185 protein-coding genes and 4 pseudogenes (2 of these 189 only partly in view) are annotated in these 230,686 nt (G+C 46.6%); 37 read left to right on the plus strand and 152 right to left on the minus strand.

Going from position 1 to position 230,686, the window contains the following annotated elements:
- The 5 genes from IEW26_RS08840 to IEW26_RS08860 form a co-directional block, all read right to left on the minus strand.
- Nucleotides 1-582, minus strand: the 5' portion of a protein-coding gene (locus IEW26_RS08840; RefSeq protein WP_188592111.1) for a CPBP family intramembrane glutamic endopeptidase. The gene continues 237 nt to the left of window position 1, outside the view; the window shows 582 of its 819 coding nt (coding positions 1-582); the start codon lies at nt 580-582; its stop codon lies beyond the left edge, outside the window.
- 217 nt (nt 583-799) lie between these two features.
- Entirely contained in the window at nt 800-2,611 is a 1,812-nt protein-coding gene (gene cydC / locus IEW26_RS08845) for a thiol reductant ABC exporter subunit CydC (protein ID WP_188592408.1), read from the minus strand.
- 2 nt (nt 2,612-2,613) lie between these two features.
- Nucleotides 2,614-4,413 (minus strand): thiol reductant ABC exporter subunit CydD, encoded by a 1,800-nt coding sequence (gene cydD, locus IEW26_RS08850; RefSeq protein ID WP_188592409.1) that lies wholly within the window; start codon nt 4,411-4,413, stop codon nt 2,614-2,616.
- A 100-nt stretch (nt 4,414-4,513) separates the two neighbouring features.
- Entirely contained in the window at nt 4,514-5,527 is a 1,014-nt protein-coding gene (locus tag IEW26_RS08855) for a cytochrome d ubiquinol oxidase subunit II (RefSeq protein ID WP_188592112.1), read from the minus strand.
- On the minus strand, nt 5,524-6,903 hold the full coding sequence (locus tag IEW26_RS08860) for a cytochrome ubiquinol oxidase subunit I (RefSeq protein ID WP_188592113.1): 1,380 nt from the start codon (nt 6,901-6,903) through the stop codon (nt 5,524-5,526). The genes IEW26_RS08855 and IEW26_RS08860 overlap by 4 nt, the downstream gene beginning before the upstream one ends.
- A 397-nt stretch (nt 6,904-7,300) precedes the next feature.
- Here IEW26_RS08860 and IEW26_RS08865 point away from each other — a divergent pair, with 397 nt between their 5' ends.
- Nucleotides 7,301-7,834, plus strand: coding sequence for a GNAT family N-acetyltransferase (locus IEW26_RS08865; RefSeq protein ID WP_188592410.1), 534 nt, complete (start codon nt 7,301-7,303; stop codon nt 7,832-7,834).
- 191 nt (nt 7,835-8,025) lie between these two features.
- On the opposite strand, the gene IEW26_RS08870 is transcribed toward IEW26_RS08865, so the two are convergent.
- On the minus strand, nt 8,026-8,940 hold the full coding sequence (locus IEW26_RS08870; RefSeq protein WP_188592114.1) for a DsbA family oxidoreductase: 915 nt from the start codon (nt 8,938-8,940) through the stop codon (nt 8,026-8,028).
- Nucleotides 8,941-9,125: 185 nt separating this feature from the next.
- Between IEW26_RS08870 and IEW26_RS08875 the strand changes: the two genes are divergently transcribed.
- A complete protein-coding gene (locus IEW26_RS08875) occupies nt 9,126-9,476 on the plus strand; it encodes a winged helix-turn-helix transcriptional regulator (protein ID WP_111268789.1) in 351 nt (116 codons plus the stop codon).
- Here the strand turns inward: IEW26_RS08875 and IEW26_RS08880 are convergent.
- The gene (locus tag IEW26_RS08880) at nt 9,459-10,514 is read right to left on the minus strand and encodes an alkene reductase (RefSeq protein WP_188592115.1); all 1,056 of its coding nucleotides are present in this window, start codon (nt 10,512-10,514) and stop codon (nt 9,459-9,461) included. The genes IEW26_RS08875 and IEW26_RS08880 overlap by 18 nt on opposite strands.
- A gap of 116 nt (nt 10,515-10,630) precedes the next feature.
- On the opposite strand from IEW26_RS08880, the gene IEW26_RS08885 reads away from it, so the two are divergent.
- A complete protein-coding gene (locus IEW26_RS08885) occupies nt 10,631-11,494 on the plus strand; it encodes a LysR family transcriptional regulator (RefSeq protein ID WP_188592116.1) in 864 nt (287 codons plus the stop codon).
- A 143-nt stretch (nt 11,495-11,637) separates the two neighbouring features.
- Here IEW26_RS08885 and IEW26_RS08890 read toward each other — a convergent pair whose 3' ends face one another.
- The 5 genes from IEW26_RS08890 to codB form a co-directional block, all read right to left on the minus strand.
- Nucleotides 11,638-12,645, minus strand: coding sequence for a hypothetical protein (locus tag IEW26_RS08890; protein WP_188592117.1), 1,008 nt, complete (start codon nt 12,643-12,645; stop codon nt 11,638-11,640).
- Nucleotides 12,642-13,136: an RNA polymerase sigma factor gene (locus IEW26_RS08895; protein WP_145402298.1), complete on the minus strand. Its 495-nt coding sequence runs from the start codon at nt 13,134-13,136 to the stop codon at nt 12,642-12,644. The genes IEW26_RS08890 and IEW26_RS08895 overlap by 4 nt, the downstream gene beginning before the upstream one ends.
- A 287-nt stretch (nt 13,137-13,423) precedes the next feature.
- Nucleotides 13,424-14,488 (minus strand): polysaccharide deacetylase family protein, encoded by a 1,065-nt coding sequence (locus tag IEW26_RS08900; RefSeq protein ID WP_188592118.1) that lies wholly within the window; start codon nt 14,486-14,488, stop codon nt 13,424-13,426.
- A gap of 466 nt (nt 14,489-14,954) precedes the next feature.
- Complete coding sequence (locus tag IEW26_RS08905; RefSeq protein ID WP_188592119.1) at nt 14,955-16,223, minus strand: cytosine deaminase; 1,269 nt, start codon at nt 16,221-16,223, stop codon at nt 14,955-14,957.
- Complete coding sequence (codB, locus tag IEW26_RS08910; protein ID WP_188592120.1) at nt 16,192-17,469, minus strand: cytosine permease; 1,278 nt, start codon at nt 17,467-17,469, stop codon at nt 16,192-16,194. Before codB ends, IEW26_RS08905 begins: the two co-directional genes overlap by 32 nt.
- 494 nt (nt 17,470-17,963) lie before the next feature.
- Between codB and IEW26_RS08915 the strand changes: the two genes are divergently transcribed.
- The 3 genes from IEW26_RS08915 to IEW26_RS08925 all read left to right on the plus strand — a co-directional run bounded on the left by IEW26_RS08915 (nt 17,964) and on the right by IEW26_RS08925 (nt 20,987).
- Nucleotides 17,964-19,397 (plus strand): N-acetylmuramoyl-L-alanine amidase family protein, encoded by a 1,434-nt coding sequence (locus IEW26_RS08915; protein WP_188592121.1) that lies wholly within the window; start codon nt 17,964-17,966, stop codon nt 19,395-19,397.
- A 54-nt stretch (nt 19,398-19,451) separates the two neighbouring features.
- Nucleotides 19,452-20,018: a GerMN domain-containing protein gene (locus IEW26_RS08920; protein WP_145402303.1), complete on the plus strand. Its 567-nt coding sequence runs from the start codon at nt 19,452-19,454 to the stop codon at nt 20,016-20,018.
- A 201-nt stretch (nt 20,019-20,219) separates the two neighbouring features.
- Nucleotides 20,220-20,987, plus strand: coding sequence for a sulfite exporter TauE/SafE family protein (locus IEW26_RS08925; RefSeq protein ID WP_111268799.1), 768 nt, complete (start codon nt 20,220-20,222; stop codon nt 20,985-20,987).
- 52 nt (nt 20,988-21,039) lie between these two features.
- Here IEW26_RS08925 and IEW26_RS08930 read toward each other — a convergent pair whose 3' ends face one another.
- Nucleotides 21,040-21,387, minus strand: a complete 348-nt coding sequence (locus tag IEW26_RS08930; RefSeq protein ID WP_111268800.1) for a DUF4260 domain-containing protein — start codon at nt 21,385-21,387, stop codon at nt 21,040-21,042.
- A gap of 1 nt (nt 21,388) precedes the next feature.
- A complete protein-coding gene (locus IEW26_RS08935) occupies nt 21,389-22,021 on the minus strand; it encodes a TetR/AcrR family transcriptional regulator (RefSeq protein ID WP_229729750.1) in 633 nt (210 codons plus the stop codon).
- A gap of 216 nt (nt 22,022-22,237) precedes the next feature.
- On the opposite strand from IEW26_RS08935, the gene IEW26_RS08940 reads away from it, so the two are divergent.
- Nucleotides 22,238-22,795, plus strand: a complete 558-nt coding sequence (locus tag IEW26_RS08940; RefSeq protein ID WP_188592122.1) for a DEAD/DEAH box helicase family protein — start codon at nt 22,238-22,240, stop codon at nt 22,793-22,795.
- Nucleotides 22,796-23,048: 253 nt separating this feature from the next.
- Here the strand turns inward: IEW26_RS08940 and IEW26_RS08945 are convergent, their stop codons facing one another.
- From IEW26_RS08945 to IEW26_RS09010, 14 genes are all read right to left on the minus strand, one after another.
- Nucleotides 23,049-23,477, minus strand: coding sequence for a DUF3237 family protein (locus tag IEW26_RS08945; RefSeq protein ID WP_229729751.1), 429 nt, complete (start codon nt 23,475-23,477; stop codon nt 23,049-23,051).
- 68 nt (nt 23,478-23,545) lie between these two features.
- Nucleotides 23,546-24,520: a sensor domain-containing diguanylate cyclase gene (locus tag IEW26_RS08950; RefSeq protein WP_145402306.1), complete on the minus strand. Its 975-nt coding sequence runs from the start codon at nt 24,518-24,520 to the stop codon at nt 23,546-23,548.
- 2 nt (nt 24,521-24,522) lie between these two features.
- Nucleotides 24,523-25,149, minus strand: a complete 627-nt coding sequence (locus IEW26_RS08955; RefSeq protein WP_111268803.1) for a chemotaxis protein CheC — start codon at nt 25,147-25,149, stop codon at nt 24,523-24,525.
- The gene (locus IEW26_RS08960) at nt 25,139-25,513 is read right to left on the minus strand and encodes a response regulator transcription factor (RefSeq protein ID WP_111268804.1); all 375 of its coding nucleotides are present in this window, start codon (nt 25,511-25,513) and stop codon (nt 25,139-25,141) included. The genes IEW26_RS08955 and IEW26_RS08960 overlap by 11 nt, the downstream gene beginning before the upstream one ends.
- 291 nt (nt 25,514-25,804) lie before the next feature.
- Nucleotides 25,805-27,595, minus strand: a complete 1,791-nt coding sequence (locus IEW26_RS08965) for an L-fucose isomerase (protein ID WP_188592123.1) — start codon at nt 27,593-27,595, stop codon at nt 25,805-25,807.
- Between the two features lie 31 nt (nt 27,596-27,626).
- Nucleotides 27,627-30,452, minus strand: coding sequence for a family 78 glycoside hydrolase catalytic domain (locus IEW26_RS08970; protein ID WP_188592124.1), 2,826 nt, complete (start codon nt 30,450-30,452; stop codon nt 27,627-27,629).
- 21 nt (nt 30,453-30,473) lie between these two features.
- The gene (locus tag IEW26_RS08975; protein WP_229729752.1) at nt 30,474-33,566 is read right to left on the minus strand and encodes a glycoside hydrolase family 2 protein; all 3,093 of its coding nucleotides are present in this window, start codon (nt 33,564-33,566) and stop codon (nt 30,474-30,476) included.
- A gap of 52 nt (nt 33,567-33,618) precedes the next feature.
- Entirely contained in the window at nt 33,619-36,663 is a 3,045-nt protein-coding gene (locus tag IEW26_RS08980; protein ID WP_188592126.1) for a family 78 glycoside hydrolase catalytic domain, read from the minus strand.
- Between the two features lie 102 nt (nt 36,664-36,765).
- Entirely contained in the window at nt 36,766-38,514 is a 1,749-nt protein-coding gene (locus tag IEW26_RS08985) for an extracellular solute-binding protein (protein WP_188592127.1), read from the minus strand.
- Nucleotides 38,515-38,612: 98 nt separating this feature from the next.
- A complete protein-coding gene (locus IEW26_RS08990; RefSeq protein ID WP_229729753.1) occupies nt 38,613-39,533 on the minus strand; it encodes a carbohydrate ABC transporter permease in 921 nt (306 codons plus the stop codon).
- 26 nt (nt 39,534-39,559) lie between these two features.
- Entirely contained in the window at nt 39,560-40,501 is a 942-nt protein-coding gene (locus IEW26_RS08995; RefSeq protein ID WP_188592128.1) for an ABC transporter permease, read from the minus strand.
- Between the two features lie 231 nt (nt 40,502-40,732).
- Nucleotides 40,733-42,553, minus strand: coding sequence for a sensor histidine kinase (locus tag IEW26_RS09000; RefSeq protein ID WP_229729754.1), 1,821 nt, complete (start codon nt 42,551-42,553; stop codon nt 40,733-40,735).
- Entirely contained in the window at nt 42,550-44,175 is a 1,626-nt protein-coding gene (locus tag IEW26_RS09005; RefSeq protein ID WP_188592130.1) for a response regulator, read from the minus strand. Before IEW26_RS09005 ends, IEW26_RS09000 begins: the two co-directional genes overlap by 4 nt.
- A gap of 3 nt (nt 44,176-44,178) precedes the next feature.
- Nucleotides 44,179-45,594: a glycoside hydrolase family 140 protein gene (locus tag IEW26_RS09010; RefSeq protein ID WP_188592131.1), complete on the minus strand. Its 1,416-nt coding sequence runs from the start codon at nt 45,592-45,594 to the stop codon at nt 44,179-44,181.
- 247 nt (nt 45,595-45,841) lie between these two features.
- On the opposite strand from IEW26_RS09010, the gene IEW26_RS09015 reads away from it, so the two are divergent.
- Nucleotides 45,842-48,496 carry a chitobiase/beta-hexosaminidase C-terminal domain-containing protein gene (locus tag IEW26_RS09015; RefSeq protein ID WP_188592132.1) on the plus strand — a complete coding sequence of 885 codons (2,655 nt, stop codon included), beginning with the start codon at nt 45,842-45,844 and terminating at the stop codon, nt 48,494-48,496.
- 167 nt (nt 48,497-48,663) lie between these two features.
- Here IEW26_RS09015 and IEW26_RS09020 read toward each other — a convergent pair whose 3' ends face one another.
- From IEW26_RS09020 to IEW26_RS09030, 3 genes are read right to left on the minus strand one after another with little or no spacing between them, the layout of a single operon-like run.
- Nucleotides 48,664-53,151 (minus strand): carbohydrate binding domain-containing protein, encoded by a 4,488-nt coding sequence (locus IEW26_RS09020; protein WP_188592133.1) that lies wholly within the window; start codon nt 53,149-53,151, stop codon nt 48,664-48,666.
- Nucleotides 53,152-53,192: 41 nt separating this feature from the next.
- Nucleotides 53,193-54,071 carry a carbohydrate ABC transporter permease gene (locus IEW26_RS09025; RefSeq protein ID WP_145402318.1) on the minus strand — a complete coding sequence of 293 codons (879 nt, stop codon included), beginning with the start codon at nt 54,069-54,071 and terminating at the stop codon, nt 53,193-53,195.
- 15 nt (nt 54,072-54,086) lie between these two features.
- On the minus strand, nt 54,087-55,037 hold the full coding sequence (locus IEW26_RS09030) for an ABC transporter permease (protein ID WP_373288442.1): 951 nt from the start codon (nt 55,035-55,037) through the stop codon (nt 54,087-54,089).
- Between the two features lie 145 nt (nt 55,038-55,182).
- Between IEW26_RS09030 and IEW26_RS09035 the strand changes: the two genes are divergently transcribed.
- Together IEW26_RS09035 and IEW26_RS09040 are read left to right on the plus strand one after the other, a co-directional pair.
- Nucleotides 55,183-56,892: a sensor histidine kinase gene (locus IEW26_RS09035; protein ID WP_188592134.1), complete on the plus strand. Its 1,710-nt coding sequence runs from the start codon at nt 55,183-55,185 to the stop codon at nt 56,890-56,892.
- Between the two features lie 9 nt (nt 56,893-56,901).
- Nucleotides 56,902-58,542 carry a response regulator gene (locus IEW26_RS09040; protein ID WP_188592135.1) on the plus strand — a complete coding sequence of 547 codons (1,641 nt, stop codon included), beginning with the start codon at nt 56,902-56,904 and terminating at the stop codon, nt 58,540-58,542.
- Between the two features lie 151 nt (nt 58,543-58,693).
- On the opposite strand, the gene IEW26_RS09045 is transcribed toward IEW26_RS09040, so the two are convergent.
- The 7 genes from IEW26_RS09045 to IEW26_RS09075 form a co-directional block, all read right to left on the minus strand.
- Entirely contained in the window at nt 58,694-60,379 is a 1,686-nt protein-coding gene (locus IEW26_RS09045) for an extracellular solute-binding protein (RefSeq protein WP_188592136.1), read from the minus strand.
- A 157-nt stretch (nt 60,380-60,536) separates the two neighbouring features.
- Entirely contained in the window at nt 60,537-60,767 is a 231-nt protein-coding gene (locus IEW26_RS09050; protein ID WP_188592137.1) for a hypothetical protein, read from the minus strand.
- Between the two features lie 220 nt (nt 60,768-60,987).
- Nucleotides 60,988-61,701 (minus strand): beta-glucanase, encoded by a 714-nt coding sequence (gene bglS / locus IEW26_RS09055; RefSeq protein ID WP_188592138.1) that lies wholly within the window; start codon nt 61,699-61,701, stop codon nt 60,988-60,990.
- A 251-nt stretch (nt 61,702-61,952) separates the two neighbouring features.
- Nucleotides 61,953-62,795, minus strand: coding sequence for a formylglycine-generating enzyme family protein (locus IEW26_RS09060; protein WP_188592139.1), 843 nt, complete (start codon nt 62,793-62,795; stop codon nt 61,953-61,955).
- An 88-nt stretch (nt 62,796-62,883) separates the two neighbouring features.
- Nucleotides 62,884-63,516 (minus strand): endo-1,4-beta-xylanase XynA, encoded by a 633-nt coding sequence (gene xynA, locus IEW26_RS09065; protein WP_188592140.1) that lies wholly within the window; start codon nt 63,514-63,516, stop codon nt 62,884-62,886.
- 34 nt (nt 63,517-63,550) lie between these two features.
- Nucleotides 63,551-64,315, minus strand: coding sequence for an alpha/beta hydrolase (locus IEW26_RS09070; RefSeq protein ID WP_188592141.1), 765 nt, complete (start codon nt 64,313-64,315; stop codon nt 63,551-63,553).
- A gap of 57 nt (nt 64,316-64,372) precedes the next feature.
- Entirely contained in the window at nt 64,373-65,656 is a 1,284-nt protein-coding gene (locus IEW26_RS09075) for an SGNH/GDSL hydrolase family protein (protein WP_188592142.1), read from the minus strand.
- 357 nt (nt 65,657-66,013) lie between these two features.
- Between IEW26_RS09075 and IEW26_RS09080 the strand changes: the two genes are divergently transcribed.
- Complete coding sequence (locus tag IEW26_RS09080; RefSeq protein WP_188592143.1) at nt 66,014-67,156, plus strand: family 8 glycosyl hydrolase; 1,143 nt, start codon at nt 66,014-66,016, stop codon at nt 67,154-67,156.
- Between the two features lie 101 nt (nt 67,157-67,257).
- Here the strand turns inward: IEW26_RS09080 and IEW26_RS09085 are convergent, their stop codons facing one another.
- From IEW26_RS09085 to IEW26_RS09150, 14 genes are all read right to left on the minus strand, one after another.
- Complete coding sequence (locus IEW26_RS09085) at nt 67,258-68,898, minus strand: ABC transporter substrate-binding protein (RefSeq protein ID WP_188592144.1); 1,641 nt, start codon at nt 68,896-68,898, stop codon at nt 67,258-67,260.
- Between the two features lie 36 nt (nt 68,899-68,934).
- Nucleotides 68,935-69,861, minus strand: coding sequence for a carbohydrate ABC transporter permease (locus IEW26_RS09090; RefSeq protein ID WP_188592145.1), 927 nt, complete (start codon nt 69,859-69,861; stop codon nt 68,935-68,937).
- Between the two features lie 27 nt (nt 69,862-69,888).
- Nucleotides 69,889-70,743 carry an ABC transporter permease gene (locus IEW26_RS09095; RefSeq protein WP_308423457.1) on the minus strand — a complete coding sequence of 285 codons (855 nt, stop codon included), beginning with the start codon at nt 70,741-70,743 and terminating at the stop codon, nt 69,889-69,891.
- A gap of 289 nt (nt 70,744-71,032) precedes the next feature.
- On the minus strand, nt 71,033-73,357 hold the full coding sequence (locus IEW26_RS09100) for a helix-turn-helix domain-containing protein (protein WP_188592147.1): 2,325 nt from the start codon (nt 73,355-73,357) through the stop codon (nt 71,033-71,035).
- 326 nt (nt 73,358-73,683) lie between these two features.
- Entirely contained in the window at nt 73,684-75,387 is a 1,704-nt protein-coding gene (locus IEW26_RS09105; protein ID WP_229729795.1) for an RICIN domain-containing protein, read from the minus strand.
- 226 nt (nt 75,388-75,613) lie between these two features.
- Nucleotides 75,614-76,561, minus strand: a complete 948-nt coding sequence (locus tag IEW26_RS09110; protein WP_145402330.1) for a carbohydrate ABC transporter permease — start codon at nt 76,559-76,561, stop codon at nt 75,614-75,616.
- A gap of 17 nt (nt 76,562-76,578) precedes the next feature.
- The gene (locus IEW26_RS09115) at nt 76,579-77,481 is read right to left on the minus strand and encodes a carbohydrate ABC transporter permease (RefSeq protein ID WP_145402331.1); all 903 of its coding nucleotides are present in this window, start codon (nt 77,479-77,481) and stop codon (nt 76,579-76,581) included.
- On the minus strand, nt 77,478-80,048 hold the full coding sequence (locus tag IEW26_RS09120) for a DUF5696 domain-containing protein (RefSeq protein ID WP_188592148.1): 2,571 nt from the start codon (nt 80,046-80,048) through the stop codon (nt 77,478-77,480). The genes IEW26_RS09115 and IEW26_RS09120 overlap by 4 nt, the downstream gene beginning before the upstream one ends.
- 16 nt (nt 80,049-80,064) lie before the next feature.
- Nucleotides 80,065-80,700, minus strand: a complete 636-nt coding sequence (locus IEW26_RS09125; protein WP_111268824.1) for a YIP1 family protein — start codon at nt 80,698-80,700, stop codon at nt 80,065-80,067.
- Entirely contained in the window at nt 80,684-82,108 is a 1,425-nt protein-coding gene (locus IEW26_RS09130) for an NHL repeat-containing protein (protein ID WP_188592412.1), read from the minus strand. Before IEW26_RS09130 ends, IEW26_RS09125 begins: the two co-directional genes overlap by 17 nt.
- 66 nt (nt 82,109-82,174) lie before the next feature.
- Nucleotides 82,175-83,056: a carbohydrate ABC transporter permease gene (locus IEW26_RS09135; RefSeq protein ID WP_373288443.1), complete on the minus strand. Its 882-nt coding sequence runs from the start codon at nt 83,054-83,056 to the stop codon at nt 82,175-82,177.
- Complete coding sequence (locus IEW26_RS09140; RefSeq protein ID WP_229729797.1) at nt 83,053-83,970, minus strand: carbohydrate ABC transporter permease; 918 nt, start codon at nt 83,968-83,970, stop codon at nt 83,053-83,055. The genes IEW26_RS09135 and IEW26_RS09140 overlap by 4 nt, the downstream gene beginning before the upstream one ends.
- A gap of 58 nt (nt 83,971-84,028) precedes the next feature.
- Nucleotides 84,029-86,926: an extracellular solute-binding protein gene (locus tag IEW26_RS09145; protein ID WP_188592149.1), complete on the minus strand. Its 2,898-nt coding sequence runs from the start codon at nt 86,924-86,926 to the stop codon at nt 84,029-84,031.
- 106 nt (nt 86,927-87,032) lie between these two features.
- Nucleotides 87,033-88,388, minus strand: a complete 1,356-nt coding sequence (locus IEW26_RS09150; protein WP_188592150.1) for an extracellular solute-binding protein — start codon at nt 88,386-88,388, stop codon at nt 87,033-87,035.
- 273 nt (nt 88,389-88,661) lie between these two features.
- On the opposite strand from IEW26_RS09150, the gene IEW26_RS09155 reads away from it, so the two are divergent.
- Nucleotides 88,662-89,426 (plus strand): helix-turn-helix transcriptional regulator, encoded by a 765-nt coding sequence (locus tag IEW26_RS09155; protein ID WP_188592151.1) that lies wholly within the window; start codon nt 88,662-88,664, stop codon nt 89,424-89,426.
- Between the two features lie 101 nt (nt 89,427-89,527).
- On the opposite strand, the gene IEW26_RS09160 is transcribed toward IEW26_RS09155, so the two are convergent.
- The 5 genes from IEW26_RS09160 to IEW26_RS09180 form a co-directional block, all read right to left on the minus strand.
- Complete coding sequence (locus IEW26_RS09160; protein WP_188592152.1) at nt 89,528-91,165, minus strand: response regulator; 1,638 nt, start codon at nt 91,163-91,165, stop codon at nt 89,528-89,530.
- Nucleotides 91,150-92,907: a sensor histidine kinase gene (locus tag IEW26_RS09165; protein WP_186322899.1), complete on the minus strand. Its 1,758-nt coding sequence runs from the start codon at nt 92,905-92,907 to the stop codon at nt 91,150-91,152. The genes IEW26_RS09160 and IEW26_RS09165 overlap by 16 nt, the downstream gene beginning before the upstream one ends.
- A 38-nt stretch (nt 92,908-92,945) precedes the next feature.
- A complete protein-coding gene (locus IEW26_RS09170; protein ID WP_188592153.1) occupies nt 92,946-94,637 on the minus strand; it encodes an extracellular solute-binding protein in 1,692 nt (563 codons plus the stop codon).
- 192 nt (nt 94,638-94,829) lie between these two features.
- On the minus strand, nt 94,830-96,365 hold the full coding sequence (locus IEW26_RS09175) for a glycoside hydrolase family 43 protein (protein WP_188592154.1): 1,536 nt from the start codon (nt 96,363-96,365) through the stop codon (nt 94,830-94,832).
- Between the two features lie 15 nt (nt 96,366-96,380).
- Nucleotides 96,381-97,868, minus strand: a complete 1,488-nt coding sequence (locus IEW26_RS09180; protein ID WP_188592155.1) for a glycoside hydrolase family 43 protein — start codon at nt 97,866-97,868, stop codon at nt 96,381-96,383.
- Between the two features lie 209 nt (nt 97,869-98,077).
- Here IEW26_RS09180 and IEW26_RS09185 point away from each other — a divergent pair, with 209 nt between their 5' ends.
- The 4 genes from IEW26_RS09185 to IEW26_RS09200 all read left to right on the plus strand — a co-directional run bounded on the left by IEW26_RS09185 (nt 98,078) and on the right by IEW26_RS09200 (nt 100,391).
- Entirely contained in the window at nt 98,078-98,971 is an 894-nt protein-coding gene (locus tag IEW26_RS09185; RefSeq protein ID WP_188592156.1) for a helix-turn-helix domain-containing protein, read from the plus strand.
- A gap of 156 nt (nt 98,972-99,127) precedes the next feature.
- Nucleotides 99,128-99,625, plus strand: coding sequence for a CcdC protein domain-containing protein (locus tag IEW26_RS09190; RefSeq protein WP_188592157.1), 498 nt, complete (start codon nt 99,128-99,130; stop codon nt 99,623-99,625).
- A gap of 38 nt (nt 99,626-99,663) precedes the next feature.
- Nucleotides 99,664-100,104, plus strand: a complete 441-nt coding sequence (locus IEW26_RS09195) for a ribonuclease domain-containing protein (RefSeq protein WP_188592158.1) — start codon at nt 99,664-99,666, stop codon at nt 100,102-100,104.
- 11 nt (nt 100,105-100,115) lie between these two features.
- A complete protein-coding gene (locus tag IEW26_RS09200) occupies nt 100,116-100,391 on the plus strand; it encodes a barstar family protein (RefSeq protein ID WP_188592159.1) in 276 nt (91 codons plus the stop codon).
- A 73-nt stretch (nt 100,392-100,464) separates the two neighbouring features.
- Here the strand turns inward: IEW26_RS09200 and IEW26_RS09205 are convergent.
- The 10 genes and pseudogenes from IEW26_RS09205 to IEW26_RS09245 all read right to left on the minus strand — a co-directional run.
- Nucleotides 100,465-101,346, minus strand: a pseudogene (locus tag IEW26_RS09205) (glycoside hydrolase family 30 beta sandwich domain-containing protein); the annotation flags it as partial.
- 18 nt (nt 101,347-101,364) lie between these two features.
- Nucleotides 101,365-101,778: pseudogene (locus tag IEW26_RS30900) on the minus strand (carbohydrate-binding protein); the annotation flags it as partial.
- Nucleotides 101,755-102,108 (minus strand): annotated as a pseudogene (locus IEW26_RS30905) (carbohydrate-binding protein); the annotation flags it as partial. The pseudogenes IEW26_RS30905 and IEW26_RS30900, both read right to left, overlap by 24 nt.
- A 133-nt stretch (nt 102,109-102,241) precedes the next feature.
- Nucleotides 102,242-103,162, minus strand: a complete 921-nt coding sequence (locus tag IEW26_RS09215; protein ID WP_111268835.1) for a carbohydrate ABC transporter permease — start codon at nt 103,160-103,162, stop codon at nt 102,242-102,244.
- 16 nt (nt 103,163-103,178) lie between these two features.
- Nucleotides 103,179-104,150, minus strand: coding sequence for an ABC transporter permease (locus IEW26_RS09220; protein WP_188592160.1), 972 nt, complete (start codon nt 104,148-104,150; stop codon nt 103,179-103,181).
- Between the two features lie 147 nt (nt 104,151-104,297).
- A complete protein-coding gene (locus IEW26_RS09225; RefSeq protein WP_188592161.1) occupies nt 104,298-105,977 on the minus strand; it encodes an ABC transporter substrate-binding protein in 1,680 nt (559 codons plus the stop codon).
- 119 nt (nt 105,978-106,096) lie between these two features.
- Nucleotides 106,097-107,833, minus strand: a complete 1,737-nt coding sequence (locus IEW26_RS09230) for a sensor histidine kinase (RefSeq protein ID WP_229729755.1) — start codon at nt 107,831-107,833, stop codon at nt 106,097-106,099.
- Nucleotides 107,833-109,410 (minus strand): response regulator, encoded by a 1,578-nt coding sequence (locus IEW26_RS09235; protein ID WP_188592163.1) that lies wholly within the window; start codon nt 109,408-109,410, stop codon nt 107,833-107,835. The genes IEW26_RS09230 and IEW26_RS09235 overlap by 1 nt, the downstream gene beginning before the upstream one ends.
- A gap of 367 nt (nt 109,411-109,777) precedes the next feature.
- Nucleotides 109,778-112,096 carry a glycoside hydrolase family 95 protein gene (locus IEW26_RS09240; RefSeq protein WP_188592164.1) on the minus strand — a complete coding sequence of 773 codons (2,319 nt, stop codon included), beginning with the start codon at nt 112,094-112,096 and terminating at the stop codon, nt 109,778-109,780.
- 164 nt (nt 112,097-112,260) lie between these two features.
- Nucleotides 112,261-114,258, minus strand: coding sequence for a hypothetical protein (locus tag IEW26_RS09245; RefSeq protein WP_188592165.1), 1,998 nt, complete (start codon nt 114,256-114,258; stop codon nt 112,261-112,263).
- Nucleotides 114,259-114,414: 156 nt separating this feature from the next.
- Between IEW26_RS09245 and IEW26_RS09250 the strand changes: the two genes are divergently transcribed.
- The 3 genes from IEW26_RS09250 to IEW26_RS09260 all read left to right on the plus strand — a co-directional run bounded on the left by IEW26_RS09250 (nt 114,415) and on the right by IEW26_RS09260 (nt 117,650).
- Nucleotides 114,415-115,272 carry an AraC family transcriptional regulator gene (locus IEW26_RS09250; RefSeq protein ID WP_188592166.1) on the plus strand — a complete coding sequence of 286 codons (858 nt, stop codon included), beginning with the start codon at nt 114,415-114,417 and terminating at the stop codon, nt 115,270-115,272.
- A gap of 90 nt (nt 115,273-115,362) precedes the next feature.
- Entirely contained in the window at nt 115,363-116,244 is an 882-nt protein-coding gene (locus IEW26_RS09255; RefSeq protein ID WP_188592167.1) for a helix-turn-helix domain-containing protein, read from the plus strand.
- 116 nt (nt 116,245-116,360) lie between these two features.
- Complete coding sequence (locus IEW26_RS09260; protein ID WP_188592168.1) at nt 116,361-117,650, plus strand: glycoside hydrolase family 27 protein; 1,290 nt, start codon at nt 116,361-116,363, stop codon at nt 117,648-117,650.
- A gap of 96 nt (nt 117,651-117,746) precedes the next feature.
- Here IEW26_RS09260 and IEW26_RS09265 read toward each other — a convergent pair whose 3' ends face one another.
- The 6 genes from IEW26_RS09265 to IEW26_RS09290 form a co-directional block, all read right to left on the minus strand.
- Nucleotides 117,747-119,159, minus strand: a complete 1,413-nt coding sequence (locus IEW26_RS09265; protein ID WP_188592169.1) for an MFS transporter — start codon at nt 119,157-119,159, stop codon at nt 117,747-117,749.
- A gap of 80 nt (nt 119,160-119,239) precedes the next feature.
- Entirely contained in the window at nt 119,240-119,830 is a 591-nt protein-coding gene (locus tag IEW26_RS09270; protein WP_188592170.1) for a TetR/AcrR family transcriptional regulator, read from the minus strand.
- Nucleotides 119,831-119,911: 81 nt separating this feature from the next.
- A complete protein-coding gene (locus IEW26_RS09275) occupies nt 119,912-120,280 on the minus strand; it encodes a D-aminoacyl-tRNA deacylase (RefSeq protein ID WP_145402353.1) in 369 nt (122 codons plus the stop codon).
- Nucleotides 120,281-120,446: 166 nt separating this feature from the next.
- On the minus strand, nt 120,447-121,175 hold the full coding sequence (locus IEW26_RS09280) for an amino acid ABC transporter ATP-binding protein (protein ID WP_188592171.1): 729 nt from the start codon (nt 121,173-121,175) through the stop codon (nt 120,447-120,449).
- Nucleotides 121,168-122,616 (minus strand): amino acid ABC transporter substrate-binding protein/permease, encoded by a 1,449-nt coding sequence (locus IEW26_RS09285; RefSeq protein ID WP_188592172.1) that lies wholly within the window; start codon nt 122,614-122,616, stop codon nt 121,168-121,170. The genes IEW26_RS09280 and IEW26_RS09285 overlap by 8 nt, the downstream gene beginning before the upstream one ends.
- Nucleotides 122,617-122,881: 265 nt before the next feature.
- Nucleotides 122,882-124,963 carry a serine hydrolase domain-containing protein gene (locus IEW26_RS09290; RefSeq protein WP_188592173.1) on the minus strand — a complete coding sequence of 694 codons (2,082 nt, stop codon included), beginning with the start codon at nt 124,961-124,963 and terminating at the stop codon, nt 122,882-122,884.
- Between the two features lie 246 nt (nt 124,964-125,209).
- On the opposite strand from IEW26_RS09290, the gene pdxR reads away from it, so the two are divergent.
- On the plus strand, nt 125,210-126,640 hold the full coding sequence (gene pdxR, locus IEW26_RS09295; RefSeq protein ID WP_145402357.1) for a MocR-like pyridoxine biosynthesis transcription factor PdxR: 1,431 nt from the start codon (nt 125,210-125,212) through the stop codon (nt 126,638-126,640).
- A gap of 69 nt (nt 126,641-126,709) precedes the next feature.
- On the opposite strand, the gene glyA is transcribed toward pdxR, so the two are convergent.
- From glyA to IEW26_RS09340, 9 genes are all read right to left on the minus strand, one after another.
- On the minus strand, nt 126,710-127,969 hold the full coding sequence (gene glyA / locus IEW26_RS09300; RefSeq protein WP_188592174.1) for a serine hydroxymethyltransferase: 1,260 nt from the start codon (nt 127,967-127,969) through the stop codon (nt 126,710-126,712).
- A 25-nt stretch (nt 127,970-127,994) separates the two neighbouring features.
- Nucleotides 127,995-129,200, minus strand: coding sequence for a benzoate/H(+) symporter BenE family transporter (locus tag IEW26_RS09305; RefSeq protein ID WP_145402359.1), 1,206 nt, complete (start codon nt 129,198-129,200; stop codon nt 127,995-127,997).
- A 20-nt stretch (nt 129,201-129,220) separates the two neighbouring features.
- Entirely contained in the window at nt 129,221-129,964 is a 744-nt protein-coding gene (locus IEW26_RS09310; RefSeq protein WP_188592175.1) for a YggS family pyridoxal phosphate-dependent enzyme, read from the minus strand.
- Nucleotides 129,965-130,177: 213 nt separating this feature from the next.
- A complete protein-coding gene (gene rbsB / locus IEW26_RS09315) occupies nt 130,178-131,110 on the minus strand; it encodes a ribose ABC transporter substrate-binding protein RbsB (RefSeq protein WP_188592176.1) in 933 nt (310 codons plus the stop codon).
- Between the two features lie 15 nt (nt 131,111-131,125).
- Nucleotides 131,126-132,088 carry an ABC transporter permease subunit gene (locus IEW26_RS09320; RefSeq protein ID WP_373288458.1) on the minus strand — a complete coding sequence of 321 codons (963 nt, stop codon included), beginning with the start codon at nt 132,086-132,088 and terminating at the stop codon, nt 131,126-131,128.
- A gap of 10 nt (nt 132,089-132,098) precedes the next feature.
- A complete protein-coding gene (locus tag IEW26_RS09325) occupies nt 132,099-133,580 on the minus strand; it encodes a sugar ABC transporter ATP-binding protein (RefSeq protein ID WP_188592177.1) in 1,482 nt (493 codons plus the stop codon).
- Between the two features lie 17 nt (nt 133,581-133,597).
- Entirely contained in the window at nt 133,598-133,999 is a 402-nt protein-coding gene (rbsD, locus tag IEW26_RS09330; protein ID WP_188592178.1) for a D-ribose pyranase, read from the minus strand.
- A gap of 69 nt (nt 134,000-134,068) precedes the next feature.
- On the minus strand, nt 134,069-134,947 hold the full coding sequence (gene rbsK / locus IEW26_RS09335) for a ribokinase (protein WP_188592179.1): 879 nt from the start codon (nt 134,945-134,947) through the stop codon (nt 134,069-134,071).
- The gene (locus tag IEW26_RS09340; RefSeq protein WP_111268855.1) at nt 134,940-135,929 is read right to left on the minus strand and encodes a LacI family DNA-binding transcriptional regulator; all 990 of its coding nucleotides are present in this window, start codon (nt 135,927-135,929) and stop codon (nt 134,940-134,942) included. The genes rbsK and IEW26_RS09340 overlap by 8 nt, the downstream gene beginning before the upstream one ends.
- Nucleotides 135,930-136,190: 261 nt before the next feature.
- Between IEW26_RS09340 and IEW26_RS09345 the strand changes: the two genes are divergently transcribed.
- Complete coding sequence (locus IEW26_RS09345) at nt 136,191-137,273, plus strand: DMT family transporter (protein ID WP_229729756.1); 1,083 nt, start codon at nt 136,191-136,193, stop codon at nt 137,271-137,273.
- A gap of 44 nt (nt 137,274-137,317) precedes the next feature.
- Here IEW26_RS09345 and IEW26_RS09350 read toward each other — a convergent pair whose 3' ends face one another.
- The 3 genes from IEW26_RS09350 to IEW26_RS09360 all read right to left on the minus strand — a co-directional run bounded on the left by IEW26_RS09350 (nt 137,318) and on the right by IEW26_RS09360 (nt 140,325).
- Complete coding sequence (locus tag IEW26_RS09350; protein WP_188592180.1) at nt 137,318-138,460, minus strand: DUF4309 domain-containing protein; 1,143 nt, start codon at nt 138,458-138,460, stop codon at nt 137,318-137,320.
- 311 nt (nt 138,461-138,771) lie between these two features.
- Entirely contained in the window at nt 138,772-139,905 is a 1,134-nt protein-coding gene (locus tag IEW26_RS09355) for a serine hydrolase domain-containing protein (RefSeq protein ID WP_188592181.1), read from the minus strand.
- A gap of 222 nt (nt 139,906-140,127) precedes the next feature.
- Nucleotides 140,128-140,325: a hypothetical protein gene (locus IEW26_RS09360; RefSeq protein ID WP_111268858.1), complete on the minus strand. Its 198-nt coding sequence runs from the start codon at nt 140,323-140,325 to the stop codon at nt 140,128-140,130.
- A gap of 121 nt (nt 140,326-140,446) precedes the next feature.
- Here IEW26_RS09360 and IEW26_RS09365 point away from each other — a divergent pair, with 121 nt between their 5' ends.
- Nucleotides 140,447-141,118 (plus strand): cyclase family protein, encoded by a 672-nt coding sequence (locus tag IEW26_RS09365; RefSeq protein WP_188592182.1) that lies wholly within the window; start codon nt 140,447-140,449, stop codon nt 141,116-141,118.
- A gap of 43 nt (nt 141,119-141,161) precedes the next feature.
- Here the strand turns inward: IEW26_RS09365 and IEW26_RS09370 are convergent, their stop codons facing one another.
- From IEW26_RS09370 to IEW26_RS09385, 4 genes are all read right to left on the minus strand, one after another.
- Nucleotides 141,162-141,950, minus strand: coding sequence for a VOC family protein (locus IEW26_RS09370; protein WP_188592183.1), 789 nt, complete (start codon nt 141,948-141,950; stop codon nt 141,162-141,164).
- A gap of 28 nt (nt 141,951-141,978) precedes the next feature.
- A complete protein-coding gene (locus IEW26_RS09375; RefSeq protein ID WP_188592184.1) occupies nt 141,979-142,611 on the minus strand; it encodes a TetR/AcrR family transcriptional regulator in 633 nt (210 codons plus the stop codon).
- Nucleotides 142,612-142,790: 179 nt separating this feature from the next.
- Nucleotides 142,791-143,663 (minus strand): YitT family protein, encoded by an 873-nt coding sequence (locus IEW26_RS09380; RefSeq protein ID WP_145402370.1) that lies wholly within the window; start codon nt 143,661-143,663, stop codon nt 142,791-142,793.
- Nucleotides 143,664-143,803: 140 nt separating this feature from the next.
- Nucleotides 143,804-144,160: a MerR family transcriptional regulator gene (locus IEW26_RS09385; protein WP_145402371.1), complete on the minus strand. Its 357-nt coding sequence runs from the start codon at nt 144,158-144,160 to the stop codon at nt 143,804-143,806.
- Between the two features lie 113 nt (nt 144,161-144,273).
- On the opposite strand from IEW26_RS09385, the gene IEW26_RS09390 reads away from it, so the two are divergent.
- Entirely contained in the window at nt 144,274-145,056 is a 783-nt protein-coding gene (locus tag IEW26_RS09390; RefSeq protein WP_188592185.1) for an SDR family NAD(P)-dependent oxidoreductase, read from the plus strand.
- Nucleotides 145,057-145,195: 139 nt separating this feature from the next.
- Here the strand turns inward: IEW26_RS09390 and nspC are convergent, their stop codons facing one another.
- The 6 genes from nspC to IEW26_RS09420 all read right to left on the minus strand — a co-directional run bounded on the left by nspC (nt 145,196) and on the right by IEW26_RS09420 (nt 153,120).
- Nucleotides 145,196-146,323 (minus strand): carboxynorspermidine decarboxylase, encoded by a 1,128-nt coding sequence (nspC, locus tag IEW26_RS09395; RefSeq protein ID WP_111268865.1) that lies wholly within the window; start codon nt 146,321-146,323, stop codon nt 145,196-145,198.
- Nucleotide 146,324: 1 nt separating this feature from the next.
- A complete protein-coding gene (locus IEW26_RS09400) occupies nt 146,325-147,569 on the minus strand; it encodes a saccharopine dehydrogenase family protein (RefSeq protein ID WP_145402373.1) in 1,245 nt (414 codons plus the stop codon).
- Nucleotides 147,570-148,151: 582 nt separating this feature from the next.
- Nucleotides 148,152-148,619 (minus strand): nucleoside deaminase, encoded by a 468-nt coding sequence (locus IEW26_RS09405; protein WP_373288446.1) that lies wholly within the window; start codon nt 148,617-148,619, stop codon nt 148,152-148,154.
- Between the two features lie 318 nt (nt 148,620-148,937).
- Entirely contained in the window at nt 148,938-149,687 is a 750-nt protein-coding gene (locus tag IEW26_RS09410) for a gamma-glutamyl-gamma-aminobutyrate hydrolase family protein (protein WP_188592187.1), read from the minus strand.
- A gap of 131 nt (nt 149,688-149,818) precedes the next feature.
- Nucleotides 149,819-151,336, minus strand: a complete 1,518-nt coding sequence (locus tag IEW26_RS09415) for a response regulator (RefSeq protein WP_188592188.1) — start codon at nt 151,334-151,336, stop codon at nt 149,819-149,821.
- Between the two features lie 17 nt (nt 151,337-151,353).
- The gene (locus tag IEW26_RS09420; RefSeq protein WP_229729757.1) at nt 151,354-153,120 is read right to left on the minus strand and encodes a sensor histidine kinase; all 1,767 of its coding nucleotides are present in this window, start codon (nt 153,118-153,120) and stop codon (nt 151,354-151,356) included.
- A 261-nt stretch (nt 153,121-153,381) separates the two neighbouring features.
- Here IEW26_RS09420 and IEW26_RS09425 point away from each other — a divergent pair, with 261 nt between their 5' ends.
- The 3 genes from IEW26_RS09425 to IEW26_RS09435 all read left to right on the plus strand — a co-directional run bounded on the left by IEW26_RS09425 (nt 153,382) and on the right by IEW26_RS09435 (nt 156,461).
- Nucleotides 153,382-154,647: an ABC transporter substrate-binding protein gene (locus tag IEW26_RS09425; protein ID WP_188592416.1), complete on the plus strand. Its 1,266-nt coding sequence runs from the start codon at nt 153,382-153,384 to the stop codon at nt 154,645-154,647.
- A gap of 109 nt (nt 154,648-154,756) precedes the next feature.
- On the plus strand, nt 154,757-155,629 hold the full coding sequence (locus IEW26_RS09430; RefSeq protein ID WP_188592189.1) for a carbohydrate ABC transporter permease: 873 nt from the start codon (nt 154,757-154,759) through the stop codon (nt 155,627-155,629).
- 1 nt (nt 155,630) lies between these two features.
- A complete protein-coding gene (locus IEW26_RS09435) occupies nt 155,631-156,461 on the plus strand; it encodes a carbohydrate ABC transporter permease (protein ID WP_111268873.1) in 831 nt (276 codons plus the stop codon).
- An 86-nt stretch (nt 156,462-156,547) separates the two neighbouring features.
- On the opposite strand, the gene helD is transcribed toward IEW26_RS09435, so the two are convergent.
- Both helD and IEW26_RS09445 read right to left on the minus strand, forming a co-directional pair.
- Nucleotides 156,548-159,022 carry an RNA polymerase recycling motor HelD gene (gene helD / locus IEW26_RS09440; protein ID WP_188592190.1) on the minus strand — a complete coding sequence of 825 codons (2,475 nt, stop codon included), beginning with the start codon at nt 159,020-159,022 and terminating at the stop codon, nt 156,548-156,550.
- Between the two features lie 439 nt (nt 159,023-159,461).
- Nucleotides 159,462-160,502 carry an NAD(P)-dependent alcohol dehydrogenase gene (locus tag IEW26_RS09445; RefSeq protein ID WP_188592191.1) on the minus strand — a complete coding sequence of 347 codons (1,041 nt, stop codon included), beginning with the start codon at nt 160,500-160,502 and terminating at the stop codon, nt 159,462-159,464.
- A gap of 206 nt (nt 160,503-160,708) precedes the next feature.
- Between IEW26_RS09445 and IEW26_RS09450 the strand changes: the two genes are divergently transcribed.
- Nucleotides 160,709-161,131, plus strand: coding sequence for a MerR family transcriptional regulator (locus IEW26_RS09450; protein WP_145402381.1), 423 nt, complete (start codon nt 160,709-160,711; stop codon nt 161,129-161,131).
- A 129-nt stretch (nt 161,132-161,260) separates the two neighbouring features.
- On the opposite strand, the gene IEW26_RS09455 is transcribed toward IEW26_RS09450, so the two are convergent.
- Entirely contained in the window at nt 161,261-162,301 is a 1,041-nt protein-coding gene (locus IEW26_RS09455; protein ID WP_188592417.1) for an ABC transporter substrate-binding protein, read from the minus strand.
- A 221-nt stretch (nt 162,302-162,522) separates the two neighbouring features.
- Between IEW26_RS09455 and IEW26_RS09460 the strand changes: the two genes are divergently transcribed.
- The gene (locus IEW26_RS09460) at nt 162,523-163,335 is read left to right on the plus strand and encodes an undecaprenyl-diphosphate phosphatase (RefSeq protein WP_145403710.1); all 813 of its coding nucleotides are present in this window, start codon (nt 162,523-162,525) and stop codon (nt 163,333-163,335) included.
- Nucleotides 163,336-163,435: 100 nt separating this feature from the next.
- Here the strand turns inward: IEW26_RS09460 and IEW26_RS09465 are convergent, their stop codons facing one another.
- A complete protein-coding gene (locus IEW26_RS09465; RefSeq protein ID WP_188592192.1) occupies nt 163,436-164,104 on the minus strand; it encodes a DUF8426 domain-containing protein in 669 nt (222 codons plus the stop codon).
- Nucleotides 164,105-164,509: 405 nt separating this feature from the next.
- Between IEW26_RS09465 and metE the strand changes: the two genes are divergently transcribed.
- The 3 genes from metE (at nt 164,510) to IEW26_RS09480 (ending at nt 167,621) form a co-directional block, all read left to right on the plus strand.
- Nucleotides 164,510-166,807: a 5-methyltetrahydropteroyltriglutamate--homocysteine S-methyltransferase gene (gene metE, locus IEW26_RS09470; protein ID WP_145402383.1), complete on the plus strand. Its 2,298-nt coding sequence runs from the start codon at nt 164,510-164,512 to the stop codon at nt 166,805-166,807.
- Nucleotides 166,808-167,095: 288 nt separating this feature from the next.
- Nucleotides 167,096-167,347, plus strand: coding sequence for a (4Fe-4S)-binding protein (locus IEW26_RS09475; RefSeq protein WP_184181457.1), 252 nt, complete (start codon nt 167,096-167,098; stop codon nt 167,345-167,347).
- Nucleotides 167,340-167,621, plus strand: coding sequence for a GNAT family N-acetyltransferase (locus IEW26_RS09480; RefSeq protein WP_188592193.1), 282 nt, complete (start codon nt 167,340-167,342; stop codon nt 167,619-167,621). The genes IEW26_RS09475 and IEW26_RS09480 overlap by 8 nt, the downstream gene beginning before the upstream one ends.
- Before the next feature lie 86 nt (nt 167,622-167,707).
- On the opposite strand, the gene IEW26_RS09485 is transcribed toward IEW26_RS09480, so the two are convergent.
- The 8 genes from IEW26_RS09485 to IEW26_RS09520 form a co-directional block, all read right to left on the minus strand.
- On the minus strand, nt 167,708-169,639 hold the full coding sequence (locus IEW26_RS09485) for a fructose-1,6-bisphosphatase (RefSeq protein WP_188592194.1): 1,932 nt from the start codon (nt 169,637-169,639) through the stop codon (nt 167,708-167,710).
- Between the two features lie 224 nt (nt 169,640-169,863).
- Nucleotides 169,864-170,436, minus strand: a complete 573-nt coding sequence (locus IEW26_RS09490) for a redoxin domain-containing protein (protein WP_188592195.1) — start codon at nt 170,434-170,436, stop codon at nt 169,864-169,866.
- Nucleotides 170,437-170,495: 59 nt separating this feature from the next.
- Complete coding sequence (gene ccmA, locus IEW26_RS09495) at nt 170,496-171,209, minus strand: heme ABC exporter ATP-binding protein CcmA (RefSeq protein WP_188592196.1); 714 nt, start codon at nt 171,207-171,209, stop codon at nt 170,496-170,498.
- Nucleotides 171,202-172,023 carry an ABC transporter permease gene (locus IEW26_RS09500; protein ID WP_188592197.1) on the minus strand — a complete coding sequence of 274 codons (822 nt, stop codon included), beginning with the start codon at nt 172,021-172,023 and terminating at the stop codon, nt 171,202-171,204. Before IEW26_RS09500 ends, ccmA begins: the two co-directional genes overlap by 8 nt.
- A 24-nt stretch (nt 172,024-172,047) precedes the next feature.
- Nucleotides 172,048-172,650, minus strand: a complete 603-nt coding sequence (locus tag IEW26_RS09505; protein ID WP_229729759.1) for a nitrous oxide reductase accessory protein NosL — start codon at nt 172,648-172,650, stop codon at nt 172,048-172,050.
- Nucleotides 172,647-174,080: a right-handed parallel beta-helix repeat-containing protein gene (locus IEW26_RS09510; RefSeq protein WP_229729760.1), complete on the minus strand. Its 1,434-nt coding sequence runs from the start codon at nt 174,078-174,080 to the stop codon at nt 172,647-172,649. Before IEW26_RS09510 ends, IEW26_RS09505 begins: the two co-directional genes overlap by 4 nt.
- Nucleotides 174,081-174,270: 190 nt before the next feature.
- Nucleotides 174,271-174,948 (minus strand): bacillithiol biosynthesis deacetylase BshB2, encoded by a 678-nt coding sequence (gene bshB2, locus IEW26_RS09515; protein ID WP_111271239.1) that lies wholly within the window; start codon nt 174,946-174,948, stop codon nt 174,271-174,273.
- Between the two features lie 20 nt (nt 174,949-174,968).
- Nucleotides 174,969-175,313, minus strand: coding sequence for a YojF family protein (locus tag IEW26_RS09520; protein ID WP_111271225.1), 345 nt, complete (start codon nt 175,311-175,313; stop codon nt 174,969-174,971).
- A 255-nt stretch (nt 175,314-175,568) separates the two neighbouring features.
- Between IEW26_RS09520 and IEW26_RS09525 the strand changes: the two genes are divergently transcribed.
- Nucleotides 175,569-176,342 carry a DUF817 domain-containing protein gene (locus IEW26_RS09525; RefSeq protein WP_188592199.1) on the plus strand — a complete coding sequence of 258 codons (774 nt, stop codon included), beginning with the start codon at nt 175,569-175,571 and terminating at the stop codon, nt 176,340-176,342.
- A gap of 236 nt (nt 176,343-176,578) precedes the next feature.
- Here IEW26_RS09525 and murB read toward each other — a convergent pair whose 3' ends face one another.
- The 8 genes and pseudogenes from murB to IEW26_RS09565 all read right to left on the minus strand — a co-directional run bounded on the left by murB (nt 176,579) and on the right by IEW26_RS09565 (nt 185,281).
- Nucleotides 176,579-177,472 (minus strand): UDP-N-acetylmuramate dehydrogenase, encoded by an 894-nt coding sequence (murB, locus tag IEW26_RS09530; protein WP_145402394.1) that lies wholly within the window; start codon nt 177,470-177,472, stop codon nt 176,579-176,581.
- Nucleotides 177,473-177,950: 478 nt separating this feature from the next.
- The gene (locus IEW26_RS09535) at nt 177,951-178,940 is read right to left on the minus strand and encodes an SDR family NAD(P)-dependent oxidoreductase (protein WP_308423451.1); all 990 of its coding nucleotides are present in this window, start codon (nt 178,938-178,940) and stop codon (nt 177,951-177,953) included.
- Between the two features lie 162 nt (nt 178,941-179,102).
- A complete protein-coding gene (locus tag IEW26_RS09540) occupies nt 179,103-181,154 on the minus strand; it encodes a serine hydrolase domain-containing protein (RefSeq protein WP_188592200.1) in 2,052 nt (683 codons plus the stop codon).
- 111 nt (nt 181,155-181,265) lie between these two features.
- Nucleotides 181,266-182,564: an ATP-binding protein gene (locus IEW26_RS09545; protein WP_188592201.1), complete on the minus strand. Its 1,299-nt coding sequence runs from the start codon at nt 182,562-182,564 to the stop codon at nt 181,266-181,268.
- Nucleotide 182,565: 1 nt separating this feature from the next.
- The gene (locus tag IEW26_RS09550) at nt 182,566-183,306 is read right to left on the minus strand and encodes a LytR/AlgR family response regulator transcription factor (protein ID WP_145402397.1); all 741 of its coding nucleotides are present in this window, start codon (nt 183,304-183,306) and stop codon (nt 182,566-182,568) included.
- Nucleotides 183,307-183,530: 224 nt separating this feature from the next.
- Nucleotides 183,531-183,899 (minus strand): annotated as a pseudogene (locus IEW26_RS09555) (SDR family oxidoreductase); the annotation flags it as partial.
- Between the two features lie 299 nt (nt 183,900-184,198).
- A complete protein-coding gene (locus IEW26_RS09560; RefSeq protein ID WP_188592202.1) occupies nt 184,199-184,813 on the minus strand; it encodes an esterase/lipase family protein in 615 nt (204 codons plus the stop codon).
- Nucleotides 184,814-184,972: 159 nt separating this feature from the next.
- The gene (locus IEW26_RS09565; RefSeq protein WP_188592203.1) at nt 184,973-185,281 is read right to left on the minus strand and encodes a hypothetical protein; all 309 of its coding nucleotides are present in this window, start codon (nt 185,279-185,281) and stop codon (nt 184,973-184,975) included.
- Between the two features lie 204 nt (nt 185,282-185,485).
- Between IEW26_RS09565 and IEW26_RS09570 the strand changes: the two genes are divergently transcribed.
- Nucleotides 185,486-185,911 (plus strand): hypothetical protein, encoded by a 426-nt coding sequence (locus tag IEW26_RS09570; protein ID WP_145402402.1) that lies wholly within the window; start codon nt 185,486-185,488, stop codon nt 185,909-185,911.
- Nucleotides 185,912-186,124: 213 nt separating this feature from the next.
- Nucleotides 186,125-187,405, plus strand: a complete 1,281-nt coding sequence (locus IEW26_RS09575) for a stalk domain-containing protein (RefSeq protein WP_188592204.1) — start codon at nt 186,125-186,127, stop codon at nt 187,403-187,405.
- An 89-nt stretch (nt 187,406-187,494) separates the two neighbouring features.
- On the opposite strand, the gene IEW26_RS09580 is transcribed toward IEW26_RS09575, so the two are convergent.
- The 8 genes from IEW26_RS09580 to IEW26_RS09615 form a co-directional block, all read right to left on the minus strand.
- The gene (locus tag IEW26_RS09580) at nt 187,495-187,716 is read right to left on the minus strand and encodes a hypothetical protein (RefSeq protein ID WP_145402404.1); all 222 of its coding nucleotides are present in this window, start codon (nt 187,714-187,716) and stop codon (nt 187,495-187,497) included.
- 48 nt (nt 187,717-187,764) lie between these two features.
- On the minus strand, nt 187,765-188,991 hold the full coding sequence (locus tag IEW26_RS09585) for a Ger(x)C family spore germination protein (RefSeq protein WP_229729761.1): 1,227 nt from the start codon (nt 188,989-188,991) through the stop codon (nt 187,765-187,767).
- Entirely contained in the window at nt 188,963-190,078 is a 1,116-nt protein-coding gene (locus tag IEW26_RS09590; protein WP_188592205.1) for a GerAB/ArcD/ProY family transporter, read from the minus strand. The genes IEW26_RS09585 and IEW26_RS09590 overlap by 29 nt, the downstream gene beginning before the upstream one ends.
- Nucleotides 190,079-190,113: 35 nt before the next feature.
- Nucleotides 190,114-191,646: a spore germination protein gene (locus IEW26_RS09595; RefSeq protein ID WP_229729762.1), complete on the minus strand. Its 1,533-nt coding sequence runs from the start codon at nt 191,644-191,646 to the stop codon at nt 190,114-190,116.
- 160 nt (nt 191,647-191,806) lie between these two features.
- On the minus strand, nt 191,807-192,688 hold the full coding sequence (locus tag IEW26_RS09600) for a carbohydrate ABC transporter permease (protein ID WP_111271209.1): 882 nt from the start codon (nt 192,686-192,688) through the stop codon (nt 191,807-191,809).
- 15 nt (nt 192,689-192,703) lie between these two features.
- Nucleotides 192,704-193,594 carry a carbohydrate ABC transporter permease gene (locus IEW26_RS09605; RefSeq protein WP_111271208.1) on the minus strand — a complete coding sequence of 297 codons (891 nt, stop codon included), beginning with the start codon at nt 193,592-193,594 and terminating at the stop codon, nt 192,704-192,706.
- 111 nt (nt 193,595-193,705) lie between these two features.
- Nucleotides 193,706-194,983, minus strand: a complete 1,278-nt coding sequence (locus IEW26_RS09610) for an ABC transporter substrate-binding protein (RefSeq protein ID WP_188592206.1) — start codon at nt 194,981-194,983, stop codon at nt 193,706-193,708.
- A gap of 84 nt (nt 194,984-195,067) precedes the next feature.
- Nucleotides 195,068-195,946, minus strand: a complete 879-nt coding sequence (locus tag IEW26_RS09615; RefSeq protein ID WP_188592207.1) for an AraC family transcriptional regulator — start codon at nt 195,944-195,946, stop codon at nt 195,068-195,070.
- Between the two features lie 199 nt (nt 195,947-196,145).
- Between IEW26_RS09615 and IEW26_RS09620 the strand changes: the two genes are divergently transcribed.
- Entirely contained in the window at nt 196,146-196,571 is a 426-nt protein-coding gene (locus IEW26_RS09620; protein ID WP_188592208.1) for a MaoC family dehydratase, read from the plus strand.
- Between the two features lie 162 nt (nt 196,572-196,733).
- Here IEW26_RS09620 and IEW26_RS09625 read toward each other — a convergent pair whose 3' ends face one another.
- From IEW26_RS09625 to IEW26_RS09720, 20 genes are all read right to left on the minus strand, one after another.
- A complete protein-coding gene (locus IEW26_RS09625; RefSeq protein ID WP_188592209.1) occupies nt 196,734-197,342 on the minus strand; it encodes a TetR/AcrR family transcriptional regulator in 609 nt (202 codons plus the stop codon).
- A 17-nt stretch (nt 197,343-197,359) separates the two neighbouring features.
- Nucleotides 197,360-198,271 carry a CPBP family intramembrane glutamic endopeptidase gene (locus tag IEW26_RS09630; protein WP_188592210.1) on the minus strand — a complete coding sequence of 304 codons (912 nt, stop codon included), beginning with the start codon at nt 198,269-198,271 and terminating at the stop codon, nt 197,360-197,362.
- A 127-nt stretch (nt 198,272-198,398) separates the two neighbouring features.
- Nucleotides 198,399-199,589 carry an aminotransferase-like domain-containing protein gene (locus IEW26_RS09635; protein WP_188592211.1) on the minus strand — a complete coding sequence of 397 codons (1,191 nt, stop codon included), beginning with the start codon at nt 199,587-199,589 and terminating at the stop codon, nt 198,399-198,401.
- Between the two features lie 220 nt (nt 199,590-199,809).
- Nucleotides 199,810-200,949: an NAD(P)/FAD-dependent oxidoreductase gene (locus IEW26_RS09640; RefSeq protein WP_188592212.1), complete on the minus strand. Its 1,140-nt coding sequence runs from the start codon at nt 200,947-200,949 to the stop codon at nt 199,810-199,812.
- 1 nt (nt 200,950) lies between these two features.
- The gene (locus tag IEW26_RS09645) at nt 200,951-201,682 is read right to left on the minus strand and encodes an SAM-dependent methyltransferase (RefSeq protein WP_111271203.1); all 732 of its coding nucleotides are present in this window, start codon (nt 201,680-201,682) and stop codon (nt 200,951-200,953) included.
- On the minus strand, nt 201,669-202,844 hold the full coding sequence (locus tag IEW26_RS09650; RefSeq protein ID WP_188592213.1) for a type III polyketide synthase: 1,176 nt from the start codon (nt 202,842-202,844) through the stop codon (nt 201,669-201,671). The genes IEW26_RS09645 and IEW26_RS09650 overlap by 14 nt, the downstream gene beginning before the upstream one ends.
- Before the next feature lie 270 nt (nt 202,845-203,114).
- Nucleotides 203,115-204,005 carry an alpha/beta hydrolase gene (locus tag IEW26_RS09655; protein ID WP_229729763.1) on the minus strand — a complete coding sequence of 297 codons (891 nt, stop codon included), beginning with the start codon at nt 204,003-204,005 and terminating at the stop codon, nt 203,115-203,117.
- A gap of 79 nt (nt 204,006-204,084) precedes the next feature.
- The gene (locus IEW26_RS09660) at nt 204,085-204,438 is read right to left on the minus strand and encodes an MmcQ/YjbR family DNA-binding protein (RefSeq protein WP_188592214.1); all 354 of its coding nucleotides are present in this window, start codon (nt 204,436-204,438) and stop codon (nt 204,085-204,087) included.
- Between the two features lie 169 nt (nt 204,439-204,607).
- Entirely contained in the window at nt 204,608-206,131 is a 1,524-nt protein-coding gene (locus IEW26_RS09665; protein ID WP_188592215.1) for a DEAD/DEAH box helicase, read from the minus strand.
- 105 nt (nt 206,132-206,236) lie between these two features.
- Nucleotides 206,237-206,866 carry a pentapeptide repeat-containing protein gene (locus IEW26_RS09670; RefSeq protein WP_145402418.1) on the minus strand — a complete coding sequence of 210 codons (630 nt, stop codon included), beginning with the start codon at nt 206,864-206,866 and terminating at the stop codon, nt 206,237-206,239.
- Between the two features lie 24 nt (nt 206,867-206,890).
- Nucleotides 206,891-207,610, minus strand: a complete 720-nt coding sequence (locus IEW26_RS09675; RefSeq protein WP_188592216.1) for a class I SAM-dependent methyltransferase — start codon at nt 207,608-207,610, stop codon at nt 206,891-206,893.
- A 670-nt stretch (nt 207,611-208,280) separates the two neighbouring features.
- On the minus strand, nt 208,281-209,372 hold the full coding sequence (locus tag IEW26_RS09680; protein WP_188592217.1) for a threonine aldolase family protein: 1,092 nt from the start codon (nt 209,370-209,372) through the stop codon (nt 208,281-208,283).
- Nucleotides 209,369-209,830, minus strand: coding sequence for a MarR family winged helix-turn-helix transcriptional regulator (locus tag IEW26_RS09685; protein ID WP_167434042.1), 462 nt, complete (start codon nt 209,828-209,830; stop codon nt 209,369-209,371). Before IEW26_RS09685 ends, IEW26_RS09680 begins: the two co-directional genes overlap by 4 nt.
- Before the next feature lie 185 nt (nt 209,831-210,015).
- Nucleotides 210,016-211,734 carry an ABC transporter ATP-binding protein gene (locus IEW26_RS09690; protein WP_188592218.1) on the minus strand — a complete coding sequence of 573 codons (1,719 nt, stop codon included), beginning with the start codon at nt 211,732-211,734 and terminating at the stop codon, nt 210,016-210,018.
- A gap of 220 nt (nt 211,735-211,954) precedes the next feature.
- Nucleotides 211,955-214,099 carry a serine hydrolase domain-containing protein gene (locus tag IEW26_RS09695; protein WP_373288447.1) on the minus strand — a complete coding sequence of 715 codons (2,145 nt, stop codon included), beginning with the start codon at nt 214,097-214,099 and terminating at the stop codon, nt 211,955-211,957.
- A 216-nt stretch (nt 214,100-214,315) separates the two neighbouring features.
- A complete protein-coding gene (locus IEW26_RS09700) occupies nt 214,316-215,686 on the minus strand; it encodes an ATP-binding protein (protein WP_188592219.1) in 1,371 nt (456 codons plus the stop codon).
- Nucleotides 215,679-216,356 (minus strand): response regulator transcription factor, encoded by a 678-nt coding sequence (locus tag IEW26_RS09705; protein WP_188592220.1) that lies wholly within the window; start codon nt 216,354-216,356, stop codon nt 215,679-215,681. Before IEW26_RS09705 ends, IEW26_RS09700 begins: the two co-directional genes overlap by 8 nt.
- A gap of 35 nt (nt 216,357-216,391) precedes the next feature.
- Nucleotides 216,392-216,934: a GNAT family N-acetyltransferase gene (locus IEW26_RS09710; RefSeq protein WP_188592221.1), complete on the minus strand. Its 543-nt coding sequence runs from the start codon at nt 216,932-216,934 to the stop codon at nt 216,392-216,394.
- A 33-nt stretch (nt 216,935-216,967) separates the two neighbouring features.
- On the minus strand, nt 216,968-217,258 hold the full coding sequence (locus IEW26_RS09715; RefSeq protein WP_188592222.1) for a hypothetical protein: 291 nt from the start codon (nt 217,256-217,258) through the stop codon (nt 216,968-216,970).
- 32 nt (nt 217,259-217,290) lie between these two features.
- Nucleotides 217,291-218,418, minus strand: coding sequence for an NAD(P)/FAD-dependent oxidoreductase (locus IEW26_RS09720; protein WP_188592421.1), 1,128 nt, complete (start codon nt 218,416-218,418; stop codon nt 217,291-217,293).
- Between the two features lie 285 nt (nt 218,419-218,703).
- Between IEW26_RS09720 and IEW26_RS09725 the strand changes: the two genes are divergently transcribed.
- A complete protein-coding gene (locus IEW26_RS09725; RefSeq protein ID WP_145402427.1) occupies nt 218,704-219,519 on the plus strand; it encodes an AraC family transcriptional regulator in 816 nt (271 codons plus the stop codon).
- A gap of 24 nt (nt 219,520-219,543) precedes the next feature.
- Here IEW26_RS09725 and IEW26_RS09730 read toward each other — a convergent pair whose 3' ends face one another.
- The 6 genes from IEW26_RS09730 to IEW26_RS09755 form a co-directional block, all read right to left on the minus strand.
- A complete protein-coding gene (locus IEW26_RS09730) occupies nt 219,544-220,137 on the minus strand; it encodes a DUF1349 domain-containing protein (protein ID WP_188592223.1) in 594 nt (197 codons plus the stop codon).
- An 81-nt stretch (nt 220,138-220,218) separates the two neighbouring features.
- Nucleotides 220,219-221,463 carry an MFS transporter gene (locus IEW26_RS09735; protein ID WP_188592224.1) on the minus strand — a complete coding sequence of 415 codons (1,245 nt, stop codon included), beginning with the start codon at nt 221,461-221,463 and terminating at the stop codon, nt 220,219-220,221.
- A gap of 132 nt (nt 221,464-221,595) precedes the next feature.
- A complete protein-coding gene (locus tag IEW26_RS09740; protein ID WP_145402429.1) occupies nt 221,596-222,627 on the minus strand; it encodes a zinc-dependent alcohol dehydrogenase in 1,032 nt (343 codons plus the stop codon).
- 44 nt (nt 222,628-222,671) lie between these two features.
- The gene (locus tag IEW26_RS09745; RefSeq protein ID WP_188592225.1) at nt 222,672-223,958 is read right to left on the minus strand and encodes an aminotransferase class III-fold pyridoxal phosphate-dependent enzyme; all 1,287 of its coding nucleotides are present in this window, start codon (nt 223,956-223,958) and stop codon (nt 222,672-222,674) included.
- Between the two features lie 48 nt (nt 223,959-224,006).
- Nucleotides 224,007-225,161 (minus strand): glycosyltransferase family 2 protein, encoded by a 1,155-nt coding sequence (locus tag IEW26_RS09750; protein ID WP_188592226.1) that lies wholly within the window; start codon nt 225,159-225,161, stop codon nt 224,007-224,009.
- Nucleotides 225,162-225,484: 323 nt separating this feature from the next.
- On the minus strand, nt 225,485-226,393 hold the full coding sequence (locus tag IEW26_RS09755) for a LysR family transcriptional regulator (protein WP_145402432.1): 909 nt from the start codon (nt 226,391-226,393) through the stop codon (nt 225,485-225,487).
- Between the two features lie 124 nt (nt 226,394-226,517).
- On the opposite strand from IEW26_RS09755, the gene dapA reads away from it, so the two are divergent.
- Nucleotides 226,518-227,387, plus strand: coding sequence for a 4-hydroxy-tetrahydrodipicolinate synthase (gene dapA, locus IEW26_RS09760; protein ID WP_145402433.1), 870 nt, complete (start codon nt 226,518-226,520; stop codon nt 227,385-227,387).
- Between the two features lie 83 nt (nt 227,388-227,470).
- On the opposite strand, the gene IEW26_RS09765 is transcribed toward dapA, so the two are convergent.
- The 3 genes from IEW26_RS09765 to IEW26_RS09775 all read right to left on the minus strand — a co-directional run.
- Nucleotides 227,471-228,037 (minus strand): TetR/AcrR family transcriptional regulator, encoded by a 567-nt coding sequence (locus IEW26_RS09765; RefSeq protein WP_188592227.1) that lies wholly within the window; start codon nt 228,035-228,037, stop codon nt 227,471-227,473.
- Between the two features lie 165 nt (nt 228,038-228,202).
- A complete protein-coding gene (gene abc-f / locus IEW26_RS09770) occupies nt 228,203-229,681 on the minus strand; it encodes a ribosomal protection-like ABC-F family protein (RefSeq protein WP_188592228.1) in 1,479 nt (492 codons plus the stop codon).
- A 403-nt stretch (nt 229,682-230,084) separates the two neighbouring features.
- A protein-coding gene (locus IEW26_RS09775) for a pentapeptide repeat-containing protein (RefSeq protein ID WP_188592422.1) crosses the window boundary here: on the minus strand, nt 230,085-230,686 show its 3' portion. Its footprint extends 4 nt past the window's final position; the window shows 602 of its 606 coding nt (coding positions 5-606); its start codon lies beyond the right edge, outside the window; the stop codon is at nt 230,085-230,087.

The raw sequence follows: 230,686 nt of genomic DNA on the forward strand, positions 1-230,686 counted from the left end.
CAAATTGCGTCGCCACAGAAAGCCTGCCCCAAGCAGAATGCCTGCCTCAATGACAATCGCAATTGAGCTCCACAGCGTTGCTCCCGGGTTCGGCAGATGAGCCAGACCGAAGAAAAGAGACGTTACCGCCAGAGCGATCCAGCTCCCGCCGCGTTTCTCAATCGCCTGCAGGAACAAACCGCGAAAGATCAACTCCTCTACCACAGCCGCACCAATCGCCAAAGCAATAATCGAACCAGCGGCGTGCTCCTGCGACCATGTGAAGCTGTATCCGCCTAGCAGCATAATGATCAAGGCAGAGACTGCAATCAGCAGCGATCCGACTCCCGCACCGAACACCAACTCGCTTACTGCGCGCTGCATATGTAATTCCTGCACCTTTCGACCAGCCATGAGCTTCATAATTAGTATGTATATCGCAATGGATAGAGCGCTTCCCGCAAGCGCCAGCACAATTGACATGATGCCTTCTGTGCTAGTGAACATCCTTTGAGTGATGAAGCTTGATACTCCTAGAAAAACCAGGCCTGTAATCACCCATATCAACGGGAATTGAATCATCGTTCTCATCTTTTTTTTCATCTTAACAAACCCTTCTTTCAAGTGTTGGACTGACTTCTTATATTATACATCTATGTCTAAATTCTGGAACTGATATATTTCGTCAATATCTGCAACACTGCTTTCACTTCAAGCATTCAGAAAGTAGCTGTCATGCTTGGGTGTATACGTAACTTGGACTATGCCCGTAACTTGTAACGCAAAAAAGCCGCGTATTGCGGCTTTTCTTCCTCACAGGTTAAGCGCCCTGATCTCCAATCATCTGCAGTTCAATTTGCTTCATCTCATAAAAATAACCCTTTTGACTCATTAATTCATCAAACGTACCCGTTTCCACGACTCGTCCCTGATCCATTACGACAATCTGATGCATCTGTTCAAGTCCCGTCAACCGATGACAGATGAGCAGCAGGGTATCATTCACTGCTTGGGCCATCAGGTTCTTCATTACTCGAGCTTCTGTTACGTAGTCCAACGCAGATGTAGGCTCGTCCAGCAGCCATAATGTTCCTGGGCGAAGCATTGCTCTTGCTATGGCCAGTCGCTGCTTCTCGCCATCTGACAGATTTTCACCCTTTTCATATACGATGTCTTTCAGAGACAGATGCTGTAATTGAACCGCGTTCAGCACACGGAGTAACCGCTCTGCCTCCCTTTCCTCGTCCAGATTCTGATCGTCTGCCAGCAGGTTGTCCCGAATTGTACCACGGAAGAAATGGCTCTGCTGCAGCACAACGCGAGTATTGCGCCAGATACTCTCTTCATTCAGTTCATTAATCGAGACTTCATTCAGTCTCAGAACGCCGGATGACGGAGTACGCAGCTTGAGCAACAGATCGAGAATGGTTGATTTGCCTGAACCGCTGGGTCCGACAATGGCCGTTTTGGAGCCGGGTGCAAAATGAAGAGAAACCTCCTTCAAGGCAGCACGCCACTCGCCCTCATACTGAAAAGAAACATTAGAAAGCTCGATCGCAACCGCTGGTCCGTCTACGATCATTGAGTGGTTTCCTTGCAGATCCTGACTTATCTTACCTCGCTTACCTTGCTGACCCGGCTCATCTTGCTCGGCTCGTTCAGCTTGTATATCCTTCACATCACCGGGCTGTACAGTCTCCGCAAGGCGTATGGCAGCATACTCACTATCTTGTTTATAAGCAGGCAGTACAGCCATTGCGGCTGATTCTTCAAATACCGTCTGTGCCGCGAGAATCAGCATCCCCAGGAATACACCGGACAGTTCTCCCTTTCCGATCAAAAAAGCAGCGATTGCAAGCACTCCCCAGGTTACCAGGTAAGTGACCAATATGTGCATCGACTGTCCTCGAAGCAACTGTGCGGCTGATCTCTGTTGTTCACGGGCAAGTGAATCCGAGGCCTGCTCCAGCATCTGCTCGCGCTGTGCCAATTGTCCATAGATTTTCAGATCACGGAAGCCATATAACACTTCAGTCACTTCGCTAGACAGCTTTGCGCGCTGCTGGCGCACCTGATCACTTCGTTTACGCTGCCAGCTGACCACCAGTCCGGGTACAACAAACGCTGTAATCAGCATGCCTGCCACAAGCAAACATGCAATCCAGAAGGAATAAACAGCGGTAAATATGACGGTACACAGGAACACCATCACGACCATCACTGGAGGATAGGCTACACGCAAAAAGTAATGCTGCAAGCTTTCCACATCACCCACGATGCGCGCCAGCAGGTCTCCGCTTCGATTCTTGTTCAATATTCCCGGAGTGAGAGGAATCAGCTTGGCAAAAAATGTGGTACGCAAACGGCTCAGAATGGAGAACGTTGCCCGATGTGAGGCGAGTCGTTCCCCGTAACGGCTCGCTGCACGCACGAACCCCAGCAGTTTGACCATCGATGTGAGCACAATCAGCGTGTATAACGGCGGCGCAAATACGGTCTGTGAGATCATATATCCACTGGCGGAGAAGAGTGCTACTCCCGCTGTACCAGCAATAAATCCGAACATAATGGATAACAGAATGTCTTTGCGTTCCTGCATCATGGCTTTGGATAGTACGGCCAGCTCCTTCACCTTCATGCGATCCCTCCTCTTTGCTGCATATGAACCATCTCGGCGTATGCGGGTAAACGCTCCATTAGCTCCTGGTGTGTGCCTTGATCTGCCAGCACGCCATCTGCCATAAACAAAATCCGATCTGCTTGCTGAATGGTATACAGCCTGTGCGCTACGGTAATCATCGTCGCTGTCTTAGCAAGTGATGCAATAGAGCGTTGCAGTATTCGCTCGGTGTGCAGATCAAGTCCAACCGTCGGTTCATCAAACAAAATAACGGCAGGTCGTTTCAGGAAAGCGCGAGCAAGAGCAAGTCTTTGCTTTTCGCCGCCAGATAATCCTCTGCCTGCTTCTCCCACAGGGGTGTCCAAACCGTTTTCCAGCCCGGCAACCATGTCAGCAAGACCTGCCTGCTCAGCTGCTTCTTCGATATCCTTTGGCGATACATCCTTTCCTGCACCGATAGCGATATTTTCAGCAAACGTGCCTGCAAAAATATACGGATGCTGTGTAATATAGCTGATCTGCTTGAACCAGTTGACTTCGCTCCATTGTGCGAGCGGCCTTCCGTTAACAAGAATAGCTCCTGCTGTCGGTTGTAATAAACCCGAAATGACGTGCAGCAAGGTCGTTTTCCCCGAGCCGCTTTTTCCAACGATTGCTATTTGTTCTCCCGGATGAAGCTCCAGTTGCTCTACTTCAAGTTCAAACCCCTCTGAAGCATAGCGAAAACGGAGATTTCGAAGTTCAATCGTTGGCGGCAGATAAGATGTAGATTGATTCTCACCGGATACGCTGTATGTCTCCATTTCCGATTGTGCAAACGGATGCGTCATCTCGTCCAGAGGTGAGCCGGATAGTTGATGTGCCTCCTGAGATGCCTCTTCTAACAATTGCTCAACCTTGCGAATAGCCCCCATACTTGTGCGTCCGGTGTGGAAGGCCGTTCCTGTATTTTTAAGCAAACTATAGAATTCAGGAACGAGCAGCAGCACCAGAAAAGCCGTATGAAAAGTCATGGACTTGAACACCAGCAGCTGAAGGGCAAGCTCCAGCGCAACAATGCCGATGCTTAACATAACAATTGCTTCCAGCATAAATGTGTTGGTGAACGCAATTTTCAGAATGCTCATCGTTGTATCACGGAATCCCAGACTGCTGCGTTCAATCTCCTGCTGCTGACGGTCTGCACGACCGAATATCTTCAGTGTCACCAGCCCCTGAAGCGAATCGAGAAACGTTCCCGAGAACATAGCCAGCTGTTCATACTTCTCTTCAGACTTGTTTTTGGTTTGCAGGCCCACCAAAATCATAAAGAGCGGAATAAAAGGTGCAGTGCATAACATAATCCAGCCTGTATTCGCATGTAAGGCGAAGGCAGCCGTTAATATTAAAATCGGAATGATCGCTGCCTCCATCATACGCGGAGTGTACTGACTAAAATAGCTATCCGCTTCATCTACTGCATCCAGTGCTACACTGACTTTACCTCCTGTCTGCCCCTGTAACGAGGAAAACATGGTGGCCCGGGTCAGGCGCTGCAGCACCATGGCTCGCATCCGTGTCTTGGCATGGGCTGCCATATGCAGACCAACCTTTCCGTTACCGTACATGAGCAGGGTTCGGATGATCATAACCGCGAGCAGCGTGCCGAGTAGCAGCACAATTGAGCCCAACGCAGCTTTCTCCACAAAGATTCGCTGCACTGCTTCGGCCGTTAATACGGCCTGAGTGATCACAGCTGCCCCAAGGGCTAGTGAAAAGGCCATAAGGAGAAGCCTGCTTTTACGAAGTGATGACATTTGCTGCTGAATCAGCATGGACTTCCGCCGACCAGCTTGTTTCCTTTGCCGTGCAGCTTGCTTGGTTGTTGATTGTTCGGCCTGCTTATTCCTTTGCCTTTTCACAAGACACCCTCCTTTATCTTTTTCCTTTGACATAATCGGCATCAAATAGAAACAGCCTGAATACCAGAATCAGGGAAGGAATGAGCAGACACAGTCCTCCAATAAATACAACGACAAGAGCGAATCCCATCGCTGGCGGGGTTGCGCTGCTGTGAATGGTGATATACGGATCCAGAATGTAAGGATACTGACCGATGCCATAGGCAAAGAACGCACAGAAAAATTGCAGCATAACGCTGATAAATGCCAGTCCATAACGGCGACCGTTGTACAGCAGCCACATCGCTATCATGAAGAACGCCACGGATAAGGCGAGAAGCCACCAAAGGTCCATCATATTTTGAAAATGACGCGCATTGTGCTGCCCCAGATATATAAAGGAGGTCAGGGCCAAAATGATTGTTGGGGTGCTCCAGAACAGCGCATAATTCCGCATGAGTTGAAGTGCAGCACCATCCTCTGCCCGCGAGGCGTAAAAGGTTAGAAACGAACTGCTGATAAATAAGACCGAAACGATGGCGAGACCAACGATGCTCCAGGACAACGGATTAGTCAGCAAGGCCCAATAGTCCAGCGACACGCTCTCACCCTGCTTCAGAATAAATCCCCCTTCCGACAAGGTTAGTGCCACGGACAGAGATGCGGGAATGAGCAATCCGGTCGCTCCATATAAAAACAGGTACACGATGTTGTTCTTAGAGCCATAATTTTCAAACGCATAGAACGAGCCCCGAATCGCAAGTAGAATGACGGCAATACTGCCCGGAACGATCAATGCTGCGCCATAATATGAAGCCGTATCTGGAAAAAAACCGACGATGCCAATATAGAAAAATACAAAAAAAACATTCGTAATTTCCCATACAGGAGATAAATAACGGGAGATTAAACGATTAATCAGATGGTCCTGCTTGGTCAGGCGTGCGTAAAAGGCAAAAAATCCGGCTCCGAAATCAATCGATGCAACGATCAGATATCCGTACAGGAACAGCCAGAGTACCGAAATGCCAATCAATTCATAGCTCATGACAAATGTCCTCCCTTCCCTGCTTCAATAGCTTGATCCCGATCTTGCCTCGTCTTGAGCCATTTCTCCATTTCAAGCTCGGCCGGATTGTTATTGAACAGACGTTTCAGAACGAGTGCACATATCACACCCAGCACAATATACAAGAGCAGGAAAACAAAAAATAAAATGCGTACACTCGGGGATGTCGTAGCAGCCTCCTCTACGCGCATGTATCCTCGAATAATCCAGGGCTGTCTCCCGATCTCGGCATAGAACCAGCCCATCTCTACTGCCAGAAAAGCAAGCGGCGCGCTGAGAGCAACCAGACGAAGCAGCCATTTGTTGAGCGGATTACGTTTCTTCCAGAGCACGAAGAGAAAGTACAAAGCAGACACAGCTAACAGCGCGAACCCGATACCTGCCATCACATCAAAGAGGTAATGCACCAGCAATGGCGGCTGCTCATCAGGCGGGAATTCGTTCAGCCCGGTGACCTCGGCATTAAAATCTCCAAAGGCCAGAAAGCTGAGCACCTTGGGCAGATGCAGTGCACCTATAATCTCGTGCTCGGCATTCAGCCAGCCCAGTAAAATCAAATCTGCACCACGTTCGGTCTCAAAATGCCATTCTGCAGCTGCCAGCTTCTCCGGCTGATGCTCAGCCAAAAATTTGGCAGATACATCACCAGCAAGTGTATTTAGCAAACTGAACACCAGCACAACGGCCATCATCAGATTTAAGCCTTTTTTGTGGTATGCTGATGCACCTCTTCTTAGCATCGCCAGCGCGGCGATGCCCGCGAGTAGAGCGGCTCCTGTAACATAAGCAGAACTAAGCACATGAAATACCTTGGAGAATGATGCCGTATTTAACATGGCCTGCACGGGATTGACGGCTGCGAACTGCCCTGCCTGCATGACAAAACCTTCTGGCTGATTCATAAATCCGTTCACAGTTGTAATAAAAACAGCCGACATGCCTGCTCCAGCTACAACGGGAATGGTTAACAGCCAGTGGATGTAAGGATTTTTGAACCGATCCCACGTGTACAGATAAATGCCCAGGAAGATCGCCTCGAAGAAAAACGCGAACACTTCCATAAATAACGGCAGTGCGATGACATTGCCGGCCAGCTTCATAAAGTTTGGCCAGACCAGAGCCAGCTGCAGGGATATCGCCGTACCAGTCACCACCCCTACGGCCACGGAAATGACAAATCCTCGCGACCACCTCTTGGCCATCAGTATGTAATGAGGGTCCCGCTTGCGAATGCCGATGAATTCTGCAATCGAAATCATCAGGGGTATACCCACACCAAGTGTTGCAAAAATGACGTGAAAACCTAGGGTCAGACCTGTTACAAGTCTGCTCCATAACACCGTATCGATTGCCATCTTGTAATGCCTCCTTTGTTTTAAATGTCTCATGAGAAACAATTCACAATTCAAATGAAAGTGATAGATTGCCACTAGGCCCAGACCTAATATTCAAAATTAGTATATCCTCAATTTGAAGCAATTCAATCGATGACACGTCTTCGCCTCTAAACGTTCAAGAAAGGCTCAACACTTTCTGACAAGTTGGTGAAATTGTTCACAACCACCCTTTCGAGCTATTGATTTATCGGATGAAACCCATTATAAAAGCAACGATTTATGTTAAACTGAGGAAGCTTGCTTGCTTGCTTGTCTGATTGCTTGATTGCTTGATTCAGACAATACAGTATTATTCGGATAAACCCATACATAAGGAGATGTTTTATTGAATATTATTGAAGGTCCATTTGATCATATGTCGGTAACGACACGATTAGTGATCCGCCCATTACGGAACGAAGACTATGCGAACTGGCTGCATGAATTCGAAAACCGCGCTCCCTCCCTGCACCCATATGATCCTGGAAAAATAGATATGAGCGAATGCACACAGGAATGGTTTGAACGACTCGTTGAACGGCACCAGGAATTGGCGCGTACCGATAAGGTTTATATATTCGGAGTATTCTGTAAAGAAGACGGCACCCACCTGGGCATGATTGATATCGCCACGTTGGCCAGGGAACCATTTCAATGGGCCAGCTTTGGTTACACGATCCATAATCAGCATTGGAGAAACGGTTATGGCAAAGAGGCCGTAAGCGAGGTGCTTCGTATTGCGGCTGAAATATTGAAGTTTCACCGCTTGGAGGCCCATATTAATCTGGATAATCATGCTTCGATCAAGCTTGCCGAACGTGTCGGCTTGCAATTTGAATGTGTCCGCAAAGGCTTTATATATGAACATGAGGAATGGGTGGATCATCTCGTTTATTACAAAAACCTGTGATACGGACTTCATCTATCTAAGATGTATATCTAAAAGGCAGCTGCCCATGTTCAGAGCAGCTGCCTTTTCATGTTGTTCAATTAACAAATTCACATGTATTAATGTGACTTTTTCAAAGTATATCCTTCGGGGAATTTGTAATAACACATGGATAAATGTACTAATTCCACTGTTATCTTTTTCCTGAGACTTTACACCCGCTGAATAGCCATTTCATTTAGAATTTGCTGTACCCGGTAGGTGTTTTCTTGAAGTTGGGATTGTACATAAGACTCCACATCCTGCTGCTCGATGTCGTACAGTACTTCAATTTCTTTGGAAAACAGAAGATGTCCTTCTTCGATTTTGTGAGACAATGCTTTGATCGTCTTCGGCTGCGGTGTTTCACCCAGAACCTGCTGCAGCGCTTGAACATACGTCTCCAGTGTGCGGGCCCCGACCACCTTGATGCCTTGCTGCTCTTTATTCACAATAATAATGGATGGAAAACCTCGAACTCCCAGCCGGGCCACCATCTCGAAATCTTCTTCCAATAGATCTTGTGCCGATTGCTGTGATGCTGCCTCTACGATTTCTTTGCCATTCAGCCCCAGATCATCAACAAGCTCAATAAGCACGTCATCTTCTCCGATATTACGATTCAATGCAAAAACAGCTTCACGTGCAGCTCTTAGAAACGCTTGCTCTTTCCCCGGAACCATGTGCTGAATGACTTTAAATACACGAGACGCCGGATAGGAAGACTGGATGGGATGGTCATACCACAAGGAACCGTCAATTGGCATCCGTGAGTGCTCCCCTACTTCTCTCCAATGTCCGCCTACATCTGAAGGCTTCTGAATCCCGTTTGCCCCATCAGAGAACCCTTCCCAGCTTGCTAACAAACCGCCCATTTTAGTTTCCACACGAAAATAATGACCGTACTCCTCTATAAACCGATTCAGCACAGGCTCCAGTGCCCAGCAGTGTGAACAGATCGGGTCTGTCGCATAATACAACGTTACTTTTTTCTCTTCTTGCTTCAGATCAATAACCTGCATCTTTTCTTCATCATTTATACCGCATACACCTGTTTCCAGGTCACACATCATCGATTCATGACTCATCGTTATCCCGCCTTTTTGATCTTATTCAATAGATTAACTTGTGTTAGTATGATTATAATATCTATAATCTTTAGAACAAGTACGATTCTTTTTCTGACTAAGTATCAAAAAGTATACTATTGAGTCACATCAAGGTTTTTCATAAAATCATTTGTTTCACAAAAAAATTCTCTGGGGGTTCTCGTATGAAATATGACTTTAATTTTGATCAGCTTTGCCCGGCGACATATGCTTTTCAGGTGATTGGCGGCAAGTGGAATCTTCCGATTCTGGCTATTTTGAGTGAAGATGACAGCATTCGATATAACGAGTTAAAAAGAAGACTTCCCGGGATCACACCAACGATGTTAACGAACTGCCTGAAGGACCTGATTCAATACGGAATTGTTCATCGGGAGCAGTACAACGAGATACCGCCAAGAGTGGAGTATTCTCTCACGCCATCCGGTAAGGAGCTGGTTCCACTCATTGAATCGATGGTGCTGTGGGGACAGAAAAATATGCAAAGAGTCACCGAATCACCGCAGAATGGATAAATGCTCCGTTGGATTATACGCAGTTATCGGAAGTCCGGATTGCCACCTTTGTACCAAGTCGGGATTCGCAATAAATGGACGGCCAAAGGCTGCAAGGTCGATAACGCCGTCATGGATCGCCTTTTCCGCCGTCTGCAAATCAAGGTTCCCTACTCCAATTACAATATGCTCCCATTGTGCCCTCACCGCCTGATGAAAGTGAAGTCCATCTGACCAGGCCTTGGTGTAATTTTCAGTCGAGGGATGCAGTATGGTGATGCCCGTTTCACGAAATAGCTCCAGATATGCGGCCAGTGTCTCTGCTTTAAGGGCCCATTCATAGGATGAATCGTCATCCTTTTTCTCGGAAAACCGGATGCTTATACGGTCTGCGCTAATTTCTTTTTGTACGGCTGCAATGATTTCTTTCAAAAAACGAAGTCTCTGCTGAAGGTCACCCCCATACTCGTCATTCCGTAGATTGCTCCGCTCATTGATGAATTGATCAATCAGATAGCCATGTGCTGCGTGAATCTCCACCCCGTCAAATCCCGCCAGAACCGCATTGCGAGCAGCCAGCTGAAAATGAGCAACCACGTCCTCAATCTCTCGAATCGTCATGGCATGAGGGAGTTCATAGGGTTTGTGAAGTTTATGAACCCTTCCTTCAGCCTGTATGCTTGATGGGGCCTGCGGCTTCCCGCCAATCAGGTCGGAATGCGACAGGCGTCCCACATGCCATAACTGCGCGATGATCGTGCCGCCATGCCGATGAACCGCCTCGGTTACTTTTTTCCATGAAGCCGTCTGTGTCTCCGTATATAATCCGGGTATGCCATAAGTCCCTTTGCCTGAGAGCATAGGGTTGATGCCCTCCGTAATGATTAGTCCCGCACCATCTCTGGCACGTTGTTCGTAATATGCGGCAATTTCTTCGGTTACTGTCCCATCCTCATCTCTTGCAAACCCCCGGGTCAACGGAGCCATCACGATACGATTACGCAGCTTCCACTGGTTGATCGTTACGGGTTTAAAAATGGCTAATTCTGAATTTGACATATCAATTCCTTCTCTCTATTTGAAATTAAAGCTATTGTAGAATGGATAAGACATATCGTAAAATGATTAAAATATATAGGTGTATCACTCAGAGAGATACCTTGGAGGAGGCTGCCATGGAATTATCCGATATCGATATCATGCTCGCCGTTGGTCGCTCGGGCAAAATCTCTCAAGCCGCCAAAGAGCTAAACTATGCCCAGTCCAATGTGACGACACGTATTAAAAAGCTGGAGGAAGAATACCAGGTGCAGCTGTTTAACCGCTCTTCCAAAGGTGTGATGCCTACGGAAAAAGGAGAGCAGTTCCTTGCTTATGCTGCACGCATTCGCAATCTGCTCTATGATCTGGAACAAGAGATGACAGACCCGGTGGAGCCATCCGGCACATTGCGTATCGGGATTGTGGAAACAGCCGCCTCACGTCGTTTCATCGACATTCTGAACGAGTATCAGATCTTGTATCCAGACGTGTCCATATCGCTTGTGAACGCCACCTCACCCAAGGTATTGCGGCATAAAATCGAGTCTTCCGAGCTCGATGGCGCTTTTATCAGCGGCGCTTGTGTTACAGAAGGGTTGAAGGTTGAATACGAGATGCAGGATACGGTTCACATCATATCCAAACGGACCGACACCCCTCTGGAAACGTTTTGTCAACTTTCATGGGTTGTGTTTCCGCAAGGCTGTCCATATCGGGAAATTACGGAGAAATTCCTTGAGGAAGAAGGACTGTCTGCCAAAAAGCTGATTGAAGTCAGTACAATGGAAAATCTGCTCAGCTGCGTAGAATCCGGCATTGCGGTTACCATTATGCCATGCAGCGTTGTGCACAATCATCCCGAAGCCTATTCACTGCATGATCTGTCTGATGTACTCACGCCAACCTCCACCACTTTTGTACGGGGTGAGAATCGATATATCAGCAGCGCGCTTCAGCAGTTCATGAGACTGTTAAACGAGAAGTGTATCACCTTCTGAACTCGCAGGTCGTACTCCTTTTTGACAACAATTCACATATAAAAAAAGAGCAGCCCGGGGCTGCTCTCTTCGATTCCAATGTAACCTATTATATTTAACATATATACTTCATGCTGCATCTAAACTGCTTCCTGCTCCATTTATTAACCCAAGCTGTTCCAGAATTTCCGGAATCCCCCTTGCTCTACTTCAAAAAATACAGGCACATGACCGTAACGCACCAACCCTTCTTCTCCAAACAGCACAAGGGCAACCGTTGTTTTATCTTCCAAAGTCAAGTAAATCAGTTTGCGATCTTCCTTTCCATAGAGCCGTTCTTCCAGTTCCGGGGTTGATGCAACTGGTTTTGCATTATACAACGCCTCCACAAAATCGTTCAGTGCGCCACCCACAGAAAGGTTTTGCAGCTGCTGCAAACCGTTGTTCCAGCTATCAAAGCTTTCCCAGTGTGCGCTTGTCACATGGTCCTTGATGTTAAGCTTGCCAATCAAGTCAGCACCGCCGCTGATCGTCATATCATTCGTTTTATCAAACAGCTGCGCATATACTTGACCGTCTATGTCGGTATAAGACATCACCCGAAAATCGGTATCATATCCTTTCACAGCGTAGATATCTGCCTCGCCGATCGTCGAAGCCAGTTCTTTGTAGTCGTCCTTACTGCTCAACTCATGGATGCCGCCGCTAGTTGTACCGAGCTTCGCACCTCGGAGCGCCAAAGCGTCCGCGCCTTCCAGCGTCGTTGCAGATTCCGTATACACATGGTCATGATAAACAACTAACGCCAGCATGCTTGCCTTAATCCCCTTGTCATCACCACTCGGTAACTCCGTTTTCGGAATAACGACCGGCCCTTTAGATAAAATATTCTCACCATCGGATGCAGCAGGACGGAGAATATCATTGGATGCTACCTCTATAGCGGGTGAAGCCGGTGAAGTCCCATTCCATTGCTGCCATACGGTCGGTGCCGCAAGCCCAATGCTTGCTGCGACCACAACGCTTGCCGCGATATACAACGATTTACGAGGTCGTCTAGACATTGCACGCCGTGCATTTACATTTTGTTCCATGCGTTTTTTCATCTGCTCATCTGCTTTCATATGATGCACCGCTTTCTTGTATTGTTGTTTAAATTGCTGCTCGTTCATAGCTGCTCCTCCTCTTCAAGCTCCAGTTTTAACAGCTGTCTCCCCCGCTGTAACCTCATCTTCACTGCGGACTCGCTTATCTGCAAAATCTCGCTGATATCTCGAATGGCGTAATCTTCGTAATAATAAAGATGAACGACCGATCTATACTTTACAGGCAGAGACAGTACCAGCTCGATCAAAGCCTGATCCTCAGGATCATCCGCAAGCATGAATTCGATGCCCTCCAGCTTAACTTCCCGTTTGCGCCAGCCTCGACGAAGCAGAGATTTGCAATGATTGGTTATCACCCGGATCAACCAAGCTTTCTGATGCTCGGCATCGTTGAACGCAGGCGCTTTTTCCATCAATTTAATGAACGTATCCTGAGTCGCTTCTTCCGCGTCCTCCCGCCTGCCAAGGTGCACCATCGCAATCCTGAACAGCGTATCGGCGTAAGTCTCATAGATGCTCATGATATGATCGCCCGTCTGGGACATGGATCGCTGCATGGTTGTTTTGCCTCCTTTATATCCTAAACACTCTTACGGACGACATTCGGTCACATTTTGTTTTCACTTTTTATCTGAACGAGAAGGAACGCAAAAAGAGGTTATTTCGCTGACTATGCAATGCGCACGCACTGTACAAGTCGTTGAAATAACCTCGATATGAGAATCACCTGATTAACCACACACACATCATAACTTTGATTAAAATAAATGTTCTAGAATGCCCGGTACTCATGATTGTCCCTCAGGATACACGGCCCACTCATACGCAAAAATAAATCGACTGATTAGCTGATCTCCAGATAATCCAGATATGCATCCCATGTACCGTCATCTGCGGTTACAATCAGCTCAATGGTCTGGTTTCCTGTACCATGACTGATATTATTCAGCGTATACACAGCGGGACTACTGCCTCCAAAATAAAACGTGCCCTTGGTCTGACCGCCAATTTTCAGATCCACCCTTGCCATATTATTATTGTTGGATGCCCCGCGAAGCGAGAAGGAATGTGTTCCCGTCGTAAAGTTATGTGTGGTTCGCACAGCATCATTGTTGGCATACAAGGCTACACCGTTAAATGGCGAGCTGATGTTGGAGGTATATTGACCACTCTTGGTCATATTCTCCGTCTCAATTCGTACGGTCGTTGCCGGCGGGTTATTCGTGCCTCCATCCGGTGCTACAGCACGTCCAGTAGCCGGGGAGATCATGCCCGCGCACAAGCCGCGATTCTTCAGATTCTGGGCAATCTGCGGAATGGCCTGAAGTGTAGTCTGATACTGATCATGCATTAGAATGACGTCACCGCTTGCCATGCGATTTACGGCTGCGACGATCTGAGAGGCACTAGCTCCATTCCAATCCTGAGAATCGACATTCCAGAGCATCTCCCTTAATCCGTTCTGGCTTATAACGGATTTCAAGGTTGCATTGGTAGCACCATATGGCGGTCTGAAAAGCGTTGGCGTTGTACCGGTAATCGATTGAATGGTCTGCTGTGTGCGCGTGATCTCGGAAGCCATCTGCGAAGCGTTCAGCTTTGTCATATCGGGATGGGTGTAGGAGTGATTGCCAATCCACATCCCGGCGGCCACCTGTGCCCGCACCAAAGCCTGGTTGTTCTGCGCATTTTGTCCTGTATTAAACATTGTGGCACGCAAATTGGCCTGCTTCAATGCATTAAGAATATTGTTTGTATTGTTGGATGGCCCATCGTCAAAGGTAAGGCCAACGTACCCGTTAGGACAGCTCGCATCAGCGGCTGTAGCTGAAGGAAGCGGCGGAATTGCAAATATGGAACCAAGGAGAGCAACGGACATAACGGCTTTGAACAATTTGGACTTAAACATGAACACACCTCCGAAAATTTTGGTTTACATAATATTTGTTTTGTTTTAATCTGGTGCGGTTACTGCCAGGACTCGGATTCCTCCTCTCCACATTTCGATATGCCGCTTGCGATGAAGCGCTTTCAAAATAAAATGAAGCAAACTTCCTCTCTCTGGATGTCATCTATGAAACTTCGGGTTGAATCTAGTATAAGCGATGTTTTTATTGAAGTAAATTCAAATTATTACAATATATCCTATATAGTTTAGATTAAAGATTTTACGCAATCCACTCCGATGACAGAATAACCTGGAGAGTAGCGGTTATCCCCAGATTTTTTCGTTAAAAAGAAAACTCCTTGATGAAGGGATATCATCGTTGTCGATATTTAGCCCTGCATCAAGGAGAGAAAATATCTCGCTTGGCACAATTGTAAAGAAACATTTTGGTTATAAGCTATATTTCAAAACCATAGTTGTTCTGCAACTATTTGTTAAACGTAACCTTCTCCATGTTGCCCTCCAGAATAATAGATGTGTCACGCGGTTTCGATTCTGCGATCTTGCGCCCTTCTCGGAAGGAATACAGAACCGCTGCCTGCTTGCGAACCGCTTCGTATTCATTCTCCGCCTCAAGCACGATGAAATTGGCTGGCTTGCCTGACTCAATACCGTAACGATCCTCGATGTGCAGTGTTCTTGCACTATTTTGCGTAATCAGGTCAATAGAATTTACAATCTGGTCGTAACCCAGCAGCTGAGACGCGTGTATGCCCATGTGCAGCACCTGCATCATATTGCCTGTACCGAGTGGGTACCATGGATCGAAAATGTCATCATGTCCAAAGCATACATTCAGGCCTGCCTCCTGCAGTTCCTTCACGCGTGTCAAGCCTCTTCTTTTCGGATACGTGTCAAAACGTCCCTGAAGGTGAATGTTCACTAGCGGATTGGACACAAAGTTCAGCTCAGCCATCTTCAGCAAGCGGAACAGCTTGTAGGTATACGCATCATTATAAGAGCCCATCGCCGTTGTATGACTCGCCGTGGTGCGTGAGCCTAAGCCGCGCTCATATGCCTCCTTGGCTACAACTTCGATGAATCGGGATTGCTCATCATCAATTTCATCACAGTGAATGTCGATGAGACGATCATATTTTTCCGCCAGATCAAAAGCCACTCGCATCGAATCCACACCATATTCACGTGTGAACTCGAAGTGTGGAATGCCGCCGACAACATCTACCCCCATTTTTAACGATTCTTCCAGCAGTTCAGCGCCGTTCGGATAAGAGTGAATGCCCTCCTGCGGGAAAGCAACCAGTTGAATATCGATATAAGGAGCCAGCTCCTGCTTCACTTCCAGCATCGCTTTGACTGCCGTCAGGCTTGGATCTGTGACATCCACATGTGTTCTTACGTGCTGAATGCCCTGAGCCATCTGCCATTTCAAAGCGGTTTTGGAACGAGTTTTTACGTCCTCATGTGTAAGAAATGCTTTACGCTCCGACCAGCGCTGAATGCCTTCAAACAAGGTCCCGCTCAGATTCCATTCCGGCTCCCCTGCTGTTAAGGTAGTATCCAGATGAATATGTGGCTCGATAAATGGCGGCAGCACCAGGGCACCGTTCACATCCAGCGTCTCTTCGTTTCCAGCAGGCTGCTGTTCCTGTGTAACCTGTTCAAATTTCCCGTCTCTAACGATGATGTTCCATAGTCCTTCTTTACCCCGCAATTTTGCGTTCTGTATAATCATTTGTCTTCCCCTTTTCTTTGGATGATGTCATGGACACGATGGCCATGATTACGATATAAGCTACAGCTGTACCAAGCAATGCATTAAGTGGCGTTACTCCCGGAGCGAGCTGTGCAAAGGCAACACCAATGGCCCATGCGGCCATGGCAGCCCAGTTTACTTTTTTGAAATTCATATCAGCAAACGGTGCGTAGACTCTTCTTTTGACAATAAAATAATCTGCAATAATGATGGCTCCAATCGAAGGGATGGCTGCGCCCAGCACGTTCAGGAACCCTACAAAGTTGTTGTACATCCACATCGCGAGCACAGTTCCGACAATACCGTTAACGACTACAAAAAACTTCTTCGAAATCTTCGTAATGTTGGCAAAGCCCAGACCCGAAGCATACAGCGCATTGTCATTGGTTGTCCAGATATTCAGACCCAGTACGATGATGGCGGGAATCAGCAGACCTTGCAGGAACATGACTTCCGATATGTCAGCGAGATTATAAGCCATAGCGCCAACTGCGCCGAACAGGAACATCAGCGAGTTACCGAGGAAAAAGGCAATTACGGTAGCGGTCACAGCCTGACGGGACGTACGGGAAAAGCGTGCAAAATCGGGAGTTAGTGTTCCCCCGCTTATGAAAGATCCTATACAGATCGTCAGTGCCGCAGCCGCAGTAAGCGTCTGTGTTGGTGTGTAATCCAGCAAGCCTTGCAGTCCACCCAGCGCCCCGGCCCCCTCGAACATGGAATATCCTCCGAGAATAGCAATTGCCGGAACCGCTATATATCCAAGAATGACAAGTGATTTCATACCGAAGATCGCTGAAGCTGTCATCGCCAGACCGAACAGGAAAATGAGCAGATACACATTCCAATCCATCGCTTTGGCAACAGGAATAGCAAACATGGCTACGCCAACCCCGAACCAGCCAACCTGTGTGAAGCCTAACAGAAATGATGGCAGATAAGAGCCTTTTTCACCAAACGAATATTTCGCCAGTAGATGGGTGGATAGCCCCGTCTTGGCAGCGATATGTGCCAGCGCTCCAGTGTAAATGCCCAGCACCAGATTGCCTGCCAGCACAATGGCCATGAATTCCATAAACGTCAGGCTGATACCAAGTGTGCCTCCTGCCAGCATACTTGCCGAGAAGAACGTGAAACCAAGCATTACGGATAACGTTTTCCAGAAGTTGTTCCGCTGTGTCTTGGGCACCTCTTGCCATGAAAACTCTTGATCTTGTTTGCTCATCAGAAACCCTCCAGATAAAGTGTTCTGATACCGTAAAAAGCAGAAAAAGAGGCTACTCATCGCGATTTACGCTGACAAGTAGCCTCTCTTTGCATCATAATCCGCGCGAAGACGCAGAGCGTTCTGTGGAAAGAATGCCCTTCTGTCGCGTGATTACAAAATCCGCTGCCCTTGCCAGCCTCTCTGGACTGAATTAAAGGTACCAGTGTTCAATTGCTTTCTATTATTTTGGAAAAACCTGAAATTGTCAATGTCATTATGTTCCAATGAATATTAATTTTTTTCTGCATGAAACGTGACAATCAGGCTCAATCCCGGAATGCACAAGGCTTCGACACTATTTTTACCACAGGAGCATCGAAGAACATTTTATTAAAAAAGAAACTGCAAACAGGCAGGGGAATTTCGCATATATGTAGAATATTGTCATAAGTGTTGTCTGCTGGCTGTTTGCTTTGCCCTTCCCGTAATATCGATTAAAACAGAGGTGTACAATGAAAAAAATGGCAAGTTTGCTTTTATTCAGTTTGTTATTTCTGCTCGTCTTGACTGATTCGGGACATGCTGCCACAGCATCCCCGCAAACCAAAATTATTTTAGATGGACACGAGCTGGTGCTGCCTTCCGATGTTGAGGTTGTCAATATCAACAAAAACGTGATGATTCCGATTCGTGTTGTGGCTGAAAATTTGAAGTTTAAGGTGAAATGGGATCAAAAAAAACAGAATGTAAGCATCGAACAGAACAACAAGGCTATTTCCTTGCATGTAGGCAGGACGGAGGCTTACGGGCAGAATGGAAAAGTCACTCTGAACACCGCACCACAGCTGATTAAAAATACGGTTGTTGTTCCCCTGCGTTTTGTGAGTGAAGAAATGGGACTTTCGGTAAGCTGGAACAACAAGGACAAGATTGTTGGTCTGACAAGCGCTGCTGTACCTTCTGTTGAACCTGCGCCCTCTCCGCCTCCTGTTGTTTCTGGTCCGGGTCAATCCACCGTATGGAGCAAAGTGAACGATATCAGCTTTGGGAATCATCAGCTTGTTGTATCCATCGACCATGAGGTTACACCACGGATTACAAGGTTGAGCAACCCGGATCGGATCGTGGTGGATCTTCCTGACACAACCTTCGGAGACATGGCGCCAGGCATGAAGCAAGGCACAATGGGAAAGCTTGATGTCAGCGGTATACCGAATGTGACAGAAGTTCGATATTCACTTTTTACCAATGATCCTGCTCAAGTCAGAGTTGTCATGGAATTGAACAATCTGAGTGACGTTCAGGTTAATGTTCAATATGTCAGCGGCAAGCTGATTGTGGATTTAGCTGTAGCTGGCATAATCGGAATCCCGGTTCCCCCTGCTCAGCAGGATAACGGCAAAAGCATCATTGTCATTGATCCCGGCCATGGAGGCAAGGATCCCGGTACCATTGGCATCTCGAAAACCCAGGAAAAAAACTTCACGCTGCCGCTTGCTTTGAAGGTTCAGGCGCTCCTATCCCAGGAGCCTGATATAGAGGTGGTGATGACACGTGAGACAGACGTTTATCCCACTCGCCCGGAACGCGTGCAGCTCGCCAACACATTAAATGCAGACGTATTTGTATCCATTCACGGGAACAGTGTTGAGGCTTCTCCGCAGATTTCGGGTACCGAGACCTTTTATTACAAGCGCAGCAGCAGTAAAGCACTGGCAGATATAATGCACAGACATCTGGTTGAAGTATTAGGCTTTAAAGATCGAGGTGTCAAGAACGGTAATCTGGAAGTGCTCAGGGACACAACGATGCCAGCTGTGCTGCTTGAAATCGGTTTTCTAAGCAACCTTGCCGAGGAACAAGCGATGCTAAGCGAAACGGTCCAGGATAAAGCTGCTCAGGCGATTGTTGATGCCATCAAGGAGTTTCTGCACCAGCCGTCCTAAAAAAAACAGCTTGCAGCAAGCCAAAAACAAATGTAACGATGAGGATGTGCCTATATGAGAAAAAAGTCTAGCTACACACTCGTATTCTCCTTGATCAGCTTAATGCTTGTGCTTGCTGGCTGCGGCGATAAACCAGCTGTAGACCCTGGTAACAAGCAATCTGAAGCCGCAAATCCGTCTACATCGAACGCCTCTTCCCCCACCAACACACCAGATAACGAGCCAACGAAGCAAGAAATTGAAGTGGGTTATGTAGACGCTGAGCTCACTGAGGTCAAAACTAAAAAAGAAGAAATCACATTTTCGGATAGCAGCGAAAAATATAGACAAGCTTTTGATGTCATGCAGCGTTCGGATGATCCGGCATTCATCTCCTTATGGAGTGACATCGGACTTGAATCCATGGATTTTCAAGACGGCCAGCTAACGTTAGACATTCATATCCCGGATGAAGCCAGACTTGGTGCGGGCGGGGAACTTCTCTTTCTCGCGGTGCTGCAGCAAACGATGTTTCAGTTCGAAGAAGTGCGAAGCATTCAGTTGCTGGTGGATGGGCAAGAAACCGAGAGCTTGATGGGCCATGCCGAGCTGCCAAATCCTATACTTCGGGAATCGGAGTAAAACAACGGAGTGTTCATTGGACCAAAAACCTTGCTTCCTGTAATGGAAGCAAGGTTTTTTAGTGTGTGTACTAGCATAGCTTCGGCACAATTAACAGCTTGCATTTTACATCAGCTAATAATAAAGTTTATGGACGAAACCATTACATCACATGGTCCGTGAGAAGTAACCAAATTTAGAGAACGATGCGGAGAATGTCTTATGCTTATGCTTGAAATCGTATTTGTTATGTTTCTGTTAGGTATGCTGCTTGGTTTTGTGGGTGCCGGGGGTTCTGGATTCATTATCTCACTCTTGACCGTGGCATTTGGTTATCCCATTCATGTTGCGCTTGGAACAGCACTCGCAGCGATGTTCTTCTCCTCCCTTTCAGGTTCAATCAGTCATTATCGGGAGGGAAATGCAGTCCTTAAAACGGGTTTGATTGTCGGGTTTACAGGCGCAGCAGGCGCATGGGTCAGTTCAGGCTGGTCTACTTATATTCCTGAGGGGCGGCTTGGTATGCTTACGTCCATTATGCTGTTTACATCAGGACTTGCCTTGTGGCTGCGATTAGTTCTGGTCTCACGCCGTCCTCATGCTGCTGGCACAGAGTCACCCGTGCTGAATAGCGGCCTTCGTTACTGGTTGTATGCCCTGCTGATTGGCGCGGTTACAGGCATGTTATCCGGTTTATTCGGGATCGGATCTACACCTTTTATACAGTTGGGACTCATGCTGTTATTAAATATGCCTATGCGATTTGCAGCTGGCACAACGATGCTGGTCATCATTCCGATAGCACTGGCTGGTGGCGCCGGGTACATGAGAATTGGTTATCTCGACCTGCAGCTCCTGCTGCTTGTCGTTATAGGTACGATGTCCGGTTCTTACGTCGGAGCCAAATTTACCAAGCGAGTGCCTGCTTTCTGGCTGAAAGTAAGTATGGTCATCACTCCAATGATCGGGGCTGCGATACTGTGGTTGTAGTACTAGGTGGAACTGGTGTGCCAGACTAGGCACCCAGTCCCGTTGTTGGGATCTACACACGCTGTAGATGAGTATCCTTGAACTCTGTTTCATACTTTAAACCAAATCCGAACATGCGGTCCATGCCGATATGTGCAATCCAGATGAAACTGATCAATATCAGGAAGTCGACCTTCATCATAAACCCTGCCGCCAGAAATATCATTGGCGTAATATACGTATGTGCCACATTATAAATTCGGGCTCCGACCTTATTGTTCACTACATAACCGATCATGAATACATCGGGGAAGAGCAGCAGCAGCAGAAAGAGCCACCAGGAATAATCATTGTAGAAATACATCGTTGCTGCTGCTGCCAATACGAGCAACCCTTCTAATCGAATCCATATTCTGGTCATTTTAGTTATTCTCCTTTGTTCGTTCCATAGTGTGAGAAGTGTGAATACCTTGCAGCATCCAGCCGATGCCTTGCGATACCTGCTCGTGAGAGAGCGGATCACTTGACAGCAGCACTGGTGATTGGAGCGTAAGTCCATCAAAAACGGCTTGAATCAAGGCTGCAAAGGTCTCCTGCTCCGCTTCATTCAACGGCAGCTCCAAGCGGTCTATAATCAACCGGATACCTGCTTTCATCTCCTGGTACAGCTTCGTTAACTCTTGAGCCAGCTTCACGTTGTTCACACTTTCAGTCCACAAGCTGATGAGAAGTGTAAACCACTCCGGGTTATTTTTACGAAATTCCACAACATGCAGCAAAGCCTGCGACAGAAGCTCTGACGGTGCGGCCTTCATGTCGAGCTGCTGAAGGGCCTGCTGCATACCCCGGTTAATCATCCACTCTCGCACTACCTCCACCAAAAGCGTTTCTTTGGTATTAAAATGGTATCCGATCAACCCCTGTGCTACGCCGGCTTTGGCAGCAATTTCTTTCATTGTAGCTTTGCTGTAACCTACCTGCCCGAATAGCGTAAAAGCAGCTTGCAAGATTGCATTTCTACGTTCGTCCTGATTTGTTGCTGGTTGTTTTGTCACCTCTTACCCCCCAATACTGTTTGGTCGAACAGTCAATTTCATGTACTCATCATAAAACTGTTTGCTCGAACAGTCAATAGTGATTTTTTAAAATAGTTTTCGTTAAACCCAAGTTGTTGATAATTGATCATTGCGAACAAACCATCTGTGATAAAGGAACTATTATAGCTCGAATTGTGATAATATTATTGAAATATCTTCCAAGGGGATGATTGAATGAAATTGGTTATAATCTTTGGCCCGCAGGCGGTAGGAAAAATGACAGTAGGACATCAATTGGAGAAGGTAACTGAACTAAAGCTGTTCCACAATCACGCAACCATTGAAATGTTAGCTCCCCTATTCGGTTTTAATAGTGAAATGTGGAGATTAGTAGATCAATTTCGTCAAGACATATTTGAAGCCGCCGCCAGTAGTGATATGTATGGAATGATTTTCACTTATGTATGGGCATTCGATCTGCAGCAGGATTGGGACTATGTTTATAAAATTTGCAAAATCATTGAAGATAAAGACGGAGAAGTGTATCTTGTAGAGCTTGAAGCCGATCTGGAGAAAAGAATTGAGCGTAACAAGACGCCTCACAGACTTGAGCACAAACCAACCAAAAGAGATGTTTTTCGTTCTGAACAGAATCTGATACAGACCATGGAGCAGCATCGATTAAACTCATTCGAGGGAGAAATCAAAAGAGCCAATTACATCAGAATTAACAACTCTAATCTAAGTGCTGGTGAGGTTGCCGAGACCATTAAGAACAGATTCGTATTATAATCATTTTATAATACATACAGGAGGTTTCAGACAATGCTGAGTAGTGTAAGTATACCGGGTATGATTATTTTAATCATTTTCCTGGTTCTTATAATCGGACTGATTCGGAGAATTTTGAGACGTTAACATTACACATAATGTCAAAAAAGCGTTGGCCTGGAGCACAACGCTTTTTTGCAATGTATGTAAACGCTCTGACTCTCGAATAATGATGCTTGCAAAGGCATCGGGTATTGTGTGTGCATTGGCAGTTTCAGGATATTGCCCTGAAAAACTTAATATCAACGCCGCCGGCTGCAGAAAAGCCCTCACCTATCAATGGTTCCACATTCAGGTATGCCAAGGCCTGGCTGTTCGTTATGATGCGTGGAGAGGTACGAAACAGCCTCGTGCCCTGCGGTTTTCCGATATAACCGTTATTCTCGATATATATTTCACACTGCTGTCCGGTATAATCTTGTCCCTTCAGCATATATCTGGCTGACAGGCTGTGACTTGCTCCATCTTTTCCGATAATCTGGGTATCCACGCCGCCCTCCAGTACTATGCCTTCGAACATTGCTCCGGTAACATGCCCGCCGAAAGTAATCAGTATAACCGATTCACCGTGTTTGTTCTCCAGCTGAATGCTATCCTTGATCTGCACATGTACTGTAAACAGCTCTTCCATCTCCAGCGTCATCGTTAATCACAGCATCCTCTCCACTCAGGAATAAACATGAATAAAGCATCGGATACAGCTTGCTTATATTACCAGAGCTGCTCCATCTCAGGATCATAGAACGAAAATCCACGCTTCCCGTTTTTCTTGATTCTGTACATCGCCATATCTGCAAATTTCAGAAGCTCAGAAGGGTCTTGCGCATGCAATGGAAACAAGCTGATCCCAATGCTGACAGACAGGTTGATCTCAATGGAATTCACATGAAATGGCAGATCGAAGGCATTCAGCAGATTAGCCGCAACGGTACTCGCATCCTCATCCTGCTTGAGATGATTCAAAATAATACAAAATTCATCCCCGCCCAATCTGGCTACGCTATCTGTACTGCGTATTCTTCCCTTCAGACGCTCAGCCACCTCCTGTAAAACCAGATCCCCAACCTCATGACCATAGGTATCATTCACCTTTTTGAATCCATCAGTATCTACAAACATCAAGGCAAACCGTGATTCGTTGCGCAGCGCATTGCTGACCGACCACGCTAGGCGATCCTTGAATGCCAGACGATTGGGCAGATCAGTCAATGAATCATGCAAGGAAAGATGTTTGCTGATTTTCTCAGCTTTTTTAATCTCGGTATACTCGGTCTCCAGTTCTTTGATGAGGTTTTTAAGTTTATATACGCGAGTGCTTGTATTGGTCGTATCACTAACCTGAAGCATTGCATAGCTATGGTCATTATCATAGAGCGGTTCTACATGCAAGTTCTGTCTGTAAAAGGTTTCCTCTCCCGCGTCCTTCGGAAGAAAGAACGTCTTATGTAAAGCGCTGGAGCAAAATCTGCTCTGCCCGTGATAAAGTGCATTTTGTAATATATCCATATACATCTTGATCTTGAATCTAGGGCAGATTTCCAGCAGATTTTTTCCAAGCACATCTTCAGCCGGCATACCTGTAAAACGTTCAAGCCACCCATTCCATACAAGAATTCTCAATTGTCTGTCCACAATTAAAATGCCCATTTTTGTTTTGTTCAGCGCTTGTACAATGAGATTGTCCATGGTTATCCTCCCAGTAGAGCATCTATTTTATCCAGTAGACTGGAGATGGAATCCATGCTGAGCGCAATAACGATAATACCCTTTACATCTGTATCGGCAAGTAAAAAGGACGTATGCAGCACCAGTATGTAGACTTCATTTTGAAGCAGAACTTGCGGGTCGGAGCGTGTGACATGAATCAGCTCTATTTCAGGCAATACGTATTCCAGCTTCATTTCGAGAAAATTTCCAAATTCACCAATAATTGCATTGAGCAGCACATTGCTGACTTCCTGAAGCACATCCAGATCGGTATCCATTAACCTGAAATCGTTTGGGTCTACATGCTCTGTAAGCTCTCCCAGACACATGTTAGCAAGCACTTTTGCCTGTTCCGCCGGAAACATCAGAAAGGCTTTACCTTGAAATTGATATCCAAACTGCAAGGAGGATCGAAATAGATGGCCTTCTGTAAACAGAATATTGTATCTCCGATCCTCGGGATCAACCTCGGTGATGGAGATTAGTTCAACTTCAGGGATACTCAGCACAATATGCTTGTCTACAATTTCCGATAACATATTGGCTGCTTGTCCAACATAAACGTTCACGAGCTCAGTAAGCAGATCTTTCTGCAGCTCATTCAGCATGATATGCCACCTGAATCATTTGAAGCAATGTACTGGCTTTTTCAGCCGTTAATGGTTTATTCAAAAATCCCGACACCCCAAGCTGCTCAACTTCCTCACGAGTAGCCTTCTGAATATCCGCGGATAATATAATAATTTTGACGTCCTGATCCATCTCCCGAATCATGCGAAGCATGTCTTGTCCGTTCAATCCAGGCATCAAAAGGTCTGTGGTGATTATATCCGGTTCAAACTCCTGATAGAGCCTGAAGCCATCTTCTCCATTGGTAGCCGTTCGAATCTCACAATTGGGAATATGATCGCCAATTAACTTACTCATCATCTTCTGTACAAATATTGAGTCTTCCACAATTAATACTTTCATGATTCAACTCAGTCTCCTTTATTACGTATTAGGGGCGCAGGGAAAGCAGGCGCTGTAGACAGTTCTTGAGAAGGAGCTTCGCGCACAGGTGGAACCCCTTAAAAGTGACTGACCGTTGGAACGGCAAAACAATATAATTATATTAATTATAAAATTAGATTGTCAACAACATTATAGATTAAAATAGAACGCATTCATCTGTCAATCCTATGAAGCTTCCGGCTGTATCTAAAGTAAAACAAGCTGCAGACATGAGTCCGCAGCTTGCTGAATTTATAAATATAAACGATTTCAACCATAGAGCGGGCCATATGCGGCACAAGCCCGGTAATCTGCTGCCTCAAGGTCTTTGGTGCCAAATGCAGACCAGGCGCTAGGCCTGAAAATACGACTTGTTTCGATATTATGCATATTAACCGGGATACGCAGCATACTTGCCAGCGTAATCAGATCTTCACCAATATGACCATAACTTACAGCACAGTGGTTCGATCCCCACGCTTCCATCACCGTGTACACATCCCCGAAAACCGGATCATCTGCAACCAGTCTTGGCACAAACCATGTTGTAGGCCAGGTTGGCGTTGTACGCAAGTCCAGCTGCTCGTGCACAGCTTCAGGCAAGTCTATCGTGTACCCTTCGGCAAGCTGAAGTACAGGTCCCAAGCCTGAGATCAGGTTAATACGGGCCATCGTAACAGGCATCCCCCCACGCGAAGTATAATCGGTGGAATATCCTCCTCCGGCAAATTGATCCATATACGTCGGCCGCCAGCTGACAGCATCCAGACAAGCTTGTACCTCATGCTCCTTAATCTCCCAATGCGGCTTCATCACCGGCTGGCCGTCTCGCTGCTGCTCCCCTGTTCCATCAAGGGCAGCAGGTCCGGAATTGATCAGATGTATGAACCCTGACGCCGCCATGCCATCGGCCCTCCAGCCTGTCACCCGCTCTACAGCCTCAGGGCTCCAATAGGCGCGGACATCGGCAAAAATCTGAGCGGTATACGATACATAATGATTCAATAACATAGTGATTGCGTTCAGATTATCATTCTCTGTAGCGATCATGTAAGGTTCTCGAATGCCGTTCCAGTCAAAAGAGCTGCACAGGACGGCTTCCAGCACATCAGCACTTGGCAGGTGGTCCGTCCACTCCCGCTGCCCTTGAAACCCTGATGCAATAGCGTTGTAACCGTAGGCCTCTTCTTCATATCCCTTTTCGGCCAGTCTGGGATTACCAATCATGAGATCTCGTACAATCATCGTCATCCGGATCGAGGTCTCCCAATTCTTCAATTTGCTCTCCGGGCTGATCTGAACGGATTCAGGATTAGGGTCCGGGCCTTCCTTGCAATGGAGCGCTGCCCAGGCCATCGCCTTTTGAAATTCCTGCTCATCGTAGATGTGTTTTTCCATTCTCCGTCTGACCTCTGTCATATCGACATAGGCATTTCGCATCCCCAGATAACGCTGATAGAAATTTTCGTCCACAATGCAGCCGGCTATGCCCATTGAAACAGAGCCAATAGACAAATATGACTTGCCTCGCAGCAAAGCAGCTGCCATACCCGCACGAGTGAACCGAATCAGCTGATCACGAACGTCCTGCGGCAGCTTGCCTTCGTGCTGGTCCTGAATATGTCTTCCGTAGATTTTGAAAATTGGAAGCCCCTTCTGGTTATGTGCCGCATGTAAGGCAGCCAGATAGACTGCACCGGGACGTTCTGTGCCATTAAATCCCCAGACCGCATGCGGCAGCGTCGGGTCCATCTCCATCGTTTCAAGCGGATAACACCAGCCGCTTGACACAGAGACCAGCACGCCTACGCCTTCTTTGCGAAATTGCTCAGCACATGTGGCAGCTTCCGTCATACCCGAGATGCATGATTCAAAGATAACCACCTCCACAGGAGAACCGTCCGGGTTACGCAGAACAGCTGTAATCTCGGCAGCAGCTTCTCGAGCAAGATTCATGGTGCTTTCGGCCAGTGCTGCCTTTACCAGCTTGCGGCGGTCCACGATCGGGCGTATGCCAATCTTGGGAAATCCGCCTTCGTAGCGATGTGAATTGGGGTTCATTGGTATCTCTCCTTCACTGAATTACGCTAATTCACTCAACTTGAAAAGATAGAGTAAAATGATGTCGACCCGGGGCCAGCTCGTGAATACGCGACAGCTTTGCTGCCGAAGCCATAACCGAGGGAAGCACAAGTGTAGCCGTCGTTCCTTCTGGAATTTCCACCTGAAGTTGAAGCCCTGCATCCTGTTTCTTCCAGGAGGAAGATATAAGACCATATGTCGTTCTAAGCGAAGCACTAACGGCATTCAGCTTGGACGGAATACAAGGCTCAATCCATATTTTCTGATACCCTGGAGCATCCGGTCTTATGCCCGCCAGTCTTGTGTAAAAAGAGGCACTGATCCCCCCGAACATGGCATGATCATGGGAATGCATCCCGCCCTTCTCACTCCACTGCTCCCACAGTGTTGTGGCTCCGCGTTCAATCTGATATCCAAACCCCGGGTATTCTTTTTTGCTTAGAAGTGCATAGGCCACATCGATGTGACCGTAATCTGCCAGTACATCCAACACGTATCTTGTACCGTAAATGCCTGTACCGAGGTGCCCGTTTTTCTCCGCAATGGATTGTACCAGCCTGTTCACGGCAGAAACGCGTTGCTTTACGGGTACCATGCCGTAGGCAAGCGGCAGAAGCTGAGCGGTCTGTGAGCCGCTGCCGTAGATGCCGTCACCTGAATGGAAGCGACGCTGGAAGGCTTGATTGATATGATCAGCCAATTTCCTGTAATAATGGAGGTCTGAATCGATGCCTAAAACAGCTGCTGCTTCGGCAGTAATCGAAGTTATTTTGTAATACACACTGGTATTCACCAGCTCTACCTCATGAAAATAGTTCTCCCAGCCATCCTCGTTAGGAGGACACCAGTCACCAAAGCCGTCCTTTACCACATGCTCAGGCCACTTCTCATGCAAATGGTCTATGTATGCCTTCATGGATGGATAACTGCGGCTTAATGCGTCAAGATCGTTATAATGCTGATAGAGATACCATGGAAGCGAAACCTTGTCTCCGCTCCAGTCGGGATTGGTCATGCTGTCTTCAATATCATCCAGCCATTTGCGGTAATAACGCTGCATATTGAAGTGGTGCATGCCTGATTCCTCCACGACCGCAGAATCCATGAGACAAGGGGTACGTTCATCACGCTGACAACAGTCCGTCGGGATGCTCATCAGATTATTGAGATAGGACCAGCGAATGTTGCGGTACAGTTGGTTAAGCCTTTCATCCGAACTCTCAAAAGTTCCTGTCTGTTCAACATCGGTATGAATCGAAACAGCCTCAATCGAAACCCGGCTTGATCCTGCGCTGACCTCTACATACCGAAAGCCATGATACGTGAAGCGCGGTTCATAACGCTCTTCGCCATCTCCACGGAGAATATAAGTGTCGGCTGCTTTGGCATTTCGATTCGTCCAGGGGTCAATATCACCTGTTTCATCCACAAGTTCACTGTATCTCAGTCTCACTTCACTTCCTGCACGGCCTTTTACTTGTATTCGAGCCCATCCTGCGATGTTCTGTCCAAAATCGTAGACATTGACACCGGGACGGGGATGAAAGACAGCTACCGGTTTCAGCGGTGTAAAAGTGGTAATGGGAGGCTGATGATTTTCTACAAGCTCGCCTTCAGGCGAATCAGCTGTTACAGCGTTTGACCAATCATCATTGGTAATAAAACCGGGACGGTTCCAGCCGTTATACTCTAAACGGGCATCATAGAACTCCCCGTCATAGATATCATTGGCAAGAATCGGACTCGGGGCACACGACCAGGATTCGTCCGTGACAATGGTCTGCGTGCTACCATCCTCGAAGCGGAGGTCAAGCTGCAGGATCAGCGCTTTATCCCGATTCCATTTCCACCCCCAACGGGAATAATTAAAATAGTAGCCGTTCCCTAGCCACACACCGAGTACATTTTCCTTCTCATGGAGCAATTCCGTTACGTCATATGTGTCATAAAGCATTCTTTGTTTGTACGGCGTGTTGGCTGGAGCCAGAACGCGATGATCGGAACGCTCGCCATTGATATAAAGTTCGTACCACCCCAGTGAATATATGCGTAATCTGGCTTCAATCGGTGGTGAGGGCAAGACTATTGTTTTACGAAACAATGGACTGTCTACCGGTACCGGGGTGCTGCAGATAGACAGCATATTCTCTTCTAGCACCAATCCGTTCCCTGAAGCATGGATGGTCCCTGCTGAACAATGAGTGGTCTGTGGATCATAAAAGCGGTTGGAATATAACACGCGGCCATCGGAGCCTGTGAGCTTCAAATCACGAAATATAGCCTTCTGTCCGTCTTTTGTCCGAAAACCAATCCTCCCCCGATCAGAAGCTGCCTTGCAGCCATACGTTTGCTGTTCATTAATCGTAATCTGCCAATCATCTCCGATTGTATTGATCTTGAGTCGCATGTACGCCGATTGCTCTGCGTTTTGAGGTAAACGAAATTCCCCCAATGTATGATGTACACCTTCCTCAATACGATAAATGTTCATTAAGGAATGACGGGCATGCGAAGAATGTTCTGTTTCCTGCTCGTTCAGATTGCAACAGAGTTCAACACCACAATGATGCTGCTCATCCTGATAACCAAACAGAAATGAAGCACCGCCAGTTTCCACACAAACAATCACCTCAACCTGATATGAGGTCCATTCAGCAGCATCACATGCCGAACGGGTAATCCACCGGGCAAGCCATGGCTTCGATTTATTTTCATACCTCTTCGCCAGCTCAACTGGCTCTTGGGCCAACGTTACCCATTCGCTCACCGCTACCCGTTCTGCGTCTCCAGTCTTTTCCGATGTTCCGCTTGCTCCAGTTATCTTCATTGATGTCATCTTGCTGCTCCCTCCTGTCAGTCAGCTTTGGCGCAAAGGATGTGCTTTGTGTTTCTGCATGCTTCGCGTCACCTCAGGTGCATTCCAGGCACTTATGGTCACTTCATGCAAACTCGTATCGGCCAACGCTTCATAAGCAATCCACCGTTCTTCGCCTGGAGATAGTCCAAAATCATTATCGTCCAGGTAACTGCTCCATTCATCGGGAAAATGGTGCACCATTACTCGAATCGCAGGCACGCTCCCTGTATTGCGAACGACAATGTAACCTCCCTTGTCGTGTTCGGTCAGCATAAACCATTCCAGCGTGGTAGAAGGCAGTTCACGCATCGGTGCATTGGAGAGTTCTCTATACAACCTGAAAGCACGCTCTGCCTCGGCACCGGAGTATTCGTTGGCATCATGACGGTGCTCCTGCTCGAAGGTCAGCAGCTCTGCTGTCTTCGGCTGGGCATTAAACCAGTACCACTGATCTGCGATCAACTCTCCATCTTCTGCACGAAGAGCTATGTGGATTAGGAACGGCTGAATGGCTGAAGCTTCCGGCAGACAGACTTCCAGCGTTTCAATAAGAGTCACCTGCCCTGGTGATACTGTTAAAGATGGGTAATTGCACGCCATTATTTCAGCAAGCTGGCTGTTGTACATCTTGACCTGAACCGTTGCATCTGCAAGTGTCTCAAGCGAATCATTCGCCAGATGAAGCCCTGCCTGAAACAAATCGCCCGCTTGCCAGCCTTCCAGTCTGGAAACGGTAACAAAAGCATTTTGCGGACGAGAAGCCTGCTTTGCCCGATAGTAGGAGAGCTTGGCTGTGCCGTAATAGTCAATCACTGCCCATGAATGTCCAGGAAAGCAATCCGTGAATTTGTAATACCAGAAGCCGCTCTTGTCCTTTCCCGCTCCTGCACGCTGCAGATCAGCAGTAAAACGAATCCCGTCACCTTGCGCGGTCTGTGAATAGGTGATGTAATCCTGCCAGCTCCGAATCGGACCATATGCTGCATAACGCATGACTTTGATGACATCCTTCAGGCTAAACTGATGAAAATGGGCCTTCCACCCCCTGCTCTCTTCGGTCGGCGGAAAAGAGGATAACGCTTCTTCCGGCATATACCGCAAGCAACTGGAGACATTGGTCTGGCTCGGGATTCCAAATTCGCCATAGAACACGGACGGCATCGCGAGCGTTGCTTCATCCAGCGGTTCACCGCCATGGTAGACATTCCAGTTATGCGCACTCCCTGCCCATGGATCGGTTCGGTGGAACGGACGTGACGGGTCATACTCGCGGCAGCGCTTGCCAACCAGAAAAAGACCTTCATCCGCCCCGCCATGTGCACCATTCTCATTGCCTCCACCCCACATGATCAAGGAAGCATGATTCCGCAACCGTTTAACCGAAAGCACGGTCTGACGGTCAATGACACCGAGATCTGTCAAGGGAGCGTCAGGCGGTCCCCAGCAAAGCGGGAATTCCTGGTATACCATAATGCCTTTCTGATCACACAAGTCATAAAATTCATCTCTTTCCACCAATCCGCCGCCCCATGCCCGAAGCATCTGCACATGCCCTCTTCGAGCCAGCTCAAGCAGGCGTTCATACTGACCTTCCTTCCGCGTCAGCATAACATCAGGCCAGCACCAATTAGCCCCCTTGATAAACATTGGCTCGCCATTGATCACAAACTGCCAACGATAATCGGTTTCGGGCTTAGCGCCTCTCATAGGCCGCATCTTGATCGTGCGAATCCCAAAAGTAGTTCGAGCTTCTCTTACGCGAACGGCCTGTTCCTGTGACTCAGCCTTCTGAATACCTGATTCGATCGTAGAAGTAAAACTCGAACCCATTTCATGTGCAGAATTCCCGGTGCCCATATTTATATGTTGGTGTCTGCAGTGAGTAGCCCCTAACACAAGCTCATAAAGCGGTTGATCGCCGTATCCCGAGGGCCACCATATATTCGGATTGCTGATGGCAAGCACTGTACTGAATTTACTTCTCCCATAGGCAACCTCAATTGAACAGGTGAACCGATGATCATCGCAGGTCAGCCTTTCATCTGCAATTGGATCGGCAGAATCGTTTGCACTTCGGGCAGACGAATTGGAATTCACATTTTTCAGCTGAATTAAACCTTCAATCGTGATATGAGCGTGCTCTGTCAGGCTGCTTTCGGTTGTAAATTCCAGTTGAAGCCGTGCTTCATCGGGCGTACAGGATAACGTTGTAACATAGGGATCAATCAGGGCAATATCGGCATGAGCTGTAACCCTCACATCCTTCCAGATGCCAAGAGAGATCAGATGACCGTAATGCCAGCCAAAGCCTGGGCTTGGTTTCATGAGACCATTCCAGCTTTGGGGCGCCGGATCAATACGAACAACAAGCACATTGGCTTCATTCGATCGCACCAGACCTGTAATATCGAGCATCGGACCGCCAAACATGCCCTGATGATGTCCAAGTGATATGCCATTGAGAAACACTGTTCCTGAGTAATCTATGCCGTCAAACTGTAAGGAAAGCCGTCTTCCCTCCCACATGGCAGGCAGCTCAAACGTTGTTGCAAACCACCATTCCATGCATTCCACACGTGTTCTGCGGAACCAGACCGGGGTTTCCTGCGGGGTGCCATGCTGTTCAAGTTCATCTATCGTGTTGGTATTCCAGTGCGGATCATGCATGGCTCCAAGATCGACGAGCGCCTGCTGTACCGTGGTGGGAACCTGAACCTCCAGCCAATCCTTCCGAGCATGACCAGGCTCATACCAACGCTCTCGCATGCCTTCACTTGCTTTGGCTTTTCGTCCAAACCAGCCCGTGGAGGGGGAAGGATCACCATGATCAGCGGCTTCTCCTCCCTTCATTCGCCAGGTACCGAACAGCAGCAATGAATCTTCTGAAGGGAGCATGTTATTTTCAACGGGTGAACCTTGTTCCTGATTTTTCGTGACAGGCTGCATTTCACTGTTTATTTTGCGGACAGGCATACGGCTGTCCATCTCCACCCATGCGTCGCCGTGGAGCGAAGAGCGCGCATAAACCTCATCCTGGATTTCGTCCAGAAATCGCTTCCCTTTTGATGAATGGTAATACGAGATGTTTGTCATCGTGTGCACACTCCATTCATGTTCTGTAGGCTGTCGTTCCAGCTTCATGATCTCAATATGTTCTGTGTACGAGCACAGGATGATATCCTTGGGGCACTTCCATAACAACCTCAATTTCTTTTGGAGCCACAACCTCCAATTTGAAAACAGATTCACCTGACTCCTCACGAATCTCCCACTTCACATCAATTCTTCCGTTCTTGGGAAGGGGTACCGCTCCCTTGGCCCATTGCAGATCGCCGGGCTGCGGTGCGACCCGAATAGCGGTCCAGCCGTCAGCAGCAGGTCGAACCCCGAGTACAACAGCGCCTAAAAAGTACCCTGCCGCAGCTGACCAGGCATGGCAATGACTGCGTGTCAGATCTTTAGAACTCGGTCTGTTCTCCTTGAATCCCGGATACATTTCCCAGCAGGTTGTCGCCTCATGTTTCACCATCTCGCCAAACTTCTCACGCATATCCCGAAGCAGCATATCGGTCTGACCCATCAGCACTAGCGCTTCATAATAAAAGAACGTCATAAACGGACTTCCAATCGCTACAAAATCATCCGGTGGTGAAGTCAGATACGCGGCAAGCTTCTCCTTGCGCTCATCAGCGGCAACTCCCGTAATCAATGCCATCACCTGGGTCTGCATACTAAATGTGCTGGATGGTGAACCGTTAGCATGAATGCAGTCGATAAAAGCCTGACGTTCCTCATTCCACAGGTGTTTGTTGATGGCACAAGACAAATGCTGGGACATGGAGTCGTAATACACGGCCTGCTCTTCACATCCAGCGAGCTCAGCCAATCGTGCTGCATCCGCCAGCGTACGTACCAGAATGACATTTTGATGGGTAACCGTCCCATCATTAGGCTGCTCCATCGGGGCCCAGTCAAGCAGATTCCATGCGTGTATGGATAACAGCCCCCGCTCATCAATATGCTGAAGAAAATGATCAAGTGTGTATTTCACCTTGGGCCAGATTTGCGCTGCAAAATTCCTGTTTCCCGTATGACGTGTGTACTCGAGACAGGCCGTTATCCAGAAAAACGTCCAGTTCGGAATGACACTGCTCCATCCGCTGGGCACCTGATTCACATAAAGCGGTGTCTGTTTGCTGGAGCCAGGCACGAGTTCAAGACAATGTTTAACGATGTCCGTTGCACCAAATACATAATAGTTAACCAGCGCTTCATTTCGGCTGTCACCAACCCAGAAAACCTGCTCGTAAGCCGGGCAGTCCACAAATGTATCCTCCATGCATAGCCGGGTTGTATGTTTGCTGATCTCCCAAATATCATTCAAGAGCGGATCGGAGCTGTGGAAGCGTCCAATCTCGACCACCGGATAGTTGCTCTGCACCAGATTGGCACTAAACAGCCGCAGCGGTCCGGTGTTCCCGTGGATCGTAAGCATCAGATACCGAAGGCCGCGCCGTACAGGAGATGCATAGCTTTGTCTGCCTTCACGGCAAATATAGCGCAGTGTGTTATCAACCCCGAAGGTGTCCTGCCGCAACCCGCCATCCATATACTCGAAACCGTAGGCATCAATAACAGCACCTTTCGGTGCGTCTACATCCAATCTCAGATAACCTGACCATTCACGCCCGAAATCTATAATCAGTTCAGTGCCTTTTCCCTCAATCATTGCGGGAATGATGGCCGCTGACCGATTGGCGAAGCAAACCTGCTGTATAACAGATGTGACGGGACGCGATTGTTCATTTCTTTTCCATATGCTGGACGTAAAAATGGAAGTATCAGCGCTTAACATTTCAGGAAACGGTTTTATCCATTCCCGATATGCTATCAATTCCGAAGGTGAAGCCAATCTGCGGCACTGTTCATACACATCCGCATTTGGAAAATCACTGCCGTCCAAGGGCCTGCTGCCGCCAAATCCCTGATAGTGGCGAAGCGGACTATGGTTTGGCTGGTGGTCTACGTGTACAAGCGTTGCAAACGGCCCTACAAGCACAAAGGGGGATTCACCCACGCTCGTTTCATCAAGGGCTGGCGCTGTTACAGTAAATGCAGCTTCACAATCAATCCCGATATGCAATCCGCCGCCATGATCCGGGCCGGCCAGCTCAATCAGCAGCAGATTGTCTCCTTTCTCCAGTCTGACCCGCTGCAAACGGCGAGGTTTCTCCCCCTCCATCCCTTCGGTGGCATAGTAAACTCCGTTAAGTGTTAACCCCCGAATTGCATGGAACGCGCTGAATAGTCCGATCACCGCCTCTGCTCCGATACTTGCATGTATGACCGCTGCGGCATAACCTGCAAAGGATACCGGGTTCGCGTGCATCCTGCTATCTGGCTCCATCGCTTCTCGCACGTCCAGCACATGAGTCCAGGATACAAGAGAGATCTCTTTTAACGATTCCACCCGCACAGGCCATACTTCTTGCTCTGTAAGTTCGGGAATATCACTCCCGATCAGCTTCGTCCATGGTGCATCTCCGGGTCTTCCGATCACCCGCGCAGCTGTCCAGCCCTGCTCCTCGGTATATGGCATCGCCTCTGTTCCAAACCATTCATGCTCCCATTGCCTTGCGTCCATCTGCTCCGTAAAACCAAGCTGACAGGACATCCGCGAAACCTTCCGCTCATATCCGGCATACGGAGCCGTTATCCAGGAGGCATCTGTTGCAACGATTAGCTCTCTTGGAAAAATGCCTTCCTCTCTCTGAGGATGAATCTGCTCCAATTGAGCCAAAAGCCCTCCTCTTCCGGGTAGATAATTGAAGGTAGCGACACCATAGCTGATTACCAATACAGCCAGTATGTTAGAGCCGGGGCGAAGCAAATGTCCAACTTCATGTACACGGTAATTCAGTTCAAACGGCCAGGAACGATTCGGCCCTCTTCCGCATAACACACCATTGACATACAATACATATCTGGCATCTGCCGTAATTGTGACCTCTGCACTTCCAGAGTCCCACTGCTGCAAAATGAATTCCTTGCGAAAACAGCGCCATTCATTGCGGGGCCATTCGTCATGCCCTCCCCATATCCAGGAAGCCCGCCACCCGAAATGACCTGCACCGTTTTCATTTTCCTTGCTCGGCAGCTCCCTCCCGCCAGTTGACAGAGTTTGATCCATGTATACATCCGCTCCCATTCCCTGTATGGTTCAAAAAAAAGGAGCTAAAACTCCACAGCTTTAGCTCCCCGCATCATGCCCTTCTATTTCGGTCAAGCTGTTTTACAGTCCGTGAGCTTTGCGAAGCCGCTGCACTTCACCGTTATACCAAGCTGTAAATTCGTCTGCTCCGGCTTTTTTGAATGCTGCAAGCGCAGCTTGTTTATTGGCTGCAAAGGACTGCTCATCTTTGGAAAGAATGACCTTCGCTGCTTCACGCGCTGCCAGTTCTTTCAGCTCGGCTTCCTGCTTTTTCAGTTTGTCATCCAGGGTTACACCTGGAACCGTGTTGCGTTTGACGATCTCTTCATCCGTCATGCCGTTCATCCATGTCGTAAACGTATTCAGCTTGCCTTCATCAATCAGCTTTTTGAATACCTCTCCAGAGTAAGAAGCGCCGTAATGCTGGGCAAAATCCTTTTCAAGCGGTGTAGCGGCCTTGGATAATGATTCCTCTGAGGTGAAAAGGTCCACTGGCATTTTGTCGTTCGGATTCAGCATGTCTCCGCCAAGACCAATAATGTTGCGATCCAGCGAAAGTCCTGTTGCTTCGTAAGGTGCGCCGCCTGCTGCTTTCAGCGCAAGTGTTTCATCGGTCAGTGCCGGTTTGCCATCAACCATCTTCCAGTGTTTTCCTTCTACACCGTTGTACATGGTCCGTGCACCTTCATAAGAGTAAATATAATTCAAGAATTCCATTGCTTTTTCAGGATTTTTAGACGTTTTGGAGATGCTGTAGGCTTTATCCTGCCATCCGAGCGGATTTACTGCTCCTGTCCAGGCAAGTTTACCTGCAGGTACAACAAGATATCCTTTGCCTTCACTTGCATGCTGGGCATTGAAATCACCCATCGCCCAGGTTGCTGGACCCACAACAATCTGTCCTGCTGTTGCCTTTGCCATGTAGTCGTTGTTTTTCATCGTCAGGGAATCCGGATCAAGCAATCCACGTCGCTGCGCTTTATTATAGAAGTCTATTGCGGTCCAGAAGTTGGAGGATTCATCGGTCAGATTGCTGATGAAGTCGCTGCCGCCAACTTTGGAGGCTGTCAGGTCACTCGTAGCACTTACACTTTCAGTGAAGATGATCGGTGGAATGGTGTAAGGCCATAGTCCCCAATCCTGCCACATCGATACGCCGTATACCTTTTTGCCGTCCTCCGTCGTCGGATGTTTTTCTACGATTTTGCCGACAACGTCCAGCAGATCGTCCATCGTAGCGATTTCAGGTGTGCCAATCTCTTTGTACCAGTCCCAGCGAATTGTTGGTCCAATGGTGATTGGCGCAATGGATGTGCCCGGTTTGGACTGTACTTGCGGCGGCAGGAAATAGAGCTTGCCCGTGCCGTTACTCCAGTTCTTTTTGCTGTAATCCACAACCGTCGGGATATTGGCTGTTATATCTTTACCGGATTTCGCAAGCAGCTCATCCATAGGAACAATCAGATCGCCTTCTATCAGCTGTTTTTGATATTTATTTACATCTGTACGTACCAGGTCAGGGAGATCACCGCCAGCAAGCAATACATTGAATTTATTCTCGTCCGCTTCAACGTATTCAATCTTGACCCCTATTTTCTCGGCAATGGCTTGTGCTACCTCATTGTTTTGCTGTGAGTTCCACTTGGAACCCGTTTCCATAATAAGCACACGAAGCGTGACAAGGTCTTTGCTTGAGCCAGTGCCTGATGAACCCGTTTCCCCGGTCCCTGTCTGACCGGTTCCTGTGCTTCCGCCTGTGCAGGCTGCAAGCAGCAAAGACGTCATCATGAGCATTGCCATTACTCGGCGGAACGTTTTTTTAGTTCTCATGTCATAACCCTCCTGATTTTCTTCTTCTATAATTATCGGCCTAAGGCCGGATAATCCAATCTGCTGCAGCATATTTACCCCTACCAGCCTTGCCGGGCTTACCCTTTAACTGCACCCATCATGATGCCTTTAACGAAATAACGCTGCAGCATCGGGTAGACCAGCACAATCGGCAGCGTAACCAGCATCGTAATGGTCATGCGGATCGACTGTGGGGTTAATGTTCGGACTACGTCCCCGCGAGTCAGCTCCTCGGTTGTCATATTGGACAAATTACTCGACTGGTTCAGGAAGTTATACAATACCAGCTGCAGCGTTTGCAGCTTCGGATTCTCTACAAGGAAAAAGTTATCAAACCAGGTGTTCCATTGTCCCACCGCAGAAAAGACGGCAATGGTGGCGATGATCGGCATCGAGAGCGGGAATATAATGCTGCGGTAGATTCGGAAATATCCGGCCCCGTCAATCTTTGCCGATTCCTCCAGAGAGGCGGGCAGCTGTTCAATAAACGTTTTGATCAAAATAATGTTAAAGCCCGACATCGCACTGGGGATGATATAGAGCAGAAAATTATTTTGCAAACCATAAGCCTTCATGGTCAGATACCACGGGATAAAGCCGGCGTTAAAATACATCGTAATCAGGACAAAACGGTAAATTATTTTACGATACGGCATCTCTTCCTTGGTAATCAGATAGGCAAAGAACGAGCAGCTGAACACCGTAATCAAAGTTCCGAGCACCGTACGGGAGACGCTGACCAAGGCCGCGTCCATAATGCCCGGTAACTGCACCGTTGCTTTGTAGGCTTCCAGCGAGAAGCCTGAAGGCCAGAAGTATACCCCTTTCTGGACCTCAATCGGATCACTGATGGAATAGATGAGGATGTAGTAGAACGGATAGATCGTGATAATAACCAGCATAGATAACAAAATGTAGTTAAACAGAGTAAACGTAAGGTCTTTCCAGTCCATATGGCGGCTGGGACGAAGCGTCTCTCCTGAGGGTTGTGTACGCATCTCTTTTTTGCTCCTTTCCCTGCGATTCAGACGATGCCTTGACCGCGAACCTTCTTGGATAAAATGTTAACACTGAAGAGCAGCAGAACACTGATGACGGTCTTGAATATGCCCACCGCTGTGGAATATGAATAGTCGCCGGTCACCAGACCAAGCCGGTATACATAAAGATCAAGCACTTCAATGCGGTCCGCAATCATCACGTTACTGAAAACGAGATACTGCTCGAATCCTGCCGAGAGCAGGTTGCTGACCGAGAGCAGCAAGAGCACGATAAAGGTTGGCATGATGCTTGGCAGTGTAATGTGCCAGATTGTACGCATACGCCCTGCGCCGTCTACCTTCGCTGCATCGTATTGCTCACTATCTATACCGACAATCGCTGCGAGATAGATAATCGCGCTCCATCCTGCAGATTTCCATAATAACAGCAAGGTCTGCACAGTCCACACACGGTCATAGTTTCCCAGGACGTCCACAGGTGGATTGCCGATTCCTGTTTTCATCATAATGGAATTGACTGCACCTTCCGTGCTGAACATGCTGAAGGCCAGTGAGAACACGATAATCCAGCTGATATAATTCGGCAATGTAGATACCGTCTGCACCAGCCGTTTAAACCAGCCGGAGCGTACCTCCGAGATCAGAATAGCCAGCAGCATCGGTACAGGTGCTGTTGCTATGGACAACAGACTGAGTGCCAGCGTATTGGCAAGTACAGGTCCCATTCGCGGATCATCAAACATATTGCGGAAGTTTTCCAATCCGAGAAACGGAGTCTGCTGCAGCGGAATACCAGGTTTGTAATCAAAAAACGCATAGATCCATCCGAATAGTGGAACGTAACTGAAGGCAAGTGTAAACAGTACAAATGGAGTGGCAAGCAGCAGCAGGTGTATGCCGTCCTTGCGATTCAGCTTGCTGGCCTTCCTGACCGCGCGGCTGTTCAGAGTTTCGGTTCGTTGCATATGAATTTCTCCTTTGTGCGTAGGCTTTCGTTTGGGCTTATTCATATGATAGCGCTTTCCTGAAAACGATTGGATGAAAGTTCCCCTGATCTGGTTGAAAAAAATACGATAGGCACGCAAGCTCACTTGAACAATTTTAAGCTGATGCTTGAACAAAAAAACAAGGTCCATCGATACAAAAATGCCCTTATGAACTGCCTTCAAGGCAGACTCATAAGGGCATGCTTATCATCATCGATGAACGGGCAAGATCACAATCACCTGTGCACCTTGTTCAGCCGGAACAAAGTGAATGCCATAATCGGAGCCATAATATAAGCGAATTCGTTTATTCACGTTATGGAGTCCAATGCCGCTGCCGCCAACAGTTGATTTGGGCGACTCCTCCTTCGCCAGCTTCTCATTTAATTGTTCGAGGGTGTGCTGATCCATACCCACTCCGGAATCGGTAACACTTAATACGAGGCGTTGCTCGTCTCCTTCAGCCCTGATCTGGATCTGAATGGCGAATTCTTCGCTCTGTCTTCCCGATGCAATGGAGTTCTCCACCAGCGGTTGCAGGATAAAGCGCGGAACCTGGCAGTCCATCCACTGCTCGTCCACATCCATTGTGAACGTAATGTTGTTGTTAAAGCGCATATTGATGATTTTCAAATAGTTATCCAGATATGACAGTTCATCCCGCAGTGTGCACATGGAATCTTTACTGGAGAACACAGGACGTAAAATATTACCCAAGGCCACAATCGTATGCACAATGTTATCCGCCTTAACAATAACAGCCATCCAGCGGATCATATTCAGTGTATTATAGAGAAAATGCGGATTAATCTGGTACTGCAGCGCCTCCAGTTCAAGCTCCCTTTTCTTTTCCTGGATCTCATTGTTTTTCTCTACCAGCTCCACCATGCTAAGTGACATCTCGTTAAAACGGCGGATCACGGTACCCAGCTCATTATTAGGAACATGGTCTACGGTGACTCCGAGTTCACCACGACTCATATCCTTCATTTTGCCGGATAATTGATTGAGCGGTTTAATGATTTTGCGAAGCCAAAAAAAGGAAGCAACAAAGATGGCCAGCACACTAACGATAAACACCAGCATAAGCATACGCTGAACACCCACAATCTGATCTGCGTACTGGCTGAGCGGAATCTCTTTGAGCAGATACCAGCCGCCGTTATGCAGCTTATAATACACCACCTGCATGCTGCGCCCCGCCTTTTCATCATCCAGACTTCCATAAGCACCATCCGCCAGATCGGTACCGGGTTTGAAGTGACTCTTCGTTCCCACCCGATCGGCTTCACTAGCAGACACAACCTTGCCATCAGCACTCGCGATATACATGTCTCCTTCTTCCCGGTTCAGTGCGGTGGAATAGATGGAGGACAGATAACGCTCGTCAATGTTAATAATTAATGTAGCACTCGTGGTTGGATCATAGATGGCACGTGTTCCCCGCATCAGGCTGATTAAATAACCGTCGTCTTTACCCGTGAGATACGGGTTATAGAATGATTTTTTGATCCCGGAATGCATAATCAGGTGCGGGTACTGCTCTATCGTTTGACGAAAGGGCTCGGAGGTGAAAAAGCTTTGCTGCCATGCTTCCCTGTCGTAGACCAATGTTCGCTTTTGACTTCCGCCTACGGCGCCAAGATTGTTAGCCGTGATGTATATGGAATCAATATAATTGTAGTTATCAATAAAATCCGCAATGACCCGCTGCACATCGTTTTTGGACTCCAGAAATTCCTCTTCCGTTTTCTCTGAAATTTTGTACAAAAACCGCTGAATATGATCGTCGCGCAAAAACAGCATCGATAAACGATCAATCTCTGTAACCAGCCCCCCAATATTATGGTCAAGCTGCTGGAACTGCTGATATAACAGTCGTTCATTCTGGATTTTAATCATATTTTGCATAAATGAATAAATAAAATAAGAAGCCCCCGCCATGACGGCGAGGCTGATGATCATGATATAAAGAATGAGCTGGGTCCTAAGTTGTCTCGACATAAACAAAGAACGGAGGGGGTTCTTCATTGCTCCTGCACCCTCTTGTCTCTAAGTGTAGTCTGCCTGCGGTATTCATTCGGATTGAGACCCGTAATTTTTTTGAACACCTTGCTGAAATACGTATATTCAGGCGAAAAACCGACAAGGGCCGGTACATCGGAGGAACGCATCTGACTCTGCGCAAGCAGTTCCTTCGCTCGTTCAATACGGTAACGATTGACGTAATCAATATACGTGATCTGAAGCTCTTTGCGAAACAGGTTACTCAGATAACCTTGACTTAAACCAATATAGTCTGCGACCATCTGCAAGCTAATATTTTCAGTATAATGGCGTTTGATGTACTCGATCGCACGGGTAATCTCATCACTCATTTGTAAGCGCTTGCGAATTAATTCAACCAGAGAATCCATATATATGACAATCTGATCCAGCATATCCGGCATCGTATCACATGTCTCTAACTTCTCGGTCATGCTGAGCAGCAGCGTCTTTTCATTGTTATGATCATAGACATGTGTATTAATCCATTGAACGAACTGATAGATTGTAATTTCCAGCGTTTTGCGATCTTCACACATGCCGCCCTCAATCTCATCCAGAAATGCATCATATTCCTTCTGCTTCAGCGGCGGGAGCAGTTCTCTTATATCAGTATGCTGCCGGATTTGCTCAACGCGTGCAAGCACGCCTGATCGGTCAGCACAGTCGCTTCCCTGATGCTGCTGGCCCGGGCCGGTAATAAACTTGCGCTGCAAAGCCCGCTGTGCTTCGGCATATTGTCTGGGAAGTGAATCATAACCTCCGTTCACGCTGCTGACCCCGAATGAAACGGTGCTGTTGAAATAATGACGGATTGTATTCTGGATATGGTCAAGCAGCTGACGAATCTCCTGCACGATCGCTTGTTCAGACAGCATATCTGCAAAATGCAGCACCAGTGCGTAATGCCGATCATTAATCTGAACGGCTTCACCACGTTTATATCCGGACATGATCTCACTCAGAATGTTCAATAGCGACATCTTCACCAGATGACCATGCTCATCCCGAAAACGCTCCTTGAGCGAAAAATAACGGTCCACTTCCATAACACAGACAACCAGCCGAACAGGTGAAAGTCGCAAACCGCTCTCCGTAACAAACCTTGCAAATTCGTCGGTGGAAAAGATGCGATAGAACATAAAGTCCTTAAACATCTTCTCCTTCACCAGCTCCATGTCGGGTGTGGCAGAACCTGTTCTGCCCTGAACATTGACCTGGCTCTGCTGCTGGTCCAGCTCTTCCCTGACACCTGTCAGCACCTGCTCAATCTCTTCTTCCGTCATGGTCAGCTTCAAAATATAGCTTGATACATCCAGTGCCAGTGCTTTACGAGCCAGTTCAAACTCCTCCAGGCATGAAAGCACCACCACACGGGTTTGTTTATCTTGCTTGCGAATATTGGATATTAATTCCATGCCATCCATTCTGGGCATACTGATATCGGTAATGACCACGTCGGGTTTCTCGCGTTCATAATAATCCCATGCAGCCAGGCCATCAGGGAAATCGGCGGTAACCTCCAACCCGAATTTGCTCCATTCGACGGAATTTTTCAGTCCGATGCGAACCAGCATTTCATCCTCAACGATCATCACCTTGTACATGCATCAAACCCCCTTCAGAATCAAAATCCAGTCATTCCCTCGTCCGCTTGTTGGGGCTGTAAAACGTGCAATGCCTTGATTCAGTATTACAGAATCTGCTGTAGAGCCGGAAGAAGCATGGGCGGCATAAGCATCGGTTTCTAATCCTGTCCTGGGACAAAACCATGCTCCTCTGACCCGCTTGCCCTCAATATACCCCATGACTACGTCAACATACAAGCCATTTGGCAGATAAATGTAAGCGTTATATTTATTCTGTAAAGCCATCATTCGATTCGCCCCTGTACGGTTAGAGTGAATCAATTTCAGATTTGGACGGAGATCCGGCCCCAGTTCGTTCTCAAGCAGCGCACGTGCATGCTTCATCTGTTTCGCTCCGGGGCGATGCAAGGCTTCACGCCAGCTCATAATAAAATAATCACCCTGACTGTTCGACTCCAGCAGATCATCCGCTCCCTGATACATGGACCATATGGAGTGATGACCATACGTATGACCCAGCGCCCCTGAAAATAATGCGTAGTATGCAGCTTTTCTCACATCTGCGGCATCGAAATAACCCTGTTCTCCCTTAAATCCAACGGGAATATCTTCATAACAAGGTTCCGCATCAAGGGTTGGCTTCACGGGCTTCCGATCATAGTCCTGCTGAACACGCCGATCATTGGTTATCTCCCGTTCCCCGTGCCCGGACTGAATCATATTAAAATCAAGCCAAGCCTCGTGATGAAGCTGACGGGAGGAAGAATCACAACCCGGTGGATGGAAGGTCATCAGCTGCGTTGCTCCACCCTGCTTCAAGCCCCGGACCATCGAAGCAATGATATCAAAATGGAGCTTGGTCTCTAATGCACGGTCACCCCCAAGTACCCAGATCACCTGTGGAAGCTGACCGTACCGCTCACCTAACCATTGTCCGTAGCGATATGCATTTTCAGGCGTGAAGATTTCAGGTCCTTTTCCCCACTTGATATTGAATTTGTCACCCCAAGCCGGGAGTAAGGCTGTATACATTCCAAGACTCGCGGCAAGCTCAAGCACAGTATCCACATGATGCCAATAAGAATAAGACTCGGTGAGATCGGGACGAGCCGGGTCAGGTTGACCATTTTGATCCATAAGCAAAGGCAGTCTTCCATAAGCATTCCCGGTTGTAACTCCGCTGAACTCAGCCAGCAGCACGGTTTGAATAACGGTAAAGGACTGCTCGGCCCTCGTTCGCAGATACAGCTCGCTCTCTTCCAGATTTAAACGATGCAAAAGTTCCCACGCCGTATCCGCCAGCCAGAAAAATGGTGCACCCGATGACGTTTCGAGATAACGACCATTAGCAGAGACCCGAAGCGCTTCAAGCTGTTGATGTGTATGAGAAGCATCCCCCTCGATTCGACGAACAGACTGTTCTTTTATATTGGACATGGTCACGGACACTCCTTTATCTTCATGACTTACGATCTTTCCCTTATAAAAAGCATAAAATCCACACCAGTGTTCGTAAAGAGCGTTTTGGAGCAAAATCGTTCAAGCAGGTTTTGTTTTGTTCAACCCCGACCTCTTTTTTTCAACCATTTCAACAGATATTTCAAATTTGTATTTTATTGTAAACGCTATCATTTGAGTTGCCGCAAGCGATTTGTGTGGTAAACCACTATAAAGGAGAGCTGAGATGAAAAGCAGATCCGATCGTTTCGCTTCACGCTGGGGGATTCCACTCCTCATAGCCACCATGCTGGCCTCGTTTATTCCCGTTCCTGCCCAGGTCCACGCAGAACAGAATGAAACCCAAAACCAAAGCAGCACCAGCGTTACCCGCACCGTTACCATTGACACAAACAACGTGATCCAGGATGATTTTCTCGGCGTTGGTGTGAACACCATTCCGACAGCGTTAATGCCAGGACAGATGCAATACGGTTATACCGAAGCACACTGGGAGATCGACAAAAAACGAATTCAGACGATCCAGCCCAAAGTAGCCAGAGTCTGGTTTCAGATTGACTGGATGGAGCCCTCCAAAGGAACCTACACCTGGGACAGCACCAAAATGAAAGCCTTTTACAAATATCTGGACGCCTTCAAGGCAGCCGGAACCGAAATTGAATTAAACTTTGGCTGGAAGGTTGGCTCGACTGTACATGACTGGTTCTCGATACCAGGCATTGATCCGTGGACAAGCGCACCTGCTGATCTGGATGCTTATGCAGTCTCTGCTTCCGCTTTACTGGAGGAACTGATTCAGAACCGCGGGTACAACAACGTGAAATATCTTACCTTTTATAATGAACCTAATGGCAGCTGGGATTTCGAAGCACCGGGGGATCAGAAGGCCTACTACGCAGAAATGGTGAATAAAGTAAGTTCCCGATTGACAGCGGACGGACTCCGCGATCTGGTTGAAATCTGGGGGCCTGAGGAGACTGGCGCTCCTGCCTGGATTGAATATATGAAGCAGCATGCTGATGACGCCATCGATGGATACAGCTTTCATGTGTATGGTGAATCATATGAGGGTCTTGGCAATGCCTTTTCACTGCGCAAAGGTTATGTCGGCAACAAACCGCTTCATCTGACCGAATTCGGCTGGGCCGATGATCAGGCGAGCAACTGGGATGCCGGTTATGCCAACTCGGTCATTCAGACCGCCAATATGGGTGTAAAATCAGCATTGATGTGGCAGTTAAACGGAGTGTGGACCAACGACCCTACCGGTGGAACGAATGGAACCTACACGATGTGGGATGCAGCCGTGCTCGGGTTGAAACCGCGCAAAACCTTTTACATTGCAGGCATGCTGAATCGTTATATCCCCGAGCACAGTGAAGTGCTTTCGGTAAATACAGGCGGTTCATCTGACGTTCGCGCCGCAGCCTTCAGAGGTGAGGATGGCAATTATACGGTGCTGGTCGAAACCAAAGCCGGCTCCAGCAAGGAGATCACACTCGACTTCGGTAATGCTGCGGTCAACAAAACGTTCCGAAAACTGGTTTATAAAAATGATGTTGTCCAAGAGGCTAATGCCATTCTTCCGCCAGTCAAAGCAACTTTTCCAGGGGGCAGTTCGTTAACCGATTCTGCGGTTGATGATGAATATAATGTCATCATTTATACAACCCAGCCTGCCCAAACCCAAGTGAAGCTGGATCAGGTAAATCCAACTGTTCGTTCCGGTGATTCCCTTACCCTTGCTGCTGATGTCATTGATAACACTGGAGGCGTGACCTGGAGTGTTGCCGGACAAAACAGCGGCACAATTAACAGCAGCGGTGTATATCAGGCTCCTCAGGTAACAGACGAAACGTTGATTGCCGTTCGTGCCACAAGCACGGCCGACCCGTCTGCATATGGAGTAGCTCTTGTGCGTGTGCTTCCTTCTTCACAAACGGGCAAGGTTGAGGTTCCGACGTTCAGTCTGGATCAGCATGTGTTCCCAAGCTCCGAGGTGCTCTATCTGGAGAGTGCCACAAGCGGTGTCCAGATACGTTATACAATGGATGGCAGCGAACCTACGTCCCAATCTACGCTGTACGTGCGGCCGATTATTTTGAACGAAGGCTCCCTTGCGCTATACAAAGCGAAAGCATTCAAATCAGGGATGCAGCCTTCAGGCACAGTGTCCTCGCTGTATCAGATAGGTCAGATCAGCAGCGCACCGGACGGCTATAAGCTATGTATGATTGAAGATGGCGGAGACTGCTATTTTGAAGGTAAAGCGGTTGTTGCTTATGGAGCAGATGGATTGTTCAACTATTCGATTCAGGAAAATGGCGTCGCCTGCACCAGTGCCATCCTGGGCGATCCGATTCCGGGCATAGACAAGCGCTGCTTTGTGAACCCGGACATTCCGGATGAACTTCCTGTTGTCACGTTTTTCAACGCAGGGTTTGAGAAGCCTGCTACAACGTCGGCCAGACCCGGGCCGATGACGAATGGATGGGTATTTGACAGCCGATCTGGTGTACAGCATAACAACGGGCCATTTCAAGCGCCGACAGCTCCTCAGGGGGTACAGACGGGTTATCTGAAAACCGATGGCGGTATATCCGGCACGTTAAGTCAGTCCATACATTTCAAACCGGGCACATACCAAATGTCATTTCAAGCAGCCAAGCGGACCAGCTTCGGCGGCACCCAATCCTTTGTTGTTTATTTTGATGACCAGGTTATTGGCTCGTATCAGCCCGAATCCGGCAGCTTTGAGACGTTCAAAACCGATGCTTTCGAGACAACAGGCGGCAAGCATACCATTCAATTTGTGGCAACCACGACACAGGGCGACAACACTGCCTTTATCGACGAGGTCGTGATTACTGCACTTCCTTGATCGGTTGCTTCCTTATTAGCGATAATCTCTGGGTATCAACAATGCTGCTGCAGGACATCACAAAAAGGACGAGGCAGAAATAATCTGCTTCGTCCTTTTTAGCTGCACAAGCTGCGTAACAGGAATCATTTTTTACTCAGTGACAAAATCACCCTGCAACCACTGATTTACTGCGTTTTCCCCACATTGACCAGACTAACATCAGACAAGGTGATGGTGTTGTCTGTTTGTTCATCCCCATCGATTTTGCCCATATCAAAGACAATTCGACTGTTAGAGTAACTAGACTTATTCACTTGGAATGTAAATGTAAATTCTTTTTCTTCCGTTGTCAGATCTATTTTGTCGCCGAAGAAATCGGTCCAGTTGTAGTTTGGAGGGCCATCCACCCATCCTATGCCTAAACTCATTTTGCGAGCTTTATCCGCTTTTGCTTTGAATGTCAGCTTGTAGGTGTAGCCTTGCTGCATGACCAAGCCCTCTTGAAAGACCTGACGATCCCACGGATTATCTCCGAGTTGACCGATCTTGGCTTGCAGCTGCTGATTAATAGCACGAATAGACAAGTCTTCTGGTTTATTACTAGCCGTATAAGCAGACCAGTCGTCTGTTCCCTGATTAAAGCCACCATTTTTGATCAGGTTGACGTGTATCGGCTGACCGCCCTCCTCTGCACCCGGATTTACCTCGAACAGCATTACATTTTGAATAGATACAGTATGCTCACCTGCTGGAGCTGGCTGCTTCCCGAGACCGAAGTTTAACAATGCTGCTGGATCGCCGTTCTCCGCCATCGTGAAGGTATACGTATATGGCTGTTTGGTTGCTGTCAGTTCTGCCGGCTGCTCCAAATACTTGACATCGTTACTATCAGGCTTCGATACAACAACCTGCATCGTTTTTGGTGCGGATGATGAAGCATCGAAGCTCAGACGATACGTTTTACCTGCTTCGAGCGGAAGCTCTCCCTGCTGCAGGATCTCGTCCCACCAATTCTCCGTCGTGCCAGACAAAGTCATGCTGAGGCCATTATCCACGCTGTTGCTGTAGGTCGCTGTAGTTACGCTCTGCGGCAGCATCCAGCCCGAGGCATCTGCATTCAGCCCGCCATTTTTCACTTTACTCTGTGAAATGTCCAGCCAGCGCGTATTATACTCGTTTCCTTCAAAATTTACGTAGTAGGTTTTTCCGGCTTGCAAGGAAACCGCTGGCAGATATACGGTTTTATACGTTTGCCAGCCGCCCGTATCTCCCAGCACAAAATTGGAGTTTGCAACGGTATTGCCTTCCTCATCTTTGACCGTAAAACGTACTTTTGAGTCAGCCTCGGCACTTGCCATCCGTGTAGAGAAGGCATATAACCCATCGTTCGCTGTATCAATCTTGAACTGGAGCAGATCACCTTCATCCATGTAGCTGACATGTTTGCCGCCTTCATCGGAATCTTCGAGCTGCAGTCCCTGCATCACATAAGCATCGGCAGCCTGAATGTGGTTATAACCCTGGATGGTTACCGGTTTTCCACGTTTCGTCAGGCGTACGTTATCGACATATACCTTGCCAGAAGATCTGCCAAACAAAAGCTGTAATTCAGACGTTGCAGTTGCTTCGCCCTCTCCGATCACAATTTCACCTGTGTACGTTTTCAACTCTGGTCCAATCTGAATCTGCTGTCCTTGATGAACCTGTACGTTGTGACCCTCAGCGGTTGTTAAACCAATATCCATAACGCCTTCAGCATCTGCCTTGGCATCAAAGGAGAAGCCATAGGACGTATTGCCTTCCAGCTTCATGCCAGGCTGAACAACAGCAACCTGCTCCGGCTGTCCATTCGTTTGCTTCACATCGACAACAAGCTGTCTTTCCATGATCGGGAACTTCGAGAAGTTATTGACCGATACGTGCGCATCCGCATCTTCTTGAATCTGAGTGTTCCAGAAGCCAAGCCGCTGCTTTCCTTGATCAAACGTACCATTATAGATGTAATTGCCATCAGGCAGGGCTTTGCGTTCAACTTTAAGCGGATCGGCATCACCTCCCTCTTTCAGAATCACGTTGGTCACCAGTACCTCGCCTTCTGCTTTGCCCAGATTGAATTCAAACCTTGCATTATTGTCTGAACCGTTACGCATATTGAATTCATATTCGTACGGTTGCCAATCCGTTGTCACTGAGAATTCCTTTTCGCCGGAATAGTTCGTCCAGCTTTTCTCAAACTGTGTCAATTTGGAGCGGATAACCCGATTCTCGGAAGCTTTGGCTTCAAACTGAATTTTATATTTTTTATCTTTCTTCAGATACATCGGCATTTGGGTTAATTGAACGGAATAGGTTTCCGTGCCTGCGTTAGTAATTGTAACTTTGGCTGCTTTGCCTTTCACTGAATCATCGACAACTTCTACCTTGCCCTCTCCGCCCGCATTCGTAATGAACTTCCAGTCAGTAGGAACACCGTTTGCATCCACGCCTTGTGTGAAATGTTCATTGTAAATCCGGTTTCCATTCTCTTGCGGTGCGCGCAGCTCCTCAGGCTCGATTGGACTGGAGGTTACGTCCGGCCATTCATTCATATTTTTATACGAATACACTCGCACAAAATCGACATTCATCTTATCAGACACAAATGCATTTTCTGGTGATCCCGGCCAGTCTCCACCAACGGCAAGATTGAGAATGAGATAGAACGGACGGTCAAATGGTGCAGGGAACGTATAACTTTCCGGCTGTCCTGCCGCTGTTGTCTGCCAATTGTTGATTTGGTGATGCAGCTGTCCGTCTACATAGAAACGAATCATACCAGGCAGCCACTCCACCTGAAAATCATGATACTCATCGGCAAAGGATTCGCCTTGCGGCAGCGTAAACTTGCCTTGGTCATGCCCATGAGAGCCATCGGCTTGGATCGAATCATAGTGAATGGTGCTGTAGATCTCATGATCCTTGTTCTGGCCGCCGATCAGCTCCATAATGTCGATCTCCCCGGAAGCTGGCCATCCTCCGTAATGAGCTTCATCCGTAGGCATCATCCAGATGGCTGGCCACATGCCCTGCTGGATGGGAAGCTTGGCTCTCACGACTACTTTGCCGTAAGTCCAATCCCCTTTTTCCTTGGTGATCAATTTGCCGGAAGTGTAGTTTTTACTGCCCTTTTGCTCCCGTTTCGCTTCAATCTGCAGTACGTTACGATTGCCATCCTTTACGATACGTGTGTTGTTCGGACTGTAATATTGCAGCTCATTGTTATAGACCAGCTCTGTATCCTGTACTGTCCATTTTGAAGCATCTACAGCAGAGCCATTAAATTCATCATTCCAGACCATTTCCCATTGTTCATCCGGAATTGTAGTCGCCGGGACCGGTTTCTCGCCCGATGGTGTGCCAGGCACGGAAGGTGTCTGTCCACCCGAATTTGAGGACCCGCCACCACCGCCTGCATTGGAACTGCTGCTGCCACCACCGGAATTGCCTGATATATCTGGCTTGGGTTGTTCAGTCTGACCAGTTCCAGGTGTATTGTTATCACTGTGCTTGCCTGTTGTAACCGCTTTCCCATTAAACAAAACGTTATCCGCTTCTACGTCAAGCAGCTTGATTTTCCCTTTGCCATCAATCGTCGTATGACGAGCCTTGCTGCTTACTTTTAATGAATCAATGGAGCTCTCGGAAGACAGCACGATTGTTGCTTTACGTGCAACCAGCATTTCTTCAACCTCTGTTGTGCCTGTCATCTCGATATGAACAGGACTGCTGCTCTTGTCCACTACAATACGCTTCAGTTTGGAGTTCTGAATATCAATCGAGTGGCTTCCTCCGCCCTTCACGATGACACTTCCTGTTACAGTTACACCGTCAAGGTTTACTGTTCCTTCACCAATCGCTTCTGTGAGCAGCAAATTACCGTTAACGGTTGTATTTTTCAATTTTACATCTGCTGAGCGTACGATCAGATTGCCATCCACTTTGGATTCGTATGTGCCTGGAACATGTTTAATATCTGCAATTAATGATGACATCAGCATAGCGGCTTCGGCTCGTGTAATAGCTGACTGCGGCGAAAGCTTCCCGTTGTATCCGTTTACAATTTTATTTTGAACAAGATATCCCAGCGCTTTTCTGGCATACTCGGCCACATCCTGCTCATCACTAAATGCAGACCCAAGCTGCTCACTCTCACTGCCCGTCGATAGCTGAAATGCACGATCGGCCATCACTGCAGCATCCTGTCTCGTGATTGGAAGGTGCGGCGAGAGATGAGTTTCATCGGTTCCCTGAATGATGCCTGATGCACTAGCCCGTGTGACAGCGTCATAATACCAGTCTTTTTCATTTACATCAGCGAATGCCGCCGTTTCAGGTCCACCTGTGAAGCCGAATGCCCGGTCCAGCATCACCACGAACTCGGCGCGGCTAATACGTTCACTCGGTCTGAATGTACCGTCTGCATAACCTTTGGTTAATGCCATGTTCTGCATGCGCATCACAGCGTTCTTGGCCCAATGACCTTTCAAATCTTTGTACGGGGACAGAAGCAGGCTTGATGCCTGCACCTGCTCCGCTGCTGTTTGCTGCTTCCCCTGTTCTGCCCCGACTGTTGCCGGAGCGGTTAGTGAAACGATCATGCTTCCTGCTACGAGACAAGCCAACCCTTTTTTCACCCATATTCCTCCCTCGAATGTGTTTCACTTGCAGGGCAGTGCTATTCTTTCACTGCCCCGATAACGATGCCTTTCACGAAAAAGCGCTGCAAGAATGGATAAATCACCAAGATCGGCAATGCCCCGATGAAAATCTGAGCTGCACGAACCGTACGCTGTGATACGTTTTCCAGCATGGACGGGTCAACGTTGATCTTACTAAGGTCCTGCTGCACGATAATGGTTTGCAACAAGGAGGCCAGTGGATAATTTTTGATATCGGACATATAGATCATGCCGTCAAACCAGGAATTCCATTGACCAACCATGGTGAACAAGGAAAGTGTAGCAATCGCTGGCATGGACAGCGGAATGTAGACCAGCGCCAGCGTTTTAATATGACCTGCACCATCCAGATAAGCCGCTTCCTCCAGCTCTTTAGGCAGACCCCGGAAGAAGTTCATCATCAGAATGACATTCCATACGGACAAGGCTCCCGGAAGCACCAGCGCCCAGATCGTATCCATCAGCCCCAGCTTCTGAATCAGGATGTAGCTTGGAATCAGACCACCGCTGAACAGGATCGTGAACACAAAGAACCAGGTGTACATGGAACGGCCTTTGAAGTTAATGTCCTCCTTCGACAGCGGAAATGCGGTAATCAGCATGATGACCATACCGATGACAGTTGCAATCACTGTACGTTTCACCGAAACGAGCAATGAGTTGATAAAGTTTGAATTGCCAAACGTCTTCACATATGCATCTGTCGTAAAGCCGATCGGCCAGAAGCCGACCAGATTGGACGAAGCCGGGGCCATGCTGCTGAACGATACGGCCAAAATATGAATGATTGGCAAAATGCAAAGCAAGGATAATACGCCCAGAAAAATATAATTGGCAACACTGAATATTCGATAGCCTCGAGTTTTGTAATACAAGCCCTTTTCTCCTCTCTAGAACACGCGATAGTTCGCTAATTTGTAAGCCATACGATATGAGATCACGATCAGAATGGTAGCTACGACAGATTTGAAAAGCCCTACAGCAGTAGCAAAGCTCATCTTGCCGTTCAGGATACCAAGACGGTATACAAACGTATCAATGATGTCGCCTTTGTCATAAACGAGCGGATTGTACAGGTTGAACACCTGATCAAAGCCTGCGTTCAGAATATTACCGATGGAGAGTGTCATGAGTACAATTGTGATCGGCATCAGTGCAGGAATCGTAATGTGCAGCGTCTGCTTGAAGCGATTCGCTCCATCCACCTCAGCCGCTTCGTACAGTGCCGGATTAATGCCGGACAGCGAGGCCAGAAATACGATGGTACCAAAGCCAAACTCTTTCCAGACATCACTGACAATCAGTGTTATCCGAAACCATGTTCCATCTCCCAAAAAGAATATCGGCTGACCGCCCAGTGCAACAATCAGTTGGTTCACCATACCTCCCTGCGGAGAGAGAATATCCAGCAATATCCCGCCAAGGATAACCCAGGACAGAAAGTGCGGAAGGTATACGAGCGTTTGGCTGACTCTTTTAAAAGCAGTCAAACGAACTTCATTTAGCAAAATCGCGAACAGGAATGGGGCAACCAGACCTGCAACAATTTTGAAAAATGCAATGACCAGTGTGTTCCAGATGACCTGACCTACGTCTGGATATAAAAATAAATACTTGAAGTTATCCCAACCTACCCACTTGGATTCGGTAAATCCGAGGTACGGTTTAAAATCCTGAAAGGCAATGACAATGCCGCCCATTGGTATGTACTGAAAAATAATAGCCAGCAAAACTGCCGGTACAAGCATCATATGCAAGGACCAATTCCGTTGCATATTCCAGCGCTGTTTCACCTTGGCGGCTCTCCCCTTACGAGGCGTCTCTAACGTATGTTCCTTCACCCCTACATCCCCCATGTTCTAAATTTTGTATTTTACAAGTGGATATGAACTTGTATATTAAAATTATAGCAACGGTTATTAGCGATCTATATCCTAATATTGCAACAACGATATCAATATTTTAATGACTTGAGGAGGTTAAGCATTGTTCGCTCGTCTGAATGTCTTTACCAAAATTACGCTGCTCTTCGTGGCGCTGCTTGTCCTGGTGCTGTTCCTCTACACCTATTCGAACCGGGAAAGTGTACGTGTGATTAAACATGAAATTCAGAACAACACGATGAACCATCTGTCCACATTTGCCGACTCGGTAGAATCCAATATATACCAATTGTCACTTTATGGTTTGTCTATTGGACAGGATTCCAGCATTCAGGAATATCAACGCCCGGATTACAAGGATGTACCTTATGAACGTGTCAAGGTTGGGAGTGCTATTCTCGAAAAAATTAATCTGTATAACGCCGCCAGCAAATGGCATTCGACGATTACACTGTATTTTCCAAGGTTGCAAAAAGTCATTTCCACGGATTATTATGCTTATATCCCTTACAGGAAGGATGAATTTTCCAAACCGCTTTCAAAATCCTGGGCTTATACACATGAGCAGTTTGAGTGGTACACAACGGACCCCACAACGGCTATGGATACTCCGGGAAAATCCAGACTTATCACCAAGATCAGCTTCCCGGTACATCATTTAATCGCTATGCTCGATCAGAACAAGCTGAATAACAAAGGTGACCCCTTTATGTTCCATCCCGATCTGGGCTTAATTAGCAACAGCAGCGCAAATGAGACCTTGAATGCGATCCAGTCCAAGCTCAAAGCGACGAAACTTTCGGACAAAGGCGGATTTACCGCGACCCTTGACCGCACGGAGTACTATGTTTCGTATATTCAATCGGGCAGTCTTGGATGGTACTACGTGGATTATGTACCGATGCAGCAGATTTTAGGGCCCATTACGAACAGCCGTAACCTCTTTTATGCTTCCATCGCCGTTCTGATCGCGATGAGTGTAGTTGTGCTGTATGTGCTGTACCGAAGTGTGCAGCTTCCACTGCTTCAGCTCGTTAAGGGCACGAACCGTTTATCGACTGGAGATTTTTCCGTTCGTTTGCATTATACATCTCGTAATGAGTTCAGTTTGTTATTTGCACGATTTAACATCATGGCCCAGCGGATTCAAGAGCTGATCGAGAATGTATATGAGGAGCAGCTTAGAAGACGTGAAGCTACGCTGAAGCAGCTGCAATCACAGATTAATCCGCATTTTCTGTACAACTGTCTCTTCTATATCAAAAATATGGCGCGGATGAAAAATGAAAAAGCTGTTGTGGCGATGGCGCTTAATCTGGGCGAATATTACCGTTACATAACGAGATCAGAGAATGATCAGGCAACGATCAAGGAAGAGCTCACGATGGTGAAAAACTACCTGGAAATACAGGCGCTCCGGCTGGAACGCATGCATTATACCATTGATGTACCTGATGATATGCTGCATAAAACATTACCCCGATTAACCCTGCAGCCGATCGTTGAGAACGCTATCATTCACGGCATCGAACCTCGTACAGAAGATGGGCATATCACGATAACAGGCCATCATACGGATGAATTGAGCACGATAACTGTGGAGGACAGCGGACGGGGTATGACAGAAAATCAGATGCAAGAGTTAACAAATAATTTGCACAAACCGCTTGATGGCAGCATGGGATGCGGAACCTGGAATGTTCATCAGCGTTTGTCTTTTTTGTATGGTGAACGAGCGGGTCTGAGTTATGAACATGGGTCACGCGGCGGAGTCAAAGTGAGCATCACATGGTACAACAATATCAACGAGTAGGTGAAGTACATGTTACAAATTTTATTAGTAGACGATGAACGATCCGTCGTAGAAACACTGGCTGAAACGATCCCTTGGGAAAGCTGCGGAATCAGTACGGTGCACGAGGCATTATCCGGTGCTGTCGCACTTGAAATTATGGAAAACCATGATATCGATATTGTGATCACCGACATTCGTATGCCAGAGATGTCCGGCATTGATCTGATTACGACCATTCACGAGAAGTGGCCTCATGTGCAAACCATTTTACTGTCGGGCTTTGCCGACTTTGAATACGCCAAGCAAGCGATGGCTCAGGAGAGCTTTGATTATTTGTTAAAACCCGTGAGTGACGAGGACCTGATTGAAACTGTGCAGCGACTGGTAGATCGGATCAAGCAAAAGTGGGAAACCGCCGCATCCTATCAACGGGCTTTGCATGCGTTTCAGGATAATCTGCCACTGCTGCGGTCCACCATGCTTCACGAATTGCTTACAGGCAAAACCTATTCCCCTTCCGCGCTTGCGGACAAGCTGGAGCTGCTTGAACTGCCCTACTCCATTGGCGAGGAACTCGGTATGCTGGTCATTCGCATGGAGGAGCATCTGTCCGAGATGGGAGATCATGATCTGTCACTGATGCAATACGCTATTAGCAATATTATCAGTGAAGTGATGCAGCATCATTTTCACATCTGGCACACACGGGACGTGCATGATTATCTGGTGGTTCTGGTTAGTGTTAAAAAGGGCGCTTTGCAGAACATGAACAAAGAGGAGAAACCCCAGACATTGCTGGAGCATTATGCGTCGCAAATTCAGACCAATGTTCAGTTGTATCTCAAAGGGGCCATCTCGATCTCCGTCTCCCATTGGGGCAAGTTTCCTTATGAGATCGGAGCAATCTATGAAAGTGCGGTTCGGTCTATGCGGAAGCGTATGGGTCAGGCACAGGGGCTGTTTATCACCGCATCTGATGACAAGGATGTACATCCCCTGCCTGCCATTAGATCCCTATACAATCCACCGACACTGATCAGTCTGCTGGAAGCGGGACGGTTTGATGCGGTCGAGCAGAAAATTGAAGTTATTTTTGAAGAATTACTGGAGTCAGGACAGCATCATGATATTGCCGAAACAACCATTGAGGTCTACCACGCGTTGGCCGGTGCATTTGCTTATATCATTCATAAGAATGGCAAACAGATCTCTTCTGTTCTGTCTGCAGAAACCTATAAGTACTTCCAGGCTCCTGTATATGCTACTGCACAGCAGCTGAAGGACTGGTCCATACGGACACTGTCTTCGATCAGTGAGGATGCAGAACAAGAGCTGAAGGACAATCACAGCACCATCGTTCGAAGTGTCAAAAGCTTTGTGGATCAGCATCTCGCATCAGATGTCTCACTACCGGCCATTGCCGAGCATGTTCACCTGCACCCGGTATATCTGTCCAAAGTGTATAAAACCGAGACCGGTGAGGCGTTAACAGCTTATGTATATCGTTTGCGGATGGAAAAAGCAGCATATTATTTGCGCTCCTCCAGCGCCAAGGTATTTGAAATTGCCGAGCTTGTCGGGTACAACAACACGGCTTATTTCATTCGGGTGTTCAAGAAGTTTTACGATTTGACTCCGCAGGAATACAGAGAGAACCTGCCTGTTTGATGTAATGGTTCAAAACCTTGCTTAGCTGCCTGACTGAATTTAAGCGGCACGAATACATTTCGTAAATATTCATAAAAGATGAACACATCAAAAGGCCTTACCGGAGCTTACTCCAGCAAGGCCTTTTCTCTATTGCTCTGTGTTCTTCAGCTTACTTGCCGCTAGTTACGGATTGATACCACTCATTAACTTCCTTCGTATTTTGTTCTCCACCGGAAGAATTCCATTTCTCTACGAACGTATCGAATGCATCGATTGGAGCTTTACCATAAATGATCTGAGAGAACGTATCTTTTTCCATTTTGGTTAGGATGTCGTTATTCATTTGCATCGACATCGTTGGCGCACCTGTGAACATCTGTTTTAATGCGATATCTTTTTGATCCAGAACAATCTTGGCCGCTTCCACCATTGGTGCCGGTACGCCGGATTTGAGTTTTTTCTCGAAAGGTGTTGTTGCTTCTTCACCGTTAGCAAACTTCGCAAGCGTAGCCATGTTCAGACTCGGGATACGTGCGCCATCAAACGTTAATGTGTATTTCTCAGGTGCATAACCGCCTGTCACACTAGCATCGGTTGTTACATTGCCGTCTTTCATTGCCCAGTCGTATCCTTCAGCAAAGCCATGTTCGAATTCATCACCTGCTTGTGGATTGGCATAGTGATCGAATAGATAGTTTTGATAGGTGAAAAAGACTTCCGGGTTCTTCATATCTTTGTTAATCAGAATTACACCGTTGTCGTTCGCGGTACCGCGTCTGCCTGCTTTGCCATCAGGTCCAGATGGAATCGGGTAAGCTTTGTACTCCGCTTCCGGATTGTTTTTCTTCACATCTTCGAGCGGCCATGACGGCATCCAGTGAGGTCCGACAACGATCCCTGCTTTACCTGCTGTAAACTCTTCTGCTGCTTTGGTTTCATCATATACCCCGGCTTCTTCTGGAATGTATCCTTTGCTCATCCAGTCGGCCAGTGTTGCCAAAGCTTGTTTTGCTCCAGGGTTTACAGAACCGTACTCCAGTTTTCCTTCTGCGTTCAGATTCCACTGGTTTGGCATCGTGCCGAAGGCTCCGAAGATCCAGCCAGCATCAGACATCCATGTGCTCAACCAGTTTTTGAATCCGATGGTGAGACCATAAGTGTCTTTTTTACCATTGCCATCCGGGTCTTTGTTCGTAAACGTTTCCATAATTACTTCAAGATCAGCCAGCGTTTCAGGTGCTTTCAGATTAAACTTTTTCATCCAATCCTCGCGAATCCACATCACTGGATCACTATTATAGGAGTAATCGAGAATCGGGATACCAATCCGTTTACCATCCTGCATGTACGGATACCATACCGAAGGATCTTCATTCACTGCGGCTTTCCAGGTATCACTTGCATACTGATCAAACAATTCACCAGCATCAACGAACTTGCCCGTTTCAATCAACTCACGTGCCAGATTGAAGTCGCCGCGATACGAGATAATGTCCGGCATTTCTGCATTGGAAGCCAGCGACAGACGAAGCTTCGTTTCAAACGCGTTGTTTGTGGATGGTGAGACCCATTGATTTTTCAATTCAATGCCGAGCTTGTCTTTCGCCCATTTGGTGTGCACGTTATTGTCCTGATCTTCACCAGATTTGAATTTGATTTCGGGTCCCCAAGGACGCAAATAAGTAATTTTTACGGGTGGATCATACTTCCCGTCCTTCAATTCCAGTGCAGTGCTTGGTGTGCTCGGTGCAGCCTCTTTACTCGCCCCGCTGTTACATCCACTTAATACTGCTGTAAGCGCGAACATTCCTGCCAAAGCTAAAGCGCCCATCTTTCTTTTCTTCAATGTTTTCAACTTGTGTGTCCCCCTGTCTATGTAATGATGTTGTCTACAGAGTCCATCATAATGAATGACGTATATGTATGCCCATACTAATATTGCAACATTTATTGCATTAATTTAGGATATTAAAAAGTGAATACGGATGTTGTATTAATACAATGTCTCGCAGTTATCTTTCTTGCTTATCAAGGAGCAAACCCTCGGGGGAGCGATACACAGCGATACGAACAGATGCTTTGACAGACCCGATGATTTCATTTAGAAAAGGACTACCCGGCTTCGCTATTTTTTTTACACCGAAAGGTTCCAGTATAGCTTGTATCTGCTTGGCATCATATGGTTGTCCCAACAACTCGATCAACTGCTCGGATGCTTGAGTTCGGTAATCGTTACTAAACATGTATTTCCATCCTCTCGAAATTGAGTGGTAATTTACCCTTTTCCCTCATCATCTTACGTTTCGTTAGTTATGTAAAGTGTCATATCCTGTACAATTATGGCATGAATTCAACTTCATCTGAAAATAAAAAACAGAGGACGACGGATAAACTCCGCTCCTCTGTTGTGCATGTCTGCATATTTTTTGTATGCTCCAAACGTCGCACGCAGCTCAACCTTAATCAGTTGCTCGTATATTTCACCCAATCATATTCTGCATGCAGCGGGTTAGCCCCGTTATATGATCCAAGCCAGCTGTCAACACCTGTTCCGTTCCAGATATTCATCATAATTTTGCCTGGTGTCTTAGGAATGTTCGTTGTAGCTGTATGCTTGAGCACCCCGTCCACATACCACTTGATATGCCCTGGCTGCCAATCAAATGCATACGTATGGAATCCCTGGGACGCATCAAAGCCAAGATTTACGATTTTCTCATGATTTCCTACACCGTTTGTGTAATAGTTGAATTGCACTTTGGTGGTGTCTTTGCCAAGAAACTCAATATCAATCTCGTCCCATTGTGTACCATGGGCTGGACCTGTGTACGTAAAGAACGAGGATACAATGCCTGTGTTTTTAGCAGGTTTCATGCTGACCTCATACAGACCATATCCGTAAGTATTCGTTGACCGATACTCGCCGCAATCGAACTTGTTGTTTGAAGGACTTGTCAGACTCAAGCGCAGCTTGCCGTCATTGGTAAAATTAGCATTGTTTGCTCGCCATGTGCAGTTGAACATCGAGCCGTTCGAGTACCCGTCTGCTTTCTGCCACGTGCTTGGATTGTAATACGTCAGCGGCTCCCAAAATACATACCCGGCGAAAACGCTTACTGAAATAAATAATGAAACCACTCCCGATACCATTAATGTGAACCATGTTTTCCTCTTCATCATACACCTCCGTCTCTGATTCCAACCATTTCAACAAAGGATAGGAAACGTCTTAAAGATCATGCAGCCTATTGCTAATATTCGGCCTCCTCTCACTTTATAAAGCGCTTACATGGTTGGTATTTCCATTTTATATCCAGTACGATTCATCAACCATAGCAAAGTTTAAAGAATAGATATTCACTTTTAAAGATATTTTCCTAGCAAGACATCTTATGCCAAAAGGCCCTTCGTTAACCGAAGTGGCCGTGTTATTTACTGCGTACCACTCGTAATCCCTGATCGGGACCGAGACCGTTTGCATCAAATTTTCCTGGATAAGAGATTTCTGCCGTGTTTACGCTACTGACCCAGCCGCCTCCCTTGCTGACTCTCCAGGTATTGTTCGGAGTTTCCGGATGGCTGTGCCAGTCCCAGCACCATTCTCTAACATTGCCGGACATATCATAAATTCCTAGCTCGTTTGCTTTTTGCTGACCGACTGGCTTGGTTTGATTCCGATTATTCTCGATTGCCGGCCAGTTCCAGTCTCCTGTTAACGGTTTTTCCCCGGCATTCATCCAGTACCATGCGACCTCGTCAGGATTATTACTTCCGCTATAGGTGAAATTCTGGCTTTTCTGTCCTCCGCTCGCCGCGTATTCCCACTCTGCTGCTGTTGGCAGACGATACCCGTTCGCGCCTTCATTAATGGTTACTGTCCATTTTATATTATCATTTCCATTTTTATTGTCAGGGTCCGTAGTTTCTTTATCAATTGAGTAATACGGCTTCAGGTTTTCCTTAACGCTCCGTGCGTTACAATATTCTATTGCATCATACCAGGTCACTCTTTCAACCGGACGTTCTTCACCTTTGAAACCGGATGGGTTGTCCTCCATAACTTCCATCCACTGCTTCTGTGTCACCTCGTATTTGCCAATATAGAAGTCAGACAGTGTAATGTCCTTATCTGTAAAACTGGATTTGCTGGTCTTGAATGCACCGCCTTCAACCAGTACAAGATCATCACTTACAGTTGTAGTACTGCTCGTTGAACAAGCACTTAAACCGGCAGTTGCTGCGATGAGCAGAAATATAAGCCACTTTCTCATCTGTATGTCTCCTTTGACTATGAAACTGGAATGGAGAGCAAGACAGATCACAGACCTGCCTTGCTGGAGTTCAGTGTAATGTAAACGCTTACCAAACAGTCACGTTCGAACTACCGCTGCTTTGATATCCTTCCGTTGCCATAACCTGATAGGACCAGCTGCTGCCCAGGTACATTCCCTTGCTCGCCCACGCATTTACGTGATTCTGGAACGTAATTTGGGAGTTCACACCGATTGGACGTTTGGATTGTCTAACACTCCAGTATTGCGGGAATGTTGAATACCCGTCAATGGATGGCTGATTGTATCTCATCGTTGTATAGATGTCATACGTGCCTCCGTCACTAGTTACCGTGCCTTTGTAAGTTCCTGTCGGACGATATGTGCCCCAATTATCCACTACATAATATTCAATAAGGGCATTTCGGGTCCAGCCGTAGAACGTCAGATAACCGTTGCCGGAAGGCGAAAATACGCCAGCGTTGTAGTTAACTACACGATTAGGTGTGCCGTAAGTCCAGCCTTTACCAACTACAAAATTCCCGGTATTTTGCCAGGTTACGCTGTAATTCCCGCCAGATCCGTTCACAGCATTAACGTAACCCCCGCCATCAGTCCAGTTCTGCCAGTAATCTGTAGCGCTTGTTGTAGCGGCGAAAACGCCAAAACTCATGGAAGCTGCAAGAACAACAGTCATCAATTTTTTGCCGAATTTGAACATAACGAAATACCTCCTGGAATTTTAAATTTTTGGTTTACTTAAAAAGACGTTGTGAGAAAAGATACAAATTATTTTTCCACACTGGCCAGTCATGTCCCCCGCTTTCTTCGTGCCAGACATGGGGCACACCTTGCTGCTTCAAGTATTCATGAACATCCATACTGATCTGAATGAGATTATCCTGAACTCCGTATGACAACCACAATAAAGACAGCGACGATGCTTTATCCGGTTCCGGCATCAGAACCTCCGGGGTTTTCGTATTCGGCGCTGCCGAAAAAGCTCCAACCCAGGCAAAATGATTCAGATTGTGGAGTCCGATGTTCAAGGACTGTCCTCCTCCCATGGACAAACCAGCGATTGCTCTCTTATCCCTTGATTTTGCTGCCGGATAGCTGGACTCGATATGTGGAATGAGATCCTGAATCAGATCAGACTCGAATTTTTCAAAGGCCCGAATTTTCTCAGGATCAAACAAATCACCTTCAGCCCGGTCATTGATCATCGCGCGCCCGTTGGGACAGACCACGATCATCGGCTGGATAAGATTATCACTGTAGAGGTTGTCCAAAATAATCTGAGGAGCACCGTGAGTGTGCCACTCCGTCTCATCGCCTCCAATACCATGCAACAGATAGAGTACAGGATAAGTTCGCTCCGGGGAAAACCCCGGCGGTGTGTACACCATTGCCTTGCGCACACTACCAACTGTCTTGGAATCATACTCGATTGTCTCGACCTTGCCTCGCTCAATATGATCGCGATATTGGTCAAAACCCGCTGATGCCGAAGCTATCATTAGTTTCCTACTCCCTTCACGGTTAGCATAATTCGTTCGCGTTCATGTCGACTTCCGTTATTCTACATATCCGAAGCCCAAAATCGTGAACTGCTTATCCTCATGTCCTGGTGCCATCTCGATGTCAATAACATGCTCAGCAGCCTCTTGGTTACTGATTAGGAGCATCGCATGACAATGTGTCCAGTTCACTTCATGCGGATCAGCTTGTTTGACAAGCTCACCATCCACCTTGATATGAGCCGTTCCGAATATGTCGCTATCGGAGTCTTTGAAGATCAGAATGAGACGACTGCACCGCAAATACAGTTTGAAACCAAGATGCTCCGCTGTATCATCGGGGACATACATCCAGTTATTCGGAAAAAGTGGTGTTGCGTAAGCATGATCATCCATCTCTGCCATCTGCAGCTCAGTGTCGGTATGACAGAAGCCACCTGGCTCAATTCTGGCAATCTGCTCACCATTTTCCCGATCCATCAGCTGCACGTTCACATAATCATTCCCGATCATTGGAGCCCTGCTCAATTCGTTCTCTTCCTGATTCATAGGGGAACGATCTGTTACTTGAAACAGGTTGGCCAGCGCATCAGCCATAATGCGATGTCCCACATTGGTCGGATGATAAATATCATGGAAATATTGTTCTTTGGTTATGACGTTACCCTCATGTTTGGTCTTTCGAAATTGCTCTACAAGAGCATCCTTCATGCTCACCATAGGCAGATCATAATGAAACCCTACCGGAGCAAGCCTGTCCTGCAGATTCCAGTCGTTCTTGAATACACTGAAAAGCAGGATAACCGCGGGTTTGTTATCAGAAGCAAGCGCTTTCAACACTAGGCTTTCATAACAGTTACCTCTCGTTTCATCGTCTGCATCGTTTACCGCAAATTCGATAACGACGATGTCCGGCTGCACACTGCCATTCCGGAGCACATCCCGCTCATATCGTATGACGCCAAGCTGTGAGGGCGTCCCGCCTACACCCGCTTTGATCAATTGAACTGTATTGCTGTCCAATGGAGCAAACATTTTTTGAAAATGCTTGAACGTGTGGTAGGCGTAACTTTGGAGATGAATCGGTGCTGCACCAGCGCCATGAGTAATGGAGCCCCCGATAAACGCAAGTACAACAGGTTCACCTCGCTTCGCCTTTTCAATGACTCTCTTCAATCTGACATTATTCCCCGCACTCAGTAGAGAACGGTCGATCATATCAAGATAATTTGGAGAATTGTAATCGAATTCGGCTTCTGCTAATGAAACTCCGACCTGCACAGGGTCACGCGGTGCATGGGTTCCTTGATTCAGTTCTGCATCTCCAGAATTGCCAATCATGTTACATGTTCACCAGCCTTCCAGCGAAAATTTACACTCCAAGTATACCGTGTGAAGGAACCAGAACTTAATGATGTCACTATCAGGCGGCCCCTTTCTCTTCGAGTGTAGCGCTTACATAATTTAGCAACAACCTGATAAACTATAGGACTTGACTAAATATATCATCAACCGCAGGATATGGAAATAGATGGAATGTTACACCTATAATTTTCCATGTAAACGCTTTAATTTGAGTAGTATACTGAATGTTATACTTACATATAGGAACGCATATACAAGCTTATATGAACGTTTTTTCACGCTTATATGAAAATTTCAATAACACTCTGAGAAGACATTCTATAGGAGGATCGTATGAATTTAAAAGGAAAAGGCGCTATTGATACAGGTACATATACTAATCTCTTTCTAAGGTCTGGTTTCAGTGAAGAGGAGATACACGCGAGGCTGGAGCAGACCTGGAATGATCTGTTTTATGGGGATGAGCATACTCGAATTTATTACCCTGCAGGAGATGACAAAGGATATATGCTCGACACAGGAAACGACGATGTTCGTTCCGAGGGCATGTCCTATGGCATGATGATGGCTGTGCAGATGGATAAGAAGCAAGAGTTTGATCGTCTCTGGAATTATGCATATACATATATGCAGCATACTGAAGGTCGATACAAGGACTACTTTGCCTGGCATTGCAAGCCGGATGGAACACACTTGTCCCCGGGACCTGCCCCGGACGGCGAAGAGTTCTTTGCTATGGCGCTCTTCTTTGCGTCTAATCGCTGGGGTGATGGCCCGGCTCCATATGACTATAAAGCTCAGGCGCGTAAAATTCTTCATGCCTGCTTGCATCAAGGAGAACATGGCGAGGGTGATCCCATGTGGGAGCCGAACAATCGGCTGATCAAGTTTATTCCAGAGTTTGCATTCAGTGATCCGTCCTATCATCTTCCTCATTTCTATGAACTGTTTGCATTATATGCCAATGAACAGGATCGTACGTTCTGGAAAGAAGCGGCTGAGGCAAGCCGAGCCTATCTTCATACTGCCTGCCACCCTGTAACCGGACTTTCGCCGGAATATGCCAATTATGACGGCACTCCTGCACCCGTACAGCCACATGGTGATTTCAGACATTTTTACAGTGACGCCTATCGTGTTGCAGCCAACATTGCACTGGACTGGGAATGGTTCCGCAAGGACCCGTGGCAGGTGCAGCAGTCCAATCGCATTCAAGCTTTTTTCAGCAGCATTGATGTGTCGGATTACCGACGCTATACCATTGAAGGCAAGCCATTCGATGAGCCCGCACTGCATCCTGTAGGTCTGCTGGCTACCAACGCTATGGCATCACTCGCCGCTGATGGTCCTGATGCTGATTTTTTTGTTAAACTGTTCTGGAATACACCGCTCCGGCAAGGGAAACACCGTTATTACGATAACTGCCTGTATTTCTTTGCCATGCTTGCATTAAGTGGAAACTACCGGATGTATTGAACTTTCATTCACTCTGCTAACACTATGCATAAACCAGCCAAAAGACGTCCTCGTTTGCATGCAGCGAATGAGGACGTCTTTCTCTTTGATTCACCCTTTATTTATTTCGAAGATACCGAAGACGCATCATAAGCGGACTGCATAATTTCCAGGTATCGACTGATATTCAACCCTTCAAGTCCTTTCACATACTCATCCCAGTCCTTATCCAGACTCTTTGCGCCTGTTACAAACTGAAGCGCGTTCTGATCGATGTAATCCTTGATATTGGTTTGCATCATGCTCGTTTCATCCGCAAGTGACGGGTCTACCCATAATGCCCAATGTGGGAACACCTCTTTAGGCTCCTTGCCTTCCATTAACAATGTCGCTTCATATAGACGACGTTCATAACCATCGTTAGCGTAGATATCTGTTCCCTGCACTTCTGCATCCCGATAAGCGCGGTGATGATTGTATTGACTCAGTGCGGACCAGCTGTCATTGCGAGGTTCTTCCCCGGACGGAACGGGGATTGCCTTGTAGAGTGGCTCGACCTGGTCGTTCAGTGCTACCTCGCCCGCCTCCGGTTTACGCCAGCTTGTGCCCTCTTCTCCCAGGTACGCAGCCATTCCACCTTCTTGTGTGTAGAAGTAATCCAGCATCTGTATTGCTGCAATCTGGGTTTGTTCGCTGGCTTTGTTGGTTAATACAAACGTTGCTCCCGGATCAATCGGATAGTTGTACGTTGCATACTCTGCATGTGGTCCCTTCAGTGGCGGAATCGCGTTGTAATCATTACCGTATGGGGAACCTTCAGCCGTAGTAACAAACAACGACGGGTGCATGGCTGCACCTGCTCCGAGAAGCTGTGCATCCGCATTGTCACCGATTTTCTTGAATGCGCCAACATTTTGAGTAAAAGCTCCCGGGTCAATCAAACCCTCATCGTATAAGGATTTGATATAGGTCAGCCCCTCTTTCCACTCGGATTTGTTCGCTGCCATTTCCACTTTGCCTTGATTCAAAATGAGATAATTGCGGTCATCGTCATAGATGAATCCATTCATCAAATACGGAATAATGTGTACACCGAAGTTTTCGGTCGAACCACTGAGCGGCACTTCATCCGCTTTGCCATTACCGTTCGGGTCCTTCGTTTTAAATGCCTTGAGCATTTCCTTGAACTCTTCTGTTGTTGCGGGTACTTTCATATTAAGCTGATCCAGCCACTTGGTGTTCACCCACATCTTGTTCGGGTAAGAACAGTGGAAGCATTCATTCAGTCCGGTTAACCCATAGATTTTACCGTCAGGGGCCGTATTCATCGCTTTATAGTATTCATTGCTATCGAGCACTTTTTTGATGTTCGGCGCGTGCTGATCAATAAGATCATTGAGCGGCAGAATAACGCCCTGCTGACCAAACTTTAACAAGTCTGTCTGTGAGAAGCGGTCCACCCATGGAATAAGCAAATACAGGTCTGGATAGTCACCCGATGCAAGTGAAATCTGTCTTTTTTCAGCTGCTCCGTCAAACGGGACTGTTGTCCAGTTGAACTGAATATTAAACTTTTCCTCCATCTTCTTGGTAAACTTGTTCGTAGCCAGATTCATATCCGAGCCTTGGTGAACAAATACATTCATCGGAATTTTCCCGTTAGCATCCACTTCGCCGTTTCCCTTCTCAGACGACGAGCAACCCGCCATGACCAACGTAAACAGCAGGATACAAGCTAACAGAAATGCACCCGTTTTTCTCAATAAAATCCTCTCCCTCATGTAAGTTGTAACTGCAGCTTATCCTTTAACCGAACCAATCAGCATGCCTTGCACAAAATACCGCTGTACGAACGGATAAATTATCAGAACCGGCAAGCTCGCCATGACAATCAGGGAATACTTCATCAGTTCCGCCATCTGCTGCTGCTTGATCATCTCTGAAGCGTCCATGTTGCCCGAACTGCCCAAAATAAGAATACTTCGTAATATCAGCTGTAGCGGGTAGAGCGACTGTGATTTCAGATAGATCAGTGCGTCGAAATAGGCGTTCCACTGTCCAACGGCGTACATCAGTGACAATACAGCTACAATCGGCTTGGCAAGCGGCAAAATGACACTGAAAATAAAGCGAATATCACTGCAGCCATCAATGTCAGCAGCTTCTGACAGCTCATCCGGGATGGAATTCTGGAAAAAGGTTCGGGCGATAATGACCTGCCACACCCAGATCGCGTTCGGAATCAGCAGTGCCCACCGTGTATCAATTAATCCCAGTGATTTGACAACCAGATAGGTCGGAATCAGCCCTCCGGCAAAAAGCATCGTAAAAGTAATGAAAATCATAAGTGTGCTGCGTCCGACAAAGGTTTTTTTGGATAGCGGATACGCGATCATAATCGTCAGAGCTACACTGATAAACGTGCCAACCGCTGTATAAAACAAGGAATTCGCATATCCCGTCAGCACCTGACCATTGCGCAAAACGGCTTTGTACCCTTCCAGTGACAGATCTACCGGCCACAGCCAGACTTTACCCGAAGATACCGCTGCCGGGCTGCTCAGCGACGAGCTGACAATGTAGATTAAGGGGTACAGCACAACAACCAGCACGAGTGACAGAACGATGTAGATGCAGGTAATGAACAGGCGGTCTCCCGTCGATTCCCGGATGACGGTGTTTCTCTTCCTCCCCGGATGTCCGGCCTGTGTGTGTACGTTAGCCATCTATGAAATATCCTCCCTCCCGTGTGATCACCATAAACTTGTGTTGGACAAACGTTTCGCAGCTGAATTGACCGCCAATAGCAGAATGAGGTTGATCAGAGAGTTAAACAAACCTACCGCTGTAGCGAAGCTGTAATTGGCGTTTAACAGACCCATTTTGTAAACATAAGTTGAAATAATTTCTGAAGCAGACAGATTTAACGGATTTTGCAGCAAATACACTTTCTCGAAGCCCACCGCCATAATATTGCCCACACTTAAAATCAAAATAATGACGGCCGCTGGAAGCAGTCCCGGCAAATCCACATTGATGATCTTCTGCAGCCGATTGGCTCCATCCACCTTGGCAGCTTCGTATAAGGAGGGGTCAATGCCAGCCAGCGCGGCCAGGTAGATTACAGCAGAATATCCCATGCTCTGCCACACGTCTGAGAATACGTATATCGACCGAAACATGTCTGGATTTCCCAGGAAATTCACTGCTTCAAAGCCGAGCGCACCTGCAATGGTGTTCACAATCCCCAGTCGTGGCGACAGAAATAGCATAATGATGGATACCATAACGACGGTTGATATGAAATAAGGAGCATAAGTTACCAGCTGTACGGTTTTCTTAAACCTGATGTTTTTGATCTCGTTTAAGGCCAGTGCCAGCAAGATCGGGACCGGAAATCCAACAATCAGGCTATAAAACGAAATCAGCAGCGTATTTTTGATTAACATCACAAATGCGGGATTCTGGAATAACATCTCGAAATACTTTGTTCCAGCCCACGGACTGCCCCATATCCCTTTAATCACGTTGTAGTCCTTAAATGCAAGCACGGTATTAACCATCGGTACATATTTGAAAATGATAAAATACACCACCGGAGGCAAAATCAGCAGATACAGCTGCCAGTGTCTCCTGAAACTTCTTCCCAGCGCATGCTGTAATGTGGATCGCCTGCGCTCCTGCACATCCAATTTGCGTTCACTTGTCGTTATTGTTCTCAGAATCATCCCCCCAGTCAACGATACCTTATGATCAAGTTCACGCCACCCCTTCTAACCGAAATTGGTAGCGCTTTCTTTATGCTGTAATCATACGGTTGACCGGGAATTGAGGTAAAGGTACATCTCGGCTTTTAAGGTACATTACACGAATATCGTTCCGATAACGGACGGTACATTAACCGCTCTGATTGTCCATTTTGCGAAATACACTTGGTGAAATGCCGCGTACTCGTTTGAATGCTCGACGGAATGAATGCGCGCTATTATAACCTGTAGTCAGTGCGATTTCATCAATGGTTTGACCACTCTCGAGGAGAAGTCCTGATGCTGCGTTGATTCTGACATGCTCCACATAATCGGACAGATTCTCTCCCGTATGCTCTTTGAATAACTGAGAGATGAATTTTTCGGATTTTCCCATATATTCAGCGATGCGGTAGATGGTCAGATTCGCGTCACCGTAGTTGTTTTCAATGTAACTCATGATTTCCTGGACGGTATCGGCATGAGTGGATGATCTTTTTTTGACAACCTCCATACACATCTCTTCGGTTAGACGTTTGAATTTGCCACGTAATGCGGGAATGGAATCGGTGGTCTGGATGCTTGCGACACAGTTTTTGTATTCATCTGTAAACGAATCGCCGAGTTTGATTTTGGACTCATCCAGCTTCAGATACGTTCCCTTCAATTCCATAATGAACTGCTGCACCATCTCATAAGAAAGCTCTCGTTCTTCGAAATTACGTACAAACAGCTGGTCCAGAATGCGCAGCGCCTCCTGCACCTCACCTGCCTTGACCGTATTCAGCAGGCGCTGCTCCGATTCAATCGGGTAATAATACATTTCATTTTCCTTGAGTGTATCTTCAAATTTGACAAGCTGATCGGCTCCGCAATGAATAGCATAATCCATCGCCTGTTTTGCCTCGTCAAATGAACGTCCCACATCATTCCATACCTCATATGCTGCTCCTGTGCCGATGGTTGTTGATATGCGGTAGTCTCTATAGATCAGCTCTCTCAGCCGTTCCAGTTCAGACTCACAATGGTGTATGGCTTGTTCAAGACATTCATCAGAGACAGGACAGATAAATGCGATCTGATCTGTTCCCCAGTCTGTCATCAGAATCTCCGCGTTCCACTCTGTTATGGTCTGTCTGACAATCAGCTTCGCCACACCAAGCTCCTGAATCGTCTCTTCACTATCCAGGCTTGCATACCCGTTCACCTTGAGCAGTCCTGTTATGCCTTGTGTGTTCTGGATAGAAATCCGGGTCTGGGAAGAGATGGCTTCCAGTTCTCTCGTTGTATAGAATTCACCCGTGAGCAGCCTTTTAATGAAGCCGTCCCTCAGCAGCGGAATCTGTTCATTCAGTGCATTCTCAAGTGAATGATTGTTGGCAATCAGATGATGAATGTGGCTCGCGAGAAAATCATATTCATTGCGTCTTTTGCCCGAAGGCTCACTGGTCTGCTCACGAAATACGGACAGCAATTTATAGATAGGTGCACTGTTGCGGTATGCCAGTACCAGCCCGATCGCTAGTCCAAGCACCAGTGTCGCAAGTGTAAACGCAAACGTAACTTGTTTGATCTGATCTGCATTGGTCATAAGTGCTTTCTCGGGAATACCGGCCATATAGCTCCATCCGTTCTGACCCGATTCAATAGACAGGAGCAATCGTCCACCTTCAATCGGCTGTACCTGATGTGCATCCCGATTATAAGTTTCCGCCAGACGCTGCGCCTCGGCCTGTTCAATACCACGTGAAAAGATCACATTCCCGTCAGCATCCCGAACCAGCGTCCAGCCGCCATACTGATCCACAATGTGCTGTGTCAGATTAGCCATCTTGTCTTCATTGATCAACACACCGATTGTTGCCTGCGGTTTGTTAAAGCTGTTAAGCGGCAGCGATTGCAGAAATGTAATGGCCGGAACAGTAGTAAGTACATTGCTGCTTATTTCACGTTTGTAATTTCGAAGCGGAATGATTTCGTTGAAATGCGGTTTCTTTAAAATGTTTTCGCTCCACTGCTCATAGGTCATACCTTCAAGTGCGTTGGCTGCGTAATAGTGCTCGGGTCTGTAATACACTGTGGTTGGTGTAATAATGACATTGTAATTGGGGATATAGATGAAAAAATGAGATAAATACTCGTTTGTACTGCTGTACATGGACAAGCTGCGCTGCATGCGGCCTATGCCGTAGACGTTGTACACATCAAGCGGCTTTGGATCGGCAATCAAACGGTAGAGATCCTGATTGATTGCGAGCTGCCGGGTGAAGGCTTCCACTTGTAGCAGATTTCGTTCGATGATTTCTTTACCAAGATTCAGGGATTTCAGACTGTTCTCGATTGAGCTCGCCCGAGCCGCTTCAATGGATGCCCTGTAAGAGGCATATCCGGCAATCTGCGGGATCATGAGAATGATTAAATAAGAGATCAAAAATCTGCGGAACATCGGTGAAAATTTGGACCATAGGAGTTTCAAATGTACTCCCCCCTTTTTTCTGATCAAGCGCTTACATTTTTGGTTTGCATAATGGTTAGTTCATGATACAACGGGCTTTTCTTAACAGTGAAGGTACAACTTCTTCCTTAGGGTACAATTTGCCGCCGTAAAGAAACAATGCTGATTTATGAATCTGATTTGTACTGCGTTGTACTGTGTTGCTTGGCTAAGTATAGCAGTTATAGCCCCCTTGTAAATCTTTCTAACGGGCTGTTTGAAAATAATTAAACGAAAAAAATAACCCTCCCAAGTCACGCATGGACTTGAGAAGGTTATTTAACATGTACAGAAAGTTGATTATCGTATTAATTGCTTACGGCAACAAATTTCCATTGTTGATTCGTAGCGCCTGTGTACGTGTTTTGCTGCAGAACCGCTCCATCCGCTGTGGATGCGTTTGCAACTTCAATCGCTTTGTTGCTGTTGACGTTAATAATACTATAGTAGCCATTACCAAGATCATTGACCTTGAAATGCTGTGCAGTGGTATTCAGATTAACCATTAACTGCACGGCTTCCCCGTTTGTCGTTGTGCCGTTGCGAATATCAATCACCTTATCCGGGGAATTGACACTTGTCAGTGTATAATTACCGTTTCCGATTGAAGTGAGCACCCACTTCTGAGGATTTCCCCCCAGATCACTCCACTGCTGGAGCTGCAGGTTATTCGCATTTTGTCCGCCAGGAACATCAATAACCTTGTTGGAGTGGCGTGCTACAATTTTGTAGGTTGCACCAGACACCAGACCGGTACCTGGATTCGTTGGATTCGTTGGATTACCGCTTCCATAATTCTGGGAACGTTCATTATACCAGTTGAACAGGAATCGTCCCATCGCACTGCGTGATGCATCTCCATCCCATTTCAGTCCTGCTGTAGGATCAGCGAAAGAACTGCGTGGACCCGGCTCCAGAATGAAACCGTTCATATGAGCTGCGATGCTGACATTGCCTGCTGCGTTGAAGATCGTTTTCGTATTCGTACCGAAACCTTCGTTACTTCCGTTGAACAGGTTCCAGTATGCGGAATCTCCAGGTTTGTTTTTGAACCAGGTTACTTCTGTAATGTTGATTGGATATTTATCAGCTGCTGCCTTAACGTTGGTATTCCACTGATCTTGCAAAATGTTAAAGTTGTCATACGCTCCGTACCCCGGATACCAGTGAACAGCATAACCGTAGTTGTTCAGCGGGTCCGTAAGCGGGTGACTTGCTGTCAGACTGTAGAACTGATTGTAACCCAGACCAGCTGCCCAGATGACGTTGTCTGCTCCCTGATTACGAATGGTTGAGATCATGGAATTCTGGAAGTTACGCAGGTCATTCCAGTGGTCCACGAAATCATTTTCCCCGTTATAACCGCCCCAATGTCCATTCGCATACGACTTCACCGGCTCGTTGATCAGCTCGAAGTGAACGTTGTCTGCACTTTTAATCTCCGGACGGGAGGCAAGGTAACCCCAGATTTGATTGAATTTTTGCAAATTCGCTGCTGTTGTCGCCTGATCATCCTTCAGGGTGAAGTCCAGTCCCAGAACCACATATACACCTTTGGTTTTGGCGTACTGAATATATGGAATGATCACGTTCTGTGTTACAGTCTGCACGCCGGCAAAGTTGTATGTACCTGCCGCCACATCCCCCATGTCCTGACGATCAATAAAGAGACGTACCTGATTCATCTTCCAGCCATGATTGCTGCCATACTTCGGGCTGGTATCTGCGAAGGTGTCTGTAATATCTTTCAGATAGGCAAGTGTTGCTGCGTGGCGGTTGTTTCCATGAAGATTCAGATAATAATTGCTGTCTTGATACGTCCAGTATGCACCGGAAGGCTGATGCCATCCATTCAAAAGCACTGGTTGATTGTTGCTGTTCACCAGATTTTTACCGCTGACATGCAGTTTTCCCATAGGCATGCCTACCCAGGCATCCGCCTGGTTTCCTCCCCATGGAGCAATCGTAATCAGTAATGCCAAAACGAGTAAAAGCTTGCAGGACATCAACATCTTTTTCACTTCTATTCCTCCTGTTTGATTAAATTGGTTTACATTACTGCGATAGGAAGCGGCCGAAAGGCATCGTTTCAACAAGCTATAGCAATCTCGTTGGCGCTCGCTCCCTCAAGCCATCCCATATCCAATGCGAGTGACTGTTTATCACGGGAGTTATCACGATATCCCCCCTTTCCCTGGTGTATTTTGTATCATCGGTCTGTCCTTCAAGCTGCTCTTGTTATCCCACGATACCTGTACGTTCTACGCTCTCGACAAAATACCGCTGCACGAATAAATAAATAATAATTAACGGCAGGATCGCTAGCAAAATACCTGTATCCTGAATCATGCTCAGATAGAACGGGTCAGCCTGGGAAGCAGCACCATCCGTAACCTGTTGCGCCAGATTGTACGGCAGCGACGATAGCATTGTAGACATCACTTTGCTGGAGGTCAGGTATGTTGTCGTATAGAAGCTGTCGTTCCACTGCCACACGAAGGAAAACAGCATCACCGTGACCATAGAAGGAATCGCATTAGGAAGCATGATTCGGGAGAATGTACGTCCAATACCTGCTCCATCCACGTAGGCAGCTTCTTCTACCTCTTTCGGAATACCTCTGAAGAACTGCCGGAAAATAAAGATATACAGACCTGCCTTGAGCGAATTCGCCGTAATTGCGGTCAGAATAAACGGCCAGTACGTATTGAGCAGATTCACTGGCTTGCCTGCAATCAGCGTCATTAGCCCCATGAGATCAAAGCTCTTCAGATTCAGGTACACCGGAATGAGGATGGTCGTTGGCGGTACAAGAATCGTCAGAATGACACCGGCAAACAGCCAGTTGCTGCCCTTGAACTTCAATCTTGCGAACCCGTAACCTGCGAGTGCGCACGAAGCGGTTGTCAGTAGCGTTGTTGTTGCCGAGAGCGCAAACGTGTTGAACAGTGTTGCCCAGTAATCCATAACACGAATGGCCTGTTTGAAATTATCAATGGAGAAGTTTTGGGGAATCCATACGACTACGGCCGAATACAGATCCCCTTTAGCTTTGATCGCTGTCGAGATTTTCTGAAAAATCGGAAATAGAATAACAAAGGAAAGTCCGGTAATCAGCACAAAGCGGATGACAGACCACAGCCAGCTTTTCCAATGCTCAAGTGATAATAATCGTGATGTCGTCACGCGGAATGCCCTCCTTTCTAATCTTGATAGAAGACTCGTTTCGAGAAAATGATAGATACAACGACAAGAATGATGGCAATGGCTGCGAAATACACCCAGGCCATGGCAGAGCTAAGACCAAAATCGAATTTGACAAATCCTGTATCACGGATCAGCTCCGTCATCGCGTTATTAGCAAATGAATCAATAATCGTGTAGATCGCATTGACAAAAATAAGCGGGCTCACCATCGGGAATGTTATTTTCCAGAATGCCTCATACCCTGTCGCACCTTCCATCTTGGATGCTTCATACAGCTGGGGCGAGATGGTCTGGATACCGGCGAGGAAGATCAGAATCTGCACACCCGATTGACTGACAATCTGGTAGATTCGATCCACTGCACCGCTCAAATAGGTGACAACCCATTCACTTACGCCTGCATTAAGCATCAAACCTTCCAGTTCCAATGTTCCGAACATACTTCCCCCTGAATTGCTCTGATTAACTGCTTCAATCAGGCTGGTGCTCTCCAGCGACATGATAACGCCGGAGGCCAGAATAACAGGCAGGAAAAAGATCGATCGGGCCACGGCACGTCCTCTGAACTTTTGATTCAGGATCACCGCAAGGAACAAGCTGAAAATGACGATCAACGGCACATTGACGAGTACATCGGTTATGGACTCAATAAGCGCCCGGTTAAAGCTCGTATTTACGGTAAGAGCCTGAATATAATTAGTTAATCCCGTGAATTGAATAGCAATTCCATCTGCATTCGCCTGAATCTTGCTCATGCTGTATCGCAGCGAAGCAAGCAGCGGAACAAAGAAAAATAATACAAAGCCGATGAGCCACGGCAGTACATAGATTACGCCCCACATGGCTTTCTGCTGGGCATACGTTCGATTTCCCCATTTCAATTTCATGAGTGTCTTCATTGCTGCCCACCACCCGTCACATAGCTTAGGGCCTCAATCTTGTGATTTTCTGCTTCAACAGAGAAATCATTGTAATTCACAATCACATAGCCTCCGCCTTCGTAGGTTGTTCGGTATACACCTTCGGCAACAGCCTCATGAGCGATCATCGACTGCCCTGTAAATGGCAGATTGACTTGACTCACTTCCTTATAAATATCAGCGGCCAGATCAATCCACTGCTCATAATTCGCAGCATAGAGATTGTTGTAGTCCGTCTCTTTCACGACATGGTTAGGTGCATTAAACCAAGCGAAGTAAGGACTCGCGCCGTATTCAATCAGCTTCAGGACATATTGTCTTGCATCGGTATACGTGGACAGATTGTAAGGAGAACCCGTGTAGCTGATATTGCCATGCACAACCAGTTGGAAGAACGGGATTTCTTCATCCTCCAGCTTGAACCTGCTGCTTGTCATAGGAGCATCCGTAAGTCCTGTAACATAAGGCAGAGCATAACCGTTCCCGCCCTCGGCTACGATGGAGCCAGCTTGCTGCCTGATCTGATCCAAAGCTTTACGAACCGTATCCGATGCCTGTGTGCGATCCAGCAGTTTTTTCGGATTCATGTCGCTATTTAATTGTTCAGCCATATCTTTAAGCGAAATACCGCCCGCTTGCAGCGGCTTCAGGTCCTTCAGCATATCTGTCGTTACATCATTAATCTCATTCGGAGAAAGCACGTAGGATGCGGATAAATCCTTGGCTCGGCGCTGTAAAGCCGGGTCCATTGGATACAAAATCGCAGGTTCCTGCGTTAACGTCCGGGATGCCTCTTTCGATGGACTGAACCCTTTTTTGGACTGCACATTCAGCATAGCCATATCCGGATAAAAACCGATGCCTGCGTCGCTCGTATATTCGCTGAATGCCTTCATTCCCTTTTTCCCGCCAATTACACCATCTACCTTGATGGAATCCGGCAGGCGGTGATGCAGACCGTCATTGAACCATCCGGCATAGCGGACTTGAATGTTGGACACATTTTTCTCCATCAGCTTCGACAGTATCGTTTGACCCTCTTCAAACGTAGTCAGTGCCTCCGTGGAATTATACGGGATACCAAGCATATGCTGTCTGGTGGACATGCCGCCGAACAGCTTGAGGTAGAACGGCACACCTGCAGGCTTTTGATCAACTTGCACCTCCGGCAGTCCTCCTGTTGAAAGCAAATGCTCCCTGTACAGTGAAGCCAGCCCTGAGTAGGAAGCCTGCTCTGCTCCAACAAATGCGTATCGAACGACAAAGTCGGAAGAGGTCGGTTTATTCTGGAACTTCGGCAGTGTACGAACCATATCACTCGACTGCAGGGTGATATCACTTTTGTTTACGACATAGAAGCTGGGATACACGTTATTGTAGCTATTGAGCTTGCCGCTAATATCCGCATTTACCATAGCTACCGCATCGCCTTCTTCGATGATGCCGAGGAAAGCCCCCTCTGGCCGAATCATTCCAAACACCGGCAATCTGGCCTTGCTTTCATTTGAGCTTGCTTCCCGTAGCTTCATCGTCAGATCCGGACCATAAATGTCCTGCTGATAGGAAGGGTACTGCAATTTGCCATTGTTAAAATGAATGAGTGCTCCCGAGCCGTCTGGAACGAGAATTGCACCTTCATCCTTGGAGCCTCCGGCTCCGAAATATTCAAGCACCGACAAGGTGTTGATCGGATACTCTTCCGGGAAGTGGATGCCGGATGCAGGTACACGTACGAGCATTTGCTCTCCATCCAGTTCATACTCCATCGTTAGCATAAATAGACGCGGCCCGCTTCGTTCATGTTCGATGCCATGCTCGGCATTGTCTTGGGCCAGGTCTTCTTCTGTGTATCCAGCGTCTTCAAAAGCCTTCAAGGCACGAGTCAGCTGCAATCCCTGCATTGCCTTGTCGATTCGGACATACACCCCTTCATCCTTGTCCTCGGCATACCCGACCTTCAGGGCACGTTCCCCGGACTTGTCGAGCTTTGCCAGCAGCTTTTGCTCGAAGCGTTCCTTGCTTAGTTTTACAGGCAAATCCTCGATGGAACGTTCGGTGCTGCCAAACTGATAGTGAACCCGCACCCCGTTCGGTAATGCTTCATAGCTCACCTGCTTATGCCGCGTGCTGTCTGTGTAGGAGTTAACCATACTGCTCTGTCCCGAACTATTGAAAAAACTGAGCCTTGATTGAGCGGACAGAAGATCCTTGTTAATCCCGGCGGCAATGCCGTCCTTCTCACGATCTGCCGGGTTACTGCGCCAAATCTGTCCGCTCTGGTTATGAATTACTGCAATTTCGGCGGTCTCTTCGTTAATTAACAGCTGTAAGGCGTCATTTCGGGCAATGCCGATCATGCCAGGTATGCGGGCATCGCTAAACGCAGATTTCAGCTTTTCTCCGGGAGGCAGGGAAGGAGTCTCTACTTGACTAACATCTGCTGCCGTCTCGCGAGCCGCTGGTGATGGCGAGAGTTGACAACCACCAAGAAGCAAAATGCTGATCAGCAGGATTCCGGTTATTTTTTTGGCTGCGGCGTATTTCATTGTGATTTCCTCCTTCCTAGCCCCGAAGCACTAATTCCTGATAGATGGTGTATACAAAGGATACGATCTGCTGTATAAGACTGAAGAACAACAAGCATAGAAATGCCATAAATGCCATAGCCACAAGGGTGAGCAGCATCGTCAGAATGGTTTTGGCTGGTGTATATTGATGCACGGTCATGTTGCCCACAAATAGCAGATAGACCGTCCAGCACACGGCTATTGCGTTAGAGAAATAATAAAATGCCGTCTCCTGTGCAGAAATTGCAAGACTCAGCCAAATCCATGGAAAATGCACCAGGAACATCGGCACCAGTGCAAAACAGGTGGACATAAATATTTCAGAGAACTTGCCTTCCCCGTCCATCAATGTCGTTAATGACCAGTTGGCTACACACCAGAACAGGACAGGCACGATCACATATACCGTTTCAAGCAGGCTGTTCAGATATTTGGGATTGTTGAAATTAATCAAAAATCCGCTGTACTGCGCCTGCAAAATTTTGGTGATTACGAGCAAAGCCATAATCATAAACGAGATTAGCAATGTCGTTCTTTGATTCCGTTCGTATTTCAATTCCCAGTAACCGTCGAAGGGATGGAAAATCAGATGGAGCGGGTACTGGTACAATTGTTTACTTGATGCCTGCATTCGTTGTCCTCCTTCTCTGTCTGCGAACGATAACTACGGTGACGAACGCAGCTGCAGCCAGGAATATACCGGACATCACCCATGAAAAATGCTCGCGCATCAGTTCTTTCCTGTACAGCAGGAACGCTTTGGAGTACCCTTTGCGCTCCATGCTTTGTTTGAAGTATTCGGCTGACTCGGCATAGTGCTTTTGGCGAAGCAGCGCTTTGCCGATACCCGCATAGGCATATTCCAGATTGGCATTCATCTCGGCCGCCTTGGCAAAGAGCTCCGAGGACTTATCTTCTTCGCCGTTGTAATAACTGCGTACCGCATCATGCAAGGTGCGTCCGTATTCGGTTGTCTGGAACACGGTGATCTCACCAAGTGCTTTATCCAGTACGAGCATGCGGTCACCTGCCCTCTCCAATGCGACAGGAGTATTGAACAGGCCTATCCGGTTACCGATTCCGCCAAAGATATGAAGTAAGTAGCCGTCACCGTTATAGGTGAAGATCCGACCTTTGTTTGAATCCAGTACGGAGTACATATCGCTGTCTCCCACATCCACATCAATCAGGCGAGAAGGCCCGCTTTCGTTCATGTATCGCAAGTCGCCTTGAGGAGCCGAATATCCTTCTCTTCGCAAAATGTCAGTTCCCTGCGCATTCAGCTTTTTAATCGGATCTTTACCGCGATCCCCGCTTGTCGCATAGATGAACCCCTCTTCGTCCATATCCAGATTGGTGAATTCGGTCGGTGTGAACATGACCATCTGACTTCGCTGCTCGCGGGTGGCGAGTCGCTTCCACAGATACTCCACAGGATCAACCTGAACCCGGTTAGCCCCGATGAAGGAGGAGAATGCACCATCTGCACTGAACTCCATGAAGCCGTCGAATACCCCTTCGGCCATCACATAGATGCGTTCCCCTTTATCCATCACGATCCGAATCGGCTTGAATTGAAAATCTTCTTTTAACAAATCCGATTTCGGTTCAGCCACAATTTTGACGAGTTCCCCTTTGTCATCCAAATGAACAACCCGGTGATTATCCGAATCGGCAACGAGGATATCTCCTTTTTCTGTAACGAACAGACCTTGAGGATTTTTAAACTGATCTTTCTTGCCATCGTTTACAAACGAATCAATAGTCCGTACAAGCTTGAAATTCCGATCCAGCTCTACGATGCGGCCATTGCCTGAATCCAGCACATAAATACGCTCATCCTCGGTAACATGCATATCACTAGGTTCCTTGAACGCGCTGATATTCAGCTTCTTGCCAGTAATAATCATGGTTGCTTCATATGCAGCCGGAGCCGGAACCGCATCCCCATAGAAAGAATAATGGTAAGCATCGGCTTTACCGTCTGCGCTGGCAGGTAATGCTGCTGAACTGAACAGCAGGAGGCAGACCATGCTCATGATGACCCATTTCCGTTGTTTCCATTTGCTTTTTGGCGTGTAACGCTGCAATTTGCTGCCTCCTTTCTATTCTTTCATGCCTGAAGTCGCCATAGTCTGCATCACACTGCTCTGAGAGATAATGAACAGGGTGATCGGAACGATCATCAGCAGCAGAGCTACCGCCGCACCAACACCTGCCCGTGCAATCCCCCCCTGAACGATCTGACTGAGTGCATAATGCAGTGTTTTCAGATTTTCGCTGTAGATAAAGCTGCCGCCGTCTGTTCCCCACAGTGCAGGGAATTGCAAAATCATTAATGTAAGCCACGCTGGCTTTACGTTAGGCATCACAATGCTCCAGAATATACGGTATTCATTCGCCCCATCAATTTTTGCCGCCTCCAGCAATGCATCGGGAATCTGCTCCATGAACTGTTTCATCAGAAACAGACCGAGCGAAAATGCCAGTGAGGGCACAATGATGGATGCGTGTGTGTTGATCCAGCCAAGCCAGGACATGACCATATAGTTTGGAATTGCCGTAACATGCGGCGAGAACATCAGGGACAGGATCACAATGGTAAACAATATTTTGGACCCTGGAAAACGGTATTTGGCAAGCGGATAAGCTGCTGCCGAGGCAAGCAGAATATGTCCGGCCGTACCCACCAGTGTGATGAGCAATGTGTTGGCAATATAACGGGATAACGGCACCCATGAATTGCCCATCAGGTTAATCAAATCAGCGAAATTTTCGGTGGTTGGATTGTTCACCCAGAAGCGCGGCGGAAATATAAACAGTTCATCCAGCGGCTTGAAGGCATTATTTACGGCATAAATCAAAGGAAGCACCATAAATGACCCAAACACAGCCAGCAGCGCAAATAACATGAAACTGACGGCAAATGACCGATTGAGTCTCTTCGGCATGCCGAAGATGGCACGAACTTTGCTGGTCATCGTCATTCACCTATCTTTCTAAGCATTTTTTGCGTGAGCACGTTGGTGCCGAGCATGAGTGCAAACAGAACAGTCGCAATCGCGGAGGCGTACCCCATTTCGAAGCGAATCGTACCATAGTCCATCAGATGCGTAACTACGGTATGCGCCGCATAGTTAACACTCGGGAATCCGGCAAGCGCTATCGAGATTTCGGCTACCGCGAACGAGGCTGTAATCTGCATGACTGCTCCAAACATCAGCTGTGGTCTCATAGATGGCAGCGTAATGTACCATAGCTCCTGCCAGCGGTTTTTGATCCCGTCCACCGTTCCTGCTTCCACCAGTGAGCGGTCAATCGTCTGTAAACCGGCAATAAAGGCGAGAAAGCTCGTTCCAAGACTAAGCCAGAGCTGTACGAGAATAACGATGCCTAGTACATACTTCTCGTTGGCCAGCCATTGAATGGGCTCCAGCACGATGCCGAGCCGCATCAGGAATCCGTTCATGTAACCGTAGCTGTCGCCCGAAAAAATGATCAGCCAGATGAAAAACACGTTGCCTGATATAGAGGGCGCATAGAAAACCAGTGTCATGACTGCCCGAACTTTCGGAGACAGCTCGTTGATGATCCATGCAAACAAAAAACAGGCGATATAACTGACTGGGCCGGTAATTACGGCAAAGAGCAGTGTGTTTTTAAGTGCGATCAAAAATACATCATCGTTCAGAAATAACCGTGAATAATTTTGCCAACCGACAAATCGCGGAAATTCCAGCATGTTAAAGTGAAAAAAGCTAAGCCCCAGTGAAATGCCGACCGGAATCACCGTAAACATGAAAAAGATCAGCATAAACGGTGCCATTAATACGTAATAGTGCCTGCTGAGATACAGATTCCTTCTTAATTGCGACCACCAGCCGACCTGGCGAGTATGCATGACAGGAGCGGCGGCTGTCTCGGATGTTTTGGCTTGCAACCGTTACCCTCCCTTTCCTTTATTTCAGATTGAATTCCTTGCGTTTCAATTCGATCTCATCGTCAATATAAAGCACATAGTCGGATAAAGCTTCTCGCGGATTTTCATTGGCATTAACAACCTTGCGGAAGGCGTTATCCAAGTGTCGCCCTGTAAAATATCCCCCCGGCAGCTGTGGAATACCCTGCACCCACTCCCACTGCTTCTCCAGGTTCTGATAGTCCTTCACTGGCCATGGTAACTGCTCTAACGCTTCAATATTTGCCGTAGGGTAACGAGCAGCTGCACCCATCAAACCTTCCATTTCACGTCCGTACTCGATCTGGGTTGACTCATCCGTCCACCATTTCATGAACTTCCATGCCGCCTCCTTATTAGCCGCATTTTCGAGCATCATGACCGCGCTGGTCGCACTCGCTACCTCATGTCGAATGGAGCCATCAGGAAGCTGCGTACCTGGCACGATGGTGAAGTCCCACAGATTCCGTATTTCAGGAGCGAGCACCGTCAACATGTTATACGTTGTATAATCCGCAATACCGATGGGCATTTCGCCTGTACGGAAACGGTTAGGAAAGTCAGCCTTGAGCGGAAATTTGTAATTGGTATAAAACTGCGTCCAGCGTTTGAACGCATCCATGGAAATTTCCGAATCAAGCGCACTCTTCTTCCCGTCTTCTGTATAAAATGTTCCGTCATTCTGGTACAAGAGCATAGCAAACGTGGCATTTGGAACCATATTGGCGTTATTCGTCGTGTCCTCGATCGGCAGATAAAACTCCATGTTGTGCTTTTGCAATACGGCGATTGCATTGTACACATCCTGCCACGTTTTTGGCGGCTCCAGGCCGAGCTCATCCAGAATATCCTTGCGGTAGAACAGCATCGGGAAATGTTGCTGCTCAGGCAGTGCGTACACGCCGCCATTATACTGATAAGGTGTTAAGCCGCTTGCACGGAAACGGGTTGCAACCTCCTCATAATCCGGGAATTGACTCAGATCGGCTGCTGCATTCCGCATCGCATAGTTCACTGGAATATCTTCTCCCATCTGCATCGCAACGTCAGGCCCTTCCCCAGCCAGTGTTGCAGGCAGCAGAATATTGGGCGGTACAAGCCTGAGCTGCACGGAAACATCTGTGTCTGGTGTGAACGTATCATCGATCATTCCCTTCAGTACCTGAGCCTGATCCCGTCCTGTGGTGATCCATACTGTAATGGAATCCTTCTTCTTCTCCACATTACCGATGCTGTCATAATCTTCGGTATACGATGCAACATAAGCGCCAAGTTCATGCTTCACCTGCTGCAGTGCAGATGCTTCTGCCTTGGGCAGCTCTTGGCCAGGCGCAGTTACCATCAAATAATCCATCGTAATTGGCTGCTCCCGTACAGTCAGAATCCATGTTCCGAGACCGCCAACGTTAATTTTGAACGTATCCAGTCGCTTAGGAACCGTCTCCGGTCTTGCGGCCATATCTTTGAGCTGTACTACCATCGCGTGCAGAATAGCGACTTTATCACTTTGCTCGCCCGTTGCCTTTTCCAAATAATCAGCTACAGAGCTGAGAACCTCCACCTGTCTGTTAAATACCTCGGTCATCTCGGGAATACGTTTCTCCAGCTGGTAGTCCCGGAGAGGATCGGGTTTGTTGGAGGTGATCATCAAAATTTTTCTATACAACTCATTTAATTCAAGCACGCTTGATTCCACTGTCCGCAGCAGCGGAGCAATGTCGCCAAGTGTAACCGTCATGCGCAAGCGATGTTTGCCCTGCTTGAGATGAAACAGATAAGGCTCATCTTCACTCTTCCCAAGCACTTCGGTCTGCCAGGAAGGGCTGTAATTAAAGCGAATTCGTTTCATCTCCTCGAACGGCGTCTTGCCGTCAATGGTCAGGCTGCGCGTGGCATAGATGCCGCGAAGCTGATCCTGCTTCACTTTTAACGCAATCTGATACAGTCCATCTTCAGGTACATCAAGCTCCCATTCGACCCATTCCCCAGGCAGCTTCCAGTTCACGCCGCCAATGGCATTGATCCGGATTTTGGAAACATCGTAGGGTTCAAGCGAAGGACTGGAGCGATCCGATATAGGTGCCAGGGTAGGAGATGATTTGGTGATAGCCTCTTCCCCTTGAACCTTCAGCATCACAGAGCTGGCTGGTTTCAAGCCTGACGCTTCATAATTCTGCTTCAGCTCTGCATAAGAAGGAACTGCCTCTTCCTGATATAACTCAATGTAATCAATCGCCATACTTTCTCTCAGAGAGGTTAGTGATAATTGCTGGGTTCCCTTTTCAAAATAAAACTGAAATGGTTCCTCGAAATATCCGGCACTGTCTCTGAACGAAGCAAGCTGCCATTCCGGCTGCTCCACCTGTCTCGGTCTGAGATCATTGCCGCGATCATCCTGCCGGATGTGATCTTCGCGATTGCCCCATACCCTGTCGAAGAGAAGCACGTCCGCTTCCCGGAAAGGAACCTCTCCGTTCAGCTCCAGCTTGCGTTCAATTCCCGAGCTCTTGCCTTCAACAGGATAATAATGAATGCGAACGTGATATAAACCACTCACTTGTACGGGTACATCCCAGCGAATGGTTCCGGATTCAGGAGTAATAACCGCACTGCCGTCCAAACCGGCGTAACCTTGCACCACTTCGAACTCCGAGCTATCTGCCTGCGTATAAGCTTCGCCTTCAACCCGGACGGTTGCATCCGGTCTGGCAGTGCTCGAATACGTCTCCCGATAATGTTCATAGCTTCGTGAATCCTTGCTGCCTGATACAGCTTCAAAATCCTCAAGTGCATGTACCGTTCCGGGGCTTTTATCCTGCGATGGATAGATCACGATGATCGAGAACACCAAAGCCAGAACAAGTACCAGAATCAGTCCCTTTTTCTTACGTGACCGCATGTTCGAATGTATCCCCTTTCCTGTAAGCGTATCGACAATTGAACGATTGACTAACCCGGGCAGACCGCACCTGCTGCCCGTGCGTTCTGCCCGTAATTAGGAATGCTTATTTGTATACCTCATCAATTGCGGCCTGGAAAGGAGCCTTGTATTTCTCAATCAGTGTGGATACGGACACGCCTTCTTTCAGCTCTCCATCAAAATCCCAGAACGGCAAGGACGGGAACGTGTTGTGGTCGAGAACCAGCATGCCAGCAGCTACTGCTCTCGCATTGTTAATATCTGCTTCATCCGTCAGATGTCTTTCCAGTGTGGATTGTTCCGGATAGTCATAGATGGAATCAATCTCATTGATTTTTTCCCAGATATACATCAGCTGCTCCGGATTTTCGACAGCCTTAGGGATCGTAATCGCTTGATAACGGGATTCTCCTGAGTGATATGCTGTAGCGCTCGGTCCTTTCGGATAAGGCAGGAAACCGATATCATAATCCGGCATATCATTTTTGATGCCTTCAATTTCATACATCGCGCCAGAGTACATCAACGTGTTACCTTGACGGAAGAATGTTGCCGGCTCAGTCCAGTCGCCGCCCTCTGTCGGTCTGCCCACTTTCTCAGTAGCCAATTTGTTCAAGAAATTGAGCGCTTCTTTGGTTTTCGGATCATCGAGGTTTTGTTTATCATCTTTGGTCAGAGAAGCTTCGTTGGAGTACAGAATCGGCTCAAGCAGGCCCGTTTGAGCGAGGCCCCATGTATCGAGCTTGCCATCATTGTTGCGGTCCTTATTCGCTTGCTTTGCTACACTCAAGAAGGTATCCCAGTTCCATTCGTCTGCATCAACATATTCCTGAAGCGGCTTCAAGCCCAGCTCCTGCATCAGTGTGCGGTTATAGAAAATGCCGTTGATAAACGAGGACTGATCTTCTGTGAAGCCGTAGCCTTTACCTTCATACTGCATATATTCCTTCGTCGTTTTCTGATTAAATACTTTATCGTTCTTGATATAATCATCCACTGGCCACAACAGATCCTGCTTGGTCAATGCTGGAATAGCGTAGTTTTTACCCAGTCTTACAAAGTCGCCCAGCGGCTCACCTGCCATCAGGGAGGCTACAACCTTTTCTTGATACTCACCAAAGTCGATAGAAATATATTCGATATTAAAGTTATGCTTCTTCTTCAGAGCTTCCAGATTTTCCAGACGTTTGATGTTGTCCGGATTGTTGTCTGTAATCTCCATGTTCCACCAGGCTACAACTTTGATCGTTCTGCCGCCCATGTCAAAGTCCATCTCAGGCGTAGAATTTTCGTCCTTTGGTTCGGTTTCCGCTGGTGCTTGCTCCTCCTGTGGTGCCGGCTTTTCCGGTGCAGGCTCAGCTGCAGGCGCAGAGCTGCAAGCGTTAATGAGCAGCAGCGCGGCAAAGATCAGACTGAGCAGCATAAACTTGTTTTTCTTCATTGTCTTCCCCCCTGATTATCGTGTGCTCCCACAGTGTATCGTCCAAATGTAAGCGCAATCAACCTGATTAAATACAGGTAATTACCCGGTCAAAATATAGATCGGGTTCATTTGAAGAAGGAAGCAAGCTTTTTCACCTGTAATTGGTAAAGAAATGCACGCTCTGCAAAATAATGCACATTGTATGCGCTTTCTTTTGTTCACATAATGAAACTAAGCCTTAATTCAGTTAAACATTGATCGGAATATAACAAGAAGGTGAGGTCATGTTTCATGCACCATATTTTGCTTGTAGATTATAGCCACCACTTGGTCCGAATTCTCGGATCACTTCTGGAAGACAACAAATCTCCATTTGTCATCAAACATCACGTCTCCAATTCCAGCGAGGCCCTTGATGCACTGTCTAAACAGGATTTTAACGTTGTTGTTGTGCATACAGAACGTTACGATGCCGCGGGATTGTGGTTGTGCCATCATATCCGACAAATAAGTGATATACCGATCGTGCTGCTGGGTGGCAGAGATCAATTCAGTCTGGTACGCAAAGCACTGACTTATCAGGTGAATGACTATTTGCCAGCCCCCCTTAAACCTGAGGCACTGCTGCATAGTCTGCATGGACTTCAGAATAGACCTGGGTCTTCTACAGTAAAAAAACGCCCTGCGCTCAAGCCGCCGATTCAGCTTAACGGCAAAGCGATGGATTCCAGCCATGTCATCCGGGTTGTCAAAGCATATGTACGGGATCATCTGCAGGAAGAACTTACGCTGAAGCGCATTGCCGATATGCTGCATTTTAATTGTGCCTATCTCGGGCAAAAGTTCAAATCAGAAGAAAAGGTATCCTTTAATGATTACATGCTGCAGGAGCGCATGAAAAAAGCGAAGCACCTCCTCTTAACCACCAATCTGCGAATATATGAAATTGCGCTCGAAGTCGGTTATCGCGATATTGACTGGTTTTACAAAAAGTTCAGAGCCTGCACAGGCTCCAGTCCCAATGCCTATCGCAGGCAAAAAGCCAACACTGCATAAGGATTCGCTGCTACAGACTATTTGCAGCAGAACAGGTAAACACAAAACACGCAGGAGATGCTCCTGCGTGTTTTGGCTGTTTTATTGAAGGTTTTAAAGGTTTATCGCTGTGCTGATGAGCGTGTAAACAGGGATTCCCGGTACTCCTGCGGGGCCATACCCGTCAGTTTCTTGAATAGTCGGGTGAACGAATGGGCTGATTCATAACCGACCTGGAGTGCGACTTCGCGCACCATAAGTTCGCTGTCCATAAGCAGCTCCTTGGCCTTGCGAATACGGCTGTCATCAATGAATTCGGATAAATTAATGCCCATCTCCTGTTTGAAAAACCGAGATAAATACGAAGGATTAAAGTGATGCAGTTCCGCCAGCCGAACGAGTGTAAGATCCTTTTCCAGATTGTCCTTGATATAATTACATAAACTTTGCACAACCAGATTGGCTCGTTCCTCCTCATTGGCACGTTTGAAATTAACGAGCTCATCAGCCGCTTGATACAGATACTGAACGGCCTCCTTCATGCTGGGGAAATGGTTTAAATAAAGCAAACTTCGCTGATCCGGTGTTCTCTGCTTCAAGCCCCAACGATTAAATGCAGTGTGCAGTGATAAAGCCAAATGATAATACGTTTCCATCGCACGCTCCATCGTCATGTCCTGTTGCAGCAGTTCACCGACAAGCTCTTCAAACAGTTCATAGAAGGATTGAAATCGTCCCGTCTCGAGAAAACCCGACATGGCTTCCACACGGCTAGAGATCCGTACAGCCTCTTTTGGAGAGGCAACCCAAGGTTCATCGTACCTATCCATTAATACCATCGACACATCGTCCCCGATCCTCATCCACTGCAGCAAGCGCAGACGCTCGTATTGTCTAGGAATTTGACTCCAGTCGCATTCGTGTCCGCTGAACGTAAAGTTAATGGATATCCCCAGTGAAGCAGTGCAGGATTCCTGTACAAGCTCAAGCGTGCCTTCAATGTATCGGGCAAAATGTTGCTCTGCTGTTCCCTGCTCACGCTTTGGCTGCAATAACCAGACAACATCTCCGTAATGATCCGTTGTGCTGACGCATTGTGTATGCTTTCCCAACAATGAGGTTCCAATGATACGAACAGAGGCTTGTGTTCCTTCCTGTTCAGTGACCGATTCGTGCAGTTGATTGGAGCGTCCAAGTACCAGATATATGGGAGAATCAAGCTTTAAATCGACAGGCGTTTCCGCCAAAAGTTGCTGTAACTCATTCAACGCCCCTGCGGATGCCCCCTCCTGCAACAGCTTGCGGAGCATCTCATCCTGCTTGAATGCGGTCAACCGTGAAGTCATCTCGCGCTGCTGCTGTAACAGCTTGTTCATATCATGGCTTTGTCTGATCTCTTCCATGACCTGCGTCACAACGTGCATCACTTTGTCGTATCCTTCCGTTTTGAGCAGGTACCGAACATTATTCATTTGAAAGGCCTGATATGCATATTCAAAATCACTGTGTCCTGTAAGGAAAATAATGCGGCACAGCGGCCAGTGGCTTTGAATCTCTTCGGTTAGCTCCAGTCCGCTGACACCTGGCATACGGATATCCGTCAGCACCATATCAATTCTTGAACGCCGCATCAAGGACAATGCTTCTGCAGCCGAATAGGCTTTGTACACGTCCAGCTGGTCAGGCATATGTCTGGAAAATGTTTCATACAGACTATCCGTAATGATTTCCTCATCATCCACGATCAGAAGCCGATACATTCGTTTTCCCCTTCCTTCCACTGGATTCGAATGACAACCTTTAACCCGTGCAATTCACTTCTGGTCAGAAACAGGCCACTTTCTGGTCCAAATGTCAGAACAAGACGCCTGTGAATATTCATTAGTCCTGTCACGTCATCCGTCGTTGAATCGCTATGCAAGAGCTGCTGCATCTTCTTGATATCTTCCGCCTGAAGATCATTCCCGTTGTCCTCTACAATGATCTCCGCAAAGCATGATTGCATCTGGAATTGAACACGCAGCAGCCCTTCAGTCGTATTTTTTTCAAGACTGTGTTCGTAGGCATTTTCAATAATGGGTTGAATAACAAGCCGTGGAACCTGAATTTTCTGCATTTCTGGTGGAACTTCCCCAAAATCAACCTTGATTCGTCTGGAAAAGCGAAGCTGCTGAATTTCGGTGTAGATACGGGAATGATGCACTTCTTCCTTCATTGATACATGATCGGTTCCATTTCGTGTGATGAAACGAAAATACTCACCCAGCATATTCGTGAATTGCTCAATCCGGTCCGTCTCCCCCGTTCTTGCAAGCGAGTTGAGAATGAAGAAGCTGTTGTAGAGGAAATGCGGATTAATCTGTGATTGAAGCTGCTTCAATTCTGCTCGCTGCATCATCATCGTTTTTTTGAAATCACGGTCAATCAGCTGCTGCAGATTTTCAATCATGTGATTAAAGCGGGCATACAGGAATCCGAATTCATCTTTGCGATGATGTACTATCGGAATATCGAGCACACCTCCCTCCATCTTTTTGAATCTCTTCACAAGCAGCAGGAGCGGAATATGAATTAACTTGTACGTAGAATAGAGATACGCTGTAATGGCGATAAAGGATGTAATCGCAAAAATCCAGGCCCATTTGTAAAATTTGCTCAGCGGTTTGGTGACCATTTTTTCAGGCAAATACGTAGCAATGGATAACCCCAAGGGTTCCATATGATGCTGGTTGACATAATACAAAGTGTTCTCTACGGTGACCTCGAAGCTATCGAGCGAGTTCTTTTGACTATATTCAAGATAATTGTCAAGAATGATCTTTCGTTCCTTCTGATCGGAAATAGCAAAACCAGTCTTCTCTTCAATGAGCAGAGAGGCACTCTCCGGATACAGATTAAGCTGGGAAAGTTCATTCTGAAAAGCGGCGTTATCAAGCTCTACCTGTATGACAAACAACGGTGCTTCTCCCATTTTACCTGTTAATCGTACCGCACTCAGATTCAGAGCATCATCTTTTACAGTAAATCGGGTCGCTTCGCCCTGCGGATGTGAACTGAAAAATTCATAAGAGGCCTGATTGTACTCATCAATGCCCTGCATCGCAGAAATGCTCTTGTTGACTGCAGGTATATGTACATACACATTCTTGATATATGCGCTGCTGTTCTTGAAGCCAGCAAGCCGATCAGATAAGTAATTTAACGTTTCACGTCTTTCAATTTGGCCCATATTGTTCCAGAGGATCGCAAGCCGATTCAGCTTGCGGTCCTCTGCAATATCAAACTGCTGCAGCTCCATCCATTCAATCTCTCTGCCAAGCTCATTCGCATATTGACTGAGCCGCCTCTCCGTGGACAAGGAAATTTCCTGGCTCGCTGTATCATAGCTCCAGTGGTATAGATAAACACCCAGTAGAATTAATGGAATAACAAAAACCAGGTAGGTCATAATCAGTCGTGCAAATATACTGTTAAACCACGACTGAGCGGGTATCTTGAACAATGCACTCCCCTCCTGAATTCAGTTCAAGAATACCTGCCTTAATACGATAAGACAAAATCTTGTGGTGAACGTGCAGCCGTGGCTTTATACCATGCATTCACCTCTGCTGTAATTTCTCTACCTCCCAGTTCAAACCAATCTTCCACGAATTGATCAAACTCTTCGATGGGTGAACCATGAATGATGTTCATATACGCTTCAAGCTGGAGATCACGAAGGATCTCTTGACGGTCCACCATCGTTGCTGTGATTCCACCTGTGAATTGATCATAAAGCAGCTGACCGCTCTGCTCATAATGGTCTGCAATGCTAAAGGCACCTGTCGGGCCGTAGGTCTGTCTCCACCCCCAGCCGCTCTGCAAGCCTTCTGCTTCATAAGCTGCGATTCGCTTGTGGATCGCAAGGGCTTCATTCTCCAACCTGGAGAAATCACCAGAACGTCTGGCGTCACGAATGTCTCTGTACGCGTCTATATTTTTGGTACCCGGAAAAGGTGTAACCGGTGAAAGCATCCATACAGCGCGGGAATCATCATTGTAATACGTTTCATACTCCGCGTTCTGGCCCCAGTTTTTGTCCAGATGCAGATTCATCAGCTTGACAACAACCTCAGGGCTAGCGAACCCTTTTCTCACCGCAAAATAATGCCCTGTATTGGAACGAAGCGGTACAGCTATGTCCCGCCCCTCCTCCGCCACAATAGGATAAGCCTGCCATTCTGCTTCAGGGTCCTGTTCACGAGTGGATTGAATCGCAAACGGGGTCCATTGCTCCCCGTATAACATGCCGATTTTTCCCTGCTGAATCAGTCGGTATTCCTTGCTGCCATTTTTGTATACAAAATCAGGATCAAGCTGCCCATCCTTGTACATGGATTGTAATTCTTTGAGTGCCTTACGCACCTCAGGCTGAATGCCGCCATACATCAGCTCTCCCTCCTGGTTACGAATCCATATGTTTGGAAAAGCACCGTAACCGGCCATGAATCCAGATACACCCATGACAGGGTCCCAGAGATAACTCGTTAAAGCCAGGCCATAACTATCCTTCTTTCCATTACCGTCAGGATCGAGTTTTGTAAACGCTTTCGATATTTCAAGCACGTCTTCCATCGTTTCCGGCGCATGCAGGCCCAGTTTATGCAGCCAATCCGTTCTGATCCACAGATACTGTGCTGTCTCAATCGAAGAAGAAGACTCTGGAATCGCCATCAGCTTGCCGTTAATTGTTGCTGCATCGAATGCACCTTTGCCTTCGGCTTCCAAAATTCGTTTGGTAAGTGGTGAAGCATAATCACGGTATACGTCTGTCAGGTCTTCGATCAGATTGGCATTGCTTAGCTGCCTGAGCTGGTACGGATTGACCTTGACCACGTCAGGGAAGCGCCCGGCAGCTAACGAAACGCCCAGCTTTTGATTGTATACGTCTCCCGTTGCAATCCAGTCATAACGAATCTGAATGCCCAGCTCCTGCTCATACAGACGGGTCCAGCGATTATCTACCAGCGTCTCACCCGGAAGCTGATCAATCATTCGCTGCAAATCCTCCCCCGTTTCCCTGACAAAAGAAACCTGGATTGGCGGTGAATATGCCTGCTCCGAAGCCTCCGTTTGCTGTCCGGAAGAAGAAAGTAATTGTCCGGAATTCCCTTGAGTGTGTCCGGCAGGCATACAAACCGTTAAAATAATGATGACGGTCCATCTTGTTTTGTACATCCATCTCTTATGCATGATGACATGCCCCCAGTTTGATTGAATGAACATATTCATGATTTGTGTCACGATTCCATTTTTCCTGAATCAATCATCCACTTTTTTTCAAAACCAATCATCCAGAATTGTTATTATTGTACAACATCTTATCCGCCTTGAGTACGAAAAAAGCCGCCGCCCGGCGACTTTTATTGACTATTTTGCAACCGTCTATTCCAGAAGCTCATACTCGAAATTGGAAAAATCAGCCCGTCCGCCAATCTCTTGTGTGGAGTAAAGGAACAGACCTATTCGGCAGCCCATAAAATGATCGAGCTTATAAACCATTTTATGAGCAATGCCAAGGCTCTTCCACTCCGAGCCGTCGAGATAAGCAAAACGGCATTCATCTTGATTTTCCACAAAATTGGCCGATCCCTGCAGCGTCACAACAGCACCTTGTATAGGGATTCGTGCATGCTCTGTCGCAGGCTCCTGATCAATCAAATTGCCGAAGATGCCGGCATCCTGACTCTCTCTTGACTGCATTACAAGATAATATTGACCTGCTTCTTTGGTAAGTGCAATCAGACCGTAAGTGCCGATGAGAAAGCACAAACCTGCATAATCACCGTCATTCAGACCGCTGCCGTCAAGTGTTACGCGGGCTGCACAAGCCGGTCCCATGGAACGCTGGGTTAGTGTATTGACCGCAAACGTCAAATTTGGACTTAGCTGACCTGTGCGAATCCGGTATACACCCGGAACCTCGGTTACAGACCATAACTCATCATGCGGCGTGTGATTCCATTGCCATACATCACTAAGTCGGACCTGGCCCCGATCATCCAGTGTATATTCGAAACGATCACTTGCTACCAGCGGTTTGTATGAATAACCCGGTCTTGTACTGGAAATTTGCACTTGTTTCGGAGCCTCTTTGGCAAATACCGGTACGCCTGCTTTGAAGCTCATCGGCACCAGCACCGGAATTCGGCCGACCGCACCATGATCCTGAAAAAGCATGGCATACCACTCACCCTCCGGTGTATCCACAATGCCACCCTGTGCGACTCCCGAATTGAAGTACCCCATGTCATCGTCAAACACTTCACCGCCAATAAATGTTCCATCCAGCGAATCAGCCCGGTAGCAGGCTTGTGTTCTGCGTCCGGCCGCCTTGGTCATATGAATCAGAAATACATAGTAAATGCCATCAATCTTATAGAAATGTGCACCCTCGTAGCCCAGATAATGCGGCTGATGATCCGTCACAATGATGCGGTGCCTCCCATCAGGCTTCTGCCCGGACAGATCCGCGTTTAATTCGGTCAGATGAATCTCTCTGTTGCCATGCACCAGATACACCCGCTCGTCATCGTCAAAAAACAGCGAGCAGTCGTGATAGAATCCTTCCACAATCTGTTTGTGCCACGGTCCTGTAATCTCATTCGCAGTAAAGAGATACGTCTGACGAGTATCATTGGCCACAAAAATGACATAGAACCTGCCGTGATGATAACGCAATGAAGCGGCCCACATGCCTTTGCCATAAATCTGCTTGCCATCCTCCAGCCGCTGCGCTGGCGTATTGTCCAGTCTGTCATACACATACGCAGCCGTCTCCCATTGCATGAGATCATAGGAACGCAGAATGACACAGCCAGGCATCATATGCATGGTTGTACTCACCATGTAATACGTATCCTCTACCCGAATGACATCTACATCCGGATAATCCGCCCAAATGATCGGGTTTGCATGCATGTTGTCAAACACCTCCTATGCCTTTTCAAAAGTCCATTGCTGCAAAAGAATACACGGGTTGCTGTTCGGATGATTATCCGGCGACTTCAACACAAGATACAGATCATGAACATGCTCCGCTCCTGTAATCGAAGTCCAGCCCTCCGTCCACTCTGGGCCGTCTTCTGATGCAGGAATTTGCACCGTACCAATCAGATCCCCTTCCACACTATCCAATCGCAGTTCCAGCACACCCGGCCCGGCTTGACTGCGTAACCATGCTGTAAAACCCGCCGCTCCTTGCTCGCCAAAATCAACACGTGATAGAGCAATCCAGCTGCCCGCATGCAGCTGACTAACCACCGTATTCTGATTCACGGACTGACCCTGGTCGTTTTCTTCTTGCATGTCATGCGTTGTTACTCCAGCACTCCACCCAATCGTGGAGCCGCTAACCCTATGGAACGGGTTCAGCGGCTTCAATTGCTCTACCCCTGCGTAATCCGCCTGGATAGACTTGATCCTTCCGCTCCCCTCCTCGTATTCTACGAGATTCAAATGTGTAGAACGATACCCTTCGGGAATATCCATAGCCTGACACAGTGTTTGCGCATGATAAGCGATGTACCACTGATCTCCAAGCGGGAAAATGGCATGATGATTGTTACCGCCAATTCCAAAGAAATGACCTGGATTTTTCAAAATGGTTCCCTGATACGTCCAGGGTCCCATCGGATGCATACTCGTCATGTATGCAATTTCCCCTGGCGGTGGACTGTCTTCATCCCGTTCCACCTGAAAGAAGTTCGAGCAATACGTGTAGTAATATATGTTGTTATACTTATGTATGCCTGAATTCTCAAACATAAAGGGAGCCGGAATCACCTCGGCCTTCCCCTCTACACTGACCATATCCGCTCCAAGTCGCATCACGCGCGCTGTGTCCGGTTTTTCAGGCTTTCCTTTTGGGACACCTCCGCCAAAATAGAGATAGGCCTGATTGTCATCATCCACCAGCACAGCCGGATCAAATAACCAGGTGACGTCCTCCACCCCAGGGGTCTCTCTTGTCACCAGTTCTTTCCCGATCGGGTCTGACCAAGGACCTGTCGGGGTTGGAGCGCTTAATGCACCAATTCCACTTGCGTTATTGGCAAAATACAGATAAAAACGATCTTCCCCGTTAATTTTGCAATGTGCCGCTGCCGGAGCCCAGGATTGTGAGGCCCAGGTAGCCGCTCCTTCTGGACCAGCCACCTTGATCTCGCCATGATCTGTCCAGTTCATCAGATCCTCCGAAGAGATGACCGTTATTTTGTTAATGGACTGATAGCTGTTTTTCTGAGGATTTTGGTCTGGATCATATTCCAGCTTATCACTTGTCATATAGAGATAGACGCGATTATTATGCACAAGCGCATATGGATCAGCACCGAATTTGTGAGCCACCAGAGGGTTAGCGTTTGGACGAAGCTTGCCGATCTCCTGCTGCCGGACAACCTGCGGGGGCATTTCATTATTCATCTCGTATTCCTCCCTAAAATAGAATGAATGCACCTCATATTTTGAACTTCAATAAGATTTTGCAGCTTTTTGGGCATAGTAAATAGAGAGCGTTTGCAAAACAAACGCCTTCGTGATAGGATGATTACATTTTAAGTGAACCTGAATCCCATTTCATTGCGTTGTTTGCTTGATTTATTGCGTGAAATGATCGGAGGTGCCCATTTCAGATGTCTTCCGAGTATTTTTATGACCCCATTCAGCCTGAACTGCTGTACCGTCATCCTTCAACGTCATATAAGCTTGAATCCAGTTATCATCGGCATAATGCATACGAGATCTTTTTATTTTTGAAAGGCCATGTGCATTTCTATGTAGATCATCGTTGTTATCCCATGCAGCGTGGGGATCTTCTTGTCATCTCTCCGGACGAGATGCATCGCACGCTCATTCTGGATGAAACGGAATATGAACGCATCACTATTAATTTGAAGAAAACGTATATCTCCCAGCTTTCTACCGTGCTGACCAATTTATTGTCCTGTTTTGACCATCGTCCGCAAGGTACAGGCAACATTATTCATCTGCAGGATGATCAGTTAAACCAACTGCTCTATTGGACCCGGCAGATCGAACATTACGCTTCATATAACATGTTCGGTGCTGATGTCAGAACCAATGCAGCGATGGCAGAAATGCTGGTCCTGATTAATCAGTGGTTTCAGCATAATACCTTTGTGCCTCAGGATATTATGCCAGAGCTGGTGCGAAAAACGATGCAATATATCGATAAACATATTACTCAAGATATTACTCTCGGCGTACTGTCTGAAGAATTCTACATGAACAGCACTTCGATAAGTCGGCAATTTAAAAAGCATACCGGGCTTACCCTTCGTTCCTACATTCTGGGACGACGCATTGAATTAGCCAAGTTACACCTTAGAGACGGAAGGAGCATTACTGAAGCCTGCTACCAGTCTGGATTCAGTGACTATGCCAATTTCATTCGAAGCTTCACCAAAATTGTAGGCATCTCGCCAGGAAAATATATGAAGCAGCGGCGCGAGGCTGTGGCCTCCCCGTTTAGCCAGCAGATTATAACCAACAACATCATGCCATAATTGGCTTGGTGTTTTTTTATTGTGATGAAATGTCTTTAACATATAGAAGATGAAAAATGACAAAAGTCACCTCATTCCAATTACTTTGTTCACTTCTGCATACTAACTAAATCCCGGATACTGAATATAACAAACCAAAGAAGAGGGTGTCTTGTTATGAATGTCATTTCCTTATCTATTTCATTACTCATCGTTTTGCTGATTCTGAGAGGTGTGATCCAGGGCAGTCAAAAACCGCTGCATGAGTCCGGGCGCAAGTTGTTAATCCCGATTCTCTATATTTCAACATGCTTGTTTGAACTGTTCGACCCTGCATTGGTGCTTACATCAGGCAGGATACTTGGTTCGTTGGCAATGGGTGCTGTTCTGTCCATCCCGCTGATTCTGGTGACATCATTTGAACGCCGATCAGACGGATACATGTATTACGAAAAAAACATAACCCTTTATCTGCTCATCATCGTTATTTTTTTCATTCGTTATCTGGATCTGCTGTTCATGACGGATATTGATAGCAAAACGATGGGCTTTCTTAATAATCTCGTGGCCTTGTCTTATATCGGCATATGGCGAATAGCGAGCTACTTGAAATTCCAACATGCCAAGTCTCGGCCTCTCTCCATGAAAATTGATTTATTGAGCAAAACGGATTAACATTAGAAGCATTGTCAATGTTAAAAGGAGATTTGAACATGCTTCTAAGAAAGTGGCTTTATCCTCTGTTCATTATGTTATCAGCACTGCTGTTTGCAGGCTGCACTTCGCAGATCGTGTCCAATACCGGCTCCAGCGCTGCTCACATCTCGAAGGAAATGGGATTTCAGGAGGTTGCCGATTACATCAGGGAGCACCACAAGCTTCCGCCCAATTATATCACCAAGAAAGAGGCCCGAGCACTGGGCTGGGAGCCGAGCGAGGGCAATTTACAGCAGGTCGCCCCAGGCAAAAGCATCGGCGGCGATGTTTTCAGAAACCGCGAAGGCTTGCTTCCAAACAAAAAAGGGCGAATCTGGTATGAGGCAGACATTCATTACACTGGCGGGAAACGCGGAAGCGACCGAATACTATATTCGAGTGACGGTCTGATCTATCAAACGACGGATCATTACAAGTCATTTCAGCAGATTAAATAATGGAGGAACTTATGCGTATCATTGAGATTGACGGGCGGCAATTACATAGCCGTGAAGCGCTCCATCAATTTCTGCAGGAGAAACTTCAACTGGGCGAACACTATGGACGTAACCTGGATGCCTTGTGGGATGCCTTGACAGGTGAAGTGCAGATGCCGCTAACGATTCACTGGAGCTTTCTGGATTCAACAAGAGAAATGATTGGTGAGTATGCTGACCAAATCATTGAAGTTATGCGCGAAGCTCAGCAAGAGATGCCTGATTTCACACTGGAATTAAGACCATGACCAATAGGCAGCCTGCGGGCTGCCTATTTTGCTATTGTACAGTCATCGCTTTTTATCCCACTCTCCCTGCTGCTTATGGCTGAACAACAAAGGTTGTCACACTTTGAGCCGGGAGATTTGCCGTGAATCCATTGCCTGATACCTGCAGCGGAGAACCTGCTGCCAGATTGCGTGTGCTGTCCGTAATCCAGGAGGACACCGAGGAGGCCGCTGCATTCTGAACCGTGAATCGTTGATTCACGACGGAGGTATTTTTGTTAATGGCCACAATCACGATTTTATTGTTCTCCCCTTTGTACGCCGACACATATACGCCGTTCACCGGATTTTTGGTTGCATCTACCCGAACATCGCCTGGACGAACGAACTTCGAATAATGCGCCATGCTGTAACCCCGTTTACTTATCGTACCGTCCTCTTTGATCGGACCATAGTGTCTGCGAATGTACCACCATACATAGGTCTGGAAGTTCCCTTCAACCATCGCATTGTACATATGCTCTGCCACGCCGAGAGCTTCAGGCCAACGGTCTGCGGAATCCGTCTCGCTGTTTGGATAATACACTTCTGTCATCCATAACTCTTTCCCTGCTCCTTTTTGCTCAAATAACGGATAAGGGAAATCGCTGTATTGTGTGCCATACGTATGTGCACCGAGAATATCCATATTAGCTAACGCTTGGGGATCATTAAGCAGCGGGTCTGACATGGTTTTTACATAAGAAAAGGATTCTGGAGCAATAACCCGGTTGTTGATGGAACCGGCATTTTCCTTCATAAAGCGCAGCATTTCCTCAGGAGACCACCATGTCCAGTCATGCGCATAGTCAGGCTCGTTTTGCACGGAGATGGCATACAGATTAACCCCGTTATTTTTCATGAAAGTGTCAAACTCATTCAAATACTCCGCATATGCCTCATACTTATCGTATTTGAGACGTTTAGCCTGTGTATCCTGTACAAATGCAGTGACGTTGATATTGTCGATGTTCGGTCCGCCTGTCCCCGTGGTCACAAACTTCAAGGTGCTTGTACCGTTCACCATTGGCACCTGAATTGACTTATCCTTCCACGTACTTCCGCTGCCCGTAGCTTCAAATGCTACACTGCTCAGAGCTAATGAACCGTTGACGTAGACATCCACATTACTCGTGCCGGACGGCTGGGAATAACGAATCTTGATATTTTTAGTACCGGTGCTGCCAATGAGAATCGTATTAAACTGAACAGCTGCTCCACTCGCGTTTTGGAATGAGACATACCCCGTGCCTGTGTATCCTGTAAAGGCTGTGGCCGCTGCGGCACCACCAGAGAGCGTTGTTGTAGATTCTGCTTCATACGTTGAGCCGCCGCCCGAGCTCATATTAAGCGTGAAAATCTCTGTCATATCGCTAGGTGGATTCCAGGGCGATGCAAATACGATGGCACCATGCTCAATCGCTTTTTTGGCCGTTGCTACTTCCCGCTGCCAGTTGTTCTTATTCTCATCAATCGGAATTCTGAGTACCGAAAAGCCAAGCTGGTCTGCCCCGTTACCAAAAGCGGTTTCCCGCTCCGCCGCAGTAAGATCGCCTATCCATCCGGAATGTGTCATGCCGCCAAAACCACGTATCAATTGTTTTGTTGACGATGCATTAACGACTACATCATTAGCTGCCATTACATTGGAGGAAGCAGGAACATAAAACAATGGTAATGCTGTTACCGCGGCCAGCATGGTACATAAGGATTTTTTGATCAATGAATTCACGTGCTGCTCATCTCCCGACGTATAAGATATGAAGCTGGTTTTTAAACCTGAAACTTCTGCACAACTCCGCACTCCTTACTACTATGGCTTAATCCTTGACCTAACCTTTCACGCCGCCAATCGTCATACCCTGAACAAAGTATTTTTGCAGGAACGGATACACCATCAGAATCGGAACACTTGCAATAATTGTCATGGTTGCCCGAATGGAGGTCGGTGTAACGGCAACGCCGCTATTATCGGCAGATTGATACACATCACTTGCTGAAGAAGTTGCCGAAGTGGTCGAGGTTTGCAGAATCTTCATCAGTTCATATTGCAGTGTGCTTAACTCCTTGTTAGACGAGTTGTATAGAAAAACGTCAAACCAGGAATTCCATTGACCTACGGCTACGAAAAGAGATACGGTCGCCATAGCCGGTATTGTTAACGGCAGAACAACCCGGATGAATGTCGTAAATTCACCGGCTCCGTCAATGCGGGCCGATTCCAGAATTCCTTCAGGCAGCCCTTCAATAAATGAACGAATGACAATCATATTAAATACACCAATGACTCCCGGAATGATATACACCCAGAATGAGCCAATCAGACCGAGGTCACGAATCAGCAGGTAACCAGGAATCAATCCACCACTGAAGTACATCGTGAATACAAAGAACATGGTGACAAACTTGCGAAGCACAAATTCCTGCCGACTGAGCGTGTACGCAAGCATCGCAGTACAGAATACGGACACTATGGTACCAATAATCGTACGAAGCGCCGAGATCAGCGTGGCATGATAGATATCGGATTCACCAAAGATGTATTTATAGTTATCGAGTGTCCATACCCTTGGCCACAGATAGATCCCACCACGAATTGCATCGTTGGCATCATTTAATGATACAGCAATCATATTGATAAACGGATAAATGGTAACAATCATTAGACAGATCATGAAGATGATATTAAATGCATCAAACGCACGGTCCCCGGCGCTGCTGTTCCGCAAGCGGGATGATTTTGCTTTTGGCATGGCCTAGGCCCTCCTCTTAGAATAGTCTGCTTTCTCCCATTTTTTTGGCGATGTAGTTGGCGGTGAACAGGAAGATGAAGCTGACCACCGTTTTGAAAATACCGGCTGCTGTACCCAAGGAGAAGTTCCCGAGTCCCAAACCATACTTCAGGACAAAGATATCCAGGTTTTCTGAATAATCCATGTTCATTCCGTTGCCCAGCAAATACTGCGGTTCAAATCCGGATTCCAGGATGCTGCCCATATTCATAATCAACAAAATCACGATAACCGGCTTCAAGCCTGGCAGGGTGATGTATAACATGCGTTTGAAACGGCTCGCTCCATCAATCTCTGCGGCTTCATACTGTGCAGGATCAATGGAAGTTATGGCTGCCAGATAAATAATCGTGTTCCAGCCCACATCTTTCCACACTTCGGTGGCCCCCAATATGCCCCAGAAATACTCCCCTTTTCCCATCCATAGTACAGGACTGTCGATCAGATGAAGCTTCGTCAGAATAAGGTTGACGATGCCATCAGGAGACAGGACCGTGAGTACAATACTCGAAGCAACAACCCACGAAATGAAGTGAGGCAGATAACTTACCGTTTGCACAAAACGTTTGAAAATAATGTTTTTGAGCTCGTTTAACAGCAGCGCGAGTGTAATCGCTGTGACAAAGCCAAGCACCAGCTTGATCGAACTCATCACCAGTGTATTTCGCAGTACACGATAGAACGTATTGTCCTCAAACAGGGTTTGAAAATGCTTCATGCCTACCCACTGCTGATCGGCAAAGGCTCTTGCCGGTTTGAAATTCTGGAAAGCCATCGTCCAGCCCCATAAAGGCAAATATTTAAATATGAATGCCCAGATCACAAAGGGTATACACATAAATGCCAAGGTTCGCTGCTGTAACAGTCGTCTATAAAATGTGTTTTTCTGTTCCCTTTTGCCGCCATTGACTGGTGGAACAGAGTGAAGGGATACATTTGGCTTCTCCATGGTGCAGATACTCCTTTCCCTATGCTGTCATTCGTGCGCCAGAATAAAAAGCTTCCCTTGATGGATTCCCGTTTTCTTCGGCGCACGCAACAGTTTGTATGCTTCTAACAGCTCTCAATAGTTTTGATTCTGGTTAGCTCTAATGAATTACCATTTACCTGCAACCCGGTTCTGCACCACTTCGGTGATCTTTTTCTCGTAACCTGCTTTATCCAGCTTGTTGAACTCGGTCATGTAATCGTTCCAGATCTTATCAAAGTTCGATGGTGCACCGAGAATCATCTCAGGTAAATATTTGCGCTGCAGATCATCTGATTTCGTTGTAAAAAGCTGCTCAGGTGAACCCTGCTCCAGAGCGATAGACCATGCCGGGAACCATGGCCGGTCCTCGGGCTTGTTGAAGAGCTCACTAAATGTTTTGATGCCATACGCATCCAGAAATTTTTTATCTCCTTCGGTGTAGGTTGATGCAACCACTTCTGGCTGATTGCCCGGACTGAATGCGTTTCCATCGGACAGAGTGGATTCTCCTCCATAACGAGGCCAGTCATTGCTGAAGTAGGTGAACCCGAACTTGCGGCCCAACTCCACGTCATCATGTATTTTACGTTGCTCGTCGTTGGCGTAATAGAAACGGCCTTTTTCATCTACACTGTAGGTTTGATCCTTGATGCCCCATTGAGTAAGAATTTGATTCTCTTCTTTGAGCAAATTGTCAAAATACTTGATAATCCGTTCCGGATCTTTTGCATTTACGGTAATTCCGGTTGCATAGTTGTTTACAAAGCCCGGTGGATCGACATATTGATCCTTTATGCTTTTATCAAAGACGATGGGAAGCGGCGCATAACGCTTCTCATCAATACCTGCTGCAAGCAGGTTTTTGGACGCATCTCCAATCTGCCAAGCGTAGTTAAAATAACCAAGAACACGTCCTGAGGTCAGTTTGGCGAGATATTGGTCCTTGTTCATCGTGAATGATTCCGGATCAAGCAATCCCTTTGCATTAATTTCGTTCAGCTTTTTGATCCATCGTTTCTGCTCTTCCGTTCCGGCAACGGTTCTGGCTACATGGGTGTTCATATCAACCATAACGCCCCCGTCATTCGGATATCCTGCGAGGTGCATGGCTGGATTCTGCAGCGTGAAGAAGTTGTTGGCTACTCCTGCAAGGGATACAAAACCGATCGTTTCTGCCCCGTCAACGGTTGGATGCTTCTCCTTGTAGTCCTCAATCAGGTCAAAATATTCATCCAGAGTTGTAATTTTTGGATAATTAAATTCCTTCAGTACGGAACGTTGAATCCAGAAGGCTCCGCCCCCGACATTTGGACTTCCTGAATACTCACCCTGATTTGCCGTATAAGGAAGCGCATATATTTTGCCGTCCTCCGGATTTCTCATTTTATCAAAATAAGGTCCGTATACCTTTTTGATGTTTGGTCCATATTTTTCGATTAGATCATCTAGCGGTATGTAAGCACCAGCATCCAGCAGCTTGGACATTTCTCCACTGGAGGCGATAACATCCGGGTAATCTCCACTCGCAATCATGACGCCCGCTTTGGTCGCGCTGTCGCCAACGAGGTATTCCATTTTCCAGTCTACGCCCGTCTGGTTCTGAAGCTCCTTGCCAATCGTCGTTTCGCTGGCCAACGTATCCTTCTTCCCTGAAGAGAACATGTAATACGAGAATGTTACTGGACTGTTATCATCCTTTTCGGCACTAGACGAATCCCCTGGAGAGGAGCTGCTTGAATTGCAACCAGCCAGAAGGGAAGCCAGTAGCACGGCTAAGCCTGTCGTTTTCAGAAGCGGTTTTAACATGTGTTTTGTTCCCCCTTTTTAATTAAGCGTTGTCTGTAAGCACTCTCAATATATCAAGATAACGCTTTCACAGTTACCTACAAAACTGTACTTTGTGCTTTAAAAAGTATATCGTTCCATTATTCGCCTTTAAATGAATTATGCTCAAATGGAAGTTTGATATGAATTGTTGTCCCCCGTCCTTCTGCTGATTGTATGGCCAAAGAAAAGCGATCCATGTAACAAAGCTTCAAACGGCTGTATGCATTTTTCATGCCAACATGCTCGCCCATGTCTACATTCTGATCCAGATAAAGCAGCAATTCTTGCAATCTGGCGGCAGACATGCCAATCCCGTTATCCTCCAAGCGGATATGCAGCTCCTGCTCCTCTACACGTACGAACAGTTGAATCAAACCTACTCCGGGAGTTGACTCAATACCGTGAATACTGGCATTCTCTACAAATGGCAAAATAACCATTTTAGGAATCCGATATTTTAAAGCAGCCTCATCCGCCTCAATGTGATACTGAAGCTTCTCTCCGAAACGATATTTTTGAATTTGCAAAAAGCTGTCGATGAGTTCCAGTTCTTCTTTTACGGTCACTTCATGCTGATTCCAGCTAATAGACTTGCGGAACATTTTGGCCATATGGTGCACGATCTTGGCGGTTTCCTTCTCTCCCTTGATCAAACTTCGCATCCGCACAGATTCGAGCGTGTTAAACAGAAAATGCGGATTAATCTGACTATGCAGCGCATGCAGTTGAGCCTGCTGCTGCTTCAGCTCCAGATCTTTTTTCTGAATATCTGCCAGGTATACTTCATCGATCAGACTTCGAATCGTCTCGGTCATTCGATTAAATTCTGTGGTCAGCTGACCGATCTCGTCTCTGGCATCCTCAGGTGGAATCGTCTGAAAATTCTGGGTTTTCACCTTCTTCATATGTTTCAGAATTCGGACCAGTCTTACGTGTATGGATCTGGACATCGCAGCAATAATGATGGTAGGCAGCACAAAGTTAATACACGCCAGCCAGACTACAAAAGACCTGGATTGGCGTACCTCCTGCAGCACAATTTCTTCATCCATGACCCCTTGCAATGACCAGCCTTCCAGATAGTTGATGCCTGAATAGACCCGCTCAAAGCGAATGGTCTTGTTGGAAAACTCCATATTGCCATACAGCTCCCCGACAGAAGTAGGCCCTGAACTGGAACGATTAGAAAAACGGATATATCCTGCAGGATCAACCAGATACACGCTGCCATCAAAACCGCTGTTGCGAAACTGCTCTTTCATCAGGTCCATGTTAAAGTCAATTTTGAGCAGCTGTTCAATTCCCCCGGTATCACTGTTGTTCAAGCGCTGAACAAGACTTAACCCCTGATCTCCAGTAACCAAAGTTGGGTATGGCGCAGTGTGATTCTTCAATTGTTGGTACCAGCTGGACTTGCGGACGACTTCGGTCAGATGCTCAATGTAACCCGATGACAAAATGGTCGGATTATCCGTGAACACCTGGTACCAACGAATGCCTTGGCTCATTTGACCAGAAAACTCACTCTGGAGATAGGAATTATACGCACGAATGTACTCCGAGTGACTGCTAAACGAACGGGATAATGTCTCGTTGAATATGGGATCGGCATACAGAGAATACGACAGCCCTACTCCCTGATCAATTGTAACGCGCAGTTCATTCTTCAGATTGTTTAACGCAACCCCTGCATCACGTGTCTTCTGACTGCGAATATTCGCAGTTGTCACCTGGTAGAAAGCAATATTGGTAAACACAATCGGGATAAACACGGATAATACATACATTATCAGCAGCTTGTCCCGAAGCTTCATATAATTCAGATTCCAGCGCATCACTCGGCCCCCCGCAGTCCTTCCTCTTTCAGCAGATTACGATAGGCTGTAGGAGTCATGTTGAGGATTTTCTCAAATTGCGTCACAAAATAATCTGCATTCTGAAATCCGATGCGGGCCGCCACCTCATACATTCGCAGGTCCGTCTGACGTAAAAGCTTCTGTGCCTCCTGAATGCGGAGATGAAGCAAATATTCATTAAAATACTGATTATAGCTTTTGCGAAAAAGCCTACCCAGATAGACCGGGTTCATATAGAACTCGGCTGCAATGCTTTTAAGGCTGATGTTCTCCATATAATGGGAATCAATATATCGTTTGATCTTGTTGATATCACCCTTGGACTGTTCTGAACGCAGCTGTGCGATATATTGCTCCGCTTCCTCAAGTGCAACAACAAACGCTTCCTTGAGAAGACGCAGATTCCAGCCATCCTGTCCTTGCTCTGCGAGTGACTTGAGCTGCTGCAAACCCGCCTCACTGCCTCCCATCTCATGAACTACAGCGAGAATGCCCGTCATGCAGCGCACAAGTGAACCTGTGACTGCTTGAGGAGAGAAACGGCGGGAATGAAACAGCTTGAACATCTCCTCCACCACGGTATGACAAGCGACGCGGTTACGTTCTTCCAGGCTCAAAATCAACGGATCAACCACTTCGTGATTTACATTAAAAACGTATAAAGGCTTGTCCTTTACTTCGGAATACCAAATCACATTACCGTGTTCCGCAAATTTATGTCGGGATGCTTCATCTGCTTCGGCGTAAGACCGCGGTGCATCACTCATGTCATTCACCATCGTACCAGCATACAGCGCCACATCTGCCTGCAGCTGTTCACTTAATCTGTTCTGAATTTTCTGAATCTGATCTTCTATGTTTTCTTTACGATGCTTCTTGTGTGATTCTTTACAGAGAAGCACTAGGGCAAATCTGCCTCGCTGCTCCTCAATGACGTATAAATGGAATACATCTCCCTCTAACCCTTGCAGCAAATCGGAAACATGCTGAACCGTTATATGTTTGATCTCTGCACCCGTCAAAATTTCAATCAATACAAGCATAAGTGAAGTCTGACGGTCCATACCGAGCATGTCTGCATATCGGTTCTCATCTTCTTTGCGTACCTGTCCCTTGATCATGTCTTTGAGCATAATACGACTCGCCTGCTCTTCTGCCAAAAAGGCATGTTTCCGCTTGTTTCGAATCAAGTCAGCCGACTTTTGCAGCGTTGCCGTCATCTCTTCATCGTCAATCGGTTTCAGGATATAATCCTGCACACCATATCGAATGGCCTGTTGAGCATACTTGAAATCATGGTATCCGCTAATGATGATAAACACAGGCTCCATAGTCGGTGAATTGGCTACAGCCCGGATTAGCTCCAATCCATCGAGAATGGGCATTCGAATATCCGTAATAATGATATCGGGCTGCAAACATTCCGCTTTTTTGAGCGCCTCCAGTCCATTCTCTGCCTCTCCAGCAATCTCCATGCCCAGACTATGCCAGTCAATCAGCTCATACATCCCTTTGCGAATAAACATTTCATCGTCGACCAGCAATACTTTTAACATGACATCCTCCCCTTCCCAGTAACGAAAAATAATCCATCTGCCGTAAATCAACTTCAGACGGAATACGGTAAGTCGTGCTGTGCAAGCGAGCTACCCCAAAATAATAAGCAATCTAAAGTATGTATCCATATAATAGTAAACGCTTACATTTTTATGGATAATTCATGAGATTGTTTCCATTCTATAGTTTGTTGTCCCCATTTTCAATGCGAAAATGATGCATTTTATTGCGCGAAAGTACGCATCATCTTCGGTGAAAAGCAAAAAAGCGACCCGTACCAGGTCATGTACCCGGACGTTTCGCTTAAATAATGAAGCAAAGCATGCTCACAAAAACTCCGATAACAGAAACACCCTCCAATCGCTGTTATCCCCAGATTTCTTGTTTCCCTTTTAATGAAATCGAATGCTGTTCATGCTTAAAATCCAGCTCGATCTGTTGTGACAAATATGATACGGTAACGGTCGCAGCTGCACTTGAACGCAGCGTAGCTGAGATCAATTCTCCATCAAGCCATTCCATATCCACCTCAATTCCTCCACGTGCTCGCAGCCCCCGAACTGAGCCTTTGGGCCATGCACTTGGCAGAGCAGGAAGAAGGAGAATCTCGCCCGCATGACTTTGCAGCAGCATCTCGGCAATACCTGCCGTCCCCCCAAAGTTACCGTCGATCTGAAACGGGGGGTGATCACAGAACAGATTAGGCAGCGTAGAAGATCGCAGCAGCTCAACCACGTTATCGTGTGCCAGCTCACCCAACTCAAGTCTGGCCCACATATTGAGAATCCAGGCACGGCTCCAGCCCGTATGCCCTCCCCCATGCTGAAGTCTGCGATCCAGCGTAACCCGAGCCGCCTTCGACAGTTCAGGTGTTGTGCGCGGAGTAATCTGTGATCCCGGATGTAAGGCAAACAAGTGGGAGATATGCCGATGGCCTGGTTCAAGCTCCTCATAATCATTGCTCCACTCCTGAATCTGTCCGTGCTTCCCGATGTCAATGTCAGGAATACGCGATAACGCTTCGCGTAATTGTATAACAAACGACTGATCCTGCTGCAAAATATGTGCGCTTTCTATACAACGGTTAAACAGCTCACGAATGATCTGGTTGTCCATCGATGCCCCGTAACAAAGCGAACCAGACTCACCATTTTCTAATATGTAAATATTCTCTGGCGAGGATGATGGACATATGACAAGATTGTCCTCAGGGTCTTCCACGAGGAAATCCAGTATAAATTGGGCTGCCTCCTTCATTGTTTCATATGCTTGGGACAAGAAAGCTTTATCCCCGCTATATGCATAATGCTCCCACAGATGCAAGGATAGCCATGCGCCACCCATCGTCCAGAAAGTAGATGTCAGGCATACGTCCTGCGGTGCAGGATCCGCCCATATATCTGAATTATGGTGCGCTACAAAGCCCCTGCATCCGTACATCTGGCGTGCCGTTTCCCGCCCACGCACCTTCAATCTGTCGATAAAATCAAACAGCGGAATATGACATTCTGCCAAATTACAGCTTTCCGCCAGCCAATAATTCATTTCAGTGTTGATGTTAATGGTATACTTGCTGTCCCACGCCGGGAGCATGTCCTTGTTCCATATACCTTGCAAATTAGCAGGCAGTGAACCCGGACGGCTGCTGGAAATGAGCAGATAACGTCCAAACTGAAAATACAAGCTGACCAGTTCAGGATCATTAGCTCCGCTCTGAAGTCTCGCTAAACGCTGATTCATGGGCAGATGGATGTAATCCCGGTCTGTATCTCCACCTTCAAGACGCAGATTTACCCGTTTGAACAGAGCTTGATAATCCGCAATGTGATCTCCAAGCAGTTGCTCGTATGGCTTGGCAGCGGCTGCTTCTATTCTTCGCAGGCATTCTGTGACAAGCTCTTCCTTGGCATAGCGAAAATCGGTGCAGGCTGCAATCAGCACAGTTGCCGAATCAGCATGACCAAGCGATATTTGACCACCCGAGTACCGAAGCTCTCCGCCTTTGTGTATTACCCGAATGGCACAGCAGAAGCGAACCCCATCCTCGCCGCCGCTTCTTCCCCGGATGATCATATCGCCATTACTGCGCTGTTCAATTCGATCAAGCAGCGACTGGAAGCCAACCGGGTGTCTTAATGCACCGGATAACGGAGACCAGTTCAGCACGGAACCTCTCCCGAAAAGTGAGGTGAATGATATCTGGCCTGGCATACTGCCGCATAGGTGAACAGCCATGACCTGGTCGGGATAACTCGAAAAATAGCTGCGCGTAAACGTTACTTTTCCGGAAGTATACTGCATCTCAACGAGTCCTTGCTCCAGGTCAAGATGCCTCTGGTAATCCGTTATTTCCTCATTGCTATTATGCATAGCCATATAAAAATCACCAAGCGGCTCGTAATGACGCTGCCCGTCGGGTACACCCACCAGCGATGTGAGTGCAAGCTCTTCGGCCTGCTGAATCCGGCCCTGGAACAGAAGCTGCCGTATTTCGTCCAGAGAATTCAGCGCCCGCGGATTGTTCCGTTCCATCGGCCCGCCATACCACAGGCTGTCTTCGTTAAGCTGAACTCTCTCCAGATGTGCTCTTCCGAAAATCATACCGCCTAGGGTTCCGTTTCCAATCGGAAATGCTTCCTCCCACTGCTGCGCCGCGTTATCAAACGAGATTTTATTCACGTTCATCCTGCACCTCCAATAAAAATGCTCGGTCTGCTACAACACCAAAGGTAGGCTGCGTAGTCTATTTATTCAGTTTACCTTCTTCACAAGCTTGACTGAATGTAGAAAACTAACCTAGAGCTTCACAATATTAACCCCGTCTCGAGAATTGCCGCATAATAACGCATTTACTTTATTTTACTTTCTGTACGGATATGATCCCAATAATCACCAACCAGCCCTTCGATAATCGAACTGCTTGCCCAAGGCATAAGACAGAACCAGGTGCTGGACGGTGTTCCATCGGCATAAGTTTCTGTAACGAGTCCTTGCGAGTGACAGAAGCGCTCAGACATCCATCCCTTTTTGCCATAACCGAATTCACCATCATAACGATTGTAGGTCTGGCAGCCCCAAGCCACGGTGTCCTTCATGCGCTGACGGATATAATCATCCTCACGATGTTGAATATAATATAAAAGCTCATCAATCAGATTGCTGGACATCGGATGAATGTGCGGGTTAGCTACAGAAGTCACGCTGCCCCCAGAGCTAGACCAGTTCAATGTGCTTAGTGGCGGTATGTTTACAGGTGAGTTGTAACAAAATTTGAAGGTGAACTCATAGCAGATTGCATCTCTCATGTGATGAAGGAAGATCTCTTCACCCGAAAGAGCATGCAAAAATCGCAACGCTTTGATATAAGCAAGTATGCCTTCGGAATCCACTGCCTTGTCTGCATCAAGCGGAGCACCATAACATTCCATTTGTTTCACATACATATTGTAATAATGTGTTTCACTGCGCCTCATTTCCTCTAAAGAAGACAGATCGCGAGTTAACCAGCTGTAATAGGCTTTTGCCGCAAGACACCATGCTCCGCTAAAGGCGTCGTATTCCAGGCCTGCACCTGTGCGCTCGGACAGAATTGTCGGATACTCTCCATCCGCATTTTTGTTGAGTTCCAGACGATCAAGCACTCTCTTGACATAAGCGAGCCAATCATCATGCTGAATATGGCGTATGCGAAGCTCATAGTCATAACATTTGAGAATATAAAACATGGCTTGCCCGACAAGATATGCAGAATGCCCTGGTGTACGCATTCCATCAAACCACCATCCTTTAATGCTCCAGTTCCCATCCTGATACGCATCGTAAGGCAATCCTGACTTTGAATTCAACGCATTCTCTATAATATTGGTTAGGCAAGACAGAGCCTGCTGACGCATACGTTCATCGTTCTGACGCAGTGCCGCGAGCAGCATGGGAGCCGCAATCGTCAAGCCGTTAGTCCAGCTGATCGAGATGATCTTGTTATACCGATATGCTCCGCTCTCCACATCCTCATATACAAATGTAGAATAATGCCGATCTTCCGGAAGCCAAGCGTAATCCCGAATAGCGCCTGATAAGTCGGATACAGCTGTGCTGATGCTGCTTCCTTGCCGCGGATGCTCATGGTACTTATGATAGATCGACTCAATGGCCGCATTAATGCCTAGTGGTGAGGGGGACTCATAATCATAGAGTTCAAGTGTGAATTCCACCGACTCCCCTGCTTCCAGCTCGAATACGTTCTCTGACATAGACGAGCGCTCATGCACAAGCCTTGATTTGATGAACAGCAGCGGCGCATTCTCATACCCTAAGGTGTATCCCACTGTTCCTTTTTCAATTGAACATGTAAAGCCCCCATACTGCAAAAAATCTCCTTGGCACCCCGGATACCAGGGCTGCTTCCATCCACTGTTCTCGCTTTGAATCCAATATGGACTCGCGCTAAGTCCGACAATGCGTTCTGTATCATACACAAGCGCTATCGGGTGAGACAAGCGATCACTTCGGACCATCCACCAGGGAGATGACGGACGAGAAGGTTTTCCTTCACGAAGTCTCGGATATTCGTTAGGCACATTCTGCGGTGCTTCTCCCCGGTTAAGTCCATACATAAAAGCAGGCAGGAAAAATCTTGGCCGCTGTTTCTTAAAAGGAAGCTCGATATGAATGACCCCGCCCCATCCCTGACTGTTTTCATTTTTAATCCTAATCTGTGCCTGTCGGGGATCTTCCGCACTTCCCGTACCATCAGTCATCGTCACTTCGGCATGAAGTCCATGTGTACTTAAACATGTATACTCTGTTCCGGCTTGTTCTCTGCTGCGTGCAGTAAAGATCAGTTCCATACAATCCTCCCGTTCTGTTTTTCTTAACACCACGAAAACGCTTGCATATTTTAATATAAGATGCTAGGATGGTACCATTTTATAAGTTCAGGTTTGCCATTTCTTTGCTTGGATTGTGTTATTTATTGCGCCAAACGATAAGGAGGCCTACGTGATATGGATGAAACACTGGATTATCTGTATGATCCTATTCACACGGATCTGCTCTATCTGCATCGTATTACAACCTACAATATGGGAACGTTTTATCATCGGCATAACGGGTGTGAGCTATATATTTTCTTGCGGGGCCATGTAAATTTTTACGTGGAAAACAAGTGTTATTCCCTTCAACGCGGTGATCTCATTGTGCTAAATCCTGAAGAAATGCATCGTTCCTTTGCACTGGACATCAATGAATATGAACGAATTACAATCAATCTGCAAAAGTCATACCTAGATCGGTTATCCACACCCTCTACCAATCTCTCATCCTGTTTCGTCCATCGTTCGAAAGGTAAAGGGAATATTGTTCATCTGGAGGAACAGGAACTGGAGCTTTTTCTTTCAATAACAACACAATTAGAGGAAAACTTGACAAGCTCTAGCTATGGTTCAGATGTAATGAGAAATACGCTGGTTTCCAGGCTGCTACTCATGACCAATCTGGCTTTCCAGCACACATCGTATGTCCCCACTGACATTATGCCTGAACTGGTTCGGAAGACGCTGGACTATATTGATGCCCACCTGACAGAACCCTTTTCACTTCAGTGCTTGTCAGATCAACTTTTTACCAACAGCAGCTATATTAGTCGGCAATTCAAAAAACATACCGGACTCACCATTCGAAACTATTTGCTCTCACGCCGCATTGAGCTTGCTAAAGTTTGCTTGTCTGATGGCATGAGTATTACCGAGACGTGTTATCAGTCCGGCTTCGGTGATTATGCCAACTTTATTCGCAGCTTCACCAAACGGGTCGGGATTTCACCAGGAAAGTTTGCCCGCAACCCTATCCATACAAATGACTAGGCATCTCGGTTCTCGCTATTTTTATTGTTAATTTATCGCTATGTAAATACTCTGTTATCATGGTCTGTTATCATGGATTGGAGGACCTTCATGGATATTTCAAAAGCTACATACGGCTTTCGATTTGCAGATGATCATGAGCTTGCTCTATGCAAACTGTATGCTGCGGGGGCTGATATCATCACGGATTCTTCATATTATTGGGACGGGCTGGAGCGCACGGATGGCCCACTTCTTTTATTTCAATATACGTTTTCAGGTGAAGGCATCTTTGAAAATAACAGCAAAACATATCGCGTCAGATCCGGACAAGCTTTTCTTGCAGAAATTCCTGGACCTCATCGATATTACTATCCTGTGGATGCCACTGAACCATGGCAATTCATTTTCCTGTTATTTCGGCCCGATCTCATCTCCGCTCACTGGAGGAAGTTTAAACGCGAGGCCGGTGAAGTGCCTTCTCTACACATGGACTCTGCACCTGTTCGCCTGCTGCGCATGATTGTAACCGATGCTGCAGCAGGACGAATTACGGACCCGTTCATCGCTTCCTCCAGTGTATATCAATTCATGACCGAGTTGGTTCGTCTGCAGACGACAACACGTCATAATCGTGAGAATTGGTCTGAGCATATTCGGCAGGCAGCGGCTTACATCGAGAATGATTATGCCAGCATGATCAGTATGGATCAGCTCGCAGAGCGGGTTTCCCTGTCCAAATATCATCTCATTCGCAGGTTTTCCGCAAGTACCGGGATGACTCCAGGTGTGTATCTTACGCGTGTACGTATCGAAAAAGCGATGGAATTGCTGCGGGGCACTACACTCAGCATTGAACAGATTGCATCACGGATTGGATATTCCAGCGGAAGTTATTTTATTAAAGCTTTTCGAGGATTAACAGGACTTACGCCTGGAGATTTTCGAAGCGGCGGCGAGAGTCTGGTCTATCGCAGGCTGTTTTTTGACTGACCGCAATATATTGCTATTGAAGGCTCAACATTACTGTAGATAATTATATTTCTCTTGATTAAGATGAAGGTATTCAGAGCAATAATTTTAATCCGTTGAGACAAAGGAGCATACACATGAACCATACTCATGCGGCACCAACACCCCCTCTTGGCTGGAACAGCTGGGACTGCTACGGCGCTGCCGTAACGGAAGCCGAGATTCGCGGTAATGCAGATTACATGGCTGAACATCTCAAGGAATATGGCTGGCAATATATCACCGTAGACATTCAGTGGTATGAACCTTTGGCGCATTCTTCTCTATATCGCCCCTTTGTGCCGCTGATTATGGATGAATACTCTCGTCTGATGCCAGCCGAGAACCGTTTCCCTTCCGCAGTCGGCGGACTGGGCTTCAAACCGCTGGCTGACTACGTCCACAGCCTTGGGCTCAAATTCGGGATTCATATTATGCGCGGTATTCCCCGGCAAGCTGTTCATGCAGGTACGGCTCTTCTAGGAACCGAGGCCACTGCTCGTGATATCGCTCACACCAATTCCATCTGTCCGTGGAATACGGATATGTATGGCGTGGATCACAACAAAGAAGGCGCACAGGCCTATTATGATTCATTGTTTGAATTATACGCCTCATGGGGCGTGGATCTGGTAAAGGTGGACGATATTGCCGCTTCCAGATTATACGACACGCATCAGCCTGAGATTGAGATGATCGCAACAGCTATACAGCGTGCCGGACGGCCTATGGTGCTCAGCCTTTCTCCTGGTCCTGCTCCGGTAGAATATGCAGCATTTTTTGCAGAACAGGCCAATATGTGGCGGGTTACGGACGATTTCTGGGATCGTTGGCCCCTGCTGCTTGATATGTTCGACCGCTGCCGTACATGGCAGGGTGTTCCGAAGGAGGGATGCTGGCCGGATTGTGATATGCTGCCTCTGGGACACATCGGTATTCGTTCTGTAGATGGAGGCGGTGCTGACCGCTGGACCAGATTCACCCCGGACGAGCAGTTAACGATGATGTCACTGTGGAGCATCTTCCGTTCTCCTCTCATCTTTGGCGGTGAACTGCGGGATAACGATGACTGGACACTGTCTCTGCTGACGAATCGCGAGGTACTGCGGATGCATCGTGAAAGTCATGGTGCCAGGGAAGCACTGCGGCAGGGCGATCTGATTGTGTGGACCGCTGAACATGCGGATGGTTCTACTTACGTCGCTGTGTTTAATGTAGGTGAGCAGCATGTGCTCCCGGTGGAAATTGACCTGAAAACGGTCGGTTTGTCTGCTTCCGTTGTAAGAAAAGGAACAGAACTATGGAGCGGCGATGCTGCCAAAGTCGATGGGGACATTTTACACGCCGATGTGCCGTCACATGGTGTGCGATTGTACCTTTTAGCCTGAGATTTTCATGAAGAAGAGGCCTGTCGTTTGTGACAGACCTCTTCTTTCGTTATTTCATTTTTAAATTGTAAACGGCCTGCACATCCAGAACTTTCATCAGATCCATGTAGATGATTGCTTCATTGATCCTTGGGATTTACGATCAAAGTACCAGCGATACAGAAACGTCATCACCCCAACCAACATGGCAAGCAAAATAAAGAGGTTACTATATACAAATGCAGAGGACAGGCTGATAAAAGGATTGATATGAAACTGCTGTGCTCCACTGTCGATAACCTTGCCAAGAACTGTTGTAGATACCGAAGCTGCGATGAAATTAAACATGGATAACAGACCCATGCCAATGCCCACCTGTTCCTTGGAAAGTGTCTGTGCAATCGTATTAGACAACGCAATTTGCATATACGATTGACCAAGGACCGCTAAGACTAGAAAAGATGAAACGAAAATCAATGACACACCGCCAGCAAGCGATAGACTTATGAAACCGATAACGAGCATCGTTGAGGCTGTATACATCAAATAAGCATTTCCTTTCTTGTCAGCTAACGTTCCACCGCGCCTTCCCAGTAATGCTGCGATTAAAGCGGATGGCAGCATAATCAAACCTGTCAGAGCTGGATAAGCATCATACACATTGGTTAATAACTGAGGGATGATAAATGGAATGCTGAATCCGCAGGCTACCAACAGAAACGAAATAAACATTCCCCATGTGTAGGATCGATTACGAAATACAGCTGGCTGAACAAACGGTGATGCGGCACGAAGAATACGAAGGATAAACAATGCTAACGCTACAATACCCAAAAGCAAGTACCCCAAATTCAACTTGGTTAGTGCGAGAAGTATAGCTCCAATGCTTACTGCAAGCAGCATCCCGCCGATGTAATCCATCTTTTCATAGACTCCCTTCTCATCATTCAAATACCTTCGATAAAAAGGCAAAGTCAACAGGGAAAGCAGCGGAATTGCAAATAGAAACTTCCAGTTCAGAGCACTAGAGACTAATCCGGCAACGATGGGGCCTAAAGCAGATCCCAGAGCAATTCCGATCGCAGAGGTACCTAGTGCTTGACCACGCTTGTTTGGGGGAAAATAGCGAACGGGTATGATCATGGCAAGTGCTGGAATGACTGCAGCACCAGCTGCCTGAATCAGGCGTGCCAAAATAATCATGAAGTAGGAAGTAGACAGAATTCCTATCACGGACCCGGCAGCCAACAATAAGAGCCCAAATGTGATTAAATGTTTAATGCTGTATCGATCTGTTAGCTTCCCGTAAGTGACTGTACCAACGGCGTATACAATTAAATATCCGGTAACGATCCAGCTTGTCTCGGAAGCTGACCGTTCGAATTGATCCCCAATGACGGGTAAAACCACATTAAACATCATTCCGTTCATTACAGAGATGATCAATGTGAAGACAAGCACACGAAGTAGTGCCGTTTCTTTACCGGTTGAAGGTGTATCCTGGAGCTCTAAACTCTCTGTGTTCTTCATCTTTTTCCTCTTTTCCATGCGTTATTTAAAATATAAAGAAATGACTGTCAGTACTTACTAACACAATATAGATTAAAAAACTAGGGCGTTAACGCCCTAGTGAACGTCCATACACTTTCGGTAATCACATCTTCTAATGAAAGCCACGGAAAATGTACATTATCCTCCATATGGTTAATAAACAAGCCGTAGTTTAATGCCATGAAGGAGAAAGCCTGTAATTCAGCATTGATCTGAATCACCTTGCCTTGCTCGTACATTGTTTGTAAATATCGGGTTAACAGCTCAAGTAACTGCTGCGGGTGCCTTATCGTTCGTGTTCTTAATTCCGGCAAATGATTCATTTCCTTCAGGCTGATCATAAACAATTTGCGGTTCTTATGCATAAGTTCATGATAGGTTCTGCTCACTAACAATAAGTCTGAATGCAAATTCCACACCAGTTTTTCCTCGAAAAGACGTGTCATTTCTGCGGCATAATGATATTCATCAAATGCGCTCTCAAGCAGATTTTGTTTCGTACCGAAGTGGCGAAATAACGTCTTCTCACTTACACCCGCGGTTAAGGCAATCTCCTGTGTTGTAACACTTTTATATCCTTTTAACGAGAACAGATCAATTGCGGTTAACATTAACTTTTCTCTTGTGCTTTGTTTACTTGGATTGGACATCAAGCTCTCCTTATTATTGCAATGTCAGTGACCACTGTCATAAGAGAAGACTACCTTTTGCTTATCTCTTTGTCAAGTATCTCAATGAAATTTCTGCTCCATGGCTTGGATGGCAAGTTGAAAAGCCCGAATTCTTCTCTCAAGCAACGTATGTTGAGGTGTTCCAGCTGTCGACTTCTCCATCATTCGTTCAAGAGAAGGAAGGAGATTGTTCATCACTTGACGTGCCTCGGATATTTCCAAGCTGCTATAATGTTGGTCATCTCTCCCATTCCAGGTGTGCTCCAATGTATATAAACTGACGATTAGCGCATGAAGTCGTTTCTCTATAACAGATGTATTAGCTTCCTTCCCCTTCATGTTCTTCAGCGCGTTTTCCGATTTGCGGATCGCAGACTGAAAGGCTTCAATGGATTGTCGTTGTACAATCTCAGGTACGGGTTCGGTCATAGGATGATACTCCTTTGCAAGAGATTTAAAGTGACTGTTATATGGATGTAGATACAATACGTTCACTGTTTTCAGGAATCCTATTATAGTCCTATATGGAATAAATGTACAAAACAAAAAAAGCCGCATATCGCGACTTTTTTGTGCTGAACCATGATAGTACGGATTAGAGCACCTTTTCCAAAAAACTGATTGTACGTTCGTGCTGCGGTTTACCGAAGATCTGTTCAGGATTACCTTCCTCAACAATATATCCTCCGTCCATAAAAATAACCCGATCCGCAACTTCGCGGGCAAAGCCCATCTCATGCGTAACAATGATCATCGTCATACCTTCCCTAGCGAGGTCCTTCATAACGCCAAGCACCTCGCCTACCATTTCGGGGTCAAGCGCTGACGTAGGCTCATCGAACAGCATCACATCCGGGTTCATCGCAAGTGCACGAGCAATAGCTACCCGCTGCTTCTGTCCACCCGAGAGCTGGCTTGGAAAGCTATCCGCTTTATCCGCCAGACCAACACGGTCAAGCAAGCGAAGCGCCGTGTCCCGTGCCTGCGCTTCATTTAATTTGCCAAGCTCCATCGGCGCAAACATAATATTTTTAAGCACGCTGAAATGCGGAAAAAGATTAAAGTTCTGGAATACCATACCAATGTTCTCACGAGCTTTATTGATATTGGTTTCACTGCTGTTCAAATCCTGATCATCAACGATCACATGACCTGCAGTGATGTCCTCCAGTCGATTAATGCAGCGCAGAAATGTACTTTTCCCTGAACCGGAGGGGCCAATGACACATACGACCTCTCCTTCGTTTACAACAACGTCAATGCCTTTTAACACCTGATTTGAACCAAAACTTTTTTTCAGTCCTTCTACTCTAATTTTACCCACGACGGATTCTCACCTCCAGATAATCGGCAATTCTAGTCAGTGTAATAATAACGATCAGATACATCACCGCAACGGTTAACCAGATGTCAAAGGAAGCAAACGTTCTGGCAATAATAATTTTACCCGATTGTGTAAGCTCAACCAGACCGATAACGGAGAGAATCGATGTATCCTTCAGCGTAATGACCATCTGGTTGATAAATGAAGGGATCATCACACGAATCGCTTGAGGAATGACAATTTCCATCATCGCTTTGCGATACGGAAGTCCAAGTGAACGAGCCGCCTCCATCTGTCCACGATCAATCGATTGGATACCTCCGCGGATAATTTCGGTGACGTAGGCACCCGCGTTCAAGCTCAGCGTCAGAATCGCTGCAAGAAACAGTGGCATCGTAAAGCCAAAGGCTTGCGGGATACCAAAATAAATGAAAAATGCGAGCACCAGCAACGGAATACCTCTGAAAATATCAACAAATACTGTAGCGATGCCACGCAGTATTTTGTTATGTCCTACTTTCATAAAGGCAAAAATCAAACCAATAATAAAAGCAAAAAATAACGACATCAGCGTGTACAGCAGCGTTTGCCACAGACCTTTCAGCAAAGCTGGAAGGGATTTGATGACAAGTTCCATTCGTCCCAGGTTTGCAACCGTTTCGGCGTTATCACCCAGATATTTATCGACGATACGCTGGTATTCACCATTCTCCTTGATGTTTGCAAGACCTGCATTAAACTTCTGCAGCAGCTCCTGATTTTTGCCCTTGCTTACAGCAAAACCATAAGGTGCTCCTTTTTCTTGTTCCGTAACCACTTTCAGTCCGTTGTTCTGATTCGCTCCATATTTCAGTACAGGAAAATCATCGAAACAAGCGACGGAATTGCCCGTTTTGACATCATCATACATCTGCGCTGAATCATCAAAAGGCACAATCGTATATCCATACTTTGACGCATTCGCCTCAGCAAAGCGATATCCTTCCGTACCCGTTTTAACGGCTACTTTTTGACCACGCAAATCCTCATAGCTTTTTACGGAATTATTGTTAACACTAACACCCATCACGACGCCAGATTCAAAGTAAGTATTGGAAAAATCAAATTTCGTTTTGCGCTCATCTGTAATGCTCATGCCTGCGATTACGCCATCCACCTGATTGGATTCCAGCGCCTGTACTGCGGCATTGAAGCCTAATGCCTTGATTTCATACTTGAAATTCTGATCCTTTGCAATTGCCGCCAGGATATCCATATCGATGCCGACAAAATCACCGTTGATGTCCTGAAACTCAAAGGGTGCAAAGGTGACATCCGTACCGATGACATAGGTTTTTTCTGTCCCGGATTGTGCCTGTACGCTTCCTATCCAACCTGTAAAGCCGGACACCAGAAGCAGTACCATCGTAAGTATAAGTATTGTAATCCTGTTATTCTTCATATGTCCTCCTCGGCTTGACGCCATACCATCGTTATGTTCCGCATCACGCTAAGCTTATTATTCTCAGCTCTTGACCAATCAATGCTCTTTCTACCCACCTTCATCTAATGTTTCCATGGCATTCCTCAAATGTACTTGTAAAATTCTATTATACTTACCCCAAGGGTGAGGTATGCGAAACCTAAGAGTTTAAAATTTGAATCATTAAAACGTCAAAAAAGCCGCAAAATGCGACTTTTTAGCTATCTTATGGAGTTTTAGGCCTTTATTTTAACGTTATCCCAAAAACAGATCCCGCTTCACCTGCAAAGACAATGTAGCCTTTCTCTGGAAGTATCATTGTTGTTTGACCGCTAACTACGCTATGATTCAGGCTAACACCAGTCGCATCGTATACAACAAAAGAACCATCTGAAGGGACGTTCACTTTCATTGCTTTCCCTCCAGCCGAAGACGGGATAGAGAACCATCTGGCGTAACCATTCGCCTGAATTGTCGTTTTCGATTGCTGACCTACATACATCGGTTTCACAATATCCTGGCTGGCATATATATTGCCTCCTTGTGAAATAAACTCTACACCGTCCTGTTTGAAAAATGTAAATTCCATCGTGTCACGTCCGGCTACACCAGGAATTTGTAATCGATTCATAGCTTGATCCGCACCGGTGATTGCATTGGTGTAAATATAACCTGGCAGTTCACTCAGCAATTGAATAGGGATAAGCGGCATCGCTGTATTATATAGAGTCGAGGTATGTTTTTCATTCACGAGTACATACGCTTTACCAACACGCGCTTGCCACGCAGCTTTGGCTTCGTCCGACAATGGATTCGCTTGCAGCTTCTGGGCCTTGTACTCCGACGAAGCAAGCTGCCCGAGTCCAGGTGCCGATTGATACGAACGTGTCCAAAGATACGTATTTCCGTTATCTTCCTTAACAAACTTCAGTTTCTCCGTACCTGCTTCATTTACAAAAGATCCATCAGCAATGTATGTGTACGTCTGCTCCGGACTATTGGGAGCCGTTAACATCGAGATCGTGAGTTGGCCGCTCTCCTGCACTTCCAGTTTCATTAATATGTTGGCGCCGCCGCCATAGATTCCTGAATGTTTCATCTCTTCTTTTGGCATATCCGCTTTTACAGGCACACCATGCGACTTCTCTGGTTTACGCTCCGGAATCAGCTTCTTTTCTTCCAGCGCACCGAGTAAGAGTTCCGTTGCTATTAATTGATTCGTTGAACTTGAACCTCCAGACGATGTAACGGCTGCAGCCATGTTATGCTCAGGCAATACGATTAGAGATGAATGATAGGCTATCGTATTTCCGCCTTTCGTCCACGCCTTGATCCCGTATTGATTGAAAGGAAACAAGCTCACACTGTCCCATCCGAGTCCATAGGCAATAGACGAATCGCTGTCCTCTGGCCACATTCCCCGTTTGTACTCTTCCTGTCCGGTAGCTTTCGCTGCTTCTTTGGAAAGAACACCATTCTTCTCATTCGTGAATACTTGTGACAGCTTCACCAAGTCTTCGGCTGTGGAATAGATGCCTCCTGAGGCAATCATGTTGGTTGTCTCCAAAGGCTGCTGTTCTTTCTTGGCGGAGTAAGTCGTTGCCATTTGATTCAAATCGAGTGGATCTTGTGGCGTCTTGGTATGATTCATGCCAAGAGGCGTTGTAATATTACGGTGCATGAATTCTGTAAAACTCAAGCCGCTGACTCGCTCCACCAGAATCTCGGCTAATGAAAACCCGTCATTACTATAAACCGAATAAGCTCCCGGATCTGCCTTCAAATGCTGTAAGGCTAACTGTTCCAGTAATGTATCATGAGCGTGAGTGTCTGGATCTTCGAATAAAATAGCACTATTACTGGAAGTGCCAAGCAGTCCCGATGAATGATTTAACAGCATACGTACTGTAATTTGGGCAAAACGCTTGTCCTTCATTTTAAATTCAGGAATATAGTCCACTACAGGATCGTCCAGTTTCACTTTACCCTCATCAACCAGCTTCATGACAGCGGTTGTCAGGAACATTTTACTTGTTGATCCTATGCCATACATGGTACCTGACGTAAGAGGTACATGATTGGACGGGTCGTTGATTCCTGTCTGTCCAGAAAGAACAATGTCTCCTCCATCGATCAATGCGTACTGAACACTTGTAACACCGTAAGTTTCGGTCAATGTTTTCGTTTTTGCAGTGACTGCTTTTTGAGTTAACCCATAATCCAGCTTCGCTGGAATTTCAGCTGCATATGCAGCTGTGGGAACTAACATCGCAAATGCCAAGGTCATAGCAACGATAGAGGTTCTTTTTTTACGTGTCAAATTCATCTTCTCCTCTTCTGCTCAGTGATCGTCGTGTTGTGCTGTTACCTAACCCAGTATAGAAGAGGAAAATGAACTGCCCACGAACTTCATATGAACTTCAGATGAACAGTCAAATAAATATAGTTAACAGTGATTAATATTGCAGCTTGAACCGTTATCATGATAGTATTCCCACAATGGAGTGCCTGATATATTTTCATTGTTAAATAATATGCAATCCATAATTTCAACAACAATGGAGTTGTTAAGATGTTAAAAGTGAACCGAAATGATGAGCGTCCAATCTGGCAGCAGCTGCTTGACCAGGCTATTCACAACATTACAACCGGGAACTGGCCTCCAGGTGAACTGCTGCTTCCGTCACGCGAGTTAGCTGCTCTTATTGGTGTTTCACGGTCTACAATCCAGATCGTTTACGAAGAATTATTCAGCCGGGGTTATACGGTAACTTCACGTCGCGGTGGAACAAGAGTCAGCAGCTCGATTCAAGTGCTCCGTTCTTTAAAAGAGGAGCCAGCGCCCGGGCCTGTACCTCCCTTACTGCCCGTAGTACACGAATCCATTGCCAAACTGCAGAGCTGGTTTGGAGATGGAGATGCAACGCAGGTGGACATTGATTTCAATCCACACGAGCCTTACTTGGATGAAACGTTCACGCAATCCTGGAGGAAATCATTTTTGCAGGTGTCTGCTGAACCCGACCTTGATATCTGGTCATATGGGGATGCCCGAGGTTTCCTTCCGCTGCGAGAACAGATCCAACGTTACTTGTCACTGGAGCGAGGAATTCATATTGAGGTTGATCAGATTTTGTTAACTTCAGGTGCACAGCACAGCATTGATTTGATTACTCAGGCACTTCTGACTGAAGGAGACAGAGTGTCTGTGGAAGACCCCGGTTTTCCTGCTGCCTGGACCACCATGAGATACCGCGGTATGCAGATCGATGCCGTACCGGTTGATGAGCAGGGACTGTGTGTAGATCGCATCCATCCAGATTCGAAACTCGCATTTGTCACCCCTTCGCACCAATGTGCCACCGGAATCATCATGTCAGAGCCGCGCAGACAGCAATTCATGCAGTTGGCCGGGAAACGTGGAATGTGGATTATCGAGGACGATTACGATAGCGAATTCAGATATCGTGGAGACCCGATTCCCACCCTGTTCAGCCAGCTGCCTCAGAATACGCTTTATATGATGAGTTTCTCCAAAATGATTGCTCCCGGTATACGTTTATCCGCAATCATAGGACCTCAAGCAGCGGTTGAGCGGCTTACCCAGATTCATGAACTGACTTATCGACATCTACCCATAATGGAGCAGCTTACGCTGAATCATTTTATTGAGCGGGGGCAATTTATGCGCCACATGAGAAGGGTTCGTAACGTTTATCGCCGTAGACACGAGGTTATGACCAAAGCCATCCATTCTTCTGGTCTTAGTTCGCGTTTTAAGTTAAGCGGAGTAGAAACGGGATTACATATGCTTCTTGAAGCAGATGTGTCATGTGATGAAGCTGCAATAACCTCTGCCGCCCGCAGGCAGGGTGTCTGTGTTTATCCGTTGAGCAAATACTGTCTGGAGAGTGATCGTAAGGGGTGGGTATTAGGCTTTGCTAAAGTAGATGAGAAACGAATCGAAGAAGGCATCTCCCGATTTGCCCGGACCGTATTATAACCATTGAAATAGAGCCCGCCGGCAATACTCATGGATAATTAGAGAAGATTGCAGACGGGCTGTATCTATTTATGAGGTGAACGAGGCCCCTGCTTCGTACAGAGGAAATCGTGATGTTATCTCGCGCACACAACCTGATATGTGCTGTTTTACTTTAGTGTTCGCTGGATTTTTAAATGCAAGTGCGATCAGCTCGGCAATTTCTTTCATCTCCCCCGCACCAAGTCCTCTGGTTGTCATGGCCGGAGTTCCAAACCGAATACCGCTTGTAACTAACGGACTTGCTGTATCATGAGGAATCGAATTTTTGTTTGCTGTGATGCCTGCTTCATCCAGCATCATTTGAGCGTCTTTACCCGTAAGGCCAACGCTGCGCAGATCAACGAGAATGAGATGATTATCGGTGCCACCAGAAACTAGAGAAAGCCCTTCATTCATCAGCGTTTCCGCCATTACCTTGGCATTATTCAGAACATTTCTCATATAAACTGTGAAATCAGATTGCAATGCTTCCCCGAAAGCGACCGCTTTTCCCGCAATAATATGCATAAATGGCCCGCCCTGTGTTCCTGGAAATACAGCTTTATCGATGGCCTGTGCCCAGGATTCTTTACACAAAATAGCACCTCCACGCGGACCTCGCAGCGTCTTATGTGTCGTGGTTGATACAATATGCGCGTGCGGTACGGGGTTAGGATGTAATCCTGCTGCAACAATGCCCGCGATGTGTGCCATATCTACAAACAGCAAGGCTCCCACTTCGGAAGCAATTTCAGCAAAAAGCTCAAAATCAATGCGCCTCGGGTATGCACTTCCGCCTGCAACGATCATTCGTGGACGATGCTTGTGGGCCAGTTTTCGAACTTGGTCAAAATCAATAAGACCTGTTTCCGGATCAACACCATAGGGAACAAAGTGATAAAATCTTCCTGAAAAATTAACAAGATTTCCATGTGTCAGATGACCGCCGTGAGCAAGGTTCATGCCAAGAATCGTATCACCCATCCGGGCCGAGGCAAAATATACAGCCATATTCGCCTGTGAACCGGAATGAGGCTGCACATTCGCATTTTCAGCACCAAATAGTTGTTTCAGGCGATGATTAGCAATATCCTCTACCGTATCAACATGCTCGCAGCCACCATAATATCTTCTGCCCGAATAACCCTCTGCATATTTATTGGTTAATACGCTGGCCGTGGCCTCCATTACGGCTTGGCTCACAAAATTCTCTGAAGCAATCAGTTCTATCGTATCCCGCTGTCTTGCCAGCTCGTGACGGGTTGCTGCTGCCACAGTTTTATCTTGACTCTCTGTATGTTTTAACATCCTGATCCTCATCCCTTCCGGTTTCTTAACCATTCGTTCCAAGTTGTTTTTTGGCAAATTTATAATGAATTAGAAGATGTGCCATAACTCCTGCTACAAGTCCCCAAAATGCACCGCCGATGCCAAACAAAGTCACATTAGCGGCTGTTGCTAAAAATGTAATCAATGCCGTCTCCCGTCCATTCGGGTCCGCCAGAGCGTTAGCCAGGCTGCCGCCGATCGTTCCAAGCAAAGCCAAGCCCGCTAATGTAGCGATAAATGCTGCGGGAAGAATTAAAAATAATGCGGCTAAGGTGACGCCAAAAATGCCGACAGTTATGTAGAAGACTCCGCAGGCAATGCCCGCAATATAACGCTTGGACGCATCCTCATGCGCATCTTTCCCCGTGCATATGGCTGCGGTAATGGCTGCCACGTTAAATGCATGTGAGCCGAATGGTGCAGCGATAAGTGAACCCAGGCCGGTCACCGTTAATATAGGGTTGGCACTCGTTCGAAAACCGTCATTACGGAGAACCAGCATACCTGGCATGTACTGCCCCGTCAGCGTAATAATAAATAACGGCAGGGCTACACCGAGCAACGCTTGAATTGAGAATTCGGGAGCTGTAAATACAGGTAAAGCGACCGCCAGCTGGATGGAGCTGAAATCGGTTTTCCCCATAATCATCAGGTAGATCAGACCGAGAACCAATATACCAACGATGGCATAGCGAGATGTAAACCGTTTTAACACGATATAGGCGGTGAACAGCAGAATAACAAGTACAGGTTCGACCTTGGCCCCTTCAAACGCTGAGATACCAAACTGGAGCAGAATTCCTGCAAGTAAACCAGAAGCGATCCCTGGCGGGATTAATCGAACGAACCGTTCGAACAAACCAGACAAGCCCAAAATGATAAAACCAACAGCGGATACCATATAAGCACCTACGGCTTCAGAATAAGGTGTTACAGCCAGCATAGAAACAAGAAAGGCTGCGGCTGGTGTAGACCACGCTGTTATGATAGGTTCTTTGTAGCGGTAACTAAGCCATATCCCCGTGATCCCGACGCCAATCGAAATGGACCATATCCAGGATGCGGTCATTTCCGGGCTCAACCCAGCTGCTTTGGCCGCTTGAAACACAAGAATGAAGGTCCCTCCGTAATTGACAATTACAGAAATTAAAGCCGCGGTCACTGGTGATATTAGATCACGCCCGCGAATTCTATTAGATGCTGTTTTCAATGTAAACCCCTGCCCCTCAACTAATCTTCTATCTTTTTATGTTCGTTCCAGTAATATTCATCGGGCAGATAACGTGGGCCAAATACATTGGTTCCCACACGAACGATGGTCGCTCCCTCTTCAATCGCGATACTGAAATCACCGGACATGCCCATCGATAACATTTCCATCTCGACACGTGGGATGTTTCTCTCTCTGATTTGCATGCTGAGCTGTTTCAACAAGCGAAAACATTGGCGGGTCTCATCAGCTGATGCATGCAGCTTCCCAATCGTCATTAAACCTTTTACATGAAGTGTCTCAAAATGAGATAATTGTTCAACGAGCTCCACTGCATCCTCTGGAGAAGCGCCAAATTTACTTTCTTCATAGGACGTATTGATTTGTACTAAAATGTCCATAGTCCGCTGCTCTTTCACAAGCTGGTCATGTAAAACCTGCCCGAGCTTCAGACGATCCACGGAGTGGATCATGGTCACATATTTCACGACCTCCTTTACTTTATTCGTCTGCAGATGTCCGATAAAATGCCATTCCAAGTCATTGGATTGCTGCATCAGAGGATACTTGTCTCGAAGTTCCTGCACCTTGTTTTCTCCAAACAGCTGTTCACCTGCTTGAACAGCCATATTTAACTTTTCTAGCGGCACCGTTTTGGTTGCCAAGAGCAGCTGAATATCTGCTGCATTTCGTCCAGAGACCTCGCAAGCCAACGCAATCTGCTGCCTGACTGTCTTCAAATTTTCCTCCACTGTATTGCCCATGCATTCTGCTCCTTTCTGTTCACCATTTTCGTTACGTCAGTATAACAATGAATGGATTGATTATGTATATCCAAAAACACATGAATAGAGCAATCCATAATTTGCAATCCATATTGTCCGAGTCCTGTTTGGAGTTTGGAGTAAAGCAAAAAAATCCCGCTCCGGCTAACTCAGCCAGAACGAGATTGGTTTTCTACATATGCAATGCTTATTTTATTGATTCACGTTTTCCTTTGTTACCAGCTTCAATTCAGCCGGGATGGATTTCTCCACCTGTTTCCCACTCAGTACATCGAGTGCCGCTTGCAGCGCAAGCTGTCCAATCAGCTCAGGCTGCTGAGCTACGGTTGCCGTGAGTTTGCCATCCTGAATCGATTTAATGGCATCGTCATTACCGTCAAATCCGATCACAGGGATATCTTTACCCGAGCTTTGAATAGCTTCAATCGCACCAAGTGCCATCTCGTCATTATGAGCAAATACCGCCTGTACATCCGGATTGCCTTGCAGCAGGTTTTCCATGACATTCAAACCTTTGGAACGGTCGAAGTCAGCAGATTGTTTGGCAACCACGTCAAGCTTCTGGTCTGCAATTTCATGAAATCCTTTGCCGCGCTCCCTTGTCGCCGATGCCCCTGGTACACCTTCAAGCTCAATAACTTTGGCGCCTTCGCCCAGCTGTTTCACGATATATTCCGCTGCCATCCGGCCACCCTTCGCATTATCGGAAGCGACAAGTGCTGCAACGTCCCCTTTATCTGCCGAACGGTCAAGTGTAATCACCGGAATGCCTACCGTATTGGCAGATTGCACAGCTGTCGAGATCGCCGCAGAATCGGCCGGGTTAATCAGCAAGGCATCTACACCCTGTTGAATAAGATCATCCACATCATTGGTCTGTTTTGCTGAGTCGTTCTGTGCATCCACGACCACAACCTGAATGCCTTGTTTCTGTGCTTCAGCCACAACACCATCTTTTAAGGATACAAAGAACGGGTTGTTCAGTGTAGAGATCGACAAGCCGATTTTTTTCTGTTCCTTGCCTCCGGCTGCCTTTGGTTTCGCCCAGCCCGGCGGCTCCAGCGAGCATCCGGCTAGAACAACGATGAGCATCATGCTTACAAGCGTTAGTGTCCATTTTTTCATGTTGAATTCTCTCCCTTATGCAGTTTTCTTGCGGTCCAGCAGGACGGCGATGGCAATAACAACACCCTTCACAACCATCTGGTAGAAGGAGTTCACACCAAGCAGGTTCAGACCATTATTCAGTACACCGATAATCAGTACACCTATTAATGTACCTACAATGCGTCCACGGCCCCCGGAAAGGCTTGTTCCCCCAAGTACAACCGCTGCGATGGCATCCAGCTCGTAAGAAGTACCTGCCGTAGGCTGAGCAGAGTTCAGACGCGAGGTCAGGATTGCACCTGCCAGCGCGGCCAGCATACCTGCGAGGGAGTAAATCATAATTTTGACACGTGAAACCTTGATACCCGAAATAATCGAAGCTTTTTCATTACCGCCGATGGCGTACGTTTTGCGGCCGAAGGCCGTTTTATGCAAGATGGTCCAAAGAATAACAAACGTAATCAGCATCGTAATAGCTGGAACTGGAATGCCTAGCAGATATCCACGTCCGAACAACTGGAACAGCAGGCTGTCACCAAGACCTGTGATCGGATTACCATTGGTATATACCAGCGTCAGACCTCTAAAAATAGTCATCGTTGCAAGTGTTGCAATAAACGGTGCCATATTGCCCTTCGTAATCATGAGTCCGTTTACCATACCCATGACACCACCGAGCGCAACCCCGATAATGATCGACAGAATCGGATCAAGACCGGATAACATCATATTGGCTACGAACGCACTGGATAAGGCAAGAATAGAACCAACCGACAGGTCAATCCCGCCAGTGAGAATAACAAACGTCATACCAAATGCTATCAACGCATTAATAGAAACCTGGCGCAGCAGATTCAGAATATTAAGCGGTTCCAAAAAGCTGGGATTCAGCACGGAAACAATAACAATCAGAATGATTAATCCGAGTAATGGTCCGAGTTTCTGCGTTACACCTGAGAAGCGGAAGCCGCTTTTGGCTGTTTTATTTTCCTGCATCGTTGTCATGTTACTGTCCCCCTGTAGCTAAAGTCATAATATGTTCCTGTGTCGCTTCTTCCTTCTGCAGCACGCCGGTAATGTGACCTTCATGGACCACCGCAATACGATCGCTCATCCCGAGCACTTCAGGCAGCTCAGACGAAACCATGATGATAGCCACTCCGCGATCCGTCAGTTCGTTCATGAGCTGATAGATTTCACGCTTCGCGCCAACATCTACCCCACGCGTAGGCTCGTCCAGAATGAGAACACTCGGACCAATACCTACCCATTTGGCAATGACGACCTTCTGCTGGTTCCCCCCGGACAAGTTCCGGGCCGCCGTTTCCGAGGATTGTGTTTTGATCTGAAGCCGTTTGATCAGTGTGTCCACAAACTCCTGTTCCTTGGCAGTGGAGATGAAACCTTTGCTTGAAAAGCTGAACAAGTTCGTTAATGCCATATTTTCACGGATGGAAAAATCGAGCACCAGCCCTTCATCCTTCCGGTCTTCGGTAATAAAACCGATGCCATGCTTCACCGCATCTGACGGCTTGCGGATGTTTACCTTTTTGCCGCGTATCTTGATTTCTCCGCTGTCCAGCCGATCCAGTCCAAAGATAGCTCTCATGATCTCCGTACGCCCCGATCCCATCAGTCCGGAAAAGCCGAGCACTTCGCCCGCTTTGACGTCAAAGCTGACATTTTCGAACAAACCCTTCCGGCTTGCGTTTCGCACCTCAAGCACAACTTCGCCATATTTCGGATTGCGTGCCGGATAACGCTCCGTAAGCTCGCGGCCTACCATCTTGCGCACGACCTCATCAAAGTTGGTCTCGGGAATGGCTTTGGTGTCCACGGTTCGACCATCACGCATAATGGTGATTCGATCACAGATCGTGAAGATTTCCTCCATTCGATGAGAGATATATACGATGGAGACACCGTTTTTTTGCAAGGAACGAATCACCTCAAACAGCTTCTGAATCTCTCGCTCCGTCAAAGCCGCCGTAGGCTCGTCCATAATGATCACTTTTGCATCGGTCATCAATGCTTTCGCAATCTCGATCATCTGCTGCTGCCCGACAGAGCACTCCCCGGCAGGACGTTCCAGCGGGATATCTACAGATAATTTGGCAAACTGTTCACTGGCAAGCGCTTTCATTTGTCTGGTGTTCAGTAATCCCGTGGAGGAGGATATCTCCTTGCCGATAAACAGATTATCCAGCACCGTCATCTCCGGCCACACATTCAGCTCCTGATGAATAAACGTAAGGCCAAGCTGCTCTGCTTCCTTTGGACTGCCAAAATACGTTTCCTTGCCGTCAATCTCAATCGTTCCTTGATCACGCTGATGCAGGCCAATCAGAATGTTCATGAGCGTGGATTTGCCAGCGCCGTTCTCCCCCATCAGGGCATGAACCTCACCTTCTTTGAGATCAAAATCCACGCCGCTTAACACTTGGTTGGTGCCAAACGCTTTATGAATGTTATGCATCTGAATGTGCATGGTTATGGTGCCTCCTTTTAACCGAAATTTACTCCCGATTGTAAAATGCAATTGGCATACGGCGTAGCCTCGCCTGTGCGAATAACCGCCTTTACCTGCCGGGTTAAGGCTTTGAATTGTTCATGGTCCAAGCTGTCATCCATAATTTCTGAACCAAACTTGTCTGTAAGGTAAGCAAGCGTCTGTGGATTTCCCTCCCGGATCTCGCTGGCTACAATGACTCTCTCCGTAACCATGTCGTCTGCAATGACGTCCAGCACTTCACGGAAGCTCGGCATGCCGAGCTTGAGTGCCAGATCAATTTTGAGCACCCCATCCGGAACGGGCAAGCCCGCATCCGCAATGGCAATCCGGTCCGTGTGACCGAGATCAGATAATATTTTTGAAATATGACTGTTCAGGATGCCGTTTTTCTTCATTACAAGTTCCCCTTTATCTTTTTCGCAAAATCTCATCTATTTCACTAGAAATCTATGTTCAGCTTCTTGTTACAGACCTGCTTCTACTTCGTTCCGGGTTGGCATGCCGCCCTGTGCACCAAACTTGGTTACGGATAACGACGCCGCCCGATTCGCAAAACGCACACTGTCCTGAATGGAATTGCCTTCAGCCAAAGCCACTGCAAATGCTGCATTAAAGGTATCGCCAGCACCTGTTGTATCTACGGCTTCGACTTTATACGTTGGAACGAGAACCTCTTCATTACCGTCAAAATAACGGACACCCTTGCTACCTTCTGTAATAAACAGCTTGTTCGGATATTGACGTAATGCCTCGGCAGGCTTCATACCCTTGAACAAGATTGCGGCCTCATGCTCATTCGGTGTAATGTAGGATGCATTGTCGATTACCTCTTGTGGAACCTCCCGTGCTGGAGCCGGGTTGAGCAGCAATGGCGTCTGGTATTCAGCACACAATTGGCTGACATGAATTACCGTTTCTTCTGGAATCTCCTGTTGGATCAACACGATGTCTGCAAGACGAATCGCTTCGGCAGCCTCGTCAACATATGCAGGTGTAACTTCACGATTGGCCGCTTCAACCACTACAATGCTATTATCTCCCTCAGCCAATATGATATGAGCCGTGCCGCTCTCGCAATGTGTAACCGGTTTCACATTGCTTGTATTAACATGATTCGCCTTGAAGTTCTCTAAAATATCTGTACCGAAGGTATCATCACCTACTCGACCGATCATCACTACTTCTGCACCCAAGCGGGCCGCCGCCACAGCCTGGTTAGCGCCTTTACCGCCAGGAACCGTTTTGAAGCTCTGACCAAGCACGGTTTCTCCTGCGCTCGGTCTTCTCGAAGAAGTCACCACCAGATCTATTGAACTGCTGCCAATTACACATATGTTAGCCATCATTTCTCACCTTTCTTGTTGTCCCCCGTTCAATAAAGGACACGGGCAACTGTATGTTTTTATTCTCCAGCTTATTTTGCTCTACTAATTGAATAAGTAATCCGGCCGCTTCCCGGCCCATCTCATATGCTGGCTGACGGATCGTGGACAATGCTGGCGACAACAAACCACTCATGGGGATATCGTCAAACCCGATGACCTGCACATCGTCTGGTACGTTCTTGCCTATGCGATAAGCTTCATGCAGTACGGCCATTGCCGCAATATCGTTACTGGCAATTACGCCATCCGTATCAGGGTACTCTCTGAAGAGCTCTTCTGCCCACATTCCCGCCTCATTAAATGAAAACGAGGTGGTTTGAACGATCTCATAGTTGAGCCCAGCCTCTCTTATAATTTCAATTGCACCTTCAAACCGATCTTGAGCCGGTCTAATATGTGAAGGTCCTTGCATCACGGTAATTCGCTTGCTGCCCCGTTCAATGATTTCCTTTGCGGCCAGTCTGCCACCTTCTCTTCCGTCAGCATATACCGAAGGGCGATCCAGGGAAGTTCTGTCCAGAAATACAACGGGAATCTTCAGCTTTTCATATATTGAAGAGTGAGGATAATTGGTAGACGAGATCACACCCACCACGTTATTCTGGATGAACGTCTGGATGTAATCCTGCTCCTTCCGCTCATCCTCATCACTATTACCAAATATCAATCGATAGTCCTGCTCCTGCATCCGATCCTCCACCCCTCGTGCGAGCTGAGGAAAGTACGGGTTAGCAATGTCGGGCAGCAGCAGTCCAATCAGTTTTGACTTGCGTGTGTACAGTGAGCGTGCCACTTCGTTTGGAGAAAAGTGAAGTGCTTTAACTGCATCCTCCACTTTTTTACGTGTGTCGGCATGCACATAACCTCTGTCATTAATAACTCTGGATACCGTGGCTACCGATACACCAGCCAGATTCGCTACATCTTTAATCGTTGTCATGGAATATGTTCTCCTTATGTGTAACCGGTTACAGACATAAATTATCACATTCTTAGCTGTTTAGCAAGCCCTCTCTAACTGGAATTAAGTCCCAAACCCTTTTTTACGAAGCATATGCTCTTATTGCAAGCCACGATGACGAATGCTCCCTTACCCTGTTTTCTCCCAACACAAACGCTGCATTTTATGATATGGTCTATAAGGCATGATATTTTGTTTTATACATATCGTTCTGTACAATAAGCGAGGAGAAGATTAAGTGTGATCGAAAGAACAGAAAAAACTGAAAAATCATCAAGAATTTCCAGCTCAGCAAAAGCCGAAAGTTCCACAGCAAAAGCAGCTAATGCCCCACTTGCGAACGAATGGACCGAGGCAGCGAAAACAAACCATAGAGAGCTGGAACAACAGCGGAGCAAATTCAGCGATCCCATCATCGTTATGCTAATTGCCGCTCTGTGCTGCCTGCTATGGGGAAGTGCCTACCCTTCCATCAAGCTCGGATATGTTGCTTTTCATATTTTGCCCGAAGATATTGCTTCAAAATACGTTTTTGCCGGTTATCGTTTCAGCCTGGCGGGTATATTGCTCCTGCTATTATATCGTGTCGGTTTCAGACGCAGGTTGAAGCTTAGCGGACGTGAATGGGCAAGCTTGAGTATACTCGGCGTGCTGCAAACGGGACTGCAATATATGTTTTTCTATGTAGGCGTCGCGAATACAACAGGTGTCAAAGGCTCCATCATGAACGCAACCACGACGTTTTTCAGTGTTGTACTGGCGCATTTTATTTATAAAAACGACAAGCTGAGCCGCAACAAAGTGATTGGCTGTGTGCTCGGATTCATCGGCGTTATTATCGTCAACTTTCACGCAGACCTGCTCACGTTCTCGTTCTCTTTTTCTGGAGAGGGATTCATCATTATGGCAGCGCTGGTATTTTCAATTACAGCCATCTATGCGAAGCGATTAACATCGGCTATTGATGTTATGATGATTACAGGTGTGAGCCTGCTGGTGGGCGGATTGGTGCTAACCCTGCTCGGGCTCTCGTTAGGTGGTCGGGTTACTCATTTCACATGGGAATCCACGATGAATCTAGTTTATCTGGCGTTGTTATCTTCTGTGGCCTTCTGTTTATGGAATGTGTTGCTGAAATACAACAAGGTCGGCAAGGTCTCCGTGTATAACTTCCTGATTCCCATCTTTGGCGCACTGTTATCTGCACTATTTCTGGGTGAGACCATCTGGGAAATGAAAAATTTGGTCGCGTTAGTGTTGGTGTCCGTAGGTATTTATCTGGTGAACCGGGTAAACTCACTTCAAATGATAAAAAGCCGCTAATTAGCGGCTTTTTAACTGTAACAACACGATTATGTCTGCTGAAATTAGTAAATGACAGTGTAATCAATCAAGTCTTCTTTTTCTTCATAATTAAACATAATACCATGTTTACCCCATTTATATATCATCTCGTATCCGCCAACGGCTTCATTGTAATATTCCTCAGACGGTTTTCCGAGCCACATCTTTATGTTACCAGGAGAAAGATACTGCTTCTCATTGTAAAGCTCAATGACGGAAACGCGAGAGTTGCTTTTCAATTCATGCAGGTAGGAATCAAATCCGATACCAAAGTTAGCATAATTGTATAAAGCACCCCACTCTCCATTTGATTTGGATTTAGGTTTACCCAGTTTCTTTTGCACCGTTTGCAACGTCAGGCCTGTTGTAATATCTGTCCGTCCAGGTAGCTGTCCTTTGGAGGCAGCATCCTTGAGACTCTTCAGGTAAGCACGATTCCCGACTCCAGAATTAGGCCAATCTGCAACCTTTTGATTTCGAATATCATCGAGACGCATCTGTAATTGCTTTGCATTAATTTTAAAGGTATAAAATTCGTAAATACCCTGCGCATTATTATAATACCTGAACTGTACACGACCACCTGACAGTGCCCGAATACCCCCATCTCTCATCGCAATAAAAGAGTTCCCTATGGATTTGCCATTGTGCTGAAAATAATTTACACGCTTCAAATCACCCGATTGAATTACAAACGTTTTAATCATATTTACATTTGATGCACCCCACTCTGTAATCATCAAAAGATCAGGAATACCATTCTCCTTACTATTTACTACAAAATTCCAATTTTGAGGTAATATAATCTTATCCAACTCCAATTTAACATTCTGCACCGTTCCGAATGAGGCTCCAGACTTGAGAAGTGCTGCACGATATGTACCGGAATAACTGACATCTCCAGCTTTATTTTTTGTCTGGCTATCTGGCCCGATTAATGTGCTAGCTTCTTCGTCATCGGCAAAAATATAAACCGTATATGCAGTCTGCTGTGCATCTCGTAGTGTAAACGAAAGTCTACTCTGTTGCTTCAACTGATCGGCAGCAATTTGCTCTCCTTTTGCCGCAGCTGTGCCTGGAAGCAGAAACAAAGCCGAGAGGAACGTCGTAACCAAGGGCAAAAGCGTCAGGAACGCCCATATCTTCTGATTTTTCCAATAAGTCATCTTAAGAACTCCTTTATGTATCATTAAAATTTGAAATAAACTGCTTCTTTTGCTTTCTACAAACACTGTATAAAACTTCATGTTCTTGCTTTCAAACGATGTTATTTTGCTTTGCACTATCCCCCTTATATTATTTTATGGCCAGGAAACTTCTCCCTCTAGTTCCAATTACCTATGTTAGGATAACATATCTTTTCTGACAAAGAAATCATTAAATACTTATTTTGCAAATGAAGTGTCATTAAAAAAGAATAAACCCCGCTGATCTTTACAGCAGGGTTGGGGAATACACCATCAGCGATTAAACTAGCTTACAGACAAGAATAAATCGCATTACGCAAACGACGATGCACATAATGCTCCTGGCTGTTCAACAGATGCTGGGCATACATCACTGTCAGCCCGGAATCCGGGTCTATAATGGCCATACAGCCGGCCGCACCGGCCCATCCAAATTCACCAAACGGGCTCAGTGATCCACTGCCTGCTGGGGAGATATGTGTACGAACGCCGAGACCATAGCCGTAACCATACATATGATCCCATGAAAAGTCAGGCCGTGTCATCTCGTTTAGATGATCGGCTCTCATGAGCTCCACGGAAGCCCGGGATAAAATTCGCACGCCTTCAGGACTTGTACCAAATCCGGTCAGTGCATTCAGGAACTTGGCATAATCATTCACGGTGGATAACAATCCCGCACCGCCACTATCCAGTTCTGTACCTACACGGAAGCCATTGCCATCCATCCGTACCGCTTTATCTTGCTGTTCATCAAAAAGGTATTGCGGAATCAAGCGAGACTGCTGCTCTTCCTTCAGATCAAAAGTGGTGTCATACATGCCAAGCGGTTGAATAATCTCATCCTGCAAATATGTGCCGAATCGTTTACCACTTACCAATTCCACCAGTGCACCAAGCACATCATGACACATGCTGTAATTCCAGTGTGTACCTGGCTCAAACATCAGCGGTTCCTTCGCCAAAGCTCTCGCAAACTCCCGTGTAGGCAGTTTTCCGTGGGTACGTTCCACCGCTTCCTTGATACTTGGCGCGTGGATATCATATGAAAAGCCCGCAGTCATCGTAAACAGATCACGTACCGTGATCGGTCTGGCCGCTTTCTCATAGTAAACTTCGCCATTGGGCAGTGCCTTCTTTACCTGCATTTCTGCAAATTCAGGTAAATATTGAGACAGTGGGTCGAGTAAAAGAATATCCCCTTTTTCAACCAGCTGCAGCGCAGCCACACAAGTCATGATCTTGGTCATGGAGTACAGATTAAAGATCGCGTTCTCCCGAATGGGCGTCTTTTCCTCCACATTTTCGAAACCCTTCCGATACTGGAAAACGATTTCGTTGTGATGCATAACAAGTACTTCTGCCCATGGGACTCTCCATGATGTTAAGCGATCAATTAATGAAGCAACCGGTGTAAAGTCCATATTTCCCCATCCTTATATGTAAAATTGTTTGGTTTGTGCCCTTCAAGAGCACTTAGCGAAATATACTTCTCTTCCATTTAACATATACTACTATACGACCTTTTTGACCTGTTGACCAGCTTGATTAAATGTTAATTTCGTTAGGTGAAGTATAGCAATTCAAATAGCAAAAAGCTGATCCATAACTGGACCAGCTTATAACCTTACCATCGTATTTGCACATTAATTTGGATAAGCTCGTCTATTCTCAACCGATTTCATACGGTTCTGGTCATCCGTCACATGATCCTGACTGAATTCCTGGCCTGCTTCCATCTCACTATGACCGGATACGTTGCGGGAGAAATTGGTGAATTGTCTTTTGTGCTCGTCCTGTTCGTGCTTCTGCTTCAAAAGTTCCTGCGGGTCTTGCTTTGTCATCTCGCTAACCTCCTTATTGAAATGTCATGTATTTCTTCACACTACTCAAGTTTTCCATACAGACGTCCTGCTTATGCAAGTAATACAAGTCAATGCGCCACGAAAGGAGCTAACGCCAAAAATGAAGCGCCTTCTCTTGTCTTATCCTTTGAGCGTAAACACGCCGGTATACAAAGATAATCCTCCAGTCGTGATCCAGCAGCAGGCCAGTATTGCTCAAGGTGATCCGTATAACCAGTTTGTCATCACAAGCCTTAATCATAACGGAACACATATTGATGCCCCATGGCACTTTAATCCTCAAGGCAAGAAAATCAGTGAGATTGCGATTGAAGATTTTATTTTCACCCACCCTGTCATTATTGATATTCCTAAAAGTGATGATGAGTTGATCACCAAAGCTGATCTGCAGCCTTTTGAACATCAAATCGCTGGAGCGGATCTGCTGCTTATTCGCACGGGTTTTGGCACAATTCGCTCATCTGAGCCTGAGCGGTACGCCAATCATAACCCCGGGTTATCAGAATCCGCAGCACGTTATCTGATGATATTTGACTCCTTGCGAGCCATAGGTATTGATATGATTTCCGCTGGTGCAGCCAATTATCCAGATGAAGCCGTTGCTTTTCACCAAATTATTTTGGGCAAAGACCGGGTCGATGGCAAGTACATTCTCGTCATTGAAGATCTGAATCTGGACCAGGATCTTACCGATATTAGCACGGTTTACGCGATACCACTGTACATTGAAGGCGTTGACAGCAGCTTTGCCACTGTTTTCACTGAAGATTAAAGCTGGTTGTATTTGTAAAGGCTTTGAGACTACGTTTGTCTTTTCAAGCCTGCTTCATGTAGATCGCCGTCCCATGGGCACACTCAGGCTGTAGCGAAAGCTTTGTGGCAATCGGCTGCGAGGTTAACAAATGAATTTCTGAAATCTGGTACTGCTTGGCTTGCCTGAGCACAATCGTATGCCCCTTTTCCAATACATACTCGCATTGCTGGCCATCGTCGGACCAGACCGCATCACCAAAGAACGGCTTATACTTGCTGACCCATTGTTCCAGCCCTGGGACATCGATAACAAGCTTATATATACCAAGCGCACCATTCGGATGTGTAAGCTCTTGTTCGCTGCATGGGACCGCGGGGCTATATGCGCTCATCAAAAAAGGCAGGTAGAAATCTGCAGGTGCAGCAATCCACCATGTTTGCTTTCGCCCATCTTGCAAAGTCTTGCTCATATTTATCTTTTTGCTGATGGCTGCCCCGGCTTGTTTCATCCTCGCCAAGGTTATCTGTGCATCCTCTGGAGGCACAAAATCAAGCGCATAATCCGTTATTCCCTCCGTACTCCTGATGTAATAGATATATCGGCTAATCATGGACGGATGAAGGGGACGCATCAGTTGAAGCACAGCCAGAATCAGCTTGTCCGGAGCTTTGATCGGTTTCGGGTTAAACAGCTCCAGGAAGGAGCCGTCGCGGAAATAAATGAGTGCATTATGTGCTGTTGCGGGATCAGTGCGGTACGTGACGGTAAAGCCCCATTTTTCGTAATCTTTAACCGTATGCTTCAGTTGCCTGGCTTTCAATAAGACATGTCCGATAGCAAGTTTGTTCATGCATATGGCCTCTTTTCTATTATTATCTTTACTGACTGTCGGTCTTCTCTAAAATAGTGCACCAGCCTGCGTATAAGAATGGGACAAGCAGACGTATGTATTCATTCGCTTCCACACGGGTCATTTTGGATGTAACAATTTCCAGCAGCTGTTTATAGTTTTGTTTGACCAGTAAGGCGATCACCCTTGCTGGCGGACTATTCTTCAGCAAGCCGAGTTGAAGCATTTTGTCGATATAGGCTTGTGTGGAAGCGATGTCCAACTCGATTAAGGAGTTGATAAAACCCTCCATTGAGGAGCCTGCCGCATGATTCAACAGTAAGTCGAATACGTCAAAATTCTCATAAATGTAGTCTACAAATTGATGGACTACTGTATCTGCAGCTGTTAAATCTGTAATAAATCCTTCCATGTTCAGCAGTTCCAACTGGCGGTCTGCTATTTCCTCCAGCTTGCTCTGTATATGATTGGCGGCTGGACCTACAACAGCTTTGAATAATACATCTTTGTTTGAAAAATAGCGGTAAATTGCCCCCGTGGTCATTCCTGCCCGCTGCGCAATGAAGCGCAAATTGGCACCTGCGAAACCCTTCTCCATAAATTCGGCTTTGGCGCACGCGAGCAGCCTCTGTTCTGTCAATTCAGCTTTGCTGGCAGTCACTGTCATCAACTCCTTCAACAAAAAATAACAATGTTATTTTATCATAGGCAGCCTGTTCTTACTATACGAACAACGTAATTAGCCATGTTTCACCCATTGCTCGCCTGATTCAGTTATGTTTAGTAAAAAAAAATAAGAAAAAGCGCCGACAAGAGGGTTTCTCTTATCAACGCTTGTTCTTAGTGAATGTCCTTCTTCTTGAAGTTGCCGCCCTTCACTTCGGCTACGTCGTAGACCACAACAAAGGCTGCAGGGTCAATCTCGTTAATGATATCCTTGATTTTACTTTCTTCCATGCGGTTGATTACACAGGTAATTTCCTTGAACTGCTCGTTGGAATAGCCGCCATACGCATCGGTATACGTTGCTCCGCGTCCAAGGCGGTCACGAATGGTCTCCACCATAATTTCAGGTTGAGTCGTAATGATTTTGAACGTCTTGGAACCGCTCAAACCTTCCTCAACAATATGTATTACTTTGGAAGCAATAAAGTATGCCAGTCCAGACAAAATAGCTCCTTGCAAGCCAAATACGGTTGAAACTACGATAAATACAAACATGTTCAGGAACAAAATCAGGTCACTCGTTCCGAACGGCAGCTTACGGGATAACAACACGGCAAGCATATCGATCCCATCCAGTGCTCCGCCGTTACGCAGTGCGAGACCCATACCAAAACCGATAATGATACCGCCCACAACCGTAACTAGAAGTGTGTCCCCTTCAATAATCGTCGGCACATGGTGCATGAGACTGGCACTGATGGCAAGTGATGCAATACCAATCACGGAGTACAGGGCAAAGCTTTTACCAATTTGCTTGTATCCGAGCCATACAAACGGAATGTTTAACAGTCCGATCAATAATCCAAGCGGTAATCCGAACAAATTCGAGCCAACGATACTTAGACCCGTAACCCCACCATCGGATACCTTGTTTGGAATCAGTATGGCCTCCAGGCCATACGCTGTGATGAATCCTCCGATAATGATGAGCAGAGCTTTAGAGAGGATTTTAAGCTGGTTTGATTTGTGCGCTTTGTGTTGATGCATTCCTTTTCCCCCTTGGTGAACGATAAACAGCTAAATATCAATAAACATAAAAAATAGTCTATAACAAAAATCACACATTTGGCAATAGAAGGTCATTGCAAAGCCAGCTCAGTCTGCTCATTTTATTCGACCTACATACATTATTTCCCGATAAATGAGCGATATGCTGTAATTTTAAGCTCCAGCATTTCATTAGCCGCATGGAGTGTATTCATCTGCTGCTCCACTGACTTCTTGTGGTCCTCCAGCAGCTTTAGCCGCTCAGAGGCTGTATGCTCGCCTTCCTGAAATAATGAAGCATATTGCTTGATTACAGCGATCGGCATCTGTGTTTCCTTCAATTTGATGACAAACTGCAGCCATTTCAAATGTGACTCGTTGTATCGTCTGTCTCCGCTGGCATCACGCAGCGGGATGATGATCTGTTCCTTCTCATAATAACGCAGCGTATGTGCGCTAATACCTAACATCTCGGCAACCTCTCCGATGGTATGCATTGTTGTTTTCACCTCCTGTAACTGAGTGCTTGACTTAGAGTAAACTCTAATCAGTATAATCAATTCGTGGTCATCCCACAATATAGATTGAATTGAACCCAGGAGGAATTCACATGAAATATACGGTCATTACAGGCGCCAGCTCAGGCATTGGATATGAAGCCGCTCTTGCTTTTGCAGCACGAGGCAAACATTTAATTCTCGCTGCCCGCAGAACAGAAGCATTGAATTCGTTAAAAAATAAAATAGCTGAACTTTATCCGCAGCTGGATGTTGTAATCCGTACCGTGGATCTGTCCATTGCTACAGAAGTACATGCCTTATATGAAAGCTTGAAGGATTACTCCATTGAAACGTGGATTAACAACGCAGGCTTTGGCAATTTTGCTTCCGTTGGCGAGCAGCATCTGCCCAAAATTGAACAAATGCTTCATCTTAATATCGAAGCTCTTACGATCCTCTCCACCCTGTATGTTCGAGATTATGCCGAGGTTCCAGGTACCCAGATTATTAACATCTCTTCAGGAGGCGGGTATACCATCGTCGCGGATGCGGTAACATACTGTGCAACCAAATTTTATGTAAGTGCATTTACAGAAGGCTTGGCACAAGAATTGAAAAGCAAAAATGTACCGATGCAAGCTAAAGTGCTTGCCCCTGCTGCCACAGAAACCGAATTTGCCGAACGTGCCTTTGATCTGGATCAGTTTGAATATGAAGGACGTGTACCCAAGTTCCATACTGCGGAGCAGATGGCAGGATTTTTGCTGGACCTCTACGATAGCGAATATGTTGTAGGCCTAGTGAACGGTTTAACCTATAATTTTGAACTGAAGAATCCGATCTTTCCTTATGCCGCAAGAGCAGCAAGCCAGCCTGTTGATTCACAGCATTAACTCAAATAGTACAGCTAGCTATACTGACCGCAATATAAATGAACTCGAAGCCTTCCCAAATGAGCAGTGGAACCGGGAAAATACGCGAAAAGAGCTGTTCCTGATCACATCAGATGTGATCCTGGAGCAGCTCTCTTTTTTAAGCCAAGCGCATTTTGAAATCCTGATATCCGAATTCACGAACGACTTCGCAATCGCCGTCTTTGCGTTTCACCGCAATCGCTGGCAGTGGCATGCCGTTAAACGTATTTGTTTTAACCATGGAGTAGATCGCCATGTCTTCAAATACGAGACGGTCCCCTTCTTTCAAAGGCTCATCGAAGGAGTAGTCGCCAATGACGTCACCAGACAGACATGTTTGTCCGCCCAGACGGTACAGATGGGGCTTCTCCCCCGCTTCACCTGAACCGATCAATGGCGGACGGTATGGCATCTCAAGCACATCCGGCATATGGCAAGTTGCAGAAGTATCCAAAATGGCGATATCCATGCCGTTCTTGTGGAAGTCCAGAACAGAAGTCACCAGATAACCTGCATTGAGGGCAACTGCTTCTCCCGGCTCCAGATACACTTCCAAGCCGTAATCATTTTGCATCCGTTTAATGCATGCTTCCAGTCTTGGAATGTCGTAATCTTCACGGGTAATATGATGTCCCCCGCCAAAGTTAATCCATTCCATCTGCGGCAGCCACTGTCCGAACTTCTCAACCACTGCATTCAGCGTTGTTTCCAGATCGTCCGAGTTTTGCTGACACAGCGTATGGAAGTGCAGTCCAGATACCCCTTCCAGCAGCTCTGCACGGAAATCCTCCTGCTTTGCGCCGAAGCGTGAACCTGGAGAACACGGATCATAGATCTCGTGTCCTTCCTGCGTGGAGCATTCCGGGTTCACACGCAAACCAACCTTACAACCAGCCTGCAGTGCTTTATCCTTGAATTTCGCCAGCTGTGAAAAGGAGTTGAAAATGATGTGATCACAGATCGAAACAATCTCATCCATCTCCTCCTCACGAAAAGCCGGAGCAAAAACATGATTTTCCTTGCCCATCTCTTCATGTCCGAGACGTGCTTCATACAAACCACTTGCGGTCGCACCGCTCAAGTATTCTCCAATCAGCGGATACATAGCTGTCATGGAAAATGCCTTCTGTGCAAGTACAATTTTCGCACCTGTACGCTGCATTACACCGTTCAGGATTTTCAAGTTTCTCTCAATCAAAGCTTCGTCAACAACAAAACAAGGCGTAGGCAGCTGTTCAAACTGCATCTTAGCGAACAAGCTCCGATTCTTTAGCTTTGGACTCTTCCGGCAGTGCATCAACCAGAACCGGATTGAAGTCTTCTACCCAAGGAAGGCCCCATTTGTTCAGTTCTTCCATGAACGGATCCGGGTTGAACTCTTCCACGTTGTATACGCCTGGTTTATTCCATTTGCCTGTCATCACCATCGCTGCGCCGATCATTGCCGGAACACCTGTAGTGTAAGAGATTGCTTGGGAGCCAACTTCTTTGTAGCACTCCTGGTGGTCACAGATGTTGTACACATAGTACGTTTTGTCTTGACCATCTTTTTTACCTTTGAAGATACAACCGATGTTTGTTTTACCTACAGTACGAGGTCCAAGGGACGCCGGATCAGGCAGAACAGCTTTCAGGAACTGCAAAGGAATGATTTGTTTACCTTCGAATTCGATTGGCTCGATCGAAGTCATGCCTACGTTTTCCAGAGCTTTCAAGTGAGTCAGGTAGCTTTGACCAAATGTCATGAAGAAACGGATACGTTTCAAGCCAGGGATGTTTTTCGCGAGAGACTCCAGCTCTTCGTGATACAACAGGTACATGTCTTTTTCGCCCACTTCTTTGAAGTCATAGACACGTTTGATTTCCATCGGTTTCGTTTCGATCCATTCACCGTTCTCCCAGTATCTGCCGTTCGCAGAAACTTCACGAATGTTGATCTCCGGGTTGAAGTTGGTAGCAAACGGGTAACCGTGATCGCCGCCGTTGCAGTCGAGGATATCAATGTATTCAATTTCGTCAAAATAGTGCTTCAATGCGTATGCAGAGAATACGCCAGTTACTCCCGGATCGAATCCACTGCCCAGCAGAGCAGTAATGCCCGCTTTTTCAAAACGCTCTTTGTAATCCCACTGCCAGCTATATTCGAATTTCGCCGTATCTTCAGGCTCATAGTTTGCTGTATCCATGTAGTGTGTTTTTGTAGCCAGGCACGCATCCATGATCGTCAGATCCTGGTATGGCAGCGCAAGGTTCATTACGATATCTGGTTGGAACTCATTGATCAAAGCGATCAGTTCATCTACGTTATCTGCGTCTACTTGAGCAGTCGTAATTTTAGTTTTACCGCCATCCAATTTTGCTTTCAAATCGTCGCATTTGGATTTTGTGCGGCTTGCGATACAGATTTCTTCAAAAACCTCGCTGTTTTGAACGCATTTGTGTACCGCTACAGAAGCCACGCCGCCGGCGCCGATAATTAGTGCTTTTCCCATTTTCTCATTCTCCTATCCCCATAATTAAGTTTTTTTGTTTTTTTCATAAAATTCCAAGACGTTCGCAGTTGTATTGTTTCATTATGCAACGTCCACCCGCTCCGAATACAATAAAAAAAGCAAGGTGAAAAATGTCGCATTTGCGCACACCATCACACTTGCTTGTCGATATACATCATAAAAAAGACGCGAAGACTCCATGACCAAAAAAGTCCACAAGAACTCCTTCGGCGGAAAGCTCCTTCATGTATATCAATATTGGATCAGAGTCTATATAGCAAATAATTCGCCTTTACCACTCTTATTGACCGTTTCACAAGTTGATGTGCAGATGCACTGGTTGTAAAGTAACCAACTTATAAAATTTGAGCTTTGAACTCAATCAATAAGGCAACAGAAGTTGCCAATCGGCATTTGACCCGGCTGTCCGTATGGCCTTAACTCCCTGATGGAAGTGGTCAAAAATTATCTGCTGGAAAGCTCTAATTCATATTGATAAATCAACTTTCCAAAATCACAGGTATTACACTATCAGACGTTTCTCTAAAAATCAAGAGATATTTTAAAATTAATTTTTCAGTTCTAATTTGTTTCAGAATGAAAGCGGTACCCGTCAAATACAGCGAGCCCCTCCTGATTAAGCACTTTCCCTGCTACCTCGGGCTTTTGAGGACTTTTCATAAATACTTCTTCACAGGCAATCATAATATTATCGCCAGCAATAGCAGCAAGCTGATCATGCGTCACACTGTACACAAGTCTTCCGAGATTTGACCACACCATCGCCCCGGAGCACATCACACAAGGCTCGCAGCTGGTATAGAGAGTATATTCGCTGAGATCAAAAATGTTATTTTCTGAACAGAAGGATCGGATAAGCCCGATTTCCGCGTGATGGGTGGGATCACAGAAACTGTTAATTTTATTTTCACCCTTCATCACGACTTTACCACCCTTTACCAGAATTGCCCCGAAAGGTTCGTTGCCTTCCGCTCTCGCCTGGAACGCAAGCTCAATCGCTTTTTGCATAAATATTCTATCATCATCCATCACAGGCCCCTCCATAAAGGTTAAGATTCGATGTAAATTATACCTTTTATAGTACACTACCTTGTTTATCTTCCGTATTGAAAATTAGATACATTTTATTTCAGTTACAAGTTTTTTTTTTCTTCAAATCGAAAAAATTGAGGAGCATTCATCTGTTTTTTATCCGTTTTACCGTATGATAAAAAAATCATAAAGATAGGAATGCCCCTCTGCCTTGATCTGAAATCTTGAAACGATTCTGACTCAAATATTTATATGGATATGACCGCCTTGAATAATCATAAGTCCCGAATGGATAAATAATCATTCAACCGAATGTTAGGCTGATGCTGATGACTCCGCCTTGTTCAGGCTTGAGATATGACAAGCATGAACAAATGCCCTAAACAAATGTCGACTGTACTCGTCCACGGCGTAACTATACTCCCGATGCCACTGAACAGCGAGCACAAACGAGCAGCCAGGCATGACGACAGATTCAATCAATCCATCCTCTGCAATCGCTGCAGCCACTAATTGATCGGATAACGTTTTAATGCCCTGATGGTGATAACTGTTAACCCGAATCTGGTCCGTCTTCAAGATATCATGAAGCAAATTATGCTTTTCAATATGTACGGAATGCACGAGATTGGTGTACGGGGGTTTTTGCTGATGAGTAATTTTCTGCTCTGCATCAAAAGCTGTGGGGATATCCTGATATAACGTTCCGCCTAATATAGCGTTAAACAGCTGTAATCCGCGGCATATGCCGAAGGCTGGTTTGCCCAGCGCAATCACTTTTTCAAACAGAACAGCCTCCATCCTGTCCCGCTCTATACACAACTCGCCACAGACGCTCTGCATCTGCTCACCGTAAAGCTCCGGATTCACATCTTGTCCACCTGTAAACAGAAATCCGTCAAAGGTGGTCGCCAGCGTTGTGATCGTATCCTCATCCGCCGTTAATGGCAGCATGACCGGTATCCCGCCCGACGCTTCAATCGCCTTCATATAATCAGGAAGCATCCAGTAGCTTTTTTTGTCCGTATCATACAGAGGCGTTACCCCAATCATCGGTTTGTTCATGCCGTGCGACCTCCTAATCCTGCTTTTTATCCTCTGAAAACTTGCTTCTATTTTATCAGAATTTCTACTGAATAATGTGCATAAAACCTTGCACTTCTGCACCTGAATGAATGCCTGCACCAATCCTCTGCTTATGAAAGATCGCTCAGCTGTTGCTTGTATTCCGTTGGACGAAGTCCCTTATATTCTTTGAACACCTTGGAAAAATAGTGTTGATCGGTGAAGCCCAGCAGCTCAGCCAGCTCTCTGAATTTCATCTCGGGCTGATCAGACATCAGACGGCAGGCTTCCTCAATTTTAAGGCGGTTATAGTATTGTACAAAAGTCACACCTGTTTCGCTCTTGATAACCCGGCTAACATAAGAAGGACTGATGTGGAACTTGTTCGCGATATCACGAATGGACAAGGCAGAGTATTTATTTAAACGTATATATTCATCAATCTTCTCAAATAATAGTGAACCGCTCCGTCGAACCTGTGATTGCAGCATATCAAAGCATTGCTCGATCCATTCCATCAGTTCCTTGCAAAAATCAGTGTATGCTGGCAAGTCCATCAGCTGTCTGCATCTCATCTCTAATGCGAGTCTCATTCCCGACCCCTGCTCTTCAAAAAGATGCGCAAACGTATCAACGATCAACCCCATGAAACGTTCAATCTCCGTCATATGCACATGCTCGTCAAGCCAGCGCTGAAGAAGTTCCGTAAGCTTGAGCGTAACATTTTCTTTGCGCAGCAGTTGAATCATTTGCACAAAGGAAGCCTCTGCCGCACTGTCCAGCACACCTGCTTCGGACCGAACCATAGAGATCGGATTGCCTGTATCCAGGGTGATGCCCTGCATGAGACGCTGCTGTTCAGCCAGCAGGGAGCCTATACGGTGATAGATGTCAGTTATATTCTCCCGTTCAGAAGACAGCGGCTGTCCTCCGATCATGACATTGATCTCATGTGTCGCAAGGGTTCTGCGTATCGTTTCAAGACATTCATACATGGAAGTATACGAATCCAAAGCACGGTGATGAACAAAAACGACATACTGATCTTCTTTTTGGCTTAAATACACCCGGCAGTAATGAGATGTGAAAAAAGAGTTCATCATAGCCTGAAGCTGTTGCAGCCCCCAAGCTCCTTTGTTTCCTGTAAAAGGTTGTCTGCGCATCATAATCATCACCTGAGTATAGAGCGGTGCATATTCACTGGGCTCTTGCCCTGCATCAATATGCTGCTCGTCAATAATTTCACGCAGATCAATCTGATTTTTCACTTTCCGTTGATCCAGCTGCTCTACAACTCTGCCGATGACCTCCTCCAGCGATTCCCGTTCCACCGGCTTTAACAAGTAATCAAATACCTGCAAGCTTAGTGCCTTTCTGGTGTATACAAAATCACTATACCCGCTGATCAATACAACCTGCAGATCGGGATTTGTCTCCTTGGCCTGTTCAATCAGCGCCAATCCATCCATTCGCGGCATACGGATATCCGTCAGAATCAAGTCAATATGATGCTTCCGGAATACTTCCAGCGCCTCCTCACCGTTGGCGGCTGTGGCCTCCACTTGCACAGGATACTCCAGGGATGAGAGAAGCATTTGAATGTTGCGCAGGATCGGTTTGCTGTCTTCCACAATCATCACATTGTACATCTGCTGTCCCTCCTGTGTTAATAAAAATCCTTGGTCAATGAACCGATGATCTGAACGGTAGCACCCTGTTCCTTGTCGGATGAATGATTGAATATATTCACAAACAATCGATTGCGGTACATGAGCTTGAGTCTATTGACGCTGTTGATTATACCCATATTGCCGAGGGCTGGCTGCTGACTCAGGACCATCTGTGATTCGTCATCTGCTGTCTGCAGCCTGTCCATGATTTCCTTGATTTTGTCCGCCTGGAACCCATCGCCGTTGTCTGTAATCTCAAGAGCCCATAGTCCGTTATATTGTTTCACTGTAATCCGGATACGCCAGGGAGGTGCTGTCCGGGTAAAGGCATGCTCTACACAATTTTCCACAAACGGCTGAATGACGAGCCGGGGAAGCTTAACCTCACTGCCCATTTCATCAGCGACAATTTCCCACTCCAGATCCTCCTCATATTTCTGTTGCACCAGCGACAGGTAATGACGGGTATGCTCCAGCTCTTCATCCAAAGTCACATGTGCATAGGGTGATGATACTATATAGCGCAGGCTCTCTGAGAGATGTTTGCACATATCGGATACAGCCCTGTTCCTGCCTTCCTGAGCAGCGATACTGATCAGATAAAGCACATTATGAATGAAGTGAGGCGCAATCTGAGCCTGCAGGGCCGAATTGCGGGCTTTCACCTCTTCATGCAAAGCCTGCTTTTCACGCTCAATGGATCGCTGTAACCGATGGAGCAAATCCTGGAAAGCTTCATTAAGAAGCAGCAGATCATTATTTTTAGGGGTCTTTTCCATTTTGAGATGCAAATTACTGTAATTCATACGCCAGATCTGACTGCGAAGCTTGCGAATCGGAAGCAGCAGATTACGTGTGGACACAAAAATGTATACAAAGGAAAACAGCATAAGGCCAGTAATCAGAAGAATGGACATCGTCTGCACGGAGCGAATGGGGCCCAGAACGGATGCTTTGGGCGTAATCATGTATGTAATCCAGCCTGTTTGTGGAGACATGGCATGTGTGATGTATTGATCAAACCTGTTGACATTCAACCCTTCCGAAGTTGACGGATTCATCCTTTCTTGTAACCGTCCGCTTCCGGCTTGCGAGCCCGTCATCTGTTCTCCATGCTCATTCAGAATATATACATCCCCTGCCGTAATACCTCCGGTCAGATTCTGAATATAAGCCTGGTCCATTTGAATGCTGAGATAACCATATACTTTGCCGTTCTGATCATTAATCGTACGTACAAAGGAGATATGATTGGACTGGCGCACCAGCACAAACCCCTGTTCCTGCCATGCGCGTCCTGCACGACTTTTATCCAGCATATCCCGAAGGAGAGCTGCGGGGTTACTGATGCCGAGATAGGATGTAAGCAGCACACCCTGTTTATCATAAATGGACATGTCCTTTATATTCATGCTTGGCCCAATGGCCTGGAACATAATATCCTTCAGGATGCGAATCTGCTTCAAGCGTTCATAATTATTCGGAGCAAGCGAGCTTTTGTTCATTGCGGTGAAAATATCCTTGTTGGATAATATGCGCTGTGACATTTGATTCTGCTGCTCAACATACAAATCCACCTGTTCTCGCACTTTTGTTGCGGCAATGAGCAAATCCTGCTCTGTTTTTTGTCTAAGCGGGGTAACCACCACGACATTAACGTAGACAATGAAACATCCTAGCACAAATAAAAGCAAAGCCAAGAAGGTTAGAAGCACCTTCGTTTGCAAGCTGAATTGCGGTGTACTCTTTACAAGTTTGAACATGTCCTGCATCACACTCCTGAATAACCATGGTGTTATATCCGGGCTTCAACGTTCCATGACCTACTGTATCACGGGCCTTCATGAAATGATAGCGATTTCAAGTTCAGTATTTTACACATGAATGTTCAACCACAGACATGTACCCACAGCATGAAAATATCTATAATCGGATGTGCAAACGGATTCAAGAGATGATCTAGAGGGGGATTCACATTGAAACTGCATAAAGCAAAAAAAGTACCAGCCTTGATATTGGCAAGTATGTTAACGATCGGACTTGCAGCCTGCGGATCAGACAGCTCGAACAACGGCTCATCAGCAGGTGAGGAGGGCAAAAACGCCAAGGTCACGCTTGAACTTGCCATTTCCAAAAGCTCACAGGATTCTGCCTTCATTCAGAAAGATGTGCTGGATGACTTCGAGAAAAAGACGAATATACGAGTGAACCTGCAGCTGATTCCCGCAGAGCAAACGACTACGGTGCTTCAGACCAAGCTGGCTGTTGACGAAACACCCGACATTATTCAGTACAACCTCGCAAGCGCAGTCACTGACCTGAATCTGGAGCGCAATTTCGAGATTCTGGACAACGAGCCCTGGGCCGGCAGAATTGTGAATAAAGACGTGCTTTCTTCTGGCGGTCACATCTATAGCTTCCATGTCAGTCAGGATACAGGCATGCAGGGCGTTGTATACAACAAGAAGATATTTGAGGAGCTCGGCTTATCCATTCCGAAGAATTATGAAGAATTTCTGGCCATCTGCGAGAAAATCAAAGCCAGCGGCATCACCCCTGTATTCATGCCATATAAAGATGCATGGGCAGCCAACATTTGGCCCGCTGCCGCTTTTGCTGATTTTGCCGCTAAACATGACCCTACTTTCTTCGACGATGTGAACAGCAACAAAAAAAAATGGTCAGATGTGCCTGAGTTCAAAACCTTTCTTGAACAGCAGTACGAAGTGTATTCCAAAGGATACACCAACGCAGATGTACTGAGTGACAGCTATGATATGGCCGTAGGCAAATTCCTCAACAAGGAAGTTGCCATGATGTTTATGGGAGACTGGCTGATTGAAGGGGTAGCAGAACAGGATCCAGGCATGGAGCTGGGGGTCTTCCCGATTCCATCTTCCGAAGATGCAAGTTTGGGTGCAAGTCCACTCGGCGGCCAGCTGTTTATCCCGAAAAAGTCCAAACATCTGGAAGAAGCCAAACAGTTCCTTGATTACATTGCCTCCAAAGACGTTGCACAAAAAATTGTGGACGCCAAAGGCTATGTATCCAATCTTAATGACGTTACTACACCTGAACTGCCGGCATACAAACAGGATATTGTCGACAATTACATTACACCGAAGAAAACCGTGCTCACAACAGATGCCTACATGCTGGTTGACCGCAGTGAGCTGTACCGTTTGCTGCAGGACCAGTTTGCAGGCGGCCTGACACCGGAGGAAGTATTGAAATCATGGGATGAGAAATTCAGCCAGCTGATGCAGGATAAAGGCATTTCCGGCTTCTAATTAACAGCAAGCAGAACAATACACATCCAATACAAAACCAAGGCAGCATAACACGGTCAGCTTCATCTGATGACAGGTTATGCTGTCTGCCTATAACGGAGCGTGACATATGAAACGGGCTAAAAATTTATATTCATACTATATGATATTTCCTGCGCTGATCATCTACTCTGTCTTCTTTGTTATTCCGGCCATCACAGGTTTTTATTATTCCTTTACAGATTGGCGGCTGGATCGACTCGAGTTAAGCTTCATTGGCTGGGATAATTTCAGGAAGATTTTTTCGGACAAAACGCTGATTCTGGCGCTTCAGAACACAGCCATCTTTGCCATTGTGACGGTGGTTGGCAAAAATGTCATCGGTCTGCTGCTCGCCGTAGGTCTGAATATGAGACTTCGCACCAAAAATCTGCTGCGGGCCATCTTCTACTCCCCCTCCATCCTCAGCATCCTGGTGATCAGTATTCTGTTTACGCCGATGCTGCGTACCGAAGGCACAATAAACAACCTGCTCGAAGCTATCGGACTCAGCTCCCTGAGTCAAGCCTGGCTGACGAATCCTACCATTGTCATCTGGACGATTGCCATCGTTTCCATCTGGCAAAGCGCAGGATTTCAGATGGCTATCTATCTGGCCGGTCTGCAATCCATTTCACAGGAATATTATGAAGCCGCCAAAATCGACGGAGCAAGCTCATGGAGAAGCTTTTTCAAAATTACACTGCCTCTCCTGCTACCCGCGATTAACATCAACCTGATGCTGACTTTAATTGGCGGACTGAAAGTGTTCTCGGAGGTTTACGTTATGACAGGCGGAGGTCCGGGCAATGCATCTCAGGTTGTAGGTACAATCATTCTGCGCTCCTTTGGAGAAGGAAACTGGGGGCTTGGAACAGCTGTGAACACCCTTCTGTTTGTTGTTGTGACCATTATCGCTATACCACTCCTGATTTTCATGCGGCGCAAGGAGGTTACGGAATAATATGAGCTATACTCGCAAACTCGCTATCCGCGACTTCATTGTAGAAGGTTTCCTGATTCTCGCTTCCCTGATCGTTTTGCTGCCACTTGTCATTCTGATTCTGGGATCGTTCAAAACCAGTGCAGAAGTGCTAAGTTTCTCGCTAAGTCTGCCGGAAAGCTGGCAATTTTCCAACTATGTTCGTGTCTTTCAGGAGGGTGGCCTGTCACGAGCGTTCCTTAACAGCATCTGGATTACGGGGATCTCTTCTATTATTAACATCGCCGCTTCATCGGCAGCTGCTTTCATTCTCGCCAGACGGGATACCCGTTGGTCCGGAACGATCTATATGTATTTTTTCATGGGGCTTATCGCGCCAATGTCGATCATCACAACCATCCGTGTAGTTCAAGGTCTTGGCTTCTACGGAAGCATTACAAGTGTGATCCTGATCTACGCTGCACTTAATACAGCGTTTAGTGTTTTCCTGTACAGCGGGTTTATCAAAACGATCCCAAGAGCACTGGACGAGGTTGCTTTTCTGGAAGGAGCCAGTGTGTTCGGTGTGTTCTTCCGCATCGTTACACCACTCATTCTGCCTGTAAATGCCACAGTAGCCATCATGGTATTTATGTCCGTGTGGAACGATATCACAATTCCGGTCTATTTCCTGACAGACAGCTCCACCTGGACCATGCCGCTATCCATCTACAACTTCTACGGCAAGTACAGCCGGGACTGGAATCTGATCTTCGCTAATCTCGTACTGACCTCCCTGCCTGTGTTCATTCTTTATCTGTTTGGTCAAAAATATATCGTCAGCGGCCTTACAGCCGGCGCAGTCAAAGGTTAAATATTACAACATCAAGCCCCCGTCACCAAACATGGACGAGGGCTTGATGTAAATCATGTAACTCGTGTAATTCATGAATGTAAAACTCAATCCTCCAGATCATGGAGATGCAGCGGGGCAGCAGTTTTTCTAGGAACACAGGTTTCTTCGCGTTTCTCATAAAGGTCTTGAGACAGTGCTTGCACAAAAGGCGACCAATGCTGCTTGGCATATAAATGCAAACGATGCATCGCGCGAGTACAAGCCGTGTAGAGCAGCTTGCGGTCATACTCTTCGCCATATTGTCCCGCTGAAGCGTCATATACGAGCACGGCATCAAATTCCACACCTTTGGCAAGATAAACCGGGATCACCATGCAGCCTTTTTCAAACTGCTCGGTTTCCTTCGTAATCAGCTTCAGTTTTTCCATACCTTGTGCCTGTAGACGCTCATAAGCTTTGCGGCTCTCGGCTGCTGTCTTGGTTATGATGGCAATGGATTGAAAACCCTCTGCATGTAACTCGTCAACATCTTTGCAAATAAACGCATCATGCTGGCTCTCTACGATGCCCGTTTGTATAAGCTGCGGCTTCTGATCTCTTCTGTCAAAAGCAACAATCTCTTCGCCGCCTGGCAGCATGGCTCTGGTGAATTCGACAATTTCACGGGTTGAACGATAACTTTGCAGCAGCCGGATAAGTCTGGTTTCCTTTTCACCATATAATCCGGTTAATGGAGAATCCGCAGCAGCAAGCTCCGTTGCCTGCATATAGATGGCCTGACCGAAATCACCCAGCACTGTCAGCCGGGCGCGGGGAAACAGCTTTTTTATATATTCATACTGGAATGCAGAATAATCCTGCCCCTCATCCACAAATACATAACGGATATCTGTGTTGATACGCACACCTTCAATGATTTCTTTGACATATAAATACGGAGTAGCATCTTCATGAAACAGTTTGTTTTGATGCAGCATGTCGATCGTTTGTCTGCAAATTTCATCCCAGTAAGGCGGAACAACTGCACCATTAGTGCGTTCCTTATAAGCGTCCTCGTCTACAAATAACTGCTCATACACTGCCTGAACATTCACAAATTTGAACTTCCGCACCCGCTGTCTTAACGGTTTGAACATCTGCTTCACAACATTACGCCGCAGTAGCTGCTCCTCTCGCTCCAAAAAATCAAAGGCCCCTTCATCCAGATCAGGACGTTTGCCCATATTCTCACGAGCGGCATACTGTTCAGCCACTTCAAACACTGGCTTTTCCTTGTGCAGCTTGCGGTACACATCCGCGTAATCATCCACATCGAGATAATTCAATTCTTCCTCCACCCAATCTGCGTACAGCTCCTTCTGCTCCAATTGGGCCAGCTCTTTCAGCAGCCATTCCTGCAATAGCAGAATACGACTGGGCAACGATAACTTCACATCATAGCTGGAAAATTGCGCCTTCATCTGTGCTGAAGTAATGAACTCGCGATCGCGGAATCGAATGCCAACAAATTTTATGCCTTCCCGACCGAGCCATTCACCGTAATTTTTCAGTGCCTCCAGAAATGCAGGGGACGCTTTGTACCGAATTCCTTCCAACCGTGCGGAATACCCTGCTTCCTCTCCAGCTGTCAGCACATACTCCATTTGGTCGAGCGGGTCCTCCGGACTCAGCGACGATCCCAACCAGTAATTCAAATATTCCTGGAACGTGGTCTGTTGAATATTTTCTTCACCCAGTTCAGGCAATACGGTCGAAATGTAACTGCCAAACATCGGATTCGGCGAAAAAAGAACCATCTGATCCGCTTTAACGCTCTGGCGGTGTTTATATAAAAGATAGGCCACACGCTGGAGCGCCGCTGACGTCTTGCCGCTGCCTGCTGCTCCCTGAACAATCAGCATTCGGCTTCGATCATCGCGGATGATCGCGTTCTGCTCCTTTTGAATCGTTGCCACGATGCTTTTCATCTGTGAATTGGCTCCTTTGGAGAGTACCTCCTGAAGCAAAGCGTCCCCAATGGTCTCACTGGCATCAAACATGCCAAGCAGCTGACCATCCTGAATCTGAAACTGGCGTTTCAGCTCCACGCTGCCCTCGATTCGTCCCATCGGAGTCTCGTAATCTGCAGGACCAGAGGCATGATCATAATAAAGACTTGCGATCGGGGTACGCCAATCATAGATCAGAAAATTTAATCCTTCCCTATCCGTAAATGAGGACACGCCAATATAAACCTGCTCGGTGAAGTTAATTCCCTTCTCCTTAAAGTCAATTCGGCCAAAATAGGGTAAAGGAAGCAGACGATTCACGCTTTTCCATTGCTGCACGAGCAGCTGATGTCCCCGTTCTCGCTCAGCCAGCACGCGTGATTGCTGGTTTATCGTATAAAAAGCCTCTTCAAAATCGGTATAGGAACTCGTATTTATCGTTACTTCTTCCCAGAAGCGCTTGCGAATATCAGCCGCCTGTTCTGCCAGTCCAGCCACTTGGGGTTCAAGCTCATCAAGTCGATCTTGCAGCTCTTGACGAACATGTGCCAATCTTTCTTTTTCCCAGCGTCGTTCATTTGTTTCTGTCATCGGTTCAACCACTCCTCCACCCATTTATTGGAATAAAAAAGCAGGTTGACAAAACAACGAATCCGATGTAATATTAAATTAGGAGAAATAATGTTACACCTGTTTAATTCGATGTAATATCAACTGCGCTCATGATTATATCATAGCGCATTTTTGCGTTCAATCTTTTTTTTGACTCAAAGAAACTTTCCCATCTGTATGTTGCAATAGGCACATAATCCGTAAACCAGACTTTGGAAGTCATTGCTTTTCTGGAAGAGCCTTATATCCCTCATGCTGTCGTTGGTGCACAATAAAAGATCGTTTTACGTGCTGCAAGAAACAAAGAGCCCCAGCTTCCATATTCGGAAGCTGGGGCTCCTTTTACTAATGCATGACCTTATTACTTTATTCACTTCATGCCAGGACATTGATAAAGTTTATCCCTTAGCTCTTTACCTTAAATCGTGCTGGTATCAATAACGAAGCGATATTTAACATCTGAAGCGAGTACACGCTTATAGGCTTCATCAATCTGATCTGCCGAAATAACCTCAATGCTAGGGACGATATCATGCTCAGCACAGAAATCAAGCATTTCTTGTGTCTCACGTATGCCACCAATCATCGAACCTGCGAATGAGCGGCGATGTCCGATCAGCGAGAATGCATTGACGGGGAGCGGCTCAGGCGGAGCTCCTACATTAACGAGCGTGCCGTCCAACTTGAGCAGTGAGAAATAAGCATTGATATCAATGCTGGCACTTACTGTATTAATGATCAGGTCTAATGAGCCTGCCAGCTTTTCGAATGTTTCCGGGTCGCTCGTTGCGTAGTAGTGATCTGCGCCAAACTGCAAGCCGTCTTGTTTTTTACTCAGGGATTGAGAGAGAACAGTAACTTCAGCTCCCATCGCATGTGCAATTTTAACCGCCATATGACCAAGGCCGCCCATCCCTACGACTGCTACCTTTTTACCCGGGCCAGCGCCCCAATGATGCAGCGGAGAATAGGTGGTGATTCCGGCACATAGCAGAGGTGCAGCAGCATCCAGCTCAATATTGTCAGGAATGCGTACTACAAAATCCTCGGTTACCACGATATGTGTGGAATAACCGCCTTGGGTTGGCTCACCGTATTTGTCTACACCTGCATAGGTTGGAATGTTGCCTTTCAGACAGTACTGCTCTTCACCTTTAATGCAATTCTCACATTCGCCGCAAGAGTCTACCATACAGCCAACACCTACACGGTCGCCTACTTTGTATTTGGTTACACCGCTTCCTACCTCAGTAACGATCCCGGCAATTTCGTGGCCTGGTACGAGTGGATAATTGACGGGTCCCCACTCCCCATGAGCAGTATGAATATCCGAGTGGCAGATGCCGGCAAATTTAATTTCAATTAACACATCCGTGGTATCCAGATCACGGCGGTTAATTTCTGCGGAACGAAAGGCTTGATCTGGTCCATCCACGGCTCTGGCTTTAGCTGTAATCAATGTTATAACCTCCTCATGATTTTGGAATCCTCTTTATCTTACGCCCTATAGTTAACTCTAGGTCAAATGTTTTGCTCTACTTTTTTTAAAAGTGTTCGTTTTGACATCACTGCTGACGTCATGATAGAATTCATTCGCATCAGCGGATAGCCTGTACCATACGGCTTTAATCTTGATCTGATTAGAACTGAAAGGAACAAACCTATATGACATATTCCATTAGTGAAGTCGCTAAAAAACTGGATCTGACTGTTTATACATTACGCTACTATGACAAAGAAGGCCTTATGCCCTTCGTCGAACGCAATTCGACCGGAACGAGGCAATTCAAGGACTCGGATATTGACTTTCTGAAAATAATCCAATGTCTGAAAGCTACCGGAATGCCGATCAAGGATATCCGGGAATTCATCGCCTGGTGCTCGGAAGGTGATGCAACCTTGCGTCAGAGGTATGACATGTTTACCGAGCGCAAAGCCAGCGTCGAGGCCCAAATGGAAGAACTCCGAAGAACAATGGAGGTTATTGAGCATAAACGCAGCTATTATCAGCAGGCTATTGAAGCTGGGACGGAAAGCATTCACAAAGCTGCACTTGCTCCTAACCGTGAGCACGTAGCAAGCTCGTAGAGCAAGAGAATGGGACTTTTCGCCTGTTTGTTAATGACCCCGTTCCATGAAAAAGAGGCTCCACCTAAGACGGTGAAAGCCTCTTTTTCCTTGATTCATGTTTCTAATTGAAGTCTGCTTGCGAAAAAACTACTTGGAAGCCGAGAGCAAGCTGTCCGTAATAAATTTAAGCTGTCCTTCCAACGATACCGGATCGTTATAGGTGTCCGACGATGGATCAAGCTGGAATACATGATTGGCTTTTACAGCCGGAAGGTTTTTCCATAGTGCATTTTCGTATACCTTATTGGAATCACTTGTATCCCCGGACCACGGGCTGGTGAAAATAATGTCCCCTGCATACTCCGGCAGCACTTCAATGGAGATGGAAGCCCAGCCAGTTCCGCTGTCAATCGCTTCTGCCTGAGCCTTGGCTGGTGCCTTAAGTCCAAACTCACCGTAGATAATTTCTCCTCCACGTCCATAGTTATGACCGAAGACATACAACCCTTTATCATATGGATTCAGAATAGATACAGTACGATTACCTACAGCAGCTTCTACCTTTGGTTTCAATTCGTTAATTTGAGCTTCCCACTTGCTTATCCAGGCTTTAGCTGCATCTTCCCTATTGGTGAGCTTGCCCATCTCCAGCATCAAATCTTTGTAATTGCGTTTACCATACTCGATCTGAACAACAGGTGCGATTTGTGACAGCTTGTCGACGCCTTCTGTACCAGTGTACACCATAATCAAATCAGGCTTCAGCGCAAGCAGCTGCTCTGGCGTAGGCGGTTGTTCACCTAAATCCGTTGTGCCTTGTGCAGCAAGCTGATCCTTGATGTATTTGTTTTTCATTGAGCCCGATGCTGCTCCAACTACTGGAGCATCTAATGCTACGAAATATCCCGTAGTGAAGGCTGTCAAATCCACAATCCGCTTTGGATTTTTCGGCACCTGAACTTCACCAGCGTCAGATGCAAATGAAACCATCTCATCTTCTGCACCTGCCCCGGTATTTGTCGAACCCTCTGTATTGTCACTTGTCTTGCTTTCGGCATCTGAAGATACATTAGTCTGATCTGCTTCATCTTTAGCTGTATTCGAAGCAGATTGGCCACATGCACTCAGGATGAGTAAGAGCACAAGCGCCATCATTATCCATATTAAACTTCTTTTCGTATTACGCAAAAATAACCCCACCTTTAATGTATTAGATTCCATCAACAAATGATATTGATAATCGTTATCAACGATATCATGACTCCAGCCTTTTGACAATACTAGTTTCATATATTCATTCCAAACTTGCCATCTAGTGAGTTAAAAGGCTATCATCATTAGAGTGGATAGAGAGATTTAACGAAGAGAATAATTCCTAAAATGTAAAGAAATGTTTCAAGGAGGACATGATGGATCAGATTATACTGTGGTTAAAGTACTTTTTTTTGGGCATGGTTCAAGGGGCAACGGAGCCAATTCCGGTCTCCTCCAGCGGCCATTTGATTATTGCCCAGCGGTTAATGGGACTGAAGCAAAATGGCCTATCGTTTGAAATTTTAACGAACACCGCCTCATTAATTGCGATTGTTTTTATTTTTCGGGAAGACATTATGAAACTGATTACTGGTGGATGGGGGTATCTTCGAACCCGTAAATCGGAATATCGGGATGACTTTATGTTTTGCTTATATATCGTTATTGGTACCATTCCAGCAGCCGTTGCCGCTGTGCTGTTCAAGGATCAGATTGAGGACATTTTCTCCTCTGTGTATACGGTAGCCGTTGCCCTGTTAATTACAGGTGTGGCGCTTTGGCTTATCCGTAATCTGCGCGGTCGCAAACAGGACGGTGATTTAAAAACAAAGGACGCTGTACTGGTTGGACTCGCACAGGCCGTTGCTCTTATTCCGGGCATCAGCCGTTCGGGTGCTACCGTTATCTCGTCTATTGCAGTCGGCATGAAACAGGAAACGGCGTTAAAGTTCTCCTTTATGCTGTACATCCCGATCAGCCTTGGCGGTCTGATTATGGGTGCATCTGATATTGCACATGATCCAAATCGTGCACAATTAGCGATCCCTTATCTGATCGCGTTTATCACTACATTGATCGTTACCTATTTCTCCATGAGATGGTTTATGGGCATTATGGCCCGGGGTAATCTCAAGTATTTTTCATATTACTGCTTTGCGGCAGGAACATTGTTACTTATCTTTTTGTAAAAAGATTCTCTATGCACAGCAAAGGACAACCACAGCGGTTGTCCTTTTTCTGCTTCCTTACATCAACGGTCCATAAGAAACTGTCTCTCGAATTTTCCATTTAGGATTTGGCATATTGCAGAATCGCTGCTGCTGCGTGTACTCTAATCTGTTCGTTCTCGCTGTGCAGTGCACGTTCAAGTATTTCCAGTGCAGTATTGATTGTGCTTTGCTCAACTCTCGCTGATATATTGCCTGTTACCGTGTTGACTGGCGAGAGTTCTGTCGTTTCGGTTAATGCTGTGCCTGCTGCCCCCTCCGTTCCCCTAAGAGCCTGGTCCAGCTGTGCCTGCGTTACGGGCAACATCAATTGAGCAATAAATTTGGGCTCGCTCAGCAAGATTTGCATATGTTCATTGATTTCCTCAAGCGGTACTCGCCCAAGCCAGGTTACGCCCCTTCGATGGCAGATCAAGTCGTCACTTGTTCCGATTGAATCGTCATAATAATAATCACCGACGTCTCCGATGTACATCCATTCCTCATCCTTCATCACAACATAATCCCCGTCTTCAATCAGGTTGACAAAGGTATGTACCGTCTCGACCGCATCGCTCAATTCTCCGCCAGCAAGGTTATAACGCTGTTCCAGTTGTTCGGCAATGCTCTCCATTGAAGCCTGCTCAAGATCACCAAGCACAGACCACGGAATGCCGATATAGTTATCTTCCAAATAACTTTTTACTTTATTGACACCATCTACAGTGGACTGAATATAAAACAGATTCATGAATGCACCCATCCCTTCTATCAAGCCATAAACCTATATAAGTTGAATCATTCAATTTACACGTGAACGGAGAGGACAGAAAAAACCTGAAAAAGCGAAGCGATCGCCTGAAAGCTTTCTGTAAGAAAGCTACATCGGAAGCATACGCTTATCACCGGATTTTCCCTTTAAGAAAAGGGAGTCGAAAAAATCTGGGGATAACCGCTACTCTCCAGGTTATTCTGTCATCGGAGTGGATTGTGTAAATTTTTAGGTCAACTTATATAGTTAACCACCCGAACATCATCATGTCCAATCTCTCTGATATAGCCACAAGCTATAGCTGGATATAATTTAATGGAATTACTTAATAGCCACGCTTATATGATACCTTACTGTTAACACATTGCAGAGGGGTTATGTCAAATGACAAAAAGCAGCGTATTAGGATATCCGCGGATCGGAGCCGATCGGGAATGGAAAAAAGCACTTGAAGCATTCTGGGCAGGAAAATTGGAAGAAAATGAACTTCACGCGAGACTACAGGAGATTCGTTTAGATCATTTGCGCAAGCAGCAAGCCAAAGGCATTGACTTGATTCCAGTGAACGACTTCAGTTATTATGATCATATTCTGGATACAGCCGTGATGTTTGGTATTGTGCCAAAACGCTTTGCTTATACCGGAGGTGCTGTGCCTCTCTCCGTGTATTACGGCATCGCCCGTGGAACGAAAGATGCCGCAGCCAGTGAAATGACCAAATGGTTCAACACGAACTATCACTATATTGTACCTGAACTTAACGATGCTTCGCCTTCTCTGACCGAGAACAAACCGCTGATTGCGTACCTTGAAGCGAAAGAAAAGTTAGGTATTGAAGGTAAGCCGGTCATCGTTGGACCGCTGACCTTCCTGAAGCTCTCCAAAGGCTATGATGCTTCCGAAACCGATGCTTGGCTGGATCAGTTGGTTCCTCTTTACACCCAGGTATTACAAGAACTTGCGGACGCTGGCGTACAGTGGGTACAGATCGATGAGCCCGTGCTCGTGACAAAATTGAATGACGGTGATGTACAGCGCTTGAACAAAATCTATTCTGCTTTTGCATCCGCTGTTCCGAACTTGAACATCCTGCTGCAAACATACTTTGAATCCGTCGAAAACTATAACGAAATCATTCAATTGCCAGTGCAAGGCATCGGTCTCGACTTTGTACACGGACTTGAAGGCAACCTGCAATCCATTCAAACGAGCGGTTTTCCAGCAGATAAAGTGCTTGGCGCAGGCATCATTGATGGACGCGGCATCTGGAAAGCCTCTCTTCAGGACAAGCTGACACTACTCCAAACACTCACTTCACTCGTTACACCTGAAAGGTTAATTGTTCAGTCCTCTTCCAGCCTGCTGCATGTGCCTGTCACAACAGCAAAAGAAACAAAGCTTGCTGCTGAACTTAAAGAGGCACTCGCATTTGCGGATGAAAAGCTGGATGAGATCGTTATTTTGACCCGAGCACTCAAGCAGACCGATGCAGACATCACCGCTAAAATCAACGAAGCTGAGCTGAAGCTGCAAGCATTGCAGCGTTCAGGAGATCGTAATCGCAAGGCAGTACAGGATGCTGTAGCTTCCATCCGTGTGCAGCAGCCTAATCGTTCACATCCGTTTGAAGAACGTCATCTCGCCCAGCAGGAGAAATGGCAGCTCCCCTTGTTCCCGACAACAACAATTGGCAGCTTCCCGCAATCAACAGAGGTCAGAAAAGCTCGCCAGCAATGGCGCAAAAACGAACTGAGCAATGAGCAGTACAGTGCCTTTATCCGTGATCAGATTGACAACTGGATCAGCATTCAAGAGGAGATCGGCATTGACGTGCTGGTTCACGGTGAATTTGAGCGCACCGATATGGTTGAATTTTTCGGAGAGAAGCTAGCCGGGTTTGCCTTCACCCAATACGGCTGGGTACAGTCCTACGGTTCTCGCTGTGTGAAGCCGCCGATTATTTATGGTGATGTTGAATTTACGAATGAGATGACCGTTGAAGAGACGAAATATGCGCAGTCGAAAACAGATCGCCCTGTCAAAGGCATGCTGACTGGCCCGATCACCATCATGAACTGGTCCTTTGTTCGGGAGGATATTGAGCGGGAAACAATCGCCTATCAATTGGCCTATGCACTCAGACAAGAGGTTGAAGCGCTTGAAAAAGCAGGCATCGGCATGATCCAGGTGGATGAACCTGCCGTTCGTGAGGGCTTGCCGCTCAAGCAGGATCAACAAGCCAATTATCTGGACTGGGCCGTCAAAGCGTTCCGCATTACGACATGCACTGTACAACAAACAACCCAAATTCATACCCATATGTGTTATTGCGAATTCCACGATATGATCGACTCTATTGAAGCGATGGATGCCGATGTCATCTCCATTGAAACCTCGCGCAGCCATGGCGAGCTGATTCACAGCTTTGAAGAGAATACGTATGAGCTCGGTATTGGACTTGGCGTGTACGACATTCATAGCCCGCGTGTGCCAAGCGTCGAAGAAATGAGCAGCATGATTGACCGCGCTTTGCGCGTGCTTGATCCGAAGCTGTTCTGGATTAATCCGGACTGCGGTCTGAAAACACGTGGACAGGAAGAAACCGTATCTTCTCTGAAAAACATGGTGGATGCAACCCGAATTGCACGGGCAAAGCACGCTGCTTCTCCTGTTCTGAACTAGATAAACTGAACAAGTGATGATTTTACGGACGCTTCAATAAAAAAGCTTTATTAAGCTAAGGAAACACTTAAAAAGCGGGAATCCTGTACCAAGGATTCCCGCTTTTTAAGTTGTACACGTTGAAAATCAGTATTACATCAACGTATTAGGTCATTCGTCACGTTGACTAATCCATGATTCCTCATTATAATTCGGACATCGAGAGCCTGGCAGACATGATTACCATGAATGCATGGGAGAGCGATCTGTATACAAACTCAACTCTAAAGTGAAAGATGTGAAGAGATTATGATTAAGGAGAAGTTGTACTACGGTAAAGATATCGAGGTCATGTTTAATTCGGATGTATGCATTCATTCCGGTATCTGCGTAAAAGGCCTCCCTGCTGTTTTTGATTTGAGCAAGCGTCCTTGGGTTGATCCCGATGGTGACACTTCAGAGGCTATTGCCCGGCATATTGACACATGTCCAAGCGGAGCATTGACGTATAAGCTTCTGAACGATGAAGTCTCAACGAAGAAAGAGGATGAACATGCATAATGTAGAACATGAAGCTGCCAATAAAAGATTTCTTATTCAAGATAACGGCGACATTGCTGCGGTGATGACGTATGTAATCTCAAGTCCGGAGCTGTACATTATTGATCACACATTGGTCGAAAATGCATACCGGGGACAAGGGCTTGGTGATGAGCTTATCAAAGCTATGGTGGAATACGCGCGGGAAAATGGTATTAAGATTTTACCTTTATGTCCCTTTGCCAAGGGCCGTTTCGAGCGTATCTCTGAATACACAGATGTTCTCCATCATTAATATTTGCAGTTGATTTTTATAAGTGCAGAAAAAAGTACAAAAAGCCTCCCTCGCATGGGGGATTTTTGTACTTTTAGCATTTGCTCTCATTTCATATAGCGGTAGTCTAGTAGATCCTTCAAGTTTGAGATTTTCTGTAGCAGCTTCTCCCCGACATTGGTTTCCTTCACCAGTTTCCGTTCCAGCTCTTTATCCACCAGTCTTTTTACAGACAATACGTCTGTTCCGTTGCATAACACATCTTCTTTTGAATTGAATTTTTGATGGGCGACGAGCTGCATGCCAAAAGAGTTGTAAAGCAAGGTATATCCGGCAATGCCTGTTGTGGATTGATAGGCTTTGGAAAAACCGCCGTCAATCACGATCATTTTCCCGTTTGCTTTGACAGGGCTCTCTCCACTGATTTCTTTGACTGGCGTGTGGCCGTTAATGACATGTCCATGATCCGGATTCAAATCGAACTCCTGCAAGATTCTTCGACAAATCTCTTCATTTTCACGTAAATGGTAATAAGGATTTTTTTTCTCCTTATGTGCTTCTTTTTCTTGAATAAAATAACGCTCAAAAGTGGTCATTTCTCTCTTGCCAAAGAGTGAGGAGCATTCTCCCGTCCAGATGTACCATACCATATCCGTCGCCAGATCGTCTGTCTCTTCCGGATGGGCAAAGGCGTAACGTAAATAATCCTCAAAAACATCAAGCAATTGACGACCTGCATAGGTCTTGTCTTCAATCTGCATTTCTTCCATATTTCCTTCTTCATCCATAGGAATACAGCCGTGGATTAACAAATTTCCATTGTATTTTAAATAAAGGCTTCCCTTTTTCATGAGGAAATTCATATGTCTGGCCAGCTTTTCAGAATGCTGAACGGAGAACAGCAGTTTCTCCATCACTTGGCGTTCTTCCTCCAGCAATTGTTCAGGATTTTGCGGATTTACGGTTGAAAAACAGGTGTTTTCCAGCTGGTACGTTTTTCCGCAGATCGTGATTTCGTTTTTGTCGTAATCAATCTGCTCCAGCAAAAGTCTTTCAGACATATTAAAGTATGGACGTCTCTTGATAATCGGGCTTTCAAGTTTAAACTGGATCATGGCAATGGCTTGGTGGATTTTGGTGATCTGCAGAATTTCCTGCTCTGAACCGTTATGTCCAGCCTGCAGCTTAGGTCTGAAGGGCAGATTGTCTTCATAGTATTTCTCCGCCAAGTTTAGCAGTGGGCGCAGATTGATTCCGTATACATCTTCTATGATGTCCAGATTGTCGTATCTGGCGCAGATCCGGATAATATTCGCAAGGCAGACCAGAGAACCCGCGTAAGCACCGATCCAGAGGACATCATGGTTCCCCCACTGAATGTCTACAGAATGGTAATGGATTAGCGTATCCATAATTTTATCGGGGTCCGGACCCCGGTCATAAATATCTCCAACCACATGAAGATGGTCAACCACCAGGCGCTGGGTCGTATAAGCAAGGCCAATAATGAGCTTGTCTGCTTGGCCCAGAGAAATAATTTGCCGATATATTTCCTCATAATAAGGATCCTTATTGTTGGTCGAATCCGTCTTGTATAGAAGCTCCTCTACAATATATACATACTGCTCCGGCAGAGCTTTACGCAATTTCGAGCGCGTATACTTGGAAGAGGCATAAGAAATAAGCTTAAGCATGTGTTCAATCGTTTGTCTATACCACTGGTTTAGAGCCGTTTTATTGCTCAGTTCCCCTATAACCAGCTGTATTTTTTCTTCAGGATAATAAACCAATGCTGCAAAGTCATTAATTTCTTGATCCGTCCATACTTCCCGGAACAATTCCTTGATTTTTTCTTTGACGGTACCCGAACCGTTTCGCAGTACATGCTGAAAAGCCTGGAACTCCCCATGCAAATCACTGACAAAATGCTCGGTTCCCTTTGGGAGATTGGAGATCGCTTCAAGGTTGATGATCTCGGTGATGATTTTTTCTTCGGTATCATATTTCTGGGCCAATAAATCTAGAAACTGCTCATCCAAAACAGATGTCCCCCTTCAAAGAAGTTATGTGGTATTGATTTTATAGTAAGTTTCCAAGGGACCTTTACCTATATGATGATTATCAGCATTGTCCTCCCTAATCATACTCCAGTTCATCATATATGAACAAATTTCTGTACTGAACTATGAAACAAGAAAAGGCAACGATATTTAATCGTTGCCTTTTCTATCGCCCACTTGTGCGATTAACCAATCGTCAACATTCAAATACTCTCCTCCAGCCATTGCTGCAAGGGAATATTCTCCGTCAGCTCACCAAGCAAAATATGGCTAAACTCCCCTGCTCGGTCAATAACCATCGTGGCTGGAAGACCCGTAATACGATAGAGACTGGATACCTTGCCTGTCGCATCAATGATCACCGGAAAATCAAACTGATGGCTTTTCATAAACTCGTTAATGGTGCCTTTGCTCTCCCCCACGTTGACAAACAGTGTCTCTACGTTGCTGCTATTCTGCTGCGCCAGCTCATGCACCAACGGCATTTCTCTGACACATGGCGTACACCAGGAAGCCCAAAAGTTAATCATTACGGCTTTTCCCCGGTAATCGGACAACCGAACCTGCTCACCCCTGGAGTTTACCGCTTCAAAATCGGGGGCTTCTGTTCCTGCACGAATAGGATTGCTGCTCTTGGATTCGGCATTCAATAGATTGTTCACTATAGCCCATATGCCAGCACCTAGTGCCACCATTGCAATCAATATGGTAACGGTACGCCTTATTTTTCCTCCGGGCTTGGACTCAACCTTAATCTCCTGTGCTTGTTTTGGCATTGCATTCACCTTCACTTCACACTCATCTTCATCTTTACTTTACACTCACCTTCATCATCTCACTTCAAGCCAAGGCTATGATGAAACGCTGCATGAAGCGAGCCGTATTGCTCTCGAATAGCCGTCGTCGAGCCTTCCCCGACATTTCGTCCATGATTCATAAACAGCACCTGATCCGCTATATCATGCGCAACTTCGAGCTGATGGGTAGAAAAAACGACCATATGCCCCTCTTGTTTGATCCCACTGAGCAGATGTACAAACTCCTGCATCCAGAACGGATCAAGTCCGTTCGTAGGCTCGTCCATAACTAGCAGTGCAGGCTTGGCAAGCATCGCCTGGGCGAACAAGATTCGCTGCCGCATCCCTTTAGAGAATGTGGTGACTCGTTTATGCTTCTGACTGTCCAGACCCACCATCTCCAATACTTCCTGTACTCGCTGCTTCGGAAGCTTGCGCAGAGATGCCCAGAACAACAAAGCCTCCTCCGCTGTGAGCCCTTGGCTGAATTGATAGTCATCCGGCATATATCCGATCTGATGGGCATACCGTTTGCGATCCTGTGCCCAGCGTAAAGAATTCACCGTGATCTCTCCAGAGGTCGGCCGTAAAATACCCGCTATCATTCGCAGCAGCGTACTCTTCCCCGCACCGTTTCCACCACATACTGCGAGTACATGACCCGCTTCCAGCTCAAAAGAAATCTCATCCACAATGAGTTGATTTTTGATACGTTTGCTTAACCCGTTCACTCTGACTTGCCGTTCATGCATACGAGCGCCCCCTTTCCCATATCGCGTAAACAATAAGGATCGAGCAAATCACCCATAACAGGCAAATACCGATAAATATTGCACTTCCGCCCGGCTGCTGGACCCATGTCACCCATTGATAATATTCGGGTCCCAGGATGGAGCCGCCGCCGAGCTTGATTACAATATACAGTCTCACCAGCTCAGCCGGGTTGAGAAAGGTCAGCAGCACCAGAAGTGGCTTGATCCAGAGATATGGCATCATACCCAATACGGCAAGTAACAATGCCGGCCAGCCGATAACGGCGAAGAACCAGATCGATACGGCTATCGTCAAGGCCTGCCAGCGGTTACGTGACAACGATCCAATCAAGAGCGCAATCCCGAGAAACAACAGAACAAGTCCGCAGGAAAAGGCAAGAAATAGCCCATATGTCAGCAGATCGATCGGATTGCCAAGCAGCCAGCTGATTACTCCCATCAGCCCGTATCCAAAGGCAACAATCGTCAACAACACCGCAGCCAGCCCAATATATTTGCCTGTAATGAAAGACAAGGTGCCTATAGGATACGTGGATAACAGCTGCCAGCTTCCGTCCTCCTTTTCAGCAGTCAACGAGAAGGAGCCCAGAAACAGTGTCATCAAGGGTAAGAGATACAGAATCAGATTCAGCATCGAACCTGTCGTGCTTGAGTATCCCTGCACCGGATTCTGCGCATTTAGCATTAACAAGCTTAAACTGAATGTACAAAAGAGGACCAGAAACGAATACGCCCAGGGATTGCGAAATCCTGTTTTCAACTCTTTCCTGGCGATCTGTATCATGTCAGACATTGCATTCACCATTCCTTATCAGCATCAGTGATGACCCGAGTTCTCTTTCGATTGGCCCTCTTGATGGTCACCTTCACTCATATCATGATCCGAGCCTTGTTCCATATCATGATTCGTTCCGTCCCCGTCATGGCTGTGTCCATGTCCATCGCCTTCCATGTTCATGTTATCCATATTTTGAGTCCAGTCATGGGCGGCCAGTTCATCTGCTGTCATGATTGTGCCTACACCCTGCTCCGCTACAAATGCTTCAGCTGAAGCCTTGTCCTTGAAGTTCAACACACCATAAGCCATCGGTGTCTTCAGGGAAGCATCATACACATACGTCGCTTTGCTGAATTCAATCCATTCTTTGTCATTGTAATCCCGAACATAATCCATGCCGATATTGTCCGTTCCGTTTTGTTTCTTCCATTCATTCATACAGCCGACATCATCAAATTTGTAGTTTTTACCGTCCTTCGTTGTGAGCTGTGTAGCAAATGCATCATCCTTCACTTGCATATTGCAGATTGCACAGATATCCACTTCCTCGTTAATTGGTACAGCCGCATATTTCTGTCCGCAAGCCGTTAACATCACTGTGCCCAGAAGCAGCACCATCGCCAGTATCCATCTTTTATTCATTTTCTCCATACCCCCATATAGATCATCGTACTTGCAGATAAACCGACCAGAACCAAACCAAGCAGCCCCACCAACCCTGATCGGGTGTGCCCATCAACTGCAGCTGCTCCTGTATGTTCTTCTCCGATTCGAATCTGCGGTGTTTCGTCGGTTGTCCAGCTGCTCTTGCCTTCCGAATGCAAATTACTCAGAAACACCATGCCGGGTGATTGAAAGAACAGCTGATATGCAGCATTCCGACTGACCAGCTGCTCATAGAACGGATTGATCGCATAAGACAGCTCGCTCATCCCATCCTGATTCACGTCGAGTCCCTGAAAGGAATCCCAATAATTGCCCTTCATTTTGTTGACTTTACTGTCCATGGCAGATGCATCAATTACGTTGGAAACAAACCGATTTTGCGTGAACGTATTGTCCTCTGCCAGCACCATCTGGATTCCCACAAAGTTACGCGTAATGTCGTTATCCCGAATTTCGTTATTCGACGATTCAGCAATATTCATGCCAACACGGTTCCCCTCAACCGTATTGCTGGTAATTTCGGACTGGTGTACGTCATAGAGCAAAATGCCTTGAGAATGCACATTTGTGCTTTGCTTGCGGAACGTGTTACCTGTGACAATCGTGTTGTTCACACCCATGATCATGCCGCCCGTCATATTTTCTTCTCCCGTATTGTTCAGCACAGTGGAACCGTCGATATACATGCAGTGAATGCCATACCTTGTTCGAAGTAACCGATTATCCTGTACCCGTGCGTTCCGGCTGTTCTCCAGGTAGATTCCGTCGAGCACGCCCTGAATGTGGTTCCCCTCAATCCGACTGTTATCCGAATTCAGGAGATCAATACCGTTTCCTTTTTGCGTGCTAGAGGCTGTGCTTGCCCCTGCCCATTCAATCGTGTTGTTACGCAGCACCGCTGAATCAGCATCACGCAAGAGCAATCCAGCGCCTTTCGTGTGAATGGTAAGCTCACTAATTTCATTATCGCTGCCCGTTATGTGCACAGCAGCAGCTGGCTGTACTCCATGATGCTCCATCGTAAAACCACGAAGCTTCACATCGTCAGCCTGAATGAATATCGCAGCTTGATCCTGCTCGTTAATAATTGTTACAGCAGCATCACCAATCAGAGTAAGTGGTTTATGAATAACTACCGGACCCGAATAGGTTCCCGCTTGTAACTGGATCACAGCACCTGGGTTCGCATTATCGATAATGGGCTGAAGCGGAATCGGTTCCCGGTTGGCCTCCCCTGCCCTGGCTGCTTGCAGCGGGAGCAGCAGTATAAGGAACAGGGCAGCGGTCATCATGAAACCAACTTTAAGAAAAGGCAGCCAGCCCGGCCCTAATCGTTTGTTTGTAATACTTTGATCGTTCATGTTCAGGATGTATATGCCCCCGTTTCCTCTGCTTTTCCCCTCCATTGCATCGTCACTTTCCTCCATTCTTTCTTGATTCTTTGTACAAATTAAGCGTTATTACAGTCCTTTACACAGTGTATCGAAAATGCTTCAATTCCCATATAGCTCCATCAGGCTATAGGCTTGTTCGTTTTGTGTCCAAATTGTGATGGAACGAAAAAAAGCCGCCACATGGGCGACTTTAGAACATGAATTATTCAAATGTATAGGTCCAGAACCGCTCGCGTCCGAAACGCGCCTGAAGCTCCTCATCATTCAACTTGCGGTTGCCCATCAGCTCTGCGGCCTGGAACTGCGAGCGGTGGGCACGAATGGAAGCCAGCTTTTGCTCCAAAAACCCGCTGACATCTACCGTCACATCCGGTTTGCCAATATGCTGCTCATGATTGTTGGAGAAGGCTACGCATTGCACGACAGGACGCTCGTCCACTGGAAGACGGCTTATCGTTCTGACTACTGCAGCTCCAGTTGCATCATGATCAGGGTGTACGCTGTATCCCGGATAAAAAGTAAAGACCAGCGTGGGCTTGATTTCCTCAAGCAGGGCCATAATGCTGCCATCCAGCAGCTGAGGGTCCTCGAACTCTACCATTTTATCGTGGAAACCAAGCATCCTCAGATCCTGAATCCCGATGGCGCTTGCTGCTTCAATAAGCTCATTTTTACGAATGGAAGGCAGCGTTAAACGGTTTGCAAACGGTGGAATCCCCATGTTCCGTCCCATCTCGCCCAAAGTCAGGCAAGCATATGTAACCTGTGCTCCACGATCAATGTATTTGGCTAACGTACCCGATACCGAGAATGCTTCGTCGTCTGGATGGGGATAAACCACCAGGATGCGTTGGTGCTCATCTTGTGCATTCTTTGTCATATGTTGTTCCTCCGCTCCCATTAGAACTTCTCCCGGCTCAGCTGTAAAGCCACAACCAGTTTGCCTTGGCTGTCATGGCCAGCCATAATCAATTTTTCTTGTTCCTGCTCATCAATATGTGTAAGTCCTTCAGCATAAACCCAGCCATCTGTCGTTTTCAAACCGACACGGTATGGTCCCTCACCAGAAATAGAGCCTTGTGTATATCGAATGGCCGCATTGGTTATAAAAGCTGAAGCTGGATGCCGTGAACTATCGTAATGTTGAGCGTAAGCGCCCGTTGTCATTTCAAGATGCATATATACATCCTGATTAACAAGGCGATCGAGCCGAAGCTGGATATCTTGTGGTTGTATCAGTTGCATGACGGCCTCCCTGTTTCATGTAAAGTGTGAACTCTATTTTATCATATGCAACAAGGAATATACATTCAAAGCTGGCTTGCTGCATAAAATGAGGTGGTCTGCCTCAGATGTATTCACTAAAACAGGAACATTCTTCTGTCTATTTTTCTATTTTTCATAGGTCACCTGATCGATTACATTAGATATAACAGAAAGTATTTGAAACTCATCAGAATTCAACATTGCCGATTCATAGTTTTAAAAGGAGCTGCTCCCATGAAATCCATCATTCAGTTATTACATTTTGGCTATCATCAAGCCATGAGCTGCATTTTTCCTGTAGCTATTTTTGGAACGCTCGCTCTTTCAACCGTTATTCCATTCCCTTCTATCTACCGCTATGATGCAATCCTGCTTATTCTGCTTGCTGTACAATATTTGATGTTCCGCAGCGGGCTGGAAACATTGGATGAGATCAAGGTCATCTGTGTGTTTCACCTGATTGGTCTTCTTCTCGAAATCTACAAAGTACATATGGGATCATGGTCATACCCTGAACCTGCGTATAGTAAAATTTTAGGTGTTCCACTCTACAGCGGATTTATGTATGCCAGCGTGGCAAGCTTTATGTGTCAAATCTGGCGAAGACTGCGCATGGATATGACTGGCTGGCCGGGTCTGCTTCCCTCTGCACTGCTCGGCGGAGCCATCTATCTCAATTTTTTCACGCATCACTTTATTCCGGACTTTCGCTGGTGGCTCACGGCTCTTGTATTTGTGGTCTTCTGGAAAACGTGGATCATCTACAGAGTGCGATCCGTTACTTACCGAATGCCGTTGTCCCTTGCGTTTATCATTGTCGGATTTTTTATCTGGCTGGCCGAAAATATCTCTACTTTTCTAGGGGCCTGGAAATATCCCGATCAGCATGAAAGCTGGCACCTGGTCAGCTTCAGCAAGATCAGCTCCTGGTTTCTGCTCGTAATTATCAGCGTAATCATCGTTGCACAGCTTAAATATGTGAAAGCGAAAAGGAGCGTGCAATCCTAAGGGAGAGTTGGCCTGCGGATCACTATCACATGGAAGAAATTCGTTGACCATGATCAAAGAGAGCGCTAAAAATGCAACCGTTACGATTATAATCTTAAAAATGCTTCTCTTCCCTTTACTCATGTTCAAGCCTCCTTCTTAAAAAAAGCCGCCAATCGGCGGCTTCATCTTATTAAGGTCGCATAGTCATGCCTTAGGCAACTCTGTTGAAGATTGTTCATATGTCCTGTCCTGAATTAATATTCTCCAAGGAATATCACCTCGGTTTCCAGTTCCACCTGGAACGTATCCCACACTTTTTTCTGAATAAACTGAATCAGGTCCTCATAATCCTTGGCTGTGGCATGATCCACATTCACGATAAAGCCTGCATGCTTCATCGAAATTTCAGCTCCCCCGATGCGGGTGCCCTGAAGCTGACAATCCTGAATCAGTTTACCTGCAAAATATCCCTCCGGGCGTTTAAACACACTTCCGCAAGATGGGTACTCCAGGGGCTGCTTCGACTCTCTGAGAAATGTCAATTCATCCATCTTGCTGGCGATCTCCTGCTTGTCACCTTGGCGTAGCGAAAATTCAGCATCGAGAATAATATAATGATCCATCTTGAAGAGACTGTTGCGGTAACTCAGCTTCATCTCTTCTCGCGGGATAACAACAACGTTGCCTTCACGGGTAATAACAGTTGCCTGCTCAATAACGTCAGCAATCTGGCCGCCATAAGCGCCAGCGTTCATATAAAGAGCGCCTCCTGTACTGCCAGGAATGCCGCAAGCAAATTCCAGCCCGGTCAGGCTATGTGCCAAAGCAGTACGGGATACGTCAATAATATCCGATCCGCTCTGTGCCATAATGCGCGTTCCCTCTACCTTGATCTGGTCAAAGTGGCTTAGCGAGATCGTTACCCCCCGGATGCCTCCATCCTTGATAATCACGTTAGAGCCTTTACCAATGACGGTCAGCGGCAGCTGATGACTGTTCGCAATCTCTACTACTTTGGTGATCTCCTCCACCGTAGTCGGATGCACGAGAATGTCCGCTTTGCCTCCAATTTGAATAAACGTATGGTTTTTTAAAGGTTCATTAAATTTCACTTTTTCACTAGGTATGTGGTTCTCAAAAATGTTCATGATTTTCTCTCCCTGCGTTCTTCAAAAAGAACATGATTCCTACATTGTAAATCGAAACACACTCCGATGACAATCTATATAAGTTGAACTAAAGAATTTACACATACCACTCCGATGACAGAACAACCTTCCAATCGCTGTTATCCCCAGATTTTTCGATTCCCTTTTCCAAAGGGAAAATCCGGTGATAAAGGCGACCGCTACGCTTTTCCAGGTTTTTTCTGTCCTCTTCGTTCACGTGTAAAAGAATAGTTTTACTTATATTTCCCTGTACAGACCGATGAAATTCAACCGTATACTATAATGATATTCGCCTGTTTATTGAATAGGTACTCAAGTACAAGCTAAATTATAAATGAACATGAATATTTGAATAGGTTGGCATAAAAACAATAGCGCTGCGGATTTATCTACCGCAGCGCTTGAACATTCTACCACATATTCTGGATATCATCTATCTTTTGAGTAAAACCCCGGTTCATTCCCGTCCGTCGACTGGAAGATCAGTCTTCGTCAATTCAGCGGATAACGTCCATAACCGAACAGCCTGATCCGGATCGATAGCATATGGCTTCACACCGTAAAAAGCACCGTCCTCGGGAGCCATCTCACTGATATTACAATCTTCACAGTACACTCCGCCCATGCCTTCAAGCTTGGGAGCCGTTGCGGCCCACACTTGCGTTGCAGCTCCCTGTTCAGGTGATTTGAACGCCGGGTTAGCCACATTGCCATCTTCATCTATCCAGCCGAGAGCCACCATCTCTTCTTTGGGCATATGGCGCTGTAAGGGAGTCATAATACCACCCGGATGAACTGCAAACGCACGAACGCCATGCTGCTTGCCAAGTCTGTCCAGCTCCACCGTGAACAAGCTGACGGCTGTTTTGGATTGGCCATAGGCCGGAAACTTCTCGTATCCCTGTTCAAAATGGATATCATGCCAGCGAATCGGAGAGAAATGGTGCCCTGTAGAGGAAAGTGATACGACGCGCGCCCCATCCCCACTAATCAGAGCTGGCCATAATAGATTGGTCAAAGCAAAGTGCCCCAGATGGTTCGTGGCAAATTGCGCTTCCCAGCCTGGTCCTACTCGTGTCTCGGGGCATGCCATAATGCCTGCATTCAGGATCAACATATCGATACTGCGTTTGCTTGCCAGAAAACGCTCGGCAAATGTACGAACACTCGACAGATCGGCAAGGTCAAGCTCATCAACCTCTACATTTTCCAAGTCCGTCAAAGCTTCACGCGCAGCTTCGGGTCTACGTGCAGTTACAACAACATGTGCTCCCGCACGAACCAGTGCACGAGTAGTCTCCAGTCCCAGACCGGAATATCCGCCCGTCACTACGGCGAGACGCCCTGATAGATCCAGACCGCGTAAAACCTCAGCCGCTGTACTGCTCTTGTCAAAACCTGAATTCATTTTTTGTTGTGGTGTTTTTGTATTTTTGTTCATATCCATTCAATTTAGCTCCTTGTACTCTCATTAGTAACTGTAATTGCTAATAGTATTGATCCCGGTTGGGACTTCTATAAACAGTCTACACCTTAGAGTAAACTCGAAGTCAAATAATGCCCGTTAAGAGCAAGGGACGAAAAAAGCCGCCATTACGGCAGCTTTACTCTACTTCTGATGGATCTGGAAGATATCGCCAGCGTTACCGCCAAAAACGATAAATCCTTTCTTCGGAAGCTTGGTTGTCTGTTCACCAGTCGCGATGGAGAACTGCAGCACCTGACCTTGATCATCATAAACCGCATAGCCGCCGTGCTCCGGAGAGTTCACTGTTATCGTTTTTTCTGCAGATTCCCCACCTATGGCATACCATCGTGCTTGACCGTTCGCTGGAATGGTTGCAATCCCTGATTTTCCATCAAAAATCGGCCGAATGGCCTTTTCCGAGATATACTGCTGTCCGTTCTGGGTGAGAATTTCAGCATCTCGTTTCTTCGTTAATTCCAAGTCAAAAGCATCTCGGCCGTTCATGATCGGGATTTCAGCCACATTGACGCTGTGATTCACATCCGTAATTTTCGTCCCGCTTACATAGCCTTGCTCTGCGTTGACCTTGAAGCTTTTAATCAGCTGGGATGGAACCAGATAGAAAATCGATGTGATTTTTTCGTCCAGCGCAAAATATTGCAAACCGTTCCGTGCAGACCACTTCTCCTGGGTGACGGTATCCAGTTTGTTATGCTCCAGCTTCTGATAATCATACGTGCTCATCCCCATCTGTCCCAGTCCCGGCAAGCTAAGGTATCCTTGAACTTTCACATAGGTTTTGGCATTGTGTTCCTTCACAAAGCTCACCTTCACACTTCCGTCCTTGCTGGTAAAATACCCGTCACCTGTATACACATAACTTTGTTCAGCAACCAGTCCGCCCAGCATAGCTGGTAATGTGAATGCTGCATTCTGAATATCGATTTCCGTGGTTGCACCAACGGTCCCATACAAGCCGGAGTAATCATTCAGCTCATCAGGCATCTTGGTTTGAGCTGGCGCAGAGAAGGTGCGATCCGGTTTAATGTTATCAATGATGCCTTTTTCCTTCAGTACTTCCAGCAACACTTTCGTGGCAAACATCTGATCAAAGATGGAAGAACCACCCGAAGATAATACAGCCATGGAGATGTCATGCTCTGGAATTGTAATTAATGAAGCGTGATACATTATCGTATCGCCACCCTTGGTAAGTGCCTTAATGCCATACTCACTAAATGGAGCAAGCTCAACGGCATCCCAGCCAAGGCCGAAGTTGAACGAATTGATTTTGTCAGATACCCATATGCCTTTACGATATTCAGGACTTTGCATAGCCTTGACGGAAGCATCTGATAGAAGATCCGGGCGGTTGCCCATTAGTACCTCAGCAAATTGCGTTAACTCTTCAGCCGTTGAATAAAAACCACCAGTGCCGATGATATTTGCATTTTCAACAGGCATTTTCGGTTTGAATGTTGGCCAATAGGTCTCAGCTAACCTGTCTCTATTGAAAGAATCCAGCGGTGTTTTCGTTGAATCCAATTGCAACGGCTTGCTGATAAACCGTTCCACATATTTGCTGTAACTTAGCCCACTCACGCGCTCTACGAGAATCTCCAGCAATTGAAAGCCGTCATTACAATAGACCGAGTATTCGCCAGGCTTCGATTTGAGCCGTTCCGCCTGAAGTTTGTTCAGTAATTCATCATGGTTACGCGTGTCGTTATCATCAAACAGCATGCTGTTCCCATACTGCGATCCGTATAACCCGGATGAATGGTTCATTAACATACGCGGTGTGATTTCTTTATAGCGGGAATCTGCCATTTTGAAATCGGTAATATACGTGGTAAGCGGCTGATCCAGGCCAACCTGACCAGAATCGACCAGCATCATAACCGCAGTTGTCACCACCATTTTGCTTACGGAGCCTATGCCGTACATGGTGTCTTTGTGCACGGCTTTCTGGCTTGCTTTGTCATGAAATCCAGCACCATCCGATAAAATAATTTCCCCTTCGTCCATAATGGCATATTGCAGGCTTGTGACACCGTAATTTTGAACCAGCATGTCAGCGATTTGTTTAGCTTTCCCTTGGATTGTCTGCTTTGCATCCGCCTGGGCTTTGACCCCGGATACAGGCATGATGACGAGCATGAAGGCACATAAAACCGTGATTATCCTTTTCATTCAGACTTCCTCCTTTGGATAGATATACATGAATGGATTCATCATACCCGGCCAAGGCGTTGCCTGCGGAAAAGAACCCCGAATGGAAAAAAACAACCCCTGAACGACAGTTCAGACGTTGTTTGTGTTGTAAGGAAGAACAACCATGTTGTTAAACGATCGCTGCCCTTGCTCAATGGTCATGTGCCCTCCATATTTGCTGCATATTCTGGATATATTGGTCAGGCCAAAACCATGAAATTCTGAATCCGTTTTGTCACTTTTCAGATTAGCTTGCGGTTGAGACGTATGATTCATAATCTGGATTACCAGTGCAGTAGCTGTAGAATGAATGGACACTAACATATAGCGATCTTCGGCAATCCGTACTTTTTTGGATGCTTCAACAGCATTATCCAGAATGTTGCCAAGCACCACACACAAGTCGTATCGTTCAATGCCTACATGCTGGGAATGCAGCTGTATGCGCGTATCAACCCGAATTCCGTTTGCCTGCCCAACCGCCAGCGTATTTGTAACCAGAGCATCGATGACCAGATTACCGCTATTCACTCGTTGGTAAGCATGTTCGATCGCATTCAAGGTTACATGCATATGCTCAGTTGCTGCTGTTAACTCATTGCGTTTCACACATTCTTCGATATATAAAAACTGTTGATTGATATCGTGGATAATACTTTTAATGCTCTTGAAACTGTGTACGGTCTTCTCATAATTGGCATCCTGATAATCCATCTGCCGCTGCAATTGTTCATTCTCATGAGCAAGCTGCGCTCTCTCTACGACATTATCGAACACATACACAATGAACACGTTGAGAAAAAGGGAACCCAGGACCGAAAAAATATAATAGATATTTTTTTCGCTATATATTGAAATGACATTAATCTGGTACACCGTAATCACAGTGACGATCAAAAATAAAAGATAAGACCGATAATGCACACCAAAGCTCCTGCGTTTGGCAATGAGATGAACGATGGGAATTACAACAAACATGATACTGCATCCTAACAGTAGAACTTTGGAGAACAGCCATATAGCTTCCGGGCCATAGACAGCCTCTTTAAGGTAGTCGATGCCGTCAATCACACTTACAACATAAACTGAAATGATATTTACAATTGTTAGTAATGCTGCATACATTACCGTAAACATAATCTTCAGCTTCAATTCTACCCGGTAGGAATGTGCCAAAGTAAAAATAAAGATCAAAGCAAGTGCAGTCGAAAGAACAGAAGGTAACCGTATAGCCAGATACAAGAAATTTAACAGGACAAAGACAATTAAATAGATTGTTCTGCGAGATTTGCGTCTGGTCTTGCCCAGCACAGAATCAAAATAATAATTCGCTTGAAAGGTCATGAGCAGGGTCATAAAAATGACGGGTACCAGATGCAGGATATTCATCTTACTGAGCCCTCATGATCATATATTTGGTATACGTATCCTTGACTTCTTTGATTTTGGAACGGCCTATGGGCAATGAGGTTCCATCCAGCATTGTTACTTGTGACCCCGTAAACTTGTGAACATGCATCAGATTGATAAGAATGGAGCGATGAATCTGCATAAAACCATGCTCTTTCAGCGTGGCAGCATAAGTCGATAAAATACCTTTTGTTTCATAGGCGTGATTACTAGTGATCACCTTTAGCTTGTTTTTAACCGTGAGGCTTTTGATGACCTCAATCCATAAAATATCTTCATATTTCAGCATCAAATCATCGTAATCCGATTTAATCACAACGTACTTTTTATCCATAGCTTGAAAATACTGATGAAGTTTGACCAGCTTCTCTTCCAGTACGCTCTCCTGAATGGGCTTGATCAAATATTGAAACGTCATGACATCGAAACTTTGAACCATATACTCGGGATAACTGGTCAGAAACATGATCTGCACATCCATGATCCTCATTTTCCTGATTTCATTTGCTGTCTGTATACCATTCATCCCGCCCATCTCAACATCAAGAATAAGCAGATGAAACGTATCCCCATGGTCCTTATAATATGTGATGAGCTCTTCTCCCGAGCTGAACATCATGGTATGAAACTCCATATCCGTTTTGAGGGAGATTTTGGCCAGCATGTTTTTTACAATTTGCCTCTGCTGTACATCATCATCACATATGGCTATATGGTACATTTAATCCCGCCTTTCGTTAATGCAGATCCATTCAGTCATTCTATTAATATACTATGTTGCCTTCCGCAGTAACAGAAATAAGGACGAAGTGCATACAGCAGACCCTGAGCAGCAAAAATTGCAGGGTTGGGCTCTGCTGAGCCATAACCCAGAACACAGGAAAAAGGACAATGCAGTGGTTTACACTGCCTCGTCCTGATTGTATATCTCTTTCAATTACAGGCTTAAAAAAGGGTTGGAACCATACCGCCATCCATGCGGATGGGTGATCCTCTGAAGCTTGAAGCGAATGGGCTGCATACAAAGGCAACCAATTTTCCGATTTCAGCCGGCCTGATGAATCGCTGCAGCTCGGATTGAGGCAGATTTTTTTTCATAAAGTGAATTTCTTTGGCCTCGAAATCAAGCAATTCATCTACATAGATGCTTTCGATGATGCTCTGAACATTCTCCGAAAGGGTTGGACCCGGAAGGATCGTATTCACGGTTACTTCTGTTCCGGCTGTGAGCTTGGACAGCGTTTTGGACAGAGACAACAGCATGCTCTTGGTCATGCAGTACTGCGGCATCTGACCCGACGGCATCATTGCTTCTGCCGTATCTCCAACAAGGCTGGAGTAAGCCTGCCATATGGAGAAATATTGTTCCTGAGTGACCTCGGATTCATGGATAGAGGAAGGAATCACATTGGCCTCTTCCGCGATATCGTGCATTGTAATGCCAAGTTGATTTAAACTATCCCAGAAGCCGGGATGTATTTTGATCCCGGGTGAAAAAGCAGCCTTCATGGTTATAAACTCCTTTGTTATCTGTCAGGGAATTCAGCTTCTATCTTACCCTCTATATAGCAAAACACGACTGACCAACAGTGGTCAATCGTGTCTATATACGACTATTCGATAAGTGCGGCCTTGATTAATGCATTGACCCTTGAGTTATAGAGCAACCCGATATGAGTCACCAGATTAACCGAAACATTGTTCGCGCCGTCCAGCCTGGACAAGGCAGGCGATACAATGGTATCACTCGTTGAATAGATCGAGGTCACTCTAATGCCGTCTGGTGCTCTGCTTGTTGTCAGTCGATTCGCCCCGCCCAGCGTAATCAGTTTATCCACTTTATCTATGCCACCACGGTTTAATATGTAATACAGGCTGTTGGCTCCGCCCATACTATGAGCAACGATATGGACTTTGGAATGCCCCGTTTGGCGAAGCACATCATCCACAAATCGACTGATTGCCGCAGAATTTAACAGTTGATTCCCAGCTTTGCTCGGGAGATCAATGGCAAATAATTCATCACTTGACCATCCCTCTCCCCGCAGATATCTCTCAATTAAAGCAAAATTGCTGTCTGACCCGGTTAAACCGTGGACAAAAACGATTGGCGTGCGTTCAGTTGCAGCAGAAGCCTTCAAACTCTGTCCCATGCCAGGCAAAGTAAAAATAAAGACCATGCTCATACAAACCATTAGCAGCAGCTTTAACTTTCTCAAAAAGATCATCCTCCTGTGAAATGAGATATCCATATTTTACAATTTTAAAATTGGAAATAAAATGGAACTTTAGTCTCATTTCACCAATTGAGCACGATGTTTACTTCTAATACTTTTGTCGAAGCAGCGCTAAGGTTTTTAACTTACTTGACTCATTATACTGCCTGACTACCCCTCCACGATATCTGCATGCAGATGGGACGCTACTTCCATCATCACCGGAACGATTGACTCATTCGAAATAGTAACGTATAACTCCCCCATATATAATCGGAACGGATACTGTTGTCCTTCATGCTCCCACATAAAGAAATCCCCTTCAATGGTCATCGTACTCTCCGCTCTAACGATATTCAGTACTGTGGAATAAGTAAATTCCCGCTTGGAGGCAAAATAAGCTTTGCATTCTTCCAGAGAGATTTGTTGTTCCGCATTGTTTTCCTGCAACGATCTGGTTATTTTAAAGCGCTGATTCATTTTGTTATGCCCCCAACTTCATTTAATTTGTGTTTTCAATTTCAAATCATAACAACGTATTTTCTCATTTCATCCTGGCTATGTCAAAGTACACGTCAAGATTGTTGATATGCAACCTCAATTAGATCATCATGAGCGCTCGTCCATGCGAACTTGCTCACATTGAATATAGTATTCTATCTCATTGATAAGGAGGAATATTACATGACCAAGTTTCTTGATGAGAGAATGTCAGTGAATGCAGATACTTTTAACTCCATTGCCACTCCTATTCCAGTCATTAATACACCTACGTTATTTGCACAGATCGGGTTATTGACTGCAGGCTCAGGCTCCAATCCGAGAGTTTCTCTGAAAGGCACGATAACAGTCGAGCTTCCACGCGCTCTTTTTCAAGTCCGAATTACGATTGTACGAGGTACTGCCGCAACCGATCCTCTCATTTATTCCGCCAATCACACGTATGGCCTGGATGGATTACTTGTGCCCGAGGTTATCATGTTTGCTACCACTGACTATAATCCCCCTATTGCTCCACAGCTAACCTATACTGCATTTATCAGTACCAATCTGCTTGGTACCATCCGGGTAGGTCCCGAAAATTTTGATGGATTTATCGTATCAGATTAAGCTTGGGTTATGACCTCCCTATACTCTCTCGTATTGGAACAATATGAAAATTTTGTTATGATAGAATTGCTAGTACCTATGATCTATAAACTTGCAAGAATTAATTAATAGACTTGTAGAACATAATGCTGAGTCGATTTCAGATCAATTATATGTGTTCTTATTGGATTCATGGAGTATACGAAAACAACCACACCTGGAGGTCCATTAATCATGTTGATGCAACGTACTGGAAAAATCGCTGTTACAGCCTTGCTGACTCTGTCCATGATGGGCAGCATACCCGCAACCCATGCCGATAAACTTCTTGCCGCTCCCGCCATTTCCGTTCAACTGGATCAAGTACCGTTGAAGTTCGATGCTGCGCCGCGTATTGATCATGGGGTAACCTATGTTCCATTCCGCACAGTCGGAGAAGCTCTTGGCATAGATATTAACTGGAACAGCAAGACACAGACCGTAACTGCAGTGAACACATCGAAAGGAAAAACAACGAAGGTTGTGCTTCAGGTGGGAAGCAAGACCGCCACTGTAAATGGTACCAAAGTGCAGCTTGCTGCTGCCCCTGTGCAGCGTGAGGGTCGTGTGCTCATTCCGCTCAGCTCGTTCAGCAGCCAGTTCGGTGTACGTACTGGATGGAATCAGGCTACACGAACGGTTTCCATGGTATCACCTCAGCGAGAGATGCACCTTAGAGCATTCTATGCCGTAAAATCATACCACGAGATTGATCTGTTACCCTCTATGAATTCGGTTGCTTTTGGCTGGAGCCGGATTGATCGGGATGGTGAGTTTACACTGGAAGGCAAAGAATATCAGATTCCGCCCGCTGCTGGTGAAGTCACACCTGAATCTATCGTAGCTGGTGCCACTGAACAGCAAATTCAGCCGAGCCTGATGGTTTATGCGCTTGATGGAAACGGAGAATTAACGAAAATGCTGAGTGACAGCACGCTACGGCAAAAATCGATGGATGGCATTCAAGCAGCTGTACAGGAGTATGGCTTTGGCGGTGTGGTGCTTGATTTTGAGGGACTTGGCTTCAAGCTGGATGCATCCCAGCAGCAGCAATTGCTTAATCAATATGTAAAGCAGCTCAGAGAGGTGCTTCCGTCCAACATCAGCATTTCTCTGGCCCTTCCTCCGCTTAATAGTGCTTATAAAGGATACGACTACAAAACACTTGCGTCCATAGCGGACGACCTTATCATTATGGCGTATCAATACAATCCTGTGGGGACTAAGGCCCAAGTGCCTGAACCGAACAGTCTGGTCGATCAAGCCATACAGCTTGCGCTGCAGGCGGGTGCACCGAAAGAGAAGTTGCTGCTCGGTATTAATTTGAACAGTGAAACATCTTCATCCGTGAACGACAAGCTGGGACTTGCCAAACGTTACGATGTTAAAGGAGCCGCCTTCTGGCGACTAGGTATATTCCGCTTGCACGGTTCAGGAATGGAAGATGCCATCCATGACTCTGTTGTCAAAGAATAGTTAACCCTCAACCCGCAATTATATGTAAATACAGCGGAGAATCACATGTCGATACGAACGTGTGATTCTCCTTTGCATGTAGTATTTTTTTATTTCAGCGCCTTGTCCACACCACCAAATAACAGCTTGACTACTGCACCCGGTCCCGGCAAACTTGGATCAAAGAGCAGCAGGATACCAATAACCGCGCTAATTGCTGTAATCCCTCCTGTAATCCACCTGACCTTGTTCTCTTCACTATTTTTCCATTCGACATATATGATGGTTGCTGCCAACAGCAGCAACCCAAGAACCGAGCCAAGCTTGACCATGACACTCCCTGCCTTTCCTGTATCTGAACTTCTTAAATGGATCTATGCTTATTTTTCGTTCTCATCGGGAATCCCCTGTGGACCCGTTGACTTGCCTGAACGCACTACCTTGGCTTTCACCTTAATCTGTACATCGAGATCAGGATAAATCTTCTCCCAGTTCTTCTCTTGCTTTTTCCATTGCTGCGGATAAAATCTGCGAAATTCAACAGCAAAATGATACAAGTCTGCTCGCATCTCCTGCTGTGACAGATGCAGTGCAGCCTGAGCCAGTTCCTGCAGTTTTTTTCCCCACTCCTGTTCCAGCTCTTTAAGAACGGTAGGGTCTGTCAGGTCACCATCCGTTGTGTTCAGCACCACTTCTCCCTGGGTTTCAACATTAACCAGCATTCGCCACTGGCCATTGGTGATTTTCGGCTTTAATTTTGTTTTAATGTCTAACAGCTGGATAGAAAAAGAGCCTTTGGAGGATCGGAATTCCACAGGCATAATAATGTTGTTAAGATCCTTGGCAAGCAGCAGCACACCAACTGTTAACGGTTCCGTTATGGTTCGAACATAACGATCTTTCTTGTATAAACTTAATCCTTTAATATAAGGTGTTGTTGCGAGTTTGTCCTTCTCGTCCGGCGGCGGCAGAGTCAGCATGCGCGACAAAATGACCGATTCGCTGGGTCCTTCAATGGATTTTGCCAAATCCAGCACTGATGTTCGAGTACCGAGCCTTAGATTAGCCATCTCACGCAAAGATTCAGCTGAGCTTCTTTCCAACGGATCAAGCAAAGCCAGTATTCCTTTGGCAGACTCTGTCGTGGAAAAAACATAAGCATGCTCCCTGATCTGCGGGTATCGCAGAAAAAAGTCAATATACTCACGCAGTCCATGCTTGCCCGCATCCTCGTTAATCACAATGACTTCGCAGTGTCCCCAGAACATATTTCGGGGAACTTTACGCTGCAAACGATTCAGAGCTTCTGCGATGTTTCGACCCTCAGCTGTTCGGATTAACGTTACTCCACTGGGACTTCCGCCACCCCCGGTACTATCTCCTCCACCTGCTTTTCGCGGAACGAAAATCTGAGCGGTAAGATGAACCTTGTCATTCTCATAGTCCACACCTGTTGCCAGCACAATTGCCAGATCGTTAATTTCAATCCGATCCCAGCAGCCACTTAACACTACGCAGGACAGCAAAGATATAAATGTTATTAGCATGCGCCATGTTCGTACAATTCTCATCATCTGATCAGTGACTCGCCTGTTTCTTGCGTGCATGCGACCACCCCTTCTTCAGCCATGCAAGACCATACGTAAGTCCAGGCAGCACCAATAACACACTGATGGTATACAGATTGGCAGATGCTGTAATCAAGCTGGATAAACCAGAGCCTCCGGTCGCTACCCAATAGGAAAATACCAGTGACATGAGGGAAAGTGGCCATACCAGTGGTTTATAGTTTCTCATGCCAAACCACTCCGCAGTGGAAGTAACCGAGATATACAGGAACACAGATATCTTGACAAAAATACCGAAAATCCAGATGGCAATAATCAGCGATTCAATATGCTGCAGAAAGTCCGCAATTGTAATGTATCTTGCAGCAATCATGACCGGGAAAACAAATGTATCCGTTAAATCTCCGATCAAAAACAGACAAAACACATTGGTGACCGTCATCGCAACTGTCGTCAATACCAGAGAACCGAATAGAATATGTGTCGCTCTTTTTTTCTGATTGACATAGGGCATTAGGAAAGCAATAACGATATATTCACTGAACCACGCTCCTGGCGCCATAGCTCCTTCCAGAACAGGCAGCGGTCCATTTTCCATAAACGGGAACAGCTGGGCAGGATTGAGTTCACCGATTAACAGTACAAAAATCAATGCCAGAAGCACGATCACAAGCGTAACAAAAATTTGCGCTGTTCTTCCCACCACTTCAATACCAAGTCTTACATTGATTGCACAAACGATAATCATGGTACCCACTATAACAAACATCGGTGTACGCGGCAGGGCATTGTTAGCAATAAACTCGCCATATTCACGGACAATGGTGCCCGTGAGGTGAGGCATATAGAGTATGTAGATTAATCCCAGCAGCTTTCCAGGGATACGACCGGCAATGGATACACTGGATTGAATAAGGGTCTTTCCCGGGTACATCCGATGCAGTCCAAGCGATAGACCAATACTAGCAATCCCGAATAAGGACCCAATTGCAGGTGTCATCCACATATCATGACCGGCATAATGCATCGTAATTCCTGGTACAGACAGGATGGCTGTCGCAAGGATGGCCGGGAAAATCATGAATGCCAGCTGTGTTACAGATATTTTTCCTTGATCGGGTAACATGATTTCCCCTCCCTCCCACTCCTGTGTTATATACGTTAACGTGTTTTATTCCAAGGTGATGGGCGCCACCACACATCCTTCACTTCTTTGGACATTGTAGGTGCAATCGGCGACAGATAAGGCGTTCCAAACGAGCGCAAGCTGCTGAGATGTATAACGATTACGATAATGCCCAGCATAACACCTGTTAGTCCGAGTGTTCCTGCAAGAAGCATGACCGGAAATCGCAGCAAACGAGTAGCAATGCTGGCGGCGTAACGAGGAATCATAAATGACGCTATGCCCGTAATGGCGACAATAATGATCATCGGTGCGGATACAATACCTGCTGTGGTGGCTGCCTGACCGATAATCAAGGCGCCAACAATGCTGACAGCAGAACCGACCTGCTTGGGCAAACGCACCCCTGCCTCACGCAGCGCTTCAAAGGCGATCTCCATAATTAGTGCCTCCACCAGAGCTGGAAAAGGAATCTCCTCTCTCGCTTTGGCGATACTGAGCAGCAGTACTGTTGGAATCATCTCCTGATGATAGGTTGTTATCGCCACATAAGCAGATGGAAGCAATAACGATAACACATAGAATGTGTATCTTAGCCATCGTAGAAATACACTCATGAATGCATATTGATAATAATCTTCGGGAGATTGCAGCATGGAAAACAAAGTAACAGGTGCGATTAGAGTAAAGGGTGTACCATCAACAAGAATGGCAAACCGCCCTTCCAGCAGATTGGAGGCAACCACATCCGGTCTTTCGGTAGCAATCATCTGTGGAAATGGAGAGTGACGCTGATCAATGATATCTTCCTCAATGTACTGACTTTCCAGAATGTCTCGAACTCTAAGGTTGTCCAGCCTTTTTTCTACTTCCTGTACCAGCTTGAAGTCAATGGCACCTTCCACATAAGCCAGCGCAACACTTGTATTGGAGCGTTCACCTACCGTGCGAGTACGAAATTTCAGCGCTGGTGTTTTCAGTCGTTTGCGGACCAGTGATAGATTGGTTGCCAGGGCTTCCGTAAACCCGTCTCTGGCACCACGCACGGTGGATTCCGCTAGCGGCTCTTCCGTCGAACGATTAGCTGCTTTGTAAAGTGGGTACACCGTTGCAACATTAGAACCCTCCAGTAGAAGCAGTGCTTCTCCTTCCAGGATCGCTTCAGCAGCCTGTGTAGGGGTTTCTACTGTTTTGACCGATGCCATAGGCACCTGGGCTGCTTCAATTCCAATCTCCTGAACAGGTGTTAACACCTGACGTTCCAGACGTTCCGTATCGCACAGACCGAGACAGTATACACAGAGTGCCGGGACGAAGCCCGCCGTTTCGAAGGAATGAAATACGACATCTGAACAGTCAGTAAATACAGCTCGCAGTGTATTTTCATCGTTTACTAGAACGCCTGTCAAAGGCAGGTCCTGATATGCAGCCTCGTTCGGCTTGCTCTTTGAATCAGCATCTTGGTTTGATTTTTCTTGGTCTGACGTGCCTTGTTCCATCTCTTGATCAGAGCCTTGCTTCGACTCTTGTTGCTGTTCTGACTTCGAAGTCTGGTTTGTGCCCTTCATCAGCTTCACTCCTTTCTACGGCATCGTCCAAGTATTCTCAGTAAAAGATATCATTTGCTTCCGTGACCATAAATATGCAGCAAACATGACAAAAAAAGCCGCTTCGGGAGCGACTTTTTTCAAGTAAATGCTTTAGATTGTGTGTCCGATGAGATAATAACTATCCTTTAACAGCACCTAGTGCAACACTCCCGATAATCTGCTTGGAGAATACCGCGAACACCACGATAATTGGCAAAATAGAAATCGCCACCCCGAGATATAACAATCCATAGTCCATGCCGTAATATCCCTGTACAAGGGCAACCAGCACCGGAAGCGGATATTTGTCCAGCGAGAAAAACAATACGAGCGGGGTTAGGAAATTGTTCCATGATCCGATAAACGTGAAAATACCGAGAGCCGAAATGGCTGGCCCAAGAATGGGCAGCACAATCTGGTTAAATGTTCTGAATTCATTGGCGCCATCCACCCGGGATGACTCAATGATCTCGTCAGGAATGCTGCTTTCCATAAACTGTTTGATAAAAAAGACATTAAACGCATTTGCTGCCGCAGGTAAAATAATGGCCGCATAGCTGTCAAGCAGGCCAAGTGTACTGAAAAGCCGATAAACACCGATGAGTGCCAGCTGGCCTGGAACCATCATCGTTGCGAGCAGAAACAGGAACAGACCGGTGCGGCCCTTAAAGTTAAACTTGGCAAATCCGTAGGCGGTCAACGCGCCGATATACAGCGATAATACCGTGGAGCTGCCAGCGATGAAAAAACTATTGGCGAAGCCGCGCCAGATGTTGATTTTGGACGCCATATTCACATAATTGTCCAGCAGATATGTGCCTGGCAGAAACGTAAAGCTGGATGCAATCGATGCATTGTTATGTGTAGAATAGATCAGCATCAGGTAGAACGGAATCACACACAATATAGCGAGGGCGATCAGAAACAGATAAATGAGGATTTTCCCCAATGTCAGCCGCTGGCGCAGAGCATGATGCTGAAGCACGGCCTCTCGCTGCGCGGCAACCTTAGCAGTTTGCATACAATCTCTCCCTCCCTATGAACGGCTCTTCCGCTTGGTCATGATAAACGATGCAACGGATAACAAAATAATGATGATAAACAGGCAGAACGCGATTGCAGCTCCGTAACCAAATCGGGTGCTCTGGAACGCAACATTATATAGATACATAATACTGGTCATCGCAGCCCGATCCGGCCCACCGTTGCCATTGGTCAGTGTAAACGGCTGGTCAAAAATCTGAATGCCTCCGATGATCGACGTAATGATCTGAAACAAAATAATCGGTCTGAGCATTGGCACGATAATGTGCAGGAAGATATGTTTTTTCTTCGCACCATCAATCTGTGCCGCCTCCTGCAGTGCGGGGTCAATCCCTTGCAGACCTGCCAGATAGATGACCATCGAGTAGCCGAAGTATTGAAAGAACAGGATGGAGGATACAATCAGCCGCATAAACCAGGGGTCATTTTTCCAATTGATCGGGTCTTGAATTAGCCCTGTCTGTACGAGAAAATGATTCAGTCCTCCCGACTGCCAATCAAAAATGAGACTGACGAGCAAGCCAAGCGAAGCCGCTGTAACAATGTTCGGGAAAAAATAGACTGCCCGGAAAATATCCCGTCCCTTCAGCAGCTTGTCGTTTAGAATAAAAGCCAGCACAAGTGACACTGTCAGCTGCGGCACGACCGAGACACCCCAGATAAAAAGTGTGTTGAAGAGCGTTTTATAGAAAAGCGGGTCTTGAAGCACAGCAACGTAGTTACCGATCCCGACGAACTCCGGCGTGGTTATACCGTCAAAATTCGTGAAGCTGATATACAGCGAGTACAGAATCGGGTACAGTCCAAAGATAGCAAAGATGATAAAAAACGGAGCGATAAAATAATAGCCATAGTGGTCCTTGCGAAGTGTTTTGGCAAACATGTGCTGTCCTCCCCATGATCAACTTGGATATGACTGCTCTCATGAATCTCGCGATTGATAGGTGGTTCTGTCATCGGAGTGCTCGTGTAGCCATCGTGGTTCAACTTACTCCTACTCCACCTCTAGCTCAGGGAATCGCAGGCGCACATCACGTTTGATGCGTTTCACCACGTCCTCCTTCGTCTGGATATCACCGTTCAGATACAGCTGCAGCAGGTTTCTATAGATATCCGTATTGATGATGCCGTCATATTTGGTACGTTCGTACACCGGGACCTGCTTGGCTGCCTCCGAGAAAAATTCAAAATGCTTTTGTCCGCCAAGGTAAGCCGAGGTTAGCGTTTCTGCCAGCTCATCATTCACCACCATGTTGCTCGTAAAATAATCCTGCTCTTTCGCCAGTCCTTTCAGAAACTCATGATTAAAGTTATAAAACTCAATGAATTTCCAAGCGGCATCTTTCTTGTCACTCTTGTTGTACATCGCAATATAAGTCCCTCCTGAGCTGAAGGAGGATGGCCCGTGTGCCAAGCCCCATAACCCTTCGGTATCCGGTGCATTCGCTTTGAATGTAAACTGCAGCCCCCAAGTCGCAGCGGGATAAAACATCACTTCACCTTTTTGCATAGATGCTGCATAACCTGCACTTCCATCCTCGTATTCAGCAAGAACACGCCGCTCACGCGCCTCACGAACCAGATCAAGCACCTTCAGGTACGTGGGATCAATAACCAGCTTGCCGTCCTTCACCCAGGGAATGCCGTCATATGAGTTCGCGATACCATTCCAGTTGGCAAGTGCATGCACCTTGTTGCCGCTCTGCTCCTGCACCTTCTCTCCGATCGCAAAAATTTTCTCCCACGAATCTATCTGTGCACTCACCTTATCCGGGTCATCCGTCCCCAGATATTCCTTCGCCAGATCGCGGCGATAATAGATGCCTCCAGGTGTTCCCTGATAACCAATCGCTCTGACATTCCCTTCACTATCCTTCTCGTTGGCCTGTACAAAAGGATATTGCTCTTTGATCAGCTCGGCGGCATTATACGGCGGGGGTGACAGATTTTCCAGATATGGCACATCAATCAGTTCCCTGATATTTCCGTTCTCAATCATAAATACGTCCGGGGCCTTTGAGCTGGTCTGAAGTGCTGATTTGAGCTTGGTAAGATAGAAGTTACCCGGTATATTCACAAAATTCACCTTGATATCCGGGTACTTTTCTTCGAATTTCTCAATGGCATAGCCTGCCTCATCCGTGAAACTCCAGACCGTGATTTCCTGCTGCTTCATGTGATTCGATGCTCCCGTCTGGCAGCCTGTAAACACCATGACTGCGCCTGCAAGCACCATAACCGGCATAGCCCATCGCTTAAACCATCTCTTCATAAGTACCCTCCCCAAAAAGGAAACGCTTACAATTTACTTGAGTATATGAATTTGAGCGAGAGCTTTCTCCACAAATATTGTCAATCATCCTTGATATTTTGCGATATTGGACCGATGACGCTTGCGGAATTCGGAAGGTGTGCAGTTATTGTATTTTTTAAAAAGACGATTATAAGAGTTCACATTGTTAAATCCGTGACTGATCGCAATCTCCAGAATGGAGTCTTGACGGAACAATAGTGCCCATTCGGACTTGATAATGCGAAAATGATTCAAATATTCCATCAGCGTAATGCCCTTGATCTCTTTGAACAGCTTGCAGATATGGAACTTGCTGAACTTCATATGCTCTGCCACCTGCTCCAGCTTGATCGGATCGGCGTAATGCTCCTCCAGATATTCGCAGACCGCTTCAAGAAACTCGAACTTTTTGGATGGTAATCCGCAGGGCCAGCATGGTGCTGTATGATTTGCATCAGCCGGAGGGGCTGTACGGAGCAGCAAGACGATCAGATCGTACAGCCGGGATACCATGAGCCAGCGGTAACCGGGTCTCTGATTTTTTTTCTCAGCAGCAATAGCTTCTACATACGGTCCCGGATTGCCCTGACTGCTGGCTTGAATTAAAGTCGTTTGATTAAAAAGTGCCCCCAGCTCCTGCATCTCCACTTCACTTGTAAAGCTTCCGGTCAATAGTTCAAGCCGAAACAGCAGAATCGTCAACCGTTCGGTTCCCGGCAAAAAATAGTGTACATCCCCGGGCTTGATCAGAAGCATATCTCCTTGGTCCAGCTCCAGAATCTGCTCGTTGACGCCAATCCGTGCCTTCTTACCATTCACGACCACAAGCTCTACCTCATCATGCCAATGTGCGGCATAATTGAATTGTGCACCTGTATAAATTAACCGAATGGGAAACCCGTCGGCCATGTGACCTGTTTCCAGAAAAGTAGGTACGCCCATATGCTTCGCCTCCTCATTTTTCCACACACATCTGCCTTATGCTTCTATTCATATGCCTGAATGAACTCACCCTGCTCTCCTATTCTAACTAAAATTGGGCTGCATATCCAAATCAACAGTATCAAGCTTTCTGGTTAGGGCTTTGTCATACAGACGTGATAATATAAGCAGTGAACATCTAAAAATCGGAGTGGTAAACATGAAATTTAGCGAATTTAAAGTGGGACAGCGTTACGAGACGGCGGCGATTACTCTGAGCAAAGAGGATATTATGCGTTTTGCGGAGATGTACGACCCGCAGTATATGCATCTTGATGAGGAAAAAGCGAAAAAGGGACGTTTCGGCGGGCTGATTGCCTCGGGCATGCAGACGCTGAATGTATCGTTCAGGCTGTGGATTGATGTAGGCATCTATGGTGAGCATATCATTGCCGGGACAGGCATGAATCAGCTTCAATTTCTCAAGCCTGTATATCCGGGGGATGAGCTGCATGTAATAGCCGAGGTTATTGAACTACGTCCCAGACGAGCAGGTAACGGTACAGTAACCGTACTGCTGAGCACCTACAACCAGAAAGGTCAGAACGTATTTCGGGCAGAGCTGAGTGCATTGGTTGATAATTAAGAGGCGGCAAAAGAGTCGTCAGCTCATCAAAAATTTGTAAACGTATTGTACACTTACAAACCAACGAAAGTTGACGACTCTTTGAAAATGTATATCACGATTCCATCCATCCCGACATCGAAGGAAGCAGCTCTGGACAATTGCCCAGACTCCTCTCATCTTTTACTTGGAATCCTCTTTCGAAATTCCCTTCAAAAGCAGCTTGACCGCATTGACATGCAGTGCTGCATATTCGTCCCCGCTTCGATTAGGCATCGTTAGACAGAGCTGCGTTGCTCCAGCCAACGTCGACATAACAGCAAAGCTCAACGTTTCGATGTCTTCATTAATGAAAACACCTTGCTTGACCCCCGCTTGCAGTACCTGTCTAATCGCAGCATAAGCTGCTTCTGTAATTTCTCTTAATGTAGCCAATGACTCGGATTCGCTGGAAAGAGTTCTGGCATATTCATCGAGTGCCCGAATTAACGGGCTTTCACAGTCTCTTCCGAATAAATCAGCCATTTCAAGCAGCTGTTCGCCAGGAGAGGAAGATTGCTGCATCAAACGGACCCATTTTTGTGACATTTGTTCAGTATGCCGGGTAAGCAGCTGGAGAAAGAGCACCTCTTTGTTTTTAAAATGATGATATAAGTTGCCTTTGCTCATCTGTGTCAACGCGCATAAGTCATCCATCGTAGCTCGATCATAACCTTTTTCAATAAATAACAACTTGGCCTGGTTTAAAATCATCGTTTTAGCTTCTTCTGCTGGCAATCGTCTTCTGGTCATAAGCTCCTCCTGGAACCTTATGAACGGTTCCTTTTCTGCTGAAAAAATTGAAAAACACCATATGAGATAACGATAGCAAAAATCCCGAAGAATGCAAATCGCATATCTAATGTGTGGCGGTATACTATATTTTGCAGCCCCATATTTTCCAATGTCGACGTTTCATATCCCCAAATGGAGGTATTAAAAATATTGGTGGCAAAATGGATACCGATGGGAGCGGCCAAACCATTGGTGCGGTACGCAATGATTCCCAAAAAGAATGCCGCCAGCACATAATACAGCGGTCCAAAAACGCCGTAACGCAGCATTTCGGGGTTAAACCCGTGGAGCAGAGCAAAGATCAGTGAAGTGACAAGGATGGACCCGAATACACCGCCTCTTGATGATCTGAACATACGGTACATATAACCTCTGAACATAATCTCTTCAGCAGCACTTTGAAAAAAAATCAAAGGAGCAGTAACCATGAGTACACCTAACCACGGAAGCGGGTCAAAATGAAGGGCAAAAGCTTGAGGATGCACGGCGATATCGACAAGTAAATAGAGGATAAGTGCCGCAAAATACCATGCAAAATACACGGAAAGCTTCCGGAAATCAGGTCTTTTACCTTCAAACAAAAATACGCGAAAAGGAATCTTAAAGAAAAATCTGGTGACCACATAAACTCCGAAAATCAGGAAAGAAAAGGACAAATACAGTGTGATCAAACTGGGTAATCCTGTGCGAGTAACCGGCATCAAAGTATGAAGTAGATTGAGCCATAATAACGTGCCGCCCTGCCAAATGATAAAAATAAGGAGAAAACCTGCTACAGATTTGAAGCTGAAGGGTATCGGCGGTTGCAGTCCATAATTTCTTTCCATGACACACACCCATCTCTTATTGTATTTACAGACTATATAGTCGGTAAATACAATATACATAGCCAGAAGTTGTTCTGTCAAAGGTTTAATGACGTTGGGCCCATCCGTCTCCAGGTAAATCGCCGTTGCTCATATGTGCTGAACAGACAAAAGCCGCCTGCGGGCGGCTTTTGTCATGCTTTTGTTTTTACGAGAACGAACCTCGCAATACTTGTCCAAGAATCTCCACACCTTTGACAATCTGTTCGTCAGATGGTGTCGAGAAATTGAGTCTTATCGCATTGCATGGGTCCTGCTCATTCACCAGGAACGCATTGCCAGGCACAACAGCCACCCCTTGTGCGGCCGCAGTTTTGGCATAGTCCACCATCGGCACATGTGCAGGAAGATCACACCACAGGAACAGTCCGCCATCGGGGCGTGTATAGGTCACGGCGTCACCCATATGCTCCTGCAGCTTCTCCATCATCAAGGTTGCCTTTCTCCGATAGACCTCGCGAATAAGCTGGATATGACCGGCATAATCATATTCTGTCATGAAGCGATGCGCAAGTATCTGCGGAAGCATCGCTGTATGTACATCCTCGCCCTGCTTGGCAACAACCATTTTCTCCACCACTTCATGCGGAGCTTGAACAAAACCAACGCGCAGACCCGCTGACAGGATTTTGGAGAAGGAGCCTACATAGATTACAATTCCCTCTTCATCCATTGACTTGATGGTTGGCACGTCCTCACCGCTGAATCGAAGCTCGCCATATGGATTATCCTCCAGAATCATCACGCCATGTTTCTTCGCCAGCTCATAGATCGCTTTGCGTTTCTCCAGACTGGTCGTTACGCCTGTTGGATTCTGAAAGCTTGGAATCACATAGATCATTTTGACATTCGGCTCCGTTTGCAGCGCATGCTCCAGCTTCTCAATGTCCATACCGTCCATCTCCATCGGCACACCTGCCAGCTTCGCACCGGAAGCCCGGAAGGAGTTCAAGGAGCCGATAAAGCTTGGACTTTCACAGATAATCGTGTCTCCTTCATTACACAGCACTTTACATGCAAGCTCAATTCCCTGTTGTGCACCTGACACAATAAAGAGCTGGTCGGACGGCTTGCCTGTGTTGAAATTACGCTCCAGATGCTGCTGAAGTGCTTCGCGCAGCGGCACATAACCTTCGGTAATGCCATATTGCAGCGCGGTCACCGGGTCCTGCTCCAGAATCGCTTGGGTGAAGCTGCGGATTGCTTCAATCGGAAATGTTTCCGGTGCAGGATTGCCCGCTGAGAACGGAATGACATTTTGACCTGATGAGGCCTTCAAAATTTCACGAATAATGGACGGCTGCAATGACGCAATCCGGTTGGAAAAGGTATAATTCATCTTCATTAACATCCTCTCGGCATCTGATCTGTCTTCTGTCTCTCCATGATACATCAGACTCTATTATACGAGTATTTTTCAATTTGCTAAACAGTCATGTACTCGTTTAAGTGCTTTTTTTGTCAGCCTTGCAATGAATACAGCAAAAAAGCCGCCTCACGGCAGCTTGATTATTTCATCTCAGAGCCTCTTCTGCTTTAGCCCAAACGCTCTTCTCTTCTCATCTCATGCCTGACAATCTCGTGGCCCTCACCACATATGACGCAAGCCCCGGGAACATACGAGCGAGAGCCGGATAGAAACGATTGGTTCTGGCAAATGCAACCTGTTGAATCGTTCTCGCTCTGCGCAGCAGTGGAGCAAATTCACGGTTAGCCTCCCGTGTATACTCGCTTTGCCAGGCGTCATAGTGTAACTCGTCTTTCAAATATGCATCCGTCCACCGTGCGCACAGAATAGCGGAACGAAGAGCGATTGACATGCCGTCGCCGCATAGCGGTGGAATCACCAGCATTGCATCGCCAATATGCGGATAACTGGACCATGGTTCGGGCACATTGGACAGCTGCAACGGGGCAACAGATACCTGCGTCCCCTGAACCGCCCCGCCTTCGGATAAACGGGCGGCAAGCCTGGTATTGGTAAGAGCCGCTGCCTGCATAATCTCAGGCACGGACTTGCCACTCCCCTGCACCGAATCCAGTGTAAGCAACGCCGCTACATTTACGGTGTCATTTTCAATCGGAGATATCCCTACATAACCTCCATTGCAAAAATAGAGCTCTACCCTCGCCGGAATGCGGATGCCCCTGTAATGAGACTTCACACCGACATATATCGTTTCATCCCGCAGTCCTTCTCCGCTCTCTGTCCCCCGCAGCTTTTTGCTGCCGTGGGCCCCGATAACAGCCTTCGCATGGTAACGTATATATTCGTCGCCTTGCTTGACCTCAACTTCATACTCTTTATTTTCAAGCTGCCGGGTGGCGATAATGTTCGCTTTGGTAATGATATCGGCCCCGGCATCCCGCGCCTGTTTATGCAAAAGCTGATCCAGCACATATCGGCTTATGCCATATGCTGTACCAGGCAAAGGCGCTTCAATCTCACCGCCATCAGGCAGTATAATGCTGGCATGATGCATAAGACCAGTTGTCTTCTCGCAATCCAGCAAATCGACACCCAAGTGCTCCAGCATCTCCCTTGTTTCAGGTGACATAAACTCGCCGCACGTTTTATGCCGGGGAAACTGCTGCCGATCCAGCAGCAGCGTCCGATGGCCTTGCCGTGCAAGCTCGATGGAGCAGGCACTTCCTGCAATGCCTGCTCCAATAACGATGACATCTGATGATCTTGTCATGTTATTGCCCCTCCCTGCTCCTGCTGTGTGGGATTACAACAGAAAAGCGAAATAACGGTTTCCATTCATAGGTCATTGTCTCGTGATTCAAGCGTTGCCTGAGTTCCTGCCAGTCCTGACCGGTAAAGCCCTTCGCTACGGAAAGCGGCCCATCATGACGGATATAACGGTTGCGCGAGATTAACCGGGTTGTAATCCACACAGCCTTATAAGACACCGTATGACGATGAATATCGTTGATTACTACACCATACCGTGAAGTCCTCAGCATATGGCCCACCATGCTCACGAGCTGCTCTCCTTCAAAATGATGAATAAATTGCGAGCCTGTCACAATATCCGCCGAAGCATCTGGCAACGTCGTTAAATCAGCACGCTGTACACGAACACGCGGTTCGTTCTGAAACAGCTGCCGGGCTTCCTGACACGCTTCCTCTGTCATATCCACTAATGTAATGTGCATATCAATGCCTTGTTTCTTTGCCCATTTCAGCAGCCTCTGATTCACATCTCCCGAACCAGCACCGACATCCATTAGGGTCAGCTTATCCGGCTTGCCGATGGACTCCCACAGCTTGGCTACGCCGGACACTGTCGGACCAGAAGCAGCAAACAGCTTATTCAGGCGTCTTAGATGCCGAAGCGCTTCATGCAGCTCTTCTCCACCCATTGTGAAATCATCCATCAGCTCTTCTTCCTTGGCCCGACTATGCAGCGTTCTAAAAAAAGACATGATTCTGCTCCTCCGCTGCTAACGACAAGGACGGGACATATGTGAATTTCATTAATTCGGCTGTGAGTCCAGGACCAAAAGCCATCGCCACGCCTGTCGTTGTAGACTGTTCACGAACTTTCATATCCATACGCATCGCCTGAAGCACAAACAAGATCGTATTCGAAGACAGGTTGCCGTAATCTCTCAAAATATCGCGGCTGTACTTCGTTTGCTCCTGCTTCAGCTTCATCACTTCCTGGACAGAGTCTACGATCCCGCGTCCACCCGGATGGATCGCCCACAGCTCCGGGAGTTGTTCGTGCTGCAGCAGCAGGCGCAGCTCCTCTTCCAGATGTAAACCAAGCAGCTTGGGTATTCGTGGTGACAGATGCAGGTCATATCCGTAATCTGCCACCTTCCAGGTCATGTCTTGCATCGAGTCGGGCAGCAGTACCGAATATCCAGTGCCCAGACTCAAATAGTCTGTATGCTGTGCTTCTGGCCTGCCGACAATAGAGGCGGAGGCTGCATCCCCAAAGAAAGATGCCGCGAACAAAGCTTCCCGATCCTGTACCGGCTGGAAATGAAGAGAGCATAATTCCACGCAGACCACCAGCACTTGAGAGCCGGGTGTACCCTGCACAACATCACGAGCCATCTGAATTGCTTTTAAACCGGCAGCACAGCCCTGAAAAATCAACGGCTGGCGATTCACTCGGGCGGAGAGACCCAGACTTCGAATCAAGTCCACATCCAGTCCCGGCAAATATTGACCTGTACAGCTGACCGTAATCAAATGGGTGATGCTTGCGGCTGATACTCCTGCATCCAGCATCGCTTGCTCCGCCGCCTTGAGCGCCAAAGGCAGGGCCTCCCGCTGGAAGATGTCCATTCTTTCTTTGGTCGTAGGGATGTCACTGGGTTCACCGGATGCAGCTAGAGTAGGTAAATAGCGGCACTCCTCAAGTGGTCCGATATAACTCGGTTCCACCGTATATCGCGTCTCTACCCCGCAGGATCTGAAGATTCGCTTGGCAAATCGTGCCAACTCCGGGCGATCATGCACTGAAGCAGCGATAAGCTCTGCAATTTCAGTCTGATCTACAACATGAGCAGGTAAAGCAGTTCCCATGCCAAGAATGGCAGCATCACCATGAAGGTGTTTCCAATTTGAATTCATATGAACCTCCTGTTTCGGAAAATAATATCGATCCATACAAAATTACGTCACGCACGATTTATCGTAGATGGCTGCTTGCCCGGATTTGTATATTTTATTAACCCTTGTGCTCACTCAGAAGCCCGCTTCAGGAATTTGTACGTTCATATAAAAAAAACACCTTCCAGGATACAGGATAACCACGCTTTACACATGGGACTGTGATCTGTAGAAGGTGTTAGTGTATTCTGTTCTTTTATCACATCAAGTTATCACATCAATGAATACAGCCTATCTCGCAAAAACGGCCTTTAACGTATCGCTCATCAAATACCATGCATCCTCAGCCATCTGAATATCGCCATGATGTGTGAAACCATGCGCTGCGCCCTCGTATTCCTTATGAGTCACATGTACACCGCTTGATTCCAGCTTTGCAGCATACGTACGCGCTTCCTGGGCGAGAGAATCTCTCTCCGCAGTAATAATAAGCGCTTCGGGCAAACCTTCAAATGAATCAGCCAGTACAGGAGAAGCCAGCGGGTTGTGCGCATCTTCCGGCTCAGTCAGATACATCGCATTAAACGTTCGGGCGATATCCGCAGGAATGGCTTCTGGAAAATCCGGCTTTTCCGCCGGGTCTGCAGCTACATCGAGTACAGCATAATCAATAATCTGCAGCAGAATTGGAAGCTCATCTCCACGTTCACGATTCAGCAGACATACGGCTGCTGCCAGATTTCCTCCCGCACTGTGACCACCAATCGCGAGAAGAGAAGCATCAGCCGAGAACTGCGCCGCATGCTCATGCACCCATCTCACCACATCATAGCACTCATAGACAGCTACAGGGAATTTATGCTCGGGTGCCAGCTTATAATCTATATTTACAACTAAGCATTCTGCACGATCTGCGATCAAACGGCACCAGGCATCATCTCCGTCTGCTTGTCCAAGCACAAACCCTCCGCCATGCATGTTGAAAAACACAGGCAAGTTTGAAGACAAATCCTTCTTCCGGTTTGGTGTATATACCAGTACCCGTGTTTCTCCCGCGGAGGTGGTGATAAAGTGCTCTTTGACCATAACGTCATATGTAACACTTGGCTGTAAGGCTTGGCCCATTCCAGAGCTTTGCGCCCGCATATGCTGCACCATTGCAATCTGCTGCTGCTGATCCATTCCCATGCACTCCTTCGTATTGGTTTCATGCGATAAAATACCTCAACTGCTACTGCTCTATGGCCCAGGTTCCGCTCCTTTATTCGCTCAGCGTCTCCTGAACTCTCTTGGGCAGCTTCTGTACAACGAGATTATAGGAATGATCAATCATGGCATAGATGTCCTCGTTCGGTAAAGAATCATCCAGCATGACTGTATTCCAATGCTTTTTGTTCATATGATAGCCGGGTTTGACCGCCTCATGCTGTTCTCTCAGATTTTCCGCAATCATAGGATCACACTTCAGATTAATACGGCTATCTTCTCCATTTCCCTCAAACAAAAGAGCAAACATTTTGTCTGCTACCTTAATTACAGCCGTATCAGGCCCGAAAGGATATCCCTTCACGGCACCTTTTTTGGCAAGACAATAATTCATCATTGTTTCTGTCAACGGTTTCCCCCCTTTTGACACAATCTACCACACTTTATTTTACCGAATGTACGTTTGCATGTAAATGACATTTGCCACGGAACCAAAAAACCTTCTCCGACATTCGAAGAAGGCATGCTTTGTTGTTATATCAGCTAGAGCGTGTTCCTTCAGCGTTTTCAGACACGCCCTAGTTGGCCTGGTTGCTATGCGTTTTGGCACGGCGCTGCTGGCCCTGAGCCGAAGATCGGCTGTTTGATTGGCTGCTCTCTGCTTTACGAGCTGCTGCTCCAGATGAAGGACCACCTTTGGCATGAGACTGCTCGCTGCGTGCCGGGCGTGAACTACTCGAATGACGTTCTCCTGATTTACCGCTGCCAGATGTCCCTTTATCCCGTTTCGTAAACCACTCAGACTTCGGCTTGCGTGCCGGATTCGTCTTGGAATTACCCGGTCTGTCAGCAGCGGAACGATGAGACCCGGACCTGCCGCCAGACGTTCTGGATGCCTGTTTCGTCGAGCTCAGCTGTTGTGCAAACACAGGCATGTTGTTCATCGGATAAGGATGATCCTTGACCTCGGGAATGGATTTTTTGATCACTTTCTCGATATCTTTCAGGAAAGGAAGCTCTTCCTGTTCACAGAATGAAATCGCCATTCCGCTCTTCCCCGCACGGCCCGTCCGTCCAATACGGTGAACATATGTTTCTGGAATGTTAGGCAGATTGAAGTTGATGACATGTGTCAGCTCCTCCACATCAATGCCTCTCGCCGCAATGTCCGTAGCGACTAATACACGGGTGACTCCGCTTTTGAAATTGTTTAATGCCCGCTGGCGTTCATTCTGCGACTTGTTGCCATGAATGGCCTGTGCGGTGACGTTCACCTTAGCCAAATCGCGAGTAACCCGGTCTGCTCCGCGTTTCGTACGCGTAAACACCAGTGCAGATGCAATCGTTTGATCCCGCAAAATAAGATTGAGCATGCTCTGCTTCTTGCCCTTCTCCAGCAAATATACAGATTGTTGAATACGATCCACGGTGGAAGATACCGGGGTAATCTCTACTTTCACCGGGTTGACCAGCAAAGTCTGCACCATTTTAACAATCTCTGGCGGCATCGTAGCCGAGAAAAACAGCGTTTGTTTCTTGTTCGGCATCTTCGCAATAATGCGTTTCACATCATGGATAAAGCCCATATCGAGCATACGATCCGCTTCATCCAGTACGAGAATTTCCACCATGCTCAGATCAATCTGCTTCTGGTTCACAAGGTCCATCAAACGGCCGGGTGTAGCAATGACGATATCCGCTCCCTGCTGCAATGCGCGCTCCTGTACTCTCTGAGATACTCCGCCCACGATTGCAGTAGAACGAATGTCGGTATATCTGCTGTACACTTTAATATTATCGGATATTTGAATGGCAAGCTCACGAGTCGGCGACAAAATAAGTGAACGAATCGCACGCGCTGACTTTGCCTTTTTATTCGCAGAACTGCCTTGTTTCACTTGGTTTGCTTCGGTTAGAAGTTGTATAATCGGCACCGAAAATGCAGCCGTCTTGCCTGTACCCGTCTGGGCACAACCAAGCAAGTCTCTACCTGCAAGCACAGCAGGTATGGATTGCTCCTGAATGGGAGTGGGCTTGCTGTAATTTGCTTTTTTTAACCCTTCCAGAATCGGAGGGATGATGTTTAATTCCTGAAATGTCATGTTATCTCCTTCATTTACGCACATCTATACATAAAAACAAGTCTTTATGTCACACGTAACAGTTAAGGATAACATTAAAAACAGGTTCTGTATACGTCCGCACGTTCATTTGATAATAAGTCCCATTAATCCGGCGAAGGTCGCCGCTTGATGAGGAGCAATAGCACAGCCGGCCAAATCCTGCATTGTCAGCACAAGCGCGTCGAATTCACTGTCACTCAGATCCAGGCCCTTCATCGCTGTTCCGGTGAACGCAACCTGATCCAGCTTACATGCTGCAATGGCGATTTTCTGTAATTTCAAATAGGCGAAGTCTGCTCCAATCAAGCTGCAGTCCGTGTATTCAACCTGTTTGAGATGTGCAAAGCGAAAATTGCTGTAGTCTCCTATACTCTGTGCAACACGTACATTCTGCCAGCGGCTGCTGGTAAAGTCCGTTCCCACCAGTTTGCAGTTCTGCCACTCCGTTCGATGCATAAACGAGTTCTGCAGCTTCACATTGGAAAAGTCACAGTGCTCAAATCGTACATCCGTAAATTCACATTGCTCCAGCGAGGACTCGAAAATAGTTACATGCCGGAACACTACATTTTCAAAAGACACCTTGCTCGCTTCAAGCATGTCCAGCGTAACGTTCTCAATCAGCTTGTTCTTGTACTCTGTTTTCGAGTCCAAAGAATAGATCGGTTCAGCTTCAAGCAGCTGCAGCTGCAGCTTGGGTTTCTCTATTTTCATGCGCGTCTCCTTTGGACTTATGGATTACACTTTGATAGCAATAACCCGCAATCTGGATATATCCAGGCTCCAATGCCCTTCATGAAAGAGCAGCGGTTCTACTTTCTTTTCGACAACCTCCATTATAGACTCCTGCTCGTCCGCTGTAATATCGTAGAAGAGATATTGGGCAAAGCTGCTTATCCAGTTCCGCACCCCCTGATGTAATGGCCTGCGTGTATCGGTATGCTGAATATATAACACCCGAAATCCATGCTGCTCCAGCAAGCTTGAAAATTCTCCAACACTGGGGTGGTACCACGGATTACGCGATTCCCAAGTGTAGCCTCGTGCAAGCAGCTCCTCCCGGACCGCATGAAGTATGATCGCCGTATTTCCCTTGCCCGCAAACTCCGTGACCAGACGTCCTCCCTGCTTCAATGCAGCGTACATGCTCTGGATTGCAGCAGAGGCATCACTCGTCCAATGCAGCACAGCATGTGAAAAAACAGCGTCATAGCGCTGTTCCGTTCGATACTGACAAGCGTCAGCTGTCTGAAAATCAAGCTCAGGATAGTTATACAAAGCTTGGGCGATGCTCTCTTCCGATAGATCAATCCCTGTAGTGATAGCGCCTGATGCTGCAATCCGGGCTGTTAATGCCCCGTTCCCGCATCCCACGTCCAGAATGCTTTCGCCCGGAGCTGGCTGAAGAGCTGTTAAAATCGGTGTATTTTCAAAAATGGAACGTTGCTCGGTGTTCATTCTCTCTCTCCTTCGTATATTAAGGATATTAAATGTCTTTAATAACTTAATTCACTCGAAGAGAGTTGTCAAACTACCTTCACCTCTCATCGGAAAACGCTAACGATCTCCAGAAACGCTATTTTCGTCATATCAGGCCATTTTCAATCCTAACGATTCCCAGGAACGTTATTTCACTGAAAACCAGCGTTTTGCAGGCTAAAATGCCTTTTTACGATGAAATAAGACTTCTGGAGATCGTTAGAATTTTTTTTCTCAACTAATGTCTGAAATAAGGTCTCTCGTGATCGTTAGCGCTTGAACTGCAACTTAACTTGGGATTGGCCCAATTCGTTTTATATCACCGCTGAGCTCTTGAGTAAGTGTTTATCCTCATTCGTCGGCTACTCTACTTATTCTCAGTCTGTAACATACGGCATCCAACCACTGCGCTAACTCTCACTGAGCACCATACATCATTCTACTAACGGCACTTATTCTCATTTAGCACCATATGCAATTCGGCCAGCATTACTCTCCATACTCAGCAACACCATCCGCCAACCTGCATGCTTCTCACTCAGCAACCTGCGACATCCAGCCGCTCTACTTATTCTCACTCAGCATCCTGCGGTATGGAGCGCCGTCAGTCCATCCGTCTACTGCACAGCCTTTAGCCAACGTCTGTACTCTACACAAGCACCTCTATTCGGTTAGCAGCTATTTCATCCTGGGTTTGTTTTTCATGCAGCAGCCTTATAATATCATTGGTCAAAGCATCTACGTTTTCTACGCGGGTAGCCCAGCTTGTGCAGAATCGAACGGCACTGCGGGAAGCGTCAACCTTTTCCCAGAACGTAAAGGTATACTGATTGCTGAGCTGCTCCAGCAGGGAATCCGGCAAAATCGGGAACTGCTGATTGGTCGGGGAGCTGTACAGAAACTGCACACCGTGCTGCTCAAGGGTATCATGGATTTTTACAGCCATATCTACGGCATGTTTCGAAATCTCCAGATACAATCCGTCTTCAAACAGCGTTTCAAACTGAATGCCAAGCAATCGGCCTTTAGCCAGCAAGCCGCCTTTTTGCTTGATGATATAGCGGAAGTCACGCTTGAGCGCATCGTTCAAAATGACAACGGCCTCGCCCATCAGCGCGCCAATTTTGGTACCGCCAATATAAAATACGTCACACAGGCGGGCTACATCCGCCAGAGTCATATCACATTCTGTGGATGCCAGAGCATACCCCAATCGCGCTCCATCAATAAAAAACGGCAGACCACATGCCCGGCTCACCTCATATATAGCCTCAAGCTCAGCCTTGCTGTACATAGTACCATTTTCCGTCGGTTGAGATATGTAGACCATGCCTGGCTGAACACTGTGCTCGGGTGATGATTCCTGCACATGTGCATCATAGACCGCCTTCACCTGTGCCGCCGTAATTTTGCCATCCGGACTCGGTACAGTCAGCACCTTGTGACCTGTGGCCTCAATCGCTCCCGTCTCATGAACCGCGATATGACCGGATACCGCTGCAATAACTCCTTGATGCGGACGAAGAATCGACGCAATCACCGTGGTGTTTGTCTGTGTACCCCCTACGAGAAAATGTACATCTGCCTCCTCATTGCCGCAAGCCTGCCGAATCAGCGTGCGAGCTCGCTCACAATGCGCATCTGTCCCGTATCCGCTGGTCTGTTCCATGTTTGTCTCCATCAATCGCTGCAAAATGCGCTCGTGTGCACCTTCGTTATAATCACATTCAAATCGTATCATCGTACTGTCTCTCCTGCCTTCTTGTTCAGCTTCTCTTGGATGTTCATCATGGAGGCATATACCTCTTGAATCTCTTCTTCATTCAGGTTTTGCATTAATTTGACAATCTGCTGATCAGAACGGGCATTAAGTTCAGCGTACAGCTCTTGCCCCTTGTCCGTCAGACGAATCAGACTAACCCTGCTGTCTTCCGCAGAATCCACCTTGAGCAGCAGTCCTTCCTTCGTTAATTTATTTACAATGCGGCTCATGTAGCTGCGATCAATGGTGAGTGTGTCAACGAGGTTATTAGCAATGCTTTCCCCGCGAATGCCAATCTCGATAATGACCCGTGCCTCAGCAAAAGAATACCCTGTCCCGAGAATGTGCTTATCCAGCACCCCGAGAATATTCGTATAGAAACGGTTGAAACGCCGCATATCAGCTAAAACTTCCGGTGGAATATGCTCAGAGTTCATATCGGAGCCCCCTTTTAGTGGACATTGTCAACATTATACTAATCAGGTTTGTGGACATTGTCAACATTATTGTTATGTATCATTTGCCGATAAAATAGCAAAAAAAGCCGCACCATGTGTGGTGCGACTAAAGGATTAAACCAACGATAACATTAGGCAATGGGGAAAATGCACCCCCCTGCACCTTAGGAGTGAGTATGCTGCACTTGATGCAAACGACTATATATTCCGCCAGCAGCCACCAGCTCCTCATGATTGCCTTGTTCAGCGATGCCGTCGGTATTAACTACGATGATGCGATCGGCATTTTTGATTGTGCTCAGCCGGTGAGCAATCACAAGTGTTGTTCTGCCAACAGACAATTCAGCGAGCGATTGCTGAATGAGCGCTTCCGTTTCCGTATCAAGGGCAGAGGTTGCTTCATCCAGAATGAGAATCGGCGGATTTTTGAGGAACATACGGGCAATGGACAAACGCTGCTTTTGACCACCCGATAACTTCACACCCCGTTCCCCGATAATGGTATCCATGCCATCAGGCAAGCTCAGAATCAATTCCTCGAGTGAAGCGCGGCGAGCCGCATCCCAGATCTGATCCTCTGTCGCTGTCAGGTCACCGTATGCGATATTTTCTTTAATCGTACCCGAGAACAAAAATACATCCTGCTGCACGATGCCGATCTGTTTACGCAACGAATGCAGCTTGATATCACGAATATCAACACCGTCTACGGTGATCCTGCCTTCATCTACCTCATAGAAGCGCGGCAGCAAGCTGCAGATCGTTGTTTTGCCTGCACCGGAGGGCCCGACAAAAGCAACCGTTTCCCCCGGACGAACGGACAAGCTGATCTGATTCAGGATGCGACGGCTCGATTCATAGCCAAATGACACATTCTCGAAGCGGATATCACCCTTCACATCATGTAATTCCACCGCATCTTTACGATCCGAGATTTCAGGCTCCGTATCAATGATTTCCAGATACCGCTTGAAACCTGCGATGCCCTTGGGGTAGCTCTCAATAACCGCATTAATCTTCTCGATGGGCCGGAAGAAAATATTGGATAAAAGCAAAAATGCCATGAAATCCCCCATGTTAATTTTACCGTCAATGTAAAACCAGGCCCCGGCAATCATCACAAACACGGTGACAAGACGCATCATCATATAACTGACCGAGATGCTTTTGGCCATCGTCTTGTATGCGAGCAGCTTGGTCAGACGGAAATTGGCGTTGTCTACCGCAAACAGCTTCTTCTCATGCTCTTCATTGGCAAAAGACTGAACGACACGCATACCACCTACGTTGTCTTCAATGCGTGCATTGAAGTTACCGACGTCACCGAAAAGTCTGCGGTACGTTTTGGTCATTCGACCACCGAATACGATGATCACCCAGGCCATAACTGGAATAATAATAAACGTCAGCAAAGCCAGCTCCAGATTTATATTCGCCATCAGCCAGAATGATCCAATCAGTGTCATCACAGCGATGAATACATCCTCCGGGCCATGGTGCGCGACTTCACCGATGTCGTTAAGATCATTGGTAATATGACCAATCAGATGACCTGTTTTGCGATTATCGAAAAACCGGAACGACAGCTTCTGGAGGTGCGCAAACATTTTCTCCCGCATGTTCGTTTCGATATTAATGCCCAGCATATGCCCCCAGTAAGTAACAACATAATTTAATACCGAATTCAGCGCATATATACTTAGCAACACAACACATGCAAGCAAAATAAGCGGCCAATCCTGCCCAGGCAGCAGCTCGTTAATAAATTTACTGACAGCAAGCGGAAATGCAAGCTCCAGCAAACCAGCAAAAACGGCACAGCCAAAATCAATTAAAAACAGCTTTTTATACGGTCGATAATACGAAAAAAAACGACGAATCATTCCTGTTCACGCTCACTCTCCACATTCATATTCGTTTGTACAGTGTATACCATTCTAAACAGTCTTCCAAAACATGTAAACCCATTCTTATTAATCTACAACCAAAAAGCCTTCTCCACAACACAAGATAGAGAAGACTTTTTGTATGATTATTCAATCGAACAGTACAAAGCAAAATAGACAGCCGCACAATACTACCTGGCGTTATCATGTTCACATTTTATTTTTTCAATGAAACCTCAAACACTGAAGCAGGCTCGCCTGCAAATACGATACGCCCGTTTTCAGGTAAGACAACCTCATTCTTTCCACTGATTACAGTGTGATGAATACAAACCCCTCTCTGATCATACACAGCAAAGGAACCACTTTCAGGCATCTTCACTGTCATTACCTTACCGCTAACCGCAGCCGGTACCGAGAACCATCTCGCATAACCATCCGACTGAATCGATACTCTGGATTGCTTGCCGCTATATAGTGATTGTACTATTCCTTCACTGGCATATAAGGGACCTGCTACCGTAATATACTCGATTCCGTTTTGACTAAAAAACTGGATATCCGTTGTATCCCGACCAGCCAGGCCGGGAATCTGGACTTGGTTCACTGCCCGATTCGCTCCAATGATTTTACTGCTGCCAACATACCCGGGAACTTCCTTGTCGAACTGCATAGGAATAATTGTTGAAGCATGCAGATAAGCCATCGAAGTATATTTTTCATTAAGCAAATAGTACGTATTTCCCTCGCGCTGATTCCATGCCGCCTGAATCTCGCTCGACAATTCATTGCTTTCGAGTTTTTGCGCCGTATATTCCGAGAAAGCGAGCTGGCCTAACCCGGGTATGGACATATAGGACCGGGACCACAAGTAGATTTGACCGTTGGACTCTTCGACAAACTTTAATTTTTGTGTTCCTTCCTTGTTTACAAATGTCCCATCGGACGTGTAGATATATTGATCCGAAGTACTATTCGAAGCAGAAGAGATCAACAGCTGTCCAGACGGGTCAACCTTAATCTTCTTCACCGGTTTATTGCCGCCATAATTTCCTGTGTACTTTAGCAACTCTTCAGGCATATCAGCCTTTACAGGTAAGCCAAACGTTTTTGGCGGCTTGCGTTCTTGAATAATGTCCTTGGCCTCCAGTGCGCTGAGCAACAGTTCGCTTGCTATCGTTTGATCCAATGCGCTTGAGCCTCCTGAGGAAGTAACGGCTGCTGCCAGATTGTGCTCTGGAAGTACGACCAGGGAGGAATGGTATGATACCGTATCTCCACCTTTTGTAACCGCCTTGATGCCGTATTCACTGAATGGATACAAGTCCACGCTATCCCATCCTAATCCGTAAGAGATAGACGCATCGCTGTCCTCTGGCCACATGCCCTTTTTATATTCTTTTTGTTCCATGGCCTGCACCGATTTGCTGGATAAAATGTCTTTGACTTCTCCAGTGAAGATTTGTGAGAATTTCACCAGATCTTGAGCCGTGGAATAGATGCCGCCTGATGCAATGATATTATAATTCTCATGTGGAAGCTGGCCTTCATATAACGGCGAATAGATTCCTGCCATATCTGCCGGGTTAACCACATCTTGTGGTGTTTTCGTATGCTCCATGTTCAGCGGCTCTGTAAAGTGCTTGTGTATAAATGCCGTAAAATTCATGCCACTAACTCGCTCCACCAAAATTTCAGCTAATGTAAACCCGTCGTTCGTATAAACGGAATACGCACCAGGCTCTGCCTTCAAATTCTGTGTGGTCAATTGTTCTAAAAAGGTATCATGTGCAAAGGTATCATTGTCTCCATACAGCGATGCATTGTGGCTCGAAGTGCCCAGAAGACCAGCCGAATGGTTCAAAAGCATGCGTGGTGTGATTTGCTTATATCGATCATCTTTCATCTTGAATTCCGGAATATAGGTTGTTACTGGAAGATCAAGATTCACCTTGCCTTCATCCACCAACTTCATCACCGAAGCTGTAAGAAACATTTTACTGGTTGACCCTATGCCATAGATCGTATCGGATGTAAGGGGAACTTGCCCTTGCAGATCATTCTTGCCCGTCTGTCCGGAGACAACAATCTCCCCATGATCCATCAGTGCATACTGCACACTTGTGATGCCGTACGTCTCGGTAAGAGTCTTGGCCTTCTCTATCACCGTTTGCTTCGTTTTTTGATACGTTAGATCATCACTACTATTTGTATTAGAAGATTCAGCCATAACAGTCCATGGTGTTAATAGGGTTAATACCAGACTGAACGCGGCGATTGAAGTTCGTCTCTTGATGACTCGCTTGATCATGCTTTTATGCATGCTCTTTTGGTCTTGAATGGTTTTATCCTGTTTGTTCATTCACATCTCCTCCTCTTCAAGTGACCTTCCTCTAGCTCATAGAGCTCAAAGCAAGTTTAACCCATACACATGTACTGCTTATGACGTCTATATGAACAGAACATGAACAGGACCAAAAAATGAAAAATGCTGTGTTCATATACAAGCGAGCTTGTACATAAATACAGCATTGATGAGAGTCATTACAAGTTAGAAATAGACATTCCTTGAGTTGAATTATTCTGCCGTTGGCGGATGGATGGGCAAAGTGATGATAAACGTCGTCCCTTGATGGGGCTTGCTTTCCACCCGGACGCCCCCTTGATGTAACGAAACAATCTGTTTCACGATCGCCAGTCCCATACCGCTGCCGTCATATTTCCGACTGTGGGAACGATCCGCCTTGAAGAATCGCTCGAAGATACGCTTCTGGTCCTCCAGCGGAATGCCGATACCCTGATCTGATATGTGCACCGTTACATAACGGAGTTCTCGTTCCATTCTGACATGTATTGTCCCCTGGTTATTCGAAAACTTGATCGCATTGCCGAGAATATTTGTCCAAACCTGATTCAACTGATCATGATCCGCAAGAACTTGAACCTTCTGCAAATCCAGCTCAAAATGAATATCTCGAGCTGACCACTGAGGCTGTAATGCAACGATCACCCGCCTGATCTGTTCATCCAGGTCACGCGTCGCGAGTTGTAACTGATGAGACTGTGATTCAAGCATAGTAAGCTTGAGCAAGCTATCACTCATTTTAGACAACCGTTGGGCTTCTGAAATAATAATGTCCAGATACCGTCCTCGATCTTGCTCCGGTAAATCTACATTTTTCAGGGCTTGAGCATATCCTGAAATGGAAGTGAGCGGAGATTGTACCTCATGTGAGACGTTCGCGACAAACTCTCTTCTCATCTGCTCCAGTTGCTGCAAATCCTGCATCATCTCTTCAAAGCTGCGCGCGAGCGTGCCTAATTCAGTTGTTTGCTTGATATTCAGCTTCACATTGAAGTCACCCGCTGCAATACGTTTCGTTGCCCGGGTCAACGTTTTGATCGGCCTTACCAGAAATACAGAAGCAATCAGGATGATCAGACTTCCGGCAGCTAAAGATGAGAGAGCAAAGATTGTCCCCCATTGGATTACTGTAGCAGCAGCGGGCGGCGACAGGGTTTCCAGAAACATGGCCCGGGTCCCGCTCGCAGTCTGAATCGGCAATCCCAGCAGCACCGTACCCAGACCATTGGGTGTCAACTCCAAAACCTTTCCTTCCATCACCTGTTGTATCTGCTCCCCCGTCACTGGAAGCGGTTGGTGATCTCGATGCTTCCCAAACGTGAGGAGCTGACCGGAAGGCTCAAACATGCGAATATAGTACAAATCAAGCTGCTTCATCTTGTTGATGAATGTATCCGCCTCCGATAGAGGCAGGGTTTGGTATATCTGTATTACATCCTGACCAAAGTTACGTATGTTGATATGGGCATTATCGTTAAGCTGCTCTTCAAAAATCCAGGTTGATAAGAAAAAAGCAATGAACGTTCCTGCTATTACAGAAACCAGAAAAGTCACGACAACCCGAATATATAAAGACTTAATCATGAGTAGCCTCTAAGCGATACCCCAGACCCCGAACCGTTTCAATCTGAAAATCAGAGATCGCTGCAAATCGTTCACGCAACCGTTTGATATGTACATCCACCGTTCGATCATCACCACTATAATCCAGCCCCCAGATTTGATCTATTAATTGCTCTCGCGTATAGACTTGTCCCGGTGTGCCTGCCAGTTTGTACAGCAGTTCAAATTCCTTGAGCGGCAGGGTTAAAGACTCTTCACCAACGATGACCTTATAGCTCTGCCGGTCCAGCGTAACGTTCCCGAACTGAATCAGGTGGGTGGAGCCAATTTTGTAACGCTTCAGCAGCGCCTTGACACGTGCCGTTAGCTCTAAAGGATCAAACGGTTTCGTTAAATAATCATCCGAGCCCAGTTCGAAGCCTTTTACCTTCTCCCAGGTCTCACCTCTTGCCGTCAACATGAGCAATGGTAGGTCAGCGTTCAGTCGTCTCAATTCCTTACACAATGCCCACCCGTCCATCACCGGCATCATAATATCCAGCACAACCAGGTCAACGGGAGCTTGCCGATAGAGATCAAGTGCCTGTTTGCCGTCCACAGCCTCTACTGTGGTGAATCCATCATTTCTAAGAAACAAACAGACAAGCTCTCGAATATTCGCATCATCGTCTGCAACTAATATGGTAGCCATATGCTTTTTTCTCCTTTGACTTGTGTTGTACGTATTTATTCTGCATCCACCAGCGATACCGTTAGCATTGTATGTTTTTTCATAACGCCTTGAATAGACACATCATGTAAGCCTGTTTCCTGAAAGCCTGCTTTCTGAAGAACCCGGATAGAACCTGCATTGTCGGGCACAGCACCACCCACAATCTGCCTGATATCCGTTTCTTCTTTGGCGAACTGTATCAGACGCTTCAACGCTTCGCTCATATACCCTTGACCATTGTGCAGCCGATCTGTTGCATATCCGACCACCCAGGTTGCTGCGCCATTCAGTTCAATAAGAAACAGTGAGATTTCACCCACCAGTTCATCCGTATGATTTAGAAAAATACCGAAAGAATACCGTTTTCCAGCTTTTCTTCTTTCCAACCAATCCTGAATCAGCTCGGTCTGTGCCTCCAAACTATAAAATGCCTCATCTCGTTTATTGGCTGTAATGCTTTCGATCTGTTCTCGATTGCGAAGCTGAAAATGCTGGAGCAGTAAAGCATCTTCTGCCGTCCAAGCTCTTAAATAGATTCGTTCAGACTCGTATTTCATCCTTAATCCTCCTGCCTCCAGCGTAAAAACTGCTTAATCTCCAAGCTCCTCAAGAGCCATCTCCAATTCGTCAAGCTGTGCTGTCAATGTATTAACCACCGTTTGCGCGGCTTCGAGTTTCACTTGAAAAGCCTGTCTTTCTGCGGCCTCTAGCGGCAGTTCACCTTTTTGCAATTTAGTTGCGTACTCGGCCCATTGTTGTTTATATTGTTTCAGGCTTTCGTCAGCAGCAGCCTGCTTATCTTTTACTTTTTTAATCTGATGCTCCAAATGCATGATTTCAGACAGACTTGCTGCGCCGGATAAGCGTTGCGAATACGTCATTGGTGTGACTCCCCCTTTATCGCATCAACTTTTCATTCGATTTCCATCGCTTTGCTCACATCATACGCTTCTATATTTATATCCGGCTCCATTCCGATAGCCAATTTTGCCAGCTGACTGCCGATATATGGACCCATCGTCAAACCGGACGCTCCCAGTCCATTGGCTGTGATCAGACCAGGCCGCCCCGGAACATGCCCCAGCACAGGCAGGAAACCTGGTGTAAATGGACGAAAACCGACACGAACCTCATCGAGCGTACTAATTGCCAGTTCCGGTGCAAGCTCAAGTCCTTTGTTCAGTACCTCCTGCATACCGCCCGCTGTAATTCGAGTATCATATCCATCAACATCGTTTTCGTGTGTTGCGCCAATGACCATTTTTTGTGCCTCAAACGCCAGCAAATACTGGTCTGAAGGAGGCATGATAACAGGCCAGCCGCCTGTATCTGCTTCACGAGCAGTTCGCAAATGCATAATCTGGGCCTTCTGGTAGTGTACTTTAAAATGAATGCCTAAAGGCTTCATCAGCTCATTGCCCCATGCACCGGTGCAGACAACAACCGAATCTGCTATATAATTTTCCGTATTCACTTTGGCCCCTATTATCCGTTCTGCTTCAGAGACAAGGCGGGCATCTCCTTCGATCAAACGCGCCCCATGCCTTTGAGCTGAGCGAATCAACGCATCACGCAGTGCTCTCCCATCAACCCGGGCTCCTCCGCTAATGTACACTGAATGATAACCTTCCCCTAGCAAGGGGAAGCGTTCACGGGTTTCTGTTTCACCCAGACAAGTGATCGTTCCGATCTCCGGCGCATCCTGCCTTCGGAGCATGGCCCGCTCAGCCATCTTCTGAATCTTGTCGATATCGGTATGAATGCTGAGAGCACCTGTCTGTGCATATCCCGTATCCGTCTCACCTTCGAGCTCCAGTCCGGCAATAAGCTCAGGGTAATAACGAGCACCAGCCTTGGCAAGCTGATACCAATCCTGATTACGCCGCTGGGACAACCATGGGCAGATGATGCCGGCTGCCGCGTCCGTGGCTTGTCCTGCGTCTTTCCGATCTATAAGCAGAACCTCCACGCCTGTTTTTGCCAAATGATAAGCTGTGGAGGCCCCTAATATTCCCGCTCCAATCACGATGACTTTCTTCAATATAAGCATTCCCTTCTTGTTTCGTACAAGCATTCCCTTCTCATTTGTACAAGCAATTCCTTTTCTTGATTAACTCATTCCTTATAGCGTATCTGTTTCACATTCTGTTGGCAAGACAAACACCGCTAAGCGCAGTTTCAGTTCACAGCAAACCAAGCGTTTTATATATTTAAAATAATTACATTTATGTAATATAATTTTTCTTAGTTCATTATAGGCTTCTGTTCTTGCTCTATCCACGCTCTGCGCATAAGACCTTTTAACAAAGAGAGGAATAATTCAACAATGTCGCAACCTAACATGGAGAATCCGCCGGAATCCGATATGCCCTTAATCATTACAGGACAAAACCGGTTGACCGTTAATGAATTAATAGATTGGAGCCACCGTTCACGGGATTACACCATTGTACAGTGCATTGGAGGAACAGGGCGCATCGCAGCAAAGAACCATGAGTTTTCCATTCGAAAAGGAACGACCCTTATCATGTTCCCGGAAGTCAAATATCATTATAACAATCCAAGCAGCAAGCTACGATTTGATTGCCTTTCCTTTAATGGCTACATTGTGCCACGATTTCTGCGTTCCTTGCAGATCGGTGAGCTTCGTGCGTTCAAACTGGACGGAATGCTCGGTATTCTGCTGCGTGAAATCACCCTTGCCCTGAGGTCGAGACATAGGGACCATATCTGGCACGGCTCCGCACTTCTCTATATGCTTCTGGTCAGGCTGACCATTGACGGTGAACGATACAGCGAGGTTGAACGAAATGAGGCCCGCTTACGACTGGCAGAACTTGTTGCCTTCATCAAACAGAACTATCAGCAAGACCTGTCCCTCTCCATACTGGCTGAGCAGATGAAGGTGACCGAGCAGCATTTGAACCGGATATTCAAGAAGGAATTTCATATGACACCTCTTGAATATCTGGTTCGCTATCGCTTGCTGAAGGCCAAGGAAATGCTCGTACAGCAGAAGGATATCACAGCACATGATATCGCGAGGGCTGTCGGTTTTAACAGTGCAAGTTATTTCGGTTCGGTATTTAAAAAATATGAAGGAATTTCCCCCATTGAGCTGCGCAAGCAATTTCAAGGATAGAAAATCTCAGTAGAAGAGACAAACTCAGAAACGTGCAGTCAAATCCGGCTGGGTCATGCTTACGGATAAAAAGTGGCAAGTGCAGCCCTTGCCGGTCGGTGACTGAGCAACGACTCCAGCTCGAAGCTCTCCATCCATCGGCATGCCAAAGTAACGAATTAACTTCCATTCTTCCCCATCGGGAGAGTAAAAGAAGGACAGACATCCCTCCACTTTTCGCATACGCAGGTAAGGATCTGACACCGGAACCTCTATCGAGTTGCAATCATCCGACGACCCATCTCGTGTAACAACGGAAACGATCGTTGGTGCTTTACCGTCATATTCAAAACACAGTTTGCACCAGTTGCGTTCATCGACCATAACCATCAGGCAGCCGGAATCATATTGATGTTTCATATCCACTGTCAGCTGCGCGGTCATCTCAAAATCACCCGATACAGGCATCGACAGAAACGGCGCAGTCGCTCTTATATGCTTGCCCGCCGGGTCCTGAAAGAAATCGGAGTCTGCTTGTGCTTCCACGATCAGTCCACCTTGATCTGTATAGGACCAGTTGAGCGGCTCATTGATCCAGGTCATCTGCCCTCTTGCTTCACTTGCCATTACATTCATCATTCAAACCTCCCAAAAATATGTGTGATTTACTGTATTTTATCCGTATTATACATTCGGTTTTTATACAGAAAAGCCCTTCTTCTACATATTTTTGTAAGGCCCGATCACTTGGGAACGCTGCTGCGGGTCAGGTAAAAACAGCATAATGATCATCAATACGAGATACAGTCCCAGAATAACACTGAACAGCCAGAATGGATTGTAATGGTACAGCAGCCCCGTCAGATACCCGGAAGGAATCGCGGTTAACGTCATCACCGTCTGTACAGCCGAAAACATGTCGGCCTTCTCATGCGTGCCCAGTCTGTTCATCAGCAGCGAATCGCGATACGTTTGCAAAATAAAGTTGCCCGCTGCAAGCACAATGAGTGTGAGAAACAGCATCGCTATATTACCGGAGGGTATCAGCAGAAATAAAACGGCACCCACAGAGCTGAGCACAATGGAAAAGCTGACATACTTCTCTTCCGATCTCCGCTTCAGACGTGGAATAATAACCAGATACAATAACATCACAGTGATTGCTGTTACTACGGGAATGAAGGAAATGACACGATCATCAAAGCTCAGCTGCTCCTTGAAATAAATCACCTGAAAAAAATTCAACTGCAGAACGAGATTGGACAGCACTGTAATTAAAATGATAGGCAGCAATCTGCGCTTGTAGAACGACCGACCGAACAGACGCAGACTGGCGACAAGGCTTCGAAATACGCGGGTGTTGTTATGCAGCCCCATCAGTTCCTTACCAACCTGGGTTTCTTCCGTGTAGCGGTTACGAATGAGAAACATAGCCGTCATTAACAGACCGCCTGCAAAATAAATGCTCGCCAGCGTCGGTACAATACCAAAGTCTGCAATAACAACACCAGCAATCGGCGTTAGCACCCCTGCACCCGTAATCATCATATTCAAAATGGCGAACACCTTGGATCGTTTATGCTCCTCCACATCCTCGATGATCAGACAATTGAAAGACACGGTGACAAATTTCGAGGTTGCATTCAGCAGATATGCAATCAGAAACAGCCAGAAATTTTGTGAAAACGCCCAGATGAACATAGGTACACTCCAGGCGAGCAGGTCAAAGATCAGTGTCGTTCGTTTACGCCCCAGTTTGTTGGTCACAGCCCCTGCGAACAGCTGAAAAATGAAGGCAAAATAAAGATTCACCGAATTGATAATGCCAATCTCAATGTCGGACAAACCGGCCTCTTTCATATACAATGGTGCGTAGAACAGGACAATCGTTCCCGGAATAGCCCATACTGGCTCAAGTAAAATGGAATACCGCGGATTTCTCGGCAAATCCTGAAGCAGCTTCACTCCATATCCCTTCTTTCTCTCTGCGAATCTCCCCGCCGTGACCAGTAGTTGTACATGTCCATTACCAAATCCCTGAACAAAAATGTCATACACTCACTGTTCACAGCGGAGAACCCGCAAATATCTACAAGCTTACAGAATGAGAGCTGTTTTCACCGAGTTCATCGGCAGCTTTTCACCACTGCGCAGGTCATACCCCATCGTTCCATTAAATGCCTGCTCATAATCAGTCAAGTACTCTTTAGCGGTTACCATTTGCTCCAGTTCTGGAATGCTCTGTGCAAACTTCAAGGCTGTACTGATCATGGAGTGTACAGCTACCGCACCAATGATGCTAAGTCCGTCGTTAATAACCTGAGTGGATTTGAATGTCACTTCATAGCTGTCGTCATACCCCATCGGAATAATACGGCCGCCTTTAGCGATGAGCTCCAATCCGACATGAAGCTGGTTGCCGACCGCATCCACGATGATGTCGAATTTTTTATTGTTATTGATCTCATATACTTTCTCAAGGGTAAGTTCCTCCGGGAAATAAGCATAATCTGCAACGCCTTCAGCAAATTGTTTGCGATAAGGATCGATTTCCGTACCCACGGTGAGTCTTGCCAATCTTTTGCTCACCAGCTGACACAGCGAGCCAATCGCCCCTGAACCAAGCACAAGCACAGAATCGCTGGGCTTAACGCCTGCTTTCATAAACGTTTGCAGTACGCAGCCGAGAGGTTCAATCATCATTGCCGTTTCCCAGCTCATGGAATCGGGGATCGGATAGATATATTTTTCATCTCCAACAAAGTATTCTGCAAACGTTCCGTGTGTGGTCATGCCCACCTGGTAATCGTCGAAATTCTCGCAATAGATGAATAAACCTTCCCTGCAATATGAGCAGTGACCGCAGGATTGCGTGGGGTCAACGAGAACCCGGTCGCCGACGCGAATGCCATGTACATCTTCTCCAACCTCGACAACAGTCCCGACGCCTTCATGACCGATGACCGTGCCTTTATTAGCAGCCACTTTACCTTTGACAATATTCAGATCCGTGCCACAGATGCCTGATCCGTAGATTTTCACTTTGACTTGATTGGGGTTCTGAATGTTAGGCTCCTCAATGTCTTGCAATTCGACCTGTTTCAAATCCTGATATACAAGTGCTTTCATAGGTTATCCTCCTGATCATATAAATGAATAAACGTGCTTCTTAGTCATACATTGGTATGTTTCAAATGCTCCTGCTTCTGCTTTTCTTTCCAGTCTGACAATATTTGAAGCAATGCTTCCTCCACCCAGATCAATTCCTCCCGTGTATGCGTATCAGAAAAAATAAAATAACCTTTCGTAAAAATGCCGTAATAGGCCATTTTCTTCACCATGAATTCACGGAACGGGTCAGTTTGAAAGTTTTGCTCGTCTATTGACTGAATATAGAAGCTCGCATAGGTTCCCTTCAGAGCTAACTCATCAGTAAGCCCCAGCAGTATCAGCTCAGACTCCAATCGCTTCATGATTCGGGTAGCCGGTTCGCGCCAGGTTGGCCACACTTTGGTATTTTTCATCAGCCTTTCGCAGGCAATGGCCGCTGCCAGAGCTATCGTTTCACTGGAATGCGCATTGCTGAATCGAACCTGGCCTGCAAGGGACATCATGTGCTCAGGTCCCAATACAGCTGCAAGCGGAAGTCCATTGGCCATGCCTTTGGATATGCAAAGCAAGTCCGGCCAGATACCATATTCGCCGGCAGTCGCCTGCTTGCCCATACGTATACCCGAAGTAACCTCGTCAAAAATAATAATGATGTCCTTGGAGGAACATAACGTTACCACGTCAGCCAGCTCTTCCTGCCTCCACTCATTCGGACACAAAACGATACAGGCCACATCCTCTTGAGATGAAATTTGTTCCTTGATCTGTTCATAAGCAGGCTTCTTGATCCAGATTGTGGAGCGCTCAATATCCTTCGGAATGCCGCGTTCCTTCGTCTGGCTGCCGTAATAACCGTACGCTGACCAGTCATGCCATCCATGATAAGCCGTTGCAATCACCTTGCTTTTGCCACTCGCTGCACGGGCGATACGGACCGCCCCACTTACTGCATCTGCTCCGCTTTTGGTGAAACGCAGCGATGCATACCGCCCCTCAAACCGCTCCAGGATCAACTCCGCACATTCCATTTCAATATCTGCAGGAATGGAGAAGCTTGTCCCCTTCTTCAGCTGGTGAATAACGGTGAGCTGGATTTCACGTCTCGCATGACCCCAAGGAGCTGTTCCCATGGCCATCTCACAATCCAGCCATTCATTACCGTCAATATCTGTAAAGCGGGAATGGTAGGCCTCTGCACAGCAGACGGGTGTATGGCCTGGAAATAGTCGTTCCGGGGCTTTGGCTAATGTACTGCAGCCGCTCGGTATAACCTTTTCGACCTGTTCCAGCCACTCCAGATTCCGCGTGAATCTCGTGGCACGGTCCAGCGTACTCATTTTATTATTCACTTTGAAGCACCTCCCATATCGCGAGTTTGGTCAACTGCAAATAGTGTCTTATCGAACTTTGGAACCAGGCCAGCAGCCATCGTAGATCCGATCCATCGTGATCACGTTACCATACAGATCAATAATTAAATCCTTGGCCCGATGAGCATGTCTCATCTCCATCCAGTAACGGTTCTCCAGCAAACGGGCGAAATTGTCCACCAGGAACAGCAGCCGATTTTCGCTATGAATCAATTCCTTGCCTAACACTTGCGGCAGCCAAATGGCTCCGTTCGAGTTGAATCGGTTGGAGTAGTCCCGTATCTCGGCAATGGGTGCAATCTGAGCCTCTTCAAGCTGGGTCCAGAAGGTATCTGCATCACTGCGCACCTCTGCAAGGTCTATGCCAACCATGGGAAGATGCGCATAATCGCGCTGTTTATCGAGCTGCACCTTCAGATGGCTGAACATAAAGGGCCATACATCAGCCTCAATGTGGCTTCCCCACTTTTTCCAGAATCGTGCCAGATTGTTTTTGCGGTTAAAATTGCGATGAATGCCGCTGCTGCGTTCCCAGTGATATGCCTGAATTTTAGGATTGATGACGGTATCATACCCTGCTTCTCTGGCCCGCATCTGATAATCAAAATCTTCGTACCCGTTAAAAAACTTCTCATCAAGGTTGCCAATCGTCTCATACACTTCTCGTTTCATGCCAAACATGGCAAACACTACGAGCTGCACAGAGAAGGTCTCTTTTGGGATATCTTCAGGAGATGCATTAAGGAACAAGTGTCGTCCGATCGTATCCGCAAAAGCAATTCCACAATGCTGCACGCCCCCGGTCTGTGGATATAACAGAACCCCTCCAATCATGCCGATGGTCACATCCGTGTCCAGCGTTTCTTTCATCATCGATTGCCAATCGGGCTGCAGAATGGTGTCGGAATCCAGGAAAAATATATACTCTCCCTCAGCAAGACTCAACGCGCTGTTAATAGATACGGCACAGCCAAGTGGAAAATCATGTTGAAGAATCTCGATCGTTACTCCCTCTCTGACCTCCTGTTTGAGCTTGTCCAGATGCTGAAAGACAGCCGAACCGGAACCGTCATTGATGAAGATAATCTGAGTTGACGGACATACAGTCCGAAGCAGTGAATCGGTGAACAGGTTCAAAATGTTATAGTCCTGATTAACGGGTACAATAATCGTATAAAGCATGTAATCCCTCCAGATTATGTTGGTGTAAGTACAACAAAATAACAATGGAACCTGAACAAGTGCTGCGATATAGTGATCTTCCTGCTATCGACCTCCCTCGCTCTTTTTTGTATTATTTTGGATTAATTATGAATACAATAGAAATTTATATCTTTTTTTAGCAAATTAAAATCTCAAATTCTGAACACTGTTAATATCTGAATCCGGTCAATTAAATATCTGAATTTTGGTTAATGCAAAAAAGCACCTCTGATGCCTTCTCCCGCATACCCGAACGGAAGATACATCAAAAAGTGCTCTATGAAATAACGTATGTTCGCTTCTTAATTCCCCGCTCTCGCGGTCAACCATTCCGATTCTTTCGCTCCCAGGTTCGTAATGAATTGATGTAATGCATGAGAGATCCATTTACGCGTATGAATGACAAGCTGAATCTCCAGTGTAAATTCGGTATGCTCCAAAGGCAGAACGGTTAATTCCTGTCTGCGAATTTCGTCCCGTGCAATCATCTGCGGCAGCAGAGAAATGCCTGAGCCCGCCATAATACTGCGTTTGATCGCCTCAGGGCTTCCAAGCTCAAGACCCACTTTGTATGCAATTCCATTCGTTCTCAGCACCTTCTCCAGCAACTGTCTGTAATTGCATGAATCCTCGGGCATGATCCACTCCTCATCAGCCAGATCACTCAATACTACCTTGGACTTAGCCGCAAGCGGATGGTCCGAGTTAACGATAAGCACCAGTGGTTCCTCCCGAATGGTGATCCATTGCAAGCCCGTTTCCGGTGAAGCGTTCGCCAGAATCAGACCTACGTCTGCTTCTCCTTCTCTTACTTTTTGCAAAATGAGGTCTTCGCGATCCGTCTGCAGCCGGATTCCCAGCTCGGGATATTGTTTGCGTGTCGTCTGGATCGGCACCGGCAGAAAATAGGAAGCAAGTGAATCCATCGTAGCAATGGTTAGTGATCCGCCCCCTTGCTTGGTCAGCTTTTCCTGTGAATGTTCATATATTTCGAGCAGCTGCCCGGACAGCTTGAATAACTCTTCTCCAGCGGAGGTCAGTCTGATTTTATTGTTATTATAACGTTCAAACAATTTGACCTGATAAATTTTCTCCAGCTTCTGAATCTGGGTTGTGACACTTGATTGTGCATACCCCAGCTCTTCTGCTGCTTTGGTAAAGCTTTGGCGTAATGCCACCTCACGAAAGGTTTGAAAATAATTCAAATCCATACGGCTTCCCTCACATCATCAAAATTATTGATAACACCCATCATCTATTATAGCTAACTATGATACCTTTTCCCATGGTAAAGTGAATGAAATGGAATTCCAACATACATTTGGGGGTTATACGATGTTAACCGAACAACAGATTAAAGGTATTTATATCCCTGTCATCACGCCTTTTACCGAGGATCGCGAACTCGATCTTCCTTCATTTCAAAACTACATCAAAGTTATGGCAAACAGCGGTATCCATGGCTTGGTAATCAACGGCACAACTGGAGAATCACCTACCGTTACATGGGACGAGGTAGAGCAACTGGTGAAGGCCGCGAAGGAAACACTGAGCAGCATCAACTCGTCCGTACCCATAATGGTTGGAACTGGCACCAATGATACCGCTTCAACGGTGGCGAGAACAAAGAAAGCTGCAGCACTCGGCGCTGACGCAGTTCTTGTCGTTACTCCATACTATAACAGACCAACGGAAGAGGGCATTTACGAGCATTTCCGCATGGCAGCCAGCGTGGGCATCCCCGTGATGGTATATGAAATCCCGGCCCGTACAGGGGTTAGAGTTTCCATCGAGATGATGAAAAAAATTATGAACATCGATGGCGTTATTGGCCTTAAAGATAGCACAAATAACCTCGACCTCATGACAGAACTGGTACGTTGCGGCTCAAAGCCCATTTTGTGTGGAGATGATACCTTCTTCTACGATATGTTAACGAAAGGTGCAGCCGGCGGCATGATGGCATCGGCCAGCATCAACCCTGAGCGTTTTCTGGAGGTATATAACCGCTTTGCAGCAGGTGAAAAGGAAGAAGCCTACCGTCTCTATGTTCAGTTGCTTCCGTTCATTAAACATCTCTTCGAGGAGCCTGCGCCAGCCATGCTGAAGCACCTGCTTGCCAAACAGGGCATTATCGCCTCTGCTCAGCTGCGTCTGCCTTTGATGCCCGCATCGGAACAGCTGAAAGCAAAGATTGCACTGTAATCCACACGGTCACGCCTATACCATTCGGCAACTTCTATAGATTCAGACACAAAATAAGCCACAGCTTCTGCCGTGGCTTTTATTTATTTCGCAACAAAACCATGATACAACGTATCGACTACAAGAGCAGGCGCTGCGTTTCTGGCGATATTCCCGCTGATCACTTGCTGCCAAGTCAGAAAGAGCACAGAATAGAGCACTTCAACAATCCACGTTTTATCCATATCCGAACGGAAAAAACCTTTCTCCTGAAGCACGCCGATAGCATGCAGCACCGGTTCTCTCAGCTTCAAATATGCCTCTTCAATATCAGCGTTAGAGTTAACGGTTGCATCATGCGCCAGAAAATATATTTTATCACCAAGAGGAATCAATGCTTCAATCAGCTCGGGGATGTATTGGTCAGCCCGATCCTCGTCCAGTTGGACATACTGCAGCGTTTCGTTAACAACCTCTATCGCTCTCATCGCGAGATGAATCATGAGCTGCTCACGGCTCTCGACATATCTATGTAATGTTGCAATGCCGATGCTCGCCGCTTCAGCTATGTCGTTCATGGACGCATTCGGCTTTACAATGAGCAGCTTGGTTGCTTCATCCAATATGGTAAACATCCGGTTTTGCTTGAATGTTAACTTCTCTTTTTTCATCGCGAACGGCACCTCTGTTCAAGTGTTTTACATATCATTTAACATAACATACTTTTCCACAAAACCAATCACGAACTGCAATTTGTCTCTTCCATATTTGATTTAAAAGGAAAAAGCCGCCCGCAGGCGGCTCCTTAAAATTGAAGATTCCCATCTCGTGCTTTTTTACAGTTCGATCACTTTGGTCGCTATATTTGCGCAGAACTCGCTGTCGTGCTCGACAAATAGCAGTGTTGGTGCGTATTCCAGCAACAATTCCTCGATTTGCATACGTGAAATGACGTCGATATAATTCAGCGGTTCATCCCAAATGTACAAATGAGCCTGCTCACTCAAGCTTTTGGCCAAAAGTACTTTCTTTTTTTGTCCAGCACTGAAGGTCGAGATATCCTTCTCCAATTGCAGTCTCGATAAGTCCAGCTTACTCAAAATTGCTCTGAACAGACTCTCATCGATCCCCTGGCTGGCAGCATAGTCAGACAATTGGCCGCCGAGATTGGATGTGTCCTGTGACACATACGAAATTTTAAGCTGCTGGTCCTTGCGAGCGACTCCTGTATGTGGAATATCCTCATCACAGATTAATTTGAGCAGACTTGATTTGCCTGACCCATTTGCACCGCAAAGGGCAATTCGATCGCCTTTTTCGACTCTGAAATTCACATCCTTGCATACAACATTGGAGCCGTAAAAAATCGAGACATGATCGCACTCGACCAGCTCATTTTTGTGGTAAGGCAGCGGGTGAATTTGTAAACGATCGGCGGTTTCAATATTTTTAAGGAGCCTGGATTTCTCCTGAATGGCGGACTGCTGCCTCTGCTCAATATTTTTGGAACGCTTCATCATCTTGGCAGCCTTGTGACCAATGTAGCCTTTGTCCACCTTGGACCCGGAATTTCGGGTTCCATTTTTGCTTTTCTCAACCTCATCTGACCATTTCCCGGTCCGTTTGGCCGAGTCCGACAGACGCTTGATATCCTTGATCAGCTTTTCATTGCTTGCGAGCTCATACTGATCCTGCCTTCTTTTGTTTTCCCACCAAGCCGAGAAATTGCCTTTCTGAATCTCAATGTTTGTCTTGTTGATGGACAGGATGTGATCTACGCAGTGATCCAGAAAGGAGCGATCGTGAGATACCAGTATAAATCCACTTTTGCTGCGGAGATACTCACCGACCAGCTTTCTCGCATGCAAATCCAGATGGTTGGTGGGCTCATCAATGAGCAAAAACCGGTTATCCTTCAGGAACAACGCAGCCAGCATCACCTTGGTTTGTTCTCCATTCGATAGCGAATCGAAAGAGCGGTAAAGCACATCATCAGACAGCTGGAGCAGACTCAGCTCCCTTATCAGTTGCCATTGAACAACATCGGGAACAATCTCGGCCACGATATCCATTGTCATGGCTCCCTTGTCATCCACATGGAACGGAAAATATTCAAAGCTGACATTGGCGGAAATATGGCCGCTGTATTCATATTTTCCCAGCAGCAAATTCAGAAATGTCGTTTTTCCTCGACCGTTCCTTCCGGTAAACCCTAATTTCCAATCCGAGTCAAGCTGGAAACTTACATGTTCAAATATATTATCGTAACTGCCTTCATAAGCAAAGGTCAGGTTGGTAACGCTGATTATAGACATAGAGATCATCCTTTTTATGTGAAATATAAAAGTTAGTCGGGCAGTATAACCTGACATGGCTTGCATCACTTTCATATTTGAACATAATCAGGACAACGCAAAAAGCCTCATTTAGAAGTGTTTGTTGTGTCCGGATTCTGTTTGCTTATGTTGTGAACCATGCCATGATTGGTGTTCAGTGACAGGTTCACAACAACATCCACAACCTCTAGTTCAGTCAACACTTTTCCCACCCCTTTCTTCAAGCACACATGGAATATCAAAAACTTAACATGAATGACAATAACGGGTCAACATAAGCTAAACGGCTTCCTGCGTAGCTCATTGACGTCCTGTCAAATATTCATACTCATCTTAAAGCAAAATTTGAAAGCCTATGAACAAGTCTACTAAGCCAACGCGGCTAATCTACTTTAGCACCATAAGAGCGTGCAAGAAGAACCGCCTGTTCGCGATCCATGCGTACCCCTTTCCAATCCAGAGATTTCAGATCTATTCCATCCAGAATAGCACCACGCAGATCAGCACCCTTCAGCTTCACCTTGCTCATGGACACTCTTGTGAGATCACAATCACGCAGATCGGCTTTGGTCAGATCACTCTCGCTCAGATCAGCTTCAAAGAAACGTATGCCACGCAAATCCTGCTTCCCAAGCCGGGTATGTCTCAGATTCGTATAAGACCAGTCGCCTTTCGTTAGGGTAATGCCGTCCATCTGCGCACCGGAGAAGTCCGATCCGGTCATTTTACAAGCCATAAATTTGGAAGCAAACAGGTTTGCACCGCCAAACATACAATTCTCAAATGCAGACTCCGTATGCAATGATCCATTCATAGACGCACCCTTAAAATCACATTCGATAAAACGGCAATTGCTCGTTTCGACCTCTTCCATCGAAGCATTCATGAACGTACATCGTTTAAACACGCAGTTAATCAGCTCGCCATATCGCAGATCACGTCCTTCAAAATGCACTGCTTCATACTCCTGATCCTTGTATTGAT

The organism is Paenibacillus silvae, assembly GCF_014639235.1.
In the GTDB taxonomy this organism is placed as follows: Bacteria; Bacillota; Bacilli; order Paenibacillales; family Paenibacillaceae; genus Paenibacillus; species Paenibacillus silvae.

What these genes read in the sequence shown, in the direction of transcription:
- cydD (WP_188592409.1), bottom strand. Translation starts at nt 4,413, where the DNA reads ATGCTGATTCAGCAGCAAATGTCATCACTTCGTAAAAGCAGGCTTCTC.
- IEW26_RS08855 (WP_188592112.1), bottom strand. Translation starts at nt 5,527, where the DNA reads ATGAGCTATGAATTGATTGGCATTTCGGTACTCTGGCTGTTCCTGTAC.
- IEW26_RS08860 (WP_188592113.1), bottom strand. Translation starts at nt 6,903, where the DNA reads ATGGCAATCGATACGGTGTTATGGAGCAGACTTGTAACAGGTCTGACC.
- IEW26_RS08865 (WP_188592410.1), top strand. Translation starts at nt 7,301, where the DNA reads ATGTCGGTAACGACACGATTAGTGATCCGCCCATTACGGAACGAAGAC.
- IEW26_RS08870 (WP_188592114.1), bottom strand. Translation starts at nt 8,940, where the DNA reads ATGAGTCATGAATCGATGATGTGTGACCTGGAAACAGGTGTATGCGGT.
- IEW26_RS08875 (WP_111268789.1), top strand. Translation starts at nt 9,126, where the DNA reads ATGAAATATGACTTTAATTTTGATCAGCTTTGCCCGGCGACATATGCT.
- IEW26_RS08880 (WP_188592115.1), bottom strand. Translation starts at nt 10,514, where the DNA reads ATGTCAAATTCAGAATTAGCCATTTTTAAACCCGTAACGATCAACCAG.
- IEW26_RS08885 (WP_188592116.1), top strand. Translation starts at nt 10,631, where the DNA reads ATGGAATTATCCGATATCGATATCATGCTCGCCGTTGGTCGCTCGGGC.
- IEW26_RS08890 (WP_188592117.1), bottom strand. Translation starts at nt 12,645, where the DNA reads ATGAACGAGCAGCAATTTAAACAACAATACAAGAAAGCGGTGCATCAT.
- IEW26_RS08895 (WP_145402298.1), bottom strand. Translation starts at nt 13,136, where the DNA reads ATGCAGCGATCCATGTCCCAGACGGGCGATCATATCATGAGCATCTAT.
- IEW26_RS08900 (WP_188592118.1), bottom strand. Translation starts at nt 14,488, where the DNA reads ATGTTTAAGTCCAAATTGTTCAAAGCCGTTATGTCCGTTGCTCTCCTT.
- IEW26_RS08905 (WP_188592119.1), bottom strand. Translation starts at nt 16,223, where the DNA reads ATGATTATACAGAACGCAAAATTGCGGGGTAAAGAAGGACTATGGAAC.
- codB (WP_188592120.1), bottom strand. Translation starts at nt 17,469, where the DNA reads ATGAGCAAACAAGATCAAGAGTTTTCATGGCAAGAGGTGCCCAAGACA.
- IEW26_RS08915 (WP_188592121.1), top strand. Translation starts at nt 17,964, where the DNA reads ATGAAAAAAATGGCAAGTTTGCTTTTATTCAGTTTGTTATTTCTGCTC.
- IEW26_RS08920 (WP_145402303.1), top strand. Translation starts at nt 19,452, where the DNA reads ATGAGAAAAAAGTCTAGCTACACACTCGTATTCTCCTTGATCAGCTTA.
- IEW26_RS08925 (WP_111268799.1), top strand. Translation starts at nt 20,220, where the DNA reads ATGCTTATGCTTGAAATCGTATTTGTTATGTTTCTGTTAGGTATGCTG.
- IEW26_RS08930 (WP_111268800.1), bottom strand. Translation starts at nt 21,387, where the DNA reads ATGACCAGAATATGGATTCGATTAGAAGGGTTGCTCGTATTGGCAGCA.
- IEW26_RS08940 (WP_188592122.1), top strand. Translation starts at nt 22,238, where the DNA reads ATGAAATTGGTTATAATCTTTGGCCCGCAGGCGGTAGGAAAAATGACA.
- IEW26_RS08945 (WP_229729751.1), bottom strand. Translation starts at nt 23,477, where the DNA reads ATGACGCTGGAGATGGAAGAGCTGTTTACAGTACATGTGCAGATCAAG.
- IEW26_RS08950 (WP_145402306.1), bottom strand. Translation starts at nt 24,520, where the DNA reads ATGGACAATCTCATTGTACAAGCGCTGAACAAAACAAAAATGGGCATT.
- IEW26_RS08955 (WP_111268803.1), bottom strand. Translation starts at nt 25,149, where the DNA reads ATGCTGAATGAGCTGCAGAAAGATCTGCTTACTGAGCTCGTGAACGTT.
- IEW26_RS08960 (WP_111268804.1), bottom strand. Translation starts at nt 25,513, where the DNA reads ATGAAAGTATTAATTGTGGAAGACTCAATATTTGTACAGAAGATGATG.
- IEW26_RS08965 (WP_188592123.1), bottom strand. Translation starts at nt 27,595, where the DNA reads ATGAACCCCAATTCACATCGCTACGAAGGCGGATTTCCCAAGATTGGC.
- IEW26_RS08970 (WP_188592124.1), bottom strand. Translation starts at nt 30,452, where the DNA reads ATGACATCAATGAAGATAACTGGAGCAAGCGGAACATCGGAAAAGACT.
- IEW26_RS08975 (WP_229729752.1), bottom strand. Translation starts at nt 33,566, where the DNA reads ATGACAAACATCTCGTATTACCATTCATCAAAAGGGAAGCGATTTCTG.
- IEW26_RS08980 (WP_188592126.1), bottom strand. Translation starts at nt 36,663, where the DNA reads ATGGATCAAACTCTGTCAACTGGCGGGAGGGAGCTGCCGAGCAAGGAA.
- IEW26_RS08985 (WP_188592127.1), bottom strand. Translation starts at nt 38,514, where the DNA reads ATGAGAACTAAAAAAACGTTCCGCCGAGTAATGGCAATGCTCATGATG.
- IEW26_RS08990 (WP_229729753.1), bottom strand. Translation starts at nt 39,533, where the DNA reads ATGCGTACACAACCCTCAGGAGAGACGCTTCGTCCCAGCCGCCATATG.
- IEW26_RS08995 (WP_188592128.1), bottom strand. Translation starts at nt 40,501, where the DNA reads ATGCAACGAACCGAAACTCTGAACAGCCGCGCGGTCAGGAAGGCCAGC.
- IEW26_RS09000 (WP_229729754.1), bottom strand. Translation starts at nt 42,553, where the DNA reads ATGAAGAACCCCCTCCGTTCTTTGTTTATGTCGAGACAACTTAGGACC.
- IEW26_RS09005 (WP_188592130.1), bottom strand. Translation starts at nt 44,175, where the DNA reads ATGTACAAGGTGATGATCGTTGAGGATGAAATGCTGGTTCGCATCGGA.
- IEW26_RS09010 (WP_188592131.1), bottom strand. Translation starts at nt 45,594, where the DNA reads ATGTCCAATATAAAAGAACAGTCTGTTCGTCGAATCGAGGGGGATGCT.
- IEW26_RS09015 (WP_188592132.1), top strand. Translation starts at nt 45,842, where the DNA reads ATGAAAAGCAGATCCGATCGTTTCGCTTCACGCTGGGGGATTCCACTC.
- IEW26_RS09040 (WP_188592135.1), top strand. Translation starts at nt 56,902, where the DNA reads ATGTTACAAATTTTATTAGTAGACGATGAACGATCCGTCGTAGAAACA.
- IEW26_RS09050 (WP_188592137.1), bottom strand. Translation starts at nt 60,767, where the DNA reads ATGTTTAGTAACGATTACCGAACTCAAGCATCCGAGCAGTTGATCGAG.
- bglS (WP_188592138.1), bottom strand. Translation starts at nt 61,701, where the DNA reads ATGAAGAGGAAAACATGGTTCACATTAATGGTATCGGGAGTGGTTTCA.
- IEW26_RS09060 (WP_188592139.1), bottom strand. Translation starts at nt 62,795, where the DNA reads ATGAGAAAGTGGCTTATATTTCTGCTCATCGCAGCAACTGCCGGTTTA.
- xynA (WP_188592140.1), bottom strand. Translation starts at nt 63,516, where the DNA reads ATGTTCAAATTCGGCAAAAAATTGATGACTGTTGTTCTTGCAGCTTCC.
- IEW26_RS09070 (WP_188592141.1), bottom strand. Translation starts at nt 64,315, where the DNA reads ATGATAGCTTCGGCATCAGCGGGTTTTGACCAATATCGCGATCATATT.
- IEW26_RS09075 (WP_188592142.1), bottom strand. Translation starts at nt 65,656, where the DNA reads ATGATTGGCAATTCTGGAGATGCAGAACTGAATCAAGGAACCCATGCA.
- IEW26_RS09080 (WP_188592143.1), top strand. Translation starts at nt 66,014, where the DNA reads ATGAATTTAAAAGGAAAAGGCGCTATTGATACAGGTACATATACTAAT.
- IEW26_RS09090 (WP_188592145.1), bottom strand. Translation starts at nt 69,861, where the DNA reads ATGGCTAACGTACACACACAGGCCGGACATCCGGGGAGGAAGAGAAAC.
- IEW26_RS09105 (WP_229729795.1), bottom strand. Translation starts at nt 75,387, where the DNA reads ATGTTGATGTCCTGCAAGCTTTTACTCGTTTTGGCATTACTGATTACG.
- IEW26_RS09115 (WP_145402331.1), bottom strand. Translation starts at nt 77,481, where the DNA reads ATGAAGACACTCATGAAATTGAAATGGGGAAATCGAACGTATGCCCAG.
- IEW26_RS09120 (WP_188592148.1), bottom strand. Translation starts at nt 80,048, where the DNA reads ATGAAATACGCCGCAGCCAAAAAAATAACCGGAATCCTGCTGATCAGC.
- IEW26_RS09125 (WP_111268824.1), bottom strand. Translation starts at nt 80,700, where the DNA reads ATGCAGGCATCAAGTAAACAATTGTACCAGTACCCGCTCCATCTGATT.
- IEW26_RS09130 (WP_188592412.1), bottom strand. Translation starts at nt 82,108, where the DNA reads ATGAGCATGGTCTGCCTCCTGCTGTTCAGTTCAGCAGCATTACCTGCC.
- IEW26_RS09135 (WP_373288443.1), bottom strand. Translation starts at nt 83,056, where the DNA reads ATGACGATGACCAGCAAAGTTCGTGCCATCTTCGGCATGCCGAAGAGA.
- IEW26_RS09140 (WP_229729797.1), bottom strand. Translation starts at nt 83,970, where the DNA reads ATGCATACTCGCCAGGTCGGCTGGTGGTCGCAATTAAGAAGGAATCTG.
- IEW26_RS09145 (WP_188592149.1), bottom strand. Translation starts at nt 86,926, where the DNA reads ATGCGGTCACGTAAGAAAAAGGGACTGATTCTGGTACTTGTTCTGGCT.
- IEW26_RS09150 (WP_188592150.1), bottom strand. Translation starts at nt 88,388, where the DNA reads ATGAAGAAAAACAAGTTTATGCTGCTCAGTCTGATCTTTGCCGCGCTG.
- IEW26_RS09155 (WP_188592151.1), top strand. Translation starts at nt 88,662, where the DNA reads ATGCACCATATTTTGCTTGTAGATTATAGCCACCACTTGGTCCGAATT.
- IEW26_RS09160 (WP_188592152.1), bottom strand. Translation starts at nt 91,165, where the DNA reads ATGTATCGGCTTCTGATCGTGGATGATGAGGAAATCATTACGGATAGT.
- IEW26_RS09170 (WP_188592153.1), bottom strand. Translation starts at nt 94,637, where the DNA reads ATGCATAAGAGATGGATGTACAAAACAAGATGGACCGTCATCATTATT.
- IEW26_RS09175 (WP_188592154.1), bottom strand. Translation starts at nt 96,365, where the DNA reads ATGCATGCAAACCCGATCATTTGGGCGGATTATCCGGATGTAGATGTC.
- IEW26_RS09180 (WP_188592155.1), bottom strand. Translation starts at nt 97,868, where the DNA reads ATGAATAATGAAATGCCCCCGCAGGTTGTCCGGCAGCAGGAGATCGGC.
- IEW26_RS09185 (WP_188592156.1), top strand. Translation starts at nt 98,078, where the DNA reads ATGTCTTCCGAGTATTTTTATGACCCCATTCAGCCTGAACTGCTGTAC.
- IEW26_RS09190 (WP_188592157.1), top strand. Translation starts at nt 99,128, where the DNA reads ATGAATGTCATTTCCTTATCTATTTCATTACTCATCGTTTTGCTGATT.
- IEW26_RS09195 (WP_188592158.1), top strand. Translation starts at nt 99,664, where the DNA reads ATGCTTCTAAGAAAGTGGCTTTATCCTCTGTTCATTATGTTATCAGCA.
- IEW26_RS09200 (WP_188592159.1), top strand. Translation starts at nt 100,116, where the DNA reads ATGCGTATCATTGAGATTGACGGGCGGCAATTACATAGCCGTGAAGCG.
- IEW26_RS09215 (WP_111268835.1), bottom strand. Translation starts at nt 103,162, where the DNA reads ATGCCAAAAGCAAAATCATCCCGCTTGCGGAACAGCAGCGCCGGGGAC.
- IEW26_RS09220 (WP_188592160.1), bottom strand. Translation starts at nt 104,150, where the DNA reads ATGGAGAAGCCAAATGTATCCCTTCACTCTGTTCCACCAGTCAATGGC.
- IEW26_RS09225 (WP_188592161.1), bottom strand. Translation starts at nt 105,977, where the DNA reads ATGTTAAAACCGCTTCTGAAAACGACAGGCTTAGCCGTGCTACTGGCT.
- IEW26_RS09230 (WP_229729755.1), bottom strand. Translation starts at nt 107,833, where the DNA reads ATGCGCTGGAATCTGAATTATATGAAGCTTCGGGACAAGCTGCTGATA.
- IEW26_RS09235 (WP_188592163.1), bottom strand. Translation starts at nt 109,410, where the DNA reads ATGTTAAAAGTATTGCTGGTCGACGATGAAATGTTTATTCGCAAAGGG.
- IEW26_RS09240 (WP_188592164.1), bottom strand. Translation starts at nt 112,096, where the DNA reads ATGAACGTGAATAAAATCTCGTTTGATAACGCGGCGCAGCAGTGGGAG.
- IEW26_RS09245 (WP_188592165.1), bottom strand. Translation starts at nt 114,258, where the DNA reads ATGGAACTGATCTTTACTGCACGCAGCAGAGAACAAGCCGGAACAGAG.
- IEW26_RS09250 (WP_188592166.1), top strand. Translation starts at nt 114,415, where the DNA reads ATGGATGAAACACTGGATTATCTGTATGATCCTATTCACACGGATCTG.
- IEW26_RS09255 (WP_188592167.1), top strand. Translation starts at nt 115,363, where the DNA reads ATGGATATTTCAAAAGCTACATACGGCTTTCGATTTGCAGATGATCAT.
- IEW26_RS09260 (WP_188592168.1), top strand. Translation starts at nt 116,361, where the DNA reads ATGAACCATACTCATGCGGCACCAACACCCCCTCTTGGCTGGAACAGC.
- IEW26_RS09265 (WP_188592169.1), bottom strand. Translation starts at nt 119,159, where the DNA reads ATGAAGAACACAGAGAGTTTAGAGCTCCAGGATACACCTTCAACCGGT.
- IEW26_RS09270 (WP_188592170.1), bottom strand. Translation starts at nt 119,830, where the DNA reads ATGTCCAATCCAAGTAAACAAAGCACAAGAGAAAAGTTAATGTTAACC.
- IEW26_RS09275 (WP_145402353.1), bottom strand. Translation starts at nt 120,280, where the DNA reads ATGACCGAACCCGTACCTGAGATTGTACAACGACAATCCATTGAAGCC.
- IEW26_RS09285 (WP_188592172.1), bottom strand. Translation starts at nt 122,616, where the DNA reads ATGAAGAATAACAGGATTACAATACTTATACTTACGATGGTACTGCTT.
- IEW26_RS09290 (WP_188592173.1), bottom strand. Translation starts at nt 124,963, where the DNA reads ATGAATTTGACACGTAAAAAAAGAACCTCTATCGTTGCTATGACCTTG.
- pdxR (WP_145402357.1), top strand. Translation starts at nt 125,210, where the DNA reads ATGTTAAAAGTGAACCGAAATGATGAGCGTCCAATCTGGCAGCAGCTG.
- glyA (WP_188592174.1), bottom strand. Translation starts at nt 127,969, where the DNA reads ATGTTAAAACATACAGAGAGTCAAGATAAAACTGTGGCAGCAGCAACC.
- IEW26_RS09310 (WP_188592175.1), bottom strand. Translation starts at nt 129,964, where the DNA reads ATGGGCAATACAGTGGAGGAAAATTTGAAGACAGTCAGGCAGCAGATT.
- rbsB (WP_188592176.1), bottom strand. Translation starts at nt 131,110, where the DNA reads ATGAAAAAATGGACACTAACGCTTGTAAGCATGATGCTCATCGTTGTT.
- IEW26_RS09320 (WP_373288458.1), bottom strand. Translation starts at nt 132,088, where the DNA reads ATGCAGGAAAATAAAACAGCCAAAAGCGGCTTCCGCTTCTCAGGTGTA.
- IEW26_RS09325 (WP_188592177.1), bottom strand. Translation starts at nt 133,580, where the DNA reads ATGCACATTCAGATGCATAACATTCATAAAGCGTTTGGCACCAACCAA.
- rbsD (WP_188592178.1), bottom strand. Translation starts at nt 133,999, where the DNA reads ATGAAGAAAAACGGCATCCTGAACAGTCATATTTCAAAAATATTATCT.
- rbsK (WP_188592179.1), bottom strand. Translation starts at nt 134,947, where the DNA reads ATGGCTAACATATGTGTAATTGGCAGCAGTTCAATAGATCTGGTGGTG.
- IEW26_RS09340 (WP_111268855.1), bottom strand. Translation starts at nt 135,929, where the DNA reads ATGACAACGATTAAAGATGTAGCGAATCTGGCTGGTGTATCGGTAGCC.
- IEW26_RS09350 (WP_188592180.1), bottom strand. Translation starts at nt 138,460, where the DNA reads ATGACTTATTGGAAAAATCAGAAGATATGGGCGTTCCTGACGCTTTTG.
- IEW26_RS09355 (WP_188592181.1), bottom strand. Translation starts at nt 139,905, where the DNA reads ATGGACTTTACACCGGTTGCTTCATTAATTGATCGCTTAACATCATGG.
- IEW26_RS09360 (WP_111268858.1), bottom strand. Translation starts at nt 140,325, where the DNA reads ATGACAAAGCAAGACCCGCAGGAACTTTTGAAGCAGAAGCACGAACAG.
- IEW26_RS09365 (WP_188592182.1), top strand. Translation starts at nt 140,447, where the DNA reads ATGAAGCGCCTTCTCTTGTCTTATCCTTTGAGCGTAAACACGCCGGTA.
- IEW26_RS09370 (WP_188592183.1), bottom strand. Translation starts at nt 141,950, where the DNA reads ATGAACAAACTTGCTATCGGACATGTCTTATTGAAAGCCAGGCAACTG.
- IEW26_RS09380 (WP_145402370.1), bottom strand. Translation starts at nt 143,663, where the DNA reads ATGCATCAACACAAAGCGCACAAATCAAACCAGCTTAAAATCCTCTCT.
- IEW26_RS09385 (WP_145402371.1), bottom strand. Translation starts at nt 144,160, where the DNA reads ATGCATACCATCGGAGAGGTTGCCGAGATGTTAGGTATTAGCGCACAT.
- IEW26_RS09390 (WP_188592185.1), top strand. Translation starts at nt 144,274, where the DNA reads ATGAAATATACGGTCATTACAGGCGCCAGCTCAGGCATTGGATATGAA.
- nspC (WP_111268865.1), bottom strand. Translation starts at nt 146,323, where the DNA reads ATGCAGTTTGAACAGCTGCCTACGCCTTGTTTTGTTGTTGACGAAGCT.
- IEW26_RS09400 (WP_145402373.1), bottom strand. Translation starts at nt 147,569, where the DNA reads ATGGGAAAAGCACTAATTATCGGCGCCGGCGGCGTGGCTTCTGTAGCG.
- IEW26_RS09405 (WP_373288446.1), bottom strand. Translation starts at nt 148,619, where the DNA reads ATGGATGATGATAGAATATTTATGCAAAAAGCGATTGAGCTTGCGTTC.
- IEW26_RS09410 (WP_188592187.1), bottom strand. Translation starts at nt 149,687, where the DNA reads ATGAACAAACCGATGATTGGGGTAACGCCTCTGTATGATACGGACAAA.
- IEW26_RS09415 (WP_188592188.1), bottom strand. Translation starts at nt 151,336, where the DNA reads ATGTACAATGTGATGATTGTGGAAGACAGCAAACCGATCCTGCGCAAC.
- IEW26_RS09420 (WP_229729757.1), bottom strand. Translation starts at nt 153,120, where the DNA reads ATGTTCAAACTTGTAAAGAGTACACCGCAATTCAGCTTGCAAACGAAG.
- IEW26_RS09425 (WP_188592416.1), top strand. Translation starts at nt 153,382, where the DNA reads ATGTTAACGATCGGACTTGCAGCCTGCGGATCAGACAGCTCGAACAAC.
- IEW26_RS09430 (WP_188592189.1), top strand. Translation starts at nt 154,757, where the DNA reads ATGAAACGGGCTAAAAATTTATATTCATACTATATGATATTTCCTGCG.
- IEW26_RS09435 (WP_111268873.1), top strand. Translation starts at nt 155,631, where the DNA reads ATGAGCTATACTCGCAAACTCGCTATCCGCGACTTCATTGTAGAAGGT.
- helD (WP_188592190.1), bottom strand. Translation starts at nt 159,022, where the DNA reads ATGACAGAAACAAATGAACGACGCTGGGAAAAAGAAAGATTGGCACAT.
- IEW26_RS09450 (WP_145402381.1), top strand. Translation starts at nt 160,709, where the DNA reads ATGACATATTCCATTAGTGAAGTCGCTAAAAAACTGGATCTGACTGTT.
- IEW26_RS09460 (WP_145403710.1), top strand. Translation starts at nt 162,523, where the DNA reads ATGGATCAGATTATACTGTGGTTAAAGTACTTTTTTTTGGGCATGGTT.
- IEW26_RS09465 (WP_188592192.1), bottom strand. Translation starts at nt 164,104, where the DNA reads ATGAATCTGTTTTATATTCAGTCCACTGTAGATGGTGTCAATAAAGTA.
- metE (WP_145402383.1), top strand. Translation starts at nt 164,510, where the DNA reads ATGACAAAAAGCAGCGTATTAGGATATCCGCGGATCGGAGCCGATCGG.
- IEW26_RS09475 (WP_184181457.1), top strand. Translation starts at nt 167,096, where the DNA reads ATGATTAAGGAGAAGTTGTACTACGGTAAAGATATCGAGGTCATGTTT.
- IEW26_RS09480 (WP_188592193.1), top strand. Translation starts at nt 167,340, where the DNA reads ATGCATAATGTAGAACATGAAGCTGCCAATAAAAGATTTCTTATTCAA.
- IEW26_RS09490 (WP_188592195.1), bottom strand. Translation starts at nt 170,436, where the DNA reads ATGCCAAAACAAGCACAGGAGATTAAGGTTGAGTCCAAGCCCGGAGGA.
- ccmA (WP_188592196.1), bottom strand. Translation starts at nt 171,209, where the DNA reads ATGCATGAACGGCAAGTCAGAGTGAACGGGTTAAGCAAACGTATCAAA.
- IEW26_RS09500 (WP_188592197.1), bottom strand. Translation starts at nt 172,023, where the DNA reads ATGTCTGACATGATACAGATCGCCAGGAAAGAGTTGAAAACAGGATTT.
- IEW26_RS09505 (WP_229729759.1), bottom strand. Translation starts at nt 172,650, where the DNA reads ATGAATAAAAGATGGATACTGGCGATGGTGCTGCTTCTGGGCACAGTG.
- IEW26_RS09510 (WP_229729760.1), bottom strand. Translation starts at nt 174,080, where the DNA reads ATGGAGGGGAAAAGCAGAGGAAACGGGGGCATATACATCCTGAACATG.
- bshB2 (WP_111271239.1), bottom strand. Translation starts at nt 174,948, where the DNA reads ATGACAAAGAATGCACAAGATGAGCACCAACGCATCCTGGTGGTTTAT.
- IEW26_RS09520 (WP_111271225.1), bottom strand. Translation starts at nt 175,313, where the DNA reads ATGCAACTGATACAACCACAAGATATCCAGCTTCGGCTCGATCGCCTT.
- IEW26_RS09525 (WP_188592199.1), top strand. Translation starts at nt 175,569, where the DNA reads ATGAAATCCATCATTCAGTTATTACATTTTGGCTATCATCAAGCCATG.
- murB (WP_145402394.1), bottom strand. Translation starts at nt 177,472, where the DNA reads ATGAACATTTTTGAGAACCACATACCTAGTGAAAAAGTGAAATTTAAT.
- IEW26_RS09535 (WP_308423451.1), bottom strand. Translation starts at nt 178,940, where the DNA reads ATGGATATGAACAAAAATACAAAAACACCACAACAAAAAATGAATTCA.
- IEW26_RS09540 (WP_188592200.1), bottom strand. Translation starts at nt 181,154, where the DNA reads ATGAAAAGGATAATCACGGTTTTATGTGCCTTCATGCTCGTCATCATG.
- IEW26_RS09545 (WP_188592201.1), bottom strand. Translation starts at nt 182,564, where the DNA reads ATGAATATCCTGCATCTGGTACCCGTCATTTTTATGACCCTGCTCATG.
- IEW26_RS09550 (WP_145402397.1), bottom strand. Translation starts at nt 183,306, where the DNA reads ATGTACCATATAGCCATATGTGATGATGATGTACAGCAGAGGCAAATT.
- IEW26_RS09560 (WP_188592202.1), bottom strand. Translation starts at nt 184,813, where the DNA reads ATGATCTTTTTGAGAAAGTTAAAGCTGCTGCTAATGGTTTGTATGAGC.
- IEW26_RS09565 (WP_188592203.1), bottom strand. Translation starts at nt 185,281, where the DNA reads ATGAATCAGCGCTTTAAAATAACCAGATCGTTGCAGGAAAACAATGCG.
- IEW26_RS09570 (WP_145402402.1), top strand. Translation starts at nt 185,486, where the DNA reads ATGACCAAGTTTCTTGATGAGAGAATGTCAGTGAATGCAGATACTTTT.
- IEW26_RS09575 (WP_188592204.1), top strand. Translation starts at nt 186,125, where the DNA reads ATGTTGATGCAACGTACTGGAAAAATCGCTGTTACAGCCTTGCTGACT.
- IEW26_RS09580 (WP_145402404.1), bottom strand. Translation starts at nt 187,716, where the DNA reads ATGGTCAAGCTTGGCTCGGTTCTTGGGTTGCTGCTGTTGGCAGCAACC.
- IEW26_RS09585 (WP_229729761.1), bottom strand. Translation starts at nt 188,991, where the DNA reads ATGCACGCAAGAAACAGGCGAGTCACTGATCAGATGATGAGAATTGTA.
- IEW26_RS09590 (WP_188592205.1), bottom strand. Translation starts at nt 190,078, where the DNA reads ATGTTACCCGATCAAGGAAAAATATCTGTAACACAGCTGGCATTCATG.
- IEW26_RS09595 (WP_229729762.1), bottom strand. Translation starts at nt 191,646, where the DNA reads ATGAAGGGCACAAACCAGACTTCGAAGTCAGAACAGCAACAAGAGTCG.
- IEW26_RS09600 (WP_111271209.1), bottom strand. Translation starts at nt 192,688, where the DNA reads ATGCAAACTGCTAAGGTTGCCGCGCAGCGAGAGGCCGTGCTTCAGCAT.
- IEW26_RS09605 (WP_111271208.1), bottom strand. Translation starts at nt 193,594, where the DNA reads ATGTTTGCCAAAACACTTCGCAAGGACCACTATGGCTATTATTTTATC.
- IEW26_RS09610 (WP_188592206.1), bottom strand. Translation starts at nt 194,983, where the DNA reads ATGAAGAGATGGTTTAAGCGATGGGCTATGCCGGTTATGGTGCTTGCA.
- IEW26_RS09615 (WP_188592207.1), bottom strand. Translation starts at nt 195,946, where the DNA reads ATGGGCGTACCTACTTTTCTGGAAACAGGTCACATGGCCGACGGGTTT.
- IEW26_RS09620 (WP_188592208.1), top strand. Translation starts at nt 196,146, where the DNA reads ATGAAATTTAGCGAATTTAAAGTGGGACAGCGTTACGAGACGGCGGCG.
- IEW26_RS09625 (WP_188592209.1), bottom strand. Translation starts at nt 197,342, where the DNA reads ATGACCAGAAGACGATTGCCAGCAGAAGAAGCTAAAACGATGATTTTA.
- IEW26_RS09630 (WP_188592210.1), bottom strand. Translation starts at nt 198,271, where the DNA reads ATGTATATTGTATTTACCGACTATATAGTCTGTAAATACAATAAGAGA.
- IEW26_RS09635 (WP_188592211.1), bottom strand. Translation starts at nt 199,589, where the DNA reads ATGAATTATACCTTTTCCAACCGGATTGCGTCATTGCAGCCGTCCATT.
- IEW26_RS09640 (WP_188592212.1), bottom strand. Translation starts at nt 200,949, where the DNA reads ATGACAAGATCATCAGATGTCATCGTTATTGGAGCAGGCATTGCAGGA.
- IEW26_RS09645 (WP_111271203.1), bottom strand. Translation starts at nt 201,682, where the DNA reads ATGTCTTTTTTTAGAACGCTGCATAGTCGGGCCAAGGAAGAAGAGCTG.
- IEW26_RS09650 (WP_188592213.1), bottom strand. Translation starts at nt 202,844, where the DNA reads ATGAATTCAAATTGGAAACACCTTCATGGTGATGCTGCCATTCTTGGC.
- IEW26_RS09655 (WP_229729763.1), bottom strand. Translation starts at nt 204,005, where the DNA reads ATGGATCAGCAGCAGCAGATTGCAATGGTGCAGCATATGCGGGCGCAA.
- IEW26_RS09665 (WP_188592215.1), bottom strand. Translation starts at nt 206,131, where the DNA reads ATGACATTTCAGGAATTAAACATCATCCCTCCGATTCTGGAAGGGTTA.
- IEW26_RS09670 (WP_145402418.1), bottom strand. Translation starts at nt 206,866, where the DNA reads ATGAAAATAGAGAAACCCAAGCTGCAGCTGCAGCTGCTTGAAGCTGAA.
- IEW26_RS09675 (WP_188592216.1), bottom strand. Translation starts at nt 207,610, where the DNA reads ATGAACACCGAGCAACGTTCCATTTTTGAAAATACACCGATTTTAACA.
- IEW26_RS09680 (WP_188592217.1), bottom strand. Translation starts at nt 209,372, where the DNA reads ATGATACGATTTGAATGTGATTATAACGAAGGTGCACACGAGCGCATT.
- IEW26_RS09685 (WP_167434042.1), bottom strand. Translation starts at nt 209,830, where the DNA reads ATGAACTCTGAGCATATTCCACCGGAAGTTTTAGCTGATATGCGGCGT.
- IEW26_RS09690 (WP_188592218.1), bottom strand. Translation starts at nt 211,734, where the DNA reads ATGATTCGTCGTTTTTTTTCGTATTATCGACCGTATAAAAAGCTGTTT.
- IEW26_RS09695 (WP_373288447.1), bottom strand. Translation starts at nt 214,099, where the DNA reads ATGAACAAACAGGATAAAACCATTCAAGACCAAAAGAGCATGCATAAA.
- IEW26_RS09700 (WP_188592219.1), bottom strand. Translation starts at nt 215,686, where the DNA reads ATGATTAAGTCTTTATATATTCGGGTTGTCGTGACTTTTCTGGTTTCT.
- IEW26_RS09705 (WP_188592220.1), bottom strand. Translation starts at nt 216,356, where the DNA reads ATGGCTACCATATTAGTTGCAGACGATGATGCGAATATTCGAGAGCTT.
- IEW26_RS09710 (WP_188592221.1), bottom strand. Translation starts at nt 216,934, where the DNA reads ATGAAATACGAGTCTGAACGAATCTATTTAAGAGCTTGGACGGCAGAA.
- IEW26_RS09715 (WP_188592222.1), bottom strand. Translation starts at nt 217,258, where the DNA reads ATGACGTATTCGCAACGCTTATCCGGCGCAGCAAGTCTGTCTGAAATC.
- IEW26_RS09725 (WP_145402427.1), top strand. Translation starts at nt 218,704, where the DNA reads ATGTCGCAACCTAACATGGAGAATCCGCCGGAATCCGATATGCCCTTA.
- IEW26_RS09730 (WP_188592223.1), bottom strand. Translation starts at nt 220,137, where the DNA reads ATGATGAATGTAATGGCAAGTGAAGCAAGAGGGCAGATGACCTGGATC.
- IEW26_RS09740 (WP_145402429.1), bottom strand. Translation starts at nt 222,627, where the DNA reads ATGAAAGCACTTGTATATCAGGATTTGAAACAGGTCGAATTGCAAGAC.
- IEW26_RS09750 (WP_188592226.1), bottom strand. Translation starts at nt 225,161, where the DNA reads ATGCTTTATACGATTATTGTACCCGTTAATCAGGACTATAACATTTTG.
- IEW26_RS09755 (WP_145402432.1), bottom strand. Translation starts at nt 226,393, where the DNA reads ATGGATTTGAATTATTTTCAAACCTTTCGTGAGGTGGCATTACGCCAA.
- dapA (WP_145402433.1), top strand. Translation starts at nt 226,518, where the DNA reads ATGTTAACCGAACAACAGATTAAAGGTATTTATATCCCTGTCATCACG.
- IEW26_RS09765 (WP_188592227.1), bottom strand. Translation starts at nt 228,037, where the DNA reads ATGAAAAAAGAGAAGTTAACATTCAAGCAAAACCGGATGTTTACCATA.
- abc-f (WP_188592228.1), bottom strand. Translation starts at nt 229,681, where the DNA reads ATGTCTATAATCAGCGTTACCAACCTGACCTTTGCTTATGAAGGCAGT.